Source organism: Streptomyces sp. NPDC017936, assembly GCF_044328485.1.
Lineage (GTDB): Bacteria > Actinomycetota > Actinomycetes > Streptomycetales > Streptomycetaceae > Streptomyces.
On sequence record NZ_JBIRHK010000004.1, the window covers coordinates 1 to 198,202 of the forward strand.

General features: G+C 71.6%; 173 protein-coding genes, 1 tRNA gene and 1 pseudogene. 72 read left to right on the forward strand and 103 right to left on the reverse strand.

Annotated features, from left to right (window positions below; all coding sequences use genetic code 11):
- From ACH4F6_RS09485 to glgB, 3 genes are all read left to right on the forward strand, one after another.
- Positions 1-299: alpha-glucosidase C-terminal domain-containing protein (locus tag ACH4F6_RS09485; RefSeq protein WP_397959341.1), on the forward strand; the 299-nt coding region annotated here is incomplete at its 5' end.
- Positions 300-396: 97 nt separating this feature from the next.
- On the forward strand, positions 397-1,767 hold the full coding sequence (locus tag ACH4F6_RS09490; protein WP_397959342.1) for a maltokinase: 1,371 nt from the start codon (positions 397-399) through the stop codon (positions 1,765-1,767).
- 13 nt (positions 1,768-1,780) lie between these two features.
- Positions 1,781-4,492 (forward strand): 1,4-alpha-glucan branching enzyme, encoded by a 2,712-nt coding sequence (glgB, locus tag ACH4F6_RS09495; RefSeq protein WP_397959343.1) that lies wholly within the window; start codon positions 1,781-1,783, stop codon positions 4,490-4,492.
- A 54-nt stretch (positions 4,493-4,546) separates the two neighbouring features.
- Here the strand turns inward: glgB and ACH4F6_RS09500 are convergent, their stop codons facing one another.
- From ACH4F6_RS09500 to ACH4F6_RS09525, 6 genes are all read right to left on the reverse strand, one after another.
- Complete coding sequence (locus ACH4F6_RS09500) at positions 4,547-6,778, reverse strand: HelD family protein (protein ID WP_397959344.1); 2,232 nt, start codon at positions 6,776-6,778, stop codon at positions 4,547-4,549.
- Positions 6,779-6,953: 175 nt separating this feature from the next.
- Positions 6,954-7,286, reverse strand: a complete 333-nt coding sequence (locus ACH4F6_RS09505; protein WP_397959345.1) for a thioredoxin family protein — start codon at positions 7,284-7,286, stop codon at positions 6,954-6,956.
- Entirely contained in the window at positions 7,283-7,711 is a 429-nt protein-coding gene (locus ACH4F6_RS09510; protein ID WP_397959346.1) for a MerR family transcriptional regulator, read from the reverse strand. The genes ACH4F6_RS09505 and ACH4F6_RS09510 overlap by 4 nt, the downstream gene beginning before the upstream one ends.
- 75 nt (positions 7,712-7,786) lie before the next feature.
- Complete coding sequence (locus tag ACH4F6_RS09515) at positions 7,787-8,275, reverse strand: hypothetical protein (RefSeq protein WP_397959347.1); 489 nt, start codon at positions 8,273-8,275, stop codon at positions 7,787-7,789.
- Positions 8,272-14,763 carry an RHS repeat-associated core domain-containing protein gene (locus ACH4F6_RS09520; protein ID WP_397959348.1) on the reverse strand — a complete coding sequence of 2,164 codons (6,492 nt, stop codon included), beginning with the start codon at positions 14,761-14,763 and terminating at the stop codon, positions 8,272-8,274. Before ACH4F6_RS09520 ends, ACH4F6_RS09515 begins: the two co-directional genes overlap by 4 nt.
- Positions 14,764-14,894: 131 nt before the next feature.
- Positions 14,895-18,665: a LamG domain-containing protein gene (locus ACH4F6_RS09525; protein WP_397959349.1), complete on the reverse strand. Its 3,771-nt coding sequence runs from the start codon at positions 18,663-18,665 to the stop codon at positions 14,895-14,897.
- A gap of 339 nt (positions 18,666-19,004) precedes the next feature.
- On the opposite strand from ACH4F6_RS09525, the gene ACH4F6_RS09530 reads away from it, so the two are divergent.
- Entirely contained in the window at positions 19,005-19,619 is a 615-nt protein-coding gene (locus ACH4F6_RS09530; protein ID WP_397959350.1) for a TetR/AcrR family transcriptional regulator, read from the forward strand.
- A 475-nt stretch (positions 19,620-20,094) separates the two neighbouring features.
- Here the strand turns inward: ACH4F6_RS09530 and ACH4F6_RS09535 are convergent, their stop codons facing one another.
- On the reverse strand, positions 20,095-21,522 hold the full coding sequence (locus ACH4F6_RS09535; protein ID WP_397959829.1) for a cation:dicarboxylate symporter family transporter: 1,428 nt from the start codon (positions 21,520-21,522) through the stop codon (positions 20,095-20,097).
- Between the two features lie 124 nt (positions 21,523-21,646).
- Here ACH4F6_RS09535 and ACH4F6_RS09540 point away from each other — a divergent pair, with 124 nt between their 5' ends.
- Both ACH4F6_RS09540 and ACH4F6_RS09545 read left to right on the forward strand, forming a co-directional pair.
- Complete coding sequence (locus tag ACH4F6_RS09540; protein ID WP_397959351.1) at positions 21,647-23,299, forward strand: ATP-binding protein; 1,653 nt, start codon at positions 21,647-21,649, stop codon at positions 23,297-23,299.
- On the forward strand, positions 23,296-24,009 hold the full coding sequence (locus ACH4F6_RS09545) for a response regulator (protein WP_397959352.1): 714 nt from the start codon (positions 23,296-23,298) through the stop codon (positions 24,007-24,009). The genes ACH4F6_RS09540 and ACH4F6_RS09545 overlap by 4 nt, the downstream gene beginning before the upstream one ends.
- A 157-nt stretch (positions 24,010-24,166) precedes the next feature.
- Here ACH4F6_RS09545 and ACH4F6_RS09550 read toward each other — a convergent pair whose 3' ends face one another.
- Positions 24,167-25,192 carry an ATP-dependent 6-phosphofructokinase gene (locus tag ACH4F6_RS09550; RefSeq protein WP_397959353.1) on the reverse strand — a complete coding sequence of 342 codons (1,026 nt, stop codon included), beginning with the start codon at positions 25,190-25,192 and terminating at the stop codon, positions 24,167-24,169.
- A gap of 225 nt (positions 25,193-25,417) precedes the next feature.
- On the opposite strand from ACH4F6_RS09550, the gene pta reads away from it, so the two are divergent.
- The 3 genes from pta to pyk all read left to right on the forward strand — a co-directional run bounded on the left by pta (position 25,418) and on the right by pyk (position 30,262).
- Positions 25,418-27,508, forward strand: a complete 2,091-nt coding sequence (gene pta, locus ACH4F6_RS09555; RefSeq protein WP_397959354.1) for a phosphate acetyltransferase — start codon at positions 25,418-25,420, stop codon at positions 27,506-27,508.
- Complete coding sequence (locus ACH4F6_RS09560; protein WP_397959355.1) at positions 27,505-28,713, forward strand: acetate kinase; 1,209 nt, start codon at positions 27,505-27,507, stop codon at positions 28,711-28,713. Before pta ends, ACH4F6_RS09560 begins: the two co-directional genes overlap by 4 nt.
- A gap of 115 nt (positions 28,714-28,828) precedes the next feature.
- Positions 28,829-30,262 carry a pyruvate kinase gene (gene pyk / locus ACH4F6_RS09565; RefSeq protein ID WP_397959356.1) on the forward strand — a complete coding sequence of 478 codons (1,434 nt, stop codon included), beginning with the start codon at positions 28,829-28,831 and terminating at the stop codon, positions 30,260-30,262.
- A 110-nt stretch (positions 30,263-30,372) separates the two neighbouring features.
- Here the strand turns inward: pyk and ACH4F6_RS09570 are convergent, their stop codons facing one another.
- The 4 genes from ACH4F6_RS09570 to ACH4F6_RS09585 form a co-directional block, all read right to left on the reverse strand.
- The gene (locus ACH4F6_RS09570; RefSeq protein WP_397959357.1) at positions 30,373-31,755 is read right to left on the reverse strand and encodes a hypothetical protein; all 1,383 of its coding nucleotides are present in this window, start codon (positions 31,753-31,755) and stop codon (positions 30,373-30,375) included.
- Positions 31,745-32,356 (reverse strand): DUF6114 domain-containing protein, encoded by a 612-nt coding sequence (locus tag ACH4F6_RS09575; RefSeq protein ID WP_397959358.1) that lies wholly within the window; start codon positions 32,354-32,356, stop codon positions 31,745-31,747. The genes ACH4F6_RS09570 and ACH4F6_RS09575 overlap by 11 nt, the downstream gene beginning before the upstream one ends.
- Before the next feature lie 118 nt (positions 32,357-32,474).
- Positions 32,475-33,110 (reverse strand): DUF6230 family protein, encoded by a 636-nt coding sequence (locus tag ACH4F6_RS09580; protein ID WP_397959359.1) that lies wholly within the window; start codon positions 33,108-33,110, stop codon positions 32,475-32,477.
- Between the two features lie 649 nt (positions 33,111-33,759).
- Positions 33,760-34,734 carry a tetratricopeptide repeat protein gene (locus tag ACH4F6_RS09585; RefSeq protein ID WP_397959360.1) on the reverse strand — a complete coding sequence of 325 codons (975 nt, stop codon included), beginning with the start codon at positions 34,732-34,734 and terminating at the stop codon, positions 33,760-33,762.
- Positions 34,735-34,948: 214 nt separating this feature from the next.
- Here ACH4F6_RS09585 and ACH4F6_RS09590 point away from each other — a divergent pair, with 214 nt between their 5' ends.
- Positions 34,949-35,584: a TetR/AcrR family transcriptional regulator gene (locus tag ACH4F6_RS09590; RefSeq protein ID WP_397959361.1), complete on the forward strand. Its 636-nt coding sequence runs from the start codon at positions 34,949-34,951 to the stop codon at positions 35,582-35,584.
- Between the two features lie 368 nt (positions 35,585-35,952).
- Here the strand turns inward: ACH4F6_RS09590 and ACH4F6_RS09595 are convergent, their stop codons facing one another.
- The 4 genes from ACH4F6_RS09595 to ACH4F6_RS09610 all read right to left on the reverse strand — a co-directional run bounded on the left by ACH4F6_RS09595 (position 35,953) and on the right by ACH4F6_RS09610 (position 39,840).
- Entirely contained in the window at positions 35,953-37,653 is a 1,701-nt protein-coding gene (locus ACH4F6_RS09595) for a methylmalonyl-CoA mutase (protein WP_397959362.1), read from the reverse strand.
- Positions 37,654-37,737: 84 nt separating this feature from the next.
- Complete coding sequence (locus tag ACH4F6_RS09600) at positions 37,738-38,076, reverse strand: DUF3817 domain-containing protein (protein ID WP_397959363.1); 339 nt, start codon at positions 38,074-38,076, stop codon at positions 37,738-37,740.
- 120 nt (positions 38,077-38,196) lie between these two features.
- Positions 38,197-38,706: a MarR family winged helix-turn-helix transcriptional regulator gene (locus ACH4F6_RS09605; RefSeq protein ID WP_397959364.1), complete on the reverse strand. Its 510-nt coding sequence runs from the start codon at positions 38,704-38,706 to the stop codon at positions 38,197-38,199.
- Positions 38,707-38,826: 120 nt separating this feature from the next.
- Positions 38,827-39,840: a matrixin family metalloprotease gene (locus tag ACH4F6_RS09610; protein WP_397959365.1), complete on the reverse strand. Its 1,014-nt coding sequence runs from the start codon at positions 39,838-39,840 to the stop codon at positions 38,827-38,829.
- Positions 39,841-40,026: 186 nt separating this feature from the next.
- Between ACH4F6_RS09610 and ACH4F6_RS09615 the strand changes: the two genes are divergently transcribed.
- The 3 genes from ACH4F6_RS09615 to ACH4F6_RS09625 are packed head-to-tail and all read left to right on the forward strand — an operon-like array spanning position 40,027 to position 42,106.
- Positions 40,027-40,779 (forward strand): hypothetical protein, encoded by a 753-nt coding sequence (locus tag ACH4F6_RS09615; protein WP_397959366.1) that lies wholly within the window; start codon positions 40,027-40,029, stop codon positions 40,777-40,779.
- Positions 40,776-41,456, forward strand: a complete 681-nt coding sequence (locus tag ACH4F6_RS09620; RefSeq protein WP_397959367.1) for a DUF4166 domain-containing protein — start codon at positions 40,776-40,778, stop codon at positions 41,454-41,456. The genes ACH4F6_RS09615 and ACH4F6_RS09620 overlap by 4 nt, the downstream gene beginning before the upstream one ends.
- Positions 41,453-42,106 carry a TetR/AcrR family transcriptional regulator gene (locus tag ACH4F6_RS09625; RefSeq protein ID WP_397959368.1) on the forward strand — a complete coding sequence of 218 codons (654 nt, stop codon included), beginning with the start codon at positions 41,453-41,455 and terminating at the stop codon, positions 42,104-42,106. The genes ACH4F6_RS09620 and ACH4F6_RS09625 overlap by 4 nt, the downstream gene beginning before the upstream one ends.
- A 464-nt stretch (positions 42,107-42,570) precedes the next feature.
- On the opposite strand, the gene ACH4F6_RS09630 is transcribed toward ACH4F6_RS09625, so the two are convergent.
- Entirely contained in the window at positions 42,571-42,873 is a 303-nt protein-coding gene (locus ACH4F6_RS09630) for an MTH1187 family thiamine-binding protein (RefSeq protein ID WP_397959369.1), read from the reverse strand.
- The gene (locus ACH4F6_RS09635) at positions 42,870-43,214 is read right to left on the reverse strand and encodes a DUF3817 domain-containing protein (RefSeq protein ID WP_397959370.1); all 345 of its coding nucleotides are present in this window, start codon (positions 43,212-43,214) and stop codon (positions 42,870-42,872) included. The genes ACH4F6_RS09630 and ACH4F6_RS09635 overlap by 4 nt, the downstream gene beginning before the upstream one ends.
- Positions 43,215-43,414: 200 nt before the next feature.
- Between ACH4F6_RS09635 and ACH4F6_RS09640 the strand changes: the two genes are divergently transcribed.
- From ACH4F6_RS09640 to ACH4F6_RS09655, 4 genes are all read left to right on the forward strand, one after another.
- Positions 43,415-44,047, forward strand: coding sequence for an AIM24 family protein (locus tag ACH4F6_RS09640; protein WP_397959830.1), 633 nt, complete (start codon positions 43,415-43,417; stop codon positions 44,045-44,047).
- Position 44,048: 1 nt separating this feature from the next.
- Complete coding sequence (locus tag ACH4F6_RS09645) at positions 44,049-44,699, forward strand: AIM24 family protein (RefSeq protein WP_397959371.1); 651 nt, start codon at positions 44,049-44,051, stop codon at positions 44,697-44,699.
- A gap of 38 nt (positions 44,700-44,737) precedes the next feature.
- Positions 44,738-45,493, forward strand: coding sequence for an AIM24 family protein (locus ACH4F6_RS09650; protein ID WP_397959831.1), 756 nt, complete (start codon positions 44,738-44,740; stop codon positions 45,491-45,493).
- Positions 45,494-45,585: 92 nt separating this feature from the next.
- Positions 45,586-46,062 carry a MarR family winged helix-turn-helix transcriptional regulator gene (locus tag ACH4F6_RS09655; RefSeq protein ID WP_397959372.1) on the forward strand — a complete coding sequence of 159 codons (477 nt, stop codon included), beginning with the start codon at positions 45,586-45,588 and terminating at the stop codon, positions 46,060-46,062.
- 191 nt (positions 46,063-46,253) lie between these two features.
- Here the strand turns inward: ACH4F6_RS09655 and ACH4F6_RS09660 are convergent, their stop codons facing one another.
- The 3 genes from ACH4F6_RS09660 to ACH4F6_RS09670 all read right to left on the reverse strand — a co-directional run bounded on the left by ACH4F6_RS09660 (position 46,254) and on the right by ACH4F6_RS09670 (position 50,093).
- Complete coding sequence (locus tag ACH4F6_RS09660) at positions 46,254-47,504, reverse strand: MFS transporter (protein WP_397959373.1); 1,251 nt, start codon at positions 47,502-47,504, stop codon at positions 46,254-46,256.
- 373 nt (positions 47,505-47,877) lie between these two features.
- Entirely contained in the window at positions 47,878-48,834 is a 957-nt protein-coding gene (gene meaB / locus ACH4F6_RS09665) for a methylmalonyl Co-A mutase-associated GTPase MeaB (RefSeq protein WP_397959374.1), read from the reverse strand.
- Positions 48,835-48,890: 56 nt separating this feature from the next.
- On the reverse strand, positions 48,891-50,093 hold the full coding sequence (locus ACH4F6_RS09670; RefSeq protein ID WP_397959375.1) for an acetyl-CoA C-acetyltransferase: 1,203 nt from the start codon (positions 50,091-50,093) through the stop codon (positions 48,891-48,893).
- Between the two features lie 150 nt (positions 50,094-50,243).
- Here ACH4F6_RS09670 and mce point away from each other — a divergent pair, with 150 nt between their 5' ends.
- The 7 genes from mce to ACH4F6_RS09705 all read left to right on the forward strand — a co-directional run bounded on the left by mce (position 50,244) and on the right by ACH4F6_RS09705 (position 60,113).
- Complete coding sequence (mce, locus tag ACH4F6_RS09675) at positions 50,244-50,684, forward strand: methylmalonyl-CoA epimerase (protein ID WP_397959376.1); 441 nt, start codon at positions 50,244-50,246, stop codon at positions 50,682-50,684.
- Positions 50,685-50,917: 233 nt separating this feature from the next.
- Entirely contained in the window at positions 50,918-54,832 is a 3,915-nt protein-coding gene (gene scy / locus ACH4F6_RS09680) for a polarized growth protein Scy (RefSeq protein WP_397959377.1), read from the forward strand.
- A 183-nt stretch (positions 54,833-55,015) separates the two neighbouring features.
- A complete protein-coding gene (locus tag ACH4F6_RS09685; RefSeq protein WP_397959378.1) occupies positions 55,016-55,951 on the forward strand; it encodes a cellulose-binding protein in 936 nt (311 codons plus the stop codon).
- A gap of 192 nt (positions 55,952-56,143) precedes the next feature.
- On the forward strand, positions 56,144-57,094 hold the full coding sequence (locus tag ACH4F6_RS09690) for an ABC transporter ATP-binding protein (RefSeq protein ID WP_397959379.1): 951 nt from the start codon (positions 56,144-56,146) through the stop codon (positions 57,092-57,094).
- A gap of 2 nt (positions 57,095-57,096) precedes the next feature.
- Positions 57,097-57,867 carry an ABC transporter permease gene (locus ACH4F6_RS09695; protein WP_397959380.1) on the forward strand — a complete coding sequence of 257 codons (771 nt, stop codon included), beginning with the start codon at positions 57,097-57,099 and terminating at the stop codon, positions 57,865-57,867.
- 111 nt (positions 57,868-57,978) lie between these two features.
- Positions 57,979-59,247, forward strand: coding sequence for an ABC transporter ATP-binding protein (locus ACH4F6_RS09700; RefSeq protein ID WP_397959381.1), 1,269 nt, complete (start codon positions 57,979-57,981; stop codon positions 59,245-59,247).
- Positions 59,244-60,113 carry an ABC transporter permease gene (locus tag ACH4F6_RS09705; protein ID WP_397959382.1) on the forward strand — a complete coding sequence of 290 codons (870 nt, stop codon included), beginning with the start codon at positions 59,244-59,246 and terminating at the stop codon, positions 60,111-60,113. The genes ACH4F6_RS09700 and ACH4F6_RS09705 overlap by 4 nt, the downstream gene beginning before the upstream one ends.
- Before the next feature lie 4 nt (positions 60,114-60,117).
- Here the strand turns inward: ACH4F6_RS09705 and ACH4F6_RS09710 are convergent, their stop codons facing one another.
- Positions 60,118-60,450, reverse strand: coding sequence for an ATP/GTP-binding protein (locus ACH4F6_RS09710; RefSeq protein ID WP_397959383.1), 333 nt, complete (start codon positions 60,448-60,450; stop codon positions 60,118-60,120).
- 223 nt (positions 60,451-60,673) lie between these two features.
- Between ACH4F6_RS09710 and ACH4F6_RS09715 the strand changes: the two genes are divergently transcribed.
- Positions 60,674-61,702 carry an LLM class flavin-dependent oxidoreductase gene (locus ACH4F6_RS09715; protein WP_397959384.1) on the forward strand — a complete coding sequence of 343 codons (1,029 nt, stop codon included), beginning with the start codon at positions 60,674-60,676 and terminating at the stop codon, positions 61,700-61,702.
- An 84-nt stretch (positions 61,703-61,786) separates the two neighbouring features.
- Here ACH4F6_RS09715 and ACH4F6_RS09720 read toward each other — a convergent pair whose 3' ends face one another.
- The gene (locus ACH4F6_RS09720; protein ID WP_397959385.1) at positions 61,787-62,179 is read right to left on the reverse strand and encodes an SCO5389 family protein; all 393 of its coding nucleotides are present in this window, start codon (positions 62,177-62,179) and stop codon (positions 61,787-61,789) included.
- 379 nt (positions 62,180-62,558) lie between these two features.
- On the opposite strand from ACH4F6_RS09720, the gene nucS reads away from it, so the two are divergent.
- Complete coding sequence (nucS, locus tag ACH4F6_RS09725; protein ID WP_397959386.1) at positions 62,559-63,230, forward strand: endonuclease NucS; 672 nt, start codon at positions 62,559-62,561, stop codon at positions 63,228-63,230.
- 90 nt (positions 63,231-63,320) lie between these two features.
- Here the strand turns inward: nucS and ACH4F6_RS09730 are convergent, their stop codons facing one another.
- On the reverse strand, positions 63,321-65,855 hold the full coding sequence (locus tag ACH4F6_RS09730; protein WP_397959387.1) for an ATP-binding protein: 2,535 nt from the start codon (positions 65,853-65,855) through the stop codon (positions 63,321-63,323).
- Between the two features lie 282 nt (positions 65,856-66,137).
- On the reverse strand, positions 66,138-66,461 hold the full coding sequence (locus tag ACH4F6_RS09735; protein WP_397959388.1) for an STAS domain-containing protein: 324 nt from the start codon (positions 66,459-66,461) through the stop codon (positions 66,138-66,140).
- Between the two features lie 419 nt (positions 66,462-66,880).
- Between ACH4F6_RS09735 and ACH4F6_RS09740 the strand changes: the two genes are divergently transcribed.
- Positions 66,881-67,453 (forward strand): cob(I)yrinic acid a,c-diamide adenosyltransferase, encoded by a 573-nt coding sequence (locus tag ACH4F6_RS09740; RefSeq protein ID WP_397959389.1) that lies wholly within the window; start codon positions 66,881-66,883, stop codon positions 67,451-67,453.
- A gap of 36 nt (positions 67,454-67,489) precedes the next feature.
- Here the strand turns inward: ACH4F6_RS09740 and ACH4F6_RS09745 are convergent, their stop codons facing one another.
- Positions 67,490-68,080 (reverse strand): hypothetical protein, encoded by a 591-nt coding sequence (locus ACH4F6_RS09745; protein WP_397959390.1) that lies wholly within the window; start codon positions 68,078-68,080, stop codon positions 67,490-67,492.
- Positions 68,081-68,232: 152 nt separating this feature from the next.
- Here ACH4F6_RS09745 and ACH4F6_RS09750 point away from each other — a divergent pair, with 152 nt between their 5' ends.
- From ACH4F6_RS09750 to ACH4F6_RS09760, 3 genes are all read left to right on the forward strand, one after another.
- A complete protein-coding gene (locus ACH4F6_RS09750; protein ID WP_397959391.1) occupies positions 68,233-69,423 on the forward strand; it encodes a sensor histidine kinase in 1,191 nt (396 codons plus the stop codon).
- Positions 69,420-70,070, forward strand: coding sequence for a response regulator (locus ACH4F6_RS09755; protein WP_397959392.1), 651 nt, complete (start codon positions 69,420-69,422; stop codon positions 70,068-70,070). Before ACH4F6_RS09750 ends, ACH4F6_RS09755 begins: the two co-directional genes overlap by 4 nt.
- 117 nt (positions 70,071-70,187) lie before the next feature.
- On the forward strand, positions 70,188-72,008 hold the full coding sequence (locus ACH4F6_RS09760; RefSeq protein ID WP_397959393.1) for a glycosyl hydrolase family 18 protein: 1,821 nt from the start codon (positions 70,188-70,190) through the stop codon (positions 72,006-72,008).
- A gap of 209 nt (positions 72,009-72,217) precedes the next feature.
- Here ACH4F6_RS09760 and ACH4F6_RS09765 read toward each other — a convergent pair whose 3' ends face one another.
- The 26 genes from ACH4F6_RS09765 to ACH4F6_RS09890 all read right to left on the reverse strand — a co-directional run bounded on the left by ACH4F6_RS09765 (position 72,218) and on the right by ACH4F6_RS09890 (position 100,881).
- Entirely contained in the window at positions 72,218-72,664 is a 447-nt protein-coding gene (locus ACH4F6_RS09765; protein WP_397959394.1) for a DUF2550 domain-containing protein, read from the reverse strand.
- Between the two features lie 144 nt (positions 72,665-72,808).
- Complete coding sequence (locus ACH4F6_RS09770) at positions 72,809-73,183, reverse strand: F0F1 ATP synthase subunit epsilon (RefSeq protein ID WP_397959395.1); 375 nt, start codon at positions 73,181-73,183, stop codon at positions 72,809-72,811.
- 109 nt (positions 73,184-73,292) lie between these two features.
- Positions 73,293-74,729 carry a F0F1 ATP synthase subunit beta gene (gene atpD, locus ACH4F6_RS09775; RefSeq protein WP_397959396.1) on the reverse strand — a complete coding sequence of 479 codons (1,437 nt, stop codon included), beginning with the start codon at positions 74,727-74,729 and terminating at the stop codon, positions 73,293-73,295.
- Positions 74,729-75,646 carry a F0F1 ATP synthase subunit gamma gene (locus ACH4F6_RS09780; RefSeq protein ID WP_397959397.1) on the reverse strand — a complete coding sequence of 306 codons (918 nt, stop codon included), beginning with the start codon at positions 75,644-75,646 and terminating at the stop codon, positions 74,729-74,731. The genes atpD and ACH4F6_RS09780 overlap by 1 nt, the downstream gene beginning before the upstream one ends.
- Before the next feature lie 21 nt (positions 75,647-75,667).
- Positions 75,668-77,257, reverse strand: a complete 1,590-nt coding sequence (gene atpA / locus ACH4F6_RS09785; protein ID WP_397959398.1) for a F0F1 ATP synthase subunit alpha — start codon at positions 77,255-77,257, stop codon at positions 75,668-75,670.
- 119 nt (positions 77,258-77,376) lie between these two features.
- Positions 77,377-78,192: a F0F1 ATP synthase subunit delta gene (locus ACH4F6_RS09790; RefSeq protein ID WP_397959399.1), complete on the reverse strand. Its 816-nt coding sequence runs from the start codon at positions 78,190-78,192 to the stop codon at positions 77,377-77,379.
- Positions 78,189-78,737, reverse strand: a complete 549-nt coding sequence (locus ACH4F6_RS09795; RefSeq protein ID WP_397959400.1) for a F0F1 ATP synthase subunit B — start codon at positions 78,735-78,737, stop codon at positions 78,189-78,191. The genes ACH4F6_RS09790 and ACH4F6_RS09795 overlap by 4 nt, the downstream gene beginning before the upstream one ends.
- Positions 78,738-78,779: 42 nt before the next feature.
- Positions 78,780-79,010 (reverse strand): ATP synthase F0 subunit C, encoded by a 231-nt coding sequence (atpE, locus tag ACH4F6_RS09800; protein ID WP_024884520.1) that lies wholly within the window; start codon positions 79,008-79,010, stop codon positions 78,780-78,782.
- Between the two features lie 74 nt (positions 79,011-79,084).
- Complete coding sequence (gene atpB, locus ACH4F6_RS09805) at positions 79,085-79,906, reverse strand: F0F1 ATP synthase subunit A (protein ID WP_397959401.1); 822 nt, start codon at positions 79,904-79,906, stop codon at positions 79,085-79,087.
- 225 nt (positions 79,907-80,131) lie between these two features.
- Positions 80,132-80,578, reverse strand: coding sequence for a hypothetical protein (locus ACH4F6_RS09810; RefSeq protein ID WP_397959402.1), 447 nt, complete (start codon positions 80,576-80,578; stop codon positions 80,132-80,134).
- Between the two features lie 302 nt (positions 80,579-80,880).
- Entirely contained in the window at positions 80,881-82,242 is a 1,362-nt protein-coding gene (locus ACH4F6_RS09815) for an undecaprenyl/decaprenyl-phosphate alpha-N-acetylglucosaminyl 1-phosphate transferase (protein WP_397959403.1), read from the reverse strand.
- A 128-nt stretch (positions 82,243-82,370) separates the two neighbouring features.
- Complete coding sequence (gene glyA, locus ACH4F6_RS09820; protein ID WP_397959404.1) at positions 82,371-83,609, reverse strand: serine hydroxymethyltransferase; 1,239 nt, start codon at positions 83,607-83,609, stop codon at positions 82,371-82,373.
- A gap of 339 nt (positions 83,610-83,948) precedes the next feature.
- Positions 83,949-84,629, reverse strand: a complete 681-nt coding sequence (locus tag ACH4F6_RS09825) for a protein-tyrosine-phosphatase (protein WP_397959405.1) — start codon at positions 84,627-84,629, stop codon at positions 83,949-83,951.
- Positions 84,626-85,273 (reverse strand): L-threonylcarbamoyladenylate synthase, encoded by a 648-nt coding sequence (locus tag ACH4F6_RS09830; RefSeq protein ID WP_397959406.1) that lies wholly within the window; start codon positions 85,271-85,273, stop codon positions 84,626-84,628. Before ACH4F6_RS09830 ends, ACH4F6_RS09825 begins: the two co-directional genes overlap by 4 nt.
- 55 nt (positions 85,274-85,328) lie before the next feature.
- A complete protein-coding gene (gene prmC / locus ACH4F6_RS09835; protein WP_397959832.1) occupies positions 85,329-86,168 on the reverse strand; it encodes a peptide chain release factor N(5)-glutamine methyltransferase in 840 nt (279 codons plus the stop codon).
- 80 nt (positions 86,169-86,248) lie between these two features.
- The gene (gene prfA, locus ACH4F6_RS09840) at positions 86,249-87,316 is read right to left on the reverse strand and encodes a peptide chain release factor 1 (RefSeq protein WP_397959407.1); all 1,068 of its coding nucleotides are present in this window, start codon (positions 87,314-87,316) and stop codon (positions 86,249-86,251) included.
- A 108-nt stretch (positions 87,317-87,424) separates the two neighbouring features.
- Positions 87,425-87,646: a 50S ribosomal protein L31 gene (gene rpmE / locus ACH4F6_RS09845; RefSeq protein ID WP_189942647.1), complete on the reverse strand. Its 222-nt coding sequence runs from the start codon at positions 87,644-87,646 to the stop codon at positions 87,425-87,427.
- 191 nt (positions 87,647-87,837) lie between these two features.
- On the reverse strand, positions 87,838-88,932 hold the full coding sequence (locus ACH4F6_RS09850; RefSeq protein WP_397959408.1) for an LCP family protein: 1,095 nt from the start codon (positions 88,930-88,932) through the stop codon (positions 87,838-87,840).
- A 218-nt stretch (positions 88,933-89,150) separates the two neighbouring features.
- Positions 89,151-90,926, reverse strand: coding sequence for a trypsin-like serine protease (locus ACH4F6_RS09855; RefSeq protein WP_397959409.1), 1,776 nt, complete (start codon positions 90,924-90,926; stop codon positions 89,151-89,153).
- Positions 90,927-91,261: 335 nt separating this feature from the next.
- Positions 91,262-93,307: a transcription termination factor Rho gene (gene rho / locus ACH4F6_RS09860; RefSeq protein ID WP_397959410.1), complete on the reverse strand. Its 2,046-nt coding sequence runs from the start codon at positions 93,305-93,307 to the stop codon at positions 91,262-91,264.
- A 406-nt stretch (positions 93,308-93,713) separates the two neighbouring features.
- The gene (gene thrB, locus ACH4F6_RS09865) at positions 93,714-94,643 is read right to left on the reverse strand and encodes a homoserine kinase (protein ID WP_397959411.1); all 930 of its coding nucleotides are present in this window, start codon (positions 94,641-94,643) and stop codon (positions 93,714-93,716) included.
- A gap of 323 nt (positions 94,644-94,966) precedes the next feature.
- Complete coding sequence (thrC, locus tag ACH4F6_RS09870; RefSeq protein WP_397959412.1) at positions 94,967-96,025, reverse strand: threonine synthase; 1,059 nt, start codon at positions 96,023-96,025, stop codon at positions 94,967-94,969.
- 6 nt (positions 96,026-96,031) lie between these two features.
- Positions 96,032-97,324 carry a homoserine dehydrogenase gene (locus ACH4F6_RS09875; RefSeq protein WP_397959413.1) on the reverse strand — a complete coding sequence of 431 codons (1,293 nt, stop codon included), beginning with the start codon at positions 97,322-97,324 and terminating at the stop codon, positions 96,032-96,034.
- A gap of 227 nt (positions 97,325-97,551) precedes the next feature.
- The gene (gene lysA / locus ACH4F6_RS09880; protein WP_397959414.1) at positions 97,552-98,943 is read right to left on the reverse strand and encodes a diaminopimelate decarboxylase; all 1,392 of its coding nucleotides are present in this window, start codon (positions 98,941-98,943) and stop codon (positions 97,552-97,554) included.
- A gap of 15 nt (positions 98,944-98,958) precedes the next feature.
- The gene (gene nrtL, locus ACH4F6_RS09885; protein WP_397959415.1) at positions 98,959-100,026 is read right to left on the reverse strand and encodes an ArgS-related anticodon-binding protein NrtL; all 1,068 of its coding nucleotides are present in this window, start codon (positions 100,024-100,026) and stop codon (positions 98,959-98,961) included.
- 255 nt (positions 100,027-100,281) lie between these two features.
- Positions 100,282-100,881 carry a response regulator gene (locus tag ACH4F6_RS09890; RefSeq protein WP_397959416.1) on the reverse strand — a complete coding sequence of 200 codons (600 nt, stop codon included), beginning with the start codon at positions 100,879-100,881 and terminating at the stop codon, positions 100,282-100,284.
- A 156-nt stretch (positions 100,882-101,037) separates the two neighbouring features.
- Here ACH4F6_RS09890 and ACH4F6_RS09895 point away from each other — a divergent pair.
- Both ACH4F6_RS09895 and ACH4F6_RS09900 read left to right on the forward strand, forming a co-directional pair.
- Positions 101,038-101,109 (forward strand) — tRNA-Arg (locus ACH4F6_RS09895).
- A gap of 241 nt (positions 101,110-101,350) precedes the next feature.
- Positions 101,351-102,016, forward strand: a complete 666-nt coding sequence (locus ACH4F6_RS09900) for a hypothetical protein (protein WP_397959417.1) — start codon at positions 101,351-101,353, stop codon at positions 102,014-102,016.
- A gap of 64 nt (positions 102,017-102,080) precedes the next feature.
- On the opposite strand, the gene ACH4F6_RS09905 is transcribed toward ACH4F6_RS09900, so the two are convergent.
- The 10 genes from ACH4F6_RS09905 to ACH4F6_RS09950 all read right to left on the reverse strand — a co-directional run bounded on the left by ACH4F6_RS09905 (position 102,081) and on the right by ACH4F6_RS09950 (position 108,403).
- A complete protein-coding gene (locus ACH4F6_RS09905; RefSeq protein WP_397959418.1) occupies positions 102,081-103,454 on the reverse strand; it encodes a tyrosine-type recombinase/integrase in 1,374 nt (457 codons plus the stop codon).
- Positions 103,451-103,645: a helix-turn-helix transcriptional regulator gene (locus ACH4F6_RS09910; RefSeq protein WP_397959419.1), complete on the reverse strand. Its 195-nt coding sequence runs from the start codon at positions 103,643-103,645 to the stop codon at positions 103,451-103,453. The genes ACH4F6_RS09905 and ACH4F6_RS09910 overlap by 4 nt, the downstream gene beginning before the upstream one ends.
- Positions 103,621-104,952, reverse strand: coding sequence for a replication initiator (locus ACH4F6_RS09915; RefSeq protein ID WP_397959420.1), 1,332 nt, complete (start codon positions 104,950-104,952; stop codon positions 103,621-103,623). The genes ACH4F6_RS09910 and ACH4F6_RS09915 overlap by 25 nt, the downstream gene beginning before the upstream one ends.
- A 131-nt stretch (positions 104,953-105,083) precedes the next feature.
- Positions 105,084-105,341 carry a SpdD protein gene (locus tag ACH4F6_RS09920; protein WP_397959421.1) on the reverse strand — a complete coding sequence of 86 codons (258 nt, stop codon included), beginning with the start codon at positions 105,339-105,341 and terminating at the stop codon, positions 105,084-105,086.
- Positions 105,342-105,355: 14 nt separating this feature from the next.
- Positions 105,356-105,550, reverse strand: a complete 195-nt coding sequence (locus ACH4F6_RS09925) for a hypothetical protein (RefSeq protein ID WP_397959422.1) — start codon at positions 105,548-105,550, stop codon at positions 105,356-105,358.
- 10 nt (positions 105,551-105,560) lie between these two features.
- Positions 105,561-105,752 (reverse strand): mobile element transfer protein, encoded by a 192-nt coding sequence (locus ACH4F6_RS09930; RefSeq protein WP_397959423.1) that lies wholly within the window; start codon positions 105,750-105,752, stop codon positions 105,561-105,563.
- Positions 105,752-105,943, reverse strand: a complete 192-nt coding sequence (locus tag ACH4F6_RS09935) for a hypothetical protein (RefSeq protein ID WP_397959424.1) — start codon at positions 105,941-105,943, stop codon at positions 105,752-105,754. Before ACH4F6_RS09935 ends, ACH4F6_RS09930 begins: the two co-directional genes overlap by 1 nt.
- 18 nt (positions 105,944-105,961) lie before the next feature.
- Entirely contained in the window at positions 105,962-106,618 is a 657-nt protein-coding gene (locus ACH4F6_RS09940; RefSeq protein WP_397959425.1) for a DUF2637 domain-containing protein, read from the reverse strand.
- 55 nt (positions 106,619-106,673) lie between these two features.
- Positions 106,674-108,047 carry an FtsK/SpoIIIE domain-containing protein gene (locus ACH4F6_RS09945; protein ID WP_397959426.1) on the reverse strand — a complete coding sequence of 458 codons (1,374 nt, stop codon included), beginning with the start codon at positions 108,045-108,047 and terminating at the stop codon, positions 106,674-106,676.
- A gap of 5 nt (positions 108,048-108,052) precedes the next feature.
- The gene (locus tag ACH4F6_RS09950; RefSeq protein WP_397959427.1) at positions 108,053-108,403 is read right to left on the reverse strand and encodes a hypothetical protein; all 351 of its coding nucleotides are present in this window, start codon (positions 108,401-108,403) and stop codon (positions 108,053-108,055) included.
- 201 nt (positions 108,404-108,604) lie between these two features.
- Between ACH4F6_RS09950 and ACH4F6_RS09955 the strand changes: the two genes are divergently transcribed.
- A complete protein-coding gene (locus ACH4F6_RS09955) occupies positions 108,605-108,916 on the forward strand; it encodes a hypothetical protein (protein ID WP_397959833.1) in 312 nt (103 codons plus the stop codon).
- Positions 108,917-108,928: 12 nt separating this feature from the next.
- Here the strand turns inward: ACH4F6_RS09955 and ACH4F6_RS09960 are convergent, their stop codons facing one another.
- The 4 genes from ACH4F6_RS09960 to ACH4F6_RS09975 form a co-directional block, all read right to left on the reverse strand.
- Positions 108,929-109,657: a GntR family transcriptional regulator gene (locus ACH4F6_RS09960; RefSeq protein ID WP_397959428.1), complete on the reverse strand. Its 729-nt coding sequence runs from the start codon at positions 109,655-109,657 to the stop codon at positions 108,929-108,931.
- A gap of 92 nt (positions 109,658-109,749) precedes the next feature.
- Positions 109,750-110,187 (reverse strand): ATP-binding protein, encoded by a 438-nt coding sequence (locus tag ACH4F6_RS09965; RefSeq protein ID WP_397959429.1) that lies wholly within the window; start codon positions 110,185-110,187, stop codon positions 109,750-109,752.
- A 6-nt stretch (positions 110,188-110,193) separates the two neighbouring features.
- Positions 110,194-110,367 carry a hypothetical protein gene (locus ACH4F6_RS09970; RefSeq protein WP_397959430.1) on the reverse strand — a complete coding sequence of 58 codons (174 nt, stop codon included), beginning with the start codon at positions 110,365-110,367 and terminating at the stop codon, positions 110,194-110,196.
- 98 nt (positions 110,368-110,465) lie between these two features.
- On the reverse strand, positions 110,466-111,206 hold the full coding sequence (locus ACH4F6_RS09975) for a GntR family transcriptional regulator (protein WP_397959431.1): 741 nt from the start codon (positions 111,204-111,206) through the stop codon (positions 110,466-110,468).
- Between the two features lie 94 nt (positions 111,207-111,300).
- On the opposite strand from ACH4F6_RS09975, the gene ACH4F6_RS09980 reads away from it, so the two are divergent.
- A complete protein-coding gene (locus ACH4F6_RS09980; RefSeq protein ID WP_397959432.1) occupies positions 111,301-112,398 on the forward strand; it encodes a DUF1152 domain-containing protein in 1,098 nt (365 codons plus the stop codon).
- Between the two features lie 660 nt (positions 112,399-113,058).
- Complete coding sequence (locus ACH4F6_RS09985; protein WP_397959433.1) at positions 113,059-114,270, forward strand: DNA sulfur modification protein DndB; 1,212 nt, start codon at positions 113,059-113,061, stop codon at positions 114,268-114,270.
- A 1,436-nt stretch (positions 114,271-115,706) separates the two neighbouring features.
- Here the strand turns inward: ACH4F6_RS09985 and ACH4F6_RS09990 are convergent.
- The 6 genes from ACH4F6_RS09990 to ACH4F6_RS10015 all read right to left on the reverse strand — a co-directional run bounded on the left by ACH4F6_RS09990 (position 115,707) and on the right by ACH4F6_RS10015 (position 122,332).
- Positions 115,707-116,099 carry a hypothetical protein gene (locus ACH4F6_RS09990; protein WP_397959434.1) on the reverse strand — a complete coding sequence of 131 codons (393 nt, stop codon included), beginning with the start codon at positions 116,097-116,099 and terminating at the stop codon, positions 115,707-115,709.
- The gene (locus ACH4F6_RS09995) at positions 116,092-118,056 is read right to left on the reverse strand and encodes an AAA family ATPase (protein WP_397959435.1); all 1,965 of its coding nucleotides are present in this window, start codon (positions 118,054-118,056) and stop codon (positions 116,092-116,094) included. Before ACH4F6_RS09995 ends, ACH4F6_RS09990 begins: the two co-directional genes overlap by 8 nt.
- Positions 118,053-118,238, reverse strand: a complete 186-nt coding sequence (locus ACH4F6_RS10000) for a hypothetical protein (protein ID WP_397959436.1) — start codon at positions 118,236-118,238, stop codon at positions 118,053-118,055. The genes ACH4F6_RS09995 and ACH4F6_RS10000 overlap by 4 nt, the downstream gene beginning before the upstream one ends.
- Positions 118,239-118,301: 63 nt before the next feature.
- A complete protein-coding gene (locus ACH4F6_RS10005) occupies positions 118,302-120,398 on the reverse strand; it encodes a DEAD/DEAH box helicase family protein (RefSeq protein ID WP_397959437.1) in 2,097 nt (698 codons plus the stop codon).
- Entirely contained in the window at positions 120,395-120,934 is a 540-nt protein-coding gene (locus ACH4F6_RS10010; RefSeq protein ID WP_397959438.1) for a hypothetical protein, read from the reverse strand. Before ACH4F6_RS10010 ends, ACH4F6_RS10005 begins: the two co-directional genes overlap by 4 nt.
- Positions 120,935-121,000: 66 nt before the next feature.
- Positions 121,001-122,332: a DNA-methyltransferase gene (locus ACH4F6_RS10015; RefSeq protein WP_397959439.1), complete on the reverse strand. Its 1,332-nt coding sequence runs from the start codon at positions 122,330-122,332 to the stop codon at positions 121,001-121,003.
- A gap of 759 nt (positions 122,333-123,091) precedes the next feature.
- Here ACH4F6_RS10015 and ACH4F6_RS10020 point away from each other — a divergent pair.
- Positions 123,092-123,706, forward strand: coding sequence for an NYN domain-containing protein (locus ACH4F6_RS10020; protein ID WP_397959440.1), 615 nt, complete (start codon positions 123,092-123,094; stop codon positions 123,704-123,706).
- 357 nt (positions 123,707-124,063) lie between these two features.
- On the opposite strand, the gene ACH4F6_RS10025 is transcribed toward ACH4F6_RS10020, so the two are convergent.
- The 4 genes from ACH4F6_RS10025 to ACH4F6_RS10040 form a co-directional block, all read right to left on the reverse strand.
- Positions 124,064-124,345, reverse strand: coding sequence for a hypothetical protein (locus tag ACH4F6_RS10025; RefSeq protein ID WP_397959441.1), 282 nt, complete (start codon positions 124,343-124,345; stop codon positions 124,064-124,066).
- Between the two features lie 409 nt (positions 124,346-124,754).
- Entirely contained in the window at positions 124,755-125,459 is a 705-nt protein-coding gene (locus ACH4F6_RS10030) for a DUF6099 family protein (protein WP_397959442.1), read from the reverse strand.
- Positions 125,452-126,027, reverse strand: coding sequence for an RNA polymerase sigma factor (locus tag ACH4F6_RS10035; protein WP_397959443.1), 576 nt, complete (start codon positions 126,025-126,027; stop codon positions 125,452-125,454). Before ACH4F6_RS10035 ends, ACH4F6_RS10030 begins: the two co-directional genes overlap by 8 nt.
- Positions 126,024-126,269 carry a hypothetical protein gene (locus ACH4F6_RS10040; protein ID WP_397959444.1) on the reverse strand — a complete coding sequence of 82 codons (246 nt, stop codon included), beginning with the start codon at positions 126,267-126,269 and terminating at the stop codon, positions 126,024-126,026. The genes ACH4F6_RS10035 and ACH4F6_RS10040 overlap by 4 nt, the downstream gene beginning before the upstream one ends.
- Positions 126,270-126,937: 668 nt before the next feature.
- Between ACH4F6_RS10040 and helR the strand changes: the two genes are divergently transcribed.
- The 3 genes from helR (at position 126,938) to ACH4F6_RS10055 (ending at position 132,639) form a co-directional block, all read left to right on the forward strand.
- Positions 126,938-129,109 carry an RNA polymerase recycling motor ATPase HelR gene (helR, locus tag ACH4F6_RS10045; protein ID WP_397959445.1) on the forward strand — a complete coding sequence of 724 codons (2,172 nt, stop codon included), beginning with the start codon at positions 126,938-126,940 and terminating at the stop codon, positions 129,107-129,109.
- Positions 129,110-129,394: 285 nt separating this feature from the next.
- Complete coding sequence (locus ACH4F6_RS10050) at positions 129,395-131,020, forward strand: multicopper oxidase family protein (protein ID WP_397959834.1); 1,626 nt, start codon at positions 129,395-129,397, stop codon at positions 131,018-131,020.
- A gap of 296 nt (positions 131,021-131,316) precedes the next feature.
- Complete coding sequence (locus ACH4F6_RS10055) at positions 131,317-132,639, forward strand: acyltransferase (RefSeq protein ID WP_397959447.1); 1,323 nt, start codon at positions 131,317-131,319, stop codon at positions 132,637-132,639.
- A 333-nt stretch (positions 132,640-132,972) separates the two neighbouring features.
- Here ACH4F6_RS10055 and ACH4F6_RS10060 read toward each other — a convergent pair whose 3' ends face one another.
- A complete protein-coding gene (locus tag ACH4F6_RS10060; protein WP_397959448.1) occupies positions 132,973-133,779 on the reverse strand; it encodes a nuclease-related domain-containing protein in 807 nt (268 codons plus the stop codon).
- Between the two features lie 113 nt (positions 133,780-133,892).
- Here ACH4F6_RS10060 and ACH4F6_RS10065 point away from each other — a divergent pair, with 113 nt between their 5' ends.
- The 7 genes from ACH4F6_RS10065 to ACH4F6_RS10095 all read left to right on the forward strand — a co-directional run bounded on the left by ACH4F6_RS10065 (position 133,893) and on the right by ACH4F6_RS10095 (position 140,713).
- Entirely contained in the window at positions 133,893-134,399 is a 507-nt protein-coding gene (locus tag ACH4F6_RS10065) for a dual specificity protein phosphatase family protein (RefSeq protein ID WP_397959449.1), read from the forward strand.
- A 62-nt stretch (positions 134,400-134,461) separates the two neighbouring features.
- Entirely contained in the window at positions 134,462-135,313 is an 852-nt protein-coding gene (locus ACH4F6_RS10070; protein ID WP_397959450.1) for a hypothetical protein, read from the forward strand.
- Positions 135,310-136,587: an ATP-binding protein gene (locus ACH4F6_RS10075; protein ID WP_397959451.1), complete on the forward strand. Its 1,278-nt coding sequence runs from the start codon at positions 135,310-135,312 to the stop codon at positions 136,585-136,587. Before ACH4F6_RS10070 ends, ACH4F6_RS10075 begins: the two co-directional genes overlap by 4 nt.
- A 279-nt stretch (positions 136,588-136,866) precedes the next feature.
- Positions 136,867-137,241: an SH3 domain-containing protein gene (locus tag ACH4F6_RS10080; RefSeq protein WP_397959453.1), complete on the forward strand. Its 375-nt coding sequence runs from the start codon at positions 136,867-136,869 to the stop codon at positions 137,239-137,241.
- A gap of 71 nt (positions 137,242-137,312) precedes the next feature.
- A complete protein-coding gene (locus tag ACH4F6_RS10085) occupies positions 137,313-138,683 on the forward strand; it encodes an FtsW/RodA/SpoVE family cell cycle protein (protein WP_397959454.1) in 1,371 nt (456 codons plus the stop codon).
- A gap of 20 nt (positions 138,684-138,703) precedes the next feature.
- A complete protein-coding gene (locus tag ACH4F6_RS10090; RefSeq protein ID WP_397959835.1) occupies positions 138,704-140,161 on the forward strand; it encodes a peptidoglycan D,D-transpeptidase FtsI family protein in 1,458 nt (485 codons plus the stop codon).
- A gap of 45 nt (positions 140,162-140,206) precedes the next feature.
- The gene (locus tag ACH4F6_RS10095; RefSeq protein WP_397959455.1) at positions 140,207-140,713 is read left to right on the forward strand and encodes a DUF3291 domain-containing protein; all 507 of its coding nucleotides are present in this window, start codon (positions 140,207-140,209) and stop codon (positions 140,711-140,713) included.
- An 87-nt stretch (positions 140,714-140,800) separates the two neighbouring features.
- Here ACH4F6_RS10095 and ACH4F6_RS10100 read toward each other — a convergent pair whose 3' ends face one another.
- Positions 140,801-141,637 carry a hypothetical protein gene (locus ACH4F6_RS10100; RefSeq protein ID WP_397959456.1) on the reverse strand — a complete coding sequence of 279 codons (837 nt, stop codon included), beginning with the start codon at positions 141,635-141,637 and terminating at the stop codon, positions 140,801-140,803.
- A 146-nt stretch (positions 141,638-141,783) separates the two neighbouring features.
- Here ACH4F6_RS10100 and ACH4F6_RS10105 point away from each other — a divergent pair, with 146 nt between their 5' ends.
- The 4 genes from ACH4F6_RS10105 to ACH4F6_RS10120 all read left to right on the forward strand — a co-directional run bounded on the left by ACH4F6_RS10105 (position 141,784) and on the right by ACH4F6_RS10120 (position 144,995).
- Positions 141,784-142,722, forward strand: coding sequence for a diiron oxygenase (locus tag ACH4F6_RS10105; RefSeq protein WP_397959457.1), 939 nt, complete (start codon positions 141,784-141,786; stop codon positions 142,720-142,722).
- 35 nt (positions 142,723-142,757) lie between these two features.
- Positions 142,758-143,408 carry a TetR/AcrR family transcriptional regulator gene (locus ACH4F6_RS10110; RefSeq protein WP_397959458.1) on the forward strand — a complete coding sequence of 217 codons (651 nt, stop codon included), beginning with the start codon at positions 142,758-142,760 and terminating at the stop codon, positions 143,406-143,408.
- 14 nt (positions 143,409-143,422) lie between these two features.
- The gene (locus ACH4F6_RS10115; RefSeq protein ID WP_397959459.1) at positions 143,423-143,725 is read left to right on the forward strand and encodes a hypothetical protein; all 303 of its coding nucleotides are present in this window, start codon (positions 143,423-143,425) and stop codon (positions 143,723-143,725) included.
- A gap of 103 nt (positions 143,726-143,828) precedes the next feature.
- Entirely contained in the window at positions 143,829-144,995 is a 1,167-nt protein-coding gene (locus tag ACH4F6_RS10120; protein ID WP_397959460.1) for an NlpC/P60 family protein, read from the forward strand.
- A gap of 96 nt (positions 144,996-145,091) precedes the next feature.
- On the opposite strand, the gene ACH4F6_RS10125 is transcribed toward ACH4F6_RS10120, so the two are convergent.
- The 5 genes from ACH4F6_RS10125 to ACH4F6_RS10145 are packed head-to-tail and all read right to left on the reverse strand — an operon-like array spanning position 145,092 to position 151,072.
- Positions 145,092-146,345, reverse strand: a complete 1,254-nt coding sequence (locus ACH4F6_RS10125; RefSeq protein ID WP_397959461.1) for a styrene monooxygenase/indole monooxygenase family protein — start codon at positions 146,343-146,345, stop codon at positions 145,092-145,094.
- A gap of 15 nt (positions 146,346-146,360) precedes the next feature.
- Positions 146,361-147,005, reverse strand: a complete 645-nt coding sequence (locus ACH4F6_RS10130) for a GTP-binding protein (protein ID WP_397959462.1) — start codon at positions 147,003-147,005, stop codon at positions 146,361-146,363.
- Positions 146,986-147,462: a DUF742 domain-containing protein gene (locus ACH4F6_RS10135; protein WP_397959463.1), complete on the reverse strand. Its 477-nt coding sequence runs from the start codon at positions 147,460-147,462 to the stop codon at positions 146,986-146,988. The genes ACH4F6_RS10130 and ACH4F6_RS10135 overlap by 20 nt, the downstream gene beginning before the upstream one ends.
- Positions 147,459-147,962 (reverse strand): roadblock/LC7 domain-containing protein, encoded by a 504-nt coding sequence (locus ACH4F6_RS10140; protein ID WP_397959464.1) that lies wholly within the window; start codon positions 147,960-147,962, stop codon positions 147,459-147,461. The genes ACH4F6_RS10135 and ACH4F6_RS10140 overlap by 4 nt, the downstream gene beginning before the upstream one ends.
- Complete coding sequence (locus tag ACH4F6_RS10145) at positions 147,959-151,072, reverse strand: nitrate- and nitrite sensing domain-containing protein (protein ID WP_397959465.1); 3,114 nt, start codon at positions 151,070-151,072, stop codon at positions 147,959-147,961. Before ACH4F6_RS10145 ends, ACH4F6_RS10140 begins: the two co-directional genes overlap by 4 nt.
- Before the next feature lie 367 nt (positions 151,073-151,439).
- Between ACH4F6_RS10145 and ACH4F6_RS10150 the strand changes: the two genes are divergently transcribed.
- Positions 151,440-152,225: a protein phosphatase 2C domain-containing protein gene (locus ACH4F6_RS10150; RefSeq protein WP_397959466.1), complete on the forward strand. Its 786-nt coding sequence runs from the start codon at positions 151,440-151,442 to the stop codon at positions 152,223-152,225.
- A 62-nt stretch (positions 152,226-152,287) separates the two neighbouring features.
- On the opposite strand, the gene ACH4F6_RS10155 is transcribed toward ACH4F6_RS10150, so the two are convergent.
- From ACH4F6_RS10155 to lon, 3 genes are all read right to left on the reverse strand, one after another.
- Positions 152,288-152,779 (reverse strand): MarR family winged helix-turn-helix transcriptional regulator, encoded by a 492-nt coding sequence (locus ACH4F6_RS10155; protein ID WP_397959467.1) that lies wholly within the window; start codon positions 152,777-152,779, stop codon positions 152,288-152,290.
- A 101-nt stretch (positions 152,780-152,880) separates the two neighbouring features.
- Complete coding sequence (locus ACH4F6_RS10160; protein ID WP_397959468.1) at positions 152,881-156,051, reverse strand: COR domain-containing protein; 3,171 nt, start codon at positions 156,049-156,051, stop codon at positions 152,881-152,883.
- Between the two features lie 176 nt (positions 156,052-156,227).
- Complete coding sequence (gene lon / locus ACH4F6_RS10165; RefSeq protein ID WP_397959469.1) at positions 156,228-158,651, reverse strand: endopeptidase La; 2,424 nt, start codon at positions 158,649-158,651, stop codon at positions 156,228-156,230.
- 174 nt (positions 158,652-158,825) lie between these two features.
- Between lon and ACH4F6_RS10170 the strand changes: the two genes are divergently transcribed.
- Complete coding sequence (locus ACH4F6_RS10170; protein WP_397959470.1) at positions 158,826-159,482, forward strand: GNAT family N-acetyltransferase; 657 nt, start codon at positions 158,826-158,828, stop codon at positions 159,480-159,482.
- Positions 159,483-159,494: 12 nt separating this feature from the next.
- On the opposite strand, the gene ACH4F6_RS10175 is transcribed toward ACH4F6_RS10170, so the two are convergent.
- A complete protein-coding gene (locus ACH4F6_RS10175) occupies positions 159,495-160,139 on the reverse strand; it encodes a rhomboid-like protein (RefSeq protein ID WP_397959471.1) in 645 nt (214 codons plus the stop codon).
- A gap of 541 nt (positions 160,140-160,680) precedes the next feature.
- Between ACH4F6_RS10175 and ACH4F6_RS10180 the strand changes: the two genes are divergently transcribed.
- The 7 genes from ACH4F6_RS10180 (at position 160,681) to ACH4F6_RS10210 (ending at position 170,071) form a co-directional block, all read left to right on the forward strand.
- A complete protein-coding gene (locus tag ACH4F6_RS10180; RefSeq protein WP_397959472.1) occupies positions 160,681-161,376 on the forward strand; it encodes a spermidine synthase in 696 nt (231 codons plus the stop codon).
- A 123-nt stretch (positions 161,377-161,499) separates the two neighbouring features.
- Positions 161,500-162,237, forward strand: a complete 738-nt coding sequence (locus ACH4F6_RS10185; protein ID WP_397959473.1) for a response regulator transcription factor — start codon at positions 161,500-161,502, stop codon at positions 162,235-162,237.
- Positions 162,234-163,337, forward strand: coding sequence for an ATP-binding protein (locus tag ACH4F6_RS10190; protein ID WP_397959474.1), 1,104 nt, complete (start codon positions 162,234-162,236; stop codon positions 163,335-163,337). The genes ACH4F6_RS10185 and ACH4F6_RS10190 overlap by 4 nt, the downstream gene beginning before the upstream one ends.
- A 312-nt stretch (positions 163,338-163,649) precedes the next feature.
- On the forward strand, positions 163,650-167,420 hold the full coding sequence (locus tag ACH4F6_RS10195; RefSeq protein WP_397959475.1) for a multifunctional oxoglutarate decarboxylase/oxoglutarate dehydrogenase thiamine pyrophosphate-binding subunit/dihydrolipoyllysine-residue succinyltransferase subunit: 3,771 nt from the start codon (positions 163,650-163,652) through the stop codon (positions 167,418-167,420).
- 197 nt (positions 167,421-167,617) lie between these two features.
- On the forward strand, positions 167,618-167,797 hold the full coding sequence (locus ACH4F6_RS10200; RefSeq protein WP_003992906.1) for a DUF6104 family protein: 180 nt from the start codon (positions 167,618-167,620) through the stop codon (positions 167,795-167,797).
- Between the two features lie 248 nt (positions 167,798-168,045).
- On the forward strand, positions 168,046-168,993 hold the full coding sequence (locus tag ACH4F6_RS10205) for a DUF4097 family beta strand repeat-containing protein (protein ID WP_397959476.1): 948 nt from the start codon (positions 168,046-168,048) through the stop codon (positions 168,991-168,993).
- Between the two features lies 1 nt (position 168,994).
- The gene (locus ACH4F6_RS10210) at positions 168,995-170,071 is read left to right on the forward strand and encodes a helix-turn-helix transcriptional regulator (RefSeq protein WP_397959477.1); all 1,077 of its coding nucleotides are present in this window, start codon (positions 168,995-168,997) and stop codon (positions 170,069-170,071) included.
- Between the two features lie 27 nt (positions 170,072-170,098).
- On the opposite strand, the gene ACH4F6_RS10215 is transcribed toward ACH4F6_RS10210, so the two are convergent.
- The 4 genes from ACH4F6_RS10215 to ACH4F6_RS10230 all read right to left on the reverse strand — a co-directional run bounded on the left by ACH4F6_RS10215 (position 170,099) and on the right by ACH4F6_RS10230 (position 173,477).
- Positions 170,099-170,662, reverse strand: a complete 564-nt coding sequence (locus ACH4F6_RS10215; RefSeq protein ID WP_397959478.1) for a Clp protease N-terminal domain-containing protein — start codon at positions 170,660-170,662, stop codon at positions 170,099-170,101.
- Positions 170,662-170,871, reverse strand: coding sequence for a helix-turn-helix domain-containing protein (locus tag ACH4F6_RS10220; protein WP_037674056.1), 210 nt, complete (start codon positions 170,869-170,871; stop codon positions 170,662-170,664). Before ACH4F6_RS10220 ends, ACH4F6_RS10215 begins: the two co-directional genes overlap by 1 nt.
- Before the next feature lie 128 nt (positions 170,872-170,999).
- Positions 171,000-171,965 carry a zinc-binding dehydrogenase gene (locus tag ACH4F6_RS10225; RefSeq protein ID WP_397959479.1) on the reverse strand — a complete coding sequence of 322 codons (966 nt, stop codon included), beginning with the start codon at positions 171,963-171,965 and terminating at the stop codon, positions 171,000-171,002.
- A 279-nt stretch (positions 171,966-172,244) separates the two neighbouring features.
- Positions 172,245-173,477, reverse strand: coding sequence for an NADP-dependent malic enzyme (locus ACH4F6_RS10230; RefSeq protein WP_397959480.1), 1,233 nt, complete (start codon positions 173,475-173,477; stop codon positions 172,245-172,247).
- Between the two features lie 614 nt (positions 173,478-174,091).
- Between ACH4F6_RS10230 and ACH4F6_RS10235 the strand changes: the two genes are divergently transcribed.
- Genes ACH4F6_RS10235 through ACH4F6_RS10245 form a run of 3 tightly spaced genes read left to right on the forward strand, consistent with a single transcriptional unit; the run spans position 174,092 to position 176,809 of the window.
- The gene (locus ACH4F6_RS10235) at positions 174,092-175,060 is read left to right on the forward strand and encodes an ABC transporter substrate-binding protein (RefSeq protein ID WP_397959481.1); all 969 of its coding nucleotides are present in this window, start codon (positions 174,092-174,094) and stop codon (positions 175,058-175,060) included.
- Between the two features lie 40 nt (positions 175,061-175,100).
- The gene (locus ACH4F6_RS10240; RefSeq protein WP_397959482.1) at positions 175,101-176,039 is read left to right on the forward strand and encodes an amino acid ABC transporter permease; all 939 of its coding nucleotides are present in this window, start codon (positions 175,101-175,103) and stop codon (positions 176,037-176,039) included.
- A gap of 17 nt (positions 176,040-176,056) precedes the next feature.
- Positions 176,057-176,809: an amino acid ABC transporter ATP-binding protein gene (locus ACH4F6_RS10245; protein ID WP_397959836.1), complete on the forward strand. Its 753-nt coding sequence runs from the start codon at positions 176,057-176,059 to the stop codon at positions 176,807-176,809.
- Between the two features lie 73 nt (positions 176,810-176,882).
- On the opposite strand, the gene ACH4F6_RS10250 is transcribed toward ACH4F6_RS10245, so the two are convergent.
- Positions 176,883-177,641, reverse strand: a complete 759-nt coding sequence (locus ACH4F6_RS10250; protein ID WP_397959483.1) for a class I SAM-dependent methyltransferase — start codon at positions 177,639-177,641, stop codon at positions 176,883-176,885.
- A 101-nt stretch (positions 177,642-177,742) separates the two neighbouring features.
- Here ACH4F6_RS10250 and ACH4F6_RS10255 point away from each other — a divergent pair, with 101 nt between their 5' ends.
- A complete protein-coding gene (locus ACH4F6_RS10255) occupies positions 177,743-178,372 on the forward strand; it encodes a CGNR zinc finger domain-containing protein (protein ID WP_397959484.1) in 630 nt (209 codons plus the stop codon).
- Here ACH4F6_RS10255 and sodX read toward each other — a convergent pair.
- Positions 178,276-178,710: a nickel-type superoxide dismutase maturation protease gene (gene sodX / locus ACH4F6_RS10260; protein WP_397959485.1), complete on the reverse strand. Its 435-nt coding sequence runs from the start codon at positions 178,708-178,710 to the stop codon at positions 178,276-178,278. The two genes, ACH4F6_RS10255 and sodX, sit on opposite strands and share 97 nt — an antisense overlap.
- A 146-nt stretch (positions 178,711-178,856) precedes the next feature.
- Between sodX and sodN the strand changes: the two genes are divergently transcribed.
- On the forward strand, positions 178,857-179,252 hold the full coding sequence (gene sodN, locus ACH4F6_RS10265) for a superoxide dismutase, Ni (RefSeq protein ID WP_397959486.1): 396 nt from the start codon (positions 178,857-178,859) through the stop codon (positions 179,250-179,252).
- Between the two features lie 208 nt (positions 179,253-179,460).
- Positions 179,461-180,216: a VOC family protein gene (locus tag ACH4F6_RS10270; protein ID WP_397959487.1), complete on the forward strand. Its 756-nt coding sequence runs from the start codon at positions 179,461-179,463 to the stop codon at positions 180,214-180,216.
- 232 nt (positions 180,217-180,448) lie between these two features.
- Here ACH4F6_RS10270 and ACH4F6_RS10275 read toward each other — a convergent pair whose 3' ends face one another.
- The 4 genes from ACH4F6_RS10275 to ACH4F6_RS10290 all read right to left on the reverse strand — a co-directional run bounded on the left by ACH4F6_RS10275 (position 180,449) and on the right by ACH4F6_RS10290 (position 184,226).
- The gene (locus tag ACH4F6_RS10275; protein WP_397959488.1) at positions 180,449-180,712 is read right to left on the reverse strand and encodes a hypothetical protein; all 264 of its coding nucleotides are present in this window, start codon (positions 180,710-180,712) and stop codon (positions 180,449-180,451) included.
- Positions 180,713-180,730: 18 nt separating this feature from the next.
- Positions 180,731-181,318 (reverse strand): dihydrofolate reductase family protein, encoded by a 588-nt coding sequence (locus tag ACH4F6_RS10280; protein WP_397959489.1) that lies wholly within the window; start codon positions 181,316-181,318, stop codon positions 180,731-180,733.
- A gap of 267 nt (positions 181,319-181,585) precedes the next feature.
- Positions 181,586-182,707, reverse strand: a complete 1,122-nt coding sequence (locus ACH4F6_RS10285; RefSeq protein WP_397959490.1) for a family 2 encapsulin nanocompartment cargo protein polyprenyl transferase — start codon at positions 182,705-182,707, stop codon at positions 181,586-181,588.
- 112 nt (positions 182,708-182,819) lie between these two features.
- Positions 182,820-184,226: a family 2B encapsulin nanocompartment shell protein gene (locus tag ACH4F6_RS10290; protein ID WP_397959491.1), complete on the reverse strand. Its 1,407-nt coding sequence runs from the start codon at positions 184,224-184,226 to the stop codon at positions 182,820-182,822.
- 173 nt (positions 184,227-184,399) lie between these two features.
- On the opposite strand from ACH4F6_RS10290, the gene ACH4F6_RS10295 reads away from it, so the two are divergent.
- A complete protein-coding gene (locus ACH4F6_RS10295; RefSeq protein WP_397959492.1) occupies positions 184,400-185,323 on the forward strand; it encodes a 1-aminocyclopropane-1-carboxylate deaminase/D-cysteine desulfhydrase in 924 nt (307 codons plus the stop codon).
- Here the strand turns inward: ACH4F6_RS10295 and ACH4F6_RS10300 are convergent.
- Entirely contained in the window at positions 185,305-186,903 is a 1,599-nt protein-coding gene (locus tag ACH4F6_RS10300) for a Na+/H+ antiporter (RefSeq protein ID WP_397959493.1), read from the reverse strand. The two genes, ACH4F6_RS10295 and ACH4F6_RS10300, sit on opposite strands and share 19 nt — an antisense overlap.
- A gap of 60 nt (positions 186,904-186,963) precedes the next feature.
- Between ACH4F6_RS10300 and ACH4F6_RS10305 the strand changes: the two genes are divergently transcribed.
- The 3 genes from ACH4F6_RS10305 to ACH4F6_RS10315 all read left to right on the forward strand — a co-directional run bounded on the left by ACH4F6_RS10305 (position 186,964) and on the right by ACH4F6_RS10315 (position 189,009).
- Positions 186,964-187,224 carry a UBP-type zinc finger domain-containing protein gene (locus tag ACH4F6_RS10305; protein WP_397959494.1) on the forward strand — a complete coding sequence of 87 codons (261 nt, stop codon included), beginning with the start codon at positions 186,964-186,966 and terminating at the stop codon, positions 187,222-187,224.
- Positions 187,225-187,492: 268 nt separating this feature from the next.
- Positions 187,493-187,906 carry an anti-sigma regulatory factor gene (locus ACH4F6_RS10310; protein ID WP_381164772.1) on the forward strand — a complete coding sequence of 138 codons (414 nt, stop codon included), beginning with the start codon at positions 187,493-187,495 and terminating at the stop codon, positions 187,904-187,906.
- A gap of 17 nt (positions 187,907-187,923) precedes the next feature.
- Positions 187,924-189,009, forward strand: coding sequence for an RNA polymerase sigma factor SigF (locus ACH4F6_RS10315; protein WP_397959496.1), 1,086 nt, complete (start codon positions 187,924-187,926; stop codon positions 189,007-189,009).
- A gap of 364 nt (positions 189,010-189,373) precedes the next feature.
- Here ACH4F6_RS10315 and ACH4F6_RS10320 read toward each other — a convergent pair.
- A pseudogene (locus ACH4F6_RS10320) lies at positions 189,374-189,805 on the reverse strand (hypothetical protein); the annotation flags it as partial.
- A 159-nt stretch (positions 189,806-189,964) separates the two neighbouring features.
- Between ACH4F6_RS10320 and ACH4F6_RS10325 the strand changes: the two are divergent.
- The gene (locus ACH4F6_RS10325; RefSeq protein ID WP_397959497.1) at positions 189,965-190,933 is read left to right on the forward strand and encodes a diacylglycerol/lipid kinase family protein; all 969 of its coding nucleotides are present in this window, start codon (positions 189,965-189,967) and stop codon (positions 190,931-190,933) included.
- Between the two features lie 317 nt (positions 190,934-191,250).
- Complete coding sequence (locus ACH4F6_RS10330; protein ID WP_040248489.1) at positions 191,251-191,508, forward strand: WhiB family transcriptional regulator; 258 nt, start codon at positions 191,251-191,253, stop codon at positions 191,506-191,508.
- A gap of 202 nt (positions 191,509-191,710) precedes the next feature.
- Here the strand turns inward: ACH4F6_RS10330 and ACH4F6_RS10335 are convergent, their stop codons facing one another.
- A complete protein-coding gene (locus tag ACH4F6_RS10335) occupies positions 191,711-193,186 on the reverse strand; it encodes a sensor histidine kinase (RefSeq protein ID WP_397959499.1) in 1,476 nt (491 codons plus the stop codon).
- Between the two features lie 601 nt (positions 193,187-193,787).
- Between ACH4F6_RS10335 and nagB the strand changes: the two genes are divergently transcribed.
- Positions 193,788-194,573, forward strand: a complete 786-nt coding sequence (gene nagB / locus ACH4F6_RS10340) for a glucosamine-6-phosphate deaminase (protein ID WP_397959500.1) — start codon at positions 193,788-193,790, stop codon at positions 194,571-194,573.
- A gap of 72 nt (positions 194,574-194,645) precedes the next feature.
- Here nagB and ACH4F6_RS10345 read toward each other — a convergent pair whose 3' ends face one another.
- Genes ACH4F6_RS10345 through ACH4F6_RS10355 form a run of 3 tightly spaced genes read right to left on the reverse strand, consistent with a single transcriptional unit; the run spans position 194,646 to position 198,042 of the window.
- Positions 194,646-196,160 carry a glycoside hydrolase family 3 protein gene (locus ACH4F6_RS10345; RefSeq protein WP_397959501.1) on the reverse strand — a complete coding sequence of 505 codons (1,515 nt, stop codon included), beginning with the start codon at positions 196,158-196,160 and terminating at the stop codon, positions 194,646-194,648.
- Positions 196,161-196,168: 8 nt separating this feature from the next.
- Entirely contained in the window at positions 196,169-197,047 is an 879-nt protein-coding gene (locus tag ACH4F6_RS10350; protein ID WP_397959503.1) for a carbohydrate ABC transporter permease, read from the reverse strand.
- Positions 197,044-198,042 (reverse strand): carbohydrate ABC transporter permease, encoded by a 999-nt coding sequence (locus ACH4F6_RS10355; protein ID WP_397959504.1) that lies wholly within the window; start codon positions 198,040-198,042, stop codon positions 197,044-197,046. Before ACH4F6_RS10355 ends, ACH4F6_RS10350 begins: the two co-directional genes overlap by 4 nt.
- Between the last annotated feature and the right edge of the window lie 160 nt (positions 198,043-198,202).

Sequence of the window (198,202 nt, forward strand, 5' to 3'; positions counted from 1 at the left end):
TGATCGAGATCCGCAAGCAGAACCCCGCCTTCGGACTCGGCTCCTACACCGAACTGTCCTCGTCCAACCCGGCCGTGCTCGCCTTCCTGCGCGAGTACGAGGACGACCTCGTGCTGTGCGTCCACAACTTCTCGCGCTTCGCCCAGCCCACCGAGCTGGACCTGCGCCCCTTCCAGGGCCGTTATCCGGTCGAGCTGTTCGGCGGGGTCCGCTTCCCGGCGATCGGCGAACTGCCGTACCTGCTCACCCTCGCGGGCCACGGTTTCTACTGGTTCCGGCTCCGCAGGGACGCAGCCTAGAACCCCGCGGCGGGGCGGTTTCCCCTGCCCCGCCCGGGGCACGCATCAGTAACACCCCGACCCTCCCCGACCTCCCCGGGGAAAGGAATGTGACGCCATGGCGGACACGGTCACCCTTGCCGGCAGGACGAGTCCCGGCCTCCTCGCGTCCCTGACGCCCTTGCTGCGGGAGTGGCTGCCACGGCAGCGCTGGTTCGCCGGCAAGGGAAGCCCGGTCACCGGGTTCTCGCTGGTGGCGGCCACCGAGCTGCTGCCGGGCGGCTCCCGGCTCGGCCTGTACCACCTGCTGGTGCGCGCCCACCAGCCCGCCTCGCCCGGTGACTGCTACCAGCTCCTGATAGGCGTGCGCGAGGCGCTGCCGCCCCGGCTGGCGCCCGCGCTCATCGGTCACGTGCCGGACGGTCCGCTCGCGGGCCGCACGGTGTACGACGCCCTGTACGACACCCGGCCCGCCGAGGTGCTGCTGGAGGCGCTGCGCACGGGGGCCCGGGTCGGCGTCCTGCGCTGCGAGCGGGATCCGGCCCAGGAGATACGTTCCGGCCTGGTGCCCCGCCGGCTGACGTCCGAGCAGTCCAATTCCTCGGTCGTCTACGGCGACACGTTCATCCTCAAGCTGCTGCGCCGGGTCGTCCCCGGCGTCAACCCCGACCTGGAGCTGCCGCTGGCACTGGCCCGCGAGGGCTGCCCCCGGGTGCCGGCGCCGACGGCGTGGATGCACGCCGAGCTCGACGGGGAGTCGTACGTCCTGGGCGTGCTCCAGCCCTTTGTGCAGGGCGCGACGGACGGCTGGGAGCTGGCCCTGCGGGAGCTGGCCAAGGGGGAGGACTTCGTCGCCGAGGCGCGGGCGCTGGGGCGGGCCACCGCCGAGGTGCACACGGCGCTCGCCCGCGCGCTGCCCACGGCGACCCTGGGGCACGCCCAGGTGGGCCCGATGGTGGACGGCATGGTCGAGCGGCTCGACGCGGCCGCGCAGGCGGTGCCCGTGCTGCGGCCCTACGCCCCCGCCCTGCGCACGGCCTTCACGGCCCTGGCGGACCTCGCGGCCGAGGGCCACACCTGGACCGCCCAGCGCGTCCACGGCGACCTGCACCTCGGGCAGTGCCTGCGGGCCCCCTCCGGGCAGTGGGCGCTGATCGACTTCGAGGGCGAGCCGGCCCGGCCGCTGGCCGAGCGCCGGATGCCCCAGCCGACCGTGCGGGACGTGGCGGGCATGCTGCGCTCCTTCGACTACGCGGCCCACTCGGCCGACCCCCCGGCGCCGGGCTGGGCGCACGCCTGCCGGGCGGCGTACTGCTCCGGGTACGCCGAGGTGGCCGGCGCCGACCCGCGCACCGATCCGGTGCTGCTGCGGGCCTACGAGACGGACAAGGCCGTCTACGAGGTCGTCTACGAGGCCCGGCACCGCCCCGACTGGCTCCCCGTCCCGCTGTCCGCGATCCGCAGGCTCGCCGCATCCGATCCGTTCTGAGGAGGCTTCGCCCGTGACTTCCAGTCCCCCGTCCGACGGTTCCACCCCGAAGAAGAAAGCTGCCGCGAAGAAGGCGGCGGCGAAGGAGACCGTGGCGAAGAAGACGGTGGCCAAGAAGGCGGCGGCGAAGAAGGCGGTGGTCAAGAAGACGGCCCCGGTCGAGAAGGCCGCCGTCGAGAAGGCGGTCTCCAAGAAGGCGGTCTCGAAGAAGGCCGTGCCGGAGCAGCCCGTCGCCGCCGAGATCTCCGCCGCCGAGGTCGCAGCGACGAAGCCCGCCGTGAAGAAGGTGCCCGCCCAGAAGACTGCCGCGAAGAAGGTGCCCGCGCAGAAGGCCGCCGCGAAGAAGGCCGCCGCGAAGAAGACCGTGGCCCGCAAGGCCGCGGCGGGCACCGCCACGACCGGGACGGCCGCGGCCGGGAGGACGGCCGCGCGGAAGGCCACCGCGCAGGACGCCCCGGCCGTGCAGGCTCCGGCGGGGACGGCCCCGGACGGGCTCCCCGCCGCCGAGCCTTCCGCCGAGCCCCTGGACGTCGGCCCCTCCCCCGCCCTGGACCCGGCCGACCGCGAGCGGCTGCTGCTCGGCACCCACCACGATCCGCACTCCGTGCTCGGCGCGCACCCCGCGCCCGGCGGCGGAGTCGTCGTCCGGGCCTTCCGCCCGTACGCGCTGTCCGTGACCGTCGTCTCGGGCGACCTGCGCGCCGTCCTCCACGACGACGGGGACGGCTTCTTCTCCGGTCTGCTGCCCCTGCGCGAGGTCCCCGACCACCGCCTCCTCGTGACGTACGAGGGCACGGTCCACGAGACCGAGGACGCGTACCGCTTCCTGCCGACGCTGGGCGAGCTCGACCTGCACCTGATCGGCGAGGGCCGGCACGAGCAGCTGTGGACGGTGCTCGGCGCGCACCCGATGACCCACCAGGGCGTGACCGGCACCCGCTTCTCCGTGTGGGCGCCGAACGCGCGCGGGGTGCGGGTGGCCGGCACCTTCAACTTCTGGGACGGCACCGGGTACCCGATGCGTTCGCTCGGCTCCTCGGGCGTGTGGGAGCTGTTCGTGCCGGACGTCGGCGAGGGCGAACTGTACAAGTTCGACATCGCCCGCCCGGACGGTTCGCGCACCCTGCGCGCCGACCCGCTGGCCCGCCGCACGGAGGCGCCGCCGGCCACCTCGTCGGTCGTCACCGCCTCGCACCACGAGTGGGGCGACCAGGAGTGGATGGCGCGCCGCGCCGAACGCCCCGTCCACGAGGCCCCGTTCTCGGTGTACGAGGTGCACCTGCCGTCCTGGCGTCCGGGCCTCACGTACCGGCAGCTCGCCGAGCAGCTGCCGGCGTACGTCAAGGACCTGGGCTTCACGCACGTCGAGCTGATGCCGGTCGCCGAGCACCCCTTCGGGGGATCCTGGGGCTACCAGGTCACCGGCTTCTACGCGCCGACGGCCCGGCTGGGCACGCCCGACGACTTCAGGTACCTGGTGGACGCGCTGCACCGGGCCGGCATAGGCGTCCTGATGGACTGGGTGCCGGCGCACTTCCCGCGCGACGACTGGGCGCTCGCCGAGTTCGACGGGCGGCCCCTGTACGAGCACGCGGACCCGCTGCGGGCCGCGCACCCCGACTGGGGCACCCTGGAGTTCGACTTCGGGCGGCGCGAGGTGCGCAACTTCCTGGTCGCCAACGCCACGTACTGGTGCGAGGAGTTCCACATCGACGGGCTGCGCGTCGACGCCGTCGCCTCGATGCTGTACCTCGACTACTCGCGCGAGCCGGGCGGGTGGACGCCGAACGAGCACGGCGGCCGGGAGAACCTGGACGCGGTGGCCTTCCTCCAGGAGATGAACGCCACCGTGTACCGCAGGAACCCGGGCGTGGTGACGATCGCCGAGGAGTCGACGGCCTGGGACGGCGTCACCCGGGCCACCCACCACCGGGGGCCGAGCGGCTTCGGCGGGCTCGGCTTCGGGCTGAAGTGGAACATGGGCTGGATGCACGACTCGCTGCAGTACATGGCCCACGAGCCGGTGCACCGCAGGTACCACCACCACGAGATGACCTTCTCGATGGTGTACGCGTACAGCGAGAACTACGTCCTGCCGATCTCCCACGACGAGGTCGTCCACGGCAAGCGCTCGCTCGTGTCGAAGATGCCGGGCGACTGGTGGCAGCAGCGGGCCGGCCTGCGCGCGTACCTGGCCTTCATGTGGTCCCATCCCGGCAAGCAGCTCCTGTTCATGGGCCAGGAGTTCGCGCAGGGCGCGGAGTGGTCCGAGGCCCACGGCCCCGACTGGTGGCTCCTCGACCCCGCCTACGGTGCCGAGGCCGACCACCGGGGCGTACGGGACCTGGTGCGCGACCTGAACGCCGTCTACCGGGCGACGCCCGCCCTGTGGGAGCGGGACACCGTCCCCGACGGCTTCCGGTGGGTGGTGGGCGACGCCGCCGACGACAACGTCCTCGCCTTCCTGCGGTACGACGCCGACGGGACGCCGCTGCTGGCCGTCTCGCACTTCGCGCCCGTCGTCCGGCACGACTACCGCCTCGGCGTCCCGGACGACGTCCCGGCCTGGCACGAGGTCCTCAACACCGACTCCGAGCGGTACGGCGGCAGCGGTGTCGCGCACCCCGACCCGGTCAAGCCCGAGCCGCAGGGCCTGCACGGGCGCCCGGCGAGCATCCGGCTGACCCTGCCCCCACTGGCGACGGTCTGGCTGCGCCCGGCGTAGCGGTCCTCGCCCCGCCGCCCCTGCGGCAGCGGCCGCGGTCCTGGAGGTCCCGCGTCACGCGAGGGCTTCGGCCAGGGCCTTCGGCAGCTCGGCCCGGTGGACGACGCCCAGCCGCTGGGTGGCGCGGGTCAGGGCGACGTACAGGTCGCTGGTGCCGTAGGCGCCCGGTTCGACCACGAGCACGGAGTCGAACTCCAGGCCCTTGGACTGGCGGGGGTCGAGCAGGACGACCTTCCGGGTGAGGTCGGGTTCGGCGCCCGCGGTGACCCCGTCCAGCCGGGCGGCCAGGCGCCGGTGCAGGGCGCGCGGGGCGATCACCGCGAGCCGGCCCTCGGCCGGGGTGAGCTCCCCGACCGCCTCGGCGACCGCGCCGGGCAGGTCGTCGGTGGCGCGCGCCCAGGGCCGTACGCCGGTGGAGCGCACCGAGCCGGGCGGGACGAAGTCCGGGTCCTCGGCGCGGACGACGGCCGCCGCGACGTCCATGATCTCGGCCGGGGTGCGGTAGTTGACGCCCAGGCGGGTGTGCTCCCAGCGGTCCTCGACGTACGGCTGGAGGATGTCCCGCCAGGAGCCGACGCCGGCCGCCTCCGCGGTCTGGGCCGGGTCGCCGACCAGGGTCATCGAGCGGGTGGGGCTGCGCCGCATCAGCAGCCGCCACGCCATCGGTGACAGCTCCTGCGCCTCGTCGACGATGATGTGCCCGAACGCCCAGGTCCGGTCGGCGGCCGCGCGCTCGGCGGCGCTGCGGTGGTCGTCCTCCTCGTGCCGCTCGGCGAACCGCTCGGCGTCGATGATGTCGTGCGCGGACAGGACCTCGGAGCTGTCCGGATCGCTGTCCTCCTTGTCCTCGAACTCGTAGGTGCGGGAGGCGTAGGACACGTCGAGGACGCCCTGGGCGTAGGCGATCCGGGTCGTCCGCTCGTGCTCGGCCCGGGCGCGGGCCCGCCGGTCGTCCTCGCCGAGGAGTTCGGCGGTCTCGTCGAGCAGCGGGACGTCCGCGACGGTCCACGCCCGGGTCACCGGGCGGCGGACGGCGGCCGCGTCCTCGTCGCTCAGGTACCCCTCGGGTTCGGCGAGGAAGTCGGCCAGCACGCGCTGCGGGGTGAGGACCGGCCACAGCCGGTCGACGGCCGACCAGACCTCGGGGTTCTCGGCGAGTTCGTCGCGGATCTGGGTGATGTCGCTGGGGTCGAGCAGGTTGGACCCGTCGTAGGGGTCGGTGCCGACGCGCTCGGCGTACAGCTCGGTGAGGGTGTTGAGGATGTGGCCCTCGAAGTGCTCGCGGGCGGCGTTGTGCGGCAGTTTCGCGGCCCGGGCGCGCTCGCGGGCGACGGCCACGAGTCCGTCGTCGAGCATCAGGACCTCGCGGTCGTGCTCGATCGCGATCACCGGGTCGGGCAGCGCCTGCCGGTCGCGCACGACGGCGGCGAGGACGTCGGCCATCTCGGCGCGGCCCTTCACGGCGGCCGCCTCGGGCGTGTCCGCGGCCGTCGCCCGCACGCCCGGGTACAGCTCGCCGACCGTCGCGAGCAGGACGCCGGTCTCGCCCAGCGAGGGCAGCACCTCGCCGATGTAGCCGAGGAAGGCGGGGTTGGGGCCGACGATCAGGACGGCCCGCCGGGCGAGCAGGTCGCGGTGCTCGTACAGGAGGTAGGCGGCGCGGTGCAGGGCGACCGCCGTCTTGCCGGTGCCGGGACCGCCCTCGACGACCAGCACCCCTCGGTGCGGGGCGCGGATGATCTCGTCCTGCTCGGCCTGGATGGTCTGCACGATGTCGTGCATGCGGCCGGTGCGGGCGGCGTCCAGGGCGGCGAGCAGCACGGCGTCGCCGGCCGGGTCCTCGTACCCGGTGCGGGTGGTGTCGCCGAGGTCGAGGAACTCGTCGTGCAGGGCGGTGACGCGGCGGCCCTCGGTGGAGATGTGCCGGCGGCGGCGCAGGCCCATCGGGGTGTGACCGGTGGCCAGGTAGAAGGGGCGGGCGACGTCGGCGCGCCAGTCGACGAGGACCGGGGTGCGCTCGGCGTCGTCCCGGCGCAGTCCGATCCGGCCGATGTGGTGGCCGGCGCCGGAGGCCAGGTCGATCCGGCCGAAGCACAGCGAGCCGTCCACGGCGTTCAGCGCGGCGAGCAGCCCGGAACGTTCGGCGACGAGGATGTCCCGCTCCAGGCGGGCCTGCTGGGGCTTGTCGCCCTGGGCGAGGGCGTCGCCGACGGACGCCTCGGTTTCGCCGCGCAGGACGTCGACGCGGGCGTACAGGCCGTCGATGAATTCCTGTTCGCGACGCAATTCACTGTCAGGAAAACCGTTGTTTGACAATTCCGCTCCCGCCCGGATATACTGTGCTCACTGAACTTTTCCGCGACCTGGAAATAACGGTCGCGAACCATTGAATATACGCAGAAAAATCCCCCGTGCGCAATTGCACGGGGGATTTTTCGCGCGGGCGGGGTGCGGACCGCGTTCAGAGCACGTCGGACAGCTCCTCCAGCAGCAGCCGCTTGGGCCGCGCCCCCACCATCGCCTTCACCGGCTCGCCGTCGCGGAACACCATGAAGGTGGGCATCGACAGCACCTTGTAGTGGTTGGTCGTCGCCGGGTTGTGGTCCACGTTCAGCTGCACCACCTTCAGCCGCTCCCCCTCCTCCTCGGCGAGGGCGCCGAGCACCGGCGCCATCTGCCGGCAGGGCGGGCACCAGTCGGCGGTGAACTCCACCAGCACCGGCCGGTCCGCCCCCAGCACCTCCGCCCCGAAGTCCGCGTCCGACACCTCGGGCACCGCCGCCGTCTTCGTCACCGTTGCCGTCCTCCCAGTTCGCACTCGGGTTCCGGACCCCCCGGAACCAGCGCCTCGGCGCCCAGCTCGTCCCGCGCCCGCTCGGCCCGCGCGAGCTGCCCGGCCACCTTCTCCCGGACCGCCCCGAGCTCCGCGAGGAGCGCGTCGAGCTCGTCCAGCTTGCGCCGGTACACCGCGAGCGACGCCGGGCAGGAGTCGCCCTCCGGGTGCCCGGCCCGCAGGCACTCCACGAAGGGCCGGGTCTCCTCCAGCTCGAACCCGACGTCCTGCAGCGTCCTGATCTGCTGCAGCAGCCGCAGGTCGCGCTCGTCGTACGCGCGGTGCCCCAGTTCGTCGCGCCGCGCGGGCAGCAGCCCCCGCGATTCGTAGTACCGCAGCGCCCGCGTGGTGGTCCCGGCCCGTGCGGCCAGCTCGCCGATTCGCATGCGTACGAACGTAAGGGTTGACGCCGACGTCAGGGCAAGAGCGGCCCGTGGACCTCGCGGCCCACGGGCCCCTCGTCAGGCGCAGCGCAGTTGGGCGTTGACGTCTGCCCGGGTCATCGCCTTGCCCGTGTACGTCATGAACTCGTCCTTCCCGAGCCGGGCGCCCTCGAGCCGGGAGAGGTCGATCCAGCCGTCCCGTCCGTCCGCCTCCTCGCCCGCGGCCCGCTCGGAGACGGACACGTAGAAGCCGTCGGGCAGCTCGCCGCGGAGCGGCCGGGTCTGCACACCGAAGCTGACGTCGTTGCCGACCTCGAAGAGGCCCTGCGCCACGTCCGGCGACCGCGGGCCGCCGGCCTTCCACAGCGTCGTGAAGTCGTCGTCGTCCGCGTAGATCTCCGCTCCCGAGACGGTGGTCCCGGGACAGATCGGATACGCGACCACGAGGCCGCCCCCCGGGCTCCGGGCGTACCCGAAGTCCGGGGGGTCCGGCGCCTGCGTGTGGCACCCGGTGGTGACGGCGATCGCGGCGAACGCCGTCACCAGGGCGAGCGTCTGCCTCCTCATGGGCAAGGAAGGTACCCGCCGTCGCCGAGGCCCGCCTCGATCTCGAAGCTGTTGGTGCAGGCCTCGGTGCCTTCCTGGAAGTAGTCCCAGGCCATCCGGAAGCCCAGGTCCTCCCACTGCTTCATGTGCACGCCCTCGTGCTTCAGGCGCTCCTTGGTCGTGTCCTCCGGTCCGTAGCCGGTCACGTACGTGTCGCCGACCGTCGTGCCTCCCCTGCCGTAGAGCCAGGAGGAATCGGTCTGGCAGACGTTGAGCCCCTTGCTCTCGAAGCAGTCGAGGTTGCTGCCCAGCATGGCGGTGATCGAGAGGTACCCGAGGCCGGCCACCTCGCTCTGCGTCTTCTGCCCGAGCAGCTTCTCGCTGAGCTTCTCGAACATGCCGCAGCCGTGACCGCCCTCGCAGGTGAAGGGGCCGCCGTCGAAGTCCCCTCCTCCGCCGCCGCTCGCGTTCAGGTACTGCGCCTGGAGCGTGAACAGCTTCTTCTGGCAGGCCTTGTCGCAGTCGTCCGGCATGGTCCACTCGGGGATGGCCAGCATCGCCGCCGTGTTCGGCAGCTGGTACCCGTGGATGAGCGAGTCGAGCACCGCCATCTGCGCGACGTGCTTGGCGTTGACCCACTGCTGGTAGTAGATCTTCGCCACGCACGCGGAGTCGCAGTAGTTGCCGCTCGCGTCCTTGTGGGTCTTGCCCGGCTGGCCGAGGGTGAGGCCGTTGCCGTCGTGGGTGGCGGGTTCCGGCATGGGGTCGCCGTCGTCGGGGCAGTCCGGCTCGCCCGGGACCCCGCACAGCAGCGCCAGGCCCGACGGGTCGGAGCCGGTCACCGGGTTCTGGGCGGCGTAGCTGTAGCCGTTCAGCGTCTGCGGCAGGTCGAGCTGGAGCACGGGGTCGACGCTGAGGAACTGGCCGGTCGACGGGTCGTACTCCCGTGCCCCGACGTGGGTCAGGCCGGTGCCGGTGTCCGCCGGCTTGCCGAGGAAGCCCTTGTCGTCGGGCCAGACGCCGGTGGTCGCGCCCCGGCCCGTCCCGAAGGGAGTGGTGTAGCGCTTGGTCAGGGTCTGCGCGGAGTCGGCGCCGACGGCGACCGATCCGGTGCCGTGCTGGTCGGCGGCGAGGAAGCTGAGCTTCTCGGTGCCGGACTGGTTGGTGCGCACGGCGATGGTGGCTCCGGCCGCCGCGTAGGTGCGGCTGGCCCACTTCCGGCCCGCCTTGAGGTGGACCTCGGTGGCGCCGAGGTAGAGGACGGTCTCGCCGCCGCTCGCGGTGTCACGGCGGACGAGGAGTTCGCCGTCGGCGTCGTAGAGGTACCCGGTGGCCGCCGTGCCCTCGGTCAGTCCGACGAGCTTGCCCTCGCCGTTCCAGTCCAGGCTCTGGCCGGTGGCCGAACCGGCCTTCTCGACACGCTTCTCGGTGTTGCCGGTGTCGTCGTAGGTGTACTGCGCGGCCACCCCGGTGCAGGTGCTTCCGGTGGTGGTGGCCGTCAGCGCGTGCGGACGGGTGGTGTCGTTGTAGCAGGAGGTGGTGGTGACGGGGGTGGCGGTGTTCTGCTTCTCGGTCTTCCGCTGCCCGCCGGCGGTGTAGGTGTACGACGTCCAGTACGGTGCCGGGCCGCCCAGGTTGGCGACGGTCCGCCCCGAGGCCGCGCAGTCGGCGGTCTTCGGCGTCCAGGCCTCGGTCAGACGGCGCTGGGCGTCGTAGGCGAAGCACTGGCTGTCGGTGCCGGTGCCGATGTCGGCGCCGTCGAGGACGGAGGTGACGTTGCCTGCCTGGTCGTAGGCGTAGGTGAGGTCCTGGACCGGGCCGCGGGTCTGGTCGTCGACGGCCGCGTTCAGCAGCCGGCCGGTGCCCTTCTCGTAGGTGTGGGTGAGGAAGACGCGCTTGGTGCCGGCGGCGGTGCCCAGTTGCAGCTGCCCGACCTGGCCGAGCGCGGTGTAGTCGGCGGCGAGGAGGTAGCCGGTCGCGCCGGACAGCTCGTTCGGCAGGCCCGCGCCGTTGTAGCGGGTCTCGACGGTCTCGGCGGCCAGACCGCCGGCGGCCGGCACCTTGGTGGTGCCGACCGTGCCGTCGAGCCGGTACGTCGTCTCGAACGTGCTGGTGGCGGCGATCGCGCCGGAGGTCACCAGCGGGTCGTCGGAGGGCAGCGTCAGCGTGGTGGCCGTGGCCCGCCCGAGGGTGTCGTAGGCGGTGATCTGCCGGGCGTAGGCCTTGCCGCCCTCGTACCGGGTGGCCCCGGCGGGCAGGCCCTTCTGGACGCTGTCGAAGGTCCAGGCGGCGAGCTTGTTCGCGTCGGTGCGCTCCGTCTGCCACAGGCCCGTGGTGCGCCCGAGCTCGTCGTAGGCGTGGAGCAGCAGCCGGTCCTCGTCGTCCTTGGTGGTGTCGATCTGGTCGAGGTCGGTGTAGGTGGTGACGGTGGTGCCCCGGTCCGGGTCGACCGACTTCACCTGGCGCCCGAACAGGTCGTAGGTGTACGACCACGTGGTGTCGTCCGGGCCGGTGACCGTCTGCTGCTTGCCGTCGGCCGTGTAGCTCTGGCGGACGCGGGTGTAGGAGGTGCCGGTGGCGGAGCCGTACTCGGTGTCGTTCGGCTGGGTGCCCGCGTAGGTGCGGGTCTCCGTGGTGCGGCCGAAGACGTCGGTGACGGTGCGGGTGGCGTTGCCGCCGTTCACCGCGCTGGTGGCCGTGGAGTCACCCGTGTAGGCCGTGGTGGTGCTCCACTTCTTCACCCCGTCGACGAGGAGGGTCGACTTCACGGTCCGGCCGGCGCCGTCGTACTCCGTCTCGGTCTGGCTGCCTCCGCCGTACGGCGTCTGGGCGTAGGTGCCGGTGGGGGCCGTGGTGTTGTCGTAGACGTCCGCGTAGGTCTCGTGGGCGAGGCCGCGGCTGTCGTAGCGGGTGTCGGTCAGGATGCGGCCGCCCTGCGGCGACGGGCGCTGGGTCTGGACGGGGCGCAGCTGCGAGTCGTGGAGCGAGTAGGTCGTGCTGTAGGTGCTGCCGTCGGCCTTGAGCGTGGCCACCGACGTCCAGGGGGCCTTGTCGCGCACCAGGCCGTAGGCGTACTTGACGTTCGGGGTGTCGTTGCCCGACTTGGAGCGGTCGGGCAGCCAGGTGGCGGTGATGCGGCCGAGGGCGTCGTAGGTGTGCTCGGTGCGCCGGGTGTTCTGGTCGAGGACGTAGCTCTCCGTGCCGCGCGCCGGGTCGTGGACCGTGGTGGTCTGGTGCGCCTGGCCGTTGGAGGCGAGCTTGGGCTTGGTGACGGTCGTGGTGCCGAGCGGGCCCGCGGCGGCCGGGAAGTAGGCGGTCGTCGTGGTGCGGCCCTTGGCGTCCGTCACGGTGAGCGGCCGGCCGAGCTTCGCCGTCGCCGTGTCGTAGGTGGTCGTGGTGACGGTCTGCCAGCCGGTGGCCGGCAGGGGGTTGCGCTCGGCGGTGCCGGAGGCGGCCGGGTAGGCCTTCGCCCGGCCCGTCCAGGTGGCCAGGCCCAGCGTCGGGACCTGGTCCGGGGACCAGCCGGTGGCGGCCGGGTTGTCGTACACCGTCGCCGTGTCGGACAGGACGTCACCGCGGGTCGCCGGGGTGGTGGGCAGGGAGAGCGAGGCGTCGGCGGTGGCGCAGGGCCTGGCGACGGTGCGGGTCCGTGAGACGAGCCCGGTCAGGCCCTTGGCGTCGTTGCGGGCGTACCAGGTGCGGGTGCAGGTCTCGTCCCCGGTGACCGACCAGTCGCCGTGGTTCTCGACCGAGGTCACCATGCCGTACGTCGGGTCGTAGGTGAAGGAGGTCGCGGCCTGCCGCCACTTGCGGGCAGCGGTGAGGTAGGTGTGGCTGTAGGTACGGGCCGTCTTGACGAAGTACGCCTTGATGTGGGCGTACGACTTCTGCTGGCTCGCGGTTTCCTCGGCCCACAGGTTGTTGACGGTGGTGGAGATCGCGGTGGTGCCGTCGTAGACGATCTCCTGGCGCAGCCGGCCGGAGAAGTGGTCCTGGTCGGTGACGTCGGCGACGTCGAGGTTGTCGGTGGTGACGGCGGTGGTGTTGTCGAGGTCGATGCCGGGTACGGTGGCCGACCGGGTCGTGCCGTCCTTGCGCTTGTCGCCGTTCATGCCCCGCATGAACAGCTTCACCGTCTTCGACCGGGTGGCGCCGGCCTCACCGGTGTAGGCGGTGACCTTCTGGTAGCCGCGCCACACCGACCAGGTGCGCTCCTTCTCCTTGGTGAAGGGGCTGTCGTTGTGGTGCCAGCCGGGGTTCGCGTAGTCGTACGTCGTCTGGGTGCCGGGGTTGCCCGCGCCCGGGTCGTTGGTGGTGATCGCGGTGACGCGGTACTTGTGGAACCAGTCCAGCTGCGGGTCGCCGCCGTTGACGTTCCAGTACACCGGGTAGCAGGCCAGGTTGTTGTCGTCCTCGGCGGCGGGCATCCTGCTGCCGCGCACGCACTCCGGGTCGGAGAAGGTGACCGAGGTGATCGCGCCGGTCTCGGACACGAGGGACGCGATGCGGGGGCGGGTCAGCGCGAGGATGTCGTCGCTGGTGGAGTCGACCCGGTTGGGGCGCTGCTGGTAGGTGAACTCCACCGGCGGCAGGGCGATGTCGGTGCCGTTCTTGCCGGTGTGCCTGAGCGACTTCAGGACCAGGACCTGGTCGGAGCTGTTGCCGATGTCCTGGCCGTCGAAGAACTCCTGCTCCAGGGTGTAGGAGTCGACCGGCAGGAAGGCGTCGGGTTCGGCGGCCCGGGACCAGAAGTGGGTGGTGATGCCCGTCAGGCGCTTGCGGGTGAAGAAGCCGGGGGCGGTGGCCTTGCAGTCGTCCTCGTCCGCCGAGCAGATCCCGTCGAAGGGGACGTCGGGCCAGTCGTCGGCGGTGTCCTCGGTCAGCGAGGAGCAGTCCGAGGCGGTGCAGCGCTCCTTGTAGGTGTAGGTCACCTTGTCGGATGCGGGCGCGGTGAACAGGGTGTCGCGGCGCTGGCCGTAGCGGATCTCGGTGAGGTGTCCGCCGCGGGTGTAGGAGGCGAGGGCGGTCTTGTCGCCGTTCTTGGCGTAGTGGTTCGTCTCGGCCGTGTACCAGTAGGTGGCCGCGTTGCCGTGGACGTCCTCGATCAGGTCGAGGTTCCAGCGCCAGGCCTGGGTCTGGGAGCGGCTCTTGAACTCGCCGCCCTTGTCGTAGCCGGGTTCGCCGCTGTCGTCGCCGAAGACGGGGACCGTCCACACGGACTGGGTGCGCTCGCTGCCCGCGCCCGGCAGTCTGTTCAGTCCGAAGGTGTACGTCGTGCCGTCGCCGGTCACCAGCGTCCAGTACTCGCCGTCCGCGTCGCCGTTGTCCGCGCCGGTGTGGCGGACGACCTTGGAGGCGTCGTCGCCCTTGAGGTGCCACTCACCGGTGGTGTCGTCCTTGACGAGCTCGTCGGCCTTGCCGTTGAGCACCAGGGAGGCGTTGTCGTACTTCCAGCACAGGTCGTGCTCGTCGGTCTGGCCGTCGTCGTCGCAGGAGCCGTAGGTGCGGGTGACGTACGACGAGGTCAGGTCGAAGCCCTCGCCCACCGGGGACGACTGGTTGTTGGTGTTGGCGGTCCGCCCGTCGACGCTGCCGGAGTCGTACGACAGCGTCACGGCGGGCGTGGGGCCGGCGGCCGCGGGCGGCACGGTGATCGGGTAGGACCAGGAGAACGAGCCCGAGGACGCGCCGGCCTCCCAGCTCGAGGACGCCGACAGCGGCGTGGCCGCGAAGTCGCCGCTGCCCGCGGTGGACTCGGTCGCCGCGGTGGCCGTCACCGCCATGACGGTGGGGGCCGTGCCCGCCAGCGTCGTCTGCGCGGTGAGCTGTTCGCCGGTGACGTCGTTGGTGGACGCCACCGGGGTGGCGGTGCGGCAGGCCGCCTGTTGCGGGGTGGTCAGCGCGCAGGCGGGGAGCATGACCAGGCCGAGGCGCGAGGCCCAGTCACCGCCGATCGCGGAGGCGAACGAGCTGTAGTCGACGGTGAGCCGGGCGGCGCCGGGCTTCGCCGTGCCGACGGTGAACACGACGCCCGTGACGCCGGCCGCGCGGGCCGCGTCCTGCCCGAGGACGCGCACCGTGGCCTCACCGGCGGCCTTCGCGCCCTTGGCCGCCGGTGCCGTGGCGACGGAGACGAGACGGCCGTCCTCGGCGGGCCGCGCCGTGACGGGGCTCGTCCGTGCGGAGGGCTCGGGCCAGGACGTCCGGCGTTCGGCGCGTGCGGCGTCGACGCGCTTCTGGTCGGCCTTCTTCTCCTGACGCACCTTGGCGCGCGCGGCGTTGGCCTGGGGAGTGGTGATCTCCCTTACCTCGGCCGGCTTCACGCCGGGCACGGCGGGGCGGCCCGGTGCCTCGGCCGCGGTGGCGACCGGGACCAGGACGGTGGGCACCGACAGCACCGTGGCCAGCGCGACGGTCAGGGCCGCGCGTCTGAGGCGGCGCGGCCGGGCCGGGGGAACGGAGGCGGACGGGGACGGGCGGGACGGGGAGGGGAACGGGCGCAGGGACACGGATCGCTCTCCGGGGAAGGGGCGGCCGACAGGGCGGCCGGGCGTCTGGGCGTGATCGGGTATGCCGACGACCGCACCGGGCGGGGCCTGACGGGCCCCGCCCGGGCGCTGGTCGGTGGGGTGCCGGCCGGTCAGTAGCCGATGAGGGTCTCGACCTGGGTGGGGTCGGTCACCGCGCCCGCCCACAGGCGGATGTCGGTGATCCGGCCGGGCAGGTGGTCGCCCCACGCGCCGTCGAGGTAGCCCTTGCCCGCGGCGAACTCCCCGCTGCCGGCCGAGGCGGTGTAGGCGAGGGCGTCGCCCTGCCGTTCGCTGCCGACGAACAGGGTGATCTCCCGGGTGTGCGCGTCGTACGCGCCCACCAGGCCGACCTCGCTGTCCAGTACGGCCGTCTCGTCGCTGACGACGGAGGTGCCGCTGCCGTAGGCGGTGAGCCGGCCGAAGTGCCAGCGGGCCGTCACCACCGGGGTGGTCTTGGGGACACCGTTCTCGTCGAGCACGGGGTTGCCGTCGTCGTCGAGCACCGGCTCGCTGCTCGTGCCGGTCTTCTCCACCCACAGGCTCCACGAGGAGCCGGTCGCGGTGCGCTGGCCGAGGACCTGGGCGCGGTAGCCGTCCGGCTTGCCGGCGAGGGCCCGGGTGTCGACGTCGGCGACGGTGGCGGCGGTGAAGGAGCCGGTGTCGGACACCAGCGGCCGTGCCGCCGTCGCCGCGCCCGCGGTGCCGTCCAGCACGAGCGCCTCGCCGTCCAGGGACGCGCCGGAGGACGACAGGGTGAGGGTGTTGCCGTAGCCGGACCGGTCGGTGAGCGTGGTGCCGGTGGCGCCTTCCGGCGTGTACTGCGCGACGAGTTCGGCGTACGCCTTGCCGTTCGCGTCCACCGGGGCGGCGTCCCGGGCGATCGCCACGGGCAGCTTGGCGTCCTGCCACACCGTGACCTCGTCGACCTCGCCGGGGAAGGGGTCGACGTAGGAGCCCCGGTACTTCACCCGGCCGATCTGCAGCGGGCCCGCCGCCGACCAGGCGCCCGTGGTGAGGGTGTCGGTGCCCTGGGGCACGCCGTTGACGTAGAGGGCGAGCGTCTTGGCGGTGGTGTCGACCACCGCGGCCAGGTGCGTCCACACCTTCGTCTGCGGGGCGTCCAGCGAGTCGACCCGCTGGTTGTCGAGCGAGGTGGTCGCCGCGTCCGCGTCCGCGAGGCGCAGGCACCAGCGGTTCACCCCGGAGCAGTAGCCCAGGAAGAACGGGCTGTAGTACGTGCCGTCCTGGCCCAGCACCGTCGCGTGGGCGGCGGTGGAGTCCAGCCGCACCCAGGCCGCGACGGTGTACGACGCCTGGGTCTCCAGCACCTTCCCGGCGGTCGCGGCGTAGGAGGTGCCGCCGACCCGCAGGGCCTTGTCCTCGGCCGCCACCCCGTTCTCGGTGACCACGCCGCGGCGGCCGGTGGTCACGCGGGTCGCGCCGCTGACGGTGGCGTCGTCGCGCAGGGCGGTGTCGGTGCCGGCGGAGACGTCCACGGCGGCGCCGGACGCCTCGTTGAACGTCCACCTGCCGACCGGGCCGTCGCCCTCGTCGACGAGGAAGCGGACCTTGTTCTGCCCCGTCCGGCCCGCCGAGTCCTTGGTCATGACCTCCAGGGTGATGGTGCCCGAGTCGACCGGGGTGACCGTCTCGGTGACCGTCGCGCCCGACCTCCACGGCCGCCAGGCGGTGTCCGTGGACAGCTTGTAGGCGTAGGCGGTGTTGGTGTCGCCGGCGGCCGGGCCGAAGGTGACCGTGCCGGACTTGCCGGGAGCGCCGGAGGGCGTGCACGCGCCCGGCACGCACTCCTTGTACGTGCCGGTGAAGGTGATCGTCGGCGGCTTCGGCGCGCTGCTGTCGACGGTGAAGTAGCAGAAGGGGGTCGCCGTGCCGCCCAGGATGCTCTTTCCGCTGTTGTAGTACGAGCGGGTCCAGGCGCGGTAGCGGTACTGCTTGCCGTCGGCGAGGGCGGCGTCCCACGTCTTGTTCAGGTCGTGGTTGTCGCCCACGTACCCGCTGGTCGGGCTCTCCGAGCCGGTCGAGGGCTCCTTGGCGTCGGACCAGGTGCCGTCCGCGTTCTTCACGTCCAGGTCGAAGTAGATCCGCAGGGAGGCGGAGGCCTCGCCGCCGGCGGCGGTCTGCGGGGTGGCCGCGAGGTTCGGGGTGGGGTCCGACCACGTGGTGGGCGCGGAGGCGCTCTTGGAGCAGATCTGGTTGGTGCCGGTCTCCAGGCCGTACTCGGTGGGGACGGCCGGCTTGCCGACGTAGGTCACGTCGATGACCGCGTCGTCGTCGAACCGCTTCCACGCGATCGGGTCGGACTCGTCCTTCGCCTTCAGCATCAGCGTCAGGGTGCTGAACTTGCCGTCCGCGAACGCCTTCACGGTGGAGGTGAGGTTCTCGTCCGTCTCCTCCGGGTTGTCGTTGAACTCGATCGGCTTGCGCGGCTGCGAGGGGTCGCAGGCACTGCCCCGGCCGGCCGAGACGTACCGGTCGCCCATCTGGTCCCAGGAGTTGTCGGACTTCGGGCCGCCCGGTCCGGGCCACTTCGACGACGAGGAGATGCCGTCGGTGCGCTCGAGGTCGACCCAGCGCTCGTCGCAGGAGAACGACCAGGTCTCCGTCACCGCGAACGTCGCGTCCAGCACCTGCTTGCCCTTGAGCTTGCCGGGCGTGAACTCGAAGTACATGCGGTTGGTGTAGGCGCTGCCGGAGGTGCAGTAGTAGCGCACCCCGCCGATGACGGCCGAACCGCAGCGGCCGACGCTCATGCCGTTGTCGCCGCCGGAGAAGTTGTAGAAGACGTCGCCGTCCGAGGACAGGACCGTCCGCTCGGACTCGTTCATCTCCACCGACGGGTCGATGTAGAGGGGCAGCTCGGTGCTGGTGGTGTCCGCGATCAGGCCGGCGTCCGGGACGACCGTGACCTGGGTCTGCGTCACGTCGACGTCCATCACCGCCGCCTCGTCGCCGGCGCCGGGGCCGGCGAGCGGGTCGCCCTCCTCGACAGGGCCGGCGGGACGCGCCTCGGCCGGGGTGGCCGACGGCGTCTGCGGCGCGGTGGTCCCGGCGAGCGGCCGGACCGTCAGGCCCTGCGCGCTCGTGCCCGTGCCGTCCTCGGTCTGCCCGGCGGAGTTCCACATCCGTGCCGACGGCGAGCGGAAGACGACCCGGCCGTTGCCGTCGACGGCCTCCATGCTGCCGGCCGCGCCCTCGCGCACCCGGAGCCCCTCGACGTCCATGGCGTACTTCAGCGAGGCGAGCGCCGGGTCCTCGGCCGCCGCCAGCGACTCGACCTCCAGCACCTGCCGGAAGCCCTCGACGGTCGCCGTCAGGATGAGGTTCACGTCCGGGCGCACGTCCTCGTAGACCGCCCGGGTCCCCTCCAGGCGCGGCTCCGGCAGCCTGCCCGGCCAGCCCAGGGTGACCGACCGGCCGTCCTCGGCGATCGTCACCAGGTCCTTGCCGTCGCCGCCGGCGGAGAACGACAGGTCCACCGCGGCCGCCTTCGGCCCGATCGATCCGTCCGCCCGCTTCTCCAGGGTCGCGTCCGGCTCCGCCCAGCCGCCGCCGGGCTTCTCCACCCGCACCGGCACCACCGACTTGCGAAGGGTGAAGGTCCGGCCGTCCGGATTGGCGAACACCGTCTCCCGTTCGGTGCGCTCGCCGACGACCTCGACCCGTTCACCGGAGTCGGCCGCCTGCTGCCGCGCCCGCTCCGACTCCGACAGGCCGGCGCTCTCGGCGGCGACCGCCGCCCGCGGCGCCAGCACGGGCGCCAGCGACGGAACCGTCGCGGTCACCGCGAGCGCGGTCAGCCAGGCCAGACCGCCCCGGCGTCTTCCGACACCTCTTCGGGCGCGTCTCTTTCTCTCCCCCATTGCCCCCCACCTCGCTCATGTGATCGACACAGGCGGGGCACATCCCACACGTCGCGCACACCACGGTCAAGCGAAAAGCGGGGGTCCGGAGGGCAAATGATTAGGTGTTCCCAGGGAATTCTCGAAATAAACCATGGCTTGGCAATGAGTCGGCCAACACGCTTCACCGTGTTTCACCGCGTTTCCCACCCGTTCGCGGTTTCCCCGCGTCTTCCTTGTGTTTCCCACCCGTTCGCGCGATTCGGGGCCGGGCGCCGCGGCGCGCCCCCGCCGGACGCGGCCGCGGCCTCTTTCCGTCCGGGGACCGGGGTGGTGGGCGGGGTGGGCAGAATGGCCGTCATGACCCCGGGTGACACCCGTCGCGCCGACGCGAACCGCCGCCGCATCCTCGATGTGGCCCTGGCCGAGCTGCTGCGCGACCCCGACGCGTCCATGGACCGGATCGCGCGCGCCGCCGGCGTCGTCCGCCGCACCGTGTACGGGCACTTCCCGAGCCGCGACGCGCTGGTCGGCACGCTGGTGGACGAGGCGGTGACGGCACTGGCGGCCGCGCACGCGGCGGGCCGTGCGGGGGCCGGGGATCCGGCGGAGGCGCTGGCCCGGTCGGTGCTGGCCGTCTGGCCGATCGCCGACCGGTACCGCCTGCTGGCCGCGCCGGCCCGGCGCACGGTCACCTCGCGGGGCGTCCGGGAGCGGCTCTCCCCGGTCCGCGAGGACCGTGTCCGGCTGCTGCGGCGCGGCCTGGAGGAGGGCGCCTTCGCCTCGCCCCTGTCCGCCCCGGCACTGGCCCGTGTGCACGAGCAGATCCTGGTCGCGCTGATGGAAGCCGTGGACGAGGGCCTCCTGGACGCGCGCGAGGCGGGCCGCTCGGCGGCGGTCACGGTGCTGACCGCGGCGGGCGTGCCCGCCCACCTGGCCACCGCGCTGGTGGCGAGGGCGAGCGGGTCCGGCTGAACGGCTCGGGGAATCCGGAGGCGCGGGGGCGGGAGAGGAGGTGGGCGCCGGAAACGCGAGGACCGGGAGGAGTCCGGGAAGGAGAAGGACCGGAAATCGCAAGGGCCCGGGAAACGGAAGGGCCCGGGAAACGGAAGGGCCCGGGAAACGGAAGGGCCGGAAATCGGAACAGGCCGGGAAGCAGAGGAATCCAGAAAACAGGAGGCCATGGGCGAGGCGACCCGCGAACCGGAGTCGATCGAGAACCCATGGATCCGAGAACCGGAACACCTGGGGTCGAGGAGTTCCGGAGACGCGGAGAACCCGGGAGGGCCCGGGGAAAAGGGGAACCGGGCGGCTGAGCAACGGGGGAGCTCTCAGCCGCCCGGCGTTCGGGGGCGGACACCGGAGGCGGGGCCGGGTGTCCGGCCCCGGTTCAGGCGGGGCCGGACACCCGGAGTCCGGAGGGGCCTCCGGGTGTCCGGAGGGGGGCCGCTCAGGCCTTGGCGAGCGCCTTCTCGTCGTCCTCGCGCTGCTCGGGCACCTCGACCGGCGCCGGGGCGGAACCGTGGCCGTCGTCGAGCAGGGTCTTCTCGTCGAAGGGGATCCGGCCGGCGAGCACCTCCTCCACGCGGACCTTGTCGATCTCCTTGGTCCAGGTGCCGATCAGGACCGTGGCGACGGCGTTGCCCGCGAAGTTGGTGAGGGCGCGGGCCTCGCTCATGAAGCGGTCGATGCCGACGATCAGGCCCATGCCGTCCACCAGGGCGGGCTTGTGCGACTGCAGACCACCGGCCAGGGTCGCGAGACCGGCGCCGGTGACGCCGGCGGCGCCCTTGGAGGCGACCAGCAGGAAGAGCAGCAGCGGGATCTGCTCGCCGACCGACATCGGCGTGCCCATGGCGTCGGCGATGAACAGCGAGGCCATGGTCATGTAGATCATGGTGCCGTCGAGGTTGAAGGAGTAGCCGGTCGGGACGGTGATGCCGACGACGGGCTTGCTGATGCCCAGGTGCTCCATCTTCGCGATGAGGCGCGGCAGCGCGGACTCGGAGGAGGAGGTCGACAGGATCAGCAGGAACTCACGGCCCAGGTACTTGAGGAACGTGAAGACGTTCAGGCCGGCGACGACCCGCAGCAGCACGCCCAGCACGAGGAAGACGAACAGGAAGCAGGTGGTGTAGAAGCCGAGCATCAACACGGCCAGGCTCTTGAGCGCGTCCACGCCGGCGGAACCGGTGACCGCGGCCATGGCGCCGAAGGCGCCGATCGGGGCGGCCCACATCACCATGGCCAGGATGCGGAAGACGAGCCGCTGGATGTGCTCGACGCCGCGCAGGACCGGCTGCCCGGCCGGGCCCATCGCCTGCAGGGCGAAACCGGCGAGCAGCGCGACGAGCAGGGTCTGGAGCACCTCGCCGCCGGTGAAGGCGGAGACGATCGTGGTGGGGATGATGCCCAGCAGGAACTCGGTGGTGTCCTTGGCCTCCGCCGACACCTGCGCCTGCCCGGTCTCCTTCACCGCGTCGGTGATCGCGAGGCCGGATCCCGGCTCCAGGATGTTGCCGACGACCAGGCCGATGGCCAGCGCCACCAGCGACATGACCATGAAGTAGGCGAGGGCGATGCCACCCACGGCGCCGACCTTGGCGGCCTTCCGCACCGACCCGATGCCGAGCACGATCGTGCAGAAGATGATCGGCGAGATCATCATCTTGATCAGGTTCACGAAGCCCGTGCCGATGGGCTTCAGCTCGACCGCGAAGTCGGGCGCGATCAGGCCCACGGCGATGCCGAGCGCCACCGCGACGATCACCGCGATGTAGAGGTAGTGGGTGCGGTCCCGCCTGGCGGGTGCGGCAGGTGCCGTATCGGGGGTGGTGCTGGCGGCCACGGCTGCCCTCCTTGACGTCTTCGTCGGCATCACCGGCGTGCGGCTCACGTCCGGGGAGATACGGGGGAATGCCGTGACTATGCTCCGCGCCTGTGAGGGCGGTCACCCTTCCGTTCATTTAGTTCACGCTGACGGTCGGGGGCACACTGACGGCATGCGCATCCCCGTCCCCCGGCCCCGCAGCCTGGCCGGCCAGCTGTTCGCCATGCAGGCCGTGCTGCTGGCGGTCGTCGTCGCGGGATACGCGCTGTTCACGTACGTCAGCGACCGCTCCCAGGCCGAGGAGGCGGCGAGCCGCCAGGCCACGGCGGTGGCCCGCTCGGTCGCCGACTCGCCCTCCGTGCGGGAGGCGATCCGCTCCTCCAGCCCGACGGCCGAGCTCCAGCCGTACGCGGTGCGCGTCATGCGCGACACCGAGGTCGACTTCGTCACGATCATGAGTCCGGACGGCATCCGCTGGACCCACCCGGACGTCGACGAGATCGGCGGGCACTTCCGCGGCAACACCGCGCGGGCGCTGCGGGGCGAGACCTTCACCGAGACCTACACCGGCACGCTGGGCCCGTCCGTCCGCGCGGTCACCCCCGTCGAGGACGGCGACAAGCGGATCGTCGGCCTGGTCAGCGCGGGCATCAAGGTCGAGGCGATCAGCAAGCGCGTCTCGGACCAGGTGACGGCCCTGTTCGGCGTCGCGACCGGCGTCCTGGCGCTCGGCGCGGTCGGCACGTACGTCATCAACGCCCGGCTGCGCCGCCACACCCACGGCATGAACGCGGCGGAGCTCAGCCGGATGCACGACTACCACCAGGCCGCCCTGCACGCGGTCCGCGAGGGCCTGCTGATGCTGGACGGCCAGTACCGGGTGGCGCTGATCAACGACGGCGGACGGGAGCTGCTGGGCGTGGGCGGGGACATCGTCGGCCGGTCGGTGGCCGGCCTCGGTCTGCCCGCCCCGCTGACGGGCGCGCTGCTCTCCTCCGAGCCCCGGGTGGACGAGGTGCACCTCACGGCCGACCGGGTCCTGGTGGTGAACACCTCGCCGGTGACGGGCGGCGAGCGGCGCGGCACGGTGGTCACCCTGCGCGACGTCACCGAGCTCCAGTCCCTGATGGGCGAGCTGGACTCCGAGCGCGGCTTCACCCAGGCCCTGCGGTCCCAGGCCCACGAGGCGGCGAACCGCCTCCACACGGTGGTCTCGCTGATCGAGCTGGGCCGCGCCGACGAGGCCGTCGACTTCGCGACCGCCGAGCTGGAACTGGCCCAGGCCCTGACCGACCAGGTGATGGCCGCGGTGAGCGAGCCGGTGCTGGCGGCCCTGCTGCTGGGCAAGACGGCCCAGGCGAACGAGCGGGGCGTGGAGCTGGTGGTCGCGCGGGAGAGCGGTCTGGACGACGAGCTCCTGCCGCGGTCGCTGCCCGCGCGGGACCTGGTGACGATCCTCGGCAACCTGATCGACAACGCGGTGGACGCGGCGCAGGGGAGCGCGCGGGCGCGGGTGACGGTGACGGCGTCCACCCAGGGCGCCGACGGGGACGGCGCCGGCGGCGAGCTGGTGCTCCGGGTGGCGGACACGGGGGCGGGAGTGGATCCCGCGCACGCCTCACAGGTCTTCGAGCGCGGCTTCTCGACCAAACCGGCGGGCCCCGGCGGCCGGGGCCTCGGCCTGGCCCTGGTACGACAGGCGGTGCACCGTCACGAGGGCACGCTGTCGGTGGCGGAGGCCGAGGGGGGCGGCGCGGAGTTCACGGTGCGGTTGCCGCTGCGGACGGCGGCCGCCGCCGCGGCGGTGTCGGGAGGCGAGAGATGACGGGCGGTACGGGCACCGCGGACGACGAGCCGATCCGGGTGCTGGTGGTCGAGGACGATCCCGTCGCCGCCGACGCGCACGTCATGTACGTGGACCGCGTGCCCGGATTCGTCGCGGTCGGGAAGGCGCACACGGGCGCCCAGGCGCGGCGCCTGCTCGACCGCACGCCGGTCGACCTGCTCCTGCTCGACCTGCACCTGCCGGACGGGCACGGCCTGCAGCTGGCCCGGTCGCTGCGGGCGGCGGGGTACCACGCGGACGTGATCGCGGTGACCTCGGCGCGGGATCTGACGGTGGTCCGGGAGGGGGTCTCGCTGGGAGTGGTGCAGTACGTGCTGAAACCGTTCACCTTCGCGACGCTCCGGGACCGGCTGGTGCGGTACGCGGAGTTCCGGGGCGCGGCCGGCGAGGCGAGCGGCCAGGACGAGGTCGACCGCGCCCTGGCCGCGCTGCGCGCCCCGGGGCCCGCCGCGCTCCCCAAGGGGCTGAGCGGGCCGACGCTGGAGCGGGTGGTGGGAGCCGTCCGGGACGCCGAGGAGGGGCTGACCGCCGCGGGGGCGGCCGAGGCGGTGGGGATATCGCGGATCACCGCCCGGCGGTACCTCGAACACCTCGTGGACGCCGGGCGGGCGGAGCGGAAGCCGCTGTACGGGCAGGTGGGGAGACCGGAGCTGGTCTACCGCTGGACGCGGGGCGTCAAGAGACGGTGAGGCCGGGCGCGGGCCCGGGCGCGGGCCGCGGCGGCTTCGGTGAGGGCGTCGGCCACGGCGGACGCGGGCGGGGCGCCCCCGGCCGGTGCTTCCTCGACCGGGTCCCCGAGCCCTTCCGGACGGCGGTCGGGACACGGATGCCCCGGACCCGTGCGTCCTAGAAGACGGACTCCGCCTCGTCCATCCGGTCCTTCGGCACCGTCTTCAGTTCGGTCACCGCTTCCGCCAGCGGCACCATCGTGATGTGCGTCCCCCGCAGCGCCGTCATCCTGCCGAAATCGCCCCGGTGCGCCGCCTCCACCGCGTGCCAGCCGAAGCGGGTGGCGAGGACGCGGTCGTACGCCGTCGGGGTGCCGCCGCGCTGGACGTGGCCGAGGATGACCGGGCGGGCCTCCTTGCCGAGCCGCTTCTCCAGCTCGTACGCCAGCGCCGTGCCGATGCCCTGGAAGCGCTCGTGGCCGAACTGGTCGATCTCGCCCTTGCCGTAGTCCATGGTGCCCTCGGCGGGGTGGGCGCCCTCGGCGACGCAGACGACGGCGAACTTCTTGCCGCGCGCGAAGCGTTCCTCGACCATCTTGACCAGGTCGGCCGGGTCGAAGGGGCGCTCGGGCAGGCAGATGCCGTGGGCGCCGGCCGCCATGCCCGACTCCAGCGCGATCCAGCCCGCGTGCCGGCCCATGACCTCGACGACCATCACGCGCTGGTGGGACTCGGCCGTCGTCTTCAGCCGGTCCATGGCCTCCGTGGCCACGCCGACGGCCGTGTCGAAGCCGAAGGTGCGGTCCGTGGAGGAGATGTCGTTGTCGATCGTCTTCGGGACGCCGACCACCGGCAGGCCGGCGTCGCTCAGCATCCGCGCCGCCGTCAGCGTGCCCTCGCCGCCGATCGGGATCAGCGCGTCGATGCCGAAGTCGTGGATCATGTCACCGGCGCTCTCGCAGGCCTCGCGCAGCCGGTCGCGCTCCAGCCGGGAGGAGCCGAGGATGGTGCCGCCGCGGGCCAGGATGCCGCTCACGGCGTTGAGGTCGAGCGCGCGGAAACGACCGTCGAGGAGACCGGCGTAGCCGTCCACGAACCCGATGACCTCGTCGCCGTAGTTGTCGACCGCTCGGTGCACGACCGACCGGATCACTGCGTTCAGTCCGGGGCAGTCGCCCCCTGCGGTGAGGACTCCGATACGCATCGTGTTGTGTCTCCTGCTCGCTGTGGACACCGGTGAGCCACTGCGATTCTTTCATGCCGCCCAGGGCACTGTCTCTTGACGGGCGCCTTAACCCCGGGCAGGGGTACTGTCAAGAGGGTTCTGCTCACCTCGGTGGGCGATTTTTGTGCGGCGGGTTCCCCCGGGCAGCGGATCCGACGGCCCGGAGGCGACGAGGCGCACGACGAGACGAAACGGAGAGCACGCGTGACGCGCAGCGTGTACGTGACCGGCATCGACCGCGGCGACGGCCGCCAGGTGGTCGAGCTGGGGGTCATGGAGCTCCTGACCCGGCAGGTCGACCGGGTGGGCGTCTTCCGGCCCCTCGTCCATGACGGCCCCGACCGGCTGTTCGAGCTGCTGCGAGCGCGTTACCGGCTGTCCCAGGACCCGGCGACCGTGTACGGCATGGACTACCACGAGGCGTCCGCGCTCCAGGCGGAGCGGGGGGCGGACGAGCTGGTCTCCACCCTCGTCGACCGCTTCCACCGCCTCGCCCGCGGCTACGACGTCGTCCTCGTCCTCGGCACCGACTACGCCGACACCCAGTTCCCGGACGAGCTGTCCCTCAACGCCCGGCTGGCGAACGAGTTCGGCGCCTCGGTGATCACCGTCGTCGGCGGCCGCGGGCAGACCGCGGAGTCCGTGCTCGCCGAGACCCGCAACGCCTACCGGGCCTACCGGGGTCTGGGCTGCGACGTCATCGCCATGATCGCCAACCGGGTCGCCCGCGAGGACCGGGACCCGATCGCCGGGGAGCTCGCCGGCCGGCTGCCGGTGCCCTGCTACGTCCTGCCCGACGAGCCCGCGCTGTCCGCGCCGACGGTCGCCCAGGTCAGCCAGGCCCTGGGGGCGAAGGTGCTGCTGGGCGACGACTCCGGGCTGGCCCGTGACGCCCTCGGCTTCGTCTTCGGCGGCGCGATGCTGCCGAACTTCCTCGACGCCCTGACCCCGGGCTGCCTGGTCGTCACCCCGGGCGACCGCGCCGACCTGGTCGTCGGCTCGCTGGCCGCGCACAGCGCCGGCACCCCGCCGATAGCCGGCGTGGTGCTCACCCTGAACGAGGTGCCGAGCGAGGAGGTCCTCACGCTCGCCGCCCGCCTCGCCCCCGGCACCCCCGTGCTGTCGGTGCCCGGCAACAGCTTCCCCACGGCCGAGCGGCTGTTCTCCCTGGAGGGCAAGCTGAACGCGGCCACCCCGCGCAAGGCCGAGACCGCCCTGGGCGTCTTCGAGCGGCACGTGGACACCTCCGGTCTGCTCGAGCGGATCTCCACGCCCAGCACCGACCGCGTCACCCCGATGATGTTCGAGCACAAGCTGCTGGAGCAGGCGCGCGCGGACCGGCGCCGGGTCGTCCTGCCCGAGGGCACGGAGGAGCGGGTGCTGCACGCGGCCGAGGTGCTGCTGCGCCGCGGCGTCTGCGACCTCACGCTGCTCGGCCCGGTCGACCAGATCCGCAAGAAGGCCGCCGACCTCGGCATCGACCTGGGCGACTGCCGGCTGATCGACCCGGCCACCAGCGAGCTGCGCGACGGGTTCGCCGAGCTGTACGCCTCCGTCCGCGCCCACAAGGGCGTGACCGTCGAGCTGGCCTACGACGTCGTCTCCGACGTGAACTACTTCGGCACCCTGATGGTCCAGGAGGGTCTCGCCGACGGGATGGTCTCCGGGTCCGTGCACTCCACGGCCGCGACCATCCGGCCCGCCTTCGAGATCATCAGGACGAAGCCGGACGCCGGCATCGTCTCCTCCGTCTTCTTCATGTGCCTGGCCGACAAGGTCCTCGTCTACGGCGACTGCGCCGTCAACCCGGACCCGGACGCCGAGCAGCTCGCCGACATCGCCATCCAGTCGGCGGCGACGGCCGCCCGGTTCGGCGTGGAGCCGCGGATCGCGATGCTGTCGTACTCCACGGGGACGTCCGGTTCGGGCGCCGACGTCGACAAGGTGCGCGAGGCGACCGAGCTGGTGCGCGCGCGGCGGCCCGACCTGAAGACCGAGGGACCGATCCAGTACGACGCGGCCGTGGAGCCGTCGGTGGCGGCGACCAAGCTGCCGGGCTCCGAGGTGGCGGGCCAGGCCAGCGTGCTGATCTTCCCCGACCTGAACACGGGCAACAACACCTACAAGGCCGTGCAGCGCTCGGCGGGCGCGATCGCCGTCGGGCCGGTGCTGCAGGGTCTGCGCAAGCCGGTCAACGACCTGTCGCGGGGCGCCCTCGTGCAGGACATCGTCAACACCGTCGCCATCACGGCGATCCAGGCCCAGGACCCCAGCGAGAAGGCGGCCGAGCAGTGACCTCCCCCACCCGTGTCCTCGTCCTCAACTCCGGCTCCTCGTCGGTGAAGTACCAGTTGCTCGACATGCGCGACAGCGGCCGGCTGGCGGTGGGCCTGGTCGAGCGCATCGGGGAGCAGACCTCGCAGCTGAAGCACACCCTCGTCGCCACCGGCGAGACCCGCCGGCAGAGCGGGCCGATCGCCGACCACGACGCCGCCCTCAAGGCCGTCGCCGAGGAGCTGGCCCGGGACGGCCTGGGCCTGGACTCCCCGGAGCTGGCCGCGATCGGGCACCGGGTGGTGCACGGCGGGATGTTCTTCACCGAGCCCACGGTGATCGACGACGCCGTGCTCACCGAGATCGAGCGGCTGATCCCGGTCGCCCCGCTGCACAACCCGGCCAACCTCACCGGTATCCGCACCGCACGGGCGCTGCGCCCCGACCTGCCGCAGGTGGCGGTCTTCGACACGGCGTTCCACACGACCATGCCGGAGTCGGCCGCGCGCTACGCGATCGACCCGAAGATCGCCGACCGCCACCGCATCCGCCGCTACGGCTTCCACGGCACCTCGCACGCGTACGTGTCCCGGGCGACCGCGCGGCTGCTGGGCAAGGAGCCGTCGCAGGTCAACGTCATCGTGCTGCACCTCGGCAACGGCGCCTCGGCCTCGGCGGTCGCCGGGGGCCGCTGCGTGGACACCTCCATGGGGCTGACGCCCCTGGAGGGACTCGTGATGGGTACGCGCTCCGGTGATCTGGATCCGGCGGTCATCTTCCATTTGCAGCGTGTTGGCGGAATGTCCATGGAAGAGACCGACACTCTCCTCAACAAGAGGAGCGGCCTGTTCGGACTGTGCGGCGACAACGACATGCGGGAGATCCGGCGGCGGATCGACGAGGGCGACGAACAGGCGAAGCTCGCCTTCGACATCTACATTCACCGTCTGAAGAAGTACATCGGCGCCTATTGCGCCGTTCTCGGGCGGGTGGACGCGGTCGCGTTCACCGCGGGGGTCGGCGAGAACGCGGCGCCGGTGCGCGAGGCGGCCGTCGCGGGCCTGGAGACCCTGGGCCTGGCGGTGGACGGCGAGCTGAACGCCGTGCGCAGCGAGGAGCCGCGGCTGATCTCGCCCGCCGGTGCGCGGGTGAAGGTCGCCGTGGTGCCGACGGACGAGGAGCTGGAGATCGCCACGCAGACCTACGCATTGGTGGGGCAGCATTGATATGCGGCTCCGTCGCAGGCAACTGAGCAGGAAAGCAACTGAGCACCTGGCGCCTCATTTGTATCTTCCGCCAGACGGAATATTCCGCAGTGAAACAAACCGATAGGATCGCCCCATGCGCCGTTCGAAAATCGTCTGTACTCTCGGCCCCGCGGTCGACTCCCACGACATGCTCGTGTCGCTGATCGAGGCCGGCATGAACGTGGCCCGCTTCAACTTCAGCCACGGCACGCACGCCGAGCACCAGGGCCGGTACGACCGGGTCCGGGCCGCCGCCAAGGAGACCGGCCGGGCCGTCGGCGTCCTCGCCGACCTCCAGGGCCCGAAGATCCGTCTCGAGACCTTCGCCGAGGGACCGGTCGAGCTGGTGCGCGGTGACGAGTTCACCATCACCACCGAGGACGTGCCCGGCGACAAGACGATCTGCGGCACCACCTACAAGGGCCTCCCGGGCGACGTCTCGCGCGGCGACCAGATCCTCATCAACGACGGCAACGTCGAGCTGAAGGTCCTGGACGTCGAGGGCCCGCGGGTGCGGACGATCGTCATCGAGGGCGGTGTCATCTCCGACCACAAGGGCATCAACCTGCCCGGCGCGGCCGTGAACGTGCCCGCGCTGAGCGAGAAGGACGTCGAGGACCTGCGGTTCGCGCTGCGCATGGGCGCCGACCTGGTCGCGCTGTCCTTCGTCCGGGACGCCAAGGACGTCTCCGACGTCCACCGCGTCATGGACGAGGAGGGCCGTCGCGTCCCCGTCATCGCCAAGGTGGAGAAGCCGCAGGCGGTGGAGAACATGGAGGACGTCGTCATGGCGTTCGACGGTGTGATGGTCGCGCGGGGCGACCTCGCCGTCGAGTACCCGCTGGAGCGGGTCCCCATGGTCCAGAAGCGCCTGATCGAGCTGTGCCGGCGCAACGCCAAGCCGGTGATCGTGGCGACCCAGATGATGGAGTCGATGATCACCAACTCCCGTCCGACCCGCGCCGAGGCCTCCGACGTGGCCAACGCGATCCTGGACGGCGCCGACGCGGTCATGCTGTCCGCCGAGTCGAGCGTGGGCGCGTACCCGATCGAGACCGTGAAGACGATGTCGAAGATCGTCGCCGCGGCCGAGACGGAGCTGCTCTCCAAGGGCCTCCAGCCGCTGGTGCCCGGCAAGAAGCCGCGCACGCAGGGCGGTTCGGTCGCCCGCGCCGCGTGCGAGATCGCGGACTTCCTCGGCGGCCGGGGTCTGGTGGCCTTCACCCAGTCCGGCGACACCGCGCGCCGGCTGTCCCGCTACCGCGCGGCCCAGCCGATCATCGCCTTCACCACCGACGAGGGCACCCGCAACCAGCTGGCGCTCAGCTGGGGCGTGGAGCCGCACGTGGTGCCGTTCGTGAACAGCACCGACGAGATGGTCGACCTGGTGGACCAGGAGGTCACCAAGCTCAACCGCTTCAACCCGGGCGAGACCGTCATCATCACCGCGGGTTCGCCGCCCGGCGTCCCCGGCACCACCAACATGGTCCGGGTCCACCACCTGGGCGAGGGCTCCCGCGAGAGCTGAGCCGACGGGCCCCGAAAGCCCCGGAGCCCTGAACGGCGTCGAGGGCGCCCCCTGCCGGCAGGGGGCGCCCTCGACGTGTGTGCGGCTCCCGAACGGGCCTGTGGGGATGCCTACTCGGTGTTGTAGACGTGCATCCCCGGGATGTGCAGGTCGCCGCCGAACTGGCCGGCCTGCACGACCTTCACCTTGGTGAAGTAGATCAGCGGGATGTTCAGCGGGGGCGGCTCCTCCGGCGTGAACGTCACCGGGACGAGTCCGAACAGGTTCCCCGAGATGCTCTCGGTGTACATGATCGTGTCGCCGTTGCGGATGGTGGACGTCGTGCCCTTGCCCGCCTGGACGTGGTACGTCACGCCGGACTGCTTGTCGGTGACCGTCTGGTGCAGGTCGCCGATGTCGGTGCCGCCGGAGATGACGTACTTCAGGACCTTCTTCTTCGTCCCGTTGGCCGTCTTCACCTCGACGATGCCCTGGTAGTCGGCGCTCTTGAGCAGCAGCGAGCTGGCGTCCAGGTACCAGGGGTCGTCCGCCAGCGGCACCTTGTTGTCGACGCCGCCCTCGTCGTCGGTGGCGACCGGGCAGTCGTCCACGTCCGTCGTGGCGCTCGCCGACGGGCTCGGCGTGGCGGTGGCCTCGTCGTCGGCGCCGGCCGCGTCGGAGGCGGCCTCCTCGGCCTCCTCCACGGTGTCCCCGGCCGCCTCGGCCGCCTTGCCGGCCGTGTCCTTCACCGCGCCGGCGGTGTCCTTGGCGGCGCCGGAGCCGGACGTGCCGGAGCCGGACGTGCCGGTGTCGGTGCCGGACGTGCCGGTGTCGGACGGCGTGTCCGTGCCGCTGTCCTCGGCGGACGGCGAGGCCGACGGCGACGGGCTCGCCGTGGCCGTCGCGTCGGAGTCCTTGCCGTCGAAGAGGTCGGTGATCGCGTCGCCGACGGTCTCCAGGACGTTCTTGTCGGTCTCCGACGGCGACGGGCTCGCCGTGGCGGTGCCGGAGCCGGACGAGGACGCCGACTTCTCGGGCGTGGACGCGGCGGAGGACGCCGTCGGAGCGGGCTCGGCCCCGTCGTCGGAACCTGAATCCGACGAAGAGTCGCCCGCGGTGTCCTTGCCGTCGGAGGAACCGGCGGAGTCACCGGAACCGTCCGCGGCCCCGTCCTCGGAGCCGCCCTCGCCCTCGTCCGGGGTGTCGTCCGCGCTCTTCGAGGCGGAGGGCGAGGCCGACGCTCCGGCCTCCTCGTCCTCCAGCGCCGCGACGCAGTCCTTGTACTCGTCGATGGTGAGGTTCTTGGAGGACGGCTGGTCGTCCGCGTTGGCCAGGGTCGGTGTGAACCCCATGCCCATGAGGACCGCCGTCGGCATGGCCGCCAGGGCTATCGCCTTGCCGGCCGGCATGTGGAACCGGGTGAAGAGCGGCTTCTTGGGTGCCGCGTGGCGCGGCCCGGTTCTCACGCGGGCAGCGTCCACATCGCTCCCGGTGGTCACCTCGTCAGCCGGCACTGTGCCTCCCGTTCGCCCCGTTGGCCGGGCTCGTTCCTGACAGATCGTTCGGCTCGTGCGCGTCACCGGGGTCCTTGGTGAGGGACGGGCCCGTGCTGTACGGGTTCACCGTGGCCCCACCGGCGGGGGCGCCGGCCTCGGGGTGCACGCCCTCGGGGGCGTCTCCCGGGGCCGCGGCCGCCTCCGGCGCCGGCACCGGCGCGGGCGGCTCGCCCGGGGCCCAGGACACCGCCATCGCCCCGCCGATCAGCGCGAACAGGAAGCCGATGAGGAAGCCGCCGAGGTTGGACACCGGGATGGACACCAGGCCCAGCAGGATCGCCGCGACGCCCGCGAAGACCCGTACGTGCTTCTGGAACCACAGGCTGATGCCCAGGACCCCCAGCAGCACACCGATGATCAGGGACCCGGCGCCCGCGGTGGTGGCCATCGCCAGCGTCAGGTGACCGATCTGCAGGTGCGCGTACGGGAAGTACGCGATGGGGAATCCGCCGAGGAGGACGAACAGACCGGCCCAGAAAGGCCTCGTGCCCCGCCAGGCGCGGAACTGCTGCCTCCGGCGGGTGAACTGACCGGTGGCGGCAGGAGTCTCGGCGCTCATGGAAAACAGCTCCCTGGTGCGGCGTTGCTGTGGTGGAGATGCGGCCGTGTGCGAGGACACGGCACTTCAGACTGGACGGGCGGGGGCGCCGCTGGCTCCCCCGCCCGTCAGAGAGTGCTTAGTAGCACTCCTTGACACCCGTCGACAGCGACATCTTCAGGCCGCTGAGCTTGAAGGTTCCGGCGGTGGTCGCCCACGCCGTCTGCTTCACGTCGGTCAGGACGGCCGACTCGGCCTGCTGGGCGAACCCGTACGGGTTGGACGCCTCGCTGCCGCCCTTCATGGCCGGACCCTTGTTCATGTCCTTGGCGGCCACGCCGATGTCGATGTTCTTGAACGTGGCGTCGGCGGCCAGGTCCTCGACGTCGATGTACAGGTTCTCGGCCTCGACCGGCGTACCGCCGCCGCCCGCCTTCAGCGTGAGGCTGACGGAGCCGATCAGCGGGAGGTCCGGGGTGACCACGGACTGGCACATGTTCGTGATCGAGGCGTTCTTGAACGCCGAGACGGCGACGGGGTGAGCCGTCTTCTTGCCGTCGAGGGTGTACCCCGAGTCGAGCGCGCCGTACTGCGAGAAGCCCGTGCCGACCAGCTTGTCGGCCGTGACCTTGAACGACTGGCCCGACACGCTGAACGACGCGGCGAGCGCGCCCTGAGCGAGGGCGATGCCTATACACGCCGTGGCGGCCACGCTGGGCACCATGACCACAGCGAACCGCTTCCATCTGGTCCCGCCACGCACCTGGGACTCCATATTTCCTCCTTCTCGGACGTACATCTCCTGGCCCCGGTTCGCCTCCTGATGCGACGGCTCGGCCGGGCAGGGATGGGAGAAGTGCTACGTCCTCGGAAAGGAGAGCGCCCGCCTCGGAGGCGCGAACCGCGCACCGATCGCCGGCGATCACCCCCGAGCGACAACCACTGGTCGCGCCTGACACGCATCACGCACAACCTTGCTGGACAGGCTTCGCCGTGACGAAGACCCCCCTGCCCAAGAGCCGGCGCCTCTGCCGCCGGCCCTGCTCGGTGGGGACCCAGGAAAATCCGTTGACCCGACCGGATGTCGGGGTACGGGAAGGGACCGAGCGTGGCCGATCGTGGTGCATTCTCGCCGCCCGCACAAGGGGGTTCGTTACTCGCTAGTAACGGCCGGATAACCGAACAACGACCCACAGGTCTCGGACGACGACTCAGGGTGTCACCGAGGGCCGGGACAAAACTGTTGATCGCTGGACAGAATCCGACAGACCAACGCCCCTGACTTACTAGCAGTAACAGCGGCCGCGATTACCAAGATTTGGTAAAGCGCGGCCGCAGGGGGGCTTCGTCGGCAGGAGTGCCCCTCGGGCACCACGGGCCCTCGGGGCTCGGCGTCCGGCCGGAAACCGGGACTCCGCCCGGCCTCAGAACAACGCGCGCGCCAGCGCCCGCCGCGCCGCGGCCACCCGCGGGTCCTCGGGCCCGACGACCTCGAACAGCTCCAGCAGCCGCAGGCGGACGGCGTCCCGCTCGTCACCGGCCGTGCGCCGCACGGTCTCGATGAGCCGCCCGAACGCGTCCTCGACATGACCGCCCACCAGGTCCAGGTCGGCGGCGGCGATCTGCGCCCGCGCGTCCCCCGGCCGGTCGGCGGCGTCCTTGCGCACCTGCTGCGGGTCCATGTCCTGCACCCGCTGGAGCAGTTCGGCCTGGGCGAGCCCGAGCTTGGCCTCGGTGTTGCCCGGGTCGTCGACGAGCACGTTCTGGTAGGCGCGGACGGCGCCGGCCAGGTCACCCGCGTCCAGCGCCCGGACGGCGGCTTCGAGGAGGGCGTCGTACGGGCCGGCCTGCGCCTCGGCGGCCGCCGTGCGGTCACCGGGCTCGGCGTCGGGGTCGACGGTCAGGCCGGTCAGGCCGAAGCGCTGCTCGGCGACGGTCACCAACTGGTCGAGGGTCTGCCGGATCTGCGCCTCGCCGGCGGCCCCCTGGAAGAGCGGCAGTGCCTGCCCGGCGACGACGGCGAACACGGCCGGGATGCCCTGCACCCCGAACTGCTGCATCAGCATCTGGTTGGCGTCGACGTCGATCTTGGCGAGCAGGAAACGGCCGTTGTACTCGACGGCGAGGCGCTCCAGGACCGGGCTCAGCTGCTTGCAGGGCTGACACCACTCGGCCCAGAAGTCGATGACGACCGGCACCTCGGCGGAGCGCTGCAGGACGTCCCGCTCGAACCCCGCCTCATCGACGTCGATGACGAGGTCGGCAGGCGACACGGCCCCCGCACCGCCCTGCCGGGCGGCTTCGGCACGCGCCTGCTCCGCCTTCGTCTTGGCCTCCTGGGCCGCCTTCACCGCGGCGAGGTCGACGACTCCGCTCATGGACATGTTCCGTGGCTGCATGCGTCTATCCTCCCCCGTTCCCGCGTGTGCGTGAAAAACGATCCGACGTGCGCGCCGGGTCCCCACCCCGCGCCACGGGATCGCGGCCCGTGTACGTCCGTCACGGGCTTTCGCTACGAGTCGTAGCGTAATGCCACGGGGGGCCCGCGCGCAGCCGCTCCTCGGTGATCTGCCTCACGGAGGGCGCACGGGAATCCGCCGTTATGGTCGGGACATGCACCGTCGCACCCCCGCCGGCCGGACCGGACGCCCCCGCAGCGCCGCCGCGGACGCCGCGATCCTGGCCGCGACCCGGACGGCGCTGGTGGAGCTCGGCTGGTCGAAGCTCACGCTGGGGGACGTGGCGACGCGCGCCGGGGTGGCGAAGACGACGCTCTACCGCCGCTGGGCCGGCAAGAACGAACTCGTCGTCGACGCGGTCGGCGAACTCTTCGGCGAACTGGAACTCCCCGACCGCGGCAGCCTGGCCGCGGACATGGAGGACGTGATCCTGCGGTTCGCGGCGCTCCTCGCCCGCCCCGAGGCGAAGAGCGGTCTGATGGCCGTCGTCGCCGAGTCCACCCGCGACGACGCCCTGCGCGCACGCATCCGCGACTCCATCGTCGAGCCCCAGAAGGGCCTGGTGGTGGAGGGCCGGGCCCGCGCCCAGGCGCGGGGCGAACTGCCCCCTCAGCCCGACCCCGAGGAGGCCGCCCGCACGGTCGACCTGATCTTCGACGTGATCGCGGGCGCGGTGGTGCACCGCACGCTGGTGAGCGGCCGGCCGGCGGACGAGGAGTGGGTGCGCGGCCTCACCCGCGTGCTGCTGCTGGGCCTGGCGTCGGGCGCCGCGGCCGGCGCCGAAGGCTGAGGGCGGGCGGGTCGGCCGCACCCCGCCGGGCGGGCCGTCCGCGGCGAGGTCCGGGACCGGGGCCCGCGCCCGCCCCCGCTCCACGTGACCGGTCACGCGGGTCACCGGGCCGACGGGCGCGGGGTCCCGGACCCGCCCCGGTCCTGCGGCACCGCGGGGCCGGCGGACGCGGCCCGGCCGGGCTCCCCCGCCTCGGCCGGGACCGTCACCGGACTCCGGACGGCCTCCTCGCCGGCGGCCGGCCGAGAAGCGGGGCCGGCCGCCGGGCGCACGCGGCAGCGGACTCGGGTCCGCCCGCCCGGCGGGAGCCCAGGTGGCACGAGCCCGTCCTGTCGCCCCGCCCGGTCCGCGCTCCCGGCCGGGGTGCCTCAGAAGCCCGCGGGCTCGGTGTACACCCCCCACTCGTCCCGCAGGACCCCGCAGATCTCGCCGAGGGTCGCCTCGGCGCGGACGGCGTCCAGCATCGGCCCGATCATGTTGGCGCCGCTGCGGGCGGCGGCCAGCATGCCGTCGAGCGCGGCCCGCACGGCCGGCTCGTCCCGCGCCGCCCGCCGTTCGGCGAGCACCCGCACCTGCTCCCGCTCCACCTCGTGGCTGACCCGCAGGATCTCCAGGTCCCCGGTCACGGAGCCGGTGTGGGCGTTGACGCCGACGACCCTCTTCTCGCCCTTCTCCAGGGCCTGTTGGTAGCGGAAGGCCGACTCGGCGATCTCCCCGGTGAACCAGCCGTCCTCGATCCCGCGCAGGATGCCGGACGTGACCGGGCCGATCGGGTGCCGCCCGTCGGGGTGGGCCCGCAGGCCCCGCTCCTTGATCTGCTCGAAGATCTTCTCGGCGTCGGCCTCGATGCGGTCGGTCAGCTGCTCCACGTACCACGAACCGCCCAGCGGATCGGCGACGTTGGCGACGCCGGTCTCCTCCATCAGCACCTGCTGGGTGCGCAGCGCGATCTCCGCGGCCTGCTCGCTGGGCAGCGCCAGCGTCTCGTCCAGCGCGTTGGTGTGCAGCGAGTTGGTGCCGCCGAGCACCGCCGCGAGCGCCTCCACCGCCGTGCGCACCACGTTGTTGTACGGCTGCTGGGCCGTCAGCGAGACGCCGGCGGTCTGGGTGTGGAACCGCAGCCACTGCGCCTTCTCGGTCCGCGCGCCGTAGACGTCCCGCATCCACCGCGCCCAGATGCGGCGCGCGGCGCGGAACTTGGCGATCTCCTCGAAGAAGTCGACGTGCGCGTCGAAGAAGAAGGACAGGCCCGGCGCGAAGACGTCGACGTCGAGTCCGCGGCTGAGCCCCAGTTCCACGTAGCCGAACCCGTCGGCCAGCGTGTACGCCAGCTCCTGCGCGGCCGTCGCGCCGGCCTCGCGGATGTGGTAGCCGGACACGGAGAGCGGCTTGTAGGCGGGGATGCCGGACGCGCAGTACTCCATCAGGTCGCCGATGAGGCGCAGATGGGGCTCGGGCTGGAAGAGCCACTCCTTCTGCGCGATGTACTCCTTGAAGATGTCGGTCTGGAGCGTGCCGTTCAGCACCGCCGGGTCGACGCCCTGGCGCTCGGCGGCGACGAGGTACATGCAGAAGACGGGCACGGCGGGCCCGCTGATCGTCATCGAGGTGGTGACGTCCCCGAGCGGGATGTCCTTGAACAGGACCTCCATGTCCGCCGCCGAGTCGACGGCGACCCCGCAGTGCCCGACCTCGCCGAGCGAGCGCCGGTCGTCGGAGTCGCGCCCCATCAGCGTCGGCATGTCGAAGGCGACCGACAGTCCGCCGCCGCCGTTGGCGAGGATCATCTTGTACCGCTCGTTGGTCTGCTCGGCGTTGCCGAAGCCGGCGAACTGGCGGATGGTCCAGGTGCGCCCGCGGTAGCCGGTCGGGTACAGCCCGCGCGTGAAGGGGTACTCCCCGGGCCACCCGATCCGCTCGAAACCCTCGTACGTGTCGCCGGGCCGGGGCCCGTACACCGGCTCCACGGGGTCGCCGGAGAGCGTGGTGAAGTCAGCGTCGCGCTTGCGTGCGGCGTCGTACCGGGCCTGCCAGCGTCGGCGGCCCTCCTCGATGGCGTCAGCGTCCATGCCCTCGAATTTACTAGGACGTCCAAGTAAATGTCGATGGGAGACCGCCGTACGCGTGCGTACGGCGGTGCCGGCCGCGCCCCGCTACGCCTTGGCGACGGCCGTCGCGTCCTCGGAGACGCCGGCCTCCAGCTCCCGCGAGACGTTCCGCTCCACGAAGAAGGCGGCGGTCGGGACGGTCCCGGCCAGCAGCACCCACAGCTGCTTGCTCACCGGCCACTTCGCCTTGGAACCCAGGTCGAAGGCGAAGACCAGGTAGACGACGTAGAGCCAGCCGTGCGCGATGCCCACGACGCGGGTGAAGCCGTCGGCGCCGTCCAGCTCGAACACGTACTTGGCGATCACGCCCAGGGTCAGCAGGACCAGCAGCACACCGGTGACGTAGGCCATGACGCGGTAGCGGGTCAGCACGCTCTTCTTCATGCCGTCGAGCGTAACGACCCGTTCCGGGAGATCTTGTGCCGGGTCGCTCCTGGTCGGCGTGGCGCGCCGCGCGCCGTCCGCGGGCCCGGCCGGTCACGCGCCGTCGCCGGGCGGGTCCGGTCATGCGTCGTCGAAGTCGTGCGCGGCGATCCGCAGCGGCCGCAGCATCGCGAAGATCTCCGCGCACTCCTCGGCGTCGTACACCCCGAGGCCGAAGTCCATCGCCATGAGGTCGCGGGTGGCGGCGTCGACGACCTCGCGGCCCTTGTCGGTGATGGAGGCGAGGGTGCCGCGGCCGTCGTTGGGGTTGGGGCGCTTGGCGACCAGGCCGGACCTCACCAGGCGGTCGACGGTGTTGGTGACCGAGGTCGGGTGCACCATGAGCCGTTCGCCGATCTTCGACATGGTCAGCTCGCCCTCCTTGGAGAAGGTGAGCAGCACCAGCGCCTCGTACCGCGCGAACGTCAGCCCGTACGGCTTGACCACCGCGTCCACCTCGGCGAGCAGGATCTGGTGGGCGCGCATGATCGAGGTGATCGCGGCCATGGACGGCACGTTTCCCCAGCGCTGCTTCCAGAGCTCGTCGGCGCGGGCGATGGGGTCGAAGGGGAGGCTGAGCGGCTTCGGCACGGCACCAGACCCTACCCGTCAGTCATATCGCGGTCAGCCCCGTCTCGGCTTTCGGTCAACGGGGCCCCGGCCGGCCCCGCCGCACCGGCACCACGCGACGCTCGCGTCCCGGCGGACCCCTCAGTAGAGCCGGCGCAGCCCGAGGACGTCGCCCCGGCCCAGGGTCCGGGCGCCGGTGCTGCACGCGAACGAGTTGGTGAACATGGTCTGGTTCTCGTGGCCCGCGCCGACGTGCGCGAGGCCGAAGACGTGGCCCGCCTCGTGCGTGGCGACGCTGCGGATGTCGTAGGTGTTCTTGCAGTTCGCGGTCGGGTTGTCGGTGAAGGCGTAGTGGCCGGTGTTGAAGCGGACGTCGGCCTCCTTCAGCCAGTCCGGGGCCCCGCCCGCCACCGTGCGGCTCCAGGTGCAGGTCGTGGCGACGACGCCGGGGCCGAGGTCCCCCGCGTCCCAGACGCTCACCCCGTCCCGCGCGCTGCAGCGGGCCCTGTGGTCGATGTCGGCCTCGTGGAAGGTCTGCGAGTGGAACTTGGCCCGCGCCCCCACCACGTCGCCGTACCCGCAGTCGTTGCGGGTGCCGGTGATGGTGGCGATGGCGCTCTCGAAGGCACGGCGGGCCGCGGAGGGGGAGAGGTTGCCGGGCAGGGCGTCGTCGCCGAGCCACCAGTCGTAGGTGCCGTACTCCTTGTGCTCCGAGACGGCGTGGGCGGTGTCGGCGCACGCGGCGCGGGCCGCCGTGCGCGCGGCGGCCGTGGCCCGCGGGGCGGCGGGGCGGGCGTGCTCCGCGGACCCGGCGCCGGTCTCCAGGCCGTAGGAGACGGTCCCGTCCGCGGCGACCTCCACGCTGAAGCCGTGCCGTGAGCCGTCCGCCGACAGGGAGTCGACGGACACCTTCATCCCCGGCTCGGGCACGGCGACACCGGTGCCGGCGTGGACGACGAGGCGCCCGACGGCCGCGCAGCGCAGCGCGGACGACCCGGCGGGCAGGTCGTCGACGGTCAGCGCGCCGCGCGCCGGCCCGCAGTCGCCCTGCGCGCGCGGGGGCGCGTCCCCGTCGGCGAGCGTCGCCCCCGACACCGCCAACACCCCCGCCGCGATGACCCTGGCCAGCAGTCCCGGCCCGTGACGACCTGCCACTTCGCCTCCGCCCGAATGTCCGCCCTCCGGGCGGTACGTGATCGATTCCCGGAGAGGTTAGCCACCCGGCGCAAGCTGAAAACCATCTCAATGCCACCCGTTTGAGCGATCGCTCAAACGGGTGTACCTTCCCGTCCAGAGGATTTGAGCGATCGCTCAAAAACCGGCCCGACCTGGGGGAATCACATGGGGCTGTACATCGAGGCACGGATCCGCGCCGAACTGGACGATTTGTGGGCTCATACGCAGAATCCGGCCCTTCACCAGCGCTGGGACCTGCGCTTCACCGAGATCCGGCCCCTCCCGCAAGTGGAGGGCGAACCTCTGCGCTTCCGTTACGCCACCCGGGTGCTGCCGTTCCTCACCATCGCCGGAACGGGCGTCTGCGCGGGTGAACGACAGCGCCCGGACGGCACGCGCACCTCCGCCCTGCGCTTCGCCTCCCCGCACCCGCTCTCCCTGCTCGCCGAGGGCGGCGGCTACTGGCGCTACGTCCCCGACGGCGACGGCGTCCGCTTCCTCACCGGCTACGACTACCGGCCCCGCTGGGGCGCCTTCGGCGCGCTCGCCGACCGGCTGGTGTTCCGCCCGCTGATGGGCTGGGCGACGGCCTGGTCCTTCGACCGGCTGCGGCTGTGGCTGGAGCGGGGCGTCACGCCCGAACGCGCGCTGCTGAACTGGCTCGCGGAAGTCGCCGTGCGCGCCGTCGTCGTCGCCTTCGCCTGCACCGGTCTGGGCCTGGAGTCCGTCCTGCGCCTCCTCGGCCCGTTCGCGGCGTCGGCCGCGTACCTGTGCCCCCTGCTGCTGAGCGTCCTCGTGTGCCTGGCGCTCTTCACCGCGCCGCTCGCCCGCACCCCGGCCGCCCGCCGCTGCCTGCGCACGCCCCCGGCACACGCGCGTGCGCCCCGCGTCCTGCGCTCCCTGGAGAACCCGCGATGACCTCGATCTTCCGTACGGCGATGGGCGCCGACTTCGACCGGCTCCACCCCGAGCTGCGGCGCCGCTTCTCGGTGGGGCTGGCCGGCGGCGAGACGTGCACGGGACGGGGCGTGATGGACCGCATCTGGCACGGTCCGGCGTTCGTGAAGCCGTTCCTCGCCCTGGGCGCCACCCGCAACATCCTCGTCCCGCGCGAGGGGCGCGCGGTGCCGTTCGTGATCGAGAACGTGCCGTACGTCGACTCGTACGGCCGTGAGACGGTGAGCTTCGTGCGTACCTTCGACCTGCCCGGCCGGGCCCGCCGGTTCGACGCCCAGATGGTGCTCGGCCCGAGGGGCGACCGCGTCCTCGACTACCTGGGCACCCACCAGCACCTCGCCACCGACCTGCACTTCCGCGCCGAGCCGGACGGTTCCCTGCTGATCCGTTCCGGCGAGCACCGGTTCCGGGAAGGGGTGGTGGACGTCCGCGTGCCCGGGCTGATCGGCGCGACGGCCGAGGTCCGGGAGTCGTACGACGAGGCGGCCGGCCGTTTCCGGATCCGCGTCAGCGTGGTGAACCGGTACTTCGGCCCGCTGTTCGGCTACGAGGGCTCCTTCACCGCCGCCTACGCGGACGTCGGCGCCCGCGGTGTGCGCCCGGGACTGCGCCCCGTGCGCGAGGAGGCCCGCGCGTGAGCCCGGAGTCCGCCAAGTCCCTGGAGACCAGGACCCGGCTGCTGGAAGGGGCGCTGCGCACCCTCACCGAGCAGGGCATCGCCAGGACGTCGGCCCGGACGGTGGCGGCGGCCGCCGGGGTCAACCAGGCGCTCGTCTTCTACCACTTCGGCTCGGTGGACGAGCTGCTCGCGGCGGCCTGCCGGTACGGCGCCGAGCGCACGGTGGCCCGGTACCGGGAGCGCTTCGCGGCGGTCACCTCGCTGTCCGGGCTGCTCGCCCTCGGGCGGGAGATCCACGAACAGGAGCGGAACGGGGGCCACGTCATGCTGCTCGGCCAGCTCCTGGCCGGCGCGCAGACCCACGAGGCCCTGGGCCCGGCCACGGCCGCCGGGCTCGACCTGTGGATCGTGGAGATCGAGCGGGTCCTGCGCCGGGTGCTCGCCGGCACCCCCTTCGGGGAGTTCACGGACCCGTCGGGGCTGGCCCGGGCGGTCGCGGCCTCGTTCGTCGGCGTCGAGCTGTACGAGGGGGTCGACCCGGCGGGGGCCACGGCCGCGCTGGACGCGCTGGAGCAGCTCGGATTGCTGGTGAGCGCCCTGGAGGAACTGGGGCCGGTGGCGCAGCGGGCGGTGCGGCAGTACCTGCGGCGGACCTCCGGGAAGCGGTGAGGACACGACACCGCCGTTCCCACCGCCGCTCGGCCGGCGCGGCCGCCGTGCCGACGAGACGCCGGGGCGGGCTGCCTGCCGGGCGGACCTCTCACCGAGGCGGGCTGCCTGCCGGGGCGAGCGCCTCACCGGGGTGGGCGCCTTGCCGGTGCCCGTGCCGATGCCCCGCCGGGGCCGATGCCCTGCTGGTGCCCGTGCTGATGTCCCGCCGGCGCGGGCGCCCTGCCGATACCGGTACGGGCGCCCTGCCAGGCGCGGGACGCCCCACCAGGCGGGACGCCCTGCGGGCGCCGGTGCGGCCGTTCGCGTGGGGGCGGCCCGGTGGGCGGCCGGGCCGCCGTGCCTCTCGGTGCCGCCCGTCCGCGCGGGCCTGCCCGGCGGGCGGGCGGCGCGGCGAACCGGGCGGCGCGGCGGGCGGGCGGCGCGGCGGGCGGGCGGGCGGCGCGGCGAACCGGGCGGTCGCCCTACTCGCCCCGCTGGGCGAGATGCCGCTCGACCGTCTCCACCTTCGACGTCAGTCCGTCGGACACGCCGGGGCGGATGTCCGCCTTGAGGACCAGGGAGACGCGCGGCGCCCGCTCCTCGACGGCGGCGACGGCGCGCCGGACGACGTCCATGACCTCGTCCCACTCGCCCTCGAGGGACGTGAACATGGCGTCGGTGCGGTTCGGCAGCCCCGACTCGCGGACCACGCGGACGGCCTCGGCGACGTACTCACCCACGTCCTCGCCGACGCCGAGGGGGGTGACGGAGAAGGCGACGATCACGCGTTCACGATCCCTTCCTTGCGCGCGCGGGAGGCGATGACCGCGTCCTCGGCCTCGCGGCGCAGCGTGCGCTCGGCGAAGAAGCCTCCGGCCGGCAGGACCGACAGGACCAGGTAGAGGGCCGCCGTCTTCAGGGACCACTTGGCGCGGTTCCACGCGTCCGCCCAGAAGATCAGGTACAGGACGAAGAGCACGCCGTGGACCATGCCCATCACGGGCACCGCGTTGAAGTCCGTGGTCCGCTTGAGCACCGAGCAGACCAGCAGCAGCAGGAAGGAGATGGCCTCGGGGGCGGAGACCAGGCGGAGGCGGCGGAGGGCGGAGGCTGTCTTGAGGTCCACGGGTCACCTTCGGTGGGAGATGCGTCGGTCGGCAGGGATCGTTTGTGAACGCGCGCACAAGCGTTCGTCCATTGTGGCAAACGCGCGGGACCGCGGACGGCCGGGGTGCGGAGTGCTCCCCCAGGGGGACGATCAGGGATGATCTCCACCCCCCGGATCTGTCCGTGGAGTCCCCCGGCGGCTACCTTCACAGCGTGGCGATGTTCCGACTCCAAGGCAGCAAGGTGCTCGCCGTCGACATGACCGGGGACGCCGTGAAGGCGAAGAACGGCTCCATGGTCGCGTACGACGGGCAGATGGCCTTCAAGAAGCTCAGTGGCGGCGGGGAGGGGATCCGCGGGATGGTGACGCGGCGGCTCACCGGCGAGCAGATGACCGTGATGGAGGTGAGGGGGCAGGGGACCTGCTGGTTCGCGGACCGGGCCTCCGAGATCAACCTCGTGAATCTCCAGGGGGACAAGCTGTACGTGGAGTCGAGCAACCTGCTCGCGACGGACGCGGGCCTGCGGACGGGGACCAGCTTCACCGGCCTGCGCGGCGCCTCCCAGGGCAACGGCCTGTTCACGACGACCGTCGAGGGCCACGGCCAGGCGGCGATCACCTCCGACGGACCGGCGGTGGTGCTCCGGGTCAGCCCGCAGTACCCGCTGACCGTCGACCCGGGGGCGTACATCGCCCACCAGGGCGATGTCCGGCAGTCCCTCCAGTCCGGTGTGACGTTCCGCACGTTCCTGGGGGAGGGCGGCGGCGAGGCCTTCCAGATCCGGTTCGAGGGGGACGGCCTGGTGTACGTGCAGCCGAGCGAGCGGAACACGATCGCGGGGGACGTCTGACATGCCCTTCCGCGAGATCAACTCCAAAATGATCGAAGCGACCGTCATCCCCGGTCAGCGCCTGTTCAGCCAGCGCGGCGCGATGCTCGCGTACAAGGGCGAGGTGTCCTTCACGCCCAACATCCAGGGCGGCCAGGGCGGCGTCATGTCGATGATCGGCCGTCGGCTGGCCAACGAGGACACGCCCCTGATGAGCGTCGAGGGCAGCGGCACCGTCCTCTTCGGGCACGGCGGCCACCACGTCCACGTCATCCAGCTCACCGGCGACACCCTGTACGTGGAGGCGGACCGCCTCCTCGCCTTCGAGGGCACGCTCCAGCAGGGCACGATGTTCATGGGCTCCCAGGGCGGCGTGATGGGCATGGTGCGCGGCCAGATCAGCGGCCAGGGCCTGTTCACCACCACCCTCCAGGGCCACGGCGCGGTGGCCGTGATGGCCCACGGCGGCGTCTTCGAGGTCCCGATCACCCCCCAGCGCCCGGTCCACGTGGACCCGCAGGCCTACGTCGCCCACCACGGCGACGTGCGCAACAAGCTGTCGACCGCCCTCGGCTGGCGGGACATGGTGGGCCGCGGCTCCGGCGAGGCGTTCCAGCTGGAGCTGAGCGGAAGCGGTGCGGTGTACGTCCAGGCGTCGGAGGAGAAGCTGTGACCACCTACCCGGGGACCGGCCCCACCGTCTTCGACCCGATGACCCTGCCGGTCGACGACAACGTCAACGCGTACACCTTCTGCGTGGAGCTCAAGGGGAGCCAGTGGTTCCTGCAGAAGGGGAAGATGATCGCCTACTACGGCTCGATCGACTTCAACGGCGTCGGGCACGGCCGACTGGACCGTCTCCTGCGCACGTCGTTCCATTCGCCTCTGCACGCGAGCGACTGGGTCGTGGCGGAGGGCTCGGGCAAGATGCTCCTCGCCGACCGGGCCTTCGACGTGAACTCGTACGACCTGGACGACGGCAACCTGACCATTCGCTCCGGCAATCTGCTCGCTTTTCAGCCAAGTCTGTCGCTGAAGCAGTCGATCGTTCCGGGTTTCCTCACGCTGATCGGAACCGGAAGGTTCGTGGCCGCATCTAACGGCCCGGTGGTGTTCATGGAGCCGCCGATCCGGGTGGACCCGCAGGCGCTCGTCGGCTGGGCCGACTGCCCGTCGCCGTGCCACCACTACGACCACGGGTACATGACGGGCGTGCTGGGCGGTCTACGTGCACTGACGGGCCTGGGCGGGGCCTCCGGGGAGGAGCACCAGTTCGAGTTCGTCGGGGCCGGCACGGTGCTGCTCCAGTCGTCCGAGGCACTCATGGCCGAGCAGGCCGCGGGAGTGGTCCCGCACGAGCCGGGAGTGCCCGGTGGAGGCGGGGTCCCCGGTGGGCACGGCGGGCAGAGCGGCACACCGCGCCTTCCCGGACAGCTGGGAGACCTCCAGCGTCGCTTCGGGCTGTGAGCGGTAGTCTGCGGAGTGTGACATCGAACGCGTGCGCACCGTCACACCGCCCTCACTAGTTCGCCTTTCAACATTTTAGGTAGACTTCAATCATGGAGACCGAAACGGCCACGCGCTGGCTGACCGATGCGGAGCAGTGCGCTTGGCGCACCCACCTGGAGGTCAACAGGCTGTTGACGTACCAGCTCGAAAAGGATCTGCAGCCGTTCGGCCTGACAATGAACGACTACGAGATCCTGGTGAACCTCTCCGAGTCGGAGGACGTCCGGATGCGGATGAGCGATCTCGCGTCCGCCACCCTCCAGTCCAAGAGTCGCCTGTCCCACCAGATCACCCGCATGGAGAACGCGCATCTGGTGCGCCGTGAGAACTGCGAGTCGGACCGCCGCGGACTCTACGCGGTCCTCACCGAGCACGGCTTGGAGACGATGAAGAAGGTGGCACCCCATCATGTGTCGTCCGTACGGCGGCACTTCATCGACCTGCTCTCCCCCGAGGCCCTGGCGGAACTCGACAAGGCCCTGAAGCCCATCGCGGAGCACCTGCGCGGGCAGCGGGGACGCCCCTGACGCGTGTCCGGCGCGTCCCGCGCCCCTGACGCCTCCGGGCGACCGGCAGGCGGAGTCCGAACAGGGCTCCGCCTGCCGGCGTCTCCCGGACCGCGAGCGTGCCGCCGCCGGGACCGGACACCAGGGACGGCGCGTCGGCCGTCCCGGTGACGACGACCGACGCCGGCGAGCCCCCGGCGTCCGTGGGCGGCTCAGGTGCGCAGGCCCGCTCCACCGTGCCGCTCCGCGGCACGGCCCCGTCCGCGCGCCGACGCGCCGCCGACCGCCGCCGCGCACGCCGCGAGCCCCGGGACGGCGCCCGTCAGGACGAAGCACACGCCGAGCGGCACGCCGCCCACCAGCAGCCCGGCGGTCGCCGCGCCGAGCGCGCTCCCCGCGTTGACGGCCGTGTTGACCCAGGCCCCGGCCCGGGTCCGCGCGCCGGGTGCCGCCGTCTCGTCGGCGATCAGGTAGGCCGTCGTCAGCAGCGGCGCCACGAACACCCCGGCGCAGGCGACCGCCACCGCCAGGGGGACGATGCCCGGTGCGAGGCCCGCGCAGGCCAGCGCGCCGGCCAGCCCGGCCGCGAGCCGGGGCAGCCGTACCCGCGCGGGCGCGCGCCAGTCGACGGCGCCGTTGAGCAGACCGCCGACCGCGCTGCCCGCCGACAACGCGGCCAGCGTCCAGGCGACCACCTCGCTGCCGTACCCGTGCCGTTCGGCGAAGGCGGCGACGAACAGGTCGACGGCGCTGAGCGCGAGCCCGGCCCCGCCGGCGACGACGACCGGCCCGCGCAGCGCCCGGTCGAGGCCGGCCTTCCGGTCCGCGCGCGCGGACGGGGCGGTGCGCAGGCCCCGCAGCGCCGGCGAGGTGACGAAGGCGAGCGTGCCGGCCGCGATCAGTGCCGCGCTCACCAGCACCCCGGCACCGGGCGGGGCGAACCGCACCAGGACGCCGACCAGGACGGGTCCGGAGACGTACAGCAGTTCCTCGGCGACCCCGTCGAGGCTGTAGGCGCGCTGCACCAGCCCGCGGTCCGGCATCGACTCCGCCCACACGGCCCGCATGACGGGCCCGAGCGGGGGCGCGCACGCACCGGCGAGCGCGGCGAGTGCGCCGAGGACGACCGGTGACGCTCCCGGGCGCCAGGTGACCGCCGCCAGGGCGCACAGCAGGACGGCGTGGAGGGCGGCCATCGGCGGCAGGGCGCGCCGGGGACCGTGACGGTCGACGAGGCTCGCGCGCGTCGGCAGCAGCATGACCGTGGTGGCCCCGAAGAGGGCCATGACCGTGCCGGCCACGGCGTACGAGCCGGTCGCGCGGACCGAGGCGAGCAGTACGGAGAGGGAGACGAGCCCGTACGCCAGCCGCCCGACGAGTGCGGCGGCGAAGGTGCGGCGGGCGTGCGGAACGCGCAGGACGGCGGCGTACGAAGGCCGCGCGGTGTTGTCCGGGGAGGGCATGGGAGTTCCTCGGCTCGAGGCGGGACAAGGGGACGCCTGATCGCCGCGACCGCGGCGGAGACTGCCGCTCACCGGTCGCGGGCAGGGGCGTGCCCTACGCCAAGAGGAGGAACATGCGGGTCAACGTACCAGCGGCGCCCGGGGGCCGACCACCCGGAAACCGTTCCGGTGCCGCCCCCTCCGGCCCGCTGCCGGCCGGTCCGGGGCGCCCGCGGCCGGCCGCCGCGCCCGCCGGGTCCGGCGCGGCTCGTGCCCGCCGGGTCCGGCGCGGCTCGTGCCCGGTCGCCCGAGCGGGCACAGCGGCACGCGAGGCGTGACGACGGCGGACATCGTCCCCCTCGCCCCGGCCGCGCCCCGGCCCGCCCCGCGGGGTTCAGCCCCGGGTGAGCCCCGCCACCAGCTCGTCCGCCGCGCGGTAGGGGTCCAGCTCGCCGCCGACGATCCGCTCGGCCAGCGCGCTCAGCCTGCGGTCGCCGTGCAGGTCGCCGATGCGCTCGCGCAGGGCGGTGACGGCGATCGTCTCGACCTCGCGGGCGGCCCGGGAGCGCCGGCGCTCCGCCAGGACCCCGTGCTCCTCCATCCACGCCCGGTGCTTCTCCAGCGCCTCGACGACCTCGTCGACGCCCTCGGCGCGGGCCGCGACCGTCTTGACGATCGGCGGGCGCCAGTCGCCGGGGCCGCGGGCCTCGCCGAGGCCGAGCATGTGGTTCAGCTCGCGGGCGGTGGCGTCGGCGCCGTCGCGGTCGGCCTTGTTGACGACGTACACGTCGCCGATCTCCAGGATTCCGGCCTTGGCGGCCTGGATGCCGTCGCCCATGCCCGGGGCCAGCAGGACCACGGAGGTGTCCGCCTGGGAGGCGATCTCGACCTCCGACTGGCCGACGCCGACGGTCTCGACCAGGATCACGTCGCAGCCGGCCGCGTCGAGGACGCGGATCGCCTGCGGGGCGGCCCAGGCCAGACCGCCCAGGTGGCCCCGGGTCGCCATGGAGCGGATGTAGACGCCGGGGTCGGAGGCGTGCTCCGACATCCGGACGCGGTCGCCGAGCAGGGCGCCCCCGGAGAACGGCGACGACGGGTCGACGGCCAGGACGCCGACCCGCCTGCCCTGCTTGCGGTACGCGGTCACCAGCGCGGACGTCGACGTGGACTTGCCGACGCCCGGCGATCCCGTCAGGCCCACCACGTACGCGTTGCCGGTGAGCGGCGCCAGCGCCGCCATGACCTCCCTGAGCTGCGGGGACGCCCCCTCCACCAGGGAGATCAGCCGGGCCACGGCCCGGGGCCGGCCTTCCCGGGCCTGGGCGACCAGCGAGGAGACGTCCTGCATCACAGCTCCGTTCACGAAAAGCGCGTCACCGCGTGGAGAGAGGTCGAACCGGGGACTCAGGCCTTGGGTACCCGCACGATCAGCGCGTCACCCTGGCCGCCGCCGCCGCACAGGGCGGCCGCGCCGACCCCGCCGCCGCGCCGCTTGAGCTCCAGGGCCAGGTGCAGCACCAGCCGGGCGCCGGACATGCCGATCGGGTGACCCAGGGCGATGGCGCCGCCGTTGACGTTCACCTTTTCCGTGGACACCCCGAGGTCCTTCATTGACTGGACCGCGACGGCGGCGAAGGCCTCGTTGATCTCGATGAGGTCGAGGTCGGAGACCTCCAGGCCCTCCTTCTTCAGGGCGTGCAGGATGGCGTTGGACGGCTGCGACTGGAGCGAGTTGTCCGGGCCGGCCACATTGCCGTGGGCGCCGATCTCGGCGATCCACTCCAGGCCCAGCTCCTGCGCCTTGGCCTTGCTCATCACGACCACGGCCGCCGCGCCGTCGGAGATCTGCGAGGAGGTGCCCGCGGTGATCGTGCCGTCCTTGGCGAAGGCCGGCCGGAGCTTGCCGAGGGACTCGGCGGTGGTGTCGCCGCGGATGCCCTCGTCCTTGCTGAAGACGACCGGCTCGCCCTTGCGCTGCGGGATCTCGACCGGGGTGATCTCGGCCTCGAAGATGCCGTTCTTCTGGGCGGCGGCGGCCCGCTGGTGGGACAGGGCGGCGATCTCGTCCTGCTCGGGGCGGGCGATGCCGAGGCGCGTGTTGTGCTTCTCGGTGGACTCGCCCATGGCGATGCCCTCGAAGGAGTCGGTGAGGCCGTCGTACGCCATCGCGTCGAGCATCTCGACCGCCCCGTACTTGAAGCCCTCGCGGGACTTCGGGAGCAGGTGGGGGGCGTTGGTCATGGACTCCTGGCCGCCCGCGACGACGATGTCGAACTCACCCGCGCGGATCAGCTGGTCGGCCAGCGCGATCGCGTCGAGGCCCGACAGGCACACCTTGTTGACGGTGAGCGCCGGGACGTTCATCGGGATGCCGGCCTTGACGGCGGCCTGGCGGGCCGGGATCTGGCCCGCACCCGCCTGGAGCACCTGGCCCATGATCACGTACTGCACCTGGTCGCCGCCGATCCCCGCACGGTCGAGGGCGGCCTTGATCGCGAAGCCGCCGAGGTCGGCTCCGGAGAAGGACTTCAGCGAGCCGAGCAACCGCCCCATGGGCGTCCGCGCACCCGCGACGATCACCGAGGTCGTGCTGTTCGTTCCAGTCATGAGCTGCGATCCCCTTACCGGCCTGCACGGGCCGAGGAGTGAACGAGGGTTTACTTCGAATGTACTGAGCGGTGCTCCGCCCCGTCACCGGGCCGTCGGTGTGATCGCGCGCACGTTGCGTAACCACCTCCGGGGCGCTGCACTGAATCCATGCTGACGCGAATCGACCACATCGGGATCGCCTGCCACGACCTCGACGCCACCGTCGAGTTCTACCGCTCCACGTACGGCTTCGAGGTCTTCCACTCCGAGGTCAACGAGGAGCAGGGCGTGCGCGAGGCCATGCTCAAGATCAACGATACGTCCGACGGGGGCGCCTCGTACCTCCAGCTGCTCGAGCCGACCCGGGAGGACTCCACGGTCGCGAAGTGGCTCGCGAAGAACGGCGAGGGCGTCCACCACATCGCCTTCGGCACGGCGGACGTCGACGCCGAGGCCGCCGGCATCCGCGACAAGGGCGTACGCGTGCTGTACGAAGAGCCGCGACGCGGCTCCATGGGGTCGCGCATCACGTTCCTGCACCCGAAGGATTGCCACGGAGTCCTGACAGAACTGGTCACATCGGCCCCGGTTGAGTCACCTGAGCACTGACCCTCGTACATAGGGGCCGGTAGGGTTGGGGGCGGTCGCCGCTCGTGACGGGCGACCGGCGTCCTGCCGTCTCGGCGGCAGGAGCATCCGGGGTCCGGGTTTCGGGGGACGAGCGTCGGGGCAGCAGCCCGTGCTCCGCCGTTGATCTGACACCATTCCCCGGGGGCCCCGTCCGGCGGATGGACGGAGCTCGTTGGAGAAGCTTGCGACCAGGGGACGGATGGGACCGCGCAGTGCGGGGCTACGAGAGCCAGGAGCGGGAGCCGGCGGCTGACGTCGACCACCTCACTCGGTTCGAAGCCGAGATGAAACGGCTGAAGACCGAGCGGGAAAAGGCGATCCAGCACGCCGAGGACCTCGGCTACCAGGTCGAGGTGCTGCGCGCCAAGTTGCACGAGGCGCGGCGCACCATCATGTCCCGGCCCGCGTTCGACGGCGGTGACATCGGCTATCAGGCGGAGCAGCTGCTGCGCAACGCGCAGTTGCAGGCGGACCAGATCCGCGCCGACGCCGAGCGCGAGCTGAGTCAGGCGCGGGCGCAGACCCAGCGCATCCTGCAGGAGCACGCCGAGCAGGCGGCCCGCCTGCAGGCGGAGCTGCACGCGGAGGCCGTGGCCCGCCGCCAGCAGCTCGACCAGGAGCTGGCGGAGCGCCGACAGACCGTCGAGTCGCACGTCAACGAGAACGTGGCGTGGGCCGAGCAGCTGCGCGCCCGCACCGAGTCCCAGGCCCGCCGTCTCCTCGACGAGTCGCGCGCCGAGGCCGAGCAGTCCCTGGCGGCCGCCCGTGCCGAGGCGGAGCGGCTGGCCGCGGAGGCCCGGCAGCGGCTCCAGGGCGAGGCCGAGGCGGCCCGCGCGGAGGCCGAGCAGCTCCTGCGCCGCGCCCGCACGGACGCCGAGCGCCTGCTGAACGCCGCCTCCACCCAGGCCCAGGAGGCCACGGACCACGCCGAGCAGCTGCGCAGCTCCACGGCGAGCGAGTCGGACGCGGCCCGCCGTCAGGCCCAGGAGCTGAGCCGGACCGCCGAGCAGCGCATGGCGGAGGCCGACACGGCGCTGCGCGAGGCCCGCGCCGAGGCCGAGAAGCTCGTCGCCGAGGCCAAGGCGGCCGCGGAGAAGGCACTCGCGAGCGCCGAGTCGGCCAACGAGCAGCGCACCCGTACGGCGAAGGAGCAGGTCGCCCGGCTGGTCAGCGAGGCCACCAAGGAGGCCGAGAGCACCAAGGCGGACGCGGAGCAGCTCGTCGCGGACGCCCGCGCCGAGGCGGAGAAGCTCCTCGCCGAGGCCGCCGAGAAGGCCCGTGCGCTCACCGCCGAGGAGAGCGCGACCCAGCTGTCGAAGGCGGCCAAGACCGCCGAGGACGTCCTCAACAAGGCGCAGGAGGACGCGCAGCGCACCACGAGGGCCGCCGCCGAGGAGGCCGAGCGCATCCGCCGGGAGGCCGAGGCCGAGGCGGACCGGCTGCGCGGTGAGGCGCACGACATCGCCGAGCAGCTCAAGGGCGCGGCGAAGGACGACACCAAGGAGTACCGCGCCAAGACGGTCGAGCTGCAGGAGGAGGCCCGCCGGCTGCGCGGCGAGGCCGAGCAGCTGCGCGCCGACGCGGTGGCCGAGGGCGAGAAGATCCGCGCGGAGGCCCGCAAGGAGGCCGTCCAGCAGATCGAGGAGGCGGCCAAGACCGCCGAGGAACTGCTGTCCAAGGCGAAGGCGGACGCGGACGAGCTGCGCCAGAAGGCCACCGCGGACAGCGAGAAGGTCCGCACGGAGGCCATCGAGCGGGCCACCGCGCTGCGCCGGCAGGCCGAGGAGACCCTCCAGCGCTCCCGCCAGGAGGCCGAACGGCACCAGGAGGAGGCCGCCGAGCGGGCCGAGGCCCTCAAGGAGGACGCCGAGCGGGCCGCGCGCGAGCTGCGCGAGGAGACCGAGCGGGCCGTCGAGGCCCGGCAGGCGGAGGCCGCCGAGGAGCTGACGCGGCTGCACGCGGAGGCCGAGCAGCGGCTCGCCGCCGCCGAGCAGGCGCTGACCGACGCCCGGGAGGAGGCCGCGCGGATCCGCCGCGAGGCCGGCGAGGAGACCGAACGGCTGCGCGCGGAGTCCGCCGAGCGGATCCGTTCGCTCCGGCAGCAGGCCGAGGCGGAGGCCGACCGGCTGCGCACCGAGGCCGCCGCCGACGCGTCCGCGTCACGCGCCGAGGGCGAGGCCGTCGCCGTGCGGCTGCGGTCGGACGCCGCGGCCGAGGCGGAGCGGCTGAAGTCGGAGGCCCAGGACACCGCGGACCGGGTGCGGGCGGAGGCGCAGGCCGCCGCCGAGCGGCTGGCGACCGAGGCGTCCGAGACGCTGGCCGCCGCCCAGGAGGAGGCCGCGCGGCGCCGCCGCGAGGCCGAGGAGCTGCTCGGTTCCGCCCGTCAGGAGGCCGACCAGGAGCGGGAGCGGGCGCGCGAGCAGAGCGAGGAGCTGCTGGCGTCGGCGCGCAAGCGCGTGGAGGACGCGCAGGTCGAGGCCGTCCGCCTGGTGGAGGAGGCCGACCGGCGCGCCGGCGAGATGGTCGCCGCGGCCGAGCAGCACGCCCAGCAGGTGCGGGACTCCGTGTCCGGGCTGCACGAGCAGGCCCAGGAGGAGATCACCGGGCTGCGCAGCGCCGCCGAGCACGCGGCGGACCGCACCCGGCGGGAGGCCGAGGAGGAGGCGGACCGGGTCCGCGCCGACGCCTACGCCGAGCGGGAGCGGGCCGCCGAGGACGCGAGCCGGCTGCGGCACGAGGCGAACGAGGAGTCGGAGGCGGCGCGGGCGCTGGCCGAGCGGACCGTCGGCGAGGCGATCGCGGAGGCCGAGCGGCTGCGCTCGGAGGCGTCCGCGCACGCCCAGCGGGTGCGCACGGAGGCCTCCGACGCCCTGGCGGAGGCCGACCAGGCCGCGGCACGCACCCGGGCGGACGCCCGCGACGACGCCAACCGCATCCGGTCGGACGCGGCGACGCAGGCGGACACCCTCATCACGGAGGCGCGCGCCGAGGCGGAGCGGCTCCAGACGGAGACCCTCGCGGAGGCGGAGCGGCTGCAGTCCGAGACGGCCGCGGAGGCCGAACGGGTGCGCACCGAGGCGATCGCGGAGGCCGACCGGCTGCGGGCCGAGTCGGTCGCCAAGGCGGAGAAGCTGATCGGCGACGCCTCCGGCGACGCGGAGCGGCTGCGGGCCGAGGCCGCCGAGACGGTCGGCACGGCACAGCAGCACGCGGAGCGCATCCGGGTCGAGTCCGCGCGGGTCAAGGCGGAGGCGGCCGCGGAGGCCGACCGCATGCTGAGCGTGGCCCGCGAGGAGGCCGACCGGACGCTGGACGAGGCCCGCAAGGAGGCCAACAAGCGGCGCTCGGAGGCGGCCGAGCAGGTCGACACCCTCATCACGGAGACCACCGCCGAGGCGGACAAGCTGCTCACCGAGGCGCAGCAGCAGGCGCTGAAGACCACCGCGGAGGCGGAGGCGCAGGCCGACACGATGGTCGGGGCGGCCCGCAAGGAGGCCGACCGGCTGGTCGCCGAGGCGACGGTCGAGGGCAACACCCGGGTGGAGAAGGCCCGTACGGACGCGGACGAGCTGCTCGTCGGCGCCCGCCGGGACGCGACCGCCATAAGGGAGCGGGCGGAGGAGCTGCGCGACCGCATCACCTCCGAGATCGAGGAGCTGCACGAGCGGGCCCGCCGTGAGGCCGCCGAGACGATGAAGTCGACCGGCGACCGCTGCGACGCGCTCATCAAGGCGGCCGAGGAACAGCTGGCCAAGGCCCAGGCCAAGGCCAAGGAGCTGGTGTCGGAGGCCAATTCGGAGGCGGGCAAGGTCCGGATCGCCGCCGTGAAGAAGGCGGAGGGTCTGCTCAAGGAGGCCGAGCAGAAGAAGGCCACCCTGGTCAAGGAGGCCGAGGAGCTCAAGGCCGAGGCGATCCGGGAGGCCCGGCGCACGGTCGAGGAGGGCAAGCGCGAGCTGGAGGTGCTGGTCCGCCGGCGCGAGGACATCAACGCCGAGATCTCCCGGGTCCAGGACGTGCTGGAGGCGCTCGAGTCCTTCGAGGCGCCGGCGGCGAACAAGGACGGAGGCGTCAAGGCCGGTGCGACCATCGGAGCCCCACGTTCGGGTGGCAAATCGTCGGAGGGCTAGCGAAGCAAGCGGATTCCGTTGAAGTTTGGGGCCTTTGACCGACTCCTTCGCAAGCCGTCCGCCGGTCAGCCACCCAAATGGGGTGTCATTCTCCAGATCAAACACGCATCCGCTCGATGACACAGCGCTTCGGCCCCTAGGATTCCACCTATCACCTCACCGGTCTCATTCGACAGGAACCCCATGAGCGACACTTCCCCCTACGGCTTCGAGCTTGTGCGGCGTGGGTACGACCGCGCTCAGGTGGACGAACGGATCTCGAAGCTCGTCTCCGACCGTGACAGCGCTCTAGCCCGCATCACCGCTCTGGAAAAGCGCATCGAGGAGCTCCACCTCGAGACGCAGAACGCCCAGGCCGCCGTCAGCGACGCCGAGCCGTCGTACGCCGGTCTCGGCGCGCGTGTCGAGAAGATCCTCCGCCTCGCCGAGGAAGAGGCCAAGGATCTGCGCGAGGAGGCCCGTCGCGCGGCCGAGCAGCACCGTGAGCTCGCCGAGTCGGCGGCCCAGCAGGTGCGCAACGACGCGGAATCGTTCGCCTCGGAGCGCAAGGCCAAGGCCGAGGACGAGGGCGTCCGGATCGTCGAGAAGGCCAAGAGTGACGCCTCGCAGCTGCGCGCCGAGGCCCAGAAGGACGCGCAGTCCAAGCGCGAGGAGGCCGACGCCCTCTTCGAGGAGACCCGCGCCAAGGCCGCGCAGGCCGCCGCCGACTTCGAGACCAACCTGGCCAAGCGCCGCGAGCAGTCCGAGCGCGACCTGGCGTCCCGCCAGGCCAAGGCGGAGAAGCGGCTCGCCGAGATCGAGCACCGCGCGGAGCAGCTGCGCCTGGAGGCGGAGAAGCTGCGCACCGACGCCGAGCGCCGCGCCCGCCAGACCGTCGAGACGGCGCAGCGCCAGGCCGAGGACATCGTGGCCGACGCCAATGCCAAGGCCGACCGCATCCGTTCGGAATCCGAGCGCGAGCTCGCGGCCCTCACCAACCGCCGCGACTCGATCAACGCCCAGCTGACGAACGTCCGCGAGATGCTCGCCACGCTCACGGGTGCCGCGGTCGCCGCCGCCGGCTCCCCGACCGAGGACGAGCCGATCTCCCGGGGCGTGCCGGCCCAGCAGGCCCGGTAGTCACCGTCGCGCACGAGGTCAGGGGCGGTGGGACGTGGTCCCGCCGCCCCTTTCGCGCGTCCACGGCCGTACGGCGGCGCACGGACTGCCGCACCACCGCCCCCTCCGCCCCTTTCGCTCCCTTCGTCACCGTACGACCGCGGTGCACCCGTCGGGTGGCATTCGTCCCGGACCGGTCATAGCGTTGCCCGCATGATCGAGCTGGAGGGCCTGACGAAGCGGTACGGCGAGAAAGTGGCGGTCGACGGCCTGACCTTCACCGTCCGGCCCGGCATCGTCACGGGCTTCCTCGGCCCCAACGGCGCCGGCAAGTCCACCACCATGCGGATGATGCTCGGCCTCGACCGGCCGACGGCCGGGGACGTCCGCATCGACGGACGGCACTACGACCGGCTCAAGGACCCCCTGAAGTACATCGGCGCGCTGCTGGACGCCAAGGCCGTGCACGGCGGGCGCAGTGCCTTCAACCACCTGCTGTGCCTGGCACAGAGCAACGGCATCCCCACGAGCCGGGTGCACGAGGTGCTCGACACCGTCGGGCTGACCGCCGTCGCGAAGAAGAAGGCGAAGGGGTTCTCGCTGGGCATGGGACAGCGGCTCGGCATCGCCGCCGCGCTGCTCGGCGACCCGCGGATCCTGATGTTCGACGAACCGGTCAACGGCCTCGACCCCGAGGGCATCCACTGGATCCGCACCCTGATGAAGTCGCTGGCGGCGCAGGGGCGGACCGTGTTCGTCTCCAGCCACCTGATGAGCGAGATGGCGCTGACCGCCGACCACCTCGTGGTCATCGGCCAGGGACGGCTGCTCGCCGACACGTCCATGACCGACTTCATCGCCCGCAACTCGCGGTCGTACGTCCGCATCCGCACCCCGCAGCGCGAGCGGCTGCTCGAGGTGCTGCGCGGTGCCGGGATCACCGCCGTGGAGAGCGGCGGCGGCACCCTCGAGGTCGACGGCGACAAGTCCGAGACCATCGGCGAGCTGGCCGCGCGGCACCAGCTGGTGCTGCACGAGCTGAGCCCCCAGCAGGCCTCCCTGGAGGAGGCGTTCATGCGGCTGACCGCCGAGTCGGTCGAGTACCACGCGCACACCGGGCCGGCTCCCGCGCAGCAGTGGGGCGACGGCTGGAGGAAGGGCTGAGCATGGCGGCGACCCGGGTCATCCGCTCCGAGTGGACGAAGATCCGCTCCGTGGCGTCCACCGTCTGGACGCTCTCCCTCGCCGTGGTCGTCACCATCGCGCTGGGGATGCTGATCTCGGCGCTGTCGAGGGCCGAGTTCGACAGGATGAGCCCCGACGACCGGCTCTCGTTCGATCCGACGTTCATCAGCTTCGCCGGGATGAGCCTCGGTCAGCTCGCGATGATCGTGTTCGGGGTGCTGGTCGTCTCGAACGAGTACAGCACCGGCATGATCCGCACCTCGCTGGCGGCCGTGCCGCAGCGCGGCACCTTCCTGTTCAGCAAGATCGCGGTGGCCACCGGACTCGCCCTGGTCGTCTCCCTGGCCACGAGCTTCGTCACGTTCTCCCTGGGCCAGGCGATGCTCGGCTCCCACCGGGCCTCGCTCGGCGACCAGGGGGTGCTGCGGGCGGTGATCGGCGGCGGGATCTACATGACGCTGATCGCGGTGTTCTCCATGGGCGTGGCCGCGATGCTGCGCTCGCCGATGCTGTCACTGGGCGTCCTGATGCCGTTCTTCTTCCTGATCTCCAACATCCTGGGCAACGTCGACGCGACGAAGAGGATCGGCCGGTACCTGCCCGACCAGGCCGGCAGCAAGATCATGCAGGTGGTCGCCCCGATCGGCGACGACACGCCGTACGGCCCCTGGGGCGGTCTGGCGATCATGCTGGTCTGGGTGGCGGCGGCCCTGGCGGGCGGATACCTGCTGCTGAGGAAACGCGATGCGTGAAGCTCTGGTCTTTACTTCGATTTGAGCGGAACCGTCAGCGCCTCGATATCCTCCTAACCCTTACGGGGGGCGTGCGCCCCGCTGTCCTGAACCTGTCGATGGGTGCGGAGCATGATCGAGGCAGTCGGCCTGACCAAGCGCTACGGCGACAAGACCGCTGTGTACAACCTTTCCTTCCAGGTACGGCCGGGTGCCGTCACGGGCTTCCTCGGGCCGAACGGCTCCGGCAAGTCCACGACGATGCGGATGATCCTGGGCCTGGACAACCCGACCTCGGGGAGGGTGACGATCGGCGGCTACCCGTACCGCAAGCTGCCGAACGCGCCCCGCCAGGTCGGCGCCCTGCTGGACGCCAAGGCCGTGCACGGCGGCCGGCACGCCCGCAACCACCTGCTGTCCCTGGCGCAGCTCTCGGGCATCCCGGCCCGGCGGGTGGACGAGGTGCTGGGCGTGGTGGGCCTGCAGGACGTGGCCAAGAGGCGGTCCAAGGGCTTCTCGCTCGGCATGGGGCAGCGGCTCGGCATCGCCGCCGCGCTCCTCGGCGACCCCCAGGTGCTGCTGTTCGACGAGCCGGTCAACGGCCTCGACCCCGAGGGCATCCTCTGGGTGCGCAACCTGATGAAGTCCCTCGCGGCGGAGGGGCGGACCGTCTTCGTCTCCTCGCACCTCATGAGCGAGATGGCGCTGACCGCCGACCACCTGATCGTCATCGGGCGCGGGCAGCTGCTCGCCGACATGAGCGTGACGGACTTCATCTCGGCGAACTCGGCCGACTTCGCGCGCGTGCGCACCCCGGGCACCGAGCCGCAGCTGCGCGAGAAGCTCGCCTCCGCGCTGACCGAGGCCGGCGGCCACGTCCTGCCCGAGCAGGACGGCGCGCTGCGCGTCACCGGCCTGCCCCTCCCCCGCATCAGCGACATCGCCCACGACAGCGACGTGCGCCTGTGGGAGCTGTCGCCGCACCAGGCCTCGCTGGAGGAGGCGTACATGCGGATGACGCAGGGCGCCGTCGACTACCGGTCGACCACCGACCAGAAGGCCGGCCTCCAGCAGCCGCTGCCGCCCGGCGCGATGCCGCCCCTGCCGGTGCCGGGCCAGGGCCAGCCGGGCTGGTACGCCCCGCCGCCCCCGCAGCAGGGCTACGCGCCGCCGCAGCCCGCCCAGGGCGCCGCACCGGGGCCGTACGGCGCCCCCGCCGCGCCCGCCGGCCCGGGAGGCCCGGGCGGGGCCAACCCGTACGCGCAGGCGCCCGCGCAGCCCGCCGCCGCGCCCGCGCCCCAGGACCAGGCTCCGGCCGCCGCGCCGCAGCCGCCGGCGCGGCCCGCCGCCGCCCCGGCGCCCGCCGCCCCCGCCCCGACCACGACCGAGGACGCCCGATGAGCACGCCGCAGCCCCCGTCCCCGCAGGCCGCGCCCGCCTGGCAGGCGGCGCCCGGCACCGCGTTCCCCACCTACACCTCGCCGATCCCCGTGGTGCGCACGCACCTCGGGCACGCCATCGCCTCGGAGTGGACCAAGATCCGGTCGGTGCGCTCCACGATGTGGACGCTGGGCGTGTTCGTCCTGCTCATGGTCGGCATCGGCCTGTCCGTCGCGGCGCTGGTGGCCGCCAACTCGAACGAGGGCGACCTGGCGGGCGAGAACCCGCTGTCGTTCGGCTTCTTCGGACCGCTCCTGGGCAGCATGTGCATCATCACGCTCGGCGTGCTGACCACCGCCTCGGAGTACGGCACCGGCATGATCCGCACCACGACGGTGGCCTGCCCGTCCCGCGGCCGGGTGCTCGCGGCGAAGGCGGTCGTCTTCTTCCTCGTCGCCTTCACGGTGACGCTGGTGTCGACGGTCCTCGTCGCGATGGTGGACGTGGCGCTGCTGGCGGACGCCCGCGAGCCCTCCGGCGGCGAATGGCTGAAGGGCACGCTCGGGGTGTCCCTCTACATCGCCCTGCTCGGGCTGCTCTCGCTGGCCATGGGCTCGGTCATCCGGCACTCGGCGGGCGCGATCACCATCATGATCGGTCTGGTGCTGGCCCCGCTGGTCATCGCGCTGTTCATGTTCGCGTCGTCCCTGGAGGACCTGCGCCAGGCCCTGTTCGAGTACTCGATCCCCAGCCAGCTCAGCGTCTTCTACTCGGCCGAACTGACCGAGAGCGGCCCGTCGGGCTGGGACCCGCTGTGGATCGCGCTGGGCGTGACGGCCGCCGCGTTCGCCGGCGCCTTCACGCTGCTGGAGAAGCGGGACGTGTGATCCGCTAGAACCGCGGCGCGTTACGGGACCGCTGCACCCCCGGGGTGCGGCGGTCCCGCGCGTTCCAGCACGCCTTGTGCCAGTGGCGGCGGTCGTCGACGCCCACGTGCTCCGGCCAGGCGACGACGTGCGGCACCCCGTCGGGGATCATCTGGTCGCAGCCGGGGCAGCGGTACGCCTTCCCCTGCGCGCTCGCCCCCGCCACGTGCCGCACGTTCCACTCCTCGCCCTGCCAGCTCACGCCGGACTGCCAGCCGCCGTAACGGCTCGCGCGGTCGTCCTCGGCGCTCCGACCGGACGAGCCGTCACCCTTCGGGCGGTTGCGACGCGGGGACACGGGACACCTCACGGGGCTATACAGGGAGCAGGGTTCGCGTCCAGCGTACGCGGCGGCCACGGGGGTACCCGCAGGGAACCGGTCCCCCCACGCCTCCCGCCACGGCGTCCGATTCTGCAGACAATCCGCAAATCTCCCCACCACACCGTGTCCTCGGCACGTGTCAGACGGTTATGCCGGGTGGGGGAGCTCCGTGTCGGAGCCAAGGAAGCAGGAAAGTCCCATGCGTGTTGGAAGTTTCGTGTTGGCGGCCCAGTTCCCGGGGCAGGGCCAGGGAGAGGCGCTGCACCGCGCGGTCCGCTCCGCCGAGGTCGCCGAGGAGGCGGGCCTGGACTCGGTCTGGCTGGCCGAGCACCACTTCGTGCCGTACGGCACGTGCCCGTCGGCGATCACCCTGGCCGCCCTGCTGCTGGGCCGCACCCGGCGCGTCCGGGTCGGCACGGCGGTCAGCGTGCTGCCCACCGCCCACCCCGTCGCGCTCGGCGAACAGACCGCGCTGCTGCACCTGACGAGCGGCGGCCGCTTCACGCTGGGCGTGGGGCGCGGCGGCCCGTGGGTCGACCTGGAGGTGTTCGGGTCGGGCCTGGAGGCGTACGAGAAGGGGTTCCCGGAGTCACTCGATCTGCTGGTGCGCTGGCTGCGCGAGCCGTCGGTCGGCGCCGACGGGGAGCGGTACCGCTTCCGTGAAGTCCCCGTCGTCCCGCGGCCGTCGGAGGCCCTGACGGAGACGGCGGGCCCGGAGGTGGTCGTCGCCTGCACCTCCCCCGCGAGCGTGCGGCTGGCCGCCGAGCGCGGGCTGCCGATGCTGCTGGGGATGCACGTCGGGGACGAGGAGAAGGCGGAGATGGTCTCCCTGTGGCGGCAGCACGCGCGCGCGGCCGGGCGGCCGGCGGACGAGATCCGGGCCGCGGGGCACGTGTCGGCGGGCGTCTGCCAGATCGCGGACCGGCGCACCGACGCCGTGGAGACGCTGGTGAAGGCGATGCCGGGCTGGTTGAAGCAGGGCCTCGACGCGCATGTGACGGTGGACGGCCGCGCCCGCGGCATGCGGGACCCGGTGGCGTACACCGAACTGCTCTGCGGGCTGCACCCGGTGGGCGCCCCGCGGCTGTGCGTCGACCGCCTCGCGGCGACCGGCGAGCGGACCGGCATCTCGCGCTTCGCCCTCCTCGTCGAGGGCTCCGGCGACCTGGCGGCCACGGAGGAGAACGTGCGGCGGCTGGGCGCGGAGGTCCTCCCCCACCTCCGGTGAACGGCCCTGCCGGCCGGGAAGCTTGCCGCTCCAGTACCTCTGGCACCTCCCGCGGGTGGAGCGGCAAGCAAGGCTCACGTGGCCTCAGCAGTCCCGGAACTCCGGAGACTGGTTCAGCACCTGACTGCGGACCGAGGTGAAGCGGGCCAGCGTCTCGTCGACCGACGTGTCCGACGGGAACACCGCCACCCGGTGGCAGTTCTGGAAGGCCAGTCGCACACCGAAGTGCCGCTGCAGGGCACCGCGTATCGCGTCACTCGCCAGTGCGCGCAGCAGCTGGCCGCGTGCCTGCTCGTCCGGCGGGGGCGTCTGGTTGTCGGCGAACTGGCCGCCGTCCACCTTCAGCTGGGCCACCAGGGAGCTGATCATCTCCCATGCGTAGGGCAGGGAGGTCCGGACGCAGTCGACGAATTCGGCTTCGTCGACCTCGCCTCGCTCGGCCTGTTCCAGTAGGGCCGGTGAGACGTCGAGCGACATGGGTTCTCCTCTCGCACCCCCGAAGCGCAGGGGTTGCCGGACAGGGACAGGGAGTCCGCCAAGCACAGACACCGAGATGCGCGGACACCGAGCACGCTGCGTACACGCATTGCGACCTCCCGTTCTCTACCGTAGGCAACGGACCGTGACCGCACCAGGAGAATGGGCACATAGGGAGCGACGGTTGGGCGCAGTATCGGCCACTGTCGAACACGGGTTTTCCAGGGCGAAAGGTGTGACCCGCAGGGTCTCCGTCGAGGGCGGGGGCGGGAGACGGGCGGGCGAAAGGTGTGACCCGCAGGGTCTCCGTCGAGGGCGGGGGCGGGAGACGGGCGGGCGAATCGCGTGACGCGTGAGGTGTCGAGTAGCGTTGCGGACCATGCGTCTCGTCATCGCCCGGTGCTCCGTGGACTACGCGGGCCGGCTCACCGCCCACCTCCCCTCCGCCCCCCGTCTCATCCTGGTGAAGGCGGACGGCAGCGTCTCCATCCACGCCGACGACCGGGCCTACAAGCCCCTGAACTGGATGTCCCCGCCCTGCACGCTGAAGGAGGGAACCGGCGACGAGGAGGGCGTCTGGACCGTCGTCAACAAGGCGGGCGAGAAGCTGATCATCACGATGGAGGAGATCCTGCACGACTCCTCGCACGAACTCGGCGTCGATCCCGGCCTGATCAAGGACGGCGTGGAAGCACACCTGCAGGAACTGCTCGCCGACCGCATCGAGACGCTCGGCGACGGCTACACGCTGATCCGCCGTGAGTACATGACCGCGATCGGCCCGGTCGACATCCTGTGCCGGGACGCCGAGGGACGGACCGTCGCGGTCGAGATCAAGCGGCGCGGCGAGATCGACGGCGTGGAGCAACTGACCCGCTATCTGGAGCTGTTGAACCGCGATCCCCATCTGGCGCCGGTGCGGGGCGTCTTCGCCGCCCAGGAGATCAAGCCCCAGGCCCGCGTCCTGGCCACGGACCGCGGCATCGCCTGCCAGGTCCTGGACTACGACGCGCTGCGCGGTATCGAGGACGACAAGCTGCGGCTGTTCTGAGCGAGGGCGCGACGGCGCTCGCGCACGACGACGGGGGCCGGGTCCGACGACGGACCCGGCCCCCGTCCGTGCCGTGGCGGCCGGGCCGGCTCAGATCACCGCTTCCGAGGGGACCGACTCCGAGGAGTCCGCGTCCGACGCGCTCGGCGAACCGGCGCTGCTCTGCGTGCTGATCGGGGAGGACGGGGCGGCGTCGCTGGCCGAGGTCGACGTGGACGGGTCGGTGGTGCTCGGCGTGGACGGGTCGTCGGTGGGCGTCGAGGGCTCGTCCGTCGGCGTCGAAGGGTCGTCCGTCGGCGTCGAGGGGCTGTCCGACGGCGTCGTCGGCGGCCTGGACGTCGTGCTGGACGACGACGGCCCCGGCGTCCCGCTCGTGCCCCCGCTCCCCGAGCCCGACCCCTGCGAGCTGCTCGCCCCGGGGGTCGGCTCCGCCTCGTCCGTCGGCGTCGGATCGTCCGACGTCCCCATCGTCCCGTCCGGTCCCGGATCCGTCGGGCGGCTGGTCGCCTCCCCGGTGTCGCCGGAGCCGGTGTCGTCGCCCGGCGTGTCCGCGTCGGGGTCGCCGTCGTCCGTGCCCGTGCCCGTGCCCGCGGAGGGGTTGACGCCGACCCGGTCGGAGGGGTTGGTGGCGTCGTTGTCGGAGGTCGCGCCGAGCGTGACCACGGTGCCGAGCACGGCCACGAGCAGGGCGCCCGCGCCGGCGGCCACGAGGTTGCGCTTGGCCAGGCTCCGCAGGCCGCCCCGGCCGCGGTGGGCCGGCGGGGAGGGGGTCCGGGCGGTGACGAGGGTGGGGCCGGTGGGCGGCGTCGACGGGAGGGCCGCCGGGACGCCGCGCGGCGGTGACGCCGGCTCCTCGCGGCGGGCCTCGGGCGTCTCCTCGGCGGCCGTGAACGCCGCCAGACCGGGTACGTCGCCGGAACGGTCGGCGACCAGGGCGAGGGCGCGGCGGCCGGCGACCGTGCCCCGCTTGTCGGTGAGGGCGCCGCGCAGCCCGAGGGAGGCCTCGAGTTCGGAGCGGGCCCGGTCGAGCTGTCCCGCGCAGAGCGCGAGGACGCCGAGTTCGTGGTGGAAGTAGGCCCGGTCGGCGGACTGCCCGGCGAGGCGCGCGGCCTCGGCGCCCTCGTGCAGGGCGTCCTCCCAGGCGTTCCAGTGCAGTCCGGCGGCGAACGCGGGCGCCGCGGTGCGGGCCAGCTCGACCGCGCCGGCCTGTTCGCCCTCGGCGGGCGGCTCGGTGTCCGGTGTGGTCGCGGTGAGGGCCGCGAGGACGGCGTCGGCCTCCGCGCAGACCCGCTCGGGCGTGACCGAGGGGTGTCCGGCCCACCAGGCGTAGTGCCGGGCGGCGGTGCGGGCGCGGTCGGCGACGTCGTCGGCGTACCCGGCGGCCTCCAGCTGGGCCCGCACGCCGGCGGCGAGCCGGTAGCGGGCGCCGACCGGGGAGACGAGTCCGCAGGCGACGAGTTCGCCGAGGGCGGCGTCGGCGTGGGTGTCGCCGACGAGGGCGGGCAGGTGGGCCTGGTGCGGGACCTCGCCGCCGAGGGCGACGGCGAAGCGCAGGGTGGCGCGGGCGGAGGCGCTGAGGCGGGCGGCGAGCAGCGGGGCGGGCGCGGCGGCCTCGCCCAGCGAGGGCAGCGGTATCTCCTCGGCCTGGCCGGCGTCGGCGTCGGCGGGCGCGGCGAGCGGGCGGGCGTCCTCGAAGACGCCGAACTCGTCGACGGCCCCCGCGGTGGCCCGCAGCTGGTCGCGCTGCAGCAGCAGGGCGCCGGCCTGGACGAACCGCAGCGGCAGGCCCTCGGACTCGAACCAGAGGTCGCCGGCCCAGTTGGCCTCCTCCTCGGTGAGGACGCGGCCCACGGCATGCTCGATCACCTCGACGCCGCCCGCCCGGTCGAGGCCGCTCAGGGCGATCTCCTCGACGGCGGAGCCGGCGGAGGGCGCCGGGGTGTCGGGGGTCGCGCCGAGCAGGAAGGCGCACTCGGGGGTGGCGTCCAGCAGCTCGTCGAGGGCGGCGCCGCCGAACTCCAGGTCGTCGACCACGACGACCGCGCCGATCTCGCCGACGAGGGTGCGCAGTTCGTCGTCCTCGGGGCGGTGCAGGGGGGCCTCGTACACGACGTGGAAGAGGTCGTGCAGCAGCTCGGTCGTGGTGCGGCGGTGGCCGCTGAGCCGGACGACGCCGTCGGGGGCGAGGTCGGCGCAGTCCTCGGCGACGAGGTCGAGCAGGCTGGTGCGGCCGGAGCCGGCGGGGCCGGTGAGGCGGACGGAGCGGCCGCGGGCGAGCAGGCGGACCAGCTGTTCGCGCTCGTCCTGGCGGCCCAGGAGCGGCTGGGCGGGCCGGGCGGGTCCGGCCGGCGCGGGAGGCCGGGCGGCGCGGTCGGCCTCGGCGCGTGCCTCGGGGGTGCGCTTGGCGGGCCGTCCGGGCCGCTCGGTGGGCGGGCACAGCTCGATCTCGCTGCCGTCGACGGGGTTGACCGTGAGGAGGTGGTCCCCGCAGACGAGGCGCACGGTGCGGGCGAGCGTCGGCGCGTGCTGGCCGAAGTCGGGTGTCAGGGGATCCCTGGAGGGGCGCGGGCGCGGTGCGTGGCCTTCGCGGCCGTGCTCCTCGGGTCCCCGGTTCGTCGGGTCCATCGGTTCAAGCCCCCCAAAAGCGTCGTGTGGCGGTAACCCCTCCCGGCCTTGCTGCACACTGCGCTGTCGCTTCTGGTCCGGTGCCCGCTCGAGGGCTGCGGACGGCGGGCAGACGAACCGTAAACCTTCGCACAGTATCTACGACAGTCCGGGGGGCCGCGCCGCCCGAGACGTCACGGTCTTGTGAGGATTGCGCCGTCCCCGCGTCGCCGCGGACCGGCCTCGGACCCCCGGTACCCGCCTCGGGCCTCCGGTACTCGCCTCGGGCCTCCGGTACTCGCTTCAGACGCCGGGCAGCGACTCCACGCCGATGCCGTCCTCGATGGCGAGGATGCGGTGCAGGCGGGTGGCCACCAGCAGACGCTGCATCTGGGGTGGTACGCCCCGCAGGACCAGGCGGCGGCCGCAGCGGCCGGCCCGGCGGTGGACGCCCATGATGACGCCGAGGCCGGTGGCGTCCCAGAAGTCGAGTTCGGACAGGTCGAGCACCAGGTCGCCGACGCCGTCGTCCACGGCCGAGTGCAGGACCGTACGGGCGTCCGCCGCGCTGCGGACGTCGAGGCGGCCCCCGACGACCAGCTCGGCGTGGTCGCCCCTGATGTACATAGCGCTCCCCTAAGCGTGCGTCTCGTGCTCCGCGGTGTGATGTCCGGTGTTGCCTCCTCTGACTGCGTGAAGCGGTCGGAGGTTGCCGTCTGTGAGCGAACCGATACCGAATTCACCCGCAGGGGTGAGGCTCCTGGGGCCCGTGCGGTGTCAGCGCCTGCAGAAGCCCTGCCCGCTCGCGCGCCCGGTCTCACCGGCGTCAGCCATCCGGCGCATCGGTCACCCTGCCCATGGCTCTCGGCCGGACACTAGCGGTCGTGAGGGGCTGTGTGACCAGTTAGTAACGCGTCTCACGTCTCAGGGCGTGAGACACCGGTCACGTCGTCAATTCCTGTCGGATTCGCACCGATTGAGGCCGTCCTGAGCAGCAGTGACGAAGGGAACGGAACGGATGCGGAAGGACGGTCTAGATTGGCGGCATGGTCAATCTGACACGCATCTACACGAGGACCGGCGACCGGGGCACCACGGCCCTCGGCGACATGAGCCGGGTCGCCAAGACCGATCTGCGGATCGCCGCGTACGCGGACGCGAACGAGGCGAACGCGGTGATCGGCACGGCGATCGCGCTGGGCGGGCTGGACGAGGAGATCGTCGGGGTCCTCACCCGCGTGCAGAACGACCTGTTCGACGTGGGCGCGGACCTGTCGACGCCGGTGGTGGAGGACCCGGAGTTCCCGCCGCTGAGGGTGGAGCAGTTCTACGTCGACCGCCTCGAGGCGGACTGCGACCGCTTCAACGAGCGGCTGGAGAAGCTGCGCTCCTTCATCCTCCCGGGAGGCACGCCCGGCGCGGCCCTGCTGCACCAGGCGTGCACGGTGGTCCGCCGCGCCGAACGCTCCACGTGGGCCGCGCTGGAGGTGCACGGCGAGGTGATGAACCCGCTGACCGCGACCTACCTCAACCGGCTGTCGGACCTGCTGTTCATCCTCGCGCGGACGGCCAACAAGGCCGACGGCGACGTGCTGTGGGTGCCGGGCGGCGAGCGCTGAGCGCGGCCCCTTCCCGCAGGTTCCCGGTCGCCCGCTTCATCGCCGGACTCCTTCCTCCTCCCCCCGGGACACGGCCCCCTCCGCCCGGGCGTCCGCCGGGGCCTTGCGGGGCCAGACCGTGTACGACAGGGCGATCAGGCCGTGGATGCCGACCGCGCGCAGGGCCACCCCCTGGAAGGCGCGCAGCGAGCTGACGTCCCCGGAGCCGCCGACGTACCACACGGCGAGCTGGAGCAGGGCCAGGGCGACGGCTCCCCCGTACACGGACCGCAGCCACAGCCTCGCCTCGTGGCGGGCGCGGGCCCGGCCGTGGCGGGGCGGCTTCGGCGGGGGCGGGGCGCCGCCCAGGCGGTGGGCGGCGTGGCCGTCGAGCCAGCGGATCGTGTAGTGGCCGAAGGCCACGGTGTAGCCGATGTAGAGCGCCGCCAGGCCGTGCTCCCAGCCGGGCTCGGCGCCGTTCTCGAGGTCGACGGCCGTCGCCGCGAACAGGACCAGTTCCAGCACCGGCTCGCACAGCAGCAGCACGACGCTCGTGCGGCGCCACCCCAGCAGGTAGCGGACGGCCAGTCCCAGCGCCAGCAGCACCCAGAAGCCGATCTCACAGGCGGCGATCAACCAGACGATCACGGTTCGCTCCTCTCGCTCACCCTCCCAGGCTCCGGTGCGGGGCGGCCGGAATCGTCGTCGCCGGTGACGAACCTCCGGTACATCGAAAGATGCAGTCCGGGACCCTTCCGTGGCAGCACGTGCGGGCCCGGCGGGCCGTGTTGGATGGGGTCATGGCCCTTCGACTCCCGCGCCCGCACCGGTTCGACGCGTTCGTGGCGGCCGGCGGGCTGCTCGGCGGGCTGCTGCTGTGGGGCATCGGGCTGGGCACCCGGCGGGCGGACGACCCGATCGTCCTCCTCGACGGCCGCTGGCCGCTCCTGCTGCCGCTCGCCGTGATGGCGGGCTGCGAGGTGCTGCGCCGGGCCGCCCCGCGCCTCGCCCTGGTCACCGGCACGGCCGCGCTGACCCTGGACACGATGACCCAGGGCAGCGTGGTCACGCTGATCATGTTCACCGACGTCGTGTACGCGGCCGTGCTGTACGGCACGCCCGCCTCGGCCCGGCGCGTCCCGTGGGTCACCGGGCTGCTCACGGTGGCCGCCACGGTGGTGCCGTTCGCGGTCTGGCGGGTGCCCGAGGCGCTGCTGATCGGGGTGGGCGTCGGGGTCGTCTCGTTCGCGCCCGCCTCCACCGGCCTGATCGTGCGCAACCACCGCGACGCCGCCGAGGCCGCCCGGCTGCGCGCCGAACAGACCGCGCTGCTCGCCGAGATGGACCGCACCCAGGCGGTCGTCGCCGAACGGGCGCGCATGGCCCGCGAGCTGCACGACATGGTCGCCAACCACCTGTCGGCGATCGCGATCCACTCCACGGCCGCGCTCTCCCTCGACGACCCGGCCACCTCGAGGGAGGCCCTGTCGGTCGTCCGGGAGAACAGCGTGGAGGGGCTGGCCGAGATGCGGCGGCTCATCGGCATCCTGCGGGACGGCAGCGGGGACCGCGAGCCGGCCGCCGCCCCCACCCTGGACGGCCTGGACGCCCTGGTCGAGGGCGCCCGCGCCAACGGCCTCGACGTCAGCCTGCGCGCCGACCACGCGGACGTCCCCGCACCGGTGGAACTGGCCGCCTACCGGATCGTCCAGGAGTCGCTGACCAACGCCCTCAAGCACGCCTCCCCCGGCCGGGTCTCCGTCGCCCTCGCCCAGCGCGACGGGGTGCTGGACGTCCGGGTGAGCAGCCCGTACGGGCACCGGGACGGCCCGCGCGCCCCCGGCTCCGGCTCCGGGCTGGTGGGGATGCGGGAGCGGGCGGCGCTGCTGGGCGGCACCTTCACCGCCGGGCCGGAGGGCGCCCGGTGGACCGTCCACGCCGTCCTGCCCGTCACCGGGACCGCCGGAACCGCCGAAGGAGACTCCGCATGATCCGCGTCGTCGTCGCCGAGGACCAGTCCGCCGTCCGTGCCGGGCTGGTCCTCATCCTGCGCAGCGCACCCGACATCGAGGTCGTGGGCGAGGCGGCGGACGGGGAGCAGGCGGTGGCGCTGGCCCGCCGGCTGCGCCCGGACCTGGTGCTGATGGACGTTCAGATGCCGCGCCTCGACGGGGTGTCGGCCACCCGGGCCGTCGTCGGGGAGGGCCTCGCGGACGTCCTCGTGCTGACCACCTTCGACCTCGACGAGTACGTGTTCGGCGCGCTGCGGGCGGGGGCGGCCGGGTTCCTGCTGAAGAGCACCGAGGCCGGGGACCTCCTCACGGCGGTGCGGACCGTCGCGCGCGGCGAGGGCGTCGTCGCCCCGGCCGTCACCCGCCGGCTCATCGCCGAGTTCGCGGCGCGTCCGGTGCGGGAGCCGAAGGCCGACCCCGAGGCCCTGCGGTCGCTGACCCGGCGCGAGCGCGAGGTGCTGGCGTGCCTCGGCGAGGGCCTGACCAACGCGGGGATCGCGGAGCGGCTGGACATGGCGGAGGCGACGGTGAAGACCCACGTCAGCCGACTGCTGGGCAAGCTCGGGCTGCGCAGCCGGGTGCAAGCGGCGGTGCTCGCGCAGGAGTTGGGGATCCAGGGGCACTGATCCCCTGGTGGTCCAGACCTATTGACCTGTGGTCCAGACCTTTCTATTCTCGCGGCACCGTGGGTGTGAAGGCTCAGTCACGCCCCCCACTCCCCGCTCTTGAAAAGGAGGCGCTGCATGCGCTTCGGACACAGAGCAGCGGCAGGGCTCGCCACCCTGCTGCTTCCCCTCGCCGGCCTGGTCGGTCTCGCGAGCCCCGCCCAGGCCGCGACCTCCGCCACCGCCACCTACTCCAAGCCCCAGGACTGGGGCAGCGGCTTCGAGGGCCGGTGGACGGTGAAGAACACCGGCACCACCACCCTCACCTCCTGGACCGTCGAGTGGGACTTCCCCTCCGGCACCTCCGTCACCTCGGCCTGGGACGCCGACGTGACCTCCGCCGGGACCCACTGGACCGCGAAGAACAAGTCCTGGAACGGCACCCTGGCCCCCGGCGCCTCCGTCTCCTTCGGCTTCAACGGCACGGGTTCCGGCTCCCCGTCCCAGTGCAAGCTCAACGGCGGCAGCTGCGACGGCACCTCCGTCCCCGGCGACGCGGCCCCCTCCGCCCCGGGCACCCCCACCGCCTCCGACATCACCGACACCTCGGTGAAGCTGTCCTGGAGCGCCGCCACCGACGACAAGGGCGTCAAGAACTACGACGTCCTGCGCGGCGGCGCCAAGGTCGCCACCGTGACCACCACCTCGTACACGGACACCGGCCTGACCGCCGGCACCGACTACTCGTACACCGTCCAGGCCCGGGACACCGCCGACCAGACCGGCCCGGTCAGCGGGGCGCGCGCCGTGCGCACCACCGGCGGCACCACCGAGCCCCCGCCCACCGGCGACAAGGTCAAGCTCGGCTACTTCACCGAGTGGGGCGTCTACGGCCGCAACTACCACGTGAAGAACCTGGTGACCTCCGGCTCGGCCGCCAAGATCACGCACATCAACTACGCGTTCGGCAACGTCAAGAACGGCCAGTGCACCGTCGACGACACCTACGCCGCCTACGACAAGGCCTACACCGCCGACCAGTCCGTCAGCGGCACCGCCGACACCTGGGACCAGCCGCTGCGCGGCAACTTCAACCAGCTGCGCCAGCTGAAGGCCAAGTACCCGCACATCAAGGTGCTGTACTCGTTCGGCGGCTGGACCTACTCCGGCGGCTTCGGCCAGGCCGCGCAGAACGCGGCCGCGTTCGCCAAGTCCTGCAAGTCCGTCGTGGAGGACCCGCGCTGGGCCGACGTCTTCGACGGCATCGACATCGACTGGGAGTACCCGAACGCCTGCGGTCTGACCTGTGACTCCTCCGGTGCGGCGGCCTTCAAGACGCTGATGCAGGCGCTGCGCACCGAGTTCGGCCCGAACTACCTGGTCACCGCGGCCATCACGGCCGACGGCTCCTCCGGCGGCAAGATCGACGCGGCCGACTACGGCGGCGCCTCCGCCTTCGTCGACTGGTACAACGTGATGACGTACGACTACTTCGGCGCCTTCAACGCGCAGGGCCCGACCGCCCCGCACTCGCCGCTCACCTCGTACGCCGGCATCCCGCAGGCGGGCTTCAACTCCGCCGACGCGATCGCCAAGCTCAAGGCCAAGGGCGTGCCGTCCAAGAAGCTGCTGCTCGGCATCGGCTTCTACGGCCGCGGCTGGACCGGCGTCACCCAGTCCGCCCCCGGCGGCTCGGCCACCGGCGCGGCGCCCGGCACCTACGAGCCCGGCATCGAGGACTACAAGATCCTGAAGAACTCCTGCCCCGTCACCGGCACCGTCGCGGGCACGGCCTACGCCCACTGCGGCACCAACTGGTGGTCCTACGACACCCCGTCGACGATCGCCGGGAAGATGAGCTGGGCCAAGAACCAGGGCCTGGGCGGCGCGTTCTTCTGGGAGTTCAGCGGTGACACCGGCAACGGCGAGCTGGTGAGCGCCATCAACAGCAACCTGTAGCAGCGAACCGCACCACGTCGATCCGCCCTCCCCCGGCCCGTGTCCGGGGGAGGGCGGATGCGTCTACGCGACGTTCACCGTCCCCCAGCAGCTCCGCTGCCGGGGGCACCCCCACCCAGCGGGGCCCTGAACGTCGCTACGCGACGTTCACCCTCCCCCAGCAGCTCCGCTGCCGGGGGCACCCCCACCCAGCGGGGCCCTGAACGTCGCTACGCGACGTTCACCCGCTGTCCGGGCGGGGCCGCCTCCAGCCACGCGAGGAAACCGGTCAGCGCGTCCTCGCTCATGGCGAGTTCGAGGCGCGTGCCCTGATGGGTGCAGGCGAGGACCACCGCGTCGGACAGCAGCGCCAGTTCCTCCTCGCCCTCGGGCAGGCGACGGCCGGCCACCTCGATCGAGGCGCGCTCCAGGACGCGGCGCGGCCGGTAGGCGTAGGAGAAGACGCGGTACCACTCGACGCGGTCGCCGTTGTAGCGGGCGACGCCGTAGCTCCAGCCCTTGCCGCTGGTGTCCGGTTTCTCGGGGACGTCCCAGCGCAGGGAACAGTCGAAGGTGCCGCCGGAGCGCTGGATGAGTCTGCGCCGCAGCCCGAAGACGAACAGCCCCAGCACCACCAGGGCCACGACGATTCCGCACACAGTCAGAGCGAGGACCATCGACACCGACCTCCTCGTCTCCTAGGTACCTTCGAATGAGGTAACGGAACGGAAAAAACATCCATATCTGCCTCAGCCGCGGCCGGCTCCGGATCGCTCCGGTGCCGGCCGCGGCTGAGTGACGTCATACGGCTCCGCGCTGGGTCAGCGGGTCGCCGCCGCACGCAGTCGTACGTCCGCGCGGCGCTCGGCGAGGGCGTCGCCTTCCGCCTTCGCGCGCTCGAGCTCGCGCTCCGCGCGCTGGACGTCGATCTCGTCCGACAGCTCGGCGACCTCGGCCAGCAGGGACAGCTTGTTGTCCGCGAACGAGATGAAACCGCCGTGCACCGCGGCGACGACCGTCCCACCATCACTCGTACGGATGGTCACCGGGCCCGACTCCAGCACACCGAGCAGCGGCTGGTGACCGGGCATGACGCCGATGTCGCCGGACGTGGTGCGCGCGACGACCAGGGTGGCCTCGCCGGACCAGACCTCTCGGTCGGCCGCGACCAGCGCGACGTGCAGCTCAGCAGCCAAGGTGGCTCCTCGGGTCACCACCCGGCGGGTCTGCCGGGTGTTGGTTACAAGTCTAGTGGGCGTACGAAGAGGGGCGGGACGCGCCCGCCCCTCTTCATGAGCGCGAGGCTCAGGAGACGCCCAGCTCCTTGGCGTTGTTCTTGAGGTCCTCAAGACCACCGCACATGAAGAACGCCTGCTCCGGGAAGTGGTCGAACTCGCCGTCGCAGATCGCGTTGAACGCGGCGATCGACTCGTCCAGCGGCACGTCCGAACCGTCCACGCCGGTGAACTGCTTGGCGACGTGGGTGTTCTGGGACAGGAAGCGCTCCACGCGACGGGCACGGTGGACGACGAGCTTGTCCTCCTCGCCGAGCTCGTCGATACCGAGGATCGCGATGATGTCCTGGAGGTCCTTGTACTTCTGCAGGATCGTCTTGACGCGCATGGCGGCGTCGTAGTGCTCCTGCGCGATGTAGCGCGGGTCCAGGATGCGGGACGTGGAGTCCAGCGGGTCCACGGCCGGGTAGATGCCCTTCTCGGAGATCGGACGGGAGAGAACCGTCGTCGCGTCGAGGTGGGCGAAGGTGGTGGCCGGGGCCGGGTCGGTCAGGTCGTCCGCGGGGACGTAGATCGCCTGCATCGAGGTGATCGAGTGACCGCGGGTCGAGGTGATGCGCTCCTGGAGGAGACCCATCTCGTCGGCCAGGTTCGGCTGGTAGCCCACCGCGGAGGGCATGCGGCCGAGCAGGGTCGACACCTCGGAACCGGCCTGCGTGAAGCGGAAGATGTTGTCGATGAAGAACAGCACGTCCTGCTTCTGGACGTCACGGAAGTACTCGGCCATGGTGAGGCCGGCCAGCGCGACGCGCAGACGGGTGCCCGGGGGCTCGTCCATCTGGCCGAAGACCAGCGCGGTCTTGTCGATGACGCCCGAGTCCGACATCTCCTCGATGAGGTCGTTGCCCTCACGGGTGCGCTCGCCGACACCGGCGAACACGGAGACACCGTCGTGGTTGTTGGCGACGCGGTAGATCATCTCCTGGATGAGCACCGTCTTGCCGACGCCGGCGCCGCCGAACAGACCGATCTTGCCGCCCTTGACGTACGGGGTCAGCAGGTCGATGACCTTGACGCCGGTCTCGAACATCTCGGTCTTCGACTCGAGCTCGTCGAAGTTCGGGGCCTTGCGGTGGATGGACCAGCGCTCGCCGGAGTACTGCTCGTCGACGTTCAGCACCTCACCGAGGGTGTTGAACACCTTGCCCTTGGTGAAGTCGCCGACCGGGACGGTGATGCCCGTGCCCGTGTCGGTGACGGCGGCCTGGCGGACCAGACCGTCGGTGGGCTGCATGGAGATGGTGCGGACCAGGCCGTCACCCAGGTGCTGGGCGACCTCCAGGGTCAGCGTCTTCTTCTCGCCCGCGTTCGCCGGGTCGGAGACCTCGACGTGCAGGGCGTTGTAGATGTCCGGCATCGCGTCGACGGGGAACTCCACGTCGACGACCGGGCCGATGACCCGGGCGACGCGGCCCGTGGCCGTCGCGGTCTCAACAGTGGTGGTCATTAGCGGTCACTCCCCGCGGTCGCGTCGGCCAGGGCGCTCGCGCCACCGACGATCTCGCTGATTTCCTGGGTGATTTCGGCCTGGCGGGCCGCGTTGGCAAGACGGGAGAGCGTCTCGATGAGCTCGCCCGCGTTGTCGGTGGCCGACTTCATCGCGCGCCGCGTGGCGGCGTGCTTCGAGGCCGCCGACTGGAGGAGCGCGTTGTACACGCGGCTCTCCACGTAGCGCGGCAGCAGGGCGTCGAGGACGTCCTCCGCCGAGGGCTCGAAGTCGTACAGCGGAAGGATCTCGTCCTTCGGAGCCGCCTCCTTCGCCACCTCCTCGAGGCTGAGCGGCAGCAGGCGGTCGTCGAGCGCCGTCTGCGTCATCATCGAGACGAACTCGGTGAAGACGATGTGGATCTCGTCCACGCCGCCCTCGGCCGTGTCCTTCTCGATGGCCTCGATCAGCGGGGCCGCGACCTTCTTGGCGTCCGCGTACGACGGCTCGTCGGTGAAGCCCGTCCACGAATCCGCGATCTTGCGCTCACGGAAGTTGTAGTGGGCGACGCCGCGCCGGCCGACGATGTACGTGTCGACCTGCTTGCCCTCGGCCTCCAGCCGCGCCGTCAGCTGCTCCGCCGCCTTGATCGCGTTGGAGTTGAAGGCGCCGGCCAGTCCGCGGTCGCTGGTCAGGAGCAGCACCGCGGACCGCGTGACCGTCTCGGCCTGCGTGGTCAGCGGGTGCCTGGTGTTCGAACCGGTACCGACCGCCGTGACCGCGCGGGTGAGCTCGGCCGCGTACGGCGTGGAGGCCGCCACCTTGCGCTGCGCCTTGACGACGCGCGAGGCGGCGATCATCTCCATCGCCTTGGTGATCTTCTTGGTCGCGGTGACGGATCGGATGCGACGCTTGTAGACCCGGAGCTGGGCTCCCATGAGTCAGGTCCCTTCCTTACGTCACTTGGCGGCGGACGCGGCGTCCTCGCCGAGCAGCTTGCCGTCCGAGGTCTCGAACTGCTTCTTGAACTCCGCGACGGCGTCACCGATCGCCTGGATGGTGTCGTCCGACATCTTCGCGCCCTCCTTGATGGAGGTCATGAGGCCCTGGTGCTTCCGGTGCAGGAAGTCCAGCAGCTCGCGCTCGAAGCGGCGGATGTCGCCGACCGGGACCTCGTCCATCTTGCCGTTGGTGCCGGCCCAGATGGAGACGACCTGGTCCTCGGTGGCCATCGGCTGGTACTGGGCCTGCTTCAGCAGCTCGACCATGCGCGAACCGCGCTCCAGCTGCGCCTTCGACGCGGCGTCCAGGTCGGAACCGAAGGCGGCGAACGCCTCCAGCTCACGGAACTGGGCGAGGTCCACGCGCAGACGGCCGGAGACCTGGCGCATCGCCTTGTGCTGCGCGGAACCACCGACTCGGGAGACGGAGATACCGACGTTCAGCGCGGGACGCTGACCGGCGTTGAACAGGTCCGACTCCAGGAAGCACTGGCCGTCGGTGATGGAGATGACGTTGGTCGGGATGAACGCCGAGACGTCGTTGGCCTTGGTCTCGACGATCGGCAGACCGGTCATCGAGCCGGCACCCATGTCGTCGGAGAGCTTCGCGCAGCGCTCCAGCAGACGGGAGTGCAGGTAGAAGACGTCGCCCGGGTAGGCCTCGCGGCCCGGCGGGCGGCGCAGCAGCAGCGACACGGCGCGGTAGGCGTCGGCCTGCTTCGACAGGTCGTCGAAGATGATCAGGACGTGCTTGCCCTCGTACATCCACTGCTGGCCGATGGCCGAACCGGTGTACGGCGCCAGGTACTTGAAGCCGGCCGGGTCGGACGCCGGGGCGGCGACGATGGTCGTGTACTCCAGCGCGCCGTTCTCCTCCAGCGCGCGGCGGACCGACGCGATGGTCGAGCCCTTCTGGCCGATGGCGACGTAGATGCAGCGGACCTGCTTGTTCACGTCGCCCGAGCGCCAGTTGTCGCGCTGGTTGATGATCGTGTCGACGGCCAGGGCGGTCTTGCCGGTCTGGCGGTCGCCGATGATCAGCTGACGCTGACCACGGCCGATCGGGGTCATCGCGTCGACGGCCTTGTAGCCCGTCTCCATCGGCTCGTGCACCGACTTGCGCTGCATGACCGTGGGGGCCTGCAGCTCGAGGGCGCGGCGGCCGGACGTCTCGATCTCACCGAGGCCGTCGATCGGGTTGCCGAGCGGGTCGACGACGCGGCCGAGGTAGCCCTCGCCCACCGCGACGGAGAGGACCTCACCGGTACGGGTGACCGGCTGACCCTCCTCGATGCCGCTGAACTCACCGAGGACGATGGCACCGATCTCGCGCTCCTCGAGGTTGAGGGCGAGGCCGAGGGTGCCGTCCTCGAACTTCAGCAGTTCGTTGGCCATGGCCGAGGGCAGACCCTCGACCTTCGCGATGCCGTCGCCGGCAAGGGTGACCGTACCGACCTCCTCGCGCGAGGCCGCGTCCGGCTTGTACGACTGGACGAAGTTCTCCAGCGCGTCCCGGATCTCCTCCGGCCGGATCGTGAGCTCCGCCATCTGGGTTCCCTGCTCTCCTTGTTGGGCCCGAAGTTTCTTTGGGGGTCTGGGGGCGACCCCCAGGAATCCTCTGCACGGCCCAACCAGGGCCGTAAGCACTACTGCGTGTTGAGTTGCTGCTAGCTCGCCATGCGGCGGGCGGCGTCCTCGATGCGGTCCGCGAGGGAGCCGTTGATCACCTCGTCGCCGACCTGCACCCGGATCCCGCCGAGGACCTCGGGGTCCACGTCGAGGTTGAGGTGCATCTGACGGCCGTAGAGCTTCGCGAGGGCGGCGCCCAGGCGTCGCTTCTGCGTGTCGCTCAGCGGCACCGCGGACGTGACGACCGCCACGACGCGGTCCCGGCGCTCGGCGGCGAGCTTGGACAGGGACTCGAGTCCCGCTTCCAGGCTACGGCCTCGCGGCGCGATCACGAGGCGCGTCACCAGACGCTCGGTGGCCGCGTCGGCCCGGCCGCCGAGCAGGCTGCGCAGCAGCCCGCCCTTGGCCGAGGCGGTGGCCTTCCGGTCGGTCAGTGCGGCGCGCAGCTCCGTGTTGGAGGAGATGATCCGCCCGAAGCGGAACAGCTCGTCCTCGACGTCGTCGAGCGCGCCGGCCTTCTCCGCGGCGGTCAGGTCGGCGGTGTCCGCCAGTTCCTCCAGCGCGTCCACCAGGTCGCGGGACTGCGACCAGCGGGAACGCACCATGCCGGACACCAGGTCGGCGGTGGTGCCGCTGACCTGGCTGCCGAGCAGGCGCTGGGCCAGCCCGGCCTTGGCCTCGCCGGCCTGCGCCGGGTCGGTGAGGACCCGACGCAGCGACACCTCGCGGTCGAGCAGCGCGGTGACGGCCGCCAGCTCGGCGGCGAGCTGCGCCGCGTCCACGGACGTGGAGTCCGTCAGCGCGTCGAGACGCTCGCGTGCGGCTGCCAGGGCCTCGCGGCTCGCTCCGTTCATCGCGACGCCTCGGCCTTCTCCTCGAGCTCGTCGAGGAAGCGGTCGATGACGCGGCTCTGGCGGGCGTGGTCCTCGAGGGACTCGCCGACGAGCTTGCCGGCCAGTTCGGTGGCGAGCTTGCCGACGTCCTGGCGCAGCGCGGACGCGGCGGCCTTGCGGTCGGCCTCGATCTGGGTGTGACCGGCCGCGACGATCTCCTCGCGCTGGCGCTGGCCTTCCGCACGCATCTCGGCGATGAGGGCGGCACCCTGCTCCTGCGCCTCCTGACGCAGACGCGCGGCCTCGTGGCGGGCCTCGGCGAGCTGCGCCTTGTACTGCTCGAGGACGCTCTGGGCCTCGGTCTGCGCGGCCTCGGCCTTCTCGATACCGCCCTCGATGGCCTCGCGGCGCTCTTCCAGAACCTTGTTGATGTTCGGAAGGAGCTTCCAGGCGAGGAAGCCGAAGACGATGACGAAGGCGATGAGGCCGATGACGAGCTCGGGGATCGGCGGTACGAGGGGGTTTTCCGTCTCCCCCTCAGCCGCCAGGATGAGCAGCTGGCTCATGAGTGTGCCTTTCGTCTAGTCGGCTGGTCGTGGATCGCTAGATCACTTGCCGTAGACGAACGGCATGACCAGACCGATCAGGGCGAGCGCCTCACAGAAGGCGAAGCCCAGGATCTGGTTGGCGCGGATCAGGCCGGCCGCCTCGGGCTGACGGGCGAGGGCCTGGGTGCCGTTACCGAAGATGATGCCGACGCCGACGCCGGGGCCGATGGCAGCGAGGCCGTAACCGATGGAGCCGAGCGAGCCGGAAACAGCGGCAAGGGTCTGGGACATGCCAGTTCTTCCTTTTCTTTACGGACCGGTGGGGGTTGGCCACCGGACGACTTGGGGGGCGGTGGGCGCGGTGCTCAGTGGTGCTCGGCGAGCGCGCCCTGGATGTAGGTGCACGTCAGCAGGACGAAGACGTACGCCTGCAGGGCCTGGATGAAGAGCTCGAAGGCCGTCATCACGATCGTCATGATGAAGCTGACGCCGGCGTAGGCGATGCCGACGCCGTTCAGCAGGTACCAGCTGGCGATGGTGAAGAGCAGCAGCAGGGTGTGACCGGCGAACATGTTCGCGAACAGTCGCACCGCGTGCGTGAAGGGCCGCACGAGCAGGTTCGAGAAGAACTCGATGAGCATGGCGAGGGGCAGCACCGCGCCGAGCGACTTGTCGTAGCCGGTCACGTTCTTGAAGAAGCCGACGAAGCCGTGGCGCTTGAAGGTGAGCGAGACCCACAGGACGTACACGATCAACGCGAGCACGGCCGGGTACGCGATGATCGCCGTCACCGGGAACTGGGCGACCGGAACGATCGACCAGAGGTTCATCATCCAGATGAAGAAGAACAGCGAGACGATCAGCGGGACGTACTTCTCGCCCTCCTTCTTGCCGATGGTCTCGTAGACGACACCGCGCCGGATGAAGTCGTAGCCGGCCTCGGCGACCATCTGCAGCTTGCCGGGAACGACCTTCGGCCTGCGGAAGGCGGCCCAGAAGAAGCCGATGACGATGACCGATCCGAGCAGGGCCAGCAGCATCGTCTTGTTGAAGTACAGGTTGCTGTCCGCGTCACCCCACAGGGGCTCGAACAGGAACGAGTGCAGGCCGGGGGCCGGGAAGCCACAACCGTCGAAGATGTGGCAGTCGGTCTCGAAGGCGAGCACCTGCGTCGGGTCAGCACTCACCGCGGGCTCCTTCAGCGTGGCGCATAGGTACGGCAACCTCGTTGTGTCGGCGCGGCGCGCGGCCGCGGTTCGGCACGGGACTGGTGTTACGGATGTGGGGGCGGCGTGGGGGCATCTCGCCTCGCGAATGAGCAGGCGTCGGCTCGGATGCCCGCGCCCGCGATGCCGCAGTTGGCACCGGACGATAGCAGGAGATCCCTGGCGTCTTTATCCCGGCCCTACCCCTCACGACGAGTGCCCCGATTTTTCGGGCTTCTCGCCCTTCTCGGAGGCGCTCGGTTCGGGTTCGACGTACAGGATCTTGGACGTCATGTGGGCACGGGTCTGCGCGGCGATCCAGGCGAGGGTGCCGGCGAGCAGCGTGAACGCGAAGGCCTTGGGGTGGAACAGCGTCGTGTCCCGGAACGCGGCCAGGAAGACGAAGAGCAGCAGGATCTGCGCCGCGTACAGCAGCAGGCCCATGGCCTGGAACAGGTGCGGAAGCGATGCGGCAGTGCGCTGCAGGACGTAGAGCCCGAGTCCCATGAAGAGGATGACCACCACCGTCGCGACGACGGCGCCGATCGCCCCCTTGCCGCCGGCGACCAAGCCGCTGACGACGGCGGCGATCGCGCCGACGGCAGCCGTGGGCACGGCAGCCTTGGTCAGGGTCCGGACGTCGTTGGACGGCATGGCGGCAACTCCGCTTTCAACGGGGGGCAGGGGTGTCGTCATGGACGAGCGTAGTCCCGGTCCGAGGGGGTGAAGACCTCACACCAATGGACCGTCGCACTACGGTCCTTCGGCTCCATCCCGGGTTCTCGTGAACGGTATCACAAACTATTTGATGAGGTCTTTACCTGGGTGGTGTGCAAGCTGTCACACATGAGAGTGACCGTGCGCGCCTGTGCAATCACGGAGCCCGTTTGTCTGGTATTGGGGCGCTTTGCCACCCCGCGGTTTCCTAACGGGTTGGCAATGCTCTCGTCAGATTCTTACCTTGCGGTCCGCGAGGCCGGCTGCGAGGCGGTGGACGGACCCGGCCGTGCGGCGGTGTGCGGACGGGCGCCCAGCGCGGTCGCCCCGTTGGTCCCGGACACCCCGACGGCCACCGGCGCGCGCTGCCCGGGCTCCTCCCCCGCGGGGTCCCCCTGGGCGACGGCGGCCGTCGTCGCCTCCGGCAGGCCCCTGCGGCGCCGGTAGCGCGGCGGCACGAAGGCCTCGGCCCAGCGCGGGGCGCGCGGCGTGAAGCGCGGCAGCAGGAGCAGCACCAGGCCGAGCGCGCTGAGGATCACGACGCCGAGGACGATCCACATGGACGCCGAGTTGACCGAGTAGGTCAGCGCGCCGAACGCGATCAGCGCCGACCAGAAGTACATGATCAGCACCGCGCGGCTGTGCGAGTGGCCGATCTCCAGCAGCCGGTGGTGCAGGTGCCCGCGGTCCGCGGCGAACGGCGACTGCCCGCGCCAGGTGCGGCGCACGATCGCCAGGATCAGGTCGGCCGCCGGGATCGCGATGATGGTCAGCGGCAGCAGCAGCGGGATGTAGACCGGCACCGTCTGGTGCACGGTGTTGCGCTCGGACCCGGAGAACAGGTTCATCACGTCCGGGTCCACCTGACCGGTGACGGAGATCGCGCCCGCCGCCAGGACCAGCCCGATCAGCATCGAGCCGGAGTCGCCCATGAAGATCCGCGCCGGGTGCATGTTGTGCGGCAGGAAGCCCAGGCACATGCCCATCAGGATCGCCGCGAACAGGGTCGCCGGGGCCGCGGCCTCGATGCCGTACGAGTACCAGATGCGGTAGGCGTACATGAAGAACGCCGCCGAGGCGATGCACACCATGCCGGCCGCGAGACCGTCCAGGCCGTCGACGAAGTTGACCGCGTTGATGGTGATGACGACCAGGGCGACCGTCAGCAGGGTGCCCTGCCACTGGGTCAGCGCGACCGTGCCGACGCCCGGGATCGGCAGCCACAGGATCGTCAGGCCCTGCATGACCATGACGCCGGCCGCGATCATCTGGGCGCCCAGCTTGATCAGCGCGTCGATCTCGAACTTGTCGTCCAGGACGCCGATCAGCCAGATCAGGGCGGCTCCGGAGAGCAGGGCGCGCGGCTCGTTCGACTTCTCGAAGACCTCGTTGAGGTTGGTGAGGTGGTCGGCGACCAGCAGGCCCGCGCACAGACCGAAGAACATCGCGATCCCGCCGAGCCGCGGAGTGGGTTCCCGGTGCACGTCCCGTGCCCGGATCTCCGGCATCGCTCCCGCCACGATCGCGAATTTCCGTACCGGCCCTGTCAGCAGATACGTCACCGCGGCCGTGATGCAGAGCGTCAGCAGGTATTCACGCACGGGCTTCCCCACAGGTCTCGCTGGCCATCTCAGTCCCACACCCTAGCGACGGCCGCATACGGTTGGGGACTTCCGGGTATCCACGATGGTTGCACGTGCGGCTGTGCACGGGCGTGCGCGTACCCGGTTCAGCCGGGATACGGCGGAAATCCCCGCGTGAGTTCCCGCACTTCCTCACGCGCCGTCCGGCTCCCGGCCCCGCCCCGCAGCACGCCCGCCATGAGCTTGGCGATCCGCGTCATCTCCTCCTCGCCCATGCCCTGCGTGGTCACCGCGGCCGTGCCCAGGCGCAGCCCGCGGGCCTCCGCGTGCGGCAGGGCGCAGCAGTCGAGCACCATCCCGGCGGCCGCGAGCAGGCCGCGCGCGGTGCGTCCGTCGACGCCGAGGGGCGCCGGGTCGGCGGTGAGGAGGTGCGTGTCGGTGCCCCCGGTGGTGACGGCGAGGCCCTCCGCCTCCAGGCCGGCCGCGAGGACCCTCGCGTTGGCGACCACCTGATGGGCGTACGCGGCGAACGCCGGGGTCGCCGCCTCGCCGAACGCGACCGCCTTCGCGGCGATGGTGTGCATCTGCGCACCGCCCTGGGTGAACGGGAAGACGGCCCGGTCGACCCGCTCGGCCAGCTCGCCGCCGCACAGGAGCATCCCGCCGCGCGGCCCGCGCAGCACCTTGTGCGTGGTGGCGCAGACGACGTCGGCGTACGGCACCGGGGAGGGCGCCGCTCCCCCGGCGACGAGCCCGATGGGGTGCGCCGCGTCGGCGATGAGGTAGGCGCCGGTCTCGTCGGCCACCTCGCGGAAGAAGGCGTAGTCGATGTGGCGCGGGTAGGCGATGGACCCGCACACGATCGCCTTGGGCCGGTGGCTGCGGGCCAGCGTGCGCACCTGCACGTGGTCGATGAGCCCGCTCTCCGCGTCCACGCCGTAGGGCACGAAGTCGAACCAGCGGCCGGAGAAGTTGGCGGGCGAGCCGTGCGTGAGGTGGCCGCCGTAGGGCAGCCCGAGGGCGAGGACGGTGTCGCCGGGCCGCAGCAGGGCCGCGTACGCGGCCAGCACGGCCGACGACCCGGAGTGGGACTGCACGTTGGCGTGTTCGGCCCCGAACAGCGCCCTGGCCCGCTCCACGGCGAGGCGCTCGGCGACGTCGACGATCTCGCAGCCGCCGTGGTGCCGGGCCCCCGGATAGCCTTCCGCGTACTTGTTGGCGAGCGGCGAGCCCAGCGCGGCCAGCACGGCCGGCGAGGTGAAGTTCTCGGCGGCGATCAGCTGCAGCGTCGACGCCTGACGTTCCCGCTCCCCGAGCAGGATCTCGGCGAGCTCGGGGTCCTGCCGCTGCAGGACGTCGGCCTCGAGGGCATGGGTGACCGGCATGGTGGACTCCGGGCGTCGACGGTGACGTAGGTCCAATGTAGGCCCGGCATGTCCCGGATGCCCGGTATCGACGGCGCCGTCGGTTCAGTGGTCCACCCGTCCGCAGGCTCATCCGTCCGCGGGCCCACCCGGGCCCGTCCTCACCGGCGGGTCACCGGCCGGCCGGGCGGCGTCGCCGCCCCACGGGCACGGGACTCCTCCGCCGGCCCCGTCCGCCGGCGCGCCCCGTCCGCCGGCGCGCCCCGCCCGCCGCCGGGCTCCGGCCGGCCCGCCGGGTCACGGTCCCTCACGGCCCGGTGCCGCGGGCAGCCGGAGCCCGAGGGCTCGCCCGGCCGCGGCTCACGCCCGTGCGGGGACTCCCGTCAGCGCCGTCACCACCGGGTCCAGCGCCTCGTGTATCTCGTCGCCGATCGACCGGAAGAACGTCAGCGGAGCCCCGTACGGGTCGTACACCTCGTCCGCCTCCACCGTCGGCGCCAGCAGCCAGCCGCGCAGCGCCGCGGCGGCGCGCACCAGGGCGCGGGCGCGCTTGACGACGCCGTCCTCCAGCGGGGGCAGGGTGGCCGGGTCGATGGCGTTGACCAGGCGGGTGAACTCCTTGAGGGTGAAGGTGCGCAGTCCCGCCGAGTGGCCCATGGAGATCACCTGGGCGCGGTGGTCGCGGGTGGCCGTCAGGACCAGGTCGGCCCGGATGACGTGCTCGTCGAGCAGCTCGCGCCCCGTGAAGCCGGAGGCGTCCGCGCCGAAGTCGGCCAGCACCGTCTCGGCGTTGGCCTCCATCGGCGCGCCCTCGTGCCCCCAGGTGCCCGCGCTCTCCACGATCAGCCCGCCGCCCAGCACCCCGAGCCGCTGCGACACGAAATGCCTCGTCAGCCGCTCGGTGATCGGCGAGCGGCAGACGTTGCCGGTGCTGACGTGGAGGATGCGGAAGCTGTCGCGCGGAAGCCCGACGAAGGTCGTCGTGATCTCCGCGGCGCGTTCCCCGGTGCCTATGCCACGCCCCGCGTCAGGGGCTGTCAATTCGCCACCTCGAGGTCGGGTACGACCTTCCTCAGCTCGTCGGCCGTGATCGCTCCCTCGCGCAGCAGCAGGGGCACGTCGCCGCTGACGTCGACGATCGAGGACGGGACGTTGCCGGGGGTCGGACCGCCGTCCAGGTAGACGGAGACGGAGTCGCCCAGCATCTCCTGGGCGGAGTCGCAGTTCTCCGGCGCGGGGTGGCCCGTCAGGTTCGCCGAGGACACGGCCATGGGGCCGACCTCGGTCAGCAGCTCGATCGCGACCGGGTGCAGCGGCATCCGCACCGCCACCGTGCCGCGGGTGTCGCCCAGGTCCCACTGGAGGGACGGCTGGTGCTTGGCGACGAGCGTGAGCGCGCCCGGCCAGAACGCGTCGACCAGCTCCCAGGCCAGCTCGGAGAAGTCGGTGACGAGGCCGTGGAGCGTGTTCGGGGAGCCGATCAGCACGGGGGTGGGCATGTTGCGGCCCCGGCCCTTGGCCTCGAGCAGGTCGCCGACGGCCTCCTTGGAGAAGGCGTCGGCGCCGATGCCGTACACGGTGTCGGTCGGGAGGACCACCAGCTCGCCGCGGCGGACGGCGGACGCGGCCTCGCGCAGACCCGTCACGCGGTCGGTCGCCTCATTGGTGTCGTATCGCCGAGCCATGTCTAGCGGGCCTCCTCGTGCACGTACTGCTGGGGGTGGGAAGTCGGGACCGCGCTCACGGCAGTGCCTTGCGGGCCGTCGCGAAGCGCGGGCGGTTGTTGAGGTCGGGGTGGTCGGCCGCGTCGGCCCAGCCCCGCTCCTCGGTGAAGATCCACGGCACCTGGCCGCCCTGGGTGTCGGCGTGCTCGATCACGACGACGCCGCCGGGGCGCAGCAGCCGGTGGGCGGTCCGTTCCAGACCGCGGATGAGGTCGAGGCCGTCCTCGCCGGAGAACAGGGCCAGCTCGGGGTCGTAGTCCCGCGCCTCGGGGGCGACGTACTCCCACTCGGTGAGCGGGATGTACGGCGGGTTGGAGATGACCAGGTCGACCTGGCCGTCGAGGTCGCGGAAGGCGTCGAGGGCGTTGCCCTGGCGCAGGTCGACCCTGGACCCCTGCACGTTCTTGCGGGTCCACACCAGGGCGTCCTCGGACAGTTCCACGGCGTGCACGCGGGAGCGCGGGACCTCCTGGGCGAGGGCGAGCGCGATGGCGCCGGAGCCGGTGCACAGGTCGACGATGCACGGCTCGACGACGTCCATGGCCCGTACGGCGTCTATGGCCCAGCCGACCACGGACTCCGTCTCGGGCCGCGGCACGAAGACGCCGGGTCCGACCAGGAGCTCCAGGTAGCGGAAGTAGGCGCGCCCGGTGATGTGCTGGAGCGGCTCGCGCTGCTCGCGCCGGGCGATGACCTCCCAGTACCGGGCGTCGAAGTCGGAGTCCTTCACGGAGTGGAGCTCGCCGCGCTTGACGCCGTGCACGAACGCCGCGAGCTCCTCCGCGTCGGTGCGCGGCGAGGGCACGCCGGCGTCGGCCAGCCGCTGGGTGGCCTGAGCCACCTCAGCGAGCAGCAGGCTGCGCGGGCTCGGGGATCGCCCCCCAAAGGATTGCTGCACGCGTGTCCTCCGTGTCGTACTCGTCCGTGCGGACTGCCTTACGCCGCCGCCAGCTTCGCCGCCGAGTCCGCGTCGACGCAGGCCTGGATCACCGCGTTGAGGTCGCCGTCCAGGACCTGGTCCAGGTTGTACGCCTTGAAGCCGACGCGGTGGTCCGAGATGCGGTTCTCCGGGAAGTTGTAGGTGCGGATCTTCTCGGAGCGGTCGACGGTGCGGACCTGGCTGCGGCGGGCGTCGGCGGCTTCCCGCTCCGCTTCCTCCTGCGCCATGGCGAGCAGCCTGGAGCGCAGGATACGCAGTGCCTGCTCCTTGTTCTGCAGCTGGCTCTTCTCGTTCTGGCAGGAGGCGACGACTCCGGTGGGCAGGTGCGTGATGCGCACCGCGGAGTCGGTGGTGTTGACCGACTGGCCGCCGGGGCCGGAGGACCGGTAGACGTCGATCCGCAGGTCGTTCGGGTTGATCTCGACGTCGACCTCCTCGGCCTCGGGGGTGACGAGCACGCCGGCCGCCGAGGTGTGGATGCGGCCCTGGGACTCGGTGGCCGGCACGCGCTGCACGCGGTGCACGCCGCCCTCGTACTTCAGGCGGGCCCACACGCCCTGGCCGGGCTCGGTGTGCCCCTTGGTCTTCACCGCGACCTGGACGTCCTTGTAGCCGCCCAGCTCGGACTCGGTGGCGTCGATGATCTCGGTCTTCCAGCCGACGCGCTCGGCGTAGCGCAGGTACATCCGCAGCAGGTCGCCGGCGAAGAGCGCCGACTCGTCGCCGCCCGCGCCCGCCTTGATCTCCAGGATGACGTCCTTGTCGTCGCTCGGGTCGCGCGGGACGAGCAGCAGGCGCAGCTTCTCCGTCAGTTCCTCGCGCTGCCTCTCCAGGTCCTTGACCTCGGCGGCGAAGTCCGGGTCGTCGGCGGCGAGTTCCCGTGCGGTGTCGATGTCGTCGCCGGTCTGCCTCCAGGAGCGGTACGTGGCGACGATCGGGGTGAGCTCGGCGTAGCGCTTGTTCAGCCTGCGCGCGTTGGCCTGGTCGGCGTGGACCGACGGGTCGGCGAGCTTCTTCTCCAGGTCGGCGTGCTCACCGACGAGTTCCTCGACGGCCTCGAACATCTCTGGCTCCTGATACTGCGGGACGAAAGGGAAGGCGAGCGACCAAAAACGCCGGTCCCGGCGCGCCCCCGGACGGGGCGCGGCCGTGGACCGGCGAAGAGGGGCTCGCTACTTCTTGGAGCCGGCGGCCTTGCCGAAGCGGGCCTCGAAGCGGGCCACACGGCCACCGGTGTCGAGGATCTTCTGCTTGCCCGTGTAGAACGGGTGGCACTCGGAGCAGACGTCGGCGCGGATGGTGCCGGCCTCGATCGTGCTGCGGGTGGTGAACGACGCGCCGCAGGTGCAGCTGACCTGCGTCTCGACGTACGCGGGGTGGATGTCGCGCTTCAAGGTGTCTCCTAGGTTTCGGGAGGGCGCCGGGTCGCCGCCGCGGGATGCGGAAGCGTGAACCGGAGCCGACGTACCAGTCTGCCAGGACTGGCGCCATCCCCCAAAACCGGGGGGTGGGGCGATCTATTCCCCGGGGCCCCGGAGGCGGGGCGGATCGCTCGGCGCCGGGCTCCCCGGCTCCCGGACCCGGCTCAGGACGACGCCACGACCCCGGCGGCATCTCCCCTGTCGGTGCCCTCGGTGGCCGCCGCCGGGATCGGCAGGTCGTTCCTGAGGGCCGTCCAGACCTGCTGGGCCTTCTTCTCCTCGACGAGGACGCGGTTGGGGTCGGCCGGGTCGTACCGGACCGGCAGGGTGACCATGGTCAGGTCCGACGCGCCGATGCCCTCGAGGCCGCCCGCGAAGGACATCAGGGCGTTCAGGGAGCCGAGGCCGGAGTCGGTGGTGACGGCCTTGGTGGCGGTGTCGGCGAGGTCGTACAGCCGGGTGCCGCCGTCGAGGAGGCCGATCTCCTCGACCTGCTCGACCAGGGCCTTGAGGAAGGCCTGCTGGAGCTGGATGCGGCCGAGGTCGGAGCCGTCGCCGACGCCGTGCCGGGTGCGGACCAGGGCGAGGGCCTGCTCGCCGTCCAGCCGGTGGGTGCCGGCCTTCAGGTCCAGGTGGCTGTCGGGGTCCTCGACGGCCTCGGTGGTGGTGACCTCGACGCCGCCGAGCTCGTCGACGAGCTTCTGGAAGCCGGAGAAGTCGATCTCCAGGTAGTGGTCCATGCGGAGGCCGGTGACCGACTCGACGGTCTTCACCGCGCAGGCCGCTCCGCCCGTGGTGTACGCCGAGTTGAACATCACGTCGTGCGCGGCGTCGTGGGTGACGCCCTCGGGGTCGGTGCACTCGGGGCGGTCGACGAGGGTGTCGCGCGGCAGGGAGACCACGCCGGCCTTCTCGTGGCCCTCGTACACGTGGACGATCATCGCCGTGTCGGAGCGGGCGCTGCCGTCGTCGGCGCCGCCGCCGATCTTCCCGTTGGCGCCGGAGCGGGTGTCCGAGCCGAGGACGAGGATGTTCTCGGAGCCGTCGTCGGCCTTCGCGGGCCGGTCGCGGCCGAGGGACCGGTCGATGTCGACGCTCTCGATGTTGCCGTCGAGGTCGACGTAGACGTAGCCGAGTCCGGCCCCCCCGACGAGCAGCAGGCCGGCCGCGGACCACGCGACGAGCGCCGCGGTCCTGCGCCGCGTGGTGGCCGGCTCGCGCAGCGTGCCCGTGCCGGTTGTTCGACCCTTGTCCCGCACGCCCGTACCCCCTCGAGTCCTTGTGGGTCCCGCTACCCCTGGCCATGGCTTTCAGACACGGTGCGTCCGCCCTTTCCAGGGTGGTCACGCCGCCGGCGGGACGGCGGAGCGCCCCGAAGGGCCGCACCGGTGACCGAGGGACGAGCGCGCGAAGGGTCTGTGCGCCCCGTGTGTGACACGGGGCGCACAGACCCTTTCACCTGCGGTTCTCGGCGGGATCAGCCGAACAGGTTGTACGCCTGCCAGCCGGTGCCGAAGTCCTTGCGCGCGGCGAAGATCCCACCGGACGCGGCGCCGTTGCCGTTGCCCGGGTACAGCCAGAGCTTGCCGGCCGAGTCGCGGGCCAGGAGGTCCGCGTGACCGTCGCTGTTCACGTCGCCGACGGTGATCAGGGCGTTGAAGCTGCTGGTGGTGAACTTGCCGACGAGACGGCGGGCCTCGAACGGAGCGGAGGCCTTGCCGGTGCCCCGGTAGAGGTAGGTCGAGCCGTCGGAGGCACGGGCGAGGATGTCGGCCTTGCCGTCGTTGGTGAAGTCACCGTGACCGCGGACCGCGTTGTACTGGCCCCAGCCGCCGCCGACCGAGGTCGGCGCGGCGAAGCCGCCGGCGCCGTTGCCCGCGTAGACGTGGAGGTAGCCGGTGGAGTTCACCGCGAGCATGTCGGGCTTGTCGTCGCCGGTGACGTCGCCGGGGACGAGGATCTGCTTGTGCTTGCCCCAGCCCTTCGCGACGAGCTTGTACTGCCAGTCGCCCTCGGCGCCGTTGAGCCCGGGCACGTAGTGGTCCCAGTACACGTCGCCGTTGCCGACGCGGTACAGCAGGTCGTCGTAGTCGTCCACGTTCAGGTCGTTCTGGACGAGCAGGTTGACGTTGCCGAAGTTGCCGAGGTTGTAGGTGCGGGTCAGCCCCGTGACCTTGGAGTGCCAGCTGAACAGGCTGGCGTCCGACGTGCGGCGCGCCAGCAGGTCGGCGGTGTGGTCGGCGCTCCAGTTGGCGTCGTTGACCCGGGCGCGGATCGGGGCGGCGTACGTGCTCACCTTCGCGTACACGCCGTACTTGCCCTGGGCCGAGCAGTCGACGTCGCCCCAGGAGACGATGCCGACGAGCTTGCCGCCGGCCACCAGCGGGCCGCCGGAGTCACCGTTGCAGGTGGTCTCGGAGGTGGCGTCGTCACCGGTCGGGGCGGCGCCGGCGCAGACCATGTGGCCGACGATGTAGTCCGAGCCGTACGCGGCCTGGCACGCGGCGTTGGAGTTGATGTCGGCGTCCGCGACCTTGAGCGTCTGCGAGCTGCTGTCGGGGACGGTGGAGCTGGTGCGGCCCCAGCCGTACACCTTGGCGTCCGTGCCCGGGGCGTAGAGCGCCGTGTCCGTGTTCTGCATGATCGGCAGCGGCTTGGCCTTGACCGGGGCGGTCAGGGTGAGCACGGCCACGTCGTTGTCGATCGTGACGGGGCTGTACTGCGGGTGGTTCCACTGACGGTACGCACCGCGCAGCTCACCGCCGTGGAAGTTCCAACTGCCGTCGGCGTTCTCGGTGGGGAGCTGGTCCGTGCCGGTGATGACCGTGCCGGTCTCGTACCACTTGATGCCCTTGACGCAGTGCGCGGCGGTGGCGACCTTCGACGGGGCGACGACGACGCCGCCGCAGAAGTAGCCGTTGCCCTCCGCGTCCGCGAAGTGGAGCTGGGCCATCCACGGCGCCGTGGAGATGGTGGTCTCCGTGCCACCGATGATGCGCGTGGCCGGCGCGGTGGTCTGGGTGGTCCGGAGCGACCGCGGCGCGGTGACGAGCTTCTGCTTGCTGGCCTCGTCGGCCTTCATCGCCTCGACCGCGCGGGAGCGCAGTTCCTTCTGGGAGAGCGGAGCGGGCTTCTGCTGGGAGACGGTGATCTCCGGAAGCTCGCCGGCCTCCGCGGCGTGCGAGCCGGACATCATCAGCGCCGTGCCGCCCAGGGCGAGCGCGGCGGCGACGGCCGGCACCGCGAGTCTCATGCGGCGCTTGTGCCGACCACCACGGGTGCGTATCTGCACGCGGTAACCCCTCGGGTTGTACCGGCGGAACGCGACCGCCCCACCGGTGGAAACTGGGTCATCGGTGGGGCGCGAAGAACATGCGGGCAGGCCGGAACCGAGGCCCCCCGGCCTCTCATGGCACTGCGGTGGAATCCCCCCACCTCGATTGGGTGATGATACGCGCGTCAACTGACGGTTTGCCAGTGGCTTGTGGGGTCACGGACGAAACGCGCCCGCCCCGTCACCTCGGAGGTGACGGGGCGGGCGCGTCGTGCGGTCGCTCGGCTGCGCCGAGCCGCGTACCGGATACGGCGTCAGTCGCCGTTGCCGGGGGTCGGCGTCGTCTTCTGGATCTGCATCAGGAACTCGACGTTCGACTTGGTCTGCTTCATCTTGTCGAGGAGCAGCTCGATGGCCTGCTGCTGGTCGAGCGCGTGCAGCACCCGGCGCAGCTTCCAGACGACCGCCAGCTCCTCGTTGCCGAGCAGGATCTCCTCCTTGCGGGTGCCGGACGCGTCGACGTCCACCGCCGGGAAGATGCGCTTGTCGGCGAGCTTCCGGTCGAGCTTGAGCTCCATGTTGCCGGTGCCCTTGAACTCCTCGAAGATCACCTCGTCCATGCGGGACCCGGTGTCCACCAGGGCGGTGGCGAGGATGGTCAGCGAGCCGCCGTCCTCGATGTTGCGGGCCGCGCCGAAGAAGCGCTTCGGCGGGTACAGGGCGGTCGAGTCGACACCACCGGACAGGATGCGGCCGGAGGCCGGGGCGGCGAGGTTGTACGCACGGCCCAGACGCGTGATCGAGTCGAGCAGCACGACGACGTCGTGGCCCAGCTCCACCAGGCGCTTGGCGCGCTCGATGGCGAGCTCGGCGACCGTGGTGTGGTCCTCGGCCGGGCGGTCGAAGGTCGAGGAGATGACCTCGCCCTTGACCGACCGCTGCATGTCGGTGACCTCTTCCGGACGCTCGTCGACGAGGACGACCATCAGGTGGCACTCGGGGTTGTTGTGGGTGATCGCGTTGGCGATCGCCTGCATGATCATGGTCTTGCCGGTCTTCGGCGGGGCCACGATCAGACCGCGCTGGCCCTTGCCGATCGGCGACACGAGGTCGATGATCCGGGTGGTCAGCACGCCCGGGTCCGTCTCCAGACGGAGGCGGTCCTGCGGGTACAGCGGGGTGAGCTTGTTGAACTCCGGTCGGCCGCGGCCGTGTTCGGGCGCCATGCCGTTGACCGAGTCCAGGCGCACCAGCGCGTTGAACTTCTCGCGCCGCTCGCCTTCCTTCGGCTGGCGGACGGCGCCGGTGACGTGGTCGCCCTTGCGCAGGCCGTTCTTGCGGACCTGGGCGAGGGAGACGTACACGTCGTTCGGGCCCGGCAGGTAGCCGGAGGTCCGGATGAAGGCGTAGTTGTCGAGGATGTCCAGGATGCCCGCGACGGGGATCAGGACGTCGTCCTCGGCGATCTGCGGCTCGCTGGCGATCTCGTCGCGGCCACGACGGCCCCGGCGGTCGCGGTAGCGGCCGCGACGGCCCCGGCGGCCGCCCTCGAAGTCGTCGTCGTCCTGCGGTCCGGCGTTGCGGTCCTGACGGCCGCCGCCCTGCTGCTGGCTCTGCTGCTGGCGCTGGCCGCCCTGCTGGTCGTCGCCCTTGCCGCGGCGGTCGCGGTCACGGCCGCGCTCACGGCGGTCGCGGCGGCGGCCCTCGGCGCCGTCGGCGTCGGCCTTGCCCTCGCCCTGCGGCTGCGCGGCCTGCTCGGGGGCCGGGGCCTCGGCCTTGGACGCGCTCCTGGCCTCGGCCGTGACGGTCTCGGGGCTGCCCGCCTCGGCGGTGGCGCGGCGACGGCGGCGCTCGGCGGGGGCGTCGCCCGCGCGCTCGGCCTCGGCGGCGCTCGCGCGGGAGGCGCCCGTGTCGCGGGCGGTGCCCCCGGCGGGCTGGCCGGGGATCTCGATCTGCTGCTGGGCCACGGCCTTCTCGGCGGGGGCCTCGGCCGGGGCGGTGTCCGCCTTCTTGTCGGCGGCGGCCTCACCCGTGCGCGCCTTGGACGTGGCGCGGCGCTTGGGCTTGGTCTCGGTGGGGGCTTCGGCCTTCGCGGCCGGGGCGCCTCCGCCGGAAGGGGCGCCCCCGGCGGCCTGCGCCTCCTTGATGACCTCGATCAGCTGGCTCTTGCGCATGCGCGCGGTGCCCCTGATGCCGAGGCCGGATGCGACCTGCTGCAGTTCGGCCAGCACCATGCCCTCGAGGCCGGTACCGCGGCGCCGCCGGGAGCCGGCACCGCTGGCAGGCGCGGAGGCGTCCGTGGCGGGCGCGGCAGCGGTCTCCTCGACACGTGCGCCCATCAGATCGGTGGTGTCGCTCACGAAGGGTCCTTCCCTGGAGCGGACGTCGGCCTGTCTGGCTCGGCGACCGGTTGTGCTGTCCGACTTCGGTCCTTGATGTGGCGAAGCCGGGGCGGTGGTCCGCCAAAGCGGCGGAAGAGATTTCTGGTGATGGCGCTTCCTCGACGAGCCGTGGCACCCGGTGTCACGTGGCGTGGTCGCACCTGTTCCGGAGCGTGCCCGGCGGACCGCTCAGCGTCGCTGTACGGCGTACTGCCCAGGTACGACGTACGGAACGCAGTGCGGCTTGGGGAGCTCCCGGAAGAATGTCTGTCCCGGACGGGGACACGAAGCACCTCGCCATGGTGGGGTCGGGTGCAGACTTGAGGTTAACACTACCGGATCCAACAAACATTCCCCCTCTCGAAATCCGGCAACCGTCACGCTGTCACAGGTCGCCGGAGGGTGCGAGCGGCATCACGCTCGCTCCCCGAAGGTCCAGACTCAGCCGGTTGGCGGCCCAGTCCGCGCCGGCCAGGGCCTCGACCTTGTCGGCCGTGCCCGCGTCGGCCAGCGCCATCACGGTGGGTCCGGCGCCGGAGATCACCGCGGGGATCCCGTCGGCGCGCAGCCGCTCCACCAGCGCCGCGCTCTCCGGCATGGCCGGCGCGCGGTACTCCTGGTGGAGGCGGTCCTCGGTGGCGGGCAGCAGCAGCTCGGGGCGCCGGGTGAGGGCCTCGACGAGCAGGGCGGCACGGCCCGCGTTGGCGGCGGCGTCGACGTGCGGCACGGTGCGCGGGAGCAGCCCGCGCGCGGTCTCGGTCAGGACCGGCTTTCCGGGCACGAAAACCACCGGAACGATGGAATCGGAGGGCTCCATCCTGATCGCCCGCGCGGCGCCCGCCTCCATCCAGGAGAGGGTGAAGCCGCCGAGCAGACAGGCCGCGACGTTGTCGGGGTGGCCCTCGATCTCGGTGGCGAGCTCGAGCAGGGCGGTGTCGTCGAGCCTGCTCTCGCCGCCTATGGTCACGGCGCGGGCGGCGACGATGCCGGCGCAGATGGCGGCGGAGGAGGAGCCGAGGCCGCGGCCGTGCGGGATGCGGTTGGCGCAGACGATCTCCAGGCCGCGCGGCTGGCCGCCCAGGACGTCGAAGGCGGTGCGCAGGGAACGGACGAGGAGGTGCTTCTCGTCGCGCGGCAGCGTCTCGCTGCCCTCACCCGCGATGTCGATGTGCAGCCCGGAGTCGGCCACCCGGACGACGACGTCGTCGTAGAGCCCCAGCGCGAGGCCCAGGGCGTCGAAGCCCGGACCGAGGTTGGCGCTGGTGGCGGGGACGCGCACCCGGACGGCGGCGGCGCGGAACGCTGGACCGGCCATCGCTCGTTGACTCTCCTTGAGCTGCGTGATGGTCGAATGACATTCGATGACGTACGAGGACCCGCGGGCCGCCGGGACGGCGCGGCCCCGTTGCCGGCCGGGGCGATATGCGCAGGCATATGCGGTGGGCGGGTTCGGTACAGCCTATCGAAGGAAGGTTCTGTGGCGACATAGGGCGCACAGGAGGCGCACGATGCGTGTCGTAAGCCCCCTGTGCACCCCTGACGGGGATCACCCTTCGGCGTGCCCGTCGGTGCGCTCACCGGCGCACTCTCCGACGTCCCCACCGGCGCGCTCGCCGGTGTGCCCGTCGGCGCGCCCCGTCAGGCGAGACCGAGACGGGCCGCGGCGGTCACCGCGTCGACGGGGACGGTGACCGGCTGCGGGGCGCCGGCGACGGCCCAGTCGGGGTCCTTCAGACCGTTGCCGGTGACGGTGCACACGATCCGCTGGCCCGGGTCGACCTTGCCCTGCTCGGCCGCCTTCAGCAGGCCGGCCACGGACGCGGCGGACGCGGGCTCCACGAAGACGCCCTCCTGCGCGGCCAACAGCCGGTAGGCGCGCAGGATCTCACGGTCCGTCACCTCGTCGATGAGGCCGCCGGACTCGTCCCTCGCCGCCAGCGCGTACTGCCAGGAGGCGGGGTTGCCGATCCGGATCGCGGTGGCGATGGTCGACGGGTCCTTGACGACCTCGCCGCGCACGATCGGGGCGCTGCCGGACGCCTGGAAGCCCCACATGCGGGGCGTCCTCGCGGCGACGCCGTCGGCGGCGTACTCCGTGTACCCCTTCCAGTACGCGGTGATGTTGCCCGCGTTGCCGACCGGCAGGACGTGGATGTCGGGGGCGTCCCCGAGCATGTCCACGATCTCGAAGGCGGCCGTCTTCTGGCCCTCGATGCGCACCGGGTTCACCGAATTGACCAGCGCCACGGGGTAGTTGTCGCTCAGCGAGCGGGCCAGCGTCAGGCAGTCGTCGAAGTTGCCGTCGACCTGGAGGATCTTCGCGCCGTGCACGAGGGCCTGCCCCATCTTGCCCAGCGCGATCTTGCCCTGCGGGACGAGGACGGCCGACACCATGCCGGCGCGCACCGCGTACGCGGCGGCGGAGGCGGAGGTGTTGCCGGTGGAGGCGCAGATGACCGCCTTGGCGCCCTCCTCCTTGGCCCGGGTGATGGCCATGGTCATGCCGCGGTCCTTGAAGGACCCGGTGGGGTTGGCGCCCTCGACCTTGAGGTGGACCTCGCAGCCGGTGCGCTCGGAGAGCACCTGCGCGGGCACGAGGGGCGTGCCGCCCTCACGGAGCGTCACGACGGGCGTGCTGTCGGATACCGGCAGCCGGTCCCGGTACTCCTCGATGATTCCGCGCCACTGGTGGGTCATTGCTGGTTACTCTCCTTCAACCCGCATGATGCTGGCGACACCCCGCACGGTGTCGAGCTTGCGCAACGCCTCGACGGTCCCGCTGAGCGCGGCGTCGGACGCCCGGTGGGTGACGACGACGAGGGAGGCCTCGCCGTCCTTGCCCTGCTGGCGGACCGTGTCGATCGACACGCCGTGCTCGGCGAACACGGTCGCGACCTGCGCGAGAACGCCCGGTTTGTCCGCGACGTCGAGGCTGATGTGGTAGCGGGTGACCACATCGCCCATCGGCGACACGGGCAGGGCGGCGTACGCCGACTCGCCGGGCCCCGTCGCCCCGCTGAGCCGGTTGCGGCACACGGCGACGAGGTCGCCGAGCACGGCGGAGGCGGTGGGAGCACCGCCCGCGCCGGGACCGTAGAACATCAGCTGACCGGCCGCGTCCGACTCCACGAACACGGCGTTGTACGCGCCGCGCACGGAGGCGAGCGGGTGGGTCAGCGGAATCATCGCGGGGTGCACCCGGGCGGTCACGGACCCCCCGTCGGCCGCCCGCTCGCAGATGGCGAGCAGCTTGATGGTGCAGCCCATCTCCTTGGCGGAGGCGAAGTCGGCCGACGTCACCTCGGTCATGCCCTCGCGGTAGACGTCGTCGAGGCGCACGCGCGTGTGGAAGGCGATCCCGGCGAGGATGGCGGCCTTGGCGGCGGCGTCGAAGCCCTCGACGTCAGCGGTCGGGTCGGCCTCGGCGTACCCGAGCGCGGTGGCCTCGTCGAGCGCCTCCTGGTACCCGGCGCCGGTCGAGTCCATCTTGTCGAGGATGAAGTTGGTCGTCCCGTTGACGATGCCCATCACGCGGTTGATCTTGTCGCCGGCGAGGGACTCGCGCAGCGGCCGGATCAGCGGGATGGCGCCGGCGACGGCGGCCTCGTAGTAGAGGTCCTCGCCGTGCTGCTGGGCGGCCGCGTGCAGGGCGGCGCCGTCCTGGGCGAGGAGCGCCTTGTTCGCGGAGACGACGGAGGCGCCGTGCTCGAAGGCGGTGGTGATGAGGGTGCGGGCGGGCTCGATCCCGCCGATGACCTCGACGACGACGTCGATGTCGCCCCGTTTGACCAGGGCGGTCGCGTCGGTGGTGACGAGGGAGGGGTCGATGCCCGCGCGCACCTTGGAGGGCCGCCGCACGGCCACCCCGGCCAGCTCGACCGGCGCCCCGATCCTCGCCGCGAGGTCGTCGGCGTGCGTCGTCATGATGCGCGCCACCTCTGAGCCGACCACTCCACAGCCCAGCAGCGCCACCTTCAGCGGACGCGTACGCATCATCCGACCTCGTTTCCTCATACCGTCTACGGTTCCACCAGTCTCACTCACCGGACCGGCGTTTCTGTGCCCGGTCCGGATCGTGAGACGTCTATTTCATTTTCGCAGGGGCGGCGGACAGGAGATCTTCCGCCCGCCTTTCCCGTGGGAACTCAGGGGGAGCTCCGCGGGGACTCCGCGGGAGTTCCGTGGAACTCCGTGGGAACCCCACGGGAACTCCGTGGGATTTCTCATCCGACGTCGAGCCGCAGGAGGTCCTCCTCCGTCTCCCGCCGGACGACGACCCGCGACTCCCCGTCGCGCACGGCGACGACGGGCGGACGCAGGACGTGGTTGTAGTTGCTCGCCATGGACCGGCAGTACGCGCCCGTGGCCGGCACGGCGATCAGGTCACCCGGTGCCAGGTCGGCGGGGAGGAAGGCGTCCTTCACGACGATGTCGCCGCTCTCACAGTGCTTGCCGACCACCCGGGCCAGCATCGGCTCGGCGTCGGAGGCGCGGGAGACGAGGGCGACGCTGTACTCGGCGTCGTAGAGGGCGGTCCGGATGTTGTCGGACATGCCCCCGTCGACGGAGACGTACGTCCGCAGCCCCTCCAGCGGCTTGACGGTGCCCACCTCGTAGAGCGTGAAGGCGGTCGGTCCGACGATGGCGCGCCCGGGCTCGACGGAGATCCGCGGCGTGCGCAGCCTGGCGGCCTCACACTCACGGGTGACGATCTCGGTGAGCGCCTTGGCGATCTCGTGGGGCTCGCGGGGGTCGTCGGCGCTCGTGTACGCGATGCCGAGGCCGCCCCCGAGGTCGATCTCCGGCAGTTCGATCCCGTGCTCGTCGCGGATGTCCTTCAGCAGGCCGACCACCCGGTGCGCGGCGACCTCGAAGCCGGACATGTCGAAGATCTGCGACCCGATGTGCGAGTGGATCCCGATCAGCTCGAGCCCGTCGAGCTGCAGGGCCCGCCGCACCGCCTCGGCGGCCTGCCCGCCGGCGAGCGGGATCCCGAACTTCTGGTCCTCGTGCGCGGTGGCGATGAACTCGTGCGTGTGGGCTTCCACCCCCACGGTGATCCGGATCTGCACCCGCTGCCGCTTCCCGAGCGACCGGGCGATGTGCGCGACGCGCACGATCTCCTGGAAGGAGTCGAGGACGATGCGGCCGACGCCGTTCTCGACGGCCCTGGTGATCTCCTCCGTGGACTTGTTGTTGCCGTGGAAGGCGATGCGGTCGGCGGGCATCCCGGCGGACAGCGCGGTGGCGAGCTCGCCCCCCGAGCACACGTCGAGGTTGAGCCCCTCCTCGTGCAGCCAGCGCACGACGGCACGGGAGAGGAACGCCTTGCCGGCGTAGAAGACGTCGGCGTCGGCCCCGAAGGCGGTGCGCCAGGCGCGCGCCCGCTCCCGGAAGTCGGTCTCGTCGAGGACGTACGCGGGGGTGCCGTGCTGTTCGGCGAGGGTCTTCACGTCGACGCCGCCGACGGTGACGACCCCGTCGGGGCCGCGGCTGACGGTGTGGGCCCACACCCGGGGGTCGAGGGCGTTGAGGTCGGCGGGCGGCGCGGAGTAGTGGCCCTCGGGGAGGACGTCGGCGTGACGGGGCCCGGCGGGGTGTGCGGAACGGCTCATCTTGGGCGTGCTCTTTCAGAGGTGGTCGGGTGCGTCGATGCCGAGCAGGGTCAGGCCGCCGGCCAGCACCGTCCCGGCGGCTTCGGCGAGCGCGAGCCGGGCACGGTGGGCGGCCGAGGGTTTCTCCTCACCACGGGGCAGGACGGCGGGCAGCAGGACGAGCGCGGCGTCGGCGACGGCGACCAGGTGCCGGGTGAGACGGGAGGCCACGGCGACACCGTCCGGGTGCGGAACGGCGGCGACGGTGCCGAGGACGCGGGGGTGGTCGGCGAGGAGGGCGAGGAGGGGGGCCGCGAGGGGGGCTTCCCGGTCGGGGCGGGGGCTCTCGCGGCGGGCGTGAGCGGTCTCCGGGCCGGCGTCCGGGACGACGCCGGGGGCCGGGTCGCCCGGGTCGGCGGCGAAGCCGAGGTCGGCGGCGTTGCGGCTGAGGGCGCGGGTGCGGGCGTGGGCGTAACGGACCCGGAAGAGCGGATTGCCCTCGCGCTGCACCAGGTGCTCGGCGGTGATCCGGGGCCGATCGTGCGGGGCGGGGTGGAGCAGGGCCCACCGGGCGGCGTCGGCCCCGAGCGGAGCGGGGTCCTCGGGCGCCGGCACCGGCCGCAGGGTGACGGGCTCGCGGTGTGCGACCTCGACGCGCCCGCCCTGCGAGCCGACGATCCGCGCGAGCGCGTCGGCCAGGACCTCGGCGCGCACCTCGTACGGCACGCGCAGCTCGACGACCCGTCCGGCGAGCGCGCTTCCGTGCCCGTACCGGGCGCCCTCCCGCAGGATCCGCCGGACGAGCGCGGCGGCCGCGGCAGCGTGATCGACGCTGATGTTGAGGAACCCGGGCCCGGTGATCTCGACGCCGGTGACCCCGGCCGCACGGGTGAGGTACGGCCGCAGCACCTCGGCGACCCGGAGCGGGGGCCGGCCGGCGGGACGGGCCAGCTGCAGCGCGATGTTCGTCGCGTAGTCCCCGGTCCCTCCCGGCCCCGGGGGCCCCACGACCGCCCGCGCCGGCACAGCCACGCTGAGCTCACCGGCGTCCACGGCACGACGCACCGCGTGCAGCACGGTGCGCGAGAGCTCGACGGGGGTCACGGGACAAGCGTAGGGGAGGAGGGGGGTGGGTGAGCGAGCCGCTTTCGAGAGGTTCCGGGATGTGGACGGGGCAGGGGCCGGTGAGGCGGCTCCGGAGAGGGAGGCAATCGTGGGCGGGGCGGCGAGGACGAGGCCCCTCGATGCCCGAGCTGCCCGGCCCCCGGCTTTCCTGGTTCTCGGAGTCGCCGGCTTCCGAGGGCTGCCGTCGACTTCCACGGTCCCCGGCTTCCCGGCTTCCCGGATCCCCGCCCTGCCCTACTCCGTCACCGCCCCGTTCCCCGCACCCGCGCCCGCGCCTGCTCCTCGCCCGGTCCCCCACACCGTCCTCGCCCCTGCGGTCCTGGCCACGACGCTCTCCCCGTTGCCCAGCGCGCCGCCGAGGCGGCGACCGAGCCCGACCCCGAGCCCGTCCGGCGCACGCCCCGCGCCGCCCGCTCCCCCGCTGCCGCCGTTCCCCCGCCCCTCCTCGATCAGCGCCCGCACGAGGCCGACGAGTTCGGCGGGGTCGAAGGGCTTGGGCAGGAAGGCGTCGACGCCGACCTCGAGACCGGCCTCGACCTCGTGCCGCGTACAGGCACTGATGATCGCGAGCGGAAGGTGCCGGGTGAGCGGATCGGCCCGCAGTCGGGCAGCGGCGCCCAGCCCGTCCAACCGGGGCATGACGACATCGAGGGTCACCAGATCGGGCCGCACCTGGTGAACGACTTCCAGACACTCGGCACCATCGGACGCGGTCACGACCTCGAGACCCTCCAGCTCGAGATTGACCCTGATCAGCTGCCGGATGACCTTGTTGTCGTCCACCACAAGCACCCGGCCCGACGCCCCTGACACAACTCGAGAGTAGGTGCGCACCGGCCACCGCGTCCGGGTTTTCCCCACTTCCACCCCGTGCGGCGGACCGGCACGGCCCCGCACCCCCGCCGACCCCGGAAAACCCGTTCATGACCACCCCGCCGAAGCTGGTAGTGTTCTACCCGTCGCCACGAGCGAACAGCTCGAGCCCGACACGCCCCCGTAGCTCAGGGGATAGAGCAACGGCCTCCGGAGCCGTGTGCGCAGGTTCGAATCCTGCCGGGGGCACCCTGTATGTGGTGCCCAAAGACCCCGTCACCAGCGGAAACGCTGAGGCCGGGGTCTTCGCGTATGTGCAGGCGGATGCAGCCCGGAGCGGCCGCATGTCGGGGTCCGTGGACGAGGCGTGGACGGGATCTTGAAGCGTTGCCCCAGGTGAGGCGCACTGTCCGTGGCCCTCGGGTTCCGTGCGGCAGTGACCCGTCGGGCAGGGACCTGACGTGTCAGATGCGTGCGCTTGGATGGGCGGGTGACCGTTCATGATGTTGCTCGACACCTGCCCGAGACAGCAGTACTCCGTGAGCACTGCCGTTCCATGGCCGTCCTGGAGGCGGTCCTGAGCCCCGAGTGGGAAACCCGCTACCACTCCTTCAACGACCACTGGTCCGAGACGGAGTCGATGGCCTCGATGCGGAACGGATCGGGCGACGAGTACTCGATCGTCTTCTCGCCCGCCGGCGCCTACGTCCGGGGGTTCGATCACGAGTCACCCATGAGCCCCTACGCAGAGGACGGGCCATGGCCGGGAGTGCTCGACGAAGTTCCTGAGGTCTTTCGGCCGTGTGTCGAGGAACCGGCGTTCTCGGACGAGGACGGGATGCCTCTCGTCACTGCGTGTATGTGGCGAGAGGCCGGAGACGACAGCTGGAAAACGGGGACGATCGACTTTCCTGAGAGGGAAAGGGAAGATCCGGACGGCGCCGGATACCTCTTCCAACTGTTGGTGGACCGCTCACCGGAAGCGTTTCAGAGCTGGGCCGAGGATTACTACGGGGTCCCGGTCGTCTTGGACGCCGTTCGTCACATCTTCTCTTCCCTCCCACTGACCGAAGAAGTGGTCCACGCGTTGAACTCGAAGATCGTCCTGGCAGATCTCTCAGAGGACATTGCCGAGATCGGCTATCCGACGCGCTGAGACGTGGAACAACGAGGAGACCTCTGGACGCGACACCAGGGGTCTCAAAGACAGGCAGGGACGTCTACTCGTACTCGCGCAGCAAATCCTCGATGCGACGGTTGGCGACGTCCTGCCGTCCGTCGAGGCACTTCGCGTAGCGAGTCAGCAGGACCTCGACACTGTTGCCGGCGCGCTCGGCCACCTCGGTCGGGTCGACACCTGCGTTGAGCCACGTCGACAGCGCCGAGTGACGGAGGTCGTACGGCCGACTCGCGAGCGGCGAGGCCGCGACGGCCGGCGGGAGCGCGAGGAGCCGGGCCTCCTGCCACACGCGGTAGTAGGTCGAGGACGGGACGACCGCGCCCTTCTCGCTGAAGAACAGCCGCCCGTCGTCCGCCGTACCGAAGGTGGCCAAGTGCTCGCGGAGCACGGCGACGAGGTAGGGCGGGATGGGCACCCGCCTGACGTCCTCGGTCGGCCGGTTCTTCAGCCCGCGGTCGTCGTGGGTCTCCCCCGAGTCGGTCCACTGCTTGCCGACCGACGGACGGGTCCGGTGGAGCAGGGCCGAGCCCCAACCCTGTTCGGGGAGGATCAGGTCCGTCTCGACGAGGCCGACCGCTTCCGCCGGCCGAAGGCCACCGAAGTACATGGCAGCGAACAGACCCACGAGACGACGGCCGCGGGCACGCCGGTATCCGCCCACATAGGAGACGGCCGCCAGGAGGTTGCGAGCCTGTTCCGGGTTGGCGACGACGCGCGGGTCCACCTGATTGGACACCTTCGGTTTCTGCCAGCGAACCGCCGTGATGGGGTTCTCGCGCAGCTCTCCCAGGTCGACCGCGTAGTTCGCGGCGTTGACGAGCGTCCGACGCTTACGCCTCACGGTTTCCGCCGCTGCTGCTGTGCCGTCGAGCTTGAGCTTCAGCGAGTCGAGGACCGCGCGGGCCGTGGCGGGCTCAGCGAGGTCAGCGAGCGGTCGAGAAGCCTTGGACACCCAGTGGAGAACGTTCCGCACGTCGTCCGGGACTTCCCGATCGTCAGGCGCTGGCAAGACGAAGGCCCAGTTACGAAGTGCTTTGCGGATCGCCTCGTCGGACGGACGTCCAGCGCGATCGTCGAGGAGTTCCACCGTCACGCTGGTGAGCGACTCGTTGATGCCGTCCCGCGTGTTGGGGGCCGCGTGGGGCCACTTCATGGCGAGGTACCTGAGGGCGAAGGCGTACCACGACACGGCCGACTTCTTCTCTTCCATCGAGGCCGGAAGGCCCGACTGCGTGTCGAATTCCTCGCCGTCGCGCATCGCACGCATGAGCTTCGTACGGTAGTGGTCAGCAAGCGCCTTGGTCCGGAAGGACTCCGAGAAGACGTTGCCTGCAACAGACCAGCGGACCCCGTACGAAGGCGTCTTGGTGTCCCGCTTACGGACGCTCCAGACCTTCACGTCGAGAGACTTCACGCCGCCGCCTCCAACTGCCGCAACCATGTGACGAAGTCACTTCGCCAGATTCGGAGCTCTCCATTGGGGAGCTTGAATGCCTCAGGCCCCAGCCCCAGCTCCCGCCAGCGGTAGAAGGTCCGTCGAGAAACACCGCCCAGTTCGTCGAGCACCTGGCGGACAGTCATCAGCTCGTCGTGACGGTGGTCCATGTCGGTTCTCCTTCCGTTCCGATGGCAGGTTCGAGAGACGCGGCAAGCCAGGTCTCGGCAGCGCTGAGGCCCGTGCCGGCGAACACCCAGTGGGCGAGGACGAGCGTGGTGTCGCCGTCCTGCGGGACGGTCGGAGCCGTCTGGGCCCGTCGCCAGTCGGCACGGGCAGTGCGGAGGGCGCCGAGGGTGGTGGAGTAGCGGCGGGACTTGGTGGAGAAGTGGCCGCGGAAGCCGAGCATGTGGGCCCAGGCGCGCAGGCGGAGGTGTTCGAGGTCCTTGCGGGCGCCGAGGATCCACGCGGTGCGGATCATGCGACGGGCGTGGTCACTGATGTCGAGCTGGGCCAGCTCGGCGGCGAACTTCAGCGGCCGGTCCAGAGCTCCCGTCGCGGTCTCGGCACCCTTGGTGGCGTACTTCGCGATGTACGCCGCGACGGCCCGCTCGGTCAGCTCCTGGCCGCCGTCGAAGTCGGCCGAGCAGATCGTACGGACGTCGAGCTGTCGGCCGAAGATGAAGGTGTGGGCCCGGCCGTCGATCTCCGGGCCGTCGACCTGGGCGGCGGGGACAGCCGCACGGATGGCGTCGGTGAGGAGTTCGGCCGTCGCCCAGGCCGGCGGCGGGGTGTCGCCGCCCTCCGGGCCGTCAAGGCGGATGACCGCGTGGAAGTGGACGGCCCCGCGCTTCTGGTACTCGGCCACCTTGGCGAAGGAGATGCGCGCGTGATCGCGGAAGGTGCGCTGGGTGAGCCCGGCCCGCTTGGCGACCTCCCGGCGGAGGTAGATCGAGAAGCGCCGCCAGAGGGTCCCGGCGTGCGCGTTCCAGAGCACGGCCGCTTCGTAGTCGTAGCGGTCCGGGTCGAGCGGGGTGCCGAGTACGTCGTCGTCCTGGTCGTGGTGGACGCCGCAGCGGCAGGGGCGGACCGTCCCCCGGCCGTCGGTGGGTCGGTTGTGGACCGGGCCGAAGCCGGGGGCGGTGAAGGTGGCGAAGACGCGCGGGTGGGTGGCGACCCGTTCGGGGGTGCCCTTGCCGCCGCGGAGTCCGGCGGTGATCAGGTGGTAGGTGTCTCGGCGGTAGGTCTCGGCGCAGGCCGGGCAGCGAGTGGCGCGGCGGTTGTTGCAGCGGACGAGGAGGTTGCCGGCGGGGAGGGCGGACGAGTCCAGGTGGTGCAGGACGCGCCCGATCTCGCCGGTTGCCGTGTCGACCGCGTGCTCGGTGCGGTGGCCGTCGAGGCGTACGGGGCGGGTGCAGCCGCCCAGGCCGGACAGTTGGCGGGCCAGCTCGGGTAGGGTGCCGAGGGAGGCCAGCATGGAGAGTTCCGCCAGCGGGGGCGGAGTCTGCCGGGTGATGATGGGACTTCCTTTCGGCTGTTTCGGCAGTGGGGAGGGACGGCCCCGGGGCGGCGGGATGCTTGGCGGCTTGTTGCCGCCCCGGTGGCCGGTCAGCGCCTGTCGGCGCCGTTGACGAGGGAGCGCAGGACCACGGCGGCGATGGCCACGGACACGGCCGTGACGGCGACCGCCGCCAGGAGCGCGGTGAGGACGACACCGACGACGACCACGGCGGCGACCGCGCCGGCGCCGATGCCCACGTACGGGGCGACCGGACGACCGGCTGAGGGAGCCGGAGCCTGCGTCTGCTGAGGCGTGACGGTCGACGTCGGCAGAGTCGGGACGTCGGGCAGCTTGGGACGGAACACGGCGGATCTCCTTGTCACTCGTGGGTGCCGTTGACGACGTCGACCCCGGAACGGGTGCCGGACTCGATGGCGGGGGCGAGGAAGGTGTGTGAGAGCCAGAAGCCGAACAGGGTGATCACGACGGCGACCCAGAGGCGGACGCCGAGGAACTTGATCGCGGCCCAGGCGATGACGCCCAGGACGAAGACGAGCGGCAGCGAGACGGTCACGGAAGCTCCCTCAGCGGACGGCGCAGCGGTGGGTGCGGGCGGCCAGCTCGGCGGCGGCGCGGCTGTCGTAGTCGGCGGAGAAGCCGCAGCGCGGAGCCGTACAGACGGCGGCGTGCTTCTCTCGGCCCCGGCCGTCGTAGTACGTGCCGACCTGGACGGGTCCGAGGCGGACGGTGCGGCGGAAGCGGCGGTTGGCGGTCATCAGGGGGTCTCCTTCGGGTCTTCGCCGGTGAAGTCGGTGACGTGCTCGGCCAGCCAGCGCAAGATCTCGTCGCCCTCGTACTCGTCGGCGGCGAGGATCACGGGCTCGGCGATGAGCACGGCTTCGGTGAGGCGGTTCTGTCGGGTCAACTCGGCGGCGCGTTGCAGCGCGCGGAGCGTGGACGGGCGCACGGGGGAAAGTCCTCCGGGTCAGGTCAGGTGGGCGGAGAGGGCTTCGGCCAGCGGCAGCGGGACGCCGAGCCGGGCGCGAAGGGTCGAGGTGTCGATGGGCGTTCCGGTCCGGGTGCGGTGTTCGTCGGCGACCTTGCGCGCGAGCGTGACGAGCGCCGGCGGGACCGGGGGCGTAGAGGGCGGAGCCGGTTCCGGCTCCGCAGCGGGCAACTCAGGTGCGGAGGCAGGGGCTTCGGGTGCGATGGGCTCCGGGGCCGACTCGCGTTCCCCCGTCGAGGCGTCCGCGGTTGCTCCGTGGGCGAGCAGCGTCCCTCCCAGGAAGGCGATCGCAGGCCATCCGGCCACGAGGATGCGCAGCCAGTCCGGCACGTCGTCGAGGTCGAGGAGTCCTGCCGTGGCGACGTTGGCGCCGAGGGACGCGGTCAGGGCGACGAGGAACCAGCACCACCCGGCCGCTTTCGCCTCACCGGAGCGCAGTCGCCGCCAGGCCGCCACCAACAGCAGGTCGACGGAGACCGGGTAGGCCCATGCCTTCCAGCCGTCCTGTCCGGCGGCCGAGGCCAGGTCGTGCAGGTGGGCGAAGGACAGCGCGGCGGCGATCAGTGCTTGGACGAGTACGGCGTCGAGGCGAACAGGCAGGGCAGGCACGGCGCAGCTCCTTCCGGTTCCAGGCATGGAGGGGGTAGGGACGTGGCACAGGACGGCCGTGCCGGCCGTGGGCGGGGTGTGCTTACTCGGTGACCGGGCGGGCCGTGGCCCCAGGCCCGGACGCCTCTACCGGCATCGGTGGGACGTACGGGCGGAGGGGATCGAGCGCCGGTACGTCGGGGGTGAGGTGAGCCGTCGCGCGGCAGGTGGCCGCGGCGTCGGCGAGGGAGAGGTAGGGGGTACGGATGCGGGACCAGCCGCCGGAGGTGTCGCCGACGACGGCCAGGCCGGGCAGCTCGGCGGCAATGGCACAGGCCGCGCCGACGGCCTCAGGGGCGATGTCACCGAGCGCCATCTTCGCCGAGGCTTCGTCGTTCACACGGTGGCAGACGCGGCCGGTGAGTTGGGCGCGGAGCATGGTCGCGCCCTTGCCCAGCTCGGCGCCGAAGCGCTGCCCGCAGACTTCGAGATAGATGCCGGCGGCCCGGCCGAGCTGGGCGAGCCGGATGAGCTGGGTGACCATCTCGTCCCGCCGTTCCTCCTCCTTCCGCGTGGCGACGAGGAAGAGTTCGGCCACCTCGTCGACGAAGAGCACGATCGGGGCCGGGCGTTCGTCCTCCGGCAGTCCCCAGACGTCCGAGGTGATCAGCTCTTCCGGAGTGCCGGGCGCGATGCCCTGCCGGGCCTTGATCAGGTCGTACCGGTCCTCCATTTCCTTCACGAGCGCAGGAAGCAGCCCGGCCGCCTGGTCCGGGTCGGTCGCCAGGGCGGAGAGCCGGGGCGCGAAGGGCGCCAGCTCGACCCCGCGCTTGCAGTCGATCCCGACCAGGGCCACCGGCTGAGCAGCGAGCCCGGTCAGCAGGTTCCGCAGGTACATGGACTTGCCGGAGAGCGTGGCGCCGAGCACCAGCTCATGCGGTACGGCCCGGTAGTCCCGTACGAACGCGGTCGCGTCCTCCCGTAACGCCACCGGGATCCGAAGCGGACCGCCGTCCAGCCGCCGGGGCATCCGCACCTTTCGCAGCACGTCGAAGCCGACGAGCCGCAGTTCGACGACTCCGGGCTTGACGTCCCGCACGTGGACGGCGTGGACGCCCCAGGCGTGCCGGAGGCGTTCGGCGGAGGCCGCCACGTCCGCCGGCTCCTGGCCCGGAGCCAGCCGCAGCCGCATGCGCAGGCCGGTCGTGGTGGGACGGATGGCGCCCCGACGAGGAGGAACCGGCCGGACCTCACGGCGGGTGGCCGCCCGGACGGCCAGCGCCCGCCACCGGGACGGCTCGACGGTCAGGCCGCAGGCGTCCATGGTCGAGGGGTACGAGGCCAGCAGCCGGGCCACCGAGAGCGGCAGCCCGACCCTGGACCAGTACGCCGCCGGGTAGGCGTGCCGGGCGTAGGCGGCGCCGCCTATCGCGGCGAGCGAACCGCCCAGCTCGGCCCATGTCACCAGGTCCGTCACGGCGATCAGCCCGCCTGAGCCATCGAGAAGGCACCCGGGGCAATGGCGGTCGCCCGGTAGGCGATGCCGTGCCGCTCCCGGCCGTTGAAGACGCTCTGCCACGGCCGCGCCACCAGGCCCGGCAGCGAGACCGGAGCACCGACCGTCAGGCCCTCGGTCACGCCGCTCTCCGGGACGGTGACCTGGATCAGTGACGACTCGCCCTCGTCGATGTAGACGACGCCGACGGTCATCAGCGCCTCACCGGTCACTGCGTCCTTGGCGATCTCACCGGTCTGCCGGTCGCGCACCTTCGGCGCCGGCGCTTCGGTGAGCAGGATCGTGGCTGCCGAGGCGTCAACGCGGATCACACGCACAGGAATTGCTCCTTCTGAGAGTCGATCAACCCGCCAACCTGACAGGTTGACTTAGCAAGTTCGAAGCTAGGGATGGCAAGTTGACTTGTCAAGTGAGATCGAGGGGAAGAGAAGCCGTTTCCTCGGGTCATCGGGGCGACCACAAACTCGGTTTACCGAGGTTGCTCGGTCGGCCAGGCTGGGGCCATGCCTCGCAGAATCATGTTCGTGCAGCTCAAGAGGGGCTACGACACCGACCGCAGGCCCTCGTGGATCGGGTGGGTGGACTTCTCCAAGACCTGGAAGACGGCCTACTTCCAGGGGCGAACGCTGCGGCGCGCCACAGGTCTTGGCTTGTTCGACGCCAACTTCTATGACGCCGAAACGGACGAGGAGTTCTGGATCTCCGGACCGAAGCGCGACCGGAGCGACACACGGTACGGACCGGAGGAGCCGACGGTAGAAGATGACGCCGCAGAGGCTTACCGAGCGTTCCTCCAGGGAGCACCGCTTCCCGGCCGAGAAGACGGCTAGCCACAGGCCAAGTCAGTTCAAGCGGTAGGTGTCTTCCAGTTCCTGCCGGTCGGCAGGAAGGAGCACATCAGAGACCTGTAGCGCTTGCCCGGAGGCGTCGCAGGCGATGACGAGGACGCTCAGGACGGGAACGCCGTCCGACAGCCCCAGCAGCTCGGCTTCGGCAGCGTCGGGCAGCCGTGCGGACACCCGCTCCGTCACATGGTCGAAACGGACCTTCTTGCGCGTCTCCAGGTGCTCGCGCACACCGGACGCCAGCACATCACCGCCGGCCAGGTCGGTTCCCTCGACGAGGCCGGAGGGAAAGTACGACGAGACCAGCTCGGCCGCTTCACCGTCCTCTTCGACCAGGAAGCGACGCCGGACGGCTTTGGCCTTCTTGGGCAGTCCCAGGGCCGAGGCCACGCGTGCAGGCACTGCCACCTCGCCGACGTCGACCAGGCGGCCGGGAGTTTGCGACTCGTCACGCGTCAAGGCTTCCAGGCCGCGCCGGTCTTTCTCTTCGACGACCGCAGGGCGACCGCGCACGATCGTCCCGTAGCCCTGCCGGGACTCCAGCCAGCCATCCCGCTTCAGCAGCTCCAGCGCCCGCACGACCGTGGGCCGGGACATCCCGAACGACTGCACCAGCTGGTTCTCACTGGGAACCCGCGTGCCAGGCGCGTACGTGCCGTCCTCGATGCGACGCTGGATCGTCTGCGCGAGGCGCACGTACTTGGGCGCCTCCACTTCATACGCCATGAACGCCGCCGCCTGTCGAGATTGGCCAAGTCAACCGATCAACCAGACTAGCGACAGATTCAAGGTGGCAGTAGAAGAGGTGGGTTATCCCATCACGCCGGCCAGGCATCGGCGACCACGAAGGAGACGACCGTTCCGCCGAACCGGCTCGGCCCGGAGTGCCAGGAGTCGGCGATGGAGTCGACCAGGAGCAGGCCGCGTCCGTGTGCGTCATTGGCGTCCGGGTGCCGGAGCCGCACGGCGGCTGGGAAGCCGGGGTTGTGCACCTCGACCCGCAGCGAGTCCCCTTCCCGGAACCACTCCACCCGCACCATCCATGTCTCGTCCGCCTGCCCGTAGCGGATGGCGTTGGTGACCAGTTCCGAGATCATCAGGGCGCAGTCGTCGACCGAGCAGGCCGGGTTGTACGGGGCGATGAACTTCCGGAACCAGCGCCGGGCCCGGGGTACGGACTCCGGCGTCGGGTGCAAGGTCATCGCTCCCAGCCGCGGCGAGTCCTCGCAGGGGTAGCGGTCGATCGTGTAGGCCATCCGCGTTCACTCCTTGCCGCTGCCGTCGCAGTCGAGGCAGCGCCGCTTCGATGTGGCGCGGGTGCGGTCGTCGGCCGTCGAGAGCGCCAGAGCCGTACGGGAGCCGACGCGCTTCCAGCCGCGTCCCCGACATCCCCGGCAGTTGCTGCGCGCTTCCTCGTCCGACCGCCGACTCGTCACACCGCACCCCTCCTCCTCCAAGTGGCCTTAGCCACTACGTGGAGAGTGGCATTAGCCACTTGTGGCGTGCAAGCGGTTCCGCCGGAACTACGGCTGTTTCAGGTCAGCGGGTAGCCCTGTTCGAAAGCCCAACGGTGCGGCGGGTAAGTCGCTTCGGCGAACTCCAGCGGCCGGTCCTGGAGGTCGTAGACGACGTGGTGGACGACCAGCACCGCCGCCCCCGGGGTGAGGTGGAGATCCTCGGCCTCCTCGTCCGTGGCCTGTCGAGCACACGTCCGGTCTTCCGCGTAACTCCCCTGCCGTCCCGTCATGTTCTCGACGTACATCAGGGTCCCCTCCTGGATGCGTTCGGGGTCCATGAGCCTGGGCGCCCGTTGCCCGACGTCCGGAGCGAACCACGAGGTCGACAGGTTGATCGGCCCGTCCTGGTTGTTCGTCACGCGACGCCGGTGGACGGCCCTCCGGTCCTTGACCAGCCCCAGCGCTTCGGCCACGTGGTCCGGAGCGTCCAGCCACCCGGCCGAGGTGATCACCGCGTACTCGCCGGCGGTGTAGATCTTCCCGGTCTGCCGGGCCCGGCCGTACAACTCCCGTGCACGGCGGTTGACTTCGAGGCTGCGCACGTAGGTGCCCGAACCCTGGCGCTTCTCGACCAGGCCCTGACGACTCAGCGCCTCCAGCGACCGGGCAGCCGTCGGCCGAGAGACGGACCAGTCGGCCGCCAGCTGCCGCTCGGAGGGAACCTCGTCCCCCGGCCGCAGGTCCCCCCGCAGGATCTGGTCACGGATGTAATGGGCGATCTGGAGGTACTTCGGCTGAGTCTCCTCGATCTGCGGCATGTCCCCTCCTTGGAATCCTTCACGTCAACAAGTGGCTATGGCCTCTAGCCACTATAGAGTGAGTGGCCAACCCCGAACCTCGTAGGCTGGCCCCATGACGCGGTTGATCGTCGCAGCGGGAGGCGGAGGCGACGCTGTCGCTGCCGCGATGCTTGACGCCGGCCTCTACGGCGGCGAGGACCGGGCGGTGATCCTCACGTACGCGTGGGACCGCCTGCTGATCGACCCGGTACCGGGCCCACGAGGAGCCGACAACTTCACCGGCCTCCTCCCGATGACCCCCGCCGTACGTCGAGTGCCGGCCGAGGCCCGCCCCATCGCTCCGGCAGGCTCCACCCTCCCCCGACTCGCGGCAGAGCTCCCGAACACCTTCGCCCTGCTCGACCCGCACCACGGCGTGGAAGGCGTCACCCGCCAACTCGAAGAACTCATCAGCCACTTGTCCCCCACGTCCATCGACCTCCTGGACGTGGGCGGCGACATCCTGGCTCGAGGCGACGAACCCACCCTGAAAAGCCCACTGGCCGACGCCCTCACCCTCGCCGCCTGCTGCCAGGTCAACGCCCCGATCCGACTCCTGATCGCAGGCCCCGGTCTGGACGGCGAACTTCCCCCGGACGACTTCCGCGACCTGCTCGGCGACCTCGTCCACACCTTCACCGCAGCGGACGTGGACAGGCTCGGCACGATCCTGGACTGGCACCCTTCCGAAGCGACCGGCATGCTCGCCGCCACCGCCCGAGGCGCCCGCGGAACCTGTGAAATCCGAGACGCCGGCCTGCCCATCCCCCTCACCGACGAGAGCCCGACCGTCCACGAGGTCGACCTGGACGACGCCGCCAGCCGCAACCAACTCGCCCGCGCCATCATGACGACGGCCACTCTGGACGAGGTCGAGGCGTACAGCCGCGAGATCTGCGGCTTCTCGGAGATCGACTACGAACGCAACAAGGCCACCTGGCTCAAGGACCAGCCCCCGACGGACCTGAACCCGGACACCGTCCTGACCCAACTCGCAGCATTCGAGGCGGAAGCCACCAACCGCGGAGTCACCCACACGACGTTCCGCCACATCACCGAAGCCCTGAACCTCAGCGGCACCCAACGCGAGAACCTGCGTGAGCTACTGATCAGCAACCGCCCGGAACAGTACGAAGCCCCGTTGTGGCGCATCACGGCCAAGCCTGAGTAACAACTTTCTTCACGGGTTCAAGCCCGGCTGCGCTCCGCTCCGCCGGGCGCGCTCCCGGCTCCGCGTCGCGCTGCGCTCCTGCCTTCGGCCCGCTCCGCGCACGCTGCGCCGACGCGCGCTCACGGGAGGAGCGGGACCAGTCGGAGGGTCGAGTACCGCACGAGGGGGGTCGCGGTGAAGGACATGCCTCCGGCGGGGGCGCTCAGGCTCCGAGATGGCAGGGGCGCCACGGGCGAGTGCCGGCCGAAGGTGGCTGGCGTGGGGAGCTCCCATCCCGTCTGCCGTCGACCCAGGCAGAGCCGAGCAGACACGGCACCGGGCGTCCAGGTCGTTCGTCCAGTGGGGCGCTCCACCTGGACGCCCGGCACCGCGCCTGCTCCACGGTGTGTGGGTCGACGGCAGACGGGATGGGAGCCGGGTGAGCGGTGAGCAGAGGGGCGTCTTCGCCCGACGCGATGCCTGGTGATCAAGCGCATGACCTGCGGAATGGGGATATTCGCCACCTTGCGCCGAACATCCACTACGCAAGAACTTCGGCGCGCTACGCAGAATTTAACGGGTTGTCACGGCGACATTGTGCGTAGTAGCGTCTCTCTTAGTCGCTGACGCCCATTCAGTCCATCCAGGGCTTGCGTTAGCACGCAAAGGGAGGGGGCTCCGATGCCTAAGATCCACATCCCCGTCATCGGCTACACGCAGGGTGGTCGCCAGATGATGACCACCGCGATGTCTGCGGTGGATCTCGTCTCGATGGTCGCCAAGCCGGAGGCTTGGGACCCGGTCAAGACCACCACGCACGGCAACCGGCCGCGTGACAACAACCACATGGCCGGCATCGTCAACTACCTGGAGACCGAGGAGAAGTTCGTTCTCGGGGCGGCGGTCCTCTACCTGACGTCGAAGGAAGCCGAGTTCAAGGCCACCCCGGTGCCCGGGGTGACCACCGAGGTCGATGCCGCCCAGTTCGGTACGCTCACCATCGACATCGGCGCCAAGTTCGACATCGGCGATGGACAGCACCGCATCGGCGCCTACGAGAAGATCGTGCAGGGCCGGGACGAGGACGACCCGCTCATCGAGCGCCTCCGGACGTCCGGGCAGCCGCTGATCATCGTGATCGAGGACGATCCCAAGCATCGCGCCCAGGACTTCGCGGATCTTCAGCGCAACGTCAAGGCGCCCACGGCCTCGATGGGGCAGTCGATGGATCGGCGCCAGCCCATCAACCGTGAGCTCGCCGACCTCTTCGACCACGTTCCGCTCCTGCAGGACCGGGTCGAGTACTTCAAGGACAACCCGGGCAAGCTCTCGGCCAAGGCGTTCAGTTTCAAGACCGTGCGCTACGTGTCCGGTCTGCTCCTGGTGGGCAACGGGTACCGGTCCCCGGCGACCATGGACAAGGCCGTCAACGCCCACTTCGAGGGGAGCAAGAGCAACCCCGAGGAGGCTCGCGCTGCTCTCAAGGACTTCTGGACCGAGCTGGGTGAGCTGGTTCGCTTTGCTGACGTCGTCGACGGCAACATCAGCGTTCCCGAGCTGCGTGAGGCCACTTACCTGACCTCCGCCGGCGTTCTCTACGCCATCGCTTACGCCGTTCACCTGGCCGTTGCCGACGGCAGCACCACGATCTCCGAGGCCGTACGGGCCCTCGACAAGGTCAACTTCGACCGCGCCACCAAGACGGCCGCCATCACGTCTGAGGACACCATCTTCGCTGGCAACCTCATCGACCCCGACACGGGCAAGCTCGTCGCCGGCCGGACCGCCTGGGAGTCTGCGGGCGCTCTGCTTCGCGCCGAGATCGCTGCTTCCCTCCACGGCACCGCGCCCCTTCCGGAGCAGTCCACCGAGGAGAAGCCCGCGAGCGTCTAACACCTGAACTGCTCGCTGAACAGGTCCTCGTCTCCCACACTAAGGGGGCGAGGGCCTGTTCTGTGCTGATGCGGCAAACGGGTAGACCAGAGCGCTCTGTCAGTGGCTCCTGCCATCTGCCGACATGATTGGTGAAATTGCAGGCGTGCCCGTTGGGCAGTCGTACGAGAGCCGACGCCTCGCCAGCGCTGCAGGTGTTCACCGGCCCCCTTTTTTTGCCGGCATCTGCGGAACCAAGGCCACCGTATCGACGGCAGTGACGGCAGCGCTGACGGCAACGACGGCGGACGGCAACGACATTCGACAGCCCAGCGCGGCAATGGCAAGGTGCCGACGGTCCACGCCACCAAGGGCCGCCCGCATCTTCTAAGCGCCGGGTCTGGGCCGTCCCTGGGCCGTCCGAGGCCGCTCAGCAGCGACCAGTGATGACCACTAACGACAGCCGTAGCGGGCGGCAGCCGCAGGTCACGCAAGTTGATCTGCGACACTGGAACCACCATGCCCAAGCCCGGAGAACTGAGCTGACGTGCGCTTATGCACACATCCGGTGAGTGTCTTGAGTGCGTGAAAACGCCGACGAACAACGGCGCGAGCGCGGACGTATGCGGACCACCGGCGCAGGTGAACAGCGGCTGCCGTGTGTTGCTGCTGTCCGGGGTCGTTGACGTCAGCGGAACAGTTCCGGGCCTGGCAGACCACCAAAGGTTCGGCCGGCCGGTCGGTCCAGCAGCGTCAGACAGGCCGTTAGGGACAGCTCCATAGCGTCCGGCATGTCCGCTGGCCATAGTCTTCGCGCTGAGAGAGGACGAAGCCGGACCTTATGGGCTAGCTGTACTCGGGGAAGGCCAGGGTGTCGGTCATGGACCGACACCCTAACGGAGCGACTGCTTCGTCTAGAAGCAACTTTGGCAGCACATGGGTGACCAGGTTATTGGGCAGTTCTGACTATGTGAGTTGGGGCCCGGCCGAAGCTGACGGCTTTGAGGGACACCTCTAGGGCGGCGGAGAACTCCAGCCCTCTATGATACCGAGAAGTCCACCGCTGCCAGCGGGACGGGTGCCTCGGTCCATCGCCAACCTGAAACGTCTGGCAGCCCGAGGCAACGAGCCTTTCAGCCACCCACTCCACTTGCTCTCGGTGGTGCTTCCGTGCCGCACCGGTCGGTTCGGAAACGCCGTAGGCCAGCAGCACTCCATCGCAGGCAGAGAATGCTGATTCCATCTGCTGTCTGGCCTGGGCCCATCCGGCCGAGGTTGCACCGAGTGTCGAAATGTCCGTGACGGCGCCTGAAGGAACGGCGAACAGGTTCCTGATCGTGAACGTCTCGAAGCCGAGAAGGTCACGGGCCAGCCCAAGCCGCGCTCTGGTGCGCTCGCCGCTCCCCAAGGGTGGATTGGCGAGAATGCACAGTAGGTCCCGCCTCGGAGGCGCCTCGTCAGTCGGTTCCGTCATTCGCATACAAGATGTCGGCGATGCGAGTGACTTCGCTGTTACGGACATCCTCGGCCAGCTTGACCAGGCCGAGGCTCATAAGGGTCTCGGCGACCTCTGCCGGGTCATCATATTCCGGATGGAATGCACGCACTAGGTCAAAGAGCTCGCCGCTTGGGTCAAAGGAGCCGACGTTCATGTTCTGCCCATCGCCGGCGCGGCCGAAGTCGCCTCCGCGTACCGGTTCAAGGTTGAGCCGAAGGGCATAGGCGAGACCTAGGCGGACCAACTGCTGCTTCTCTCGGAATGGGAACCGGGCGCTGATCTCGTCTCGAGCGATATCAGCACGGCCGGTGAGAGCAATGTTCACGCGTCCGTGCGTGGTGGTTTCAGACACTGCGAAGCTCCTGGATGTTGGTCTCATGCGCGGACGCTCCTCGAGACAACTCGAACTCGGCCAGCATCCGACCTCGAAGCAGGTCTCGTGCAGTCTCGCGGGGGAGCTCACGTTCGTGAACCAGAAGGAACACCTGGGAGCTGAGCTTGTCAAGGTTGGCGACGACGCCGTCAACATGGTGGTCATCGAGGCGCCCGAACGGGGAGTCCATGACCAATGGCCCGCTGATGGGGGAACTGGCCTGCAGGCCGCCCAAGAGTGACAGCGCGACTAGGTGCTCGTAGCCAGCACTTCGATGCTTTACAGGAGTTCCGGATCGGTCAAGGATACGCAAGCCGTAGGACTCATTTATCGCAAGCTTCACGTAGTCCTTCTCAGATCGCATGCTCTGGAAGAGTTCGGTGGCTTTCTCCTGGATACTTTCCTTAAGCTGGTCGCGATAGATTACGATCGCCTTCTGGTAGAGGGCCGCGAGGGCCTCCGCAGTCCGCTGCCGCTCATAGACACTCGGGTCGGCCTTGCCTGCGCCTGTCTTGCGGATCTGCTCTTCGAGCTTGGCTACGTTCTTCTTGGCCTGCTCGTATTTCTCCCACTCTTCCTTGTACGCAGCCTTCGCTTGGCGCAGGAGAACGCTGACGTTCCTGGAGCGCTGGACGAGCTCGGTTAGCCCCGTATCCTGCCCCTTCAACTTGTCCTCGAAGTCGTCGATATCGTCCTTGTAGTCCTCAATCTTCTGCTGCAGGTTCAGGTAATTTTCTTCGACAGTTTTCAAATTGGCCCTAAGTTCGTGCCCTCGGCCGGACTTTCGCAGCCGCTTGAGGCTCGCCTTTAGGGCTGCCGCCTTGTCCTCTTTTGCGCTCAACTCGCTAGAGTCAGAGACTTGGAGGCGTTGCTCAAGGGCAGCGCGGTTGTTGGCGTTCAGACGGGACTCACACACCGGGCATGTATCCGCGCCCAGGGCCTTGTAATGACGGACGAGGGTGGCCGCGAAGCGCAGCTCATCCAACTGCTCCTCGACGGCCTCCAACGCCTTGGTGTCCTGTTCGATGCGGGCCTCGATCGGCTCCACGAGCACCGCCCTCCACGACTCGGCGAGGAGGTTTTCGAATTCTTCCTTAGCTGCGTCGTGCTGTGTCTCTGCCTCTTTAAGGCGCTTAACAGTCTCGTCGCGCCTGGCCTTGATTTCGAGCTTGCCTGACTGCTCCGCTAGCTGCTGGTCGAGCTGAGCCGACTCAGCCTCCAGGTCTTTGGCCTTCTGATCTTCCGCCTCGTAGTTCTGGCGGAACGCACGGAGACGAGTCTGCTCATGACCAAGAGTCTGGCCGAGTTTCTCCGTCTTGGAGTCCCGCTTCGCAGCAGCAGCAATCAGCTCGCCGGCGCGCTCAGCTACCCGAGCACTGTCTCGTGCGGCGTTTTCCAAAATGGGAAGTCCGAGGATGCGTTCGATGGCATCGCGGAGTGTGGAGCCAGCGGTGCTGTCGTCATCGAGGAGCTTCTCGTACTGGTCGAGGAGCTCCCCGTCGAACAAGAAGAACTGCTCAATCTCCCTTGGCATCAGCTCAGTCACCTTGCGCCCAGCATCGGCGGCGCTCAGAGCGACTGCATCGCGACGCAACGTGAGCTCAGTGAAGTATTCATCCCCCTTGCGGATGAGGGAACGCGTGAGATCCCACTGCGTGCCGTCCGCTTCGAACTCGAGGCGGACACGGCATCGGACTGAGTCGCCGGACGCCTCCGCAAGGGCAACCTTGTTGGTTATGTCCTCCAGCGGCAGTGGGCGGGTGCTCCGCTTGCGGACTTCGCCAGTCCAAGCCCAGCGGAAAGCATTAAGCAGAGACGTCTTTCCTTTGCCGTTCCTGCCGTAGATGACGACTACGCCGTCCTTGTCCGGGATGTTGATCTCCTGCTCGCCTAGGAAGACGAGGAAGTTCTCAACGGTGAGCTTCTTGTATCTCAAACCTCAACGCTCCTGTCCACGTGCTCCTGGATGACGCGGGCCACGGCCTCCTGTGCGCGGGGTCGATCTTCGACGTATCGCTTCTCGATCTCCACGATGTGCTGAGCCAGCACCGAATCGACGCTATTCTCATAAAACTGTGAACGCACCGATTCGACCACTTGGGCAAGATTGTCTCGCATGAGCTCCACTCCTACAAAAATACTTGCGTTCACAGTGCTGCACGAACTATGCGAAGCCCCAGGTTAATCGTCTGCTTCCTCGCCGGAACCGAGGAAATCGTAGAGTGCCTCGAGATCGCCGCCAAGTTCTACAACTAGTCGCTCCAGCGGGTCACGAGCATTGCTATTCAGGGCATCTCGGGCAAAATTGCCCGCGCGGGCGAGCTCACCCTGAAGCAGCGACATCCCCGACGCTTCCTCAAGGGTCTCGGGCTGCAGGATCGCGTCGTAGACGGTGGCGAGACTCTTTCCTTCGACCTTGCGCAGTACGCGCCCGCGACGCTGGATGAACTCTCGAGGATTCCTGGATGACGCCAGGATCAAAGCATGGTCCGCGTTAGGGATATCAACACCCTCATCCAAGCACTTGATCGAAACGATCACGCCACCGTTCTCATCGAAGTGCCGCAGCGTTGCAACCTTGTCTCCCGGCATGTCCGAATAGTACTCATACGCGTCGATCCCGGCGGCACGAAGGTTGTCAGCAACGTCCTGCATCTGGCCCCTATCGTCGCAATAGACGAGCCAACGCTGTCCAGGCTTGTAGCTCTTGGTGACCACCGACTTAGCCAGGGGCGTCTTGCCAACAGCCTTCTTAGCGATCCGAGCTCGCTGCATCGTCAGCGCCCTGATACGATCCCGCTGACTACTGGTGGCACCACCGGGCGAGTTATGGGACTGCGCGACGAGCCGTCCGATCTTTTTGCTCAATTCGTCCCATTGTTCCTGTTCCTGCGGGCTGAGCCGGACAAGCTGTGGATAGTAAAGGTAATTGCAGAGAGCGCCGGCCTTCAAGGCATCCCCGAGTGTGTACCGATGGATGACCCCACCGAAGTAGTCGAGAATCGCCGAGGTGCCTTCCGGATCTCCCGCACGTTCTGGTGTCGCCGATAGACCTAGGCGTGCTGCGGCATCAATCTCCAGGAGGTTCTGGTACGACGCAGCCCCCAAGCGGTGAACTTCGTCGCCGACGAGTAGGAGGTCCTTCGCTCGCGAAGCCTGATTCACGAAGGGTCTCTGTGCTGCCGTGGGAGCAAGGGCAACCACCACGCGCTCCGAGGCAGGTTGTGTCAGCCAGTTGTGAAGCCTCGTCTTCCAGGCGGATTCACCGTCGCCGCACAGATGCACCCGGCGGCCCGTGTCCTCGATCTGCTCCTTCCATTGGCGCGCAACCAATCGCGAGGGGGCAACCACGAGAGCGGGCCCTTCGTGTCCGACGATCGCGGTGATGCCCGTGACCGTCTTACCTGACCCAGTTGCGTGGGCAAGGATCCCTCGCCTACCGCGGCGCTCCCACTCGTTGAGTCCTGCGATCTGCTGCTCACGAAGGGGCCGACCATCTGGCGCAGCACGGACGATGAGGGCCGGCTCCGTACCCACAGCGATCTCAGCCGCAAGCTCGCGCCAGTCAACGCCTTCTGCCTGGGTTTCCAGCCAGTGCCGGAAGGGCGCGGGGAGGGCTAGGACTTCAACCCCATCGCTCTTGCCGGCCCAAAGCTTCTCGAAACGTTCGGTAGACCGTTGGACCCTGATGCTGTCATTGCGGCCCGTCCAGCTCGTCCACGCATCGAACGACTCGACATTGCCGTCCGCGGAAATACCGAAGCGGGTCTCATTCAAGGACCCCCGGAAGCCTATGCGCTGCCCATCCGCATCAGTAAATAGCCCCACCTTATCGTGAAACATACGCCGATCGTCGAGTGAGGCGTTGGCGACCCGAGCGAGGCGGATATCAGTGAATCCCTCTGAGATCAATGCGGCCAGAGCGAGCGCTGGCTTGCGGAGCTGGTCGGTGGCACGCAACGCATCGAACTCGGCTCGCAGTACGGCAGCAAGAGAGTTGTCGTCGCGCGCCTCATAGCCGCGTTCGATGCCCTGTGCGTCTTTTTCGGTGACCCAGGGCGAGCAGAGAATGCGAATCTTTCCGCCACGATCCACGAACTTAGGCAGCGCTTTCCAGTACAGCGCCAGAGCGCTGCTCGCGAAAAAGCCCGTAATCCGGTCATAGGCGACGGCCTCACTTAGAGCACGCAGGTAAAACTCGCTGAGGATGTCCTCCCTGTCGCTCGCATATTCCGGTTCGGGAGTCCATCCTGACTTGCCCCAGCCACCACCGCTCACGAGGTGAGCCTCTCGATTGACAGTTGCCAACGTAGCTCTAGCGCTTCCAGCAAGGTGTCCGGACGTGACGCGACCACGGTCTCTGACTCGTCAGTGCCGCGGAGCTTCCTCGTCTGTCGGGCCACTCCGAGAGACATCGCCTCGAACAAGGTGTCCTCCAGGATCTGGACCCCCTTTGAGTGGGGGATACCCTTCCCAATGTCATGGGCGTCCGCGTCCCACAGGGCAAAGACCTCCAAGTTCGGGTTGTAACCAGCGAGGATGACGTACGCGTCGTCGGTGGTGTCAAAGTGCCGCCCCTTGCTGGGCAGGATGATCTGAATGCGGTAAGCACCCTGCTGCCGCTCCGACGGATGTGTCGTCATCGTGTACAAGTAGACGCGCATAAGAGGAGGTAAAGGAGCTGCTGCACGCAGGTCGAAAGGCCTCTTATCAAGCTCCAGAGCGTCGCCAAGGCTGCAGCAGTCTGCGAGGGAGGCAGCGAAGAGCCGGTTCGCGAGGCGAGTGCTCGCGCCAGCTCTGGACCGCATCACCATGGGTGTCAGTGTGCCCAACGACTCGGGAAACAGGGTGAAGTCATCCCCAGCGTGCGTTGTCACGGCCTACTCCGCCGTGGTGTCTTCTGCCGCGAAGTTCGTCTTGTAGAACGCATCGAACTCTGTGAGCGCGGCGTGTGCTTGATCCGCGAGCTTCCTCGCCTTGTTGAGCCGGCGCTTCGCGTCGCGGCGTGCTGCGGCAGCGTCATCAGCCCATGCCTTCGCGCGCTCCACGGCAGCAGTCGCAGCCTTCTCTGCGTTCGCATCGAAGGTTGCATCAGGATTCCACTCAGCGGCAAACTTGGCTTTCGCTAGGTTCTCGCCCGCACGCAGGAACTCTGCCTCGGTGGCATCCAGAGCCGCTTCCGCAGACTCTACGGAAAGTGACGCCTCTGCGACGGCAGACTGCGCGGCAGCAGTAACGAGCGGCTGGCCAGCTTCCGGCAAGGACACCGTCCCTGTCCGCGCTTTCTCATAGAGGACCTGGGCGTCCTGAGGGTTCATCCCCGGCAGGAACCGCATGATGGAGAGTGCTGCGTAATCCCGGCTGAGTTCGAACGAGTACCACTTACGGCCAAGTTGTTCCGCAACCATCCCCGTGGTGTTCGAGCCCGAGAAAATATCGACGACGACGTCACCGGGCTTGGTGAGGAACTCGATGAAGAAGCGCGGCAGCTCACTCGGAAACCGGGCAGGGTGCGATTGAATGTCAAGCGCGCGGCACAGTCGTAGGTAGTTCGAGTTCGACTCCGTGTTGGAGACCTGCAGCAGGTTTGGCGGGATGGAACCACCATTATCGTTGCCGAAGTGTCTTGAGATTGAGTGCTCGCTGGGACGGAGGGTCGCCTTGTAGTACTTTTCCGGATCTTTGAGGAGACGCTCCATGTTCTTCGAGTACGGCAGCAGCACCTGATTGACATCAGCCTGCGGCCACTCAGTCTTCGAGAACCACCAGACCGTGTTTACGGCATCCTTAACCCGAATCCGACGCTTATTCACCCACTCGAGCGGGCTGGGGAGCTTTGCCGGGTTGTACCAGAAAAACTCCTCCGCGAGGTGGTAATCCAATTCGTCAACGAACTTCAGCAGGACACGGTAAGGGTAGAGGGATCGAGTCGGACTCCCCTTGCGGTAGGCGTTGCCGATGTCAACGACAAGGCTCCCGGTCGGCTTCAGGACGCGCTTTGCCGCCTCACCGAACTGGGCGAGCCAGTCGACATACGCCTCCTGATCTTCGTTGCCGTAAGCCTTCTTCCGCTGCAGGGCGAAGGGCGGGCTCGTGACGATCAAGTCCACACTCTCGTCGTCGAGGCCCTGGAGCAGCCTCAAGGAGTCCCCGTGCAGCTGGGTACCGTGGGGTGTCGTGTAGACCTTCTGGTCATCCGTGAAGCTGGTCAACGCGTTCCTTGCCTCGGGTGTACCTGTCCAACGTGCGTCCCGCGAGCGGAGATAGCATGTTCCGACGGCCCCAGGCGAGTGGAGCCAGCCTGAGAGCTGTCCCCCCGTGGCTACACCCTGGCCGAGGTTCCGTTCGGCAACTAGCTGACAATACACAACGCCCAGGTGGGCAGAGTCGGGGCTTCCATCTAATTGCCCCATGATCTTCGCCCCGCTGCTCGGACACTTGGCCGACAGCCCTGACCGCTGGCCTCGCGCTTTCGCGAGGTAGACCGTTAGAGGGCGATCAAAAACGCAAGAAGCACTCCTGAACTGCAACGATGGAGCTTGCCGAGAGACCCGTACATCGCGAGGCAAGAAGCACGCGGCGGTCGGGGGCGTGGTCTCGCAGACCGGCGGTGTGCTGCTGGTCGAGACCGTGATGGACCGGCCTGGATCGGGCAATACTGGCTGCGCTGTACGATCCAGGGAAAATGCCGTGTGCTCTGGCGCTGTCGATCGCGCTGCACGTCCCCTGCCAGTTGCGCCCTCCGGCCGGCGCTACCCACAGGCCACGCAGACTGCACTGAGACGCGGAGAAGCGGGCTGCGTGAACCGGCGGTGGCGCTAGCCTGTACGAGCAATGACTACTGAAAGTAGTCGAGGAAGTGCATGCAGTCGGATTGCGATCTGCCTCCCAACGCGTTACGTTGTAGTCACTCCTCCCCGTCGTCCGGGCTTAGCCCGCACTGGCGGGGATTATTCGTTCTAGGGGGGTCCTTGAGCGACAGAGTCGTCGTCTTCTACGACTACCAAAACACCTACATGCAGGCCCGCCGGCTCTACCACCAGAGCTGGGAAGACTGGAGCATGGGGCAGTTCGATCCCGTAGCCCTCGCCCAGCACCTCGCCGCCGACAGTCCTTACGACCGCCACCTTCATCAGGTGCGCATCTATCGCGGCCAACCCGACGCGACCAAGCAGCCCGGCTCCTACGGGGCCTCGCGGCGGCAGCACGCCCAGTGGGAGAGCGACCCACTCGTCAAGCTCGTCACCCGGCCCCTGCGCTACCCATCCGCATGGCCCAGGGAACGAGCCCAGGAAAAGGGCATCGACGTCCAGCTCACCCTGGACTTTGCCGTCATGGCCACCCGCGGCGAATACGACGTTGGGATCATGGTGTCGGCCGACACCGATCTGAAACCCGCACTCGAGTATGTGGCCGAGCTGACGGCTTCCCGAGGCAGGCCGCGAGCCGAAGTGGCAGCCTGGTCCATCAGCGGCCAGCACTGTCGGCGGCTCGCCATCAGCAGCAGAAACCTCTACTGCCACTGGATAGGCGAAGATGTCTACAAGAAGGTCCAAGACAAGACCGACTACACCCGCAGCAGCTGAGAAACCGAAGGCCCCTCCCGGATACCGCCAACGCTCTTATGCTCCGGTGTCCGGCCAGGTCCTTAAGAGCAAGCACTACTCTGGCTGACGTGGTGGACCATCCGTGGACTGGCCCCGATCAGCCAATCGCAAGATCCGCTCTGACCTGCAATGTTTCGTAGGCCGGAAGCGGCCTCCGGAGCCGTGTGCGCAGGTTCGAATCCTGCCGGGGGCACCTTGGATTAGGTGCCCAAAGACCCCGCCACCAGCGCAGACGCTGAGGACGGGGTCTTCGCGTATGGGCAGGCGTATGCCGGGGTCTGTGGACTCTTCGTGGACTGGCGGCGGGCGATGAGCGCACGGGTTCGCGAGCGCTTCTCACGCCGTGGTCCGCGCCTCCACGAGCGACCGCTGCACGTCGCCCACCAGGTCCCGGAGGCGTCCGGGCCCCACACCCTCGCGTTCCATCCACTCGTCGAAGCGAGGACGCAGGTGCCGCACCATGTCCATCCCGTGGCGACGCAGCACTGAACGACTGATCGAGATCTCCTCCTGCACCTCTCTTCGGAGATCATCGGTCCAGCCCTGCGCCCGGTCGTCCTCGTCCAGAGAGGCCTTGAGAGCGGCAACCGCTTCATCCAGGACCGCAAGCAGGCTCATGACATCTCCGAAGATCACAAGGTGCGGCCTTTCCCCGAGGACGACCACAGCAATCCAACCCGACCGAGGCACCGGAAGCCCATCCGCTCGTTGCCCGCGCGCTCAGCGACCTCGGTCGCGTTCACCCCGGAGCTGAGCCAGGTCGACAGCACCGGGTACCGAGGGTCGCACGGTCGCGCGGTGAGCGGCGAGGCGACCTCGGCCGGCGGAAGCGTCAGCGCACGATGCTCCTGCGGCAGAGCTGCGCCGGCCGAGCCCGGGCGTGATCACCTCCAAGCGCCTTGGGGCGCGGGAAGTTCGTCACAGCAATGCGTCTTCGTCGAGGCCTGGGGCGATATCGGTGCGGCCGGTGAGCCGGAGTGTGTTGATGGCCGGGACTCTCAGGGTGGCCGTCGCCCGGGACACGCGGTCACACCCAGTTCGACGGGGCCGGATCGTGTGCTGAGAGGCGGCGGAGCATCTCGTGGGTGCAGTCCGTGGCTTCGTCCAGGGCGTCGATCGTCTCCATCATCATCCAGTACGTTCCTTCGTCATCGACAGCGCAAGCGAGGCCGACCACCGCGACCGCGGCCTCCCCCAGCAAGTTCGCCGTGTCGCGCAGGAGCTGCGGCAGATCGTCTCCGTCTGTCAGGTCGGCGCCGTGAAGTTCCGGGATGTCGGCGCGGCGGTCGTGTGGGAGAACTTCTTGTCCCCGTCCGCAGAGGTGGGCGAGTTTCAGTGCCACTGCGCTGAGTTTGACGGGACCGCTGACGGCGAGACGGGAACCGATCGCCACCCCTAGGTCGAAAGCCGTTGCTACGGCCCAGAGCACCTCTCCCGTGTCCGATGCCATGCTCAGTGCCTGCCGGCACCGGCGGATCGGGGCGTAGGTGCCGGGGGTGGCGGGCTGGAGCAACTCGTCCGGTCCTCCGTGGGCTGTCGACGAGCGGGGCTCCGTCATCCGGATGTCCGCGAGTGAAGCCCTGATCGCTGTGGAGGCGAGGGGCTGCTCGGCGGTGGCGTGCTGCTTCGTCCTGATGGCGTCGACGAGTTCGGTGTGAGCGGTGGTGAGCAGTCGGTCCAGGCGGTCGTCGGCCTCGGTCCGGGCGCTCTCGTCGAGCGTGAAGTCACGCATCCTTCTCTCCTTCCGTGAGGCCGAGTGTGATCTTCAGGCGTGCGCGTGCGCGGCAGACGTTCGTGTAGACGGCGGTGAGGGACATGTTGAGCGCCGCGGCGATCTCGTCGGAGTCGGCGTCGCTGAGCACGAACGCCATCACCGTGCGCTGGACGGGCGGGAGTTTCCCGACCGCTTCGACCAGTTCCGAGGTCTGCTCGGACAGTTCCACCTGGACGACGGGGTCGATACCGCCGGGGAGTTCCGGTAATGCCTCCGTCGGCACCTCACGCGTTCGCTCCCCCTGTCGTAGGTAGGCGTGGAAGGCGCTCGTACGCAGGTACGCGCGGGGGTGCTCCATCAGCATCCACCGTTCGGGCAGCAGCCTGATCAGCGCGTCGTGCGCCAGGTCGTCGGCCTCCCACACAGTTGCCCCGGTGAAGATCAGGAACGCGGTGAGGTGTGCTTTCTCCGCGGAGTAGAAGGCGGAGAAATCATCGCGTCGCACCACCTCCGCCAGCAGGTCGAGTTCCTCCTGTCGGGGCGGGCGGGGCTCCGTCCGCCCGGTCCGTGCCGGGGTTTCGCTCATGCGGCCGCCTCGTCCGGCGGGAGTTTGATGATGAGCCGCCGGCCGTCGGGCAGGAGCTCGGTGATCTCGCTGCCGGGTGGCAGTGAGCTGATGGTCTCCCTCAATGTCGCGCGCTGCTCCTGCTCGCGGCGCGTCTCGAGTTCGATACGGCGCCTGTGCGTCCGCGCACTCAGCCAGGCGTGGCCGAGGCGGAGCGCCGAGGCCGCCGCCCCGATGCCCGCGGTGATCGTCACCGGGTCCATGGAGCCTCCCCTGTTCCGGCGGCGTGTCCCGAGCGCCGCGTGCCCCCTTAAGCCAGAAGGGTCCTCCCGCCTTACATCCCGGCACCGAATTTCGTCGGAAGACACAAGGCGAATCGGTGCCGGGCCCTCGGCCCTCTTCGGAGGTTTTCCCTGCGGGAAATGCGATGTGCCAGGTCACGCACTCGTTCACGTACGAGGCCGTGCATGAGAAAAGGCAAGGGGGCTTTGCCCGCTCCTTGCCATGTTCAACATATAGCGCATGGGGGGCCTTGCGGCAAGGGCCCCGTCGTGCCGCAGAATCGCCGACCTGGGCCTGAGGACGGGGCCGGAATCGGCGGGAGATGAGCGTCACGGAATGCGTGTGCTGTCGGGGATTCATGGGGTGCGTAGCGGCATCGGATCGGTGGTGCGAGTGCGGGGGTGTGCTTCGCCGAAGGCGGCGTTCGGGGGGTTGTCGGGTGCGGTCGGGGCTGTCGGTGGGGCCGGGCCGGTGTCGGTCGGTGGCCTCGGGGATCGGGGGTGGGCGGACGTGGTCGCCTGAGTCGTGCCGGGCCGACGGGTCGGGAGATCGCACACGGAGAAGTGGGGCCGCCGCGCAGGTCGGTGGTCCTGATGTCTTGCCTCGCGCCATGGCCGCAAGCGGCCGGCCTCACAATGGAGCTGATGACGTGGATTCCCTGACCACCAGCGCGTTCGATCTTCCCGAGCGTCTGTCCCGCAAGGCCGATCCGGCGCTCATCGGTGACGACGAGCGGCACTTCGCGGCCGTCGCGGAGTGCCTCGAGCAGACGATCGCCGAGGTGTCCGGCCGGCTCGACGCCGAGCGCCGGGCTCCCGGCGGCCAGGGCCGGCAGGCGATGGACCGGGACCTGGAGATCCACCGGCTGACGGCTCGTCTGCGCACCTTGCGCCGCTTTGGCCTGGACCTGTGTCTCGGGCGCATGGTCGGCGCGGAGGGCGCCGAGCCCGTGTACGTGGGGCGCCTCGGTCTCACCGACAGCTCCGGGCGCCGGCTGCTGATCGACTGGCGTTCCCCCGCGGCGGAGCCGTTCTTCGGCGCCACCCACGGCGATCCGATGGGGCTGGTGAGCCGTCGCAGGTACCGCTGGACCCGGGGCAGGATCAGCGACTACTGGGACGAGGTGTTCGCCCCGGACGGGTTCGCCGGGCACGCCGCGCTCGACGACCAGTCCGCCTTCATCGCGAGCCTGGGCAGCGACCGGTCGCCGCGGATGCGGGACGTGCTCGGCACCATCCAGGCCGACCAGGACGCCGTCATCCGCGCGGGTTCACGTGGCGCTCTCGTCGTGGACGGCGGTCCGGGCACGGGCAAGACCGTCGTCGCGCTGCACCGCTCCGCCTACCTCCTGCACTCCGACCCCCGGCTCGGGCACCGCCGGGGCGGCGTGCTGTTCGTCGGTCCGCACCGGCCGTACCTCGACTACGTCTCCGACGTCCTGCCGAGCCTCGGCGAGGAGGGGGTGCAGACCTGCATCCTGCGGGACCTGGTCCCGGAGGGGGCCGGGGCGGTGGTCGAGGCCGATCCGGAGGTGGCCCGTCTGAAGTCGTCCGCCGATCTGGTGAAGGCGATCGAGAAGGCCGTCAGGTTCTACGAGGAGCCGCCCCAGGAGGAGATGACGGTCACGACCCCCTGGTCCGACGTCTGGCTGGGCGCCGACGACTGGGCCCTGGCGTTCGACGCGGCCGAGCCCGGCACCCCGCACAACGAGGCGCGCGACCACGTGTGGGAGGAGCTGCTGACGATCCTGGTGGACAAGCACGGGGGCGACGCCGCGGAGGACGACGGCGAGGTCCCGGCCGGCCTGCTGCGCCGGTCGCTGGGGCGGAACAGGGAGCTGCTCGCGGCGTTCGACCGGGCGTGGCCGCTGCTCGAGGCGACCGATCTCGTCGGGGACCTGTGGTCGGTGCCCGCGTACCTGCGGATGTGCGCTCCGTGGCTCGGCCGCGACGAGGTCCAGCGGCTCCAGCGTGCGGACGCCCAGGCCTGGACGGTGTCCGACCTGCCGTTCCTGGACGCGGCGCGGCAGCGGCTCGGTGATCCGGGCGCGTCGCGGCGCAGGCAGCGGCAGGAGGCCGCCCTCGCCGCCCAACGCGCGCGCATGGAGCAGGTCGTCGACACCCTGATCGCGGCCGACGACGACGGCGAGGGCCTCGTGACGCAGCTGCGCCGGGCGGACCTGCGGCGGAACCTGGTCGACGAGTCCGAGCTGCCCACCGTCGAACGGGACCGGCTCGCCGGTCCGTTCGCGCACGTCGTCGTGGACGAGGCGCAGGAACTGACCGACGCGGAGTGGCAGATGCTGCTGCTGCGGTGCCCGTCGCGGAGCTTCACCGTCGTCGGGGACCGGGCCCAGTCCCGGCACGGGTTCGCGGAGTCGTGGCCGGAGCGGCTGGAGCGGGTCGGGTTCGACCGGATCGACCTGGCCTCCCTGAGCGTCAACTACCGGACGCCGGAGGAGATCATGACGGAGGCCGAGCCGGTCATCCGGGCCGTGCTCCCGGACGCCAACGTGCCGGTCTCCATCCGCAGCGCCGGCGTGCCCGTCGTCCACGGGTCCGCGGCGGATCTGGACGCGGTCCTCGACGGCTGGCTCACGGCGCACGACGAGGGGATCGCCTGCGTGATCGGCGCCCCGGCGTTCCGGCCGGCGACGTCCCGCGTCCGGTCGCTGACCCCGGAGCTGTCCAAGGGGCTCGAGTTCGACCTGGTCGTCCTCGTCGACCCGGAGGACTTCGGCGCGGGCGTCGAGGGAGCGGTCGACCGGTACGTCGCGATGACCCGGGCGACCCGGCAGCTGGTCGTCCTCACCCGTTCCTGACCAGTCCCTGGCGCCGGCGCGGGTGAGTCCCCGACGTCGGCGCGCGCCGTCTTCCGGCCGGGCGGTGCGTGCGATTCGTGAGACGCGCCGTCCGGGTTCGCCTAAATGCCACCATAAGACATGTCTTATTTAGACATGCACACACATAAGCGGCGCACCGTACTCGCTGCCTCGATCGCGGCCGTCGGCTCGGGAGCCCTGGCCTCCTGCTCCGGTTCCGGCCCGCGCTCCGGCGCCGGTCCCGACCCGGCGTCCGGGTCCCTCTCCGGGGCCGGCTCCGGCACCATGGCCGACACCACGACCGGCACGACGGCTGGCACGACGACCGGTACGCGGTCCGGGGCCGGCTCCGGACCGGCGACGGGCCTGTCGTCCGGGGGCGGCCGCCACGCGGCGGGCCGGGACCCCGGGCACGGCGGCGGCGGCTTCGTCCCCAAGGGGCCCAAGGGGTACGTGAACCCGTCCGATCCCGAGGTCCTCGCGGCCGAGCGGGCCCGCGGGTCGGGACGCGTACGGACGTTCGCGATGACCGCCACCGAGACCCCGGTCGACCTCGGCGGACGGACCGTCAGGACGTGGTCGTACGGCGACTCGCTGCCCGGCAGGGAGGTGCGGATCACGTCGGGCGAGACCCTCGTGGTCAAGCTCGCCAACCACCTGCCGGAGGCGACGACGCTGCACTCGCACGGGATCCGGCTGCGCTGCGACATGGACGGCGTGCCGGGTCTGACCCAGCCCTCCATCCGGCCCGGCGCGGACTTCACGTACCGCTTCGCCGTGGCGCACCCGGGCACGTACTGGCTGCACTCGCACTCCGGGATGCAGCTCGACCGCGGCCTGTACGCCCCGCTGATCGTCGAGGACCCGAAGGAGCCCCTGTCCTACGACAAGGAGTGGGTCGTCGTCCTGGACGACTGGGTGGACGGCGTGGACGGCTCCACCCCGGACGGGGTGCTCGCCCAGTTGAGCCACGGCAGGGCGCCGATGGACATGGGCGAGGGCGGCGACCACCACAAGCACGGAGGTGGGCACGACGACGGTGGGCACCACTCGGGTCCGGGCCGGCGCAAGGGTCCGTCCCGCGTGCTGCACGGCTCGCGCAGCCGCATGCTGCGCAGCGAGGGCGGGCACGTCGACTACCCGTACTACCTGGTGAACGGGCGGCTGCCGCAGGCCCCCACGGTCTTCCGGGCCCGCCCCGGGGACCGCATCCGGCTGCGCATCATCAACGCCGGGGGCGACACCGCCTTCCGGGTGGCGCTCGGCGGCCACACCATGACGGTCACCCACACCGACGGTTACCCGGTCGAGCACCGGAAGACGGACGCGCTGCTGCTGGGCATGGCCGAACGCTACGACGTGCTGGTCACCGCCAAGGACGGGGTGTTCCCGCTGGTCGCGCTCGCCGAGGGCAAGAAGGGCCGCGCCCTGGCGCTGCTGCGCACGGGCGGCGGACGGCCTCCCGGGCCCTCGGTGCATCCGGACGAGCTCGACGGCCGGGTCGTGCCGGCGAGGCGGCTCGTGCCGGACGACTCCGTCGCCTTCTGCGAGCGCAAGCCGGACCGCGAGCTGCGCCTCCGGGTGACCGGCAACATGCGGCAGTGGAACTGGAGTTTCGACCACCGGCTGTACTCCATCGAACAGCGCCACCCCGTCAGCGAGGGGGAGCGGGTACGCATCACCTTCGTCAACGCCACCGACATGTGGCACCCCATGCACCTGCACGGCCACACCTTCGCCCTCGCCGGGATCGACTCGGCCGGGGCCCGCAAGGACACCGCGCTGGTGCTGCCGCACCGCAAGCTGGTCGTCGACTTCAACGCCGACAACCCGGGGCTGTGGATGGTGCACTGCCACAACCAGTACCACTCCGAGTCCGGCATGATGACCATCCTCGGCTACCGGAAGTGACCACGGCGCGCCGCCTCTCCCCCGTCCTTCGACTCCGTCGACGACCGAAGCCCCGGGACCGTCCGGGGCTTCGGTCGCCGTGAGCGGTGCGTGGACGGGGTGCTCGCTCGGTGGGGTTGTCAGGTGTGGATGGTGAGGAGCGCCGGGAAGGGGGGCGGAACGGAGTGAGCGCACGGCTCCTCCGAACGCCGTCCTGTTCCTCCGGCCTCCGGCGGAGGGTGTCGGCCCGGGCACGGCTCGGTTGCGGGAAGGGGGTTTTCCCGTGCGGGGGTGGGGGGTGGGGGAACATGCCGGGTATGGGGCGGGAGCGGTTTGTCGATTTTCTGCGGGCGTGGGCGATCGTGCTCGTCGTGCTGGGGCACTGGCTGATCACCGGTCTGGTGCGGCAGCCGGACGGGGCGATCGGTGCGCCGGAGCTGCTGGCGGAGGTGCCCTGGACGCAGTGGCTGACGCTGGGGTTCCAGATCATGCCGCTGTTCTTCCTCGCCGGCGGGTACGCGGCCGGTGGTTCCTGGGTCCGGGCGCGGGAGCGGGGCGGGACGGTCGCCGGGTGGGTGGGGCGGCGGGCGGTGCGGCTGCTGCTGCCGGCCGGTGTGTACAGCGGGCTCGTGCTCACGGGCGTCGGGGTGGCCGCGGCGCTCGGCGTGGACCCGTTCACGCTGGCGCTCGTCGGGTGGGCGATGGCGATGCAGTTCTGGTTCCTGCCGGTGTATCTGCTGCTCAGCGCCCTGACTCCGGCACTGCACGCCCTGCACCGGCGCCGCGGGCCGCTCGTCCCGGCGGCGATGGGCGGGGTCGCCCTCCTCGTCGGCGTCCTGGACGTGGCGGCGGACCTGCCGTACGTCGGGACGCTCGACTACGTGCTCGTCTGGGGCGTGGTCTACCAGCTCGGGTTCTGCTGGCGGGACGGCCTGGCCGGCGGGAGCCGGGTGTGGCCGGCGGTGATGGCGGCCGGGGGCGCGATCGCGTTCGCCTCGCTCGTCGGGTTCGGGCCCTATCCCGTCAGTCTGATCCTGGTGACGGGGCAGGATCCCAGCAACACGAACCCTCCCTCGGTGGCCATGCTGGCGTGGGCGGTGGCCCAGGCGGGGCTGTGTCTGCTCGCGGCCCCCGCGGTGCGGCGGCTGCTGGAGCGGGAGCGGGTGTGGCGGGCCGTCCGGGTGACCGGGGCCGTCAGCATGACCCTGTACCTGTGGCACATGCTGCCGGTGCTGATCGTCGCCGCCGCCTTCTACCTGACCGGCCTCGCTCCGCAGCCGGCGTTCGGCTCGGCGGTGTGGTGGGCGTGGCGGGCGCCCTGGCTGCTGGTGCTGGGGGTCGTCCTGGCCGGGGCGGCGCGGGTGCTGTGGCCGCTCGAACGCCGGCTGGCGTCGGCCGCGGTGGGGGTCCGTCCGGACGCCGGGCCGCGGCAGGCCTGGCGGGTGGGGGCCGGCCTCGGTCTGAGCGTCTGGGCGCTGGCGTACTTCGCCGGGCACGGGTTCGCCCACGGGGGCCGGTTCCCGGTGTGGGCCGCGGTGGGACTCGGCGTGGGGACGGTTCTGGTGGCCCTTCCCCAGCGGACGCCCGGTGGGGCCGCGCGGGGGGCGGAGGCCGAGGGGGTGCTGGAGGGGGCGGCCTGAGGCTTCCGGGGAAGGCCGGAAGCGGGGTGGCCTGAGGCCTTTGAGGAGGGCTGGAGGCGGGAGCGGCCGAGGCATCCGGGGAAGGCCGGAAGCGGGGCGGCCTGAGGCCTTCGGGGAGGGCTGGAGGCGGGCCGGCCTGAGACCTTGGGAAGGGCTGGATGCCGGGCGGCCGAGGCCTCCGGGGGGGGGGCTGGAGGCGGGCCGGCCTGGACGTCCGGGGGCCGGGCGTCCGGGTACGGCAGCCACCGGCGACGGTCCCGGCGACGGCCGCAGAAGCCGACCCACCCCCGGCCTCGCCGCCGGAAGCCCCCGCCCCGCCGCCGGAGGCCCCCCTCAGCCGCCGGAGGCCCACGTCCCGCGGTCGCGGGCCATCGCGTGCAGGCCCTCCACGTCCGCCGGTTTCAGCACCCCGCCCGTCCTGCCCAGCCCGCCCAGCTCCGTGTCCCGCAGCACGCGGACCTCGCGCGGGGGTGCGGTGATCCGCACGTCCGCCGGGCCCACCAGGGCGAGCACCGGGCGGACCTCGGCGGTCAGCGCGTGGGAGGCGCGGTCGGCGTCGGCGCGGAGGCGGCGCAGCAGGGGGGAGGGGTCGTGGCGGCCCAGGGCGACCATCGGGTCGGCGACGAGGACCCGCTGCTTGCGGGCGTGGAGCGCGTGGACGGCGTAGAGGCCGCCGGGGCCGATGGCCAGGTGGTGGATGCGGTCGCCGCCGGGCAGCGGGACGGAGTGCAGGGTGTGCCAGCCGGCGCCGTCGAGGCGGTCCAGGGCCTCGCCGACCGTCTGCTCGGCCGCGAGCGCCCGGCGGCGCGGGTCGGGACGCAGCCGGTGGACGGGGGCGGGGTCGCGGTCGAGGGCGATCAGCAGGGCCTCGCCGGGGCGGTTGGGCGCCAGGTCGTCGTCCGGGTGGAGGGCGAGGCGGGCCAGTTCGGCGGGGGTGGGGACCGGGGGCGGCCCGACCGTGACGGAGCCGGTCAGGAAGGGGCCGAGCGCCTCCAGGACGTCCTCCGCGCGGTCGTCCGCGAGGACGTTGACCCGGCCGGCCTCACGGTCGTACCAGGCGATGCTCCTGCCGTCCGTCAGGCAGACGTGGAGACGCTCCTGGCCGTGGCTCCAGGTCGGTACGACGCGCAGTCCGCTCATGCCGCATCACCCCACTGACCATGGGAACAGGTGGGGTGCTCCAGGGGCAAGAAGGCGGTTACCCAAGGGAGGAGCTGGGCAGGCCAAGGGTGAGCGCGACCGGGGAGGCGCCGTTGCGGACCCGTGATGGGCAAGCCGACGTACCGGTCCCGGACGCCCCGTGGGACGAGATCGTGCCGGGCCTGTGGATGGGCGGGCACGAGTTCCGCGGACGCGCCGGGCGGCCGGAGACCGCGGTGGTGCGGGGCGAGTTCGACCTCGTGCAGACGCTGCTGCGGCGGCCCGGGCACGGCCCCGACCGGGGCGTGCGGCACCATGTCTGGCCGATCCCCGACGGACCGCTGGACGGCACCCAGCTCGCGGGGGTGATGCGGCTGGCGCAGGCGGCGTGCGAGGCGCTGGACGAGGGCCGCACGGTGCTGGTCCGCTGCTGGCACGGCTACAACCGTTCGGGGCTGGTCGTCGCCCACGCGCTGGTGCGCCGGGGTCACTCGGCGGACGAGGCGATCCGGCTGATACGGTCTCGGCGCTCGCCCTGGGCCCTGCACAACGAGCTGTTCGTGGAGTACCTCCGAACGGGCCTGCCGACGGCCCGGCTGCTGGAGGAACTGGCCGAGTAATCGTTTCTCCAGCACTCGCCCCCACCCCCTCGCGGTACACAAAAAGGACGTCCGTACGAATAATGTACGGGGCCGAACGCCCGCACGATCACAGGAGTCCCGTGCCGCACCGCCGTCCCGCCCGCGCCGTCCGCGCCGCCCTCGCCGCGGCCTGCGTCGCCCTGCCGGCGTCGGTGGCCACGGGCTGCGGCGACGCCGGCGGGTTGCAGGGCGCGGGGCCGACGCCGACCGCCGTCGGCCCGGAGAAGCTGTGGCCGGACCTGCCGCCGGCGTCGAGTCCGGCGTTCGACATCGGCGAGGTGAACACCAAGGTCGTGAAGGGCGTCGCCGTCCCCGGTGACGACGTCCGCCGGGTGGACCCGGTGGCCGTCGTCCGCACCGAGATCGCCGCTAGTCCGGACGAGTACGGCGGCGCCGGGACGTACGCCGAGACCTCCCGCCGGATGGCGGACTGCGCCACGGGCGCCGGGGAACGCGGCCGGTGCCCCGTGCTGAGGCCGTACTACCGGGACCTGACCGGCGACGGACGGGACGAGCTGACGCTGGGGTTCCGGCAGCTGCCCGGCGACCTGACCGCGGTGCGCGTCTACACCGTCGACCGGCACCGGCTCGTGCAGGTCATGGGCTGGGAGGACGCCGTGAGCGGCGTCGAGCTGGCCGCCCGGTCGGTGATCATCCGCTCGCCCTCCGAGGTCGCGGGGTACGAGTACCGCCTGCAGTGGACCTGGGACCCGGACCAGCGGGCCATGCTGCTCACGCACGACGAGATGCTGCGCTCCGGCGGCCGGAAGCAGTCGCCCCGCCCGCCCGCCTCCCCCGCGCCCTCCGCCTCCCCGTCCTCGTCCCCGTCGGTCCCCACCGCCGAGCCCCCGTCCCCGTCCGTCTCCGTCTCCGTCTCCGCGAGCGGCCCGTGAGGCTCGCGCTCCCCCGGTGGGCCGGCACGCTCGCCGTGAAGGCCGCCGTCTTCATCACCGTGATGTGCTGCGCGCTCGCCGCGCTGCTCGGCGTCCTCGTGCACGTGTCGGTGACGAACCGGACCGTCGGACAGGCCCGCGACCTCGCGCTGTCCCGGCTGGAGGACGCGACGACCGCGTTCGAGGCCGGCGAGACGCTCGGATGGGGGGCGAGCGTCGACCCGCCCGGGCTGCCCGGGTCGCTGCGGGCGCTGGCGGTGGCCGGGGAGCGCGGCACGGTGGTCGCCGAGCACCGAGGGCGCCCGACGATGTGGGCGGCCGGTCCCGTCGACGGGGACCGGGCCCTCGCCGTCGAGATCGACTACTCGCAGAGCGCCCGGACCATCGAGGCGCTGGACAGCTCGATCCTGTGGTCGTCGGCCCTGGCGATCGGGGCGACGCTCATGGTCGGCGCCTTCGCGGTGACCCGGGTGACCCGGCGGCTGCACACCACCGCGCGGGTGGCCCGGCGGATCAGCGCCGGCGACCTGGACGCGCGGGTGGACGACCCCCGTACCGAGGAGCCGGGCCGGCCGCAGGACGAGGTGGCCGCCGTGGCCGCCGCGCTCGACACCATGGCGGCCACCCTGCAGGGCAAGCTGCTGAGCGAGCAGCGTTTCACCGCCGACGTGGCGCACGAGTTGCGCACCCCGCTGACCGGGCTGCACGCGGCGGCCGAGCTGCTGCCGCCGGGCCGGCCGACGGAGCTGGTGCGCGACCGGGTGGCGGCGCTGCGCACGCTCACCGAGGACCTGCTGGAGATCTCGCGCCTGGACACCGGGCGGGAGCGGCTGGAGCTGGACGCCGAGGAGCTGGGCGCGCTGGCCGGGCGGGTGGTGCGGGCGTCCGGGACGCGGACGGCGATCCGGGTGGTGCGGGACACGCGGGTGGAGACGGACCGGCGGCGGCTGGAGCGGGTGCTGGGCAACCTCGTCTCCAACGCGCACCGGCACGGGCGGGCGCCGGTGGTGCTGACGGTGGACGGGCCGGTGGTGACCGTACGGGACCACGGGGACGGCTATCCGGAGTACCTGGTGGCGCACGGGCCGCAGCGGTTCCGCACGGAGGGCGGCGCAAAGGGGCACGGGCTGGGGCTGACGATCGCGGTCGGCCAGGCGGAGGTGCTGGGGGCCCGGCTGGTCTTCGCCAACGCGCCGGACGGCGGGGCGGTGGCCACGCTGACGCTGCCCCGGACCCCTCCCGCCGGGGACGCTCTCCCCGACGGCCCGCGCTGACGCCGCCCCGAACCCTTCCCACCGGGGGCGGCCTCCCCGACGGCCCAGCGTGACGGGCGGTCCGGACACCCCCACCGGGGACAGCCTCCCCGACGGCCCTACCCGGCGCCGCCCGGACCCCTCCCGCCGGGGACGCTCTCCCCGACGGCCCGCGCTGACGCCGCCCCGAACCCTTCCCACCGGGGCGGCCTCCCCGATGGCCCAGCGTGACGGGCGGTCCGTCCGGACCGCTCCTAATGTGGCGAACAGTCAGCTGTGCCCCCGCTCATGGAGGTGGCCATGTCGCCGCGCCCCGCCCTCACCCGCCTCGCCATAGCCGGTGCCGCCGGCGCCCTCGTCTGCGCGGCCGCCGTCACGCCCGCCACCGCGGGCGTCGAGGGCGGGAGCACCGGTGGCCACCGGGTCGGCGGCCACGCTCCGCGCCTGTACAAGGGCGTGGTCACGGCGCGTCAGCTGCTGCTGCGCAGCGAGCCGAACCGCGGCGGCAGAGTGATCCGGGTGGCGCTCAAGGGCGACGTCGTCACGGTCTACTGCAAGCAGACCGGGCAGCGCGTCGACGGCAACCCCTGGTGGTACCGCCTCACGGACGGCGCCTGGGCCTGGGGTTCGGCGCGCCACATCCGCGATCTGGGGCCGTCGCCCCGGCGGTGCTGACCCGGGAACCATTCCGGGGCCCATGAGGCTCATAAGGCTCACAAGGAGTCGCATTTGGGTAAGTTCCGGACATGATGCAAGCCGGAGCCGAAGCCGTCCCCCGGGCGGCGGCCGACGCACCGACGCCGGCGGTCCCCCTCCCCCGGCGCCGCGGTGTCGAACTCGCCCTCATCCTGCTGGCCGTCCTGCTGTCCGTGTACGGCTACTGCGCCGTCGGGATCGCCAGGACCGGCACGATCCCGCCGGGCGCCGCCGGTTATGGCGCCGGGCTCGGCGTGCTCGCGCTGCTGGCGCACGCGGCGGTGCGGCTGCGCGCCCCCTGCGCCGACCCCCTCCTGCTGCCCATCGCGGTCCTGCTCAACGGCATCGGCCTGGTGCTGATCTACCGGCTGGACCTGGAGACCCCCGACGACCGGGCGGCCCCCACGCAGCTGGTGTGGTCGACGCTCGGCGTGGCCCTGTTCATCGTCGTGGTGGCCGCGCTGCGCGACCACCGGGTGCTCCAGCGGTACGCGTACGTGAGCGTGGTCGCCGCCCTCGTCCTGCTGACGCTGCCGATCCTCTTCCCGGCGGTGAACGGCGCCCGCATCTGGGTGCGCGTCGCGGGGTTCTCCCTCCAGCCGGGCGAGTTCGCGAAGGTGCTGCTCGCGGTGTTCTTCGCCGCCTACCTGGCGGCCAACCGCACGGCGCTGGCGTACGCCGGCCGGAAGATCTGGTGGATGCAGCTGCCCACCGGCCGGGTCCTCGGCCCGATCGTCGCGATCTGGCTGCTGAGCGTCTGCGTCCTCGTGCTCGAACGCGACCTGGGCACCTCGCTGCTCTTCTTCGGCCTGTTCGTCGTCATGCTCTACGTGGCCACCGGCCGCACCGGCTGGATCACGGTCGGGCTGCTGCTGGCGGCGCTCGGCGCGGTCGCCGTCGGCCGGCTGGAGCCGCACGTGCACGGCCGGATCGAGGACTGGCTGCACCCGTTCGCGTCGATCGAGGCGGGCCAGGGCCCCAACCAGCTCGCGCAGTCGCTGTTCTCCTTCGCGGCCGGCGGCGTGCTCGGCACCGGCCTGGGCCTCGGCCACTCCGTCCTGATCGGCTTCGCCGCCAAGTCCGACTTCATCCTGGCGACGGCCGGCGAGGAACTGGGCCTGGCCGGCCTCTGCGCCCTCTTCCTGCTGTACGGGCTGCTGGTGGAACGCGGCTACCGGGCGGGCCTCGCCCTGCGCGACCCCTTCGGCCGGCTCCTCGCGATCGGTCTCGCCTCGATCGTGGCGCTCCAGGTCTTCGTGATCGCGGGCGGGGTCACCGGGCTGATCCCGCTGACCGGCATGGCGATGCCGTTCCTGGCGCAGGGCGGCTCGTCGGTCGTCACCAACTGGGCGATCGTGGCGCTGCTGATCCGGGTGAGCGACTCGGCGCGGCGGCAGTACGACGGGAAGGGGGCGCCGTGAGACGCGAGGCGACCTCCGTGATGAGCCGCCACATCCGGCACGCCGGCGTCTTCTGCGCCCTGCTCCTGGTGGCCCTGCTGGTCAACGCGGCCCGCGTGCAGTTCGTCCGGTCCTCGTCCTACGACGACAACCCGGCCAACCGGCGTGCGTCCATCGTCCGTTACGGCCAGCCCCGCGGCGACATCCTGATCGGCGGCGAACGGGTCACCGGCTCCCGGGACACCGGCGAACAGCTGCGCTACGAACGCTCGTACGCCGACGGGCCGTTGTACGCGGCGGTGACCGGCTTCGCCTCGCAGGTGTACGGGACGACGCTCCTGGAGCACACCGAGGACGGCGTCCTGTCCGGCACGGACCCGCTGCTCGCGCCGTTCCCGCTGTGGACGGACGTCACCCGCGCGCTGCCCGCGGGCGGGGACGTCGTGACGACCCTCGACGCGGGGGCCCAGCGGGCGGCCTACCAGGGGCTGGCCGGGCGCAAGGGCGCGGTGGCGGCGGTGGAGCCGTCGACGGGACGGATCCTCGCGCTGTTCTCGGCGCCGTCGTACGACCCCGCCGTCCTGTCCGGCAACGGGCCGGCGGCGAAGGAGGCGTGGGCACGGCTGAACGCCGACCCGGACCGGCCGATGCTGAACCGGGCGGTGCGGCAGACGTATCCGCCGGGGTCGACCTTCAAGGTGGTGACGGCGGCGGCGGCGCTGGACGCGGGGGTGATCGGGAGCCTGGACACGCCGACCGACTCCCCCGACCCCTACACCCTGCCCGGTACGAGGACCCATCTGGCGAACGCGTCCGACGGGTGTGAGGACGCCACGCTGCGGGACGCCTTCATGTGGTCGTGCAACACGGTGTTCGCGAAGCTCGGGGTGGACGTGGGGCTGCGGGACATGGCGGCCACGGCGGAGGCGTTCGGCTTCAACGCGACCGACCTGCGCGTTCCCTTCTCGGTGGCGCCGAGCACCTTCGACACCTCCCTGGACCGGGCGCAGTTGGCGCTGTCCTCGATCGGGCAGTACAACACGCGGGCCACTCCCCTGCAGATGGCGATGGTCGCGGCGGCCGTCGCCAACGGGGGGCAGGTGCGCCCGCCGTACCTGGTGGAACGCACGACCCGGCGGGGCGGCACGACGCTCGCCGCGGCCGGTCCGCGGCCGGCGCGGCAGGCGATGTACCCGTCGACGGCGCGGCGGCTGCGGCAGCTGATGACGGACGTGGTGCGCAGGGGCACGGGCGGCAACGCGGCGATCCCCGGCGCCACCGTCGGCGGCAAGACCGGCACCGCCCAGCACGGCATCGGCAACGCCGGGACGCCGTACGCCTGGTTCGTGTCCTGGGCGCAGGGGGACCGGGACCCGGAGCCGAAGGTGGCGGTCGCGGTGGTGGTGGAGGACTCGGCGGCGAACCGGCGGGACATCACCGGCGGCGGCCTCGCGGCGCCGATCGCCCGGGCGGTGATGGAGGCGGTGCTCACGTCGTGAGACGGGGGCTACCGGGCCGATCGGGTCCCGCCCTACCGTGCGCACATGACTGACGCCGTCGCCCACGAACTCGCCCAGGTCAACCTCGCCCGCCTCAAGTTTCCCTTGGACTCACCGGAGTTGAAGGACTTCGTCGACGCCCTCGACCCGGTCAACGCGGACGCGGACGCGGCGGACGGCTTCGTGTGGCGGCTGCAGTCGGAGGAGGGCAACGCGACCGACATCGCGGTCTTCGGCGACGAGTGGCTGATCGTCAACATGTCGGTGTGGCGGGACGCCGACGCCCTGACCGCGTACATGTACCAGGGCCGCCACCGCGAGATGCTCGCCCGCCGCCGGGAGTGGTTCGAGCGGGTGCGGGAGGCGATGACGGCCCTGTGGTGGGTCCCGGCCGGGCACCGCCCGACGGTCGCGGAGGCGGAGGCCCGGCTGCTGCACCTGCGCGCGCACGGCCCGACCCCCTACGCCTTCACCCTGCGCACGTCCTTCCCGGCGCAGGGCGCGCAGCCGGTGAGCCTCGCGGTCCCGGAGGACCTGGGCTGCTCGGTCTGAGGACGGGGGACGGCCGGGGCCCGGCGCGCCCGACCGGGGACGGGCGGGCCCCGGCAGCCTGAGCGAGGACGGCCGGGGCCCGGCGGTCTACAGCGGCTGCCGGGTTTCCGAGCGGATCTGCAGGGCGGTCTCGGCGGCCGCCTCCAGGTCGATGTCGGAGGCGGACCGCCCGACGTTCTCCGCGGTGATCTCGGCGACGACGGCCGCCGTGTTGCCGTCCACCCAGGCGCAGACCGGATACACCAGGGTGGCGCCGGCCTCCGACTGGGAGACCACCTCGCAGGTGACCGTGGTGTCCGCGCCGCCGGGACGGAAGTCCTTCGGCTGCACGGCCACCGTCAGGCCGTCGGCCTCGCCGACGCCCTTCAGCATGGCGTCGCGGTTGTCGTCCGTGTTCTGGAACCGGCCGTACATGCCCGAGACCACCAGCGCGCCCTCGGTCTCGTCGCCGTTGAGGCCGTACTGCCCCACCGCGGAGTCGGTGACCTTGGCGTCCCAGGCGCCCTCCATCTCCTTCTCGATCGACTCGCCCTCGCTGTCGGAGAGGTCCTGGCCGAGCTCGTAGCGCCCGTCGAGGAGGGTCTTGGGCAGGGTGAGCCGGTACTCGGCGTCGGGGAAGTCCTTCTCGACCTTCATTCCGATCAGGACGAGCGCCACCAGGCCGGCCACGCCCAGCCCGACGACTCCGCCCACGATCCCGAGCACCAGCCCGACCCGGCTCTTCTTCGGCGGCGGGGCCCAGCCGTGGGGCGGCGGGGGGTACGGGGCGCCGTACGGCTGCGGCGCGGGCGGCTGCCCGTAGGGGCCGGGGGGCGGGGGCGGCGGGCCGGGCTGTCGGCCCTGGGGGCCGTAGGGGTGGGGCGCGTGGGGGCCCTGCGGGGGCTGCGGGCCGTACGGGTTCTGCGGCGGCGGAGGCGTGGACACGTCAGCACGTTACTCCACGGGGGTGAGGCGCCGATCACCGGAGACCCCTCCCGTCGCACGGATCCGGGCCGGCGCCGCCCACGTGCCGACGGGAAGTCGCGCACGAGGGATTGACGAGCTTGCTGACAAGCAGTCTCATAAGAGCCATGACGACCCTCACGGAAGCCGACGCGCTCGACGGGCTGCGCGATGCGCTCGGGCTGCTCAAGGACCGGGAGCAGGTGGCCGAGCGGCTGCTCGCCTCCTCCGCCAAGCACTCCTTCGACCCGGACAAGGAGCTGGACTGGGACGCGCCCTTCGAGGAGGGCAAGTGGTTCTGGCCGCCGGAGCTGGTGTCGCTGTACGACACGCCCCTGTGGAAGCGGATGAGCGAGGAGCAGCGGATCCTGCTGTCGCAGCACGAGGCGGCGGCACTGGCCTCCCTCGGCATCTGGTTCGAGATCATCCTGATGCAGCTGCTCGTCCGGCACATCTACGACAAGTCGGCGACGAGCGCGCACGTGCGGTACGCGCTGACCGAGATCGAGGACGAGTGCCGGCACTCGAAGATGTTCGCCCGGCTGATCTCGCACGGCGGCACGCCCTGGTACCCGGTGAGCCGCGCCCACCAGCACCTCGGCCGCCTGTTCAAGACGATCTCCACCACGCCCGGGTCGTTCACCGCGACCCTGCTCGGCGAGGAGGTCCTCGACTGGATGCAGCGGCTGACCTTCCCCGACGAGCGGGTCCAGACCCTGATCCGCGGCGTCACCCGCATCCACGTCGTGGAGGAGGCCCGGCACGTGCGGTACGCCCGCGAGGAGCTGCGCCGCCAGATGGTGACGGCGCCGAGGTGGTCGCAGGAGTTCACCCGGGTGACGTCCGGCGAGTTCGCCCGGGTGTTCTCGGTGGCGTTCGTGAACCCCGAGGTCTACACGAACGTGGGACTGGACAAGCGGGAGGCCATGGCGCAGGTCAAGGCCAGCGGCCACCGGCGGGAGGTCATGCAGACCGGCTCGAAGCGCCTGACGGACTTCCTCGACGACATCGGCGTGCTGCGCGGGGTGGGACGGCGCCTGTGGAAGTCCTCCGGACTGCTGGCTTAGGCACGCCGCCGGGGCGGGCGATTACGCTGCACGGCATGACCCCCGCCGCCCCCGCCTACCGTCGTCTCAGCGTCGAGGAGCGCCGCAGTCAGCTGCTCGACGCCGCGCTCACCCTCTTCGCCCACCGGGTTCCCGAGGACGTCTCGCTGGACGACGTGGCCGAGGCGGCCGGGGTGTCCCGGCCACTGGTCTACCGGTACTTCCCCGGCGGCAAGCAGCAGCTGTACGAGGCCGCCCTCGGGTCCGCCGCCGACGAGCTCCGGAACTGCTTCGACGAGCCCCACGAGGGCCCCCTGCTGCCCCGCCTCGGCCGCGCCCTGGACCGCTACCTCGCCTTCGTCGGCCGGCACGACGCCGGGTTCAGCGCCCTCCTCCAGGGCGGCAGCGTCGTCGAGACGTCCCGCACGACCGCCATCGTGGACGGTGTGCGGCGGGCCGCGGCCGAGCACATCCACAGCCACCTCGGCGTGACCGCGCCCGGCCCCCGGCTGCGGATGACCGTCCGGATGTGGATCACCGCCGTGGAGGCGGCCTCCCTGATCTGGCTCGACGAGGACCAGCAGCCGCCCGCCGAGGAGCTGCGGGACTGGCTCGTCGACCAGTTCGTCGCCGTCCTCACGGTGACCGCGGCACGGGACCCGCAGACCGCCGACGTGGTCCACGGTGCGCTCGCCGCGGAGACCTGATCGACACTGGTGCCGTGAAGAGCGAAGACACCCCCTTCGAGGGCGGCCCCATGGACGGCCGCGTCCTCCCCGTGCTGCTGGGCCCGACGGGACACCCGCCGAAGACGTACCGCATCCCCGTGCCCGACGCGGCCGGCGGCCCGCCGACCGTCCTGGTCTACCGCCGCGTGCCCCGCGGGCACGGCGGGAAGCTCGGGCTGCACCGGGGCTGGAAGTACGCCTACGACCCTCAGGGCCGGGCGGGCGGCCGGCCGAGGTGGCCGTGGTCGAAGCCCGACGCCACGCCGGACGGCAAGCGGGATGACGCCGACGGGTGATCCTGTTGCGCCGAACCGCGCAGACCTCACCCGCGGGCCGGGCACGCACACCTGATGCTCACCGTGCGGGGTGGAGGGGCCGCCCCGCGAGGGAGGTGATGACGTGTCAGGAAGGCTGTTGCGTCGGGTGTGCACGGCCTGCACGACGACGATGCTGGCCGCGCAGACCGTACTGGTCCCCGCCGTCGCCGCGGCCGCGCCGAAACCCCCGCAGCCGCCCGGCGCGCGGTCGACGGCGAAACTGCTGACGGACCTTCAGAAGCTGTACCGGCAGGCCGAACAGGCCACCGAGGCCTACAACGCCACCGAGGAGAAGCTGAAGCAGCGCCGGGCCGAGGCCCGCCGCGTCGAGGCCGAGCTGGCCAGGACCCGCCTGTCGCTGCGGGAGAGCCGGATCGCCGCCGGACGGCTGGCCCGGCAGCAGTACCAGAACAGCACCGACCTCTCCCCCTACCTACGGCTGCTGCTGGCCCGCGACCCGCAGCACGCCCTCGACCAGGGGCACGTGATCGGCCGGCTGGCGCGGGAGCGCGCCACGACGGTGGGGCGGCTGGAGGGCAGCGAGCTCAGGGCCGACGGGCTCGCCCGCCGGGCCCGCGCCGCCCTCGACGCCCAGCTCACCCTCACCGAGCGCCGGAAGAAGGAACGCGACGCCGTGCGCCACCGGCTCGCCGCCGTGGAGAAGCTCCTCGCGTCCCTCACCGCCGCCCAGCTCACCGCCCTCGCCGCGTACGAGCGCGACGGCGTCGCCGAGGCCCAGGCGCGGCTCATGGCCTCGGGCGCGCTCAGCGACTCCCGTCCCCCGTCGGCCGGGGGCGAGCGGGCCCTGCGCTACGCCGTGCGGCAGCTCGGCAAGCCGTACCAGTGGGGTGCGGAGGGGCCCGGGTCGTACGACTGCTCGGGCCTGACCTCCCAGGCGTGGGGCCACGCCGGGACGCCCATCCCGCGCACCAGCCAGCAGCAGTGGGCCCGGCTGAAGCACGTCCCGCTGACCGAACTGCGCCCCGGCGACCTGGTCGTCTACTTCCCCGAGGCCACGCACGTGGCGATGTACCTGGGCGGCGGTCAGGTGGTCCAGGCCCCGCGCACCGGCGAGAAGGTCAAGGTCTCCCCGATCGCGTCCCACCCGGTCCTGGGGGCGGTGCGCCCCGATCCGCAGAGCGCGCCCCTGCGGAGCTACGAGCCCCTGACGGCCCGCACGCCGCCGAAGACGACCCCGCCGAAGGCGGCCCGGCCGAAGGCGACCCCGCCGAAGGCGACCCGCCCCTAGGTGCGCGGGACCGTACCGGTGTGCGGCGCTGCCGCAGGGGCGCGACGGCGCCCCACGCGGCCCGCGGCCGCCGGCCCCGCGCGCCCGCCGCGGCGCTCAGGCCCCGGTCACCTCGGCGAGGTACGCCGCCGTCTTCTCCGGCTCGTAGAAGAAGTTCTCGAAGTCCGCGGGGTCGTTGAAGGCGTTGGCGAAACGATCGGCCACCGGCTGGAGCTGCCCGGCGGCGCCCAGCAGGTTCACGATGTGCTCCGGCGGCGGCGCCAGCATCGCGTTGGTCCACTTCGTGACGTGCCGCGCGGTGTCCCAGTAGCGGTCGAACGTCGCCTGCATCCACTCCTCGTCGAACTCCTTCTCGCCGTGCTCGAGGATCGAGGCGAGGTAGGAGGCCGCGCACTTGGACGCCGAGTTGGAGCCCTGGCCGGTGATCGGGTCGTTGGCGACGACCACGTCGGCGACGCCGAGGACCAGGCCGCCGCCGGGGAGGCGGCCGATCGGGTTGCGGACGGTGGGGGCGTAGCGGCCGGCCAGCGTGCCGCCGGCGTCGGTCAGTTCGACCTTGGTGGCCCGCGCGTACTCCCAGGGCGTGAACCGCTCCATGAGTTCCAGGGTCAGGGAGAGGTGCTCCGCCGGGTCCTTGACGCCCCGGAAGACGTCGAGCGGGCCGCCGGGCACGCCCTCCCAGAAGAGGATGTCGGCGCGGCCGGAGAGGGTCAGCGTCGGCATGACGAACAGCTCGCCGACCCCGGGGACGAGGTTGCAGCGGACCGCGTCCGTGTCCGGGTGCTCCGGGCGCGGGCCCAGCCCGTGGACGTACGCCACGGCCAGGGCGCGCTGCGGCTCGCTGTAGGGCGACAGCTCCGCGTCGCGGCCGAACATCTGCACGAGCTCGCCCTTGCCGGCCGAGACCAGGACGAGGTCGTAGGCGCGGGAGAAGTAGTCGAGGTCGGAGACGGCCGCGCCGTGGATCACCAGCTGGCCGCCGCGCTGCGCGAAGATCTCCATCCAGCCGGCCATCTTGACCCGCTGGTCCACGGACTGGGCGAACCCGTCGAGCCGGCCCAGCCAGTCGATCGCGCGCTGGGTCGGGCCCGGGTCGTGCGAGCCGGGGGCCGCCACCGAGACGCCGAGTCCCTCGATCTTCGGGGCCTGGGACTCCCAGAAGTTCAGCTGGAGATCACGCTCGTGCTGGAGGGCCGTGTGGAACATGCACTGGGTCGACATCACCCGGCCGGCGCGGATCTCGTCCGCGGTCCGGTTGGACATCAGGGTGACCTCGTACCCGTGCGACTGGAGGCCGAGAGCGAGCTGGAGGCCGGACTGGCCGGCTCCGACGACGAGTATCTTCCGCATGCGAAGGGGTGTCTCCTACTCGGGGGTTTCGTCGAGCGCGTGACCGACGAGGGCCAGGAGGGTCTCGATCACCGAGATCCGGCGCCGCGCATCCATGATCATGACAGGTATGTGCGCGGGGATCGTCAACGCCTCCCGCACGTCCTCCGGTTCGAACAGCTCGCTGTCGTCGAAGTGGTTGACCGCGACGACGTAGGGCAGCCCGCAGCTCTCGAAGTAGTCCAGCGCCGGGAAGCAGTCCTTCAGGCGGCGGGTGTCGGCGAGGACCACCGCGCCGATCGCGCCGCGCACCAGGTCGTCCCACATGAACCAGAACCGCTGCTGGCCCGGCGTGCCGAACAGGTAGAGCACCAGGTCGTCGTCGAGCGTGATGCGGCCGTAGTCCATGGCCACCGTGGTGGTGACCTTCTCGGGCGTGCCGGTGAGGTCGTCGGTGCCCTCGCTCGCCTCGGTCATCAGCGCCTCGGTCTGCAGGGGCGTGATCTCCGAGACGGTGCCGACGAGCGTGGTCTTGCCGACGCCGAAGCCACCGGCCACCACGATCTTCGTGGCGATGGGGGCGCGGGTGCGGTCCGTCTGCCAGGGCCGCAAGGTCTCGTCGGGCTCGGGTTCGACGAGGGGGGAGACACCACGAGCGGCGTCAGAGACGACGGAGTCCACTCAGCACCCTTTCCAGCAGAGCGCGGTCGGGACGGCCCGTACCGTGACCGGTCCCGGTGCCGTACACACGGATCTTTCCCTGGTCCGCGAGGTCGCTGAGGAGCACCCGGACCACGCCGAGCGGCATCTTCAGCAGCGCGGCGATCTCCGCCACCGTACGCATACGGCGGCACAGTTCGACGATGGCCCGCAGCTCCGGCATCACCCGGGTGGTCAGGGAGCCCGTCGTCAGTTCCCTGCGCTCCTTCGGCGCCTCGAGTTCCGCCGTGGTCGCCACGAACGTCTCGACGAGGAGGACGTGGCCGAAGCGGGTGCGGCCGCCGGTCAGCGAGTACGGGCGCACGCGGGCGGGCCTGCGGTCGCCGCCGCGGACGGGGAGCTGCTGCCTGGGGGCCGGCGGGGTCGTCCCGGGCTGCCGGGCCTTCCCCCGCTGCGGCTGTTTCGGCTCGGCGCTCATCGGCTGCTCCCCGCGGTCTCGGACTCCAGGGACTTCCTGAGCTCGCTGCGGAGTTCGGGGGTCAGGACGTGGCCGGCGCGGCCCACGAAGAGGGCCATGTGGTACGCCACCACGCTCATGTCGCAGTCGGCGGAACCGTGGACGCCGAGCAGGGAGCCGTCGCTGATCGACATCACGAACAGGCTGCCCTCCTCCATGGCGACCATGGTGTGCTTGACCCCGCCGGACTCCATGAGCTTGGCGGCGCCGATGGTGAGGCTGCCGATGCCGGAGACGATGGTGGCGAGGTCGGCGGACGAGCCCCGCGGACCGGTGGGTCTGGTTCCCTCGGCCTGGCGGGCCGCGTCGTTGCGCCCCGGGTCCGAGGAGAGCAGGAGCAGGCCGTCGGAGGAGACGACCGCGACGGACTGGATGCCCGGCACCTCCTCCACGAGGTTCGTCAACAGCCAGTGCAGGTTGCGGGCTTCACTGCTCAGTCCGAAGGTACTGGGCGCGGTCAACTGCTTGCCTCCTCGACTGTGCCCCCCGTGTCTTCTTCGGCGTGTGCGTGTGCTTCTTGCGGTGACGGCGCCTTGTTCTGGGCCGTCTGTTCGGCAATCTCCGTCTCCACGTCCCGGTAGCCGGCCTCCGCCCCCCGGCGGAAGCCGCCCAGACGGCGGCGGAGGGCTTCGGCGTCCACGGAGCCGGTCCGCAGGCGCGGGGCCGGTGCGGGGGAGGTGATCCTGGGGGTGCGCTTGGGCAGGCCCTTGTCGGTGAGGACGTCCTGCGGGGCGTCGGGGGTGCGGGCGTGCTCCGCCCCGGCTTCGCCTTCGGCGGGCGTGCTCGCGTCACCCGGACCGCCCGTGCCGCTCCCGTCGCCGGGTGCGGGCGACCCCGGCGGGGCGCCCTCGCCGCCGGCGGCCGCGGGTGCGGGGGCGGCGCCCGCGGGCCGGTGGTCTGCGGCCTGCCGGCCCGCGGGCCGGTGGTCCGACGGCTCGGGGCCGTCCGTGGACGCCGGTCCGCCCGACGGCTCGGGGCGGTCCTCGGACGTCCGGTCGCGGTCGTACCCGGCGGACCGGTCGCCGGACAGCGCACGGTCGCCCGACGACTCACGGTCGCCCGACGACTCACGGTCGCCCGTGGACGCCTGGTCGTCCGACACCGCACGGCCGCCCTCGGCCGGACGGTCGCCCGACGGCTCGCGGTCGGTCTCTGCCGTTCGGTCGTCCGACGGCTCGTGGTGGTCCTCGGCCGGACGGTCGCCCGACGGAGCCCGTTCGTCCCCGGCGGCCGTGTCGTCCCCGGGTGCCCGGTCCTTCCGGGGCCCCTCCGGGTCGCCCTGCTGGGCCGGGATCAGGAGTTCCATCGTCGTCTCGGACGGGGTGTCCGAGCCGGCCTTGCGGACCGCCTTCTCGGCGAGGGCGACCAGGGGGTCGCCGGTTCCCTTGGGGCGGCCGGGGAGGACGTTGGAGTTGGCCTCGGCGTTCGCGCCGGGGAGGGAGAAGGAGGCGGAGGCGTCCGGTGCGGCCGCCGGGACCGCGGCCGCGGGGGCCGTGGCCAGCAGCGGGGTCGGCAGGACGACGACCGCGGCGATCCCGCCCTGCTTCTGCTCGCGCAGCCGCACCCGCACCCCGTGCCGGTGGGCGAGGCGGGCCACGACGTACAGCCCGAGGCCGAGGCCCTCCTCGCCCTCCTGGTCGTAGGGGGTGTCCGGGTCGAACTCGGTGAGACGGGCGTTGAGACCGCTCAGGCGCTCCTCGGTCATGCCGATGCCCTCGTCCTGGACGGAGAGCATGACCTCGCCGTTCTCCAGGAGCCAGCCGGAGATCTCGACGGGCAGGTCCGGCGGGGAGAACGAGGTGGCGTTCTCCATCAGCTCGGCCAGGAGGTGACTGAGGTCGTCGGCGGCGAAGCCGGCCACGTGCGCGTGCGGCGGGAGGGCGGAGATGCGGACGCGTTCGTAGCGTTCGATCTCGCTGACCGCCGCCCGGACCACGTCCACCAGCGGGATCGGGCCCGCGTGCTGCTGGACGTGCTCCGTGCCCGCCAGCACCAGCAGGTTCTCGCTGTGCCGGCGCATGACGGTGGCGAAGTGGTCGAGCTTGAAGAGGGTGGCCAGGCGGTCGGGGTCCTGTTCGCGCTCCTCCAGGCCCTCGATGACGGCCAGTTGGCGTTCGACCAGGCCGAGGGTGCGCAGGGAGAGGTTGACGAAGGTGCCGCTGATGCTGGTGCGCAGCCGCTCCAGCCGGGCGGCGGCGTCGTCGAGTTCGGCGCGCAGTTCCTCGCGGGCGTCGGCCATCTTCTGGCGCTGGCCGACGAGGTGCTTGCGGTCCGACTCCAGGGTGGTGACGCGCTCGTGCAGGGCGACGGCGTGCTCGTGCAGGGCGTTGACGGAACGGACGACCTGGGCGAACTCGTCGTTGCGCCCGGTGAACCGGATCGGCTCCTCGCCGGGCGGGTGCTCGGCGCCCGCGAGCCGGGCGGAGCCGATCCGCAGGACGGCCAGCGGGCGGGTGAGGCTGCGGGCCATGGCGGTGGCGATGCCGATGGTGACCAGCACCAGGGCGCCGAGGAGGGCGACGCGGATCTCCAGCGCGGTGACGTCGTCGTCGCGCAGTCGGGCGAGGTCCTTGGTGCGGTGGTCGTAGAAGGAGGACTCGGCGCCGCGCATCAGGTCGACGCGGGCGGAGAGCGCGGCGTCCAGCTTCTTGGTGCCGGTGTCGAGCTCGTCGTCGCTCAGCTCCGGCTGGTCGGTGAGGGCCGCCAGGTACTTCTCGGCGGTCTCGACCTCACCGCCGGTGACCGTGGAGTCGTAGGAGTCGACGACCTCGTCGGGGGCGCTCTCCCGGAACGCGGCCAGCGCCGCGTCGGAGCGCAGCCGGGCCTGCTGCGCGGCGGCGGTGAGGGCGTCGCGCTGCTTGGCGCCGGCCTTGGAGGAGACGGTCTCGGTGGACGTCAGGCCGGTGACGGGGTCGTAGACGCTCTCGGTGGACGTCGGCACGCTCAGCGCGGCGAGCAGCAGTCCGCGGGCCGCGGCGGCCTGCTGGACGGCGGTGTCGAGGTCGGCGAGGGCGTGGGCGCCGGAGCCGGCCCGGGAGGGCATCTGCTCGGCGAGCCGCTCGGCGAGCCCGTGCAGCGCGGCGATCGCGGCCGAGTACGCCTCGTGCGCCTCCAGCGCGCTGCTCTTGCCGGTGAGGGCCGCCTGGCGGACGGAGGCGATGCCGCCGAGGTCCTCGCGGAGCGCGGCGGGCGTGTCGGTGTCGGCGGTCAGCTCCCGCACCTGACGGTCGACGCGGGCGCTGCTCTGCGCGGAGGGCGCCGCGGACTTGGTCCGGCCGGCCGCGACGTAGGCGGTGACCTCGTCGCGCTCGTCGGCGATCGACTGGGCGAGCGCCAGGGCGTCCTGGGTCCGCTCGGCCAGGGTCACCAGATCCTGGGAGTCCTTCAACTGCCCGGAGGCGGCGAGGATCGAGGGGGCGCCGGCGCCGGCGACGGCGGCGGCCACCACGGCGACCGCGACGATCAGCCGGTTGCGTACGTGGGTCGGACGGCCCTTGCCGACAGGGGTGCGCTCCGCGCCCCCCTCGGAGGCCGTCTGCCTGCCTGTGCGCCGAGGCCGCGTCTTCTGCACCGGTGCTCGCATTCCTGACTCGTGTACCCATGGGCCGGATGACGCCCCGTCAACTGGTGCGTACGTCCGGTACGGTCCCCGACCCTCCCAGTGCCGGTGGGCGCGGGCCGCGCAACGCCGGCCCCGCCACCCGAAGGAGTGAACATCGGAGGGGAGCGGGCGGGCAAGTTCCTCTGGCGTGTGCGACGGCCTTGCGCGGAGCGCCGGTTGGACGTGGACGGCGGGCTTTGGCAATATTCGCCGCCACGCCTTCCCGGAGTGCTTCATTACCGCCCAAAACAGGCGTCTGACCTGCGAGGGCGCGCCAACCCGGGGAGCACTGCCAGCCTTTCGTGGAGGGTGTGGAGGGGTCGTGCAGACTGGCCGGATGCGTACGGAACTCGTGTCCGAGCCCGGCGATCGGACCCGCCCCAACGAGGACTTCGCGAGTGTCGGACTTCCCGCCTGCGGACAGGGTGGTTCGCTCGTCGTGCTGGACGGAGTGACGCCGCCGCGGGGCGACTCCGGCTGTCTGCATCCGGTCCCCTGGTACACCGCGCGCCTGGGCGGGGCACTGACCGAACTGACCGTTTCGCTCCCGGATGTTCCGCTGGCCGAGGCGCTGGCCCGCGCCATCGCGCGTACCGCCGACACCCACGCCGCGACCTGTGACCTTTCTCACCCGCGCACCCCGCAGGCGACGGTGGCCGTCGCCCGCTGGTCCCCGGAGTCGGTCGAGTACCTGGTCCTGTCCGACGCGGTCCTCCTGGTGGCGGCTCCCGACGGCACGGTCACCCCCGTCCTCGACGACCGCCTGGCCCTCCTCCCGCCCGCCCTGCTGGCGAGCGCGGAGATCTGCGACGCGCGGGCCCGCAACAAGGAGGGCGGCTTCTTCACCGCCGCGGCCGACCCGGCGGTCGCCGCCCGCGCGGTCACCGGCACCCTGCCGCGCACCGGGGTGGCGGCGCTCGCCGCCCTCTCGGACGGGGCGGCGCGCTGGGTGGAGAGGTTCCGGGAGGGCGACTGGGCGGACCTGTTCGCCCAGGTGCGCCGGCAGGGGGCGCGGGCGCTGGTGGAACGCGTGCGGGAGCTGGAGCGGGCGGACACCGGTCGGGCGTTGCCGGGCCGCGGCAAGAGGCACGACGACGCGACGGTGGTGTTCGTGGAGCTGTGACGCCGACGCCGGGAGCACCCCGCTCCCCGTGCCGGGCCGCCCCTCTGCCGGGCCGCGGCCCGCTACTTGGCCATGCCCCGGTTCAGTTCGTGGAGCAGCCGCGCGAGCTCCGCGACCTCCCCGCGGTCCCAGTGCGCGAGCTGGCTGACGTAGCGGGCCCGGCGGGCCTCGCGGACCCGGCTCACCCGGGTGCGGCCCTCCTCGGTCAGGTCGACCAGCCAGGCCCGTCCGTCCGCCGGATCCGGTTCCCGGGCGATCAGGCCGAGCTCCTCCAGGGCGCGCAGCTGGCGGGACATGGTGGCCTTGCCGACGCCGATGTAGGCGGCGAGCTCGGTCGCGCGCCGGCGTCCGCACTCCTCGAGCCGCACGAGCAGGCCGTACGCCGCGGACTCCAGGTCCGGGTGGACCTCGCGGGCCATCTCCCCCTGGTTGGCCCGGGCGCGGCGCAGCAGCACCGTCAGTTCCCGCTCCAGGGACAGGAACTCCCGGTCCACACCTGTCGACGGCATCGCGGACGCGCTCCCGCGTCCGTCGCCGTTTCCGTCCTCGTGCACGTCAGCGCTCCTGATCCGGGTCCCGCGCCGATTCTACGTGCGTGGTCCTCCACCGGGTCGGGAGGTGGGCCCGGCGCACCCGCCCCGCCGGCCGGGGACGCTCACAGGGGCGGAAGGGGCGGAAGGGGCGGGACGGGCGGGAGGGGCGGAGCGCCGTCGGCGTACGGAAGCCTCGGCCGGGGCGGCAGATAGGGCCGGGCGTGGTGCTCGCAGAGCCAGAAGGTGTCGCCCTCCGGCGTCACCACCTTGTTGAGCCCGCCCCAGCGCCGCTCGGGATCGAGCTTGGTGAGCAGGGCGAGCATGGCGCGGAACTCCGAGTCCCACTCCGCCCTGATCATGGGCCGGGGCGAGTCCAGGGGATCCATGCCGTCGATGCCCTGGGTCGCGTCGACGAGCGCCTTCATCAGGGCGATGTCGTCCTTGAGCTGCTTGTTCAGGTCGTCGGCCGCGACCCCCAGCACCGCCCCCGCCACCGGCACGGCGTACCGCAGCACCTGCAGCACCGTCCGCGCGTACGGCAGCAGGTCCTGCACCTTCTGCGAGGTCGCGCGGAACTCGTACGGCTCGTGCCCCGGCGCCGGGTGCCAGGCGCCCGGCGCCTCGCAGTACAGCCGCAGCCGCAGCACGGCCCCCGGCAGCAGGCCCAGGGCACGCCGCCGGTCGACCCGTGTCACCGACAGCAGGGTCGGGCAGCTCACGCCCTGGGTGCTCAGGCTGCCGCGCCAGGCGGTCAGCGCCGCCCGCTGCTGCTCTGCGGCGATCGCGAACCGCTGCGCTCTGGCGAGCTGCAGCTGTTCCAGCAGGTCCGTCTGGCGTGCCGCTTGGTCCCGGCCCTGCTGCTCGACCAGCGCCTGCAGGGTCTGCACCGCCTCCTTGGTCTCCTGGGCCATCCGCGCGGAGACGTCGGCCGTCGGGGACTCGATGCCCTGCAGGAGCAGCCGGACGTCGTGGTTCTCGTAGTCGACTGGGCACTCGATCTTCTCGCGGGGAGGCCGGCGGGTCAGCCGGTCCTTGAGCTGCTCGTGGGGGAACTCGTGCGTGCAATGGGAGCCGTCGGGGAGCCGGCCGGGGCACGGCACGATGCGGGTGATCTCCAGCCCGGGATACCGCTGCAGCGTCTGCTCGAAGCCGTCCTTGAGCACCGCGAAGAAGTCCTGCGGGTAGGGCCCGCGCACCCGCAGTTCGGCGGTCTTCGTCAGCCGGTCCACCGTCACGAGCGCGGTGTGGTCGCCGTCGGCGGTGGACTGCCGCAGCAGGGCGCCACTGCGCCAGTGCAGACCCGCGGTGAAGCGGTGCTCACGGGCGATGAACCAGGTGGGGATGCCCGGGGGCACCGTGTGCAGCCGGTAGCGCAGCCGGATCTCCCGGTGCTGCGGTTGCCCGGCCGCCTCCCATTCCGTCCTGTAGTCGGGCGGGTCCAGCGGCAGCAGCTCCACGACGAGGCTGCTCGTGCCGTCGTCCGTGCGGTACGAGAGGTCGAAGTGCTCCATCATCGCCACGAAGTGGCGGCGCAGACTCGGGTCGAGGTCGGCCCACAGCTCCCCCTGGTGCCGCTTGGTGAACAGCGCCCGGGAGTCCCGCACCCGCCGCGAGTCGAGAACCTTGCTGACGTAGTCGGTCACCCACTGCGGACGCAGGACGGCGATGTCCTCCAGCTCCGGATCGTCCGTGTAGGCGAGGATGTCGCCGAGGCTGTGGAGGGCCGCGCGCAGGCCGCGCTGGTGGTCGGGGTCCGTGACGCCGTTCGTCTCGAGGAGCCGGTTCAATTCCTCCGGGGTGACGTGGTTGCGCGGGTCGGCCCGCACGGCTTCCGCCGCCTGGAGCCAGGTCTGCGGCCAGAGCACCCCCATCAGGGGCAGGTGCGCGGCGTGCCGGGCCAGGCCTTCCACGACGGCGTCGATTCCCTCGCGGGTCATGCTGTCGGCGGCCAGCGAGTCGACGATGAGGCCCGGATAGGCCGCCTGGAGCTCGGCCAGGGGGAGCTCGGCGGGCCGGGGACCGAGATGCGTCGCCACGAGGACGACGGGGGCCCGCGGCGCCCTGGCCTTGATCATGTCCAGCCAGTAGTAGAGCTTGCTGGCCTCCCAGCCCACCTGTGCGTCCCAGACCAGCACGAAGAGCGAGCGGTCCGTGAGGAAGAACTGGTGCGTCGCGTGGTAGATCTCCTGCCCGCCGAAGTCCCAGGTGGCCAGGTTCATGGTGACGCCGGCGTGCGCCGGGTCCGGGTGCGGGAGCCGCAGGCTGTCCACGTTGAGCCCGTGGGTGCTGCTCTCCTGCGGATCGAACGCCTCGTTGCGCACGGCCTTGAGCAGCGAGGTCTTCCCGGCACGCCCCTCGCCGACGACGACGATCTTGGAGGACCACTGGGGGGTCGAGGCGACGGCTCGCTCGCGGAGGAAGGCGAGGAGGGTGGGGGTGCCGGCGGACAGGACCTCGGGAGGGAGGGCGGTGAGGGGATTGCCTTCCAGGGCGAGCCCGAGACCGTCCGAGAGCTGCCCCGCCGAGTCCGGCAGGTCCCGCAGGCCGTTCTGACGCAGGATCAGCGCGGCGAGGCGGGAGAGGGCACCTATGGAGCCGGGGAGTTCGCTCAGTCCGCAGCGGTCGACGCCGAGCTGGCGCAGCACGGAGCCGGGTCCGATGTGGTCCGGGAACCGCGTGAGGGGATTGCCGGACACCATGAGCGTCTCCAGCGCGGGGAGGTGCCAGAGCCACTCGGGCAGTTCGCCGATCTGGTTGTCGGCCAGGTACAGCGTCCTCAGCGAGGTGAGTCCGCGTAACGGGGTCGGCACCTCGGCCAGCCGGTTGAAGTCCATGTCGAGCCTCCGCAGCCCGACGAGCCGGCCGAACGACTCCGGCAGACGCGCGACGGCGTTCCGGTCCAGGTTGAGTTCGCGCAGCGCGGTGAGTTCGCCGATCCAGTCGGGCAGCTCGGTGATGTCGTTCCCCTGGAGGCCCAGTTCGCCGAGATGGGGAAGGGTCCGCACCACGGCCGGAATCTCCGTCAGACCGTTGGATCCCAGGGACAGCAGGCTCAGACGCGGCAGGCCGGAGAGCGAGTCGGGGAGCTCGGTGATGTGGTTGTTCTCCAGGTGGATCTCCTGGAGGCCCGCCAGTTCGCCGAGCCACTTGGGCAGTTCCGAGAAGTGGTTCCTGCCGAGGGCGAGCCGGTGCAGATGGCGGAGTTCACGGACTGCCGGAGGCAGCTCGGTCAGCCCCACGCCGCCCAGGTCCAGACTCCTGCGTCCCCGCGCCGCGGAGATCGCCTGTGCCACTTCTGCCTCAAGGCCCATACCTGTCCCCCCGGACGTCGGCTCCCCACCAGTCGGGCCAGTGTGATGCTCCTCACGCTCCCGAAGGAGTGGTTTCCCGCACTTTCACCCCATCGGGTTCACGACGGAGGCCCGGGCCCCCTTCGCGGGCCCGGGCCTCCGCCGTCCGGTGGCGTCCGTCACGCCGCCACCGGAACCTCCGGGGCGGCCCCGTTCGTCGCCGGGGACAGCGCCAGTTCCAGGACCTGGCGGACGTCGGTGACGGTGTGGACGTCGAGCTTGTCCAGCACCTCCGCCGGGACGTCGTCCAGGTCGGGTTCGTTGCGCTTGGGGATGACGACGGTCGTCACCCCGGCGCGGTGTGCGGCGAGCAGCTTCTGCTTCACGCCGCCGATCGGGAGGACCCGGCCGGTCAGGGAGACCTCGCCGGTCATCGCCACGTCCGTGCGGACCAGCCGGCCCGACAGCAGCGACGCGAGGGCCGTCGTCATGGTGATGCCGGCGCTGGGGCCGTCCTTGGGGACCGCGCCCGCCGGGAAGTGGATGTGCACGCCCCGGTCCTTGAGGTCGCCGACGGGCAGTTCCAGCTCGGCTCCGTGGCTGCGCAGGAAGCTCAGCGCGATCTGCGCGGACTCCTTCATCACGTCGCCCAGCTGGCCCGTCAGGGTCAGGCCCGCCGCGCCCGTCTCCGGGTCGGCCAGCGAGGCCTCGACGTACAGCACGTCGCCGCCCGCGCCCGTGACCGCGAGGCCCGTCGCCACGCCCGGCACCGACGTCCGCCGCTCGGCCGGGTCCTGGGCGGACTCGGGCACGTGGTGCGGCCGGCCGATCAGGGCGCGCAGGTCGCCGTCGGTGACGGTGAACGGCAGCTCGCGCTCGCCGAGCTCGTGCTGGGCGGCGATCTTGCGCAGCAGCCGGGCGACGGACCGCTCCAGGTTGCGCACGCCGGCCTCGCGCGTGTACTCGCCGGCCAGCTTGCGCAGCGCGCTCTCGTCGAGGGTCACCTCGTCCTCGTCCAGGCCCGCCCGCTCCAGCTGGCGCGGGAGCAGGTGGTCGCGGGCGATGACGACCTTCTCGTCCTCGGTGTAGCCGTCGAGCCGGACCAGCTCCATGCGGTCGAGCAGCGCCTCCGGGATGGCCTCCAGGACGTTGGCGGTGGCCAGGAAGACGACGTCCGAGAGGTCGAGTTCGACCTCCAGGTAGTGGTCGCGGAAGGTGTGGTTCTGCGCCGGGTCCAGCACCTCCAGGAGGGCCGCCGCCGGGTCGCCCCGGAAGTCCGAGCCCACCTTGTCGATCTCGTCGAGCAGGACGACCGGGTTCATCGAACCGGCCTCCTTGATCGCCCGGACGATCCGGCCGGGCAGCGCGCCGACGTACGTGCGCCGGTGGCCGCGGATCTCCGCCTCGTCGCGGACGCCGCCGAGGGCGACGCGGACGAACTTGCGGCCCATGGCGTGCGCGACGCTCTGGCCGAGGCTGGTCTTTCCGACGCCGGGCGGCCCGACCAGGGCCAGGACGGCGCCGCCGCGCCGTCCGCCGACGACGCCCAGGCCCCGCTCGCCGCGGCGCTTGCGCACCGCCAGGTACTCGGTGATGCGCTCCTTCACGTCCTCCAGGCCCGCGTGCTCGGCGTCGAGGACCGCCTTCGCGCCCTGGATGTCGTAGGAGTCCTCGGTCCGTTCGTTCCACGGCAGTTCGAGGACGGTGTCGAGCCAGGTGCGGATCCAGGAGCCCTCGGGCGACTGGTCGCTCGCCCGCTCCAGCTTGTCGACCTCCTTGAGGGCGGCCTCGCGGACCTTCTCGGGCAGGTCGGCGGCCTCGACACGGGCGCGGTAGTCGTCGGACTCCTCGCCCTCCTTCTCGCCGTTGAGCTCGCGCAGTTCCTTGCGGACGGCTTCCAGCTGGCGGCGCAGCAGGAACTCGCGCTGCTGCTTGTCGACGCCCTCCTGGACGTCCTTGGCGATGGTCTCGGCGACGTCCTGCTCGGCGAGGTGGTCGCGCAGTTGCTGGGTGGCGAGCCTGAGGCGGGCGACCGGGTCGGCGGTCTCCAGCAGCTCCACCTTCTGCTCGGTGGTCAGGAAGGGCGAGTAACCCGAGTTGTCGGCGAGCGCGGAGACGTCGTCGATGGCCTGGACGCGGTCGACGACCTGCCAGGCGCCGCGCTTGCGCAGCCAGGCGGTGGCCAGCGCCTTGTACTCCTTGACCAGTTCGGCGACGTGGCCGGGAAGCGGCTCGGGCGCCTTCTCGTCGAGCCTCGTGCCCTCGACCCACAGCGCCGCCCCGGGGCCGGTGGTGCCGGCGCCGATCCGCACGCGGCCGCGGCCGCGGATCAGGGCGCCCGGGTCACCGTCGGCCAGCCGGCCGACCTGCTCGACCGTGCCGAGCACGCCGGTGCTCGCGTAGGTGCCGTCGATGCGCGGAACCAGGAGAACCCTGGGCTTCCCCGGCTCGGACCGGGCGGCGGCCTGGGCGGCCTCCACGGCGGCGCGCACATCGGCGTCGTTGAGGTCCAGCGGAACCACCATCCCGGGCAGCACGACCTCGTCGTCGAGCGGCAGCACGGGCAGGGTGAGCGGTGTGAACGCCGTGGACTCAGCAGCCATGATCTCCCCTTAGGCAGTCAAGTTGAGTTATGCCGACTCAATGCATGGCCGCTACGGAATGTTCCCGCACGGCCGTTCGCTGTCAGCGATCACGTCTGCCGCCGAGGTCGCGGGCCCGCCTATCGTCGGTCCTGTAATAGGTGAAATACGACTCCGACTCTTACGGGAGATGCTGTGGACGGGATCGTGCGGGCGTGGGTGGACGGGTGGGTCGTGTCGCGCGGGGCCGCTCCGCCCGTGCGGGAGCCCTGGGGGTTCACCGTGGACGTCGGGCAGGCGGCGCAGGTGTCACGGCACGTCCTCGCCGCGCTCGGGGACGGCGTCGAGGAGGCGGTCGTGCGCGAGGTCGCGGGGGCGGTGACCGGGACCGGCGTCTGGCTCAAGGTGTTCCAGGACCCGTCGGTGGCCGGCGGATGGCTGGGCGCGGGCTGGTGGGTGGATCCGGAGCCGGGCTGGCTGATGACGGTCCCGCTGGGGGCGGCGGCGGGGGAGACGCCGGCCCCCGGGGGCTACCGGCTGCGCTCCTGGACGCGCGGCGGCGTCACCCACGTCCTGATCGCCGCGCCGGACGGTTCCTTCGCCGCCCGGGGCCAGGTCGCCCCGACCGGTGCCACCGCCGTCGTCGACCGGGTCGAGACCGCCCCCGCGCACCGGCGCCGGGGGCTGGGCGGCGTGGTCGTACGGAACCTGCAGGCCGCGGCGGCCGCCCGGGGCGCCGCGACGGGCGTCCTGGCCGGGACCCCGGCGGGACGGGGGCTGTACGAGTCGCTGGGGTGGAGCGTGGTGGCGCCCCTGACCAGCGCGAGGTTCGACGGGGCGGGCGGGGCCTGACCCGCAGCGCGGCTACGCCGCCGCGGCCCTCCGCACCCATCTCCACGTCGACACCCCGATCGCCAGCGCGATCAGGTGGCCCCAGTTCGTCAGCGGGTCCGTGCGGGCGAGCAGGTCCCGCAGGAGCATCCCGCCGGACCCGGCGAGCAGCGGCCACCGCAGCCACGGCGTCAGCAGCCCCGCCAGCGCGCCGACGCCCGCGGCGACGCCGAAGCTGATGCCGTAGTCGAGGCGGTGCAGCGAACTGTCGGGGAGGTGGCCCGCCAGGACGGCGAGGCCGACGGGGCCCTCGGTGGCGAGGGTGGCCAGGACGTGCCCGAGCAGGAAGACGGCGGCCGTGCGGACTCCGCCGACGCGCCGCTCCAGCGCGGTCAGCACCAGGAGGAAGCCCAGGACGAACGGCGAGGTGATCCCGCCCGCCACCCACAGCGCGCTGGCCACCAGCACCGGCACCGGCTCGCGCACCAGGTGCGCGACATCCGTGCTGGAGGCCTGCTGAAGGGTGCGGACGAGGGCGGGGTCCGCGTGGGCGGCGACGCAGGAGGTGACGGCGAGGACGGCCGCGTAGGCGAAGGTGAACGGCGTCCCGGTGGGCGTGGGCAGCAGGCGCCAGGGACGCGGGCGGGCCTTCGCCCGCGAAGGCCGCAAAAGCCGCAAAAGCCGCGGAAGCCGCGGAGACACGGACGCGGACGGGGTCCGGCGGACGCGCCTGCGGGGCAGACCGTCCAGCGGGCCGGAGGCGTCCGGAAGACCACGGGCACCCGGGGGACCACCGGCACCCGGAAGGCCCGAGGCCACCAGGGGATCGGCGGCCACCGGCCCTCCGGAGACGTCCGGAGGGACACCGGTAGCCAGGAGGCCGGAGACGCCCGGTGGAGCACCGGCGTCCGCGCGGGGTGGGCCCGGCGGTGTCGTGGGGGCGCCGGCCCCGGCCGTCGCGGGGCGTGCCGTGGATTCCACCGTGAGGCGCTCCTTCCGTCCGCCCCCACCCTTCGTGCCGCGCGCTCCCGCTGTCTGTGACCGGCGCCACGCGACGACCGTCGATGCGCGGCGAGCCGGAGGGCCGCCCGCCGACGTCGGTCCCGCGCCTCCGCCCACCCCGTCCGCCGACGTCAACCCCGCACCTCCGTCCACCCCGTCCGGACCGCTCTGCCGAAAATCCCGGACACCCCGTCAGGTGCCCTGCCAGGATGGTCCGATGCCCGTCTCCTACGACTCCGACGACCTGCCCGAAGTCCTGGACCGTCGTGAGGGCCCCTACGGCGAGGTCGTGCTGCGCCGGCACGGCGAACTGCTCCAGATCATCGCCAACGGCTGCTTCCTGATGGACACCTCCGACGGCCGTTCGGAGCGGCTGCTGGTCGACGCCGCGCTGTCCGCCCTCGGCGAGCGGGCCGGCGGCCCCGCCCCGGACGTGCTGATCGGCGGCCTGGGCGTCGGGTTCTCGCTCGCGCACGCCGCCGCCGATCCGCGCTGGGGCCGCGTCACGGTCGTCGAGCGCGAGCGGGCCGTCATCGACTGGCACCTCGACGGCCCGCTGTCCGCCCTCTCCGGCCCCGCCCTCGCCGACCCGCGCACGCAGATCGTCGAAGCGGACCTGCTCGACCACCTGAATGAGACATCCGACACGTTCGACGCACTGTGCCTCGACATCGACAACGGTCCCGGCTGGACCGTCACGGAGGGCAACGACGGCCTCTACACGCGGGCCGGACTCGCAAGCTGCGCGCGGGTGTTGAAGCCCGGCGGGGTGCTGGCCGTGTGGTCCGCGCAGCCGTCTCCGGAATTCGAGGGAACCTTGGGTAATGCCGGGTTCCAACAGGTGCGTACCGAAGAGATCACGGTTGCCCGAGGAGTGCCGGACGTCGTGCACCTCGCCGTCCGACCTGGATAGCAAAGGCGAGGTGACTCCGGGTACGTTTCATGCCTGGCGCCGATCATTTAGGCGTCAACCGCAGTCATGCGCAAACAAGGGATCACCCCACGGGTCCCCGAAAGCACACCTCAGGGGCGGGCGATGGAGCAGACACACACCTCGCAGACCGGCACGACGGCGACCCCGGGAGCGCAGCGCCGCGTCCTGGTGGTCGAGGACGACCCGACGATCGTCGACGCCATCGCGGCCCGTCTGCGCGCCGAGGGATTCCTCGTGCAAACGGCGGGGGACGGCCCGGCGGCCGTCGACACCGCGGAGGCCTGGCAGCCCGATCTGCTGATCCTCGACATCATGCTGCCCGGCTTCGACGGTCTGGAGGTCTGCCGTCGCGTGCAGGCCGCCCGCCCGGTGCCGGTGCTGATGCTCACCGCGCGCGACGACGAGACCGACATGCTGGTCGGGCTCGGCGTGGGTGCCGACGACTACATGACCAAGCCGTTCTCCATGCGGGAGCTGGCGGCACGCGTGCACGTGCTGCTGCGGCGGGTGGAGCGGGCCGCGCTGGCCGCCGCCACCCCGCGCAGCGGCATCCTGCGCCTCGGCGAACTGGAGATCGACCACGCGCAGCGCCGGGTCCGGGTGCGCAGCGAGGACGTCCACCTCACGCCCACCGAGTTCGACCTGCTGGTCTGCCTGGCGAACACCCCGCGCGCGGTGCTCTCCCGCGAGCAGCTCCTCGCGGAGGTGTGGGACTGGGCGGACGCCTCGGGCACCCGGACCGTCGACAGCCACATCAAGGCACTGCGCCGGAAGATCGGCGCCGAGCGGATCCGCACGGTGCACGGCGTCGGGTACGCGCTGGAGACCCCGACGCCATGAGCGGCGGGCCGGACGGACCGAGAAGCCCCGGCGAGCCCTGGGGCGGCGTGCGACCGTTCTCGATCAAGACCAAGCTGGGTGCGCTGGTCGTCATCTCGGTGCTGATCACCACCGGCCTGATGATGATCGCCATGCGCACCGAGACGGAGCTCCGCTTCATCACGGTCTTCTCCATGATCGCCACCCTGCTCATCACGCAGTTCGTGGCGCACTCGCTCACCGCGCCGCTGGACGAGATGAACAAGGTGGCCCGGTCGATCTCGCACGGCGACTACACCCGCCGGGTCTCCGAGGGGCGCCGGGACGAGCTGGGCGACCTCGCCGGGACGATCAACGTCATGGCCGACGAGCTCGAGGCCCAGGACCTGCAGCGCAAGGAGCTGGTGGCCAACGTCTCGCACGAGCTGCGCACGCCCATCGCGGGCCTGCGCGCGGTCCTGGAGAACGTGGTCGACGGCATCGCCGAGGCCGACCCCGAGACGATGCGCACGGCCCTGAAGCAGACCGAGCGGCTCGGCCGGCTGGTGGAGACGCTGCTCGACCTCTCCCGCCTCGACAACGGCGTCGTACCGCTGCGCAAGCGGCGCTTCGAGGTGTGGCCCTACCTGTCCGGGGTGCTCAAGGAGGCCAACATGGTCGCCTCCGCCCGCGCCACCATGGGGTCCGGCGGCGCGCACACGCGCACGGACGTCCATCTGCACCTGGACGTGTCCCCGCCGGAGCTCACCGCGCACGCGGACCCGGAGCGCATCCACCAGGTCGTCGCGAACCTCATCGACAACGCCGTCAAGCACAGCCCGCCGCACGGCCGGGTGACGGTGAAGGCGCGGCGCGGGGCGCAGCCGGAGTCGCTGGAGCTGGAGGTCCTGGACGAGGGTCCCGGCATTCCGCGCTCGGAGTGGCGCCGGGTCTTCGAGCGGTTCAACCGGGGAGCCGTCCGCCGCCCGCACGGGCCGGGCAGCGACGGCGGCACCGGGCTCGGGCTCGCGATCGCCCGCTGGGCGGTCGATCTGCACGGCGGCCGGATCGGAGTGGCCGAATCCGAGCGGGGATGCCGGATTCTTGTCACTCTTCCGGGAGAGCCGTCCGTGCCAAGTTGACGTAAAGTTCGCACCGGAGCCACAAGATCACGAGCGTCCGCGTCGCCGAGCGACCGGTGGACACGTGTGATCAGGCGGAGAGCCGGCGCAGGTCGGCCCGGGTCCGCACGCATTGCGTGCGCGACCTGCGTCGACGCACCCGTTTCCGAGGGCAACCGCGCTTGTTTCCCGCCATTTCCACCCCCGAAACACACTCTTCGATGTGACATACGCGACGATGCGGTGACCCGACCTGACCTTCCCCCTCGGGGAGGCGTAGCCTTTATTCCCGCTGTCCATCACCTTGTGAAGCGGAAGAGGGCGGTTGCCGCCGTGTCGCCACAGTCCCCCAGTAACGCATCGAGCATCTCGACCGACGCGGACCAAGCGGGCAAGAACCCCGCTGCCGCGTTCGGTCCGAACGAGTGGCTCGTCGACGAGATCTATCAGCAGTACCTCCAGGACCCGAATTCGGTAGACCGTGCCTGGTGGGACTTCTTCGCCGACTACAAGCCGGGCGCCGCCAGCACTCCGGCTCCGGCGGGTACTGCGGCCGCGGGGGCCGCAGGGACCACCACCGCGCCCGCGGCGCCGGCCCCGGCCGCGCCCGCCGCTCCGGCTCCCGCGCCGGCCCCGGCCGCCGCCCCGAAGCCCGCGGCCGCCGCCCCGGCGCCCGCGAAGCCCGCCCCGGCCCCGAAGCCGGCCGCGAAGGCCGCGCCCGCCGCCGCGTCCGCGGACGGTCCCGAGTTCGTGACGCTGCGCGGTCCGTCCGCCGCGGTCGCCAAGAACATGAACGCCTCCCTGGAGCTGCCCACGGCCACGTCCGTGCGCGCGGTCCCGGTGAAGCTGCTGTTCGACAACCGCATCGTCATCAACAACCACCTGAAGCGCGCCCGGGGCGGGAAGATCTCCTTCACGCACCTGATCGGCTTCGCGATGGTGCAGGCCATCAAGGCCATGCCGTCGATGAACTGGTCGTTCGGCGAGAAGGACGGCAAGCCGACCCTCGTCAAGCCGCCGCACGTCAACCTCGGCCTGGCCATCGACCTGGTGAAGCCCAACGGCGACCGCCAGCTCGTCGTGGCCGCCATCAAGAAGGCCGAGACGCTGAACTTCTTCGAGTTCTGGCAGGCCTACGAGGACATCGTCCGTCGCGCCCGCGACAACAAGCTGACGATGGACGACTTCACCGGCGTCACGGTCTCCCTGACCAACCCCGGCGGCCTCGGCACCGTCCACTCCGTGCCGCGTCTGATGCCCGGCCAGTCCGTGATCATGGGCGTCGGCTCCATGGACTACCCGGCGGAGTTCCAGGGCACCTCCCAGGACACCCTGAACAAGCTCGGCATCTCGAAGGTCATGACGCTCACGTCGACCTACGACCACCGGGTCATCCAGGGCGCCGCCTCCGGCGAGTTCCTGCGCGCCGTCGCCAACCTGCTGCTCGGCGAGAACGGCTTCTACGACGACATCTTCGAGGCGCTGCGCATCCCCTACGAGCCGGTCCGCTGGCTCAAGGACATCGACGCCAGCCACGACGACGACGTCACCAAGGCCGCCCGGGTCTTCGAGCTGATCCACTCCTACCGGGTCCGCGGCCACGTCATGGCCGACACCGACCCGCTGGAGTACCGCCAGCGCAAGCACCCCGACCTGGACATCACCGAGCACGGCCTCACCCTGTGGGACCTGGAGCGCGAGTTCGCCGTCGGCGGCTTCGCCGGCAAGTCCCTGATGAAGCTGCGCGACATCCTCGGCGTGCTGCGCGACTCGTACTGCCGCACCATCGGCATCGAGTTCATGCACATCCAGGACCCCAAGCAGCGCAAGTGGATCCAGGACCGCGTCGAGCGCCCGCACACCAAGCCGGAGCGCGAGGAGCAGCTGCGCATCCTGCGCCGCCTGAACGCCGCTGAGGCCTTCGAGACGTTCCTGCAGACCAAGTACGTCGGTCAGAAGCGCTTCTCCCTGGAGGGCGGCGAGTCCGTCATCCCGCTGCTGGACGCGGTCATCGACAGCGCCGCCGAGTCGCGCCTGGACGAGGTCGTCATCGGCATGGCCCACCGCGGCCGCCTGAACGTGCTGGCCAACATCGTCGGCAAGTCCTACGCGCAGATCTTCCGCGAGTTCGAGGGCAACCTCGACCCGAAGTCGATGCACGGCTCCGGCGACGTGAAGTACCACCTGGGCGCCGAGGGCACCTTCACCGGCCTGGACGGCGAGCAGATCAAGGTCAGCCTGGTCGCGAACCCCTCGCACCTGGAGGCCGTGGACCCGGTCCTGGAGGGCGTCGCCCGCGCCAAGCAGGACATCATCAACAAGGGCGGCACGGACTTCACCGTCCTGCCGGTGGCGCTGCACGGCGACGCGGCCTTCGCGGGCCAGGGCGTCGTGGCCGAGACCCTGAACATGTCGCAGCTGCGCGGCTACCGCACCGGCGGCACGGTCCACATCGTCATCAACAACCAGGTCGGCTTCACCGCGGCCCCCGAGTCCTCCCGCTCGTCGATGTACGCGACGGACGTGGCGCGGATGATCGAGGCCCCGATCTTCCACGTGAACGGCGACGACCCGGAGGCCGTGGTCCGCGTCGCGCGGCTCGCCTTCGAGTTCCGCCAGGCGTTCAACAAGGACGTGGTGATCGACCTCATCTGCTACCGCCGCCGCGGTCACAACGAGTCGGACAACCCGGCCTTCACCCAGCCGCTGATGTACGACCTGATCGACAAGAAGCGCTCGGTGCGCAAGCTGTACACCGAGTCCCTCATCGGTCGCGGCGACATCACGCTGGAAGAGGCCGAGCAGGCGCTGCAGGACTACCAGGGCCAGCTGGAGAAGGTCTTCACGGAGGTCCGCGAGGCCACCGCGCAGCCGGCCGCCGCGCCGGCCCACGACCCGCAGGACGGCTTCCCGGTCGCGGTCCCGACCGCGGTCTCCTCGGAGGTCGTCAAGCGGATCGCCGAGTCCCAGGTCAACATCCCCGACCACATCACCGTCCACCCGCGTCTGCTGCCGCAGCTCCAGCGCCGGGCGGCCATGGTCGAGGACGGCACCATCGACTGGGGCATGGGCGAGACCCTCGCGATCGGCTCCCTCCTGCTGGAGGGCGTCCCGGTCCGGCTCGCGGGCCAGGACTCCCAGCGCGGCACCTTCGGCCAGCGGCACGCGGTGATCATCGACCGTGAGACGGGCGAGGACTTCACCCCGCTGCTGTACCTCTCCGAGGACCAGGCCCGCCTGAACGTCTACAACTCCCTGCTCTCCGAGTACGCGGCGATGGGCTTCGAGTACGGCTACTCGCTGGCCCGCCCCGACGCGCTCGTGATGTGGGAGGCGCAGTTCGGCGACTTCGTCAACGGCGCGCAGACGGTCGTGGACGAGTTCATCTCGTCGGCGGAGCAGAAGTGGGGCCAGACGAGCGGTGTCACGCTCCTCCTCCCCCACGGCTACGAGGGCCAGGGCCCGGACCACTCGTCCGCCCGCCCGGAGCGCTTCCTGCAGCTCTGCGCCCAGAACAACATGACGGTCGCGATGCCGACCTCGCCGTCGAACTACTTCCACCTCCTGCGGTGGCAGGTCCACAACCCGCACCACAAGCCGCTGGTCGTCTTCACCCCGAAGTCGATGCTGCGCCTGAAGGCCGCCGCGTCGAAGGCGGAGGAGTTCACCGCGGGCCAGTTCCGCCCGGTCATCGGCGACGGTTCCGTGGACCCGGCCGCGGTCCGCAAGGTCGTCTTCTGCGCCGGCAAGGTCTACTACGACCTCGAGGCCGAGCGTCAGAAGCGCGGCGTCACGGACACCGCGATCATCCGTATCGAGCGCCTGTACCCGCTGCCGGGTGCCGAGCTCCAGGCCGAGATCGCCAAGTACCCGAACGCCGAGAAGTACCTGTGGGCCCAGGAGGAGCCGGCCAACCAGGGCGCCTGGCCGTTCATCGCCCTGAACCTGATCGACCACCTGGACCTGGCCGTCGGCGCCGACGTCCCGCACGGCGAGCGCCTGCGCCGCATCTCGCGGCCGCACGGCTCGTCGCCGGCGGTCGGCTCGGCGAAGCGGCACCAGGCGGAGCAGGAGCAGCTGGTGCGCGAGGTGTTCGAGGCCTAGGCCGCACCGCACCGCACACGGGCAAGGCCCGGTCCCGGTTCTCCGGGGCCGGGCCTTGCCCGTGCGCCCTCACGGGCGTACGCCGTGGCGCCGGGCCGTGAGGCGGCGAGGGCCCCGGCGCGCCTCGTGCACGGCCGCCGCTACGTAGGCTTGTGCGTGGCACCACCGTCCCGTACGAGCGCAGGAGAGCAGTCCGGATGTACTTCACCGACCGAGGCATCGAAGAACTCGAGAAGCGGCGCGGCGAGGAGGAGGTCACCTTCGAGTGGCTCGCCGAGCAGCTGCGCACGTTCGTCGACCTGAACCCGGACTTCGAGGTACCGGTGGAGCGACTGGCGACGTGGCTGGCGCGGCTGGACGACGAGGACGACGAGTAGGTCCGCCGGACGCGTCGGCCACCGGACGGGTCGGCCGCCGCGTCCGCTGCCGGACGCGTCGGCTGTGCGAGGGGCGCCCCGTGGGGCGCCCCTTTTCGTGTGCGGCGCGGCGGGCGCGTTCGGGTGACGCGTCGCCTCCGGTCCGGGACGGTCACCGGAAGAGGTGTCTTGACTTCCCGCAACCGCGATATATCGTGAATGACAGTAGTCGCGATAGTGCGTGTCGTGTCGTCGAGGAGGTCTGCACCATGTCCGAGTGGTCCGTCGCGGAGCCGAGCAAGCTCACTTTCGACGAGCCGGTGAGCGAACTGCACGTGCGCGTCGTCGCCGGCACGGTGAACGTGGTGGGGACCGACGAGCCCGCCGCCCGTCTCGAGGTGTCCCACATCGAGGGACCACCCCTGGTGGTGACCCATCGGGAGGGGGTGCTGACGGTGGCGTACGAGGACCTGCCCTGGAAGGGCTTCCTCAAGTGGCTCGACCGCAAGGAGTGGCGGCGCAGTGCCGTCGTCTCCCTCGCCGTTCCGGCACGGACCCGCGTGGAGGTGGGCGCGGTGAGCGCCGGGGCGGTCGTCTCGGGCATCGACGGGCACACCGAGGTGAGGGGCGTCTCCGGGGACACGACCCTGGTGCGGCTCACGGGCCCGGTGCGCGCGGACACGGTCTCGGGGAGCCTGGAGGCCCAGGCCCTCGGCGGCGACCTGCGGTTCCACTCCGTCTCCGGGGACCTGACCGTCGTCGAGGCCGGCTCCTCCGTGAAGGCCGACTCGGTGAGCGGATCGATGATCGTCGACCTCGATCCGACGAGCCGTCCCACCACCATCAGCCTGACCAGCGTCTCCGGCGAGATAGCGATCCGGCTGCCACACCCGGCGGACGCGGAGGTGGAGGCCAACACCGCGAGCGGCTCCGTCTCGAACGCCTTCGAGGACCTCAGGGTCAGCGGCCAGTGGGGCGCCAAGCGCATCACCGGCCGGCTCGGCGCGGGCAACGGCAGCCTGAAGGCGACGACGGTCTCCGGTTCGATCGCCCTGCTGCGCCGCCCGCCGGCCGAGGACGAGCCGTGGGAGCCGGAAGCCGCCACCGCGGCCGACGGCGCCTCCGCCACGCCGGGGGAGAATTCCTCTTCCGGCCCGGCCGACGCGACCTCGTCCGGCGACGCGGCCGACAGCACGACCGACAAGAAGGTGCTCTGACATGCCCCCCGTCTTCGCCCACGGCCGCCTCCGCCTCTACCTGCTGAAGCTCCTGGACGAGGCCCCGCGCCACGGCTACGAGGTGATCCGTCTCCTGGAGGAGCGCTTCCAGGGGCTGTACGCGCCCTCCGCGGGCACCGTCTACCCGCGCCTGGCCAAGCTGGAGGCCGAGGGCCTGGTCACCCACACCACCGAGGGCGGCCGCAAGGTGTACGCCATCACCGACGCCGGCCGCGCCGAGCTGGCCGGCCGCAGCGGCGAGCTGGCCGACCTGGAGCTGGAGATCCGCGAGTCCGTCGCGGAACTGGCCGCCGAGATCCGGGCCGACGTACGCGGCGCCGCGGGCGACCTGCGCCGCGAGATGCGGGCGGCGGCCTCCCAGGCGCGCCAGGGCCCCCGGCCGGGCGTCGGCGAGTCCGGGGAGTACGGCGAGTCCGGGGAGTACGGCGACAAGGAGTCCTGGCGCGCCGCCAAGGAGGAGATGCGCCGCGTCAAGCAGGAGTGGAAGGAACAGGCGCGCCGGGCCAAGGACGAGAGCCGCCGGGCCCGCGAGGAGGCCCAGCGGGCCCGGCGCCAGGCGAAGGAGGCCCAGGACCGGGCCCGCGCCCAGGCCCAGGAGGAGGTGCAGCGCATAGCGCGACGCGTCCAGGAGCAGGTCCAGGACCACTTCGCCCGCGGCGACTGGCCGACGGGCGTACGGGAGGGCCTGACCGAACTGGCCAAGGAGTTCGGCGAGTTCGGGAAGGACTTCGGGAAGGAGTTCGGCAAGGACTTCGGTTTCGGCCGCGGCACCGGCGACGGCAGCCGCGGCACGGAAGGCGCCGCGGCGGCCGAGGGGCCCGTGTACTCCCGGACCCCGGAGGACTTCCCCGCCGGCTACGAGCCGTCCTGGGCCCACGAGGACACCAGCGGCGACCCGGCCCGCGACCTGGACCGCCTGCTGGACCGCTTCCGCGACGACATCCGCGACGCGGCGCGCGACCACGGCGTCACCGGCGGCCAGCTCCGCGAGGCACGCCGGCACCTGTCGACGGCGGCGGCGCACATCGGGGCGATACTGCGCGCGCCCAAGGCCTGAGAGCCCAAGGCCTGAGAAGGGGGCCGCTCAGCCCGCCTCGGCCTCGGCCTCTCCCCCGCCGTACAGCACGCGGGTCAGCGCGGCGTGGGTGACGCCGTGGTCGGCGAGGACCTCGGCGGGCGGGCCGGGGCGAGTGGTCAGGGCGAGGAGGAGGTGCTCGTCGCCGATGTGCCGGTCGCGGTGGGCCAGGACGATGCGCAGGGACTTCTCGAAAACGTCCTTGGCGTCGCGCCCGAAGCCGGGGCGGCCCGTCCGGCCACTCCGGTCGCCGGACATCGCCCCGACGCCGTGCACCTCCTCGACCCGCGAGACGATCTCCGAGACGTCGATGCCGAGGCCGGCGAGGGCGTCGGTGTCGGCCCGGGACAGGCCCGCGCGCCGGCGCACCTCGCCCAGCGCCTGCCGTACCGGCTCCCTGCGCTCCGCCGGGAGGCCGAGGGCGGTCAGCGCGAAGGACCCGCGGCTCGCCTCCCGGTCCAGCAGCGCGAGCAGCAGATGTTCGGGCCCCACGGTCCGCACCCCCTCGCTCCGGCACCGCTCGACGGCTTCGCGCACCACGGCGCGGGCGTCCTTCGTGAACCGTTCGAACATCACTGCCTCCCGTACTTCTTGTGCACGGCCTGCCTGCTGACTCCCAGTTCCGCGGCGATCTCCTGCCACGACCAGCCCTGATGGCGCGCGCTGCGCACCTGCACCGCCTCCAGCTGCTCCAGCAGCCGGCGCAGGGCGGCGACGGCGCGCAGTCCGACCCGTGGATCGCGGTCGCCTGCGCGTTCGGCGAGATCCGTTGCTTCGGTCATGACGTCAACGTACGTTGACACCCGGGCGGGCGTCAACCCTGGTTGACAGACGGCGGTGCCGGCATGCGAAAGGCGGGTCCGGACATCCGGACCCGCCGAAGGGGTGACGGCGACCGCGCCGACGCCCGTCAGGAGTGCGTGAGGACGATCTTGCCGAACTGGTCACCGGACGCGAGGCGCTCGAAGCCCTCACGCGCCCGGTCGAGGGGAAGCACCTCGTCGATGACGGGGCGGACGCCGGTGGTGGCGCAGAAGGCGAGCAGGTCCTCCAGCTCGTCCTTGGTGCCCATGGTGGAACCGACCACCTTGAGCTCGAGGAAGAAGATCCGCGTCAGCTCGGCGTGCGAAGGACGGTCGCCGCTGGTGGCGCCGGAGATGACGAGCGTGCCTCCGGGCCGCAGGGACTTCACGGAGTGGGACCAGGTGGCCGCGCCCACGGTCTCGATCACGGCGTCCACCCGCTGCGGCAGCCGCGCCCCCGGCTCCACCGCCTCGACGGCGCCGAGCTCCAGCGCCCGCTTCCGCTTGGCCTCGTCCCGGCTGGTCGCGAAGACCCGCAGTCCGGCGGCCTTCCCGAGGACGATCGCGGCCGTGGCGACCCCGCCGCCGGCGCCCTGGACGAGGACGGAGTCGCCCGGCCGTACGCCGGCGTTGGTGAAGAGCATGCGGTAGGCCGTCAGCCAGGCGGTGGGCAGGCAGGCGGCCTCCTCGAAGGACAGCTCCTTCGGCTTGGGCAGGATGTTCCAGGTCGGCACGGCGACCTGCTCGGCGAAGGTGCCCTGGTAGCGCTCGGTCAGGATGGAACGGGGCTCGTCGGGTCCGACCCCGTGCCCGCTCTGCCCGATCACGGAGTGCAGGACGACCTCGTTGCCGTCCTCGTCGACGCCGGCGGCGTCACACCCGAGGATCATCGGCAGTTTGTCCTCTGCGAGGCCCACGCCCCGCAGCGACCAGAGGTCGTGGTGGTTGAGGGAGGCGGCGCGAACGGTGACGGTGCTCCATCCGGGACGGGCCCCGGGGGCCGGACGCTCCCCCAACTCCAGTCCGGAGAGCGGCTGGTCACGGTCGATTCGAGCGGCGTAGGCGGCGAACATGAAGCCGACGATAGGTTCCGTGGACGGCTGACGAAACCGGACGGCGCTGTGAGACATGCCCTCTTGCCAACGCGCATCCCGTACGACGCGCCGACCGGGCACTCCGCGGACGTGCCGGCCGGCCCCGGCCGCCGGGGCCGGAGTCCGTCCGGGCCGCTCCGGGGGGGCGGCGGGCGGATGCCCTGGAACCGGTGACCCGCCCCGTCCCGTCCGGACGGACCGACGGGGGCGAAAGGAATGGCCCCGTCCGGTCGGACGGGGCCACCCGGAAGCCGCACGTCAGCGACGCGCGACCCCCTCGGCCCGGGCCGCCGCCGCCACGGCCGCCGTGACCGCGGGAGCCACCCGCTCGTCGAAGGGCGACGGGATGACGTAGTCCGCGGCGAGGTCGTCGCCGACGACCCCGGCCAGCGCCTCGGCCGCCGCGATCTTCATGCCCTCGGTGATCCGGGACGCCCGCACCTGCAGGGCGCCCGCGAAGATCCCCGGGAACGCCAGCACGTTGTTGATCTGGTTCGGGAAGTCCGACCGCCCGGTCGCGACGACCGCCGCGTACTTGTGGGCGACGTCCGGGTGCACCTCGGGATTCGGGTTGGCCATGGCGAAGACGAACGCGCCCTGCGCCATCGAGGCCACCGCCTCCTCCGGGACCGTGCCGCCGGAGACGCCGATGAAGACGTCGGCACCGGCCAGCGCGTCCTCCAGCGAGCCGGTGAGCCCCGCCTTGTTGGTGAACCCGGCCAGCTCGCGCTTGACGTCGGTCAGGTCCTCCCGGTCCGCCGAGACGATGCCCTTGCGGTCGGTGACCGCGACGTCCCCGATACCGGCCTCGACCAGCATCTTGGCGATGGCGACACCGGCCGCGCCGGCGCCCGAGATGACGGCCCGCAGGTCGCCGACGGCGCGCCCGCTCAGCCGCGCCGCGTTCCGCAGCGCCGCCAGCGTCACGACCGCCGTGCCGTGCTGGTCGTCGTGGAAGACCGGGATGTCCAGCGCCTCCTGGAGCCGGCGCTCGATCTCGAAGCACCGGGGTGCCGAGATGTCCTCCAGGTTGACTCCGCCGAACGAGGGCGCGAGGCGCACCACGGTCTCGACGATCTCGTCCACGTCCGTGCAGGCGAGCGCGATCGGGACCGCGTCCACACCGCCGAACTGCTTGAACAGGATCGCTTTGCCTTCCATCACCGGAAGGGACGCCTCCGGCCCGATGTCCCCGAGCCCGAGGACCGCCGTGCCGTCGGTGACGACGGCCACGACGGACGACTTCCAGGTGTAGTCGTTCACCAGCTCCGGCTGTTCCGCGATCGCGGTGCACACGCGCGCGACGCCGGGAGTGTAGGCGAGGGACAGGTCGTCCTTGTCACGGACCGGGACGGTGGCCTGCACGGCCATCTTTCCGCCCCGGTGCAACGCGAACACCGGGTCGAACGGGTCGAGGGGCTCCGCACCGCCCTCCTGGCCCGTTCGGTCCGCTTCGCTCTCGCTGCGAGGATTGACGATCTCCGCTGCCACTGTGTCTTACCCCTTAGGTGTTCATGGTTTGAGGGTGGCCACTCCTGGTGAGAAGTGGGCGGGCACCGCGCAGGACCCAGTGGTGTCCCGTACGGGCACCTGCGCGTCGGGCGCGCCGCACACGCGCCCTGAGCCCCGGATGAGGGGTGTAAAGAACCTTCATACCGGACGGACACCACCGACGACGAGTCCAATCCGTGCAAGGTCACACGCCGCGGTTTGCGGAATCCCCACAGCCCGCGCGTTCGCCCCCGGCGCAGTCATATCCCAGTGACATGACTCATGCGCGACGGGCGGACGCGTCCCGGCCGAACTCTTGACACGGGCTCAAGTCGGCGTACGGACCGCGTCACGACCGACCGCATCGCGAGACGAACCGAAGATCTTACGGCCGGAAGGACGGATTCCCGCAGATGGTGCGGCAGCCTCCGGTCGTGATGTACCGGACTGGTGCGGTTCGGGGGTCGCCCGTTATCCGATTTTGACATGACAGCCCCCCTGAATGGCGTCGTCCGAATGGCAAGATGCGGTCATCACACGAGGTCGCGACACCCGAAGGTGTGTGTTCTCGTCGACCCATCGGCATCTCCATCCATCCGCCGGAGGCACTCACCATGACCGCACGCTCCATCCGCCGTACCACCGCCGCTCGCACCCGGCTAGCCGCGGTCGGTTCCCTCGCGGTCGCGGGCGCCCTGCTGCTCACCGCTTGTGGTGACCAGACGAAGGACGGCGGCTCCGGGAACAGCGACAGCGCCTCGACCAGCACTGCTCCCCTGGCCGACAAGCTGCCCGAGGCGATCGCCGACAAGGGCGTCATCCGGGTCGGTTCGGACATCGCGTACGCGCCGGTCGAGTTCAAGGACAGCTCCGGCAAGACGGTGGGCATCGACCCCGACATCGCCGAGGCGCTGGGCAAGCAGCTCGGTGTGAAGTTCGAGTTCCAGAACGCGACGTTCGACACGCTCATCGGCGGTCTGGCGTCCAAGCGCTACGACATCGCCATGTCGGCCATGACCGACACCAAGGACCGCCAGGAGGGCATCGACGCCGACACCGGCAAGAAGGTCGGTTCGGGCGTCGACTTCGTCGACTACTTCACCGCCGGCGTCTCGCTCTACACCAACAAGGGCGACAACCAGGGCATCAAGACCTGGGACGACCTGTGCGGCAAGACCATGGCGGTGCAGCGCAACACCTTCTCGCACGACCTCGCCAAGGAGCAGGCGGCGAAGTGTACGAAGGACGGCAAGGGAGCCCTCAAGATCGAGGACTTCGCCACCAACCCCGAGGCCGAGACCCGCATGCGCTCCAAGGGCGCGGACGTCGTCTCCGCCGACTTCCCGATCGCGGCCTACTCCGTGAAGAACGCCGGCGGCGGCAAGTACTTCGAGATCGTCGGCGACCAGGTCGAGGCGGGCCCGTACGGCATCGCCGTCGCCAAGGACAACACGCAGCTGCGCGACGCGCTCCAGGCGGCGGTCCAGGCGATCATCGCCAACGGCGAGTACAAGAAGATCGTCGAGAAGTGGGGTGTCGCGGACGGCGCGATCACCGAGGCCAAGGTCAACGGCGGTTCCTGAGAACCGGCCCCCGTCGACTCGGCTCTGAAAGGCACCACTCGTGACTGTTGACGTCCACAAGACGGACGGTCCCGACGCGACGCCCCCCGCCGGGCCGGAGGCCATCAAGGCCATCCCGGTCCGGCACCCGGGGCGCTACGTGTCCGCGATCGTCGCCATCGCGCTGCTGGGCGCGGTCGTCTACGCCTTCGCGCAAGGCAAGATCAACTGGGGCGCGATCCCCGACTACTTCTTCGACGACCGCATCCTCGACGGCGTCTGGAACACCCTGCTGCTCACCGTGCTGTCCATGGTGATCGGCATCGCCGGCGGCATCCTGCTCGCCGTGATGCGGCTGTCGAAGAACCCCGTGACCTCGTCGATCGCCTGGTTCTACATCTGGTTCTTCCGGGGCACGCCGGTCCTGGTCCAGCTCTTCGTCTGGTTCAACCTCGGCCTGGTCTTCGAGTACATCAACCTGGGTCCGATCTACAAGGACTACTGGTCGTCCTTCATGACGCCGCTGCTGACGGCGCTGCTCGGCCTGGGCCTCAACGAGGCCGCGTACATGGCCGAGATCTGCCGCGCCGGCCTGCTCTCGGTCGACGAGGGACAGACCGAGGCGGCGCACGCCCTGGGCATGAGCCACACCAGGACGCTCCGCCGGATCGTCATCCCGCAGGCGATGCGCGTGATCGTGCCGCCCACGGGCAACGAGGTCATCAACATGCTGAAGACGACCTCGCTCGTCTCGGCGGTCCAGTTCTACGATCTGTTCAAGGAAGCGCAGGACATCGGTCAGAACGCGGGCTCCACGGTCGAGATGTACTTCCTCGCGGCCGCCTGGTACCTGATCATGACCTCGATCCTGAGCGTCGGGCAGTACTACGTCGAGCGGTACTACGCGCGCGGCGCGAGCCGCACCCTGCCGCCGACGCCGCTCCAGCGCTTCAAGGCCGCCGTCCTGCCCGCGCGCCGCACGAAGGGAGTCACGGCATGACGCAGTCTCCCCACGCCATGGTGAAGGCCGAGGGCGTCCACAAGTCCTTCGGCGCGGTCGAGGTCCTCAAGGGCATCGACCTGGAGGTGAAGGCCGGCGAGGTGTTCTGCCTCATCGGTCCGTCCGGCTCCGGCAAGTCGACCTTCCTGCGCTGCATCAACCACCTGGAGAAGATCAACGCCGGCCGGCTGTACGTCGACGGCGAGCTGGTCGGCTACCGCCAGAAGGGCGACAAGCTGTACGAGCTGAAGGACAGCGAGGTCGCCCTCCAGCGCCGGGACATCGGCATGGTGTTCCAGCGGTTCAACCTCTTCCCGCACATGACGGCGGTGGAGAACGTCATGGAGGCGCCGGTCCAGGTCAAGGGCGCCAACAAGGCCCGGACCAAGGAGCGCGCGATGCAGCTCCTGGAGCGCGTGGGCCTCGCCGACAAGGCCGGGAACTACCCCTCGCAGCTCTCCGGCGGCCAGCAGCAGCGCGTGGCCATCGCCCGGGCCCTGGCCATGGACCCGAAGCTGATGCTGTTCGACGAGCCGACCTCGGCGCTCGACCCGGAGCTGGTCGGCGACGTCCTCGACGTCATGCGCGACCTGGCCGAGTCCGGCATGACGATGGTCGTCGTCACCCACGAGATGGGCTTCGCCCGCGAGGTCGGCGACAGCCTGGTCTTCATGGACGGCGGTGTGGTCGTCGAGTCCGGCAACCCGCGCGACGTCCTGACCGATCCGCAGCACGAGCGGACGCAGGCCTTCCTGTCCAAGGTGCTGTAACCCGCGGCACGCGGAGAGGGGCGGTACGGAGACTCCGTACCGCCCCTCTCCGCGTGCCGGCCGGCGTCCGGGGTCACTTCAGCGCGAGCAGCAGCGCGTCCGACGGCGAGCACCACACCGGCCGGGCCTCGCCGAAGCCCCGCGCGAGCAGCTCGCGCGCGTGCCAGGCCGCCGAGGGCGTGTCGCCGTCGGCGTGCTCGCCGTAGATCTCGAAGCGGCGGGCGGTGGGCCCGGCGAGGGCCGGGTCGGCGGCGGCCAGCCGCCACCACTCGGCCCAGTCGACGGCGCCGGCCGCCTTGGCCCGGTCCATGCGGGCGTGCCGCAGGGCGCGCTCGGCCGCGTTGATCCGGGGCGTGCTCTCGTCGATCATGTGGTCCGCGTTCATGAAGACACCGCCGTCGCGGACGAGTCCCGCGACCTGACCGTAGAGGGCCGCGAGGGGTTCGCTGTGCAGCCAGTGCAGGGCCGTGGCGGTCAGCACGGCGTCGTAGGAGTCGTACGGCAGCCCCGCCGGCCAGTCCGGGTCCTTGAGGTCGGCGGTCACCAGGGTGACGCGGTCGTCGTCGGCGAAGGTGCCCTCGGCGATGGCGAGGAGGGCCGGGTCGAGGTCCACGCCGGTGCTGGTGGCCGCGGGGAACCGGCGCAGCAGCCGGGCGGTGATGCTGCCGGTGCCGCAGGCGAGGTCGAGGACGCGCGGCGCGGTGCCGACGAGGGCCTCGACCATGTCGAGCATGATGCGGAAGCGGTCCTCCCGGTCGGGCATGTACCACTCCTGCTGCCGGTCCCAGCTGTCCTGCCAGGCCTGCCAGTCGGTTCCCGTGGTCGTGGTCATGGGATCCCCCTCCTCAGCGGGCGCGCGTAATACCCTGAAAGCACGATCAGCTGTTACCCGACCGCACCCACGACCATAGAGCCCCTCCGTAAGGACTACAAGTGGAACTGGCCTATTACTCGGACTACGCCGTACGCCTCGTCAACAGTGAGCAGCCGGCCCGGGGCAAGGACACGCTGACCTCGGTCGAGGCCGTCCGCGACCTGTTCGGCGTGAACCAGTCGGCGGCCCGCCGCGCCACCGACGCGGACGTCACCCGGTTCCGCTCGGTCCGGGCCCGGCTGCGCGCGGTCTTCGAGGCGGCCGACGGCGGCGACGAGACGCTCGCCGTGGACCTGCTGAACTCCCTGCTGCTGGAGTTCCCGGTCAGCCCGCAGATCTCCGGCCACGACTTCCGCGACGACGACGGCCGCCCCCTGTGGCACATGCACCTGGCCGACCACCCGTCGAACGCGACCGCGGGCTACGCGGCCATCGCCGCCATGGGCCTGGCCTTCCACCTGACGGAGTACGGCGTGGACCGCCTGGGCCTGTGCGAGGCGTCGCCGTGCCGCAACGCCTACCTGGACACCTCCACCAACCGCTCCCGGCGCTACTGCTCCGACCGCTGCGCCACCCGCGCCAACGTCGCCGCCTACCGCGCCCGCAAACGCCTGGAGGCCGACCGGTCGGCCAGCACCGGCCTGGCCGCCGACAGCGCCCAGCGCAGCACGGCCAGCGGCGAGCGCTGATCCCGCTCGGGCGGCCGGTAGCGGAACCGGACCGCGCCGAGGATCAGGTCGTCGGGCACGGTCCCGTAGTCGGTGCTGTCACCGCCGGCGTACGCGTTGTCCCCCAGCACCCACCAGCCGCCCTCACGGCGCTCCACGGCCCGCTTGACGACGAGCAGGTCCTGCTGGAAGGGGTGCCGCAGCACGACGACGTCACCGGGCCTGACCCGGGCGCCGTACCGCACCACCAGCCGGTCCCCGTGGTGCAGCGTGGGCACCATGGACGGGCCGGTCACCTCGGCCAGTCCGAAGGGCGCGGCCGCCCTCCCCCGCTCGGGCTCCTGCGACAGCTCCGGCATCGCCGGCACCTCCCCTGGTCCGTTCCTCCACCAGTCCCAGTCTGGCCCCCGACTTTTGTCCTAAGCCCATGGGGGCACTCGCGAAAACCCCTCTCGCAGGGAGTAATGTCCCACCTGAGAAGACGATCACGAGGAAGGAATGCTCCATGCTTTCCCGCCTGTTTGCCCCCAAGGTCAAGGTCAGCGCGCACTGCGACCTGCCCTGCGGCGTGTACGACCCGGCCCAGGCCCGCATCGAGGCGGAGTCGGTGAAGGCCGTGCAGGAGAAGATGGCCGCCAACGACGACCCGCACTTCCAGACGCGCGCCGCGATCATCAAGGAGCAGCGTGCCGAGCTCGCGAAGCACCACGTCTCCGTGCTGTGGAGCGACTATTTCAAGGCCCCGCACTTCGAGAAGTACCCGCAGCTGCACCAGCTGGTGAACGACACCCTGAAGGCCCTGTCGGCCGCCAAGGCCTCGACGGACCCCAAGACCGGTGAGAAGGCCCTGGAGCTGATCGCCGAGATCGACAAGATCTTCTGGGAGACCAAGAAGGCCTGATCCTCGATCATGCCCTCGGACCGGCAACCGCCTTGTTGCACGGTCTCCCCGACCGCACCCGGTACGCCGCCCGCCGCCCACGGCGACGACGGACCGGGTGCGGTTCTCCGCGTTCCGGCCCCTGCGCCGGGGCCGGGCCGCGGGTGCGGGTGCGGGTGCGGGTGCGGAACGGCGGAGGCCGCCGCGCGGTCCCGCCTACGATCACCCCATGACCCACCGCATCCGCTGGACGCACGCCTTCATCGACCGGCCCGCCGACCGCTTCGAGCGGGCCTGCGCCTTCTGGACCGCCGTCACGGACACCCGCCTGTCCGCACCACGGGGCGACAAGGGCGAGTTCGTCACGCTGCTGCCGCAGGGCGCCGACGCGTGCGTGAAGGCCCAGGGGGTCGCCGAGGGCGCGGGCGGAGCGCACCTGGACTTCGGCGTCGAGGACGTGCCCGGGTTCGTGCGGGCCGCGCTGGAGCTCGGGGCGCGGACGGTCGCCCCGCACGCCGACTGGACCGTCCTGCGCTCCCCCGCCGGGCAGCTGTTCTGCGCGGTCCCCTGGAACGGCGAGTCCGTACGGCCGCCCGTGGTCGCCGGCAGCCGCCTGGACCAGGTCTGCCTGGACGTGCCGCCGTCCGCGTACGGGGCGGAAGTCGCCTTCTGGAGCGGGCTGTTGCCCGAGTGGACGTCCCGGCCGGGCGCACTGCCCGAGTTCCACTCGGTCGCGCCGCCGCCCGGACTGCCGATCCGCGTGCTGCTCCAGCGGCTGGACGAGGAACGCCCCCTCTCCGCCCACCTCGACCTGGCCTGCGGCCCGGACGTCGACGCCGTCCGCGCCCGGCACGAGCGGCTCGGCGCCACCCTCGTCGCCGCCCACCCCCACTGGACGGTGCTGCGCGATCCGGCGGGCGGCCTGTACTGCCTGACCGGACGCGACCCGGAGACGGGCGCGCCGCGGGCCGCGGCCGGCCGGTGACGACCGGTCGGGCCCCCGCGTACGGGCGCTGAACGGCCCCGGCGTTCGCGGCCGCCTCGCCCCGCCCTCCCTCGTCCGCCGCGACCGTCCCGTCCGGAGGGCACGCGGGATCGTCGGCCGTCGTCACACGACCGGGGCCCGTCGCCCTGTCCGGTGGCGACGCCTTGCCGCCTCGGGCACATCCGTCCCTCCCGTTCGGCCGTTCGGGGCGACGCCGGCCCCCGGCCGCGGGTCAGGAGGCCGGAGCCGTAGGGGATCCGGCCTCTTCGGCCGGGTCCGGGCGGTCCGGCTCCGCGTGCCCGTGCCGCTCCGGATGCCCGTGCTGCCCGGAGTGGCCGTGCTGCTCGACGCCGGGCTCGGTGTACGCCCCGCACTCGGGGTTGTGGCAGGGGCCCGCGACCCAGCGCGGTACCCAGGCTCCCAGCGTCTTGTGGCGCCGGACGACGGTGTCTACGGGCTGGCCGCAGGTGGGACAAACGTGGTGTTCCCTGTCCATGTCACCAGGGTAGGCCGGTCAGCGCTTGCGCGCGTAGACGCGGACCAGCACTCCGTTGCCGAAGGTGCGCACCGACTCCAGTGCGAAGTCGGACACCGAGAAGCCGGTGCCGCCGAACATCGGCATGCCCGAGCCGTAGACCTGCGGGTAGGTCTTGATGACGAGTTCGTCGATCTCGTCGAGGAGTTCGCCCGCGACCTGCGAACCGCCGCACAGCCAGATGCCGAGCTCGCCCTCCTCCGCCTTCAGCTCGCGGATCCGGCCGACGAGGTCGCCGTCGATCACCTCGACGTTCGGGTCGGGCGAGGCCCCGAGGGTGCGGGAGGCGACGAACTCGCGCAGATGGGCGTACGGGCTGGTGACGCCCGCGTCGAGGGCGAGCCGGTAGCTGCCGCGGCCCTGGACGACGGTGTCGAAGTGCCGGTGCTCCGCGTCCTTGATTCCCATCGGCTCGCGCGCCGGGGCGGCGATGGTCTCGGGGTAGTCCGAGGCGAGGAAGCCGGTGAACTCCTCGTCCAGGAAGGCGAACATCGAGGAGGCGTCGCCGTCGGGGTCGCCGATGAAGCCGTCGATGGAGCAGGCGACGTAGTACGTGAGCTTGCGCAAGCGGGTCTCTCTTCCCTCGGCCGGTCCCTGAACCACTCAAGTTGTAGTACTTCACTTGTAGTGGTTGCAAGATGTTTTCCCGCTTTTCCCGGGGGCGGGGGCAAGTGGGAGAGAGAGTTCCGCTTCTCCGGCGCCGTGCCGCGGACGCGCCGAGGCGGGTCCCGCACACCGTGGGGTGTGCGCGGGACCCGCCGGACCGGGACCCCCGGTGACCGTGCGGGGTCAGGAGCCGCGCGGTCCGGGGATCCCGGGGTCCTCAGCGAGCGCTCACGTGGTGCGCCGCGTGACGAACTCCGCCAGGGACAGCAGGCCGCCCGCCTCCTCGGGGTCGGGAACCGCCCTGGCCAGTTCGGACATCGCCCGGGCCATGTGGTCGGCCGCCTGTTCCTGCGCCCACGCCCGCCCGCCGGCCCGCTCGACGGCGAGCGTCGTGCGCTCCAGGTCCCCCGCGTCGTACGGCAGCGCGTACAGCTCGGCCAGCTCCGCGGCGGCCGGGGTGCCGGAGGTGAGCGCGGCGACCACCGGCAGGGACTTCTTGCGGGCGGCCAGGTCCGCGCCGGCCGGCTTGCCGGTGTGCCGCGGGTCGCCCCATATGCCGATCACGTCGTCGATGAGCTGGAAGGCGAGCCCGGCCGCCCGCCCGAACGCGTCCAGCGCCTCGACGTCCTCCTCGGGCGCCCCGGCGTACAGCGCGCCCAGGGCGCAGGCGCAGCCGAGCAGCGCGCCCGTCTTGGCCTCGGCCATGACGAGCACCTCGTCGAGGGTGACCTCGGCGGGGCCCCGCTTCTCCAGGGCCGTGTCCGTCTGCTGTCCGGCGCAGAGCTCGACCACGCAGGCCGCGAGGCGGGCGGCCGCCGCCGCGGACGCCGGGTGCGGGTCCTCCGCCAGCAGCCCGAGGGCCAGCGCCTGGAGGGCGTCCCCGGCGAGGATCGCGTCGGCGTCGCCGAACACGGTCCAGGCGGTGGGGCGGTGCCGGCGGGTGGTGTCCCGGTCCATCACGTCGTCGTGCAACAGCGTGAAGTTGTGGACCAGTTCCACCGCCGTGGCGGCCCGTACGGCGGCGGCGCGGGCCGCCGGACCGCCGAGGGCGGTGGCCCCGGCGAGCACGAGCGCGGGCCGGATCGCCTTGCCGGCGTTGCCCGCGGCCGGCGTGCCGTCCGCCTGCTCCCAGCCGAAGTGGTAGAGCGCGACCCGGCGCATCGGGCCGGGCAGCGAGTCGAGGGCGGCGCGCAGCGCGGGGTCGACCGACGCCCGGGCGTCCTCCAGGATCGCCGTCGCCTCCTGCCCGTCGGACGCCGCCGTCCTCCCGTCGCCCTGGCGTCCGACGCGCCCTCGCCGTCCACGCGTCTCGCCCGAGTGGGGCCTGGTCTCCGTCACGAAGTCGGTCATCGAGTCCCTCTCGCAGGGTCCGCGGACGGTGGCGGCGGCACTGCCCCCCGGCGCGCACGCCCCGGGTGTACCCGCCCCGACGGGCGGGGACACGGCGTGCGCGGGAGGGAGGTCACCGCCAGCGGCCGATCTCGACGTTCTCCAGCACGCCCAGCGCGTCCGGCACCAGCACGGCAGCCGAGTAGTAGGCCGTGACCAGGTACTGGATGATGGCCTGTTCGTTGATGCCCATGAACCGTACGGACAGGCTCGGCTCGATCTCGTCCGGGATGCCGCACTGGCGCAGGCCGATGACGCCCTGGTCCTGTTCGCCGAGACGCATCGCGATGATCGAGCTGGTCCGGGCCTCGGTGACCGGGATCTTGTTGCACGGATAGATCGGCACTCCGCGCCAGGTCGGGATCCGGTTGCCGCCGATGTCGATCGTCTCGGGGACGAGCCCGCGCTTGTTCAGCTCACGGCCGATGGCGGAGATCGCGCGGGGGTGGGCGAGCAGCATCTTGGTGCCGCGCCGCCTGCTGAGCAGTTCGTCCAGGTCGTCGGGTCCGGGGACGCCGTCGTGCGGCTGGATGCGCTGGTCGTACTCGCAGTTGTGGAGCAGACCGAACTCCCGGTTGTTGACCAGCTCGTGCTCCTGGCGCTCCTTCAACGCCTCGACGGTGAGCCGCAACTGCTGCTCGGTCTGGTTCATCGGCTGGTTGTACAGGTCGGCCACCCGCGTGTGGATCCGCAGCACGGTCTGGGCGATGCTCAGTTCGTACTCGCGCGGCCGGGCGTCGTAGTCGACGAAGGTGTGCGGGATGTCGGGCTCGCCCGCGTGCCCCGCGGCGAGGTCGACGGCCTTCTCCCCGTACTTGTTGGTGCGCTGGTGCGGGATCGCGCGCTGCCGCCGGACGTGCTCGCGCAGGGAGTCCGAGCGCTCCGCGACCTGCTCGAAGTCCCGGCGGGACAGGACCAGGACCGTGCTGGCGGTGTGGGCGCGCGCGGTGTACTCCCAGATGCAGTCGCCGTCGAGCAGCGCCTGGTCGCCGAAGTAGGCGCCGTCGGCGAGGACCCCGAGGACCTGGTCGTCGCCGTAGGGGCCGGTGCCGACCTTCTCGACCCGGCCGTGCGCCAGCAGGTAGACCTCGTCGGTCTGGCTGCCGAAGGACGCGATGACCTGGCCCGGCGCGAACTCGCGCTGCCGGCAGCGCGCGGCCAGCTCCGCGAGGACCTCCTCGTCCTCGTACGAGCGCAGCGGGGGCAGTTCGCCCAGTTCGGCGGGGATGACCTCGACGCGCTCTCCGGTCTTGACGAACGTGATCCGGCCGTCGCCGACCGCGTACGTCAGGCGCCGGTTGACGCGGTACGTGCCGCCCTGCACGTCCACCCAGGGCAGCGTCCGCAGCAGCCAGCGGGAGCTGATCTCCTGCATCTGCGGTGCGGACTTGGTCGTGGTGGCCAGGTTCCGCGCGGCCGCCGTACCGAGACTCTGCTGCGGCTTGTCCTGCGAGGTGCGGACCTCATCGCCTACCGACATAGAGAAATGCCCTCCCGGTCTGCACTGACGCCGTACTGCGTCGGTGCACTCGCTTCACGGTCAAGCCTTCCTCACTCAGCGTGCTCGTACCATTACACGAAAGAGCGGGAATGGATCAACGACGGAGGGGGCAGACCGGACCTTCGTGCCGAACGGTGTTCGACAATGGCCGGGTGACCGACACCGCCGCCCTGCGCCCCCGGCTTCCGTCCCCCCTCCAGGAGGTGTCCGACGACCGGTTCGCCCGGCACGGCGTACGGCTGCTGCTCAAGCGGGACGACCTGATCCACCCGGAGCTGGTCGGCAACAAGTGGCGCAAGCTCGTGCCGAACCTGCGGTCGGCGGACGGCCGGCCGATCGTCACCTTCGGCGGCGCCTACTCCAACCACCTGCGGGCCACGGCCGCCGCCGGCCGTCTGCTGGGCCTGACCACCGTCGGGGTGGTGCGCGGCGACGAGCTCGCGGACCGGCCGCTGAACCCGTCCCTGGCCCGCTGCGCGGCGGACGGGATGCGGCTGCACTTCGTCGACCGCCCGACCTACCGCCGCAAGACCGACCCGGACACGCTCGCGGCCGTCCTGCGCGCGGCCGGCGCGCCGGACGCGCACGTCGTCCCCGAGGGCGGGAGCAACGCGGCGGCCGTCCGCGGCTGCAGGGCGCTCGGCGAGGAACTGCGCGGCCACGCCGACGTCGTCGCCCTGGCCTGCGGCACGGGAGGCACCCTCGCCGGACTCGCCGCCGGCCTCGCTCCCGGGCAGCGGGCCCTGGGCATCCCGGTCCTCAGGGGCGGCTTCCTGGGCGACGGGATACGGGCGCTGCAGACGGAGGCCTTCGGCGGTCCCCGGGGCGACTGGCGGCTCGACGAGCGCTTCCACTTCGGCGGTTACGCCCGCACCACCCACGCCCTCGACGCCTTCGCCGAGGACTTCGCGCGGCGCCACGGACTGCCGGTGGAGCGCCTCTACGTCGCCAAGGCGCTGTACGGACTCGTCACCCTGGCCCAGGAGGGCGCCTTCCCGCGCGGCACCCGCCTGGCGGCGGTGGTGACGGGGGCGCCGTTCGAGGGCCGAGGGACGCCCTACCCGGCCTCCCGGTAGGCCGCCGCCTCCTCCAGGTCCAGCCGGCGCAGGAGCGTGCGGAGCATCTCGTCGTCGATGTAGCGGCCGTCGCGGAGGCGGACGAAGACCTCGCGTTCGGCGCTGATCATCTCGCGGGACAGGCGGCGGTAGGTGTCGTCGACGGTCTCCCCGGTGACCGGGTTGACCTGGCCGAGGCGCTCCCAGACGGCGTTGCGGCGGCGCTCCAGGACGGTGCGGAGACGGTCGGCGAGGGGCGCGGGCAGGGCGTTGCGCTCGTCGGAGAGGAGGGCGTCCAGGCGTTCCTCGGCGGCCCGGGAGGCCTGCGCCTGTGCGTTGGCCTCGGCGAGCGTCGCGCTCTGCGGGGAGGGTTCGGGGAACTTCAGCAGCCGGATCAGCGGGGGCAGGGTCAGGCCCTGCACGACCAGGGTGCCGATGACCGTGGTGAAGGTCAGGAAGAGGATGAGGTTGCGGTGCGGGAAGGGTTCGTCGCCGTGGTCGGCGGTGATCGGGACGGAGAAGGCGATGGCGAGCGAGACCACGCCCCGCATGCCGGCCCACGCGATGACGATCGGTCCCCGCCAGGTCGGGTTCTCCTCGCGCTCGCGGATGCGTCTCGACAGCAGCCGCGGCAGGAAGGTCGCCGGGTACACCCACAGGAAGCGGCAGGCGACCACCACGAGGAAGAGGGCGACGGCGTACCAGGCGGCGTCCAGGCCCCGGTAGGCGCCGAGGCCCTTCAGGACGACCGGCAGCTGCAGGCCGATCAGGGCGAAGACCGCCGACTCCAGGACGAAGGCGACCATCTTCCACACGGCCTCCTCCTGGAGGCGGGTGGCGAAGTCGACCTCCCACGCGCGGTGGCCGAGGTAGAGGGCGACGACGACCACGGCGATGACACCGGAGGCGTGGAACTGCTCGGCGGCCGCGTAGGCGACGAACGGGATCAGCAGGGAGAGCGTGTTCTGGAGCAGGGGCTCCTTCAGGTGGGTGCGCAGCCAGTGCAGCGGGGCCATCAGGATCAGGCCGACCGCGGTGCCGCCGAAGGCCGCGACCAGGAACTCCTCGATCCCGCCCGCCCAGGAGGCGCCCTCCCCGACCACGATCGCGACGGCCACCTTGTAGGCGGTGATCGCGGTGGCGTCGTTCAGGAGGGACTCGCCCTGGAGGATCGTCGTGATCCTGGACGGCAGTCCGAGCCGGCGGGCCACCGCCGTCGCCGCGACCGCGTCCGGCGGCGCCACGACCGCCCCCAGCACCAGTGCCGCGGCCAGCGGCAGGCCGGGGACGAGCAGGTAGGCGGCCCAGCCGACCACGACGGTCGCGAAGAGCACGTAGCCGACCGACAGCAGCGCCACCGGCCGGGCCTGGGCGCGCAGGTCGAGGTAGGAGCTGTCGGTGGCCGAGGTGTACAGCAGCGGGGGCAGCAGGAGCGGGAGCACGACGTCGGGGTCGAGGGTGTAGTCGGGGACGCCGGGGACGTACGACACGGCGAGGCCGGCGGCGACCAGGAGCAGCGGGGCGGGCACCGGTGTGCGCCGGGCCGCCGCGGCGATCGCCGCACTGCCCGCCACCAGCAACAGCAGTGGCATCACGTCCATGTCCCGCCCACCCTCTTTTTTCCGCGCGGACGTCCGCGCGCCCGTCGTAACCTGGCAATCATGAAACAGTGCACGCACGCCGACGCGCTGCCGCACCCCGATCCGGAACCGCTCAGCGAAACCTGTGTGGAGTGTCTGCGGGACGGCGACCACCCGGTGCAGTTGCGGCTGTGCCTGACGTGCGGCCACGTCGGTTGCTGCGACTCGTCGCCGGGCCGGCACGCGACAGAACACCACAAGGACTCCGGTCATCCGGTCATGCGGACCTTCGAGCCCGGCGAGGACTGGCGCTGGTGCTTCGTCGACCACGTGCTCGTGTGAGCCGGTCCGAGACGGTCGGCCCGTCCAGCGGGTACGGTTCGAGCATCTGACGCCTGGGTACGTCAACCCGGCGCGCCCTCTTCCCTTCGGTGCTCGCAGACCCCTAGACACGGAGCGTGTTCACAGCTTTACTGTGAGTGACGCCAAGGGGTCGGGGTCCCGGGACAGGAGACGTGAGAGCGCGATAGCGTCACCGCTGCACCACACACGCGTTACCCCGGGGGGCGACCCTCGGCCCCGAACAGCTTGTACCACCTTGGAGGTGAGGGTGTCCCAGAACGCAGGCGAGCCCGCGACCCAGGACTTCGTGGAAGTCCGGCTGCCGGCTGCGGGTGCCTACCTGTCGGTGCTGCGGACGGCCACGGCCGGCCTCGCGGCCCGTTTGGACTTCACCCTGGACGAGATCGAGGACCTGCGCATCGCGGTGGACGAGGCCTGCGCGATCCTGCTCCAGCAGGCCGTGCCCGGCTCGGTGCTCAGCTGCGTCTTCCGTCTGGTCGACGACTCGCTGGAGGTCACCGTCTCGGCGCCCACCACGGACGGCCACGCGCCCTCGCGGGACACCTTCGCCTGGACCGTGCTGTCCGCCCTCGCGGGCAAGGTCTCCTCCGCCGTGGACGAGGACAAAACCGTTTCGATCAGCCTTTACAAACAGCGCGGCGCGGGACCCGGGCCGGCGTGAAGAACGGGGACGGGCCGGTGCGGGACGAAGAGCGCGGCACACGGGAGCTGCCGGCCGAGGACGCCGGGAACCGGGTCTCCGCGGACGGTTTCCCGCGCACGGCGGACGGCATCGACGGCATCCCCGAGCAGGCCCGGCCGCATCCGGAGGACGACTCGGCCTCCGTGGCGGTGGGTCTCGCGGACGGTGCCGTGCAGGACTCGCCTCGGGAGAGGCGGATCGGGGGAACCCCCGGCCGGGCCGAGGCGAAGGCTCGACACAGGGCGACGGGCGGGACGATGAGCGAGCACGAGCGAGACGACGAACCGGGCGTGCCGGGCACCCGGCACGAGCCCCAGTACCGTGAGCCGCAGGACCGCAGCGGGGCACGGGCGATGTTCGTCGAGCTGCGCACGCTGAAGGAGGGCAGCCCCGAGTACGCGGAGCTGCGCAACAAGCTGGTCCGGATGCACCTGCCGCTCGTCGAGCACCTCGCGCGCCGCTTCCGCAACCGCGGCGAGCCGCTGGACGACCTCACCCAGGTCGCCACCATCGGCCTGATCAAGTCCGTCGACCGCTTCGATCCGGACCGCGGGGTGGAGTTCTCCACCTACGCGACCCCGACGGTCGTCGGCGAGATCAAGCGGCACTTCCGCGACAAGGGCTGGGCGGTGCGGGTGCCGCGCCGGCTCCAGGAGCTGCGGCTCGCGCTGACGACGGCCACCGCCGAGCTGTCGCAGCTGCACGGCCGCTCCCCCACCGTCCACGAGCTCGCCGAGAAGCTGGCGATCTCCGAGGAGGAGGTCCTGGAGGGCCTGGAGTCCGCCAACGCGTACTCGACGCTCTCCCTGGACGTCCCCGACACCGACGACGAGTCGCCGGCCGTGGCGGACACCCTGGGCGCGGAGGACGAGGCGCTGGAGGGCGTCGAGTACCGCGAGTCGCTCAAGCCGCTGCTGGAGGACCTCCCGCCCCGCGAGAAGCGGATCCTGCTGCTGCGTTTCTTCGGCAACATGACCCAGTCGCAGATCGCGCAGGAGGTCGGCATCTCGCAGATGCACGTCTCGCGCCTGCTGGCACGGACGCTGGCGCAGCTGCGGGAGAAGCTGCTCGTGGAGGAGTGAGGACCGCCTCCGGGGCGGGCCCGGACGCCGGCCGGGGCGACCCCGGGTCCCGCCCGGGGTGTGCCCGGTTCCGCTCAGGGGCGCTCCCGGATCCTGCCCGGAGGCATTCCCCGATCCTGCCCGAAGGCGCTCCCGATCCCCGTCGGGGGCTTCCGATCCGCTCGGGTCTGCTCGGGACGTCCCCCGGCCCGGGGGCGAGCCGAGCTCGTGTCCGGGTGGCGGCGGTTTCCCGGGGAGCGGCCGCTGCCGGCCCTTACTTACGCTTCCGCGCGCCGGGCCCGGTCTTCCCGGCGCCGGGTCCCGCCTTCCGGCCGTCGCGCTCCGTCGTGCGGGCGCCCCGCTCCGTCGTACCGGCGCCGGGCTCGGCGCCGCCCGGCCCGCGGATCCCGAGGGCGCGGGTCGTCTCGCCGTTGACGAGCAGGACCAGCGCCGCGACGGCGACCGCGGCGAGCGCGATGCCGGCCGGGATCGCCATGCTGTCGGCCTGCAACAGGTTGTAGGCGACGGGCAGCGCCAGGATCTGCGTGATGACGGCCGGCCCCCGGCTCCAGCCGCGACGGCCCAGCAGTCCGCGGGCGGCGAGCAGCGGGAGCAGCGCGAGCACCACCAGCGTCACCGCACCGGTGACGGCCTGCTGCCGGTCGTCGGGATCCCCGGTCACCCCGAGGACGAGCATCCACACCCCGCCGACCAGCAGCGCCAGCCCTTCCAGGGCGGTGAGGCCGGCGGCGTACGTCAGACGGCGCGGGCGAGGGCCTGCGGTTTCCGGGGCGGCGGGGGTCTGCTCACTGCTCACCCCTGAAGGGTAGCCCTCGCCCCGGCCGCGTCCCCGGGCCCCCACGGGGCGTTCGGGCCCTGGGGACCGCGCGGTCGTGGCGAGGTTCACGGCTCGATCTCCTCCCCGATCTCCGCTCGGCCTGGGATCCGGTACCCCCCAGTAGGTACGCTGCCCTCCATGCGTGCACTTCTCGTGGTCAATCCGGCGGCAACCACTACCAGTGCACGGACGCGTGACGTCCTCATCCACGCACTCGCGAGCGAGATGAAGCTCGACGCGGTCACCACCGAGTACCGCGGGCACGCGCGCGACCTCGGCCGGCAGGCGGCGCAGAGCGACGACATAGACATGGTCGTCGCCCTCGGCGGCGACGGCACGATCAACGAGGTCGTCAACGGCCTGCTGCACGCCGGGCCCGCTCCGGAGCACCTGCCCGGTCTCGCCGTGGTCCCCGGCGGCTCCACCAACGTCTTCGCCCGCGCCCTCGGCCTGCCCAACGACCCCGTGGAGGCGACCGGCGCCCTGCTGGACGCGCTGCGCGAGGGCAGGGAGCGCACGGTCGGGCTGGGCCTCACCTCGGGCACCCCGGGCACGGAGGACGAGGCGGTGCCCTCGCGCTGGTTCACCTTCAACGCCGGGCTCGGCTTCGACGCGGGCGTCGTCGGCCGGGTCGAGCAGCAGCGCGAACGCGGCAGGAAATCCACACACGCCCTCTACATACGCCAGGCGGTGCGCCAGCTCCTCGGCGAGCCGCAGCGCCGGCACGGGACGATCACCCTGGAGCGCGCGGGCGCGGAGCCCGTGACCGATTTGGTGCTGTCCATCATCTGCAACACGGCTCCGTGGACCTATCTGGGCAATCGCCCGGTGTACGCGTCACCTAAGGCCTCGTTCGATACCGGGCTGGACGTCATGGGTCTCAGCCGTCTCTCCACCGCCGCGGTTGTCCGCTATGGGACCCAGTTGCTCACTTCGTCCCCCGAGCGCGGACCCTACGGAAAGCACGCCGTCTCGCTGCACGACCTGGACCGGTTCACCTTGCATTCGAAGGTCCCCCTGCCCCTCCAGATGGACGGTGACCACCTGGGGCTGCGTACGAGCGTGACGTTCACAGGCGTACGCCGTGCACTGCGTGTGATTGTGTGAGCAGAAGAGGCCAAAGTCCTTTCACTCGAACGTTTAGGCGCGGATCCACCCCATGGAAGTACGGCTGTGACCTAGTCGACACCGAGGAATCAAAAAAAACTTTCCGGAAGGGGTTGTATCCGCCGCTGAGGTTTGCGAGTCTCTACGTGGCGATCGGGACCGCCCGCACCATCGGCATCCACTGATCACCGGAACCCCTCTTCAAACACCAGGACCACGCCAGGGAACTGGCTGGTGGCCCTTCCCTTGTTGAGGGATTCGTGAAAGCGTTCACATTCACAAGCACCTGCACGTAATACCAAGGAGAGGTAGCAGCCATGGACTGGCGTCACAACGCCGTTTGCCGCGAGGAAGACCCCGAGCTGTTCTTCCCCATCGGCAACACCGGTCCTGCGCTGCTGCAGATCGAGGAAGCCAAGGCCGTCTGCCGTCGCTGCCCCGTTGTCGAGCAGTGTCTGCAGTGGGCGCTCGAGTCCGGCCAGGACTCCGGCGTCTGGGGTGGTCTCAGCGAGGACGAGCGCCGCGCCATGAAGCGCCGCGCCGCCCGCAACCGGGCCCGTCAGGCCTCCGCCTGACAACACCCGCCCCGCATACAGCCTGAGCTTGGCGGCGCGTACAGCGAGTACGCAACTCCCGCCCCCGAGCCGCAGCGCGCAGTACCCCCGATGCGCAGCAATCGCTGGCAACGAGCATGTTGAGCCCCGGACCCCTGAACGGTCCGGGGCTTCTTGCTGTGCGCGGGCGGGCCGCCGACGGCCGGCGGCCCGCCCGCGCGGGCTACTTCTGCGCCTGCACCGGGATGTCCAGGATGACCTGCGTGCCCCGCTCCGGCGCCGGGACCATGTCGAAGGTGCCGCCCAACTCCCCTTCCACCAGCGTCCGTACGATCTGCAGGCCGAGGTTGCCGGAGGTGTGCGGGTCGAAGCCGGCGGGCAGGCCGACGCCGTCGTCCTGGACGGTGACCAGGAGGCGGGCCTCCTTCGTGGTGCCGCCCCGGACGGCGGAGACCTCGACCGTGCCGGTGTCGCCTTCGCGGAAGCCGTGCTCCAGGGCGTTCTGGAGGACCTCGGTGAGCACCATGGACAGCGGGGTGGCGACCTCGGCGTCCAGGATGCCGAAGCGCCCGGTGCGCCGGCCGGTCACCTTGCCCGGGGAGATCTCCGCGACCATCGCGAGGACCCGGTCGGCTATCTCGTCGAACTCCACGCGCTCGTCCAGGTTCTGGGACAACGTCTCATGGACGATGGCGATCGAGCCGACGCGGCGGACCGCCTCCTCCAGGGCCTCCCGGCCGCGCTCGGACTCGATGCGGCGGGCCTGGAGGCGGAGCAGGGCGGCCACGGTCTGCAGGTTGTTCTTCACCCGGTGGTGGATCTCCCGGATGGTCGCGTCCTTGGTGATCAACTCCCGCTCCCGGCGACGCAGTTCGGTGACGTCCCGGAGCAGGACGAGCGAACCGATGCGGGTGCCCTTGGGCTTGAGCGGGATGGCGCGGAACTGGATGACGCCGTCGTTGGCCTCGACCTCGAACTCACGCGGCGCCCAGCCGCTGGCCACCTTGGCGAGCGCCTCGTCCACCGGGCCGCGGGTCGGGGCCAGTTCGGCGGTGATCTGCCCGAGGTGCTGGCCGACCAGGTCGGAGGCGAGGCCCATGCGGTGGTAGGCGGACAGCCCGTTCGGGGAGGCGTACTGGACGATGCCGTCCGCGTCGAGGCGGATCAGGCCGTCGCCGACGCGGGGGGCCGCGTCCATGTCCATCTGCTGGTCGGGGAACGGGAAGGAACCGGCCGCGATCATCTGCGCGAGGTCGGAGGCGCTCTGGAGGTAGGTCAGCTCCAGCCGGCTCGGGGTGCGCACGGTGAGCAGGTTGGTGTTGCGGGCGATGACGCCGAGGACGCGGCCCTCGCGGCGCACCGGGATCGACTCGACGCGGACGGGAACCTCTTCACGCCACTCCGGGTCGCCCTCGCGCACGATCCGGCCCTCGTCGAGGGCGGCGTCCAGCAGGGGACGGCGGCCGCGCGGGACGAGGTGGCCGACCATGTCGTCCTGGTAGGAGGTGGGGCCGGTGTTGGGCCGCATCTGGGCGACGGAGACATAGCGGGTGCCGTCGCGGGTGGGGACCCACAGGACCAGGTCGGCGAAGGAGAGGTCGGAGAGCAGCTGCCACTCCGAGACCAGCAGGTGGAGCCACTCGAGGTCGGAGTCGCCGAGGGCGGTGTGCTGGCGTACGAGTTCGTTCATGGAGGGCACGTCTGCGAGCGTACCCGGGCCCGCGCACCCGTCCGAAAAACACCCGCGGGCCGCGGCGCCTGAGAGGGACCCTCAACCCTCCCGGCACCGCAGCCCGGAGCAATCTCGGCCGTGGGGTGTGCGGTCCCGGTCGGCCGAAAGGTGAGGAGCCGGGGCAGTCAGGGCAGAGAGCTCCGGACCCTCGGTCCGCCTTCCTGTACGGGGAAGACGGAAGTGCGGTGGTGCTCCTCCGCACGGCTTTACCGCGATTGTGGACTAGACCACTCGCGTGTGTCCATGCGTCGGAGGTTGTCTGTTGCCGTCGGTTCACGGTCCGGCGGGACGACGCCCGGACCGGTTCGTGGGACGTCCTGGTACCCACAACGCAGCCTAGCCTGTGCGGGTTCCCGCGCGGGACCAGATGGCCGGGGAATTTCGGGCACGCTCCGGCCCCCCGGGGGAAAGGCGGGCCGCGGGAACCGGAATTCCCGGCGGTGAGACCCGGCCGGAGCCGCCCGGCTCTGTTAGATTGGTCTAAACCACATGGATTCCGGAGTCCCTTCCCTCCCTTCCCCTCCCTTCCCCTCCCTCCCCTCTTCCCTCCTCAGAACGGCAGGCCAGCGTGGAAGTTGTCATCGTTCCGGACGCCGGGTCGGGCGGCGAGCTGATCGCCGAGGCCCTGGCCCAGCTCCTGCGGCGCAAGCCCGACGCCCTGCTCGGGGTGGCCACCGGTTCCACCCCGCTGCCCGTCTACCAGGCCCTGGCCGCCAAGGTGCGCTCCGGTGCCGTGGACACCTCCCGGGCCCGGATCGCCCAGCTCGACGAGTACGTGGGGCTGCCCGCCGAGCACCCGGAGTCCTACCGTTCGGTGCTGCGCCGGGAGGTGCTGGAGCCGCTCGGCATCGGGATGGACGCGTTCCTCGGCCCGGACGGCACGGCCGAGGACGTGCCGGCGGCGTGCGAGGCGTACGACCGGGCGCTGGCCGAGGCCGGCGGGGTGGACCTGCAGCTGCTCGGGATCGGCACCGACGGCCACATCGGGTTCAACGAACCGTGCTCCTCGCTGGCCTCGCGGACCCGGATCAAGACGCTGACCGAGCAGACCCGCATCGACAACGCGCGCTTCTTCGGCGGTGACGTCGAACAGGTCCCGCACCACGTCCTCACGCAGGGCATCGGCACCATCCTGGAGGCGCGGCACCTGGTGCTCCTCGCCACCGGCGAGGGCAAGGCGGACGCGGTCGCGGCGACCGTCGAGGGACCGGTGGCGGCGGTGTGCCCCGCCTCCGCGCTCCAGCTGCACCCGCACGCGACGGTCGTCGTCGACGAGGCCGCCGCGTCCAAGCTGAAGCTCGCGGACTACTTCCGGCACACCTACGCCGACAAGCCGCGCTGGCAGGGGATCTGAGGCCCCTGCCGGCCGTGGACGCGCGAAGGCGCCGGATCCCCGAGGGGATCCGGCGCCTTCAGCGTCGTGGGGCTACGGGGCGACGCCCGCGATGACCTCCGCGGCCGCCCGGCCGCAGACGCGGGCCGCGCCGTGGGTGGCGAGGTGGAGGGCGCCCCGGGGCGGGGCCTGCGGGACGCCCATCTCGACCACGAGCGTGTCGGGGCGGGCCGCGAGGAGGGCGTCCAGGGCCGTCGTCATCCAGGGGTGGCGGTGTTCGTCGCGGACCACGGCGACGATCCGCCGCTCCCCCGCCGCGACCAGCGCCGCGTGTGCCGCCTCCTCGCCCGCGAAGCTCCCCGTCTCGGTGCCGGGCAGGAGCCGGGCGAGGTCCGCGGCCACCCCCCACGGGGTCTCGTCGCCGACGGCGATGTTGGCGACCGGCGTGAAGGCGGCGACGTACGGGGCGTCGGTGAGCGGGGTGAAGCGGTCCGCGCCGGTGAGGCGCAGGGCGCGGCGGGCGGCGAGGAGCCCGACGTCGGCGCGCGGAGCGTCCGCCGCGGCGGACGGCGCGGCCGACGCCGACCAGCGGGCCAGTGCCCGTACCCGCCGGGCCGCGTCCGCCAGGCGTTCCTCGGGCAGCTCGCCCGCGCGGACGGCCGCGACGAGGGCGTCGCGCAGCCGGCGCACCGTCTCGTCGTCGTTGAGGCCGCCGCCCACGCAGATCGCGTCGGCGCCCGCCGCGATCGCGAGGACGCTGCCCCGCTCGATGCCGTAGGTCGCGGCGACGGCCTGCATCTCCATGCCGTCGGTGACGATCAGGCCGTCGTAGCCGAGGTCCCCGCGCAGGAGGTCGGTCAGGATCGGCCGGGACAACGTTGCCGGGTGGTGCGGGTCCAGGGCGGGGACGAGGATGTGGGCGCTCATGACCGCGCGGGTGCCGGCGGCGATCGCGGCGCGGAAGGGCGCCAGCTCGCGCTCGGTGAGCACCGCGGGGTCCGCGTCGATGCGGGGCAGGGCGAGGTGGGAGTCGACGGCCGTGTCGCCGTGGCCGGGGAAGTGCTTGGTGCAGGCGGCGACGCCCGCCGCCTGCAGGCCGGTGACGTAGGCGGCGGTGTGCCGGGCGACCAGGTCGGGACCGGCGCCGAAGGAGCGCACGCCGATCACCGGGTTCGCCGGGTTGGAGTTCACGTCCGCCGAGGGGGCCCAGTTGAAGTTCACCCCGCAGGCGGCGAGGCGGCGGCCGAGTTCGTGGGCGACCTCCCTGGTCAGCTCCACGTCGTCCACCGCGCCCAGCGCGTGGTTGCCGGGGAAGCTGGAGCCGGTCCGCACCTCCAGGCGGGTGACGTCGCCGCCCTCCTCGTCGATGGCGACGAGGACGTCGTCGCGTTCGGCGCGCAACTGTGCGGTCAGCGCGGCGAGTTGCTCGGGGGAGGCGATGTTCCGACCGAACAGGCCGACCGAGGCGAGGCCTTCGCCGAGCCGGCGCAGCAGCCAGTCGGGGGCGGTGGTGCCGGGGAAACCGGGCTGGAGGACCGTCAGGGCGTCGCGCGTCAGACCATCTTCTTCCGCGTTGGATGCAGTGGTGCCGCTGGCGAGTGTCGTCATCGGGGGCGTTATCCCTTCACGGCGCCCGCGGTCAGACCCGCGGCCATCTTGCGCTGGACGAGGAGGAACAGGACGACGATCGGTACGGCCATCATGGTGGCGCCGGCCATCATGGGGGCGTACTCGGTGCCGTGCTTGGTGGAGAAGTTGCTCAGCCAGACGGTCGCGGTCTGGTTCTTCTGGCTGAGGAGCATCAGGGCGTAGAGGTACTCGTTCCAGGCCTGGATGAAGCCGTAGACCGAGGTGGCGACCATGCCCGGGGCGAGCAGCGGGAAGACGACGCGCAGGAAGGCGCCGGTGCGGGAGCAGCCGTCGACCATCGCGGCCTCCTCCAGCTCCTTCGGGATGTTGACGATGAAGCCGCGCAGCGTCCACACCGTGAAGGGCAGGATGAAGGTCAGGTAGGTGAGGATCAGGCCGGTCAGCCGGTCGTACTGGCCCAGGTCGTTCAGGAGCAGGAAGACCGGGATGATCATGGCGACCAGCGGGACCATCTGGACGGCCAGGATGCCGACGATCACGATCTTGCGGCCGCGGAAGGCGAACCGGGAGATGGCGAGGGCGGCCAGCATGCCGACGACGATGCCGATCGCGACGACCGCGAGGGAGACGACCAGGCTGCGGCCGACCGGGCCCCAGAAGTCGGCGATGTCCAGCGCCCGGCTGAAGTTGGACAGGGTCAGCCCCGTGGGCAGCAGGCTCGGGTCCGGGTCGATGGCGTCCTTGGCCGGCTTGAACGCCGTGTTGAGCATCCAGTACACGGGGAAGCCGGCGGTGACGAAGACGAGGAGGCCGAGGAGGTTCCAGCCGGCCTTGGCCCGCCGGCGTCCGGAAGGGCTTCCCGAGGCGGTCCCGGTGCCGCTCCCCGCGGTGGTGACGGCGCTCATTCGACCTCTCCGATCTTCAGCATCTGGCGCATGTAGACGGCGACCACGCCGAGCAGGAGCAGCACGGTGATCAGGGCGATCGCCGAGCCCTGGCCGTAGTCGTTGACGACGAAGGCGCGGTCGTAGGAGTACGTCGTCAGGATCTGGAACTCGGCCTCCGGGTGGCCGTTGCGCATCACGAAGACCTGCGGGAAGACGCCCATGTCCCAGATGACCGACAGGGTCGTGAGCATCACGATGATCGGCTTGAGGATGGGCAGGGTGACGTACCGGAAGACGCCCCAGGCGCCGGCGCCGTCGAGCCGTGCCGCCTCCTCCAGCTCCTTGGGGACCTGGGTGAGGCCGGCGCTCAGGGTGATCACGACGAAGGGGACGGCTCCCCAGACGACCAGGAGCATGATCACCGCGAGGCCCTGCGGTCCGCTCGCGAACCAGTTGTGGCCGATCAGCTCGACGCCCGGCAGCCTGCTCAGGACCGCGTTGAGGATGCCGTAGTCGGCGTCGAACAGCCACTTGAAGACCGTGGTGGCGACGATGACGGGCATGCCCCAGCTGGCCACCAGGGCGATGTTGATCAGCGTCCTCACCCAGCCGGAGACCCGCTGGAGCAGCAGCGCGATCAGCATGCCGATCACCATCGTGAAGATCACGCAGCCGGCCGCGAAGACGACCGTGCGCACGACGACCGTCCAGAACTCCCCGTCGCCCAGCACCTCGGTGAAGTTGTCGAACCCGACCGACTCGGCCGGCTGGAAGCCCCACAGCTGGGACTGCCCGAACTTCTGGAAGGAGAGGGTGACCAGGCGGACCAGCGGATAGCCCATCACCGAGGCGAGGACCAGCAGACAGGGCGCGAGGAGCAGCCAGGGGACCGGGGCGCCGCCCGCGGAGCGTCCTCGGCGTGGTCCCCGCGGGGCTTTCGCTGCCGTGCCCGGGGGCGGTGACGGCCGCGCCGGCGGCACCTTGGCAGGGGTGGTCGTGTCTGCGGCACTCATCCGCGCGCTCCTCAGCGGTCCCTCGGGTCGTACGGGAGGCGGGGGCCCCCCCCGGGCCGGGGCCCCCCCGCCCGGGCCGGGGGGTGTTTTTGATTTGGGTTGAGGGGGGCGCCGGCCGAGGCGCGGGGACCACCCCCCACGAGGCGCGGGGCCAGGGCCG

What these genes read in the sequence shown, in the direction of transcription:
- ACH4F6_RS09490 (WP_397959342.1), top strand. Translation starts at nt 397, where the DNA reads ATGGCGGACACGGTCACCCTTGCCGGCAGGACGAGTCCCGGCCTCCTC.
- ACH4F6_RS09510 (WP_397959346.1), bottom strand. Translation starts at nt 7,711, where the DNA reads ATGCGAATCGGCGAGCTGGCCGCACGGGCCGGGACCACCACGCGGGCG.
- ACH4F6_RS09515 (WP_397959347.1), bottom strand. Translation starts at nt 8,275, where the DNA reads ATGAGGAGGCAGACGCTCGCCCTGGTGACGGCGTTCGCCGCGATCGCC.
- ACH4F6_RS09525 (WP_397959349.1), bottom strand. Translation starts at nt 18,665, where the DNA reads ATGGGGGAGAGAAAGAGACGCGCCCGAAGAGGTGTCGGAAGACGCCGG.
- ACH4F6_RS09530 (WP_397959350.1), top strand. Translation starts at nt 19,005, where the DNA reads ATGACCCCGGGTGACACCCGTCGCGCCGACGCGAACCGCCGCCGCATC.
- ACH4F6_RS09535 (WP_397959829.1), bottom strand. Translation starts at nt 21,522, where the DNA reads ATGCCGACGAAGACGTCAAGGAGGGCAGCCGTGGCCGCCAGCACCACC.
- ACH4F6_RS09540 (WP_397959351.1), top strand. Translation starts at nt 21,647, where the DNA reads ATGCGCATCCCCGTCCCCCGGCCCCGCAGCCTGGCCGGCCAGCTGTTC.
- ACH4F6_RS09545 (WP_397959352.1), top strand. Translation starts at nt 23,296, where the DNA reads ATGACGGGCGGTACGGGCACCGCGGACGACGAGCCGATCCGGGTGCTG.
- ACH4F6_RS09550 (WP_397959353.1), bottom strand. Translation starts at nt 25,192, where the DNA reads ATGCGTATCGGAGTCCTCACCGCAGGGGGCGACTGCCCCGGACTGAAC.
- pyk (WP_397959356.1), top strand. Translation starts at nt 28,829, where the DNA reads ATGCGCCGTTCGAAAATCGTCTGTACTCTCGGCCCCGCGGTCGACTCC.
- ACH4F6_RS09575 (WP_397959358.1), bottom strand. Translation starts at nt 32,356, where the DNA reads ATGAGCGCCGAGACTCCTGCCGCCACCGGTCAGTTCACCCGCCGGAGG.
- ACH4F6_RS09580 (WP_397959359.1), bottom strand. Translation starts at nt 33,110, where the DNA reads ATGGAGTCCCAGGTGCGTGGCGGGACCAGATGGAAGCGGTTCGCTGTG.
- ACH4F6_RS09585 (WP_397959360.1), bottom strand. Translation starts at nt 34,734, where the DNA reads ATGCAGCCACGGAACATGTCCATGAGCGGAGTCGTCGACCTCGCCGCG.
- ACH4F6_RS09590 (WP_397959361.1), top strand. Translation starts at nt 34,949, where the DNA reads ATGCACCGTCGCACCCCCGCCGGCCGGACCGGACGCCCCCGCAGCGCC.
- ACH4F6_RS09595 (WP_397959362.1), bottom strand. Translation starts at nt 37,653, where the DNA reads ATGGACGCTGACGCCATCGAGGAGGGCCGCCGACGCTGGCAGGCCCGG.
- ACH4F6_RS09600 (WP_397959363.1), bottom strand. Translation starts at nt 38,076, where the DNA reads ATGAAGAAGAGCGTGCTGACCCGCTACCGCGTCATGGCCTACGTCACC.
- ACH4F6_RS09615 (WP_397959366.1), top strand. Translation starts at nt 40,027, where the DNA reads ATGGGGCTGTACATCGAGGCACGGATCCGCGCCGAACTGGACGATTTG.
- ACH4F6_RS09620 (WP_397959367.1), top strand. Translation starts at nt 40,776, where the DNA reads ATGACCTCGATCTTCCGTACGGCGATGGGCGCCGACTTCGACCGGCTC.
- ACH4F6_RS09640 (WP_397959830.1), top strand. Translation starts at nt 43,415, where the DNA reads ATGTTCCGACTCCAAGGCAGCAAGGTGCTCGCCGTCGACATGACCGGG.
- ACH4F6_RS09645 (WP_397959371.1), top strand. Translation starts at nt 44,049, where the DNA reads ATGCCCTTCCGCGAGATCAACTCCAAAATGATCGAAGCGACCGTCATC.
- ACH4F6_RS09650 (WP_397959831.1), top strand. Translation starts at nt 44,738, where the DNA reads ATGACCCTGCCGGTCGACGACAACGTCAACGCGTACACCTTCTGCGTG.
- ACH4F6_RS09655 (WP_397959372.1), top strand. Translation starts at nt 45,586, where the DNA reads ATGGAGACCGAAACGGCCACGCGCTGGCTGACCGATGCGGAGCAGTGC.
- ACH4F6_RS09660 (WP_397959373.1), bottom strand. Translation starts at nt 47,504, where the DNA reads ATGCCCTCCCCGGACAACACCGCGCGGCCTTCGTACGCCGCCGTCCTG.
- meaB (WP_397959374.1), bottom strand. Translation starts at nt 48,834, where the DNA reads ATGCAGGACGTCTCCTCGCTGGTCGCCCAGGCCCGGGAAGGCCGGCCC.
- ACH4F6_RS09670 (WP_397959375.1), bottom strand. Translation starts at nt 50,093, where the DNA reads ATGACTGGAACGAACAGCACGACCTCGGTGATCGTCGCGGGTGCGCGG.
- mce (WP_397959376.1), top strand. Translation starts at nt 50,244, where the DNA reads ATGCTGACGCGAATCGACCACATCGGGATCGCCTGCCACGACCTCGAC.
- ACH4F6_RS09685 (WP_397959378.1), top strand. Translation starts at nt 55,016, where the DNA reads ATGAGCGACACTTCCCCCTACGGCTTCGAGCTTGTGCGGCGTGGGTAC.
- ACH4F6_RS09690 (WP_397959379.1), top strand. Translation starts at nt 56,144, where the DNA reads ATGATCGAGCTGGAGGGCCTGACGAAGCGGTACGGCGAGAAAGTGGCG.
- ACH4F6_RS09695 (WP_397959380.1), top strand. Translation starts at nt 57,097, where the DNA reads ATGGCGGCGACCCGGGTCATCCGCTCCGAGTGGACGAAGATCCGCTCC.
- ACH4F6_RS09700 (WP_397959381.1), top strand. Translation starts at nt 57,979, where the DNA reads ATGATCGAGGCAGTCGGCCTGACCAAGCGCTACGGCGACAAGACCGCT.
- ACH4F6_RS09705 (WP_397959382.1), top strand. Translation starts at nt 59,244, where the DNA reads ATGAGCACGCCGCAGCCCCCGTCCCCGCAGGCCGCGCCCGCCTGGCAG.
- ACH4F6_RS09715 (WP_397959384.1), top strand. Translation starts at nt 60,674, where the DNA reads ATGCGTGTTGGAAGTTTCGTGTTGGCGGCCCAGTTCCCGGGGCAGGGC.
- ACH4F6_RS09720 (WP_397959385.1), bottom strand. Translation starts at nt 62,179, where the DNA reads ATGTCGCTCGACGTCTCACCGGCCCTACTGGAACAGGCCGAGCGAGGC.
- nucS (WP_397959386.1), top strand. Translation starts at nt 62,559, where the DNA reads ATGCGTCTCGTCATCGCCCGGTGCTCCGTGGACTACGCGGGCCGGCTC.
- ACH4F6_RS09730 (WP_397959387.1), bottom strand. Translation starts at nt 65,855, where the DNA reads ATGGACCCGACGAACCGGGGACCCGAGGAGCACGGCCGCGAAGGCCAC.
- ACH4F6_RS09735 (WP_397959388.1), bottom strand. Translation starts at nt 66,461, where the DNA reads ATGTACATCAGGGGCGACCACGCCGAGCTGGTCGTCGGGGGCCGCCTC.
- ACH4F6_RS09740 (WP_397959389.1), top strand. Translation starts at nt 66,881, where the DNA reads ATGGTCAATCTGACACGCATCTACACGAGGACCGGCGACCGGGGCACC.
- ACH4F6_RS09750 (WP_397959391.1), top strand. Translation starts at nt 68,233, where the DNA reads ATGGCCCTTCGACTCCCGCGCCCGCACCGGTTCGACGCGTTCGTGGCG.
- ACH4F6_RS09755 (WP_397959392.1), top strand. Translation starts at nt 69,420, where the DNA reads ATGATCCGCGTCGTCGTCGCCGAGGACCAGTCCGCCGTCCGTGCCGGG.
- ACH4F6_RS09760 (WP_397959393.1), top strand. Translation starts at nt 70,188, where the DNA reads ATGCGCTTCGGACACAGAGCAGCGGCAGGGCTCGCCACCCTGCTGCTT.
- ACH4F6_RS09765 (WP_397959394.1), bottom strand. Translation starts at nt 72,664, where the DNA reads ATGGTCCTCGCTCTGACTGTGTGCGGAATCGTCGTGGCCCTGGTGGTG.
- atpD (WP_397959396.1), bottom strand. Translation starts at nt 74,729, where the DNA reads ATGACCACCACTGTTGAGACCGCGACGGCCACGGGCCGCGTCGCCCGG.
- ACH4F6_RS09780 (WP_397959397.1), bottom strand. Translation starts at nt 75,646, where the DNA reads ATGGGAGCCCAGCTCCGGGTCTACAAGCGTCGCATCCGATCCGTCACC.
- atpA (WP_397959398.1), bottom strand. Translation starts at nt 77,257, where the DNA reads ATGGCGGAGCTCACGATCCGGCCGGAGGAGATCCGGGACGCGCTGGAG.
- ACH4F6_RS09790 (WP_397959399.1), bottom strand. Translation starts at nt 78,192, where the DNA reads ATGAACGGAGCGAGCCGCGAGGCCCTGGCAGCCGCACGCGAGCGTCTC.
- ACH4F6_RS09795 (WP_397959400.1), bottom strand. Translation starts at nt 78,737, where the DNA reads ATGAGCCAGCTGCTCATCCTGGCGGCTGAGGGGGAGACGGAAAACCCC.
- atpE (WP_024884520.1), bottom strand. Translation starts at nt 79,010, where the DNA reads ATGTCCCAGACCCTTGCCGCTGTTTCCGGCTCGCTCGGCTCCATCGGT.
- ACH4F6_RS09810 (WP_397959402.1), bottom strand. Translation starts at nt 80,578, where the DNA reads ATGCCGTCCAACGACGTCCGGACCCTGACCAAGGCTGCCGTGCCCACG.
- glyA (WP_397959404.1), bottom strand. Translation starts at nt 83,609, where the DNA reads ATGCCGGTCACCCATGCCCTCGAGGCCGACGTCCTGCAGCGGCAGGAC.
- ACH4F6_RS09830 (WP_397959406.1), bottom strand. Translation starts at nt 85,273, where the DNA reads ATGGCTCGGCGATACGACACCAATGAGGCGACCGACCGCGTGACGGGT.
- prfA (WP_397959407.1), bottom strand. Translation starts at nt 87,316, where the DNA reads ATGTTCGAGGCCGTCGAGGAACTCGTCGGTGAGCACGCCGACCTGGAG.
- ACH4F6_RS09855 (WP_397959409.1), bottom strand. Translation starts at nt 90,926, where the DNA reads ATGAGACTCGCGGTGCCGGCCGTCGCCGCCGCGCTCGCCCTGGGCGGC.
- thrB (WP_397959411.1), bottom strand. Translation starts at nt 94,643, where the DNA reads ATGGCCGGTCCAGCGTTCCGCGCCGCCGCCGTCCGGGTGCGCGTCCCC.
- thrC (WP_397959412.1), bottom strand. Translation starts at nt 96,025, where the DNA reads ATGACCCACCAGTGGCGCGGAATCATCGAGGAGTACCGGGACCGGCTG.
- ACH4F6_RS09875 (WP_397959413.1), bottom strand. Translation starts at nt 97,324, where the DNA reads ATGATGCGTACGCGTCCGCTGAAGGTGGCGCTGCTGGGCTGTGGAGTG.
- lysA (WP_397959414.1), bottom strand. Translation starts at nt 98,943, where the DNA reads ATGAGCCGTTCCGCACACCCCGCCGGGCCCCGTCACGCCGACGTCCTC.
- ACH4F6_RS09910 (WP_397959419.1), bottom strand. Translation starts at nt 103,645, where the DNA reads ATGGACCACCGTCACGACGAGCTGATGACTGTCCGCCAGGTGCTCGAC.
- ACH4F6_RS09915 (WP_397959420.1), bottom strand. Translation starts at nt 104,952, where the DNA reads ATGCTGGCCTCCCTCGGCACCCTACCCGAGCTGGCCCGCCAACTGTCC.
- ACH4F6_RS09930 (WP_397959423.1), bottom strand. Translation starts at nt 105,752, where the DNA reads ATGACCGCCAACCGCCGCTTCCGCCGCACCGTCCGCCTCGGACCCGTC.
- ACH4F6_RS09940 (WP_397959425.1), bottom strand. Translation starts at nt 106,618, where the DNA reads ATGCCTGGAACCGGAAGGAGCTGCGCCGTGCCTGCCCTGCCTGTTCGC.
- ACH4F6_RS09955 (WP_397959833.1), top strand. Translation starts at nt 108,605, where the DNA reads ATGTTCGTGCAGCTCAAGAGGGGCTACGACACCGACCGCAGGCCCTCG.
- ACH4F6_RS09960 (WP_397959428.1), bottom strand. Translation starts at nt 109,657, where the DNA reads ATGGCGTATGAAGTGGAGGCGCCCAAGTACGTGCGCCTCGCGCAGACG.
- ACH4F6_RS09965 (WP_397959429.1), bottom strand. Translation starts at nt 110,187, where the DNA reads ATGGCCTACACGATCGACCGCTACCCCTGCGAGGACTCGCCGCGGCTG.
- ACH4F6_RS09975 (WP_397959431.1), bottom strand. Translation starts at nt 111,206, where the DNA reads ATGCCGCAGATCGAGGAGACTCAGCCGAAGTACCTCCAGATCGCCCAT.
- ACH4F6_RS09980 (WP_397959432.1), top strand. Translation starts at nt 111,301, where the DNA reads ATGACGCGGTTGATCGTCGCAGCGGGAGGCGGAGGCGACGCTGTCGCT.
- ACH4F6_RS09985 (WP_397959433.1), top strand. Translation starts at nt 113,059, where the DNA reads ATGCCTAAGATCCACATCCCCGTCATCGGCTACACGCAGGGTGGTCGC.
- ACH4F6_RS10000 (WP_397959436.1), bottom strand. Translation starts at nt 118,238, where the DNA reads ATGCGAGACAATCTTGCCCAAGTGGTCGAATCGGTGCGTTCACAGTTT.
- ACH4F6_RS10010 (WP_397959438.1), bottom strand. Translation starts at nt 120,934, where the DNA reads ATGGTGATGCGGTCCAGAGCTGGCGCGAGCACTCGCCTCGCGAACCGG.
- ACH4F6_RS10025 (WP_397959441.1), bottom strand. Translation starts at nt 124,345, where the DNA reads ATGAGCCTGCTTGCGGTCCTGGATGAAGCGGTTGCCGCTCTCAAGGCC.
- ACH4F6_RS10030 (WP_397959442.1), bottom strand. Translation starts at nt 125,459, where the DNA reads ATGCGTGACTTCACGCTCGACGAGAGCGCCCGGACCGAGGCCGACGAC.
- ACH4F6_RS10035 (WP_397959443.1), bottom strand. Translation starts at nt 126,027, where the DNA reads ATGAGCGAAACCCCGGCACGGACCGGGCGGACGGAGCCCCGCCCGCCC.
- ACH4F6_RS10040 (WP_397959444.1), bottom strand. Translation starts at nt 126,269, where the DNA reads ATGGACCCGGTGACGATCACCGCGGGCATCGGGGCGGCGGCCTCGGCG.
- ACH4F6_RS10050 (WP_397959834.1), top strand. Translation starts at nt 129,395, where the DNA reads ATGGCCGACACCACGACCGGCACGACGGCTGGCACGACGACCGGTACG.
- ACH4F6_RS10055 (WP_397959447.1), top strand. Translation starts at nt 131,317, where the DNA reads ATGGGGCGGGAGCGGTTTGTCGATTTTCTGCGGGCGTGGGCGATCGTG.
- ACH4F6_RS10060 (WP_397959448.1), bottom strand. Translation starts at nt 133,779, where the DNA reads ATGAGCGGACTGCGCGTCGTACCGACCTGGAGCCACGGCCAGGAGCGT.
- ACH4F6_RS10070 (WP_397959450.1), top strand. Translation starts at nt 134,462, where the DNA reads ATGTACGGGGCCGAACGCCCGCACGATCACAGGAGTCCCGTGCCGCAC.
- ACH4F6_RS10080 (WP_397959453.1), top strand. Translation starts at nt 136,867, where the DNA reads ATGTCGCCGCGCCCCGCCCTCACCCGCCTCGCCATAGCCGGTGCCGCC.
- ACH4F6_RS10085 (WP_397959454.1), top strand. Translation starts at nt 137,313, where the DNA reads ATGATGCAAGCCGGAGCCGAAGCCGTCCCCCGGGCGGCGGCCGACGCA.
- ACH4F6_RS10090 (WP_397959835.1), top strand. Translation starts at nt 138,704, where the DNA reads ATGAGCCGCCACATCCGGCACGCCGGCGTCTTCTGCGCCCTGCTCCTG.
- ACH4F6_RS10095 (WP_397959455.1), top strand. Translation starts at nt 140,207, where the DNA reads ATGACTGACGCCGTCGCCCACGAACTCGCCCAGGTCAACCTCGCCCGC.
- ACH4F6_RS10105 (WP_397959457.1), top strand. Translation starts at nt 141,784, where the DNA reads ATGACGACCCTCACGGAAGCCGACGCGCTCGACGGGCTGCGCGATGCG.
- ACH4F6_RS10110 (WP_397959458.1), top strand. Translation starts at nt 142,758, where the DNA reads ATGACCCCCGCCGCCCCCGCCTACCGTCGTCTCAGCGTCGAGGAGCGC.
- ACH4F6_RS10125 (WP_397959461.1), bottom strand. Translation starts at nt 146,345, where the DNA reads ATGCGGAAGATACTCGTCGTCGGAGCCGGCCAGTCCGGCCTCCAGCTC.
- ACH4F6_RS10135 (WP_397959463.1), bottom strand. Translation starts at nt 147,462, where the DNA reads ATGAGCGCCGAGCCGAAACAGCCGCAGCGGGGGAAGGCCCGGCAGCCC.
- ACH4F6_RS10150 (WP_397959466.1), top strand. Translation starts at nt 151,440, where the DNA reads ATGCGTACGGAACTCGTGTCCGAGCCCGGCGATCGGACCCGCCCCAAC.
- lon (WP_397959469.1), bottom strand. Translation starts at nt 158,651, where the DNA reads ATGGCTGCTGAGTCCACGGCGTTCACACCGCTCACCCTGCCCGTGCTG.
- ACH4F6_RS10180 (WP_397959472.1), top strand. Translation starts at nt 160,681, where the DNA reads ATGCCCGTCTCCTACGACTCCGACGACCTGCCCGAAGTCCTGGACCGT.
- ACH4F6_RS10185 (WP_397959473.1), top strand. Translation starts at nt 161,500, where the DNA reads ATGGAGCAGACACACACCTCGCAGACCGGCACGACGGCGACCCCGGGA.
- ACH4F6_RS10190 (WP_397959474.1), top strand. Translation starts at nt 162,234, where the DNA reads ATGAGCGGCGGGCCGGACGGACCGAGAAGCCCCGGCGAGCCCTGGGGC.
- ACH4F6_RS10200 (WP_003992906.1), top strand. Translation starts at nt 167,618, where the DNA reads ATGTACTTCACCGACCGAGGCATCGAAGAACTCGAGAAGCGGCGCGGC.
- ACH4F6_RS10205 (WP_397959476.1), top strand. Translation starts at nt 168,046, where the DNA reads ATGTCCGAGTGGTCCGTCGCGGAGCCGAGCAAGCTCACTTTCGACGAG.
- ACH4F6_RS10210 (WP_397959477.1), top strand. Translation starts at nt 168,995, where the DNA reads ATGCCCCCCGTCTTCGCCCACGGCCGCCTCCGCCTCTACCTGCTGAAG.
- ACH4F6_RS10215 (WP_397959478.1), bottom strand. Translation starts at nt 170,662, where the DNA reads ATGTTCGAACGGTTCACGAAGGACGCCCGCGCCGTGGTGCGCGAAGCC.
- ACH4F6_RS10220 (WP_037674056.1), bottom strand. Translation starts at nt 170,871, where the DNA reads ATGACCGAAGCAACGGATCTCGCCGAACGCGCAGGCGACCGCGATCCA.
- ACH4F6_RS10225 (WP_397959479.1), bottom strand. Translation starts at nt 171,965, where the DNA reads ATGTTCGCCGCCTACGCCGCTCGAATCGACCGTGACCAGCCGCTCTCC.
- ACH4F6_RS10235 (WP_397959481.1), top strand. Translation starts at nt 174,092, where the DNA reads ATGACCGCACGCTCCATCCGCCGTACCACCGCCGCTCGCACCCGGCTA.
- ACH4F6_RS10245 (WP_397959836.1), top strand. Translation starts at nt 176,057, where the DNA reads ATGGTGAAGGCCGAGGGCGTCCACAAGTCCTTCGGCGCGGTCGAGGTC.
- ACH4F6_RS10250 (WP_397959483.1), bottom strand. Translation starts at nt 177,641, where the DNA reads ATGACCACGACCACGGGAACCGACTGGCAGGCCTGGCAGGACAGCTGG.
- sodX (WP_397959485.1), bottom strand. Translation starts at nt 178,710, where the DNA reads ATGCCGGAGCTGTCGCAGGAGCCCGAGCGGGGGAGGGCGGCCGCGCCC.
- sodN (WP_397959486.1), top strand. Translation starts at nt 178,857, where the DNA reads ATGCTTTCCCGCCTGTTTGCCCCCAAGGTCAAGGTCAGCGCGCACTGC.
- ACH4F6_RS10270 (WP_397959487.1), top strand. Translation starts at nt 179,461, where the DNA reads ATGACCCACCGCATCCGCTGGACGCACGCCTTCATCGACCGGCCCGCC.
- ACH4F6_RS10275 (WP_397959488.1), bottom strand. Translation starts at nt 180,712, where the DNA reads ATGGACAGGGAACACCACGTTTGTCCCACCTGCGGCCAGCCCGTAGAC.
- ACH4F6_RS10285 (WP_397959490.1), bottom strand. Translation starts at nt 182,707, where the DNA reads ATGACCGACTTCGTGACGGAGACCAGGCCCCACTCGGGCGAGACGCGT.
- ACH4F6_RS10290 (WP_397959491.1), bottom strand. Translation starts at nt 184,226, where the DNA reads ATGTCGGTAGGCGATGAGGTCCGCACCTCGCAGGACAAGCCGCAGCAG.
- ACH4F6_RS10300 (WP_397959493.1), bottom strand. Translation starts at nt 186,903, where the DNA reads ATGGACGTGATGCCACTGCTGTTGCTGGTGGCGGGCAGTGCGGCGATC.
- ACH4F6_RS10305 (WP_397959494.1), top strand. Translation starts at nt 186,964, where the DNA reads ATGAAACAGTGCACGCACGCCGACGCGCTGCCGCACCCCGATCCGGAA.
- ACH4F6_RS10325 (WP_397959497.1), top strand. Translation starts at nt 189,965, where the DNA reads ATGCGTGCACTTCTCGTGGTCAATCCGGCGGCAACCACTACCAGTGCA.
- ACH4F6_RS10330 (WP_040248489.1), top strand. Translation starts at nt 191,251, where the DNA reads ATGGACTGGCGTCACAACGCCGTTTGCCGCGAGGAAGACCCCGAGCTG.
- ACH4F6_RS10345 (WP_397959501.1), bottom strand. Translation starts at nt 196,160, where the DNA reads ATGACGACACTCGCCAGCGGCACCACTGCATCCAACGCGGAAGAAGAT.
- ACH4F6_RS10350 (WP_397959503.1), bottom strand. Translation starts at nt 197,047, where the DNA reads ATGAGCGCCGTCACCACCGCGGGGAGCGGCACCGGGACCGCCTCGGGA.
- ACH4F6_RS10355 (WP_397959504.1), bottom strand. Translation starts at nt 198,042, where the DNA reads ATGAGTGCCGCAGACACGACCACCCCTGCCAAGGTGCCGCCGGCGCGG.